Annotated in this window: 190 protein-coding genes, 4 tRNA genes, 2 rRNA genes, 1 other RNA gene, 2 pseudogenes and 1 other annotated feature; of the genes and pseudogenes, 158 read left to right on the forward strand and 41 right to left on the reverse strand. The window is 32.3% G+C overall.

Translation table 11 applies throughout. The annotated features are described in order from the left end of the window. The 6 genes from RIN63_RS12080 to RIN63_RS12105 all read left to right on the forward strand — a co-directional run. Nucleotides 1–1,460, forward strand: a 23S ribosomal RNA gene (locus RIN63_RS12080); the annotation flags it as partial. 29 nt (nt 1,461–1,489) lie between these two features. After that, nucleotides 1,490–1,606 (forward strand): 5S ribosomal RNA (gene rrf, locus RIN63_RS12085). Between the two features lie 165 nt (nt 1,607–1,771). After that, the gene (locus RIN63_RS12090) at nt 1,772–3,481 is read left to right on the forward strand and encodes a sigma 54-interacting transcriptional regulator (protein WP_310444992.1); all 1,710 of its coding nucleotides are present in this window, start codon (nt 1,772–1,774) and stop codon (nt 3,479–3,481) included. A gap of 366 nt (nt 3,482–3,847) precedes the next feature. Continuing rightward, nucleotides 3,848–4,609: a 3-hydroxybutyrate dehydrogenase gene (locus RIN63_RS12095; protein WP_310444993.1), complete on the forward strand. Its 762-nt coding sequence runs from the start codon at nt 3,848–3,850 to the stop codon at nt 4,607–4,609. A 75-nt stretch (nt 4,610–4,684) separates the two neighbouring features. Next, entirely contained in the window at nt 4,685–5,983 is a 1,299-nt protein-coding gene (locus RIN63_RS12100; protein ID WP_310444994.1) for a GntP family permease, read from the forward strand. 247 nt (nt 5,984–6,230) lie between these two features. After that, nucleotides 6,231–7,055 carry an alpha/beta hydrolase gene (locus RIN63_RS12105; protein WP_310444995.1) on the forward strand — a complete coding sequence of 275 codons (825 nt, stop codon included), beginning with the start codon at nt 6,231–6,233 and terminating at the stop codon, nt 7,053–7,055. Here the strand turns inward: RIN63_RS12105 and RIN63_RS12110 are convergent. Continuing rightward, nucleotides 7,030–7,704 carry a TetR/AcrR family transcriptional regulator gene (locus RIN63_RS12110; protein WP_310444996.1) on the reverse strand — a complete coding sequence of 225 codons (675 nt, stop codon included), beginning with the start codon at nt 7,702–7,704 and terminating at the stop codon, nt 7,030–7,032. The genes RIN63_RS12105 and RIN63_RS12110 overlap by 26 nt on opposite strands. 263 nt (nt 7,705–7,967) lie before the next feature. Between RIN63_RS12110 and RIN63_RS12115 the strand changes: the two genes are divergently transcribed. The 3 genes from RIN63_RS12115 (at nt 7,968) to RIN63_RS12125 (ending at nt 12,182) form a co-directional block, all read left to right on the forward strand. Beyond that, the gene (locus RIN63_RS12115; protein WP_310444997.1) at nt 7,968–9,293 is read left to right on the forward strand and encodes a glycine/sarcosine/betaine reductase component B subunit; all 1,326 of its coding nucleotides are present in this window, start codon (nt 7,968–7,970) and stop codon (nt 9,291–9,293) included. A gap of 11 nt (nt 9,294–9,304) precedes the next feature. Further along, nucleotides 9,305–10,615, forward strand: coding sequence for a betaine reductase selenoprotein B (gene grdH / locus RIN63_RS12120; protein WP_310444998.1), 1,311 nt, complete (start codon nt 9,305–9,307; stop codon nt 10,613–10,615). Nucleotides 10,616–10,685: 70 nt separating this feature from the next. Continuing rightward, entirely contained in the window at nt 10,686–12,182 is a 1,497-nt protein-coding gene (locus tag RIN63_RS12125; RefSeq protein WP_310444999.1) for a BCCT family transporter, read from the forward strand. 50 nt (nt 12,183–12,232) lie between these two features. On the opposite strand, the gene RIN63_RS12130 is transcribed toward RIN63_RS12125, so the two are convergent. The 4 genes from RIN63_RS12130 to RIN63_RS12145 form a co-directional block, all read right to left on the reverse strand. After that, nucleotides 12,233–13,684 carry a PLP-dependent aminotransferase family protein gene (locus tag RIN63_RS12130; RefSeq protein WP_310445000.1) on the reverse strand — a complete coding sequence of 484 codons (1,452 nt, stop codon included), beginning with the start codon at nt 13,682–13,684 and terminating at the stop codon, nt 12,233–12,235. Between the two features lie 113 nt (nt 13,685–13,797). Further along, nucleotides 13,798–14,175, reverse strand: coding sequence for an SHOCT-like domain-containing protein (locus RIN63_RS12135; protein WP_310445001.1), 378 nt, complete (start codon nt 14,173–14,175; stop codon nt 13,798–13,800). A gap of 5 nt (nt 14,176–14,180) precedes the next feature. Further along, a complete protein-coding gene (locus tag RIN63_RS12140; RefSeq protein ID WP_310445002.1) occupies nt 14,181–15,449 on the reverse strand; it encodes a DUF4097 family beta strand repeat-containing protein in 1,269 nt (422 codons plus the stop codon). 10 nt (nt 15,450–15,459) lie between these two features. Beyond that, the gene (locus RIN63_RS12145) at nt 15,460–15,831 is read right to left on the reverse strand and encodes a DUF2089 domain-containing protein (RefSeq protein WP_310445003.1); all 372 of its coding nucleotides are present in this window, start codon (nt 15,829–15,831) and stop codon (nt 15,460–15,462) included. Between the two features lie 328 nt (nt 15,832–16,159). Here RIN63_RS12145 and RIN63_RS12150 point away from each other — a divergent pair, with 328 nt between their 5' ends. The 7 genes from RIN63_RS12150 (at nt 16,160) to RIN63_RS12180 (ending at nt 22,295) form a co-directional block, all read left to right on the forward strand. Next, complete coding sequence (locus tag RIN63_RS12150; protein WP_310445004.1) at nt 16,160–17,245, forward strand: DUF5711 family protein; 1,086 nt, start codon at nt 16,160–16,162, stop codon at nt 17,243–17,245. A 156-nt stretch (nt 17,246–17,401) separates the two neighbouring features. Then, nucleotides 17,402–18,007 (forward strand): sulfurtransferase-like selenium metabolism protein YedF, encoded by a 606-nt coding sequence (gene yedF / locus RIN63_RS12155; RefSeq protein WP_310445005.1) that lies wholly within the window; start codon nt 17,402–17,404, stop codon nt 18,005–18,007. An 11-nt stretch (nt 18,008–18,018) separates the two neighbouring features. Next, on the forward strand, nt 18,019–18,285 hold the full coding sequence (locus RIN63_RS12160) for a DUF3343 domain-containing protein (protein ID WP_310445006.1): 267 nt from the start codon (nt 18,019–18,021) through the stop codon (nt 18,283–18,285). A gap of 34 nt (nt 18,286–18,319) precedes the next feature. After that, on the forward strand, nt 18,320–19,177 hold the full coding sequence (locus RIN63_RS12165) for a mechanosensitive ion channel family protein (RefSeq protein ID WP_310445007.1): 858 nt from the start codon (nt 18,320–18,322) through the stop codon (nt 19,175–19,177). Beyond that, entirely contained in the window at nt 19,174–19,410 is a 237-nt protein-coding gene (locus RIN63_RS12170) for a DUF951 domain-containing protein (protein WP_399324857.1), read from the forward strand. Before RIN63_RS12165 ends, RIN63_RS12170 begins: the two co-directional genes overlap by 4 nt. Nucleotides 19,411–19,526: 116 nt before the next feature. Further along, nucleotides 19,527–20,885 carry a hemolysin family protein gene (locus tag RIN63_RS12175; protein ID WP_310445008.1) on the forward strand — a complete coding sequence of 453 codons (1,359 nt, stop codon included), beginning with the start codon at nt 19,527–19,529 and terminating at the stop codon, nt 20,883–20,885. Nucleotides 20,886–21,110: 225 nt separating this feature from the next. Next, nucleotides 21,111–22,295, forward strand: a complete 1,185-nt coding sequence (locus RIN63_RS12180) for a PLP-dependent aminotransferase family protein (RefSeq protein ID WP_310445009.1) — start codon at nt 21,111–21,113, stop codon at nt 22,293–22,295. 24 nt (nt 22,296–22,319) lie between these two features. Here the strand turns inward: RIN63_RS12180 and RIN63_RS12185 are convergent, their stop codons facing one another. The 7 genes from RIN63_RS12185 to RIN63_RS12215 all read right to left on the reverse strand — a co-directional run bounded on the left by RIN63_RS12185 (nt 22,320) and on the right by RIN63_RS12215 (nt 28,212). Then, complete coding sequence (locus RIN63_RS12185; RefSeq protein ID WP_310445010.1) at nt 22,320–23,363, reverse strand: ATP-binding protein; 1,044 nt, start codon at nt 23,361–23,363, stop codon at nt 22,320–22,322. 3 nt (nt 23,364–23,366) lie between these two features. Beyond that, nucleotides 23,367–24,044: a response regulator transcription factor gene (locus RIN63_RS12190; RefSeq protein WP_310445011.1), complete on the reverse strand. Its 678-nt coding sequence runs from the start codon at nt 24,042–24,044 to the stop codon at nt 23,367–23,369. A gap of 137 nt (nt 24,045–24,181) precedes the next feature. Then, nucleotides 24,182–24,838: a phosphate signaling complex protein PhoU gene (gene phoU, locus RIN63_RS12195; RefSeq protein ID WP_310445012.1), complete on the reverse strand. Its 657-nt coding sequence runs from the start codon at nt 24,836–24,838 to the stop codon at nt 24,182–24,184. A 24-nt stretch (nt 24,839–24,862) separates the two neighbouring features. After that, nucleotides 24,863–25,627, reverse strand: a complete 765-nt coding sequence (gene pstB, locus RIN63_RS12200; protein ID WP_310445013.1) for a phosphate ABC transporter ATP-binding protein PstB — start codon at nt 25,625–25,627, stop codon at nt 24,863–24,865. Continuing rightward, nucleotides 25,620–26,447, reverse strand: a complete 828-nt coding sequence (gene pstA, locus RIN63_RS12205) for a phosphate ABC transporter permease PstA (protein WP_310445014.1) — start codon at nt 26,445–26,447, stop codon at nt 25,620–25,622. The genes pstB and pstA overlap by 8 nt, the downstream gene beginning before the upstream one ends. Next, nucleotides 26,447–27,304 (reverse strand): phosphate ABC transporter permease subunit PstC, encoded by an 858-nt coding sequence (gene pstC / locus RIN63_RS12210; RefSeq protein ID WP_399324908.1) that lies wholly within the window; start codon nt 27,302–27,304, stop codon nt 26,447–26,449. Before pstC ends, pstA begins: the two co-directional genes overlap by 1 nt. A 23-nt stretch (nt 27,305–27,327) precedes the next feature. Next, the gene (locus RIN63_RS12215; protein WP_310445016.1) at nt 27,328–28,212 is read right to left on the reverse strand and encodes a substrate-binding domain-containing protein; all 885 of its coding nucleotides are present in this window, start codon (nt 28,210–28,212) and stop codon (nt 27,328–27,330) included. 273 nt (nt 28,213–28,485) lie between these two features. Between RIN63_RS12215 and sigI the strand changes: the two genes are divergently transcribed. The 4 genes from sigI to RIN63_RS12235 all read left to right on the forward strand — a co-directional run bounded on the left by sigI (nt 28,486) and on the right by RIN63_RS12235 (nt 32,810). Continuing rightward, nucleotides 28,486–29,217 carry an RNA polymerase sigma-I factor gene (gene sigI, locus RIN63_RS12220; RefSeq protein WP_310445017.1) on the forward strand — a complete coding sequence of 244 codons (732 nt, stop codon included), beginning with the start codon at nt 28,486–28,488 and terminating at the stop codon, nt 29,215–29,217. Further along, nucleotides 29,218–30,420 (forward strand): anti-sigma factor domain-containing protein, encoded by a 1,203-nt coding sequence (locus RIN63_RS12225; RefSeq protein WP_310445018.1) that lies wholly within the window; start codon nt 29,218–29,220, stop codon nt 30,418–30,420. It begins immediately after the preceding gene. A 92-nt stretch (nt 30,421–30,512) separates the two neighbouring features. After that, nucleotides 30,513–31,733 carry a hypothetical protein gene (locus RIN63_RS12230; RefSeq protein WP_310445019.1) on the forward strand — a complete coding sequence of 407 codons (1,221 nt, stop codon included), beginning with the start codon at nt 30,513–30,515 and terminating at the stop codon, nt 31,731–31,733. A gap of 192 nt (nt 31,734–31,925) precedes the next feature. Next, on the forward strand, nt 31,926–32,810 hold the full coding sequence (locus RIN63_RS12235; protein WP_310445020.1) for an RNA methyltransferase: 885 nt from the start codon (nt 31,926–31,928) through the stop codon (nt 32,808–32,810). Nucleotides 32,811–32,871: 61 nt separating this feature from the next. Here RIN63_RS12235 and RIN63_RS12240 read toward each other — a convergent pair whose 3' ends face one another. Continuing rightward, nucleotides 32,872–33,366 (reverse strand): hypothetical protein, encoded by a 495-nt coding sequence (locus RIN63_RS12240; RefSeq protein ID WP_310445021.1) that lies wholly within the window; start codon nt 33,364–33,366, stop codon nt 32,872–32,874. A 179-nt stretch (nt 33,367–33,545) separates the two neighbouring features. On the opposite strand from RIN63_RS12240, the gene rpsF reads away from it, so the two are divergent. From rpsF to RIN63_RS12360, 24 genes are all read left to right on the forward strand, one after another. Continuing rightward, nucleotides 33,546–33,827, forward strand: coding sequence for a 30S ribosomal protein S6 (gene rpsF, locus RIN63_RS12245; protein ID WP_310445022.1), 282 nt, complete (start codon nt 33,546–33,548; stop codon nt 33,825–33,827). A 20-nt stretch (nt 33,828–33,847) separates the two neighbouring features. Continuing rightward, on the forward strand, nt 33,848–34,279 hold the full coding sequence (locus RIN63_RS12250) for a single-stranded DNA-binding protein (protein WP_310445023.1): 432 nt from the start codon (nt 33,848–33,850) through the stop codon (nt 34,277–34,279). A gap of 14 nt (nt 34,280–34,293) precedes the next feature. Further along, on the forward strand, nt 34,294–34,518 hold the full coding sequence (gene rpsR, locus RIN63_RS12255) for a 30S ribosomal protein S18 (protein WP_310445024.1): 225 nt from the start codon (nt 34,294–34,296) through the stop codon (nt 34,516–34,518). A 93-nt stretch (nt 34,519–34,611) separates the two neighbouring features. After that, the gene (locus tag RIN63_RS12260) at nt 34,612–34,932 is read left to right on the forward strand and encodes a MazG-like family protein (RefSeq protein WP_310445025.1); all 321 of its coding nucleotides are present in this window, start codon (nt 34,612–34,614) and stop codon (nt 34,930–34,932) included. Between the two features lie 11 nt (nt 34,933–34,943). Next, on the forward strand, nt 34,944–35,900 hold the full coding sequence (locus RIN63_RS12265; RefSeq protein ID WP_310445026.1) for a DUF2232 domain-containing protein: 957 nt from the start codon (nt 34,944–34,946) through the stop codon (nt 35,898–35,900). A 10-nt stretch (nt 35,901–35,910) separates the two neighbouring features. Further along, a complete protein-coding gene (locus RIN63_RS12270; RefSeq protein ID WP_310445027.1) occupies nt 35,911–37,911 on the forward strand; it encodes a DHH family phosphoesterase in 2,001 nt (666 codons plus the stop codon). Further along, a complete protein-coding gene (gene rplI, locus RIN63_RS12275; RefSeq protein ID WP_310445028.1) occupies nt 37,908–38,354 on the forward strand; it encodes a 50S ribosomal protein L9 in 447 nt (148 codons plus the stop codon). Before RIN63_RS12270 ends, rplI begins: the two co-directional genes overlap by 4 nt. A gap of 13 nt (nt 38,355–38,367) precedes the next feature. Beyond that, a complete protein-coding gene (dnaB, locus tag RIN63_RS12280; protein ID WP_310445180.1) occupies nt 38,368–39,699 on the forward strand; it encodes a replicative DNA helicase in 1,332 nt (443 codons plus the stop codon). Nucleotides 39,700–39,804: 105 nt separating this feature from the next. Continuing rightward, nucleotides 39,805–40,407: a GNAT family N-acetyltransferase gene (locus RIN63_RS12285; RefSeq protein WP_310445029.1), complete on the forward strand. Its 603-nt coding sequence runs from the start codon at nt 39,805–39,807 to the stop codon at nt 40,405–40,407. Between the two features lie 27 nt (nt 40,408–40,434). Continuing rightward, nucleotides 40,435–41,529 (forward strand): DnaD domain protein, encoded by a 1,095-nt coding sequence (locus RIN63_RS12290; protein ID WP_310445030.1) that lies wholly within the window; start codon nt 40,435–40,437, stop codon nt 41,527–41,529. 2 nt (nt 41,530–41,531) lie between these two features. After that, nucleotides 41,532–42,512 carry an ATP-binding protein gene (locus tag RIN63_RS12295; protein WP_310445031.1) on the forward strand — a complete coding sequence of 327 codons (981 nt, stop codon included), beginning with the start codon at nt 41,532–41,534 and terminating at the stop codon, nt 42,510–42,512. 30 nt (nt 42,513–42,542) lie between these two features. Next, complete coding sequence (locus RIN63_RS12300) at nt 42,543–43,067, forward strand: transcription repressor NadR (protein WP_310445032.1); 525 nt, start codon at nt 42,543–42,545, stop codon at nt 43,065–43,067. A gap of 52 nt (nt 43,068–43,119) precedes the next feature. Next, on the forward strand, nt 43,120–44,148 hold the full coding sequence (locus RIN63_RS12305) for a PTS sugar transporter subunit IIC (protein WP_310445033.1): 1,029 nt from the start codon (nt 43,120–43,122) through the stop codon (nt 44,146–44,148). A gap of 211 nt (nt 44,149–44,359) precedes the next feature. After that, nucleotides 44,360–44,524: a binding site (T-box leader), on the forward strand. A 42-nt stretch (nt 44,525–44,566) separates the two neighbouring features. Beyond that, entirely contained in the window at nt 44,567–45,847 is a 1,281-nt protein-coding gene (serS, locus tag RIN63_RS12310) for a serine--tRNA ligase (protein WP_310445034.1), read from the forward strand. Nucleotides 45,848–45,932: 85 nt separating this feature from the next. Then, complete coding sequence (locus RIN63_RS12315; RefSeq protein ID WP_310445035.1) at nt 45,933–47,441, forward strand: M1 family metallopeptidase; 1,509 nt, start codon at nt 45,933–45,935, stop codon at nt 47,439–47,441. A gap of 249 nt (nt 47,442–47,690) precedes the next feature. Next, nucleotides 47,691–48,881 carry a D-alanyl-D-alanine carboxypeptidase family protein gene (locus RIN63_RS12320; RefSeq protein ID WP_310445036.1) on the forward strand — a complete coding sequence of 397 codons (1,191 nt, stop codon included), beginning with the start codon at nt 47,691–47,693 and terminating at the stop codon, nt 48,879–48,881. A gap of 165 nt (nt 48,882–49,046) precedes the next feature. Then, nucleotides 49,047–49,367, forward strand: a complete 321-nt coding sequence (locus RIN63_RS12325) for a metalloregulator ArsR/SmtB family transcription factor (protein WP_310445037.1) — start codon at nt 49,047–49,049, stop codon at nt 49,365–49,367. Nucleotides 49,368–49,388: 21 nt separating this feature from the next. Then, nucleotides 49,389–49,772, forward strand: coding sequence for an arsenite efflux transporter metallochaperone ArsD (gene arsD / locus RIN63_RS12330; protein ID WP_310445038.1), 384 nt, complete (start codon nt 49,389–49,391; stop codon nt 49,770–49,772). A 15-nt stretch (nt 49,773–49,787) separates the two neighbouring features. Further along, nucleotides 49,788–51,533, forward strand: coding sequence for an arsenical pump-driving ATPase (gene arsA, locus RIN63_RS12335; protein WP_310445039.1), 1,746 nt, complete (start codon nt 49,788–49,790; stop codon nt 51,531–51,533). Nucleotides 51,534–51,581: 48 nt separating this feature from the next. Then, entirely contained in the window at nt 51,582–52,637 is a 1,056-nt protein-coding gene (arsB, locus tag RIN63_RS12340) for an ACR3 family arsenite efflux transporter (protein WP_310445040.1), read from the forward strand. Between the two features lie 65 nt (nt 52,638–52,702). After that, nucleotides 52,703–53,104: an arsenate reductase ArsC gene (locus RIN63_RS12345; protein WP_310445041.1), complete on the forward strand. Its 402-nt coding sequence runs from the start codon at nt 52,703–52,705 to the stop codon at nt 53,102–53,104. A 98-nt stretch (nt 53,105–53,202) separates the two neighbouring features. Further along, nucleotides 53,203–54,993 carry an ABC transporter ATP-binding protein gene (locus RIN63_RS12350; RefSeq protein ID WP_310445042.1) on the forward strand — a complete coding sequence of 597 codons (1,791 nt, stop codon included), beginning with the start codon at nt 53,203–53,205 and terminating at the stop codon, nt 54,991–54,993. Between the two features lies 1 nt (nt 54,994). Next, nucleotides 54,995–56,764, forward strand: a complete 1,770-nt coding sequence (locus RIN63_RS12355; RefSeq protein WP_310445043.1) for an ABC transporter ATP-binding protein — start codon at nt 54,995–54,997, stop codon at nt 56,762–56,764. Between the two features lie 226 nt (nt 56,765–56,990). Beyond that, nucleotides 56,991–58,379, forward strand: a complete 1,389-nt coding sequence (locus RIN63_RS12360; RefSeq protein WP_310445044.1) for a sodium:alanine symporter family protein — start codon at nt 56,991–56,993, stop codon at nt 58,377–58,379. A 61-nt stretch (nt 58,380–58,440) separates the two neighbouring features. On the opposite strand, the gene RIN63_RS12365 is transcribed toward RIN63_RS12360, so the two are convergent. Both RIN63_RS12365 and RIN63_RS12370 read right to left on the reverse strand, forming a co-directional pair. Then, nucleotides 58,441–59,040 carry a response regulator transcription factor gene (locus tag RIN63_RS12365; RefSeq protein WP_310445045.1) on the reverse strand — a complete coding sequence of 200 codons (600 nt, stop codon included), beginning with the start codon at nt 59,038–59,040 and terminating at the stop codon, nt 58,441–58,443. A gap of 5 nt (nt 59,041–59,045) precedes the next feature. Beyond that, the gene (locus RIN63_RS12370; protein ID WP_310445046.1) at nt 59,046–60,089 is read right to left on the reverse strand and encodes a histidine kinase; all 1,044 of its coding nucleotides are present in this window, start codon (nt 60,087–60,089) and stop codon (nt 59,046–59,048) included. A 194-nt stretch (nt 60,090–60,283) separates the two neighbouring features. Here RIN63_RS12370 and RIN63_RS12375 point away from each other — a divergent pair, with 194 nt between their 5' ends. The 6 genes from RIN63_RS12375 (at nt 60,284) to tadA (ending at nt 65,464) form a co-directional block, all read left to right on the forward strand. Next, nucleotides 60,284–61,216, forward strand: coding sequence for an ABC transporter ATP-binding protein (locus tag RIN63_RS12375; RefSeq protein ID WP_310445047.1), 933 nt, complete (start codon nt 60,284–60,286; stop codon nt 61,214–61,216). A gap of 1 nt (nt 61,217) precedes the next feature. After that, on the forward strand, nt 61,218–62,273 hold the full coding sequence (locus tag RIN63_RS12380) for an ABC transporter permease (RefSeq protein WP_310445048.1): 1,056 nt from the start codon (nt 61,218–61,220) through the stop codon (nt 62,271–62,273). Then, a complete protein-coding gene (locus tag RIN63_RS12385) occupies nt 62,260–63,387 on the forward strand; it encodes an ABC transporter permease (RefSeq protein WP_310445049.1) in 1,128 nt (375 codons plus the stop codon). The genes RIN63_RS12380 and RIN63_RS12385 overlap by 14 nt, the downstream gene beginning before the upstream one ends. Before the next feature lie 141 nt (nt 63,388–63,528). Beyond that, nucleotides 63,529–64,725 carry a methionine gamma-lyase gene (gene megL / locus RIN63_RS12390; RefSeq protein ID WP_310445050.1) on the forward strand — a complete coding sequence of 399 codons (1,197 nt, stop codon included), beginning with the start codon at nt 63,529–63,531 and terminating at the stop codon, nt 64,723–64,725. Between the two features lie 198 nt (nt 64,726–64,923). Continuing rightward, nucleotides 64,924–65,000, forward strand: a tRNA-Arg gene (locus RIN63_RS12395). Nucleotides 65,001–65,011: 11 nt separating this feature from the next. Next, nucleotides 65,012–65,464, forward strand: coding sequence for a tRNA adenosine(34) deaminase TadA (tadA, locus tag RIN63_RS12400; protein ID WP_310445051.1), 453 nt, complete (start codon nt 65,012–65,014; stop codon nt 65,462–65,464). Nucleotides 65,465–65,544: 80 nt separating this feature from the next. Here tadA and nhaC read toward each other — a convergent pair whose 3' ends face one another. Continuing rightward, on the reverse strand, nt 65,545–66,963 hold the full coding sequence (gene nhaC / locus RIN63_RS12405) for a Na+/H+ antiporter NhaC (protein WP_310445052.1): 1,419 nt from the start codon (nt 66,961–66,963) through the stop codon (nt 65,545–65,547). A gap of 181 nt (nt 66,964–67,144) precedes the next feature. On the opposite strand from nhaC, the gene RIN63_RS12410 reads away from it, so the two are divergent. Further along, nucleotides 67,145–67,235, forward strand: a tRNA-Ser gene (locus tag RIN63_RS12410). A gap of 53 nt (nt 67,236–67,288) precedes the next feature. Here RIN63_RS12410 and RIN63_RS12415 read toward each other — a convergent pair. Then, on the reverse strand, nt 67,289–68,293 hold the full coding sequence (locus RIN63_RS12415; RefSeq protein ID WP_399324871.1) for a permease: 1,005 nt from the start codon (nt 68,291–68,293) through the stop codon (nt 67,289–67,291). A 34-nt stretch (nt 68,294–68,327) separates the two neighbouring features. After that, entirely contained in the window at nt 68,328–68,621 is a 294-nt protein-coding gene (locus tag RIN63_RS12420) for a metalloregulator ArsR/SmtB family transcription factor (protein WP_310445053.1), read from the reverse strand. Between the two features lie 223 nt (nt 68,622–68,844). Between RIN63_RS12420 and RIN63_RS12425 the strand changes: the two genes are divergently transcribed. The 5 genes from RIN63_RS12425 to RIN63_RS12445 all read left to right on the forward strand — a co-directional run bounded on the left by RIN63_RS12425 (nt 68,845) and on the right by RIN63_RS12445 (nt 76,455). Then, on the forward strand, nt 68,845–71,190 hold the full coding sequence (locus tag RIN63_RS12425) for a stalk domain-containing protein (RefSeq protein WP_310445054.1): 2,346 nt from the start codon (nt 68,845–68,847) through the stop codon (nt 71,188–71,190). 89 nt (nt 71,191–71,279) lie between these two features. Next, a complete protein-coding gene (locus RIN63_RS12430; RefSeq protein WP_310445055.1) occupies nt 71,280–71,951 on the forward strand; it encodes a response regulator transcription factor in 672 nt (223 codons plus the stop codon). A 12-nt stretch (nt 71,952–71,963) separates the two neighbouring features. Further along, on the forward strand, nt 71,964–73,229 hold the full coding sequence (locus RIN63_RS12435; protein WP_310445056.1) for a HAMP domain-containing sensor histidine kinase: 1,266 nt from the start codon (nt 71,964–71,966) through the stop codon (nt 73,227–73,229). 129 nt (nt 73,230–73,358) lie between these two features. Beyond that, nucleotides 73,359–74,117: an ABC transporter ATP-binding protein gene (locus tag RIN63_RS12440; RefSeq protein WP_310445057.1), complete on the forward strand. Its 759-nt coding sequence runs from the start codon at nt 73,359–73,361 to the stop codon at nt 74,115–74,117. 1 nt (nt 74,118) lies between these two features. Next, the gene (locus RIN63_RS12445; protein ID WP_310445058.1) at nt 74,119–76,455 is read left to right on the forward strand and encodes an FtsX-like permease family protein; all 2,337 of its coding nucleotides are present in this window, start codon (nt 74,119–74,121) and stop codon (nt 76,453–76,455) included. 38 nt (nt 76,456–76,493) lie between these two features. Here RIN63_RS12445 and RIN63_RS12450 read toward each other — a convergent pair whose 3' ends face one another. Then, nucleotides 76,494–76,928, reverse strand: coding sequence for a DNA starvation/stationary phase protection protein (locus RIN63_RS12450; RefSeq protein WP_310445059.1), 435 nt, complete (start codon nt 76,926–76,928; stop codon nt 76,494–76,496). 116 nt (nt 76,929–77,044) lie between these two features. Between RIN63_RS12450 and RIN63_RS12455 the strand changes: the two genes are divergently transcribed. The 17 genes from RIN63_RS12455 to RIN63_RS12535 all read left to right on the forward strand — a co-directional run bounded on the left by RIN63_RS12455 (nt 77,045) and on the right by RIN63_RS12535 (nt 94,321). Then, entirely contained in the window at nt 77,045–77,356 is a 312-nt protein-coding gene (locus RIN63_RS12455; RefSeq protein ID WP_310445060.1) for a winged helix-turn-helix transcriptional regulator, read from the forward strand. 137 nt (nt 77,357–77,493) lie between these two features. Continuing rightward, entirely contained in the window at nt 77,494–78,714 is a 1,221-nt protein-coding gene (locus tag RIN63_RS12460; RefSeq protein ID WP_310445061.1) for a GGDEF domain-containing protein, read from the forward strand. 226 nt (nt 78,715–78,940) lie between these two features. Then, nucleotides 78,941–80,314: a solute carrier family 23 protein gene (locus tag RIN63_RS12465; RefSeq protein WP_310445062.1), complete on the forward strand. Its 1,374-nt coding sequence runs from the start codon at nt 78,941–78,943 to the stop codon at nt 80,312–80,314. Nucleotides 80,315–80,484: 170 nt separating this feature from the next. After that, nucleotides 80,485–80,826, forward strand: a complete 342-nt coding sequence (locus tag RIN63_RS12470) for a DUF1622 domain-containing protein (protein ID WP_310445063.1) — start codon at nt 80,485–80,487, stop codon at nt 80,824–80,826. A 44-nt stretch (nt 80,827–80,870) separates the two neighbouring features. Further along, nucleotides 80,871–81,779 carry a nucleoside hydrolase gene (locus tag RIN63_RS12475; RefSeq protein ID WP_310445064.1) on the forward strand — a complete coding sequence of 303 codons (909 nt, stop codon included), beginning with the start codon at nt 80,871–80,873 and terminating at the stop codon, nt 81,777–81,779. An 86-nt stretch (nt 81,780–81,865) separates the two neighbouring features. Beyond that, on the forward strand, nt 81,866–83,641 hold the full coding sequence (gene iorA, locus RIN63_RS12480; protein WP_310445065.1) for an indolepyruvate ferredoxin oxidoreductase subunit alpha: 1,776 nt from the start codon (nt 81,866–81,868) through the stop codon (nt 83,639–83,641). Further along, nucleotides 83,642–84,211, forward strand: a complete 570-nt coding sequence (locus RIN63_RS12485; protein ID WP_310445067.1) for an indolepyruvate oxidoreductase subunit beta — start codon at nt 83,642–83,644, stop codon at nt 84,209–84,211. A gap of 265 nt (nt 84,212–84,476) precedes the next feature. After that, nucleotides 84,477–84,794 carry a hypothetical protein gene (locus tag RIN63_RS12490; protein WP_310445068.1) on the forward strand — a complete coding sequence of 106 codons (318 nt, stop codon included), beginning with the start codon at nt 84,477–84,479 and terminating at the stop codon, nt 84,792–84,794. Between the two features lie 10 nt (nt 84,795–84,804). Next, nucleotides 84,805–85,860: a V-type ATPase subunit gene (locus tag RIN63_RS12495; protein ID WP_310445070.1), complete on the forward strand. Its 1,056-nt coding sequence runs from the start codon at nt 84,805–84,807 to the stop codon at nt 85,858–85,860. After that, complete coding sequence (locus RIN63_RS12500) at nt 85,860–87,797, forward strand: V-type ATPase 116kDa subunit family protein (RefSeq protein WP_310445071.1); 1,938 nt, start codon at nt 85,860–85,862, stop codon at nt 87,795–87,797. The genes RIN63_RS12495 and RIN63_RS12500 overlap by 1 nt, the downstream gene beginning before the upstream one ends. Nucleotides 87,798–87,812: 15 nt before the next feature. After that, nucleotides 87,813–88,235 (forward strand): ATP synthase subunit C, encoded by a 423-nt coding sequence (locus RIN63_RS12505; protein WP_310445072.1) that lies wholly within the window; start codon nt 87,813–87,815, stop codon nt 88,233–88,235. Nucleotide 88,236: 1 nt separating this feature from the next. Continuing rightward, the gene (locus RIN63_RS12510) at nt 88,237–88,542 is read left to right on the forward strand and encodes a V-type ATP synthase subunit F (protein ID WP_310445073.1); all 306 of its coding nucleotides are present in this window, start codon (nt 88,237–88,239) and stop codon (nt 88,540–88,542) included. An 11-nt stretch (nt 88,543–88,553) separates the two neighbouring features. After that, nucleotides 88,554–89,177: a V-type ATP synthase subunit E gene (locus RIN63_RS12515; RefSeq protein WP_310445074.1), complete on the forward strand. Its 624-nt coding sequence runs from the start codon at nt 88,554–88,556 to the stop codon at nt 89,175–89,177. Next, the gene (locus tag RIN63_RS12520) at nt 89,170–90,942 is read left to right on the forward strand and encodes a V-type ATP synthase subunit A (protein WP_310445075.1); all 1,773 of its coding nucleotides are present in this window, start codon (nt 89,170–89,172) and stop codon (nt 90,940–90,942) included. The genes RIN63_RS12515 and RIN63_RS12520 overlap by 8 nt, the downstream gene beginning before the upstream one ends. Nucleotides 90,943–90,953: 11 nt before the next feature. After that, on the forward strand, nt 90,954–92,339 hold the full coding sequence (locus tag RIN63_RS12525; RefSeq protein WP_310445076.1) for a V-type ATP synthase subunit B: 1,386 nt from the start codon (nt 90,954–90,956) through the stop codon (nt 92,337–92,339). Further along, nucleotides 92,340–92,954, forward strand: coding sequence for a V-type ATP synthase subunit D (locus RIN63_RS12530; protein WP_310445077.1), 615 nt, complete (start codon nt 92,340–92,342; stop codon nt 92,952–92,954). It abuts the gene before it with no gap. Between the two features lie 182 nt (nt 92,955–93,136). Then, a complete protein-coding gene (locus RIN63_RS12535; RefSeq protein ID WP_310445079.1) occupies nt 93,137–94,321 on the forward strand; it encodes a hypothetical protein in 1,185 nt (394 codons plus the stop codon). Between the two features lie 150 nt (nt 94,322–94,471). Here RIN63_RS12535 and RIN63_RS12540 read toward each other — a convergent pair whose 3' ends face one another. Both RIN63_RS12540 and RIN63_RS12545 read right to left on the reverse strand, forming a co-directional pair. Continuing rightward, nucleotides 94,472–94,621, reverse strand: a complete 150-nt coding sequence (locus RIN63_RS12540; protein WP_310445080.1) for a hypothetical protein — start codon at nt 94,619–94,621, stop codon at nt 94,472–94,474. Continuing rightward, nucleotides 94,618–95,940: a hypothetical protein gene (locus tag RIN63_RS12545; RefSeq protein WP_310445182.1), complete on the reverse strand. Its 1,323-nt coding sequence runs from the start codon at nt 95,938–95,940 to the stop codon at nt 94,618–94,620. Before RIN63_RS12545 ends, RIN63_RS12540 begins: the two co-directional genes overlap by 4 nt. Nucleotides 95,941–96,246: 306 nt before the next feature. On the opposite strand from RIN63_RS12545, the gene RIN63_RS12550 reads away from it, so the two are divergent. The 9 genes and pseudogenes from RIN63_RS12550 (at nt 96,247) to RIN63_RS12590 (ending at nt 106,374) form a co-directional block, all read left to right on the forward strand. Next, nucleotides 96,247–96,900, forward strand: coding sequence for a redox-sensing transcriptional repressor Rex (locus tag RIN63_RS12550; RefSeq protein ID WP_310445081.1), 654 nt, complete (start codon nt 96,247–96,249; stop codon nt 96,898–96,900). A gap of 16 nt (nt 96,901–96,916) precedes the next feature. Continuing rightward, nucleotides 96,917–97,180 (forward strand): annotated as a pseudogene (locus RIN63_RS12555) ((2Fe-2S) ferredoxin domain-containing protein); the annotation flags it as partial. Between the two features lie 17 nt (nt 97,181–97,197). Beyond that, the gene (locus RIN63_RS12560; RefSeq protein ID WP_310445082.1) at nt 97,198–98,868 is read left to right on the forward strand and encodes a [Fe-Fe] hydrogenase large subunit C-terminal domain-containing protein; all 1,671 of its coding nucleotides are present in this window, start codon (nt 97,198–97,200) and stop codon (nt 98,866–98,868) included. Next, a complete protein-coding gene (locus tag RIN63_RS12565) occupies nt 98,861–100,042 on the forward strand; it encodes a SpoIIE family protein phosphatase (protein ID WP_310445083.1) in 1,182 nt (393 codons plus the stop codon). Before RIN63_RS12560 ends, RIN63_RS12565 begins: the two co-directional genes overlap by 8 nt. A gap of 65 nt (nt 100,043–100,107) precedes the next feature. Next, a complete protein-coding gene (locus RIN63_RS12570) occupies nt 100,108–101,532 on the forward strand; it encodes a 4Fe-4S dicluster domain-containing protein (protein WP_310445084.1) in 1,425 nt (474 codons plus the stop codon). 128 nt (nt 101,533–101,660) lie between these two features. Then, the gene (locus RIN63_RS12575) at nt 101,661–103,043 is read left to right on the forward strand and encodes a tryptophanase (protein WP_310445085.1); all 1,383 of its coding nucleotides are present in this window, start codon (nt 101,661–101,663) and stop codon (nt 103,041–103,043) included. A 132-nt stretch (nt 103,044–103,175) separates the two neighbouring features. After that, a complete protein-coding gene (locus RIN63_RS12580; RefSeq protein WP_310445086.1) occupies nt 103,176–104,123 on the forward strand; it encodes a MoxR family ATPase in 948 nt (315 codons plus the stop codon). A gap of 2 nt (nt 104,124–104,125) precedes the next feature. Further along, entirely contained in the window at nt 104,126–105,202 is a 1,077-nt protein-coding gene (locus RIN63_RS12585) for a DUF58 domain-containing protein (protein ID WP_310445087.1), read from the forward strand. Between the two features lie 2 nt (nt 105,203–105,204). After that, nucleotides 105,205–106,374 carry a DUF4129 domain-containing protein gene (locus tag RIN63_RS12590; protein ID WP_310445088.1) on the forward strand — a complete coding sequence of 390 codons (1,170 nt, stop codon included), beginning with the start codon at nt 105,205–105,207 and terminating at the stop codon, nt 106,372–106,374. A gap of 45 nt (nt 106,375–106,419) precedes the next feature. On the opposite strand, the gene RIN63_RS12595 is transcribed toward RIN63_RS12590, so the two are convergent. From RIN63_RS12595 to RIN63_RS12605, 3 genes are all read right to left on the reverse strand, one after another. Then, a complete protein-coding gene (locus RIN63_RS12595) occupies nt 106,420–107,874 on the reverse strand; it encodes a nicotinate phosphoribosyltransferase (RefSeq protein WP_310445089.1) in 1,455 nt (484 codons plus the stop codon). Nucleotides 107,875–108,545: 671 nt separating this feature from the next. Continuing rightward, nucleotides 108,546–110,543, reverse strand: a complete 1,998-nt coding sequence (gene feoB / locus RIN63_RS12600) for a ferrous iron transport protein B (RefSeq protein ID WP_310445090.1) — start codon at nt 110,541–110,543, stop codon at nt 108,546–108,548. 49 nt (nt 110,544–110,592) lie between these two features. Next, nucleotides 110,593–110,817 carry a FeoA domain-containing protein gene (locus RIN63_RS12605; RefSeq protein WP_310445091.1) on the reverse strand — a complete coding sequence of 75 codons (225 nt, stop codon included), beginning with the start codon at nt 110,815–110,817 and terminating at the stop codon, nt 110,593–110,595. 182 nt (nt 110,818–110,999) lie between these two features. Between RIN63_RS12605 and RIN63_RS12610 the strand changes: the two genes are divergently transcribed. The 3 genes from RIN63_RS12610 to RIN63_RS12620 all read left to right on the forward strand — a co-directional run bounded on the left by RIN63_RS12610 (nt 111,000) and on the right by RIN63_RS12620 (nt 112,817). Continuing rightward, nucleotides 111,000–111,152, forward strand: coding sequence for a hypothetical protein (locus RIN63_RS12610; RefSeq protein ID WP_310445092.1), 153 nt, complete (start codon nt 111,000–111,002; stop codon nt 111,150–111,152). 115 nt (nt 111,153–111,267) lie between these two features. Then, nucleotides 111,268–112,191 (forward strand): J domain-containing protein, encoded by a 924-nt coding sequence (locus tag RIN63_RS12615; protein ID WP_310445093.1) that lies wholly within the window; start codon nt 111,268–111,270, stop codon nt 112,189–112,191. A gap of 356 nt (nt 112,192–112,547) precedes the next feature. Further along, nucleotides 112,548–112,817 (forward strand): CD3324 family protein, encoded by a 270-nt coding sequence (locus tag RIN63_RS12620; protein WP_310445094.1) that lies wholly within the window; start codon nt 112,548–112,550, stop codon nt 112,815–112,817. A gap of 146 nt (nt 112,818–112,963) precedes the next feature. Here RIN63_RS12620 and RIN63_RS12625 read toward each other — a convergent pair whose 3' ends face one another. Beyond that, nucleotides 112,964–113,410: a YaaR family protein gene (locus tag RIN63_RS12625; RefSeq protein WP_310445095.1), complete on the reverse strand. Its 447-nt coding sequence runs from the start codon at nt 113,408–113,410 to the stop codon at nt 112,964–112,966. 169 nt (nt 113,411–113,579) lie between these two features. Between RIN63_RS12625 and RIN63_RS12630 the strand changes: the two genes are divergently transcribed. Genes RIN63_RS12630 through RIN63_RS12645 form a run of 4 tightly spaced genes read left to right on the forward strand, consistent with a single transcriptional unit; the run spans nt 113,580 to nt 117,480 of the window. Next, nucleotides 113,580–115,970: a DUF6240 domain-containing protein gene (locus RIN63_RS12630; RefSeq protein WP_310445096.1), complete on the forward strand. Its 2,391-nt coding sequence runs from the start codon at nt 113,580–113,582 to the stop codon at nt 115,968–115,970. Then, on the forward strand, nt 115,967–116,173 hold the full coding sequence (locus RIN63_RS12635; RefSeq protein ID WP_310445097.1) for a hypothetical protein: 207 nt from the start codon (nt 115,967–115,969) through the stop codon (nt 116,171–116,173). Before RIN63_RS12630 ends, RIN63_RS12635 begins: the two co-directional genes overlap by 4 nt. Beyond that, nucleotides 116,157–117,029, forward strand: coding sequence for a flagellin (locus RIN63_RS12640; protein ID WP_310445098.1), 873 nt, complete (start codon nt 116,157–116,159; stop codon nt 117,027–117,029). The genes RIN63_RS12635 and RIN63_RS12640 overlap by 17 nt, the downstream gene beginning before the upstream one ends. Before the next feature lie 13 nt (nt 117,030–117,042). Continuing rightward, complete coding sequence (locus tag RIN63_RS12645; protein WP_310445099.1) at nt 117,043–117,480, forward strand: flagellar protein FliS; 438 nt, start codon at nt 117,043–117,045, stop codon at nt 117,478–117,480. 55 nt (nt 117,481–117,535) lie between these two features. Here the strand turns inward: RIN63_RS12645 and ffs are convergent. Together ffs and RIN63_RS12655 are read right to left on the reverse strand one after the other, a co-directional pair. Next, nucleotides 117,536–117,801: signal recognition particle sRNA large type (ffs, locus tag RIN63_RS12650), an RNA gene on the reverse strand. Nucleotides 117,802–117,814: 13 nt separating this feature from the next. Then, a tRNA-Ser gene (locus RIN63_RS12655) sits at nt 117,815–117,904 on the reverse strand. Nucleotides 117,905–118,054: 150 nt separating this feature from the next. Between RIN63_RS12655 and dnaX the strand changes: the two genes are divergently transcribed. The 11 genes from dnaX (at nt 118,055) to RIN63_RS12710 (ending at nt 128,096) form a co-directional block, all read left to right on the forward strand. Further along, complete coding sequence (dnaX, locus tag RIN63_RS12660) at nt 118,055–119,689, forward strand: DNA polymerase III subunit gamma/tau (RefSeq protein ID WP_310445100.1); 1,635 nt, start codon at nt 118,055–118,057, stop codon at nt 119,687–119,689. Between the two features lie 16 nt (nt 119,690–119,705). Next, the gene (locus tag RIN63_RS12665) at nt 119,706–120,044 is read left to right on the forward strand and encodes a YbaB/EbfC family nucleoid-associated protein (RefSeq protein ID WP_310445101.1); all 339 of its coding nucleotides are present in this window, start codon (nt 119,706–119,708) and stop codon (nt 120,042–120,044) included. Nucleotides 120,045–120,057: 13 nt separating this feature from the next. Next, nucleotides 120,058–120,657, forward strand: a complete 600-nt coding sequence (gene recR / locus RIN63_RS12670; RefSeq protein ID WP_310445102.1) for a recombination mediator RecR — start codon at nt 120,058–120,060, stop codon at nt 120,655–120,657. Between the two features lie 272 nt (nt 120,658–120,929). Beyond that, on the forward strand, nt 120,930–121,484 hold the full coding sequence (locus tag RIN63_RS12675) for a sigma-70 family RNA polymerase sigma factor (protein WP_310445103.1): 555 nt from the start codon (nt 120,930–120,932) through the stop codon (nt 121,482–121,484). Nucleotides 121,485–121,486: 2 nt separating this feature from the next. Next, entirely contained in the window at nt 121,487–122,443 is a 957-nt protein-coding gene (locus RIN63_RS12680) for a DUF4367 domain-containing protein (protein WP_310445104.1), read from the forward strand. 286 nt (nt 122,444–122,729) lie between these two features. Beyond that, a complete protein-coding gene (locus RIN63_RS12685) occupies nt 122,730–123,359 on the forward strand; it encodes an SOS response-associated peptidase (RefSeq protein WP_310445105.1) in 630 nt (209 codons plus the stop codon). A 66-nt stretch (nt 123,360–123,425) separates the two neighbouring features. Next, nucleotides 123,426–123,989: a pyridoxamine 5'-phosphate oxidase family protein gene (locus RIN63_RS12690; protein WP_310445106.1), complete on the forward strand. Its 564-nt coding sequence runs from the start codon at nt 123,426–123,428 to the stop codon at nt 123,987–123,989. A gap of 36 nt (nt 123,990–124,025) precedes the next feature. After that, nucleotides 124,026–125,390, forward strand: coding sequence for an MATE family efflux transporter (locus RIN63_RS12695; RefSeq protein WP_310445107.1), 1,365 nt, complete (start codon nt 124,026–124,028; stop codon nt 125,388–125,390). A 23-nt stretch (nt 125,391–125,413) separates the two neighbouring features. Next, nucleotides 125,414–125,956 (forward strand): phosphodiesterase, encoded by a 543-nt coding sequence (gene yfcE / locus RIN63_RS12700; protein ID WP_310445108.1) that lies wholly within the window; start codon nt 125,414–125,416, stop codon nt 125,954–125,956. A gap of 56 nt (nt 125,957–126,012) precedes the next feature. Next, complete coding sequence (locus RIN63_RS12705) at nt 126,013–126,867, forward strand: VOC family protein (RefSeq protein WP_310445109.1); 855 nt, start codon at nt 126,013–126,015, stop codon at nt 126,865–126,867. A gap of 149 nt (nt 126,868–127,016) precedes the next feature. After that, complete coding sequence (locus tag RIN63_RS12710; protein WP_310445110.1) at nt 127,017–128,096, forward strand: NlpC/P60 family protein; 1,080 nt, start codon at nt 127,017–127,019, stop codon at nt 128,094–128,096. 191 nt (nt 128,097–128,287) lie between these two features. On the opposite strand, the gene RIN63_RS12715 is transcribed toward RIN63_RS12710, so the two are convergent. Beyond that, on the reverse strand, nt 128,288–128,830 hold the full coding sequence (locus RIN63_RS12715; protein WP_310445111.1) for a cupin domain-containing protein: 543 nt from the start codon (nt 128,828–128,830) through the stop codon (nt 128,288–128,290). Between the two features lie 145 nt (nt 128,831–128,975). Here RIN63_RS12715 and fabG point away from each other — a divergent pair, with 145 nt between their 5' ends. From fabG to RIN63_RS12840, 25 genes are all read left to right on the forward strand, one after another. Further along, complete coding sequence (gene fabG / locus RIN63_RS12720; RefSeq protein WP_310445112.1) at nt 128,976–129,716, forward strand: 3-oxoacyl-ACP reductase FabG; 741 nt, start codon at nt 128,976–128,978, stop codon at nt 129,714–129,716. Nucleotides 129,717–129,866: 150 nt separating this feature from the next. Then, nucleotides 129,867–131,321, forward strand: coding sequence for a sigma 54-interacting transcriptional regulator (locus RIN63_RS12725; RefSeq protein ID WP_310445113.1), 1,455 nt, complete (start codon nt 129,867–129,869; stop codon nt 131,319–131,321). A gap of 265 nt (nt 131,322–131,586) precedes the next feature. Continuing rightward, nucleotides 131,587–132,411 (forward strand): methyl-accepting chemotaxis protein, encoded by an 825-nt coding sequence (locus tag RIN63_RS12730; protein WP_310445114.1) that lies wholly within the window; start codon nt 131,587–131,589, stop codon nt 132,409–132,411. 87 nt (nt 132,412–132,498) lie between these two features. Next, complete coding sequence (locus RIN63_RS12735) at nt 132,499–133,392, forward strand: alpha/beta hydrolase (RefSeq protein ID WP_310445115.1); 894 nt, start codon at nt 132,499–132,501, stop codon at nt 133,390–133,392. A gap of 31 nt (nt 133,393–133,423) precedes the next feature. Then, nucleotides 133,424–134,452: a 3-oxoacyl-ACP synthase gene (locus RIN63_RS12740; protein ID WP_310445116.1), complete on the forward strand. Its 1,029-nt coding sequence runs from the start codon at nt 133,424–133,426 to the stop codon at nt 134,450–134,452. Further along, complete coding sequence (locus RIN63_RS12745) at nt 134,449–135,324, forward strand: branched-chain amino acid ABC transporter permease (protein ID WP_310445117.1); 876 nt, start codon at nt 134,449–134,451, stop codon at nt 135,322–135,324. Before RIN63_RS12740 ends, RIN63_RS12745 begins: the two co-directional genes overlap by 4 nt. A 4-nt stretch (nt 135,325–135,328) precedes the next feature. Next, nucleotides 135,329–136,348, forward strand: a complete 1,020-nt coding sequence (locus tag RIN63_RS12750; protein ID WP_310445118.1) for a branched-chain amino acid ABC transporter permease — start codon at nt 135,329–135,331, stop codon at nt 136,346–136,348. A 4-nt stretch (nt 136,349–136,352) separates the two neighbouring features. Continuing rightward, a complete protein-coding gene (locus RIN63_RS12755; protein ID WP_310445119.1) occupies nt 136,353–137,165 on the forward strand; it encodes an ABC transporter ATP-binding protein in 813 nt (270 codons plus the stop codon). Nucleotide 137,166: 1 nt separating this feature from the next. Further along, a complete protein-coding gene (locus tag RIN63_RS12760; RefSeq protein WP_310445120.1) occupies nt 137,167–137,886 on the forward strand; it encodes an ABC transporter ATP-binding protein in 720 nt (239 codons plus the stop codon). A gap of 39 nt (nt 137,887–137,925) precedes the next feature. Beyond that, complete coding sequence (locus RIN63_RS12765) at nt 137,926–139,197, forward strand: ABC transporter substrate-binding protein (RefSeq protein ID WP_310445121.1); 1,272 nt, start codon at nt 137,926–137,928, stop codon at nt 139,195–139,197. A gap of 70 nt (nt 139,198–139,267) precedes the next feature. Next, nucleotides 139,268–140,581: an acetyl-CoA hydrolase/transferase C-terminal domain-containing protein gene (locus RIN63_RS12770; RefSeq protein WP_310445122.1), complete on the forward strand. Its 1,314-nt coding sequence runs from the start codon at nt 139,268–139,270 to the stop codon at nt 140,579–140,581. Nucleotides 140,582–140,592: 11 nt separating this feature from the next. Further along, entirely contained in the window at nt 140,593–141,411 is an 819-nt protein-coding gene (locus tag RIN63_RS12775) for an alpha/beta hydrolase (protein WP_310445123.1), read from the forward strand. Between the two features lie 374 nt (nt 141,412–141,785). Further along, the gene (locus tag RIN63_RS12780; protein WP_310445124.1) at nt 141,786–142,838 is read left to right on the forward strand and encodes a copper amine oxidase N-terminal domain-containing protein; all 1,053 of its coding nucleotides are present in this window, start codon (nt 141,786–141,788) and stop codon (nt 142,836–142,838) included. A 177-nt stretch (nt 142,839–143,015) separates the two neighbouring features. Then, nucleotides 143,016–143,384, forward strand: a complete 369-nt coding sequence (locus tag RIN63_RS12785) for an iron-sulfur cluster assembly scaffold protein (RefSeq protein WP_310445125.1) — start codon at nt 143,016–143,018, stop codon at nt 143,382–143,384. Then, nucleotides 143,371–143,733 carry an SdpI family protein gene (locus tag RIN63_RS12790; protein WP_310445126.1) on the forward strand — a complete coding sequence of 121 codons (363 nt, stop codon included), beginning with the start codon at nt 143,371–143,373 and terminating at the stop codon, nt 143,731–143,733. Before RIN63_RS12785 ends, RIN63_RS12790 begins: the two co-directional genes overlap by 14 nt. A gap of 148 nt (nt 143,734–143,881) precedes the next feature. Then, on the forward strand, nt 143,882–145,051 hold the full coding sequence (locus RIN63_RS12795) for a double-cubane-cluster-containing anaerobic reductase (protein ID WP_310445127.1): 1,170 nt from the start codon (nt 143,882–143,884) through the stop codon (nt 145,049–145,051). Between the two features lie 15 nt (nt 145,052–145,066). Then, on the forward strand, nt 145,067–145,822 hold the full coding sequence (locus tag RIN63_RS12800) for an acyl-CoA dehydratase activase (RefSeq protein ID WP_310445128.1): 756 nt from the start codon (nt 145,067–145,069) through the stop codon (nt 145,820–145,822). 359 nt (nt 145,823–146,181) lie between these two features. After that, nucleotides 146,182–146,541 carry a CidA/LrgA family protein gene (locus RIN63_RS12805; protein WP_310445129.1) on the forward strand — a complete coding sequence of 120 codons (360 nt, stop codon included), beginning with the start codon at nt 146,182–146,184 and terminating at the stop codon, nt 146,539–146,541. Next, entirely contained in the window at nt 146,541–147,230 is a 690-nt protein-coding gene (locus RIN63_RS12810; protein ID WP_310445130.1) for an LrgB family protein, read from the forward strand. The genes RIN63_RS12805 and RIN63_RS12810 overlap by 1 nt, the downstream gene beginning before the upstream one ends. Before the next feature lie 15 nt (nt 147,231–147,245). Then, the gene (locus RIN63_RS12815; protein WP_310445131.1) at nt 147,246–147,593 is read left to right on the forward strand and encodes a cupin domain-containing protein; all 348 of its coding nucleotides are present in this window, start codon (nt 147,246–147,248) and stop codon (nt 147,591–147,593) included. Between the two features lie 21 nt (nt 147,594–147,614). Continuing rightward, complete coding sequence (locus RIN63_RS12820; protein WP_310445132.1) at nt 147,615–148,760, forward strand: alanine--glyoxylate aminotransferase family protein; 1,146 nt, start codon at nt 147,615–147,617, stop codon at nt 148,758–148,760. Between the two features lie 99 nt (nt 148,761–148,859). Next, nucleotides 148,860–150,566 carry a LytS/YhcK type 5TM receptor domain-containing protein gene (locus RIN63_RS12825; RefSeq protein WP_310445133.1) on the forward strand — a complete coding sequence of 569 codons (1,707 nt, stop codon included), beginning with the start codon at nt 148,860–148,862 and terminating at the stop codon, nt 150,564–150,566. Beyond that, a complete protein-coding gene (locus RIN63_RS12830; RefSeq protein WP_310445134.1) occupies nt 150,544–151,308 on the forward strand; it encodes a LytTR family transcriptional regulator DNA-binding domain-containing protein in 765 nt (254 codons plus the stop codon). The genes RIN63_RS12825 and RIN63_RS12830 overlap by 23 nt, the downstream gene beginning before the upstream one ends. 53 nt (nt 151,309–151,361) lie before the next feature. Then, nucleotides 151,362–152,552: a M20 family metallopeptidase gene (locus tag RIN63_RS12835; protein WP_310445135.1), complete on the forward strand. Its 1,191-nt coding sequence runs from the start codon at nt 151,362–151,364 to the stop codon at nt 152,550–152,552. 32 nt (nt 152,553–152,584) lie between these two features. Next, nucleotides 152,585–153,781, forward strand: a complete 1,197-nt coding sequence (locus RIN63_RS12840) for a diguanylate cyclase domain-containing protein (protein ID WP_310445136.1) — start codon at nt 152,585–152,587, stop codon at nt 153,779–153,781. Between the two features lie 184 nt (nt 153,782–153,965). Here RIN63_RS12840 and RIN63_RS12845 read toward each other — a convergent pair whose 3' ends face one another. After that, entirely contained in the window at nt 153,966–155,777 is a 1,812-nt protein-coding gene (locus tag RIN63_RS12845; RefSeq protein WP_310445137.1) for a WG repeat-containing protein, read from the reverse strand. Between the two features lie 224 nt (nt 155,778–156,001). On the opposite strand from RIN63_RS12845, the gene RIN63_RS12850 reads away from it, so the two are divergent. After that, nucleotides 156,002–157,084: a helix-turn-helix domain-containing protein gene (locus RIN63_RS12850; RefSeq protein ID WP_310445138.1), complete on the forward strand. Its 1,083-nt coding sequence runs from the start codon at nt 156,002–156,004 to the stop codon at nt 157,082–157,084. Further along, nucleotides 157,077–158,327, forward strand: a complete 1,251-nt coding sequence (locus RIN63_RS12855) for an FAD-dependent oxidoreductase (protein WP_310445139.1) — start codon at nt 157,077–157,079, stop codon at nt 158,325–158,327. Before RIN63_RS12850 ends, RIN63_RS12855 begins: the two co-directional genes overlap by 8 nt. 166 nt (nt 158,328–158,493) lie before the next feature. On the opposite strand, the gene RIN63_RS12860 is transcribed toward RIN63_RS12855, so the two are convergent. After that, a complete protein-coding gene (locus RIN63_RS12860) occupies nt 158,494–159,405 on the reverse strand; it encodes a DUF5692 family protein (RefSeq protein ID WP_310445140.1) in 912 nt (303 codons plus the stop codon). A 353-nt stretch (nt 159,406–159,758) separates the two neighbouring features. Between RIN63_RS12860 and hypB the strand changes: the two genes are divergently transcribed. The 11 genes from hypB to RIN63_RS12915 all read left to right on the forward strand — a co-directional run bounded on the left by hypB (nt 159,759) and on the right by RIN63_RS12915 (nt 174,925). Further along, complete coding sequence (gene hypB / locus RIN63_RS12865; protein WP_310445141.1) at nt 159,759–160,427, forward strand: hydrogenase nickel incorporation protein HypB; 669 nt, start codon at nt 159,759–159,761, stop codon at nt 160,425–160,427. 33 nt (nt 160,428–160,460) lie between these two features. Next, the gene (locus RIN63_RS12870; protein WP_310445142.1) at nt 160,461–163,148 is read left to right on the forward strand and encodes an FAD-dependent oxidoreductase; all 2,688 of its coding nucleotides are present in this window, start codon (nt 160,461–160,463) and stop codon (nt 163,146–163,148) included. A gap of 20 nt (nt 163,149–163,168) precedes the next feature. Further along, entirely contained in the window at nt 163,169–163,510 is a 342-nt protein-coding gene (locus tag RIN63_RS12875) for a hydrogenase maturation nickel metallochaperone HypA (protein WP_310445143.1), read from the forward strand. 210 nt (nt 163,511–163,720) lie between these two features. After that, complete coding sequence (locus RIN63_RS12880; RefSeq protein WP_310445144.1) at nt 163,721–163,954, forward strand: DUF1653 domain-containing protein; 234 nt, start codon at nt 163,721–163,723, stop codon at nt 163,952–163,954. A gap of 128 nt (nt 163,955–164,082) precedes the next feature. Further along, nucleotides 164,083–167,298 (forward strand): SNF2 helicase associated domain-containing protein, encoded by a 3,216-nt coding sequence (locus RIN63_RS12885; RefSeq protein ID WP_310445145.1) that lies wholly within the window; start codon nt 164,083–164,085, stop codon nt 167,296–167,298. Nucleotides 167,299–167,526: 228 nt separating this feature from the next. Continuing rightward, the gene (locus tag RIN63_RS12890; protein WP_310445146.1) at nt 167,527–169,140 is read left to right on the forward strand and encodes an ABC transporter substrate-binding protein; all 1,614 of its coding nucleotides are present in this window, start codon (nt 167,527–167,529) and stop codon (nt 169,138–169,140) included. Nucleotides 169,141–169,217: 77 nt separating this feature from the next. Further along, a complete protein-coding gene (locus RIN63_RS12895) occupies nt 169,218–170,159 on the forward strand; it encodes an ABC transporter permease (protein ID WP_310445183.1) in 942 nt (313 codons plus the stop codon). Between the two features lies 1 nt (nt 170,160). Next, nucleotides 170,161–171,006: an ABC transporter permease gene (locus RIN63_RS12900; protein ID WP_310445147.1), complete on the forward strand. Its 846-nt coding sequence runs from the start codon at nt 170,161–170,163 to the stop codon at nt 171,004–171,006. 22 nt (nt 171,007–171,028) lie between these two features. Then, nucleotides 171,029–172,033, forward strand: coding sequence for an ABC transporter ATP-binding protein (locus RIN63_RS12905; protein ID WP_310445148.1), 1,005 nt, complete (start codon nt 171,029–171,031; stop codon nt 172,031–172,033). Then, nucleotides 172,023–173,006 carry a dipeptide ABC transporter ATP-binding protein gene (locus RIN63_RS12910; protein ID WP_310445149.1) on the forward strand — a complete coding sequence of 328 codons (984 nt, stop codon included), beginning with the start codon at nt 172,023–172,025 and terminating at the stop codon, nt 173,004–173,006. Before RIN63_RS12905 ends, RIN63_RS12910 begins: the two co-directional genes overlap by 11 nt. Nucleotides 173,007–173,182: 176 nt before the next feature. Then, on the forward strand, nt 173,183–174,925 hold the full coding sequence (locus RIN63_RS12915; RefSeq protein WP_310445150.1) for a methyl-accepting chemotaxis protein: 1,743 nt from the start codon (nt 173,183–173,185) through the stop codon (nt 174,923–174,925). A gap of 44 nt (nt 174,926–174,969) precedes the next feature. Here RIN63_RS12915 and RIN63_RS12920 read toward each other — a convergent pair whose 3' ends face one another. The 3 genes from RIN63_RS12920 to RIN63_RS12930 form a co-directional block, all read right to left on the reverse strand. Beyond that, complete coding sequence (locus RIN63_RS12920) at nt 174,970–176,208, reverse strand: ABC transporter permease (RefSeq protein ID WP_310445151.1); 1,239 nt, start codon at nt 176,206–176,208, stop codon at nt 174,970–174,972. Then, nucleotides 176,208–177,119, reverse strand: a complete 912-nt coding sequence (locus tag RIN63_RS12925; protein ID WP_310445152.1) for an ATP-binding cassette domain-containing protein — start codon at nt 177,117–177,119, stop codon at nt 176,208–176,210. The genes RIN63_RS12920 and RIN63_RS12925 overlap by 1 nt, the downstream gene beginning before the upstream one ends. Before the next feature lie 177 nt (nt 177,120–177,296). Then, nucleotides 177,297–178,211, reverse strand: coding sequence for a DUF4349 domain-containing protein (locus RIN63_RS12930; protein ID WP_310445153.1), 915 nt, complete (start codon nt 178,209–178,211; stop codon nt 177,297–177,299). A gap of 168 nt (nt 178,212–178,379) precedes the next feature. Here RIN63_RS12930 and RIN63_RS12935 point away from each other — a divergent pair, with 168 nt between their 5' ends. Continuing rightward, entirely contained in the window at nt 178,380–179,585 is a 1,206-nt protein-coding gene (locus tag RIN63_RS12935) for an OFA family MFS transporter (protein ID WP_310445154.1), read from the forward strand. Nucleotides 179,586–179,640: 55 nt separating this feature from the next. Here RIN63_RS12935 and RIN63_RS12940 read toward each other — a convergent pair whose 3' ends face one another. Next, the gene (locus RIN63_RS12940) at nt 179,641–181,098 is read right to left on the reverse strand and encodes a leucyl aminopeptidase (protein ID WP_310445155.1); all 1,458 of its coding nucleotides are present in this window, start codon (nt 181,096–181,098) and stop codon (nt 179,641–179,643) included. Between the two features lie 188 nt (nt 181,099–181,286). On the opposite strand from RIN63_RS12940, the gene RIN63_RS12945 reads away from it, so the two are divergent. The 3 genes from RIN63_RS12945 to zupT all read left to right on the forward strand — a co-directional run bounded on the left by RIN63_RS12945 (nt 181,287) and on the right by zupT (nt 183,557). Beyond that, nucleotides 181,287–181,362: transfer RNA gene (locus RIN63_RS12945), tRNA-Val, on the forward strand. A 271-nt stretch (nt 181,363–181,633) separates the two neighbouring features. Continuing rightward, nucleotides 181,634–182,749 carry a YibE/F family protein gene (locus RIN63_RS12950; protein ID WP_310445156.1) on the forward strand — a complete coding sequence of 372 codons (1,116 nt, stop codon included), beginning with the start codon at nt 181,634–181,636 and terminating at the stop codon, nt 182,747–182,749. Further along, nucleotides 182,742–183,557: a zinc transporter ZupT gene (zupT, locus tag RIN63_RS12955; protein WP_310445157.1), complete on the forward strand. Its 816-nt coding sequence runs from the start codon at nt 182,742–182,744 to the stop codon at nt 183,555–183,557. Before RIN63_RS12950 ends, zupT begins: the two co-directional genes overlap by 8 nt. A gap of 45 nt (nt 183,558–183,602) precedes the next feature. On the opposite strand, the gene murJ is transcribed toward zupT, so the two are convergent. Then, on the reverse strand, nt 183,603–185,117 hold the full coding sequence (gene murJ, locus RIN63_RS12960; RefSeq protein WP_310445158.1) for a murein biosynthesis integral membrane protein MurJ: 1,515 nt from the start codon (nt 185,115–185,117) through the stop codon (nt 183,603–183,605). A gap of 97 nt (nt 185,118–185,214) precedes the next feature. Further along, nucleotides 185,215–186,339 (reverse strand): double-cubane-cluster-containing anaerobic reductase, encoded by a 1,125-nt coding sequence (locus RIN63_RS12965; protein WP_310445159.1) that lies wholly within the window; start codon nt 186,337–186,339, stop codon nt 185,215–185,217. A 227-nt stretch (nt 186,340–186,566) separates the two neighbouring features. On the opposite strand from RIN63_RS12965, the gene saoB reads away from it, so the two are divergent. The 6 genes from saoB to saoX all read left to right on the forward strand — a co-directional run bounded on the left by saoB (nt 186,567) and on the right by saoX (nt 192,103). Next, nucleotides 186,567–187,370 (forward strand): ABC transporter substrate-binding (seleno)protein SaoB, encoded by an 804-nt coding sequence (saoB, locus tag RIN63_RS12975; RefSeq protein WP_311144038.1) that lies wholly within the window; start codon nt 186,567–186,569, stop codon nt 187,368–187,370. Between the two features lie 14 nt (nt 187,371–187,384). Next, nucleotides 187,385–188,251, forward strand: a complete 867-nt coding sequence (gene saoA, locus RIN63_RS12980) for an ABC transporter ATP-binding protein SaoA (protein ID WP_310445161.1) — start codon at nt 187,385–187,387, stop codon at nt 188,249–188,251. A 34-nt stretch (nt 188,252–188,285) separates the two neighbouring features. After that, on the forward strand, nt 188,286–189,443 hold the full coding sequence (locus tag RIN63_RS12985) for a double-cubane-cluster-containing anaerobic reductase (protein WP_310445162.1): 1,158 nt from the start codon (nt 188,286–188,288) through the stop codon (nt 189,441–189,443). Nucleotides 189,444–189,492: 49 nt separating this feature from the next. After that, the gene (saoP, locus tag RIN63_RS12990; RefSeq protein ID WP_310445184.1) at nt 189,493–190,290 is read left to right on the forward strand and encodes an ABC transporter permease subunit SaoP; all 798 of its coding nucleotides are present in this window, start codon (nt 189,493–189,495) and stop codon (nt 190,288–190,290) included. A gap of 122 nt (nt 190,291–190,412) precedes the next feature. Beyond that, nucleotides 190,413–190,841: a MerR family transcriptional regulator gene (locus tag RIN63_RS12995; RefSeq protein WP_310445163.1), complete on the forward strand. Its 429-nt coding sequence runs from the start codon at nt 190,413–190,415 to the stop codon at nt 190,839–190,841. 56 nt (nt 190,842–190,897) lie between these two features. Continuing rightward, a complete protein-coding gene (saoX, locus tag RIN63_RS13000; protein WP_310445164.1) occupies nt 190,898–192,103 on the forward strand; it encodes an ABC transporter substrate-binding subunit SaoX in 1,206 nt (401 codons plus the stop codon). Between the two features lie 44 nt (nt 192,104–192,147). Here saoX and saoC read toward each other — a convergent pair whose 3' ends face one another. The 4 genes from saoC to saoD are packed head-to-tail and all read right to left on the reverse strand — an operon-like array spanning nt 192,148 to nt 194,385. After that, nucleotides 192,148–192,618, reverse strand: a complete 471-nt coding sequence (gene saoC, locus RIN63_RS13005; RefSeq protein WP_310445165.1) for a Cys-Cys-COOH (seleno)protein SaoC — start codon at nt 192,616–192,618, stop codon at nt 192,148–192,150. 4 nt (nt 192,619–192,622) lie between these two features. After that, on the reverse strand, nt 192,623–193,720 hold the full coding sequence (gene saoE, locus RIN63_RS13010; protein WP_310445166.1) for an efflux transporter SaoE: 1,098 nt from the start codon (nt 193,718–193,720) through the stop codon (nt 192,623–192,625). Next, nucleotides 193,721–193,996, reverse strand: a complete 276-nt coding sequence (gene saoT / locus RIN63_RS13015; protein ID WP_310445167.1) for a thioredoxin-like (seleno)protein SaoT — start codon at nt 193,994–193,996, stop codon at nt 193,721–193,723. A gap of 56 nt (nt 193,997–194,052) precedes the next feature. Next, a complete protein-coding gene (gene saoD, locus RIN63_RS13020) occupies nt 194,053–194,385 on the reverse strand; it encodes a DsrE-related protein SaoD (protein ID WP_310445168.1) in 333 nt (110 codons plus the stop codon). A 171-nt stretch (nt 194,386–194,556) separates the two neighbouring features. Between saoD and saoL the strand changes: the two genes are divergently transcribed. From saoL to RIN63_RS13040, 4 genes are all read left to right on the forward strand, one after another. After that, complete coding sequence (saoL, locus tag RIN63_RS13025) at nt 194,557–195,225, forward strand: MerB-like organometallic lyase SaoL (protein WP_310445169.1); 669 nt, start codon at nt 194,557–194,559, stop codon at nt 195,223–195,225. A gap of 64 nt (nt 195,226–195,289) precedes the next feature. Beyond that, entirely contained in the window at nt 195,290–195,523 is a 234-nt protein-coding gene (locus tag RIN63_RS13030; protein WP_310445170.1) for a DUF2508 family protein, read from the forward strand. Between the two features lie 80 nt (nt 195,524–195,603). Continuing rightward, nucleotides 195,604–195,864 carry a pro-sigmaK processing inhibitor BofA family protein gene (locus RIN63_RS13035; RefSeq protein ID WP_310445171.1) on the forward strand — a complete coding sequence of 87 codons (261 nt, stop codon included), beginning with the start codon at nt 195,604–195,606 and terminating at the stop codon, nt 195,862–195,864. A gap of 89 nt (nt 195,865–195,953) precedes the next feature. After that, nucleotides 195,954–196,577: a 50S ribosomal protein L25 gene (locus tag RIN63_RS13040; RefSeq protein ID WP_310445172.1), complete on the forward strand. Its 624-nt coding sequence runs from the start codon at nt 195,954–195,956 to the stop codon at nt 196,575–196,577. 53 nt (nt 196,578–196,630) lie between these two features. Here the strand turns inward: RIN63_RS13040 and RIN63_RS13045 are convergent, their stop codons facing one another. Next, on the reverse strand, nt 196,631–197,278 hold the full coding sequence (locus tag RIN63_RS13045; protein WP_310445173.1) for a Crp/Fnr family transcriptional regulator: 648 nt from the start codon (nt 197,276–197,278) through the stop codon (nt 196,631–196,633). A 420-nt stretch (nt 197,279–197,698) separates the two neighbouring features. Between RIN63_RS13045 and RIN63_RS13050 the strand changes: the two genes are divergently transcribed. The 6 genes and pseudogenes from RIN63_RS13050 to RIN63_RS13075 all read left to right on the forward strand — a co-directional run. Beyond that, entirely contained in the window at nt 197,699–198,859 is a 1,161-nt protein-coding gene (locus RIN63_RS13050; protein WP_310445174.1) for an ABC transporter substrate-binding protein, read from the forward strand. Nucleotides 198,860–198,913: 54 nt separating this feature from the next. Next, on the forward strand, nt 198,914–199,786 hold the full coding sequence (locus RIN63_RS13055) for a branched-chain amino acid ABC transporter permease (protein WP_310445175.1): 873 nt from the start codon (nt 198,914–198,916) through the stop codon (nt 199,784–199,786). A 17-nt stretch (nt 199,787–199,803) separates the two neighbouring features. Beyond that, the gene (locus RIN63_RS13060; RefSeq protein WP_310445176.1) at nt 199,804–200,748 is read left to right on the forward strand and encodes a branched-chain amino acid ABC transporter permease; all 945 of its coding nucleotides are present in this window, start codon (nt 199,804–199,806) and stop codon (nt 200,746–200,748) included. Between the two features lie 20 nt (nt 200,749–200,768). Beyond that, nucleotides 200,769–201,569, forward strand: coding sequence for an ABC transporter ATP-binding protein (locus RIN63_RS13065; RefSeq protein WP_310445177.1), 801 nt, complete (start codon nt 200,769–200,771; stop codon nt 201,567–201,569). After that, nucleotides 201,547–202,254 carry an ABC transporter ATP-binding protein gene (locus tag RIN63_RS13070; protein WP_310445178.1) on the forward strand — a complete coding sequence of 236 codons (708 nt, stop codon included), beginning with the start codon at nt 201,547–201,549 and terminating at the stop codon, nt 202,252–202,254. Before RIN63_RS13065 ends, RIN63_RS13070 begins: the two co-directional genes overlap by 23 nt. A 109-nt stretch (nt 202,255–202,363) precedes the next feature. Further along, nucleotides 202,364–202,563: pseudogene (locus RIN63_RS13075) on the forward strand (8-amino-7-oxononanoate synthase); the annotation flags it as partial.

Below are 202,563 nucleotides of genomic sequence, written 5' to 3' on the forward strand. Positions count from 1 at the left end.
GTTGAGCGTGCGATTGGAAAAGCACGTCTAAGTAAGTAGACAGAGGAGATAGGCAAATCCGTTTCCTCACTTAATGTCGAGATACGATGGGGATCGAAAAATAAGTAGAGAAGCAACTGACTCCACACTGCCAAGAAAAGCCACTATCGAGTAAATAACTACCCGTACCGCAAACCGACACAGGTAGGCGAGGAGAGAATCCTAAGATGAGCGGAAGAACTATTGTTAAGGAACTCGGCAAAATGACCCCGTAACTTCGGGAGAAGGGGAGCCAGAGAAGGATAGATTGAACAATCGAAAGAACATCTGGCCGCAGTGAATAGGCCCAAGCGACTGTTTACCAAAAACACAAGTCTCTGCTAAGTCGAAAGACGAAGTATAGGGGCTGACACCTGCCCGGTGCTGGAAGGTTAAGGGGAAGGCTTAGCGCAAGCGAAGGCTAGAACTTAAGCCCCAGTAAACGGCGGCCGTAACTATAACGGTCCTAAGGTAGCGAAATTCCTTGTCGGGTAAGTTCCGACCCGCACGAAAGGTGTAACGATTTGGGCACTGTCTCAACAATGGATCCGGTGAAATTGTAGTACACGTGAAGATGCGTGTTACCCGCGACAGGACGGAAAGACCCCGTGGAGCTTTACTGCAGGCTGACATTGGATTTCGGCATTGCATGTACAGGATAGGTGGGAGACTAAGAAGCCAGTGCGCCAGTATTGGTGGAGTCAACCTTGGGATACCACTCTTGTAATGCTGAAGTTCTAACCTGATACCATGAAACTGGTATAGGGACACTGTCAGTTGGGCAGTTTGACTGGGGCGGTCGCCTCCTAAAGAGTAACGGAGGCGCTCAAAGGTTTCCTCAGCACGGTCGGAAATCGTGCGAAGAGTGTAAAGGCAAAAGGAAGCTTAACTGCGACACCAACAAGTGGAGCAGGAACGAAAGTTGGACTTAGTGATCCGGTGGTTCCGAGTGGAAGGGCCATCGCTCAACGGATAAAAGCTACCCCGGGGATAACAGGCTTATCTCCCCCAAGAGTCCACATCGACGGGGAGGTTTGGCACCTCGATGTCGGCTCGTCTCATCCTGGGGCTGAAGTAGGTCCCAAGGGTTGGGCTGTTCGCCCATTAAAGAGGCACGCGAGCTGGGTTCAGAACGTCGTGAGACAGTTCGGTCCCTATCCGTCGTGGGCGTAGGAAATTTGAGAGGAGCTGTCCTTAGTACGAGAGGACCGGGATGGACGAACCGCTGGTGTATCAGTTGTCTTGCCAAAGGCATGGCTGAGTAGCTAAGTTCGGACGGGATAAGTGCTGAAGGCATCTAAGCACGAAGCCCCCCTCAAGATAAGATTTCCCATCACATAAGTGAGTAAGACTCCAGGAAGACCACCTGGTAGATAGGTCTCAGGTGAAAGAGTAGTAATACTTGAAGCTAAGAGATACTAATAAGTCGAGGACTTGACCAAAAAAATATATATTGCGAATGTAGTTTTCGTCTGGTGACGATAGCGAGATGGACACACCTGTTCCCATACCGAACACAGAAGTTAAGCATCTCAACGCCGATGGTACTTGGGTGGTAACGCCCTGGGAGAGTAGGAAGTTGCCAGGCTTACATAAAAGGCCCTATTACGATTGATTCGTAGTAGGGCTTTTTCTATTGCTGAGGGAAATTGCTGAAGAAAATGACAAAATTGTATATAATTTATTTACATGATATAATGATATAGAAACTAAATTTATAATTATTAGATAATTTATTTAGGAGTGAATGCTTATGTCTAAGGATAAAGTAAATTTAAACGATTTAATTAATTCCTTACCCATGGGGGTTATGGCAATAAACATAAACAATGAAATTACTTTTTTAAATGAAGAAGCTTTAGATATATTAGGACTAGATGATAAGGATAAATTAGGAAAAAATATAATAGATATTTTGCCTAATCTCAAAATTGATGAATTTGTGGAGAGTAGGGAAGAATATAAAGCTGACACTATAAGATACAATAATATTGATATTATTGTTGAGAAAAGAGTAATAAATATTAATGATTATGATAAGGGAGTTTATATATTTTTACAAAATCTAAGTAATTATAAGAAATTTATTAAATTATTGGATGAAAATGAAATTGAATCATCTTTTTTATTAAATACCATAACAGAAGCTACAAATGACGCTATTGTTTATGTAAATAAAGAAGGGAAAGTTGAAATATTAAGTAAGGCATATGCAAATTTCCTAGGAGTAGATAGGGAAGCATCCATTGGAAAACATGTAAGAGATGTTATAGAAAACACAAGAATGGATATTGTTGTTAAAACAGGAATACCTGAAATAGCACAGGTACAGGAGATAAATGGAAGAAAAATGATAGCTACTAGAATTCCAGTAATTGTAAATGATAAGATAGTAGGAGCTGTGGGAAAGGTATTATTCAAGGACTTAGATGACCTTAATTCTTTATATATGAAGATAAATAAAATAGAAAAGGAATTAAATTTATATAAAGATGAATTTAAAAAGGCAAATAAAGCAAAATATGCTATAGATAGTATAATAAGTGAGAGTAGATCCATGGAGGAACTAAAAGAGCTTACAATGATGGCGGCTAAGACCAACTCCAATGTGTTAATTTTAGGTGAATCTGGAACTGGAAAAGAGCTATTTGCTCATGCTATTCACAATAACAGCAGACGAAAAGATGCGCCATTTATAAAAGTAAATTGTGGTGCAATTCCTTATGAACTAATAGAATCAGAGTTGTTTGGTTATGAAGAAGGATCTTTTACTGGTGCAAAAAAAGGTGGAAAGATAGGAAAATTTAAAGCTGCAGATGGAGGAACAATATTTTTAGATGAAATAGGAGAACTTCCTATTAATATGCAAGTAAAGCTTTTAAGAGTTCTTCAGGATAAAGAAATAGAAAAAATAGGTTCTAATTTTTCGGAAAAGGTAGATATAAGAATAGTAGCAGCGACCAATAAAGATTTAGATAAAATGGTATCTGAAGGTATGTTTAGATTAGATTTATATTATAGATTAAATGTAGTAAATATAAAAATACCTCCACTTAGAGAAAGAAAAGAAGATATTTCCATTCTTTCTAAGCATTTAGTTAATAAGATATCAAAAGATGAAAATATTAAAGTAGATAAAATATCTGACAATACATTAGAATATTTAAAAAGTTATAGTTGGCCAGGTAATGTAAGAGAGCTAGAAAACATCCTTGAAAGGGCCATAAATTTTCTAGAAAAGGAAACCATTATTAAACCTAAACACTTGCCTCATAAGATTACAGGGATTGCTGGTGAAAAGAGAATTAGAAGTTTGAAATTGATTTTAGAAGAGGTAGAAAAACAATCTATAATAGATAGTCTAATAATATCTAATGGAAATAAGACTAATGCAGCAAATATATTAAATATTAGTCGTACAAGCTTGTATGAGAAGATTACCAAGTATGAAATAGATATATAAGCTAAACGAGTATATGACAAGGTTTTAACAATGTTGAGAATTATCTGAAAACTTTACACTTTATTTGAATAAAGGCTTAATATGTAAGAAAATCTTACACTTTATTTTAATAAAATGATCCAAGTGTAAACGAATCCTTACACTCACAAAATTAAAAGAGAAATTAAAATCAAAAAATGAAGGATTCACAAGTTAATTAGCATAGAAGTAGATATATTTTTTAAAAAATATATCTACTTTTTTTTATTTAAAGTTATTTAATTCGATTAAACCTAGGATTTTAAGGAAAAATAGAAAAATAATTAAAAGATGGCATAAGTATTGCAATGTATATAAATGTAATTCAAAAAAATAGGAGGTATTAAGATGTTAGAAAAAAAGATATGTATTGTAACAGGTGCTGCTAGTGGCATAGGATTAGCTATTGCAGAATCTTTTTCAAAGGATGGCGCCAATGTTGTTATGGCAGATATTAATGAAGAGGCTTTAAAAGTTCAGTCTGAAAGAATTGGTGCAACTTACTTTAAAACTGATTTAAGTAAGAGAGCTGATTGTAAAGCTTTAGTTGATTTTACTTTAGAAAAATTTTCGAAAGTAGATGTTCTTGTTAATGTTGCTGGAATCCAAACAGTGTCCCCTATTGAAGATTTTCCTGAAGATAAATGGGATTTTATGATGAATTTAATGTTAACAGCTCCATTCTTACTAACTAAATATGTATGGCCTTCTATGAAAGAGCAAAATTGGGGAAGAATAATTAACCTAAATTCAATTCATGGATTAGTAGCTTCTGAATTTAAATCTGCTTATGTTTCAGCTAAACATGGATTATCTGGACTAACAAAAACTGCTGCTTTAGAGGGTGGTGCATATGGTATAACTGTAAACTCAATTTGTCCAGCATATGTTAGAACTCCTTTAGTAGATAATCAAATTGAAGCACAAGCACAATCCCATGGAATATCGAGAGAAGAAGTTGTTGAAAAGATAATGTTACAAAAAGCGGCTGTTAAGAAACTAATAGAACCTGAAACTATTGGTGATGTGGTTAAATTCTTATGCTCAAAAGCAGGAGACCATATAACTGGATCCACAATGACAATAGATGGTGGTTGGACTGCGGGATAGGAAATAGGTATTATTTTAATTGTTTCACACAAAAGAAAAGTATATATTAAGTAAAAGAAATGGGGGAAATAAATTATGCTAGGTATTATAATTGGATTGGTATTATTGATGTTCTTAGCTTATAGAGGATATTCCATAATTTGGGTGGCACCGTTATGTGCATTAGTAGTAGCATTAACTGGTGGACTTGAATTACTTCCAGCTTATAAAGATACTTATATGACTGGTTTCGTAGGTTTCACAAAATCTTGGTTCCCTGTATTTATGTTAGGTGCTATATTTGGTGCATTAATGGATTATACTGGAGCAGCTAAGTCCATAGCAAAATGGCTTACAAAAGTACTAGGACCAAAGAGAGCCATCCTTTCTGTAGTAGTTGGATGTGCTGTATTAACTTATGGTGGTATATCTTTATTCGTAGTTGTATTTGCTATGTATCCTTTAGCATTGGACTTATTTAGAGAAGCTAATATTACTAGAAAGATTATTCCTGGAGCAATAGCTCTTGGATCATTTACCTTTACAATGACTGCAGTACCAGGTACACCACAAACTCAAAACTTAATTCCTATGGATTATTTCTTTACAACACCTACTGCAGCTCCAATAATGGGAATAACAGCAGCTGTATTTATTTTTGTTTTAGGATACGCATATTTACTATGGAGAGAAAAGAAGTTTACAGCTAAAGGCGAAGGTTTTATAGAGCCAGAAAAGAAAGGAAATACAAGTGTAGAATCTGAATCACAAGTACTTCCAAATCCATTTATTTCATTTTTACCTTTATTAACTGTAATTCTTACATTAAACTTAGAAGTCTTTAAATGGGATATAGTAGTTTGTCTATTAGCTGGTATAATTGTGGCAATGATAACTAACCCTCATAAATATTTAGGATTTACAAAATCTATAAGCACAGGTGCAACTTCATCAATAACTGCAATAATAAATACATCCGCTGCAGTTGGATTTGGTGCTATAGTAAAATCAGTCCCAGGTTTCAAAACTTTAACTGATATGTTGATTGGAATAAAAGGATCTCCACTTATTTCTGAAGCAGTTGCAGTTAATCTTTTAGCTGGTGCAACAGGCTCAGCTTCAGGTGGTATGGGTATAGCACTAGAAGCCTTAGGAGAAAAATATTATCAACTAGCATTAGAAACAGGAATTAGTCCGGAGGCATTTCATAGAGTAGCGTCATTAGCATCTGGTGGGCTTGATACACTTCCTCATAATGGAGCAGTACTAACACTACTTGCTGTTACTGGATTAACTCACAAGGATTCCTATATAGACATATGTGTTACATCATTAATATTACCAGTATTATCATCAATACCAGCAATAATACTTGCAAGTTTAGGAATATACTAAAAATTAACAAGATACCCACTTAAGATTATATTAGGTGGGTATCTATTATATAAAATGTTAAAATATATTTATAGAGCATAAAAACAGAGCCATCTTGGCTTTGTTTTTTGCTTGAAAAGGCATAACAGCATTTTTCTATTAATTTTTGAAATCATTTCATAAATTTATTAAATCTTATCTAAATATTGTATAATTATATTAGTGTAGTCAAAAAAGATTAAAAATTACTTAATAGGATGTGATAATTATGAAATCCTTTATTACAAGTGATAGTGTAAATATTTATTATGAAATAAAAGGACAAGGACTTCCTCTTGTTTTTATTCATGGATTTACAGAGGATCATAATTCATTTAGGATACAGCAAAGGGTACTATCCAAGAAATATAAGGTCATAACCTATGACTTAAGAGGTCATGGTCTATCAGATAGGATAGACTATGGATTAAATATTGAAAGATTTGCATTAGATTTAAGAGAACTTATTGATTATCTAAAATTGGAAGAAGTAATATTAGTTGGATGGTCCATGGGAGTGTCCATTATACTTGAATATATAAAACTATATGGATTAGAAAAATTATCTAAGATATGTATTGTAGATAAAGGACCAAAAGTCATAAACGATAGTAACTGGAACTTAGGTCTATACCATGGACAATATACTATGGAAGATGCTTTAAAGGATTTAGATTTAATAAAAAGTAACTGGATGGAATTTGCTGAAAGATTCATAAAAATCATGGCACCATATTTTAGTGATAAACAACTTAAAATTGCTATGGATAAGATGAAGAATAACTCTCCCCACATAATGTACTCCATATGGAAATCAATGACAGAAAAGGATTATAGACATATTTTGTATAAGATAAATATACCAACATTAATAATCTTTGGGGGGAAAAGTACTTTATATTCAATTAATGCTGGGAAATATCTTAAAGAGAATATTAAAAATTCAAAACTAATAATATTTGAGGATTGCACCCATTTGTTGGTATTAGAAAACCCTATTAGATTTAATAGGGTTTTGGAAGAATTTATTAGTAATAAAAAACATAATCTTTAATTAAAAATCTTTCTACTATGGATTTAATATAATCCATAGTATTATTTCTTGCATCTTCATATGAAATCTTATTTCTTAAAACCTTTTTTAACATACCTTCATATATTAAAAGCGTCATATCATTTAACTTATCTGCATCTTCTGACTTTATATAGCCTTCATTAACACAACTCAGCACAGTTGTCAAACCTCTTTCGTTGATATCACTTTTTAAAAGCATAGTAGAAATATTCTCATGATAATTTTGTAAATACTCTGGGAAAATTTTATAATATTCTTCTACATAATCTTCTATATCTTTATCTAAGTTTGAAAAGAAAATAGCATTATAAATCTCTGGCTTATCAAAGGAATAATCACAAAAACATTCCCATACCTTAAGAAATCTATCCATTGCATTATTAGAATCTGATAAATATGTATTCAAAGAAAGAGCATAGTCTTTTATATATTTCATAGAGGCATAGAAAATTAAATGATCAAGATTCTCAAAATAATTATAAAGAGTTGCACTATTATATCCAGCCCTATCAGCTATTCTTCTTAAGGTTATTCCTTCAATTCCATCCTCATCAATTAATTCTTCCGTAGCATTAATAAAGTAGAGCATCATTCTTTTTCTTTGTACTTCTCTTTTTGACACCATCATATCACCAATCACAATTTATTTTACATCTAATATATATTAGCATAAAAAAATATATTCTACAAACTAATTATAATATTAGCCATTAGGCTAATCTAAGAAATAAAAGACCCATAAATAATTATATGATGATTAGGTATTAAGTTTATCTATACTATAAAAAATATTTTAAAAGCTATCTATAATTATGATTGAAAGATAATCACGATTATGTTAATATAATAATTAACAAAGATAATCATGATTAATTTCAAAGGAGTGAAGAGATGAAACTAGAAATTGGTAATTTCCAAGTGAAGGATGTTGTTTTTGGAGAGAAAACCATGTTTAATAATGGAGTTCTATCCATCAACAAAGAAGAAGCTATGGCTTTCATTAAAGAAGATGAACACATTACAGATCTGGACATAGTAATAGCTAAGCCAGGAGAAAACATAAGAATAGTTCCTGTCAAAGAAGCAGTAGAACCAAGGATTCGTCCAGATGGCAGACCAGTATTCCCTGGAGTTACAGGAGATGTTGAGGCTACAGGTAGTGGAAGAGTACATGCATTAAAAGGATGTAGTGTTTTAGGTGTAGGTATGCATTATGGTAGCTTTGGTGATGGATTAATTGATATGGGGGGAGAGGGAGCTAAGTACACTTTATTCTCTGAACTTATTAATATATGTTTAGTAGCTGATACTGATGAAGAATTTGAAAGATTTGAGCAACAAAAGAAAAATACAGCTATCAGAATAGGATCCCATAGACTAGCAGAATATTTAGGAAATACAGTAAAGGATTTACAACCAGAAGAAATTGAAATATTTGAATTGGAACCAATAACTAAAAGATCTGAAGAAATAAATAAACTTCCATCAGTAGTACTAGTAATGCAACCTCAATCTCAAATGGAAGAATTAGGATATAATGATTTAGTATATGGATGGGATATGAATAAATATGTTCCTTCTTTTATGAATCCAAACGAAGTATTAGATGGCGCATTGATATCAGGTAGTTTCATGCCAGCATCATCAAAGTGGTCAACATATGATTTCCAAAACTTTCCTACAATTAGAGAACTATACAAAGAACATGGAAAGAGCATTAACTTCTTAGGAGTTATAATGTCAAATCTAAATGTATCTTTAGAACAGAAGAAACGTTCAGCTGTATTTGTAGCACAAATGGCAAAATCTCTAGGAGCTGACGGAGCTATAGTAACAGAAGAGGGATATGGTAATCCTGATGCAGATTACATTTTATGTCTTGCAGCATTAGAAGATGTAGGAGTAAAGACAGTAGGCATAAGTAATGAGTGTACAGGAAGAGACGGAGCTTCCCAGCCACTTGTTACATTAGATATAAAAGCAAATGCTCTAGTATCTACGGGAAATGTTTCACAACTAATAGAACTTCCACCTGCGGATAAAGTAATAGGTGAACTAGAAGCTTTAGCTAGAGATGGGTTATCTGGTGGATGGGCTTATGATGAGATACTAGGAGGATCTGTAAGAGAAGATGGATCAATCATAATGGAAAACAATGCAATGTTCTGTGGAGATAGAATAGCAGGTTGGTCAACTAAGACTATGAAAGAATTTTAGGAGGTGGAGAGATGAAAAAAGCAGTTCATTATATAAATCAATTTTTCGCAGGTATTGGTGGTGAAGATATAGCTGATTTCAAACCTGAAATTAAGGAAGGTCTAATAGGACCAGCACTTGCACTAAATAGTATGTTAGATGCAGAGGTTACGCATACTATTATTTGTGGCGATAACTTTATGGGTTCTAATACGGATGAAGCAGTAGAAATAATATTAGGATTTCTAGAAGACAAAGAATTTGATATTTTTGTTGCTGGCCCAGCATTCCAAGCAGGTAGATACGGCGTAGCCTGTGGTACAATTTGCAAAGCAGTTAAAGAAAAATTTAATGTCCCAGTTATTACATCCATGAATATAGAAAACCCTGGAGTAGAGATGTTCAAAAAAGATATGTATATATTTGAAGGTGGAAAATCAGCAGCAAAATTAAGAGAAGATGTTAAGGTGATAGCTGATTTTGCAAACAAGATATTAAAAGGTGAAAAGACAGGTTCAGCCGATGAAGAAGGATTCTTTCCAAGAGGAGTAAGGGCTCAAGTGTGGTTAGAATCAAAGAAGATTGCAGCAGAAAGAGGCGTAGAGATGTTAATTAAGAAATTAAACAACCAGCCTTTTGAAACAGAACTTCCAATACCAAAACAAGATAGAGTAGAGATAGCACAACCAATAAAGGATTTATCAAAAGCAAACATAGCAATAGTAACAACAGGTGGAATAGTACCAGTGGACAATCCAGATAGAATCCAATCAGCTTCAGCCACACGTTGGGGAAGATACGATATATCAAAGGATGAAAGACTAGAATCAGGAGTATACAAAACAATCCATGCAGGATTTGATCCAGCAGCAGCAGACGCAGATCCAAATGTAATAGTACCAATAGATGCAATGAAGACATATTTAAAAGAAGGAAAGATAGGGAAACTTCATGATTATTTCTATAGCACAGTAGGTACAGGAACAACCCAAGCAGAAGCAGCAAGAATGGGTAAAGAAATAGTAGAAAAATTGCGAGAAGATAATGTTGATGGAGTTATAATGACATCAACCTGAGGTACCTGTACACGTTGCGGTGCAACGATGGTAAAAGAAATAGAAAGAGCAGGAATACCAATAGTACAGATGTGTAACCTAATACCTGTAGCAACAACAGTAGGATCAAATAAAATAGTACCTACAATATCTATCCCATATCCACTAGGGGATCCAGCAACAACTAAGGAAGCCCAATGGAAACTAAGATATCATAGAGTAGGAGTAGCATTAGATGCTCTAACTGAAAACATAGAAGAACAAACAGTGTTTAAGGTTAAGATTTAGTATTAGTAGGGTGCCTGAATAGAATCCTTTATTAGGGTTCTGTTCAGGAATAAATTAAAGGGGGATTTATATGAAAAAGAAAGATAATAGCGTTTTTAACATTTCTTTGATTATAGTATTAGTAATTTCGCTCTGGGGAATACTTTCACCTACGACATTTGGTGATGTTGCAGGAAATGCATTTACATTTTTAACGGATAAATTTGGTTGGTTTTATTTGATATCTATGTTTTTCTTTGTTGTATTTATGGCGTTTATTGCTTTCAGTAAATATGGAAATATTAGATTAGGAGCTGATGACTCAAGGCCAGAGTATAGTTACATTTCTTGGTTTGCAATGCTATTTTCTGCAGGCATGGGAATAGGTCTTGTATTCTGGGGTGTTGCAGAACCACTAAATCATTATCTATATCCAATGGGAATGACAGGGGGTACACCAGAAGCCGCTAATTTTGCAATATTTTCATCATTTTTACACTGGGGTATACATCCATGGGCAAATTATGCTGTAATTGCTCTACCATTAGCATATATGCAGTTTAGAAAAGGTAAACCAGGTCTTATAAGTAGTATATTTATCCCGCTAATTGGTGAAGAAAGAGTAAAAGGGTCAATAGGTAAGTTTATTGATATATTAGCAATATTTGCAACGGTTGCTGGTGTAGCAACTTCTCTTGGATTAGGTGTACTTCAAATAAATAGTGGATTGAATTATTTGTTTGGAATACCGATAAATACTTTAGTTCATATTATTATCATTGTAGTTGTAACTGCTATGTTTATGGCATCAGCAATATCTGGTGTTGATAAAGGAATATTATTTTTATCAAATGCTAATATAGCAATAGCTTTTGGACTAATGGTGTTAACTCTCCTATTAGGACCAACTTTGAAGATAATAAACTCTTTAACAAATGGATTGGGCCAATATATATCCGGATTTATCAGGGAGAGTTTCGCAATTAATGCCTTTGGTGATAATGGATGGATTGCTGGATGGAGAATCTTTTATTGGGCATGGTGGATTGCATGGGCACCATTTGTTGGAGTATTTATAGCTCGTATATCTAAAGGTAGAACTATTAGAGAATTTATTATAGGAGTATCAGTAGTTCCAGCTATAGGATCATTCATTTGGTTTGCAATATTTGGTGCAACTGGAATCAGCCTAGGAACAGAAGTTGCGGCAGAGGCAATAAAAGTAACAGAAACCGCATTCTTTGTTGTAATGAAGCATATTCCATTTGGTAGTATAATATCACTTGTTGCAATACTATTGCTTTGTACATTCTTTGTTACATCAGCAGACTCTGCAACCTTCGTATTAGGTATGATGTCAAGAAATGGAGAATTAAATCCAGATACTAAAACAAAGATTATTTGGGGATTGGTGCAGTCAGCTATGGCATTTGCACTTATGTTAGCAGGTGGTTTACAAGTATTACAGACTGGATCCATAGTAGCAGCTTTCCCGTTTGCATTTGTAATGATATTTGCCTGCTTCTCATTTTGGAAAGTTCTTAAGACTGAAAATGTTGGAGTAGTAAGCCAAAAAGAATTAGAATAATTAAAGGGACCTTATGGGTCCCTTTTCCAGTTCTACCTAGATTCCTTTTCTTATATAAATGGTAAATAATTATTATTCTTATTCCTAAAGGGCTTAGATATTATATTTTCTAGTATTCTAAGACCTTCTATTATCTTGTCATTATCTACTGCACCAAAACTAAGCCTAATATAATTTGAATAGATAGATTCATCTGTGAAAAAGACTTTTCCAGGCACAATTGCTAGATTGTTTTCTCCACATTCACTATATAATGCAAAAGCATCTATTTCATCAGGTAGTTTAAGCCAGATACTCAGTCCACCTTTAGGTTCTATATAGGATACACCGTAATCATCTAATTTGTCCAAGGCAGATATCATTATATTATACTTTTCAAAATATACCTTTTTCACTTTCTCTATATGCTTTTTCCAATATCCTTTTCTAAGATATAAATCAAAGGCTCTTTGAAGATATCCAGAGGAGGATACATCTGTAGTATGTTTAGCCTTGATTATTTCCTTGAAAAGCTTATTAGGCAAAGTTATAAATCCGATCCTCACCCCAGGCATGAAAATCTTTGAAAAACTTTTAATAAAAATAACTTGGTCAAATTTATCAATTGCTTTTAAAGGACTCTTCTTTTCATCATCAAAGGATAAGTCTGTTAAAAAATCATCTTCAATTATATAAAAATCATATTCTCTGGCTAAAGAGATAAGCTCTTTTTTCTTCTCCTGGCTATAGGAGTAAGTAGTAGGGCTTTGATAGTTGGTCATTATATATAGGAATTTCGGTCTGTATCTTTTTATATATGATTTTAGCAAATCTAAATCTATGCCATCATTTAATATAGGTATTCCTATTATCTTAGCTCCCCTTGATTTAAATGCAGCTAATGCACCAGAATAGGTTGGGTTTTCAATAAATATACAGTCCCCAGGATTAATTAAGGTCTTTGATATTATATCTAAGCCCTGTTGCCCACCAGAAGTAATTAGAATTTGATCTTTATCTACTGTGGTACCATAATTACTCATAAGGAATTTTGAGATGGATTCGCGAAGTGGACCATATCCTGTAATTTCTGGGTATAAAAAAGCTTGGCCTCCATCTCTATCTAAAACTTCAACTAAGGCTTGTTTAAATTCCTCTATTGGAAATAAATCTGGAGTGGGGGACATTGAAGCAAAGTTTATACTATCTTTTGAAATAGGAAGAATACCAGATACCATTAATTCCATATCTCCATCTTCTAAGTAAGGCATATCTACAGTAACTGGTAATTTTTTTATATAAGTTCCACTACCTTTTATGGAATAAACATAGCCTTCTTGTTCTAATAATTTATAGGCACTAACTACAGTTACATTATTTACACCAAGAGACTTTGCAAGAGATCTAATAGAAGGCAATTTTTCTTCTTCCAGTTGATTTCCCTCTATTAATGATTTAAATTTTTCATATAACTGGACATATAAGGGTGTATCAGTTTCTTTGTTTAAGATAAATTTATTCATAGGTATCCTCCTTAAATGTATGGATACATTTATTATAACAGATTTATTAAGGAATAAATAGGAATTAAAATAATACAAGTAAATAATAAGAACTCCCTTTAAGGGAGTTCTTATTATTCAATGATTACTTCAACTTTAGTACCATCATCACTATTTACTTCTACAATTTTACCAGTTTCACCATTTTTAATAGCTGCAAATATTTCTTCCATATCTTCTTCAGTTAAACCAGCTTCTTTAAATTCGGGGGAAAATTTGCCCGCTAGTTTAACACCTATATTGACTAGGGAAATAGGTAAGGTTACATTAACCTTAGTAGAATCCTCAGGGTCAAATACTCTAATTTTCAACCATTTAGCTTTGCTTTTTATAGAGGAACTACTACTTGTTATAGGGTCAGTTTTCTCTAATGCATCAAGTAATTTTACACCTTCTTCAGTTGTTATTTTACCTTCTTTAACCATGTTTAAGATTTGCATTTTTTCTGCCACTATAATCACTCCTGATATATTTTTATTGAACCGTTAGATGTAGATGCAATGAATTTCAGATGATCTTTATTTTCATCATAATTAACACTATGAGCCTCTATTTTCTTTAGGCCAAGATTGGCCTGTTTGTTAGTCTTATATATTAAATTTGGTACATCTAATGTAATACTACCCATGGAGGTCTCTAAATCAAAATAGCTTTCTTTGTCAGCTTCATAAATCTCAGAACTAATTGAGCCATTAGAAGTAATTAATTTTATTTCTTTAATTCTATTCATATCAATTTCATCACAGGTAATTTTACTATTTGATGTAATTAAATGAATTGTATCACAAGTAATATCATTTGCTTCAATTGAAGCATTGGAGTTATTGCATATTATTTTTTCAGCATCAATATCGTTGATAGCTATTTTAGCATTGGCTGTTTTAGCATAGATTTCAGAACAGTTTGTATCGTTTATAAATATATTAGAATTTGTAGTAGCTGCATTAATGATATCTGATTGTATATCACTGCATTCTATTCTTCCATTTTTGGTTGTTAAATCAATTTCTTTAGAGCTTACTTCTACAAGATCAATAGATGAATTTGTAGTAATACATCTTAAAGTATCAACATTTAATTCTTGGATATCTATTTTTCCGTTAGTAGAGTTTAGTAGAATTTCATTATAGTCTTTTTCAGGCAGCAAAACATCTAATTTTATAGAAATATTACTATGATATTTTGGCATAAAGCTTATTTTATCTCCATCAGCAATGAAAGTAAAATAGGAGTCATTTGGAGAAAAAAGACCATTCTTATATTGGCAAGTTACTTTTATTAAAAGTTTATCTTCATCAGTAGGTCTTAGTCTTATGGAATCATTAATTGCATGAAGTTCTAGGCTTGGATTTTCAATGTCATTCAAATCGAAGTCTAATTTTGTAGTAATAGTTTCATAAGTACTCTTAGAAGCAAAAGAATTACCAATATTTCTTAGACCACTTAGTACATTTGATAGAGCAATATTAATATCAGATTTAACTTCTTTAACATCAATTTTTGATACTGCATCTCTAATGTCAGATCCAAGATCCTCAAGAGAATTTAAATTCAGTATTGGGTCTTTTTCTTGATTTGTGTTCTTTTGACTGTTTTCATTAGCAAAGTTATTAGTATCTCTAGGAATATCTATTTCCTCTAAAGCTTCCAAAAGCTTTATAGCTTCCTCTGATGTTATCTTGCCTTCTTCAAGCATTGATAAAATCATCATTTTTTCTTCTTTCATTTTCATCCTCCTATTCTTCGCCCTGAAGTAGCTTTATAGCTTCATCAGATGTTATTTCACCACTATTTAATTTTTTCAAAACTTCTTTTTTATCAATAGAAGGTTCTGTGTACTTAGGACTATATCCTAAAGCTTCAATTACATTTTCCAGCTTCCCTCTAACAGTCGGATAGGAAATACCCATCTCCTTTTCAATTTCCTTTATGTTCCCTCTACTTTTTATAAATATTTCCACAAATTTCTTTTGCTCATCTGTTAGTTTACAAAATTTGCAAAGAGAAAAGTCTCCTTCTATATGGGTATGGCATTTATGACAGCTAAGTTTTGTTACATAAAGTTCATCACCACATACAGGACATTTACCTAATACTTCTCTTTTCATATTTTCACCCTTTCCTTTCTAAAATATAGAAATTTTCACCATAGTTCCTTCTCTAGCAGTTATATCAGTTAAGTCAATTTTACCTTTTGTCTTTAATTACTATTTTATACTGTTAATATCATAATAGTAGAAAATATTAAATATGTCAACATAAATATTAACAAAATCAATCAATTAATTAAATATATTAATATCCTTATTAAACATTAACAAAAAGTTATCTAGTTTTATTAAAAAACATTTAGATGCAATAATACATAAATTGTTTTTCAATTTTATTTTATGATATAATGAACTGACATAATAATAGGCAATTAGGGAGGTAATTATGGAAGAAAGTAAAAAAAGTAACCATAAAGGCTTTAAAATATTTATTGCCATATTTCTTGTTCTTAGTTTGATTTTTTTGAAAGAAGAAAATCAAACTAAAATAATTAAATTTCTTGATTCTTTTAGTGGTGGAGAGAAAGTATTAAAGCTAGTAGACTCATTTACAATTCATGACGATATCATGAATATAAATATCTATGATGGAACTATTGTTAAATGGGATAATAGTAAATTAACATATTTAAAAACAGATGGTACAATTGTTTTGGAGAAAGAATTTAATTTTGATATACCCTTTATATATTATGGAGATAAGTATATCTATGTGGGAGATAAGTCTACAGGAGATATTTATTCCTTAGATAGTAAGGGTGAGACCATAGATAGATTACAGTTAAATAAAGAAATATTTAACATAAAGGAAAGTCATGGAAATTTTATTTATCATACAAAATCACTTACTGGAGAAAGTATTAATATCTTAGATAAAGATGGGATATTGATTGGCAATTATTCTTTTGAGGATAAAAACATTCTTGAATATACAACAAATAGTAGTGGATCTAAACATTCACTAGCTTTATTGGACTTAAATGGCGAAGTATTAAAAACTCAAATACATTTATTTGGAGAAGATAAAGAAAGTCTAGGTTCTATAGATATAGAAAATGAAATAACTGTATATCTTGGATTTGTCTTAGAAGATGAATTAATTGCATTAACAGATAAATCACTTTATTTTATAAAAGATGGTAAAATAATGTTGAAGAAACAATTTGATTTAATAAAAGATATTTACTTAGGTAAAGAAGAAATATATATTTTGTATAGCAATTATTTAGAAGTTATAGATTTTGATGGTAGAACTCAGCACAAAATTGGCTTTACTCAAGAGTATAATAAATTGATTCCATTTGATAATAGGGTATTGATTTATGGAGATAATAATCTAGAATTAGTAGAAGGTAAGGAACATATATTAAAGCATAATGAAGATTTCCAAGATATTTTTGTAGGGAAAGGACAAATATTAATATGGGGATCAGATGAAATAAAGACATATGAAGTTTCAAATAAAAAATAGTTGGATTTAGATTGATATTAATATATATGTAATGAAGGAAATTCTTTATTGATTTTATCTATAATAAACACAAGAATATAACATTTGTTAATAGTTTTATTTCAAAGATGTAAAACTAGTATAATATAAGTAATGAAAAGCTTAGGAGGAATATCAATGAATAAAGAAGTAGATGCAAGGGGATTATTATGCCCAAAACCAGTTATAATGACAAAAAAGGAATTAGATAATTTTCCAGGTGGTGTATTGACTACCATAGTAGATAATGAAGTGGCAAAGGATAATGTTTCAAAATTAGCTGCATCATATGGATATAGTTTTATAGTAGATAAATCTAAGGAGAATGATTATTATATTCATATTACCAAGGATAAATTAGATAATAAAGCTGCAGCTAAGGAAGAGGTATGTATACCAGATACTTTTAAAGATTTGACAATCGCCATTGGGTCTAATCTAATGGGCAATGGTGGAGAAGAGTTAGGCAAGATTTTGATGAAGAGTTTTATTTATACCGTAAAAGAAACTACTCCTTGGCCTGCTACAATGGTATTTTTCAATTCTGGAGTATATTTAACTTGTGAAGGCTCTGAAGTTTTAGATGATTTAAAGGCAATGGCAGATGAAGGTGTTGAAATAATATCATGTGGTACATGTTTAGATTATTATAATATAAAAGATACTCTTAAAGTAGGGGAAATAGGTAATATGTACACTATTTATGAAAAGATGAGAAATGCAAACAATACATTAAATATTTAATAGGAGATGCCATGAGAAAAGAGACATACGGAGTAGCTACATTTAAATCTACCCATCATACAATACAATCTGAAGGGGTATTTAAATCAAAAGAAATAGCAATAAAGACTATACCTACACCTAGAGAAATTACAGTTAGTTGTGGTTTAGCTATAATTTTTGCACTAGATGATTTTCCTAAGGTAGAAGAAATGATATATAATAATGAAATAACTATAGATGGTATATATAAATATACTAAGGATGGAGCTAATAGTAAGGCTGAGAAGTTAATATAGGGTAGAGGTTGATAATATGGATATGATTAGGTATATGTCAAATAACTTAAAACATCTTGCAGATAATTATTTGAGGACGCCAGATGGTGATATGAATTTCTTAGGAAAGACATTAAAGATATTGATAATTATTATAATTATAAAATTAATAATTTCTTTAACTAATAAACTTATAGATAGAACTCTAAAGAATAAAAAAGGAAAAAATATTTTTATTAACAATAAAAGAGCTAATACTATTGGTGAAGTATTGAAGAAGATAGTCAAATATATATTATATTTTATAGGTATAATGATAGTTTTAGATATGTTTAATGTCAATACTACATCCATATTAGCTACAGCAGGAATTGGTGGATTGGCCATAGGTTTTGGAGCTCAATCCTTAGTTAAAGATATTATTACAGGGTTTTTTATTTTAATTGAAGATCAATATGCTGTAGGAGATTATATTAAGATAGAATCATTAGAGGGTGTTGTTGAAGAATTAGGGTTAAGGGTTACTAAGTTGAGGGACTTCTCAGGGGACTTACATATAATTCCCAATGGAACAGTTCAAGTTGTAACCAACAAGAGCAGAGGGGCAATGAGAGCCTTAGTAAAGGTATTTGTTGCATATGAGGAAGATATTGAAAGGGTAAGCAAAATATTAGAGGTCATATGTGAAGATATTAAATCTAAAAATGATTCCATATTAGATGGACCTAGTATACTAGGTATTACCGACTTAGGAGAATCTAATATATCCATTACTATAGTAGCAAAAACCAAACCAATGGAGCAATGGTCTGTAGAAAGAGAAATTAGGAGAATGGTGAAAGAAGCTTTCCGTAAGGAAAATATAAAGACACCGTATCCAGGAAGAGTGATATTTGGGGGTAAAGAAGAATGATATTAAAATATGAAGTGGGAGATATAATAACTTTAAAGAAGGGACATCCTTGTGGTGAAAATAAATGGGAAATATTAAGAACTGGTGTGGACATAAAGCTTAGATGTCTAGGTTGTGATAGACAAATTTGGATACCTAGAATAGATTTTGAGAAAAGAGTAAGAAAGATTTTAGTAGATGAGAAATGGATAAGTATAATTCATCACAAAGAAAAGGACAGTAAAGAGGAATAAAAAAGGGATTGGGTTGCAAAAAGTCATATCTGAATTGACAAATACTATAAAATGTGGTTTTATAGTATTATATATATATTAATATAGATATTTTATTTATAATTAGGAGGACAGAAATGGGAGACGAATCTGGGGCCCCGATAACAGGACAATTGCTTTTAATACTTTTTTTAACATTATTAAATGCTTTTTTTGCTGCATCGGAAATGGCTATGGTATCAGTTGATAAGAAGAAGTTATTAGTACAGGCAGATGAAGGTAATAAGAAGGCAAAGCTTTTAATAGATTTACTAAAAGAGCCTTCAAGATTTTTATCTACAATTCAAGTTGGAATTACATTTGCAGGATTTTTCTCATCTGCATCAGCAGCAGTAGGTATTTCAGATGATTTTGGAATGTTATTAGGAAGATTTGGAGTTCCTTTTGCTAAAGATGTAGCGTTTATTTCAGTAACACTTATATTATCTTATATCACTCTTGTGTTTGGAGAGCTTGTACCAAAGAGAGTTGCTCTTCAAAATGCAGAAAAGTTTTCTATGTTTGCTATCAAAACCGTAAGTATAGTATCTAAGATGATGAGTCCTTTTATCACCTTCTTATCTTATTCTACAAATATGATTATGCGTATTTTGGGAATTACTACTGATGGTGTTGAAGAAAAGATTACTTTAGAAGAGATACGTTCAATGGTGGAAGTAGGTCAAGAGCAAGGCGTAATTAACCCAAGTGAACGAGAGATGATAGATAATGTAATAGGATTTGATGATAAATTAGCTGAAGAGATTATGACTGCAAGAACTGAAGTATTTATGATTGACCTAGAGGATCCAATTGAGGAATATATTAGTGAAATGCTACAGTTAAAGTATTCTAGAATTCCTGTATATGAAGGAGATGTAGATGATATTGTAGGTATACTTTATATTAAAGATTTTCTACTTGAGGCATATAAGGTTGGATTTGAAAATTTGGATATAAGAAAAATTCTTAGACCAGCTTATTTTATACCTGAGAGAAAAAATATCAACGATTTATTTATGGATCTTCAAAACAGCAAGAAACATATGGCTGTTCTTATTGATGAATACGGTGGATTCTCCGGTATTGTTACCATGGAAGATCTAATTGAAGAAATAGTAGGGGATATTGACGATGAATACGATCATGATGAACCCGATATTAGAAAGATAGATGATTATAATTATTACGCCAAGGGTGTAATTTCCATAAAAGAGTTAAATAGTAATCTTGGTACAGATTTAGATGAGGATTCGGAAGACTTTGATACTTTGGGTGGTTTTCTAATAGATATTATGGGATATATACCTGAAGATGGTGAAAAAGAAGTAGTTGAATATGAAGATATTGAATTTCACATAGAAGAAATTAATGAAAAAAGAATTCAAGTAGTACACATTATACTTAGGGAAGAAGAAGTACCTCCAGAATTAGAGGAGAATTTAGAAAATAAATAAGATTTAAAAACACCAGATACTGCATTTGCCTTGGGTATCTGGTTTCTTAATTGAATTTATAAAATATTAAGGAAGTAAAATTTATTTTCTAAATATTCCCAATAGAGCAACTTTACATATTTAACCTGAAATTGTATTAAATCATTAGACAATTATATATTTTAATAGTAAACTATAGATAAAGAAGTAAGATAGTTAACTCAAATTTAATGGAGGTGCTTTTTGATGGCATTAAAGTATGCAGATCGTATGAATAATATTAAAGCTTCAGAAATTAGAGAGCTACTTAAATTGACACAAAAACCAGAAATTATATCCTTTGCAGGGGGATTACCAGCTCCAGAATCATTCCCAGTTGAAGAATTTATTAAGGTCACAAAAGAAGTTTTAGAAAAATCTGGGACAAAGGCATTGCAATATGCTTCTACTGAGGGAGATCCAGATCTAAGGAAGGCTATAACAAAAAGAATGGCCAAGGTAGAAGTAAATGTAAACCCTGAAGATATCTTAGTAACAAGCGGCTCCCAACAGGGTCTTGATTTTGCAGCTAAGATATTTATAAATCCTGGTGATATTATAATCTGTGAAAGCCCTACATATCTAGGGGCTATCAATGCATTTAAGGCTTATGAACCAAAGTTTATAGAAGTATCCACTGACAAAGATGGCATGGATATGGATGAATTAGAAGAAGCATTAAAGAACAATAATAATGTAAAATTTATTTATGTTATTCCAGATTTCCAAAATCCATCAGGAAAAACTTGGTCAGTAGAAAGAAGAGTTAGATTAATAGAATTAGCTAATAAATATGATATTGCTATTATTGAAGATAATCCATATGGTGAATTAAGATTTGAAGGTAAAATTTTACCTGCTGTAAAGCATTTTGATACTGAGGGAAGAGTAGCTTTCTTAGGTACTTTCTCCAAGATACTTTGTCCTGGTCTAAGACTTGGATGGATAGCAGCAAGCCCAGAGATGCTAAATAAATTTATTATGGTTAAACAAGGCGCAGACCTTCAATCAAGCACTATTTCACAAATGGAAGCTGCAAAGTTCTTCGAATTATATGACATTGAGGCTCATATCCAAAAGATAATTGATCTTTATAGAGTGAGAAGAGACTTGATGATGAAAACAATAGAAGAAGAATTTCCAAAGGAAGCAACTGCAACATATCCTGAAGGTGGATTATTTACATGGGTAGTATTACCTGAATATATGAATGCTAGAGAATTAGCACTAAAAGCTTTAGAACAAAATGTAGCATATGTGCCTGGAGGATCATTCTTCCCTAATGGAGGAAATGAAAATACATTTAGATTAAACTATTCAAACATGGACGAAGAAAGAATAGTTGAAGGTATTAAGAGACTTGGGAAAGTATTGAAAGATGCATTAAGATAAGAATAACCCCCTCAACTGAGGGGGTTATTTTGGTAATCTTACTTCTATACTTGTACCTTCACCTTCAATACTTGAAAGGCTCAAATCTCCATAATGGTATTCTACAGTATGTTTCACTATAGATAGACCAAGACCCGTACCATTTACCTTCTTTGAGCGAGATTTGTCTACTCTATAAAACCTTTCAAAGACTCTGTCTTGTTGGTCTATAGGTATACCTATACCAGTATCTACTACCTTAATAATACCAAACTTACTGTCTTGTGAAATTTGGACAGATACACTGCCACCTAGTTTATTATATTTTATGGCATTATCAACTAAAATGAAGACTAGGTCTTCTATCATCCTTTGATTTCCTTTTATTGTAGTAATTTCCCCAGTGAAGCTTAAGGAAATATTATTTTGCTTTGTGCTAGGCTGTAAATTTGTGCAAATAAACTCAACTATGGAAAATAGGTCTATATAAGTGAGTTCTCTTTTGACCGATGGCTCATCTAGACGAGATAATTTAATTATGGAATCTATGATTTCCAAAAGTCTATTCCCTTCCTTGCGAATAATAGCTGCGGACTTTATAACATCTGGACCTTTAGTCATCCCAGTTTCTATCATCTCAGCAAAACCATTGATGGAAGTTAGGGGGGTTTTTAATTCATGGGACACATTTGCAGTAAATTCTCTTCTTATTTTTTCAGTTTCTTTCAATTTTCCTATATAGCTTTCTATCTCTTTTTTCTGATTACGAATAGTCTCTAAAAAAGGCTCAAGTTCATCATATATTTTAGTTTCTTTTATTTCTTCTTCAGTTAATATGCTTTCTATATTGTGGATTGCTATTTTTATAGGCTCTATAATCTTTGCTGTAAGTACAGATGAAAAAAGGGATAATGATATTAAAATAAAGACTATAAGTCCTGTAATAATAGGTAAAATACTCATAAAAACAACCTTAATACTTTCAGTAGGGTTATAATAATCATAGAACAAAATTACCAGTAGAACAGATGTTATAATGGCAGTTACAGTTGCTATGATTACAAGACTTAAAAATATTTTCTTTTCCAAGATTTAGCCCCCTATCTTATATCCTACATTTCGAATAGTTTGAATAATCCTACCAGCATCACCAAGTTTCATTCTAAGGGTTCTTATATGAACATCAACAGTTCTGCTTTCTCCTTCAAAATCAGTTCCCCAAACGGCATTCATTAAACTATCACGGGATAAAACAATGTTTAGATTTTTAAGAAGATAGTGGAGGAGCTCAAATTCTTTGAAGGTTAAATTTACTTCCACATTATTTACTAAGACGATATGCTTTTCTACATCTATGCAGAGTTCTTCCACACAGATCTGATTCTCTATTTTTTCTGATTTTACACTACGACGAAGTACTGCCTTGACTCGAGATACTAACTCCATAACTCCAAAGGGCTTAGATATATAATCATCAGCTCCCATATCAAGACCCTTAATTTTATCGAATTCACTATTTTTTGCAGTTAACATGATAACAGGAATATCTTTAGTGTTACTAGTTTCTCTAATATTCTTAAGTACTTTATATCCATCATCACCAGGTAACATTATATCTAACAATATCATGTCAGGTAGCCTAGTTTGAATTTCATTATATAAGCCTTCTGCAGATTCAAAGCCCTTAGAGTCGAATCCATTGTTTTTTAAAGCATAAACAACTAATTCTCTAATACTTTCATCATCCTCAACACAATAAATTACATTCATAAAATCCCCCCCTAAATAGATAAATAAGATATTATTAACCTAATTATATCACTACAATGATTGTATTGAATAAAAAAACCAAAGGAGTTTCTCTTAAATAGAAAATATCTTTGGTTTAGTCTTAAATCTTTAGTTACTTATTGCTCTTGAGAATCATAATGATCCCCTGTAATAGAGTAATAAACCCACTCTGCTATATTTTGAGCATGGTCGCCTATTCTTTCAAAATACTTAGCTATCATCAACAAATCTACAGATTGCTCTCCATATTCAACACTTTCTCTAATAAGACCAATTAATTCATTTTTAACTACATTGAATAATTCATCTACCACATCATCATATTTAATAACAAACTCTACCAGTTCCAAGTCCCTTTTTACATAGGCATCTACACTATCTTTTACCATTTTTATAGTAGCTTCTGCCATTTGAGGTATATGGACAAGTTCCTTAATATATTTTTGACCAGCAAGTCTAATGGTTATTTCTGAAATATCAGAGGCCTGGTCTCCTATTCTTTCCATGTCTGTAATCATCTTTAGGGCTGAAGATATTAGCCTTAGATCAGATGCCACAGGTTGCTGTTGTAAAAGGAGTTTTAGACATCTTCTTTCTATACTTTTCTCGATATCATTTACCTCTTTATCACCTTCTACAACTCTCCTTGCAAGGTCAACATTTTGGTGAATCAATGCAGTTACTGCAGACTCAATAGAGCTTTCAATAATATTACCCATCTCAATAAGTTCCTCATTTAATAAATCCAATTCCTTATCAAACCTATTTCTCATATATATCATTCCTTTATAAAAATTTTAACCAAATCTTCCTGTGATATAATCTTCTGTACGCTGATCTCTTGGTTTAGAAAATATATCGTCAGTATTTCCATATTCTATAATTTCTCCTGTTAAAAAGAATGCGGTTTTATCTGATACTCTTGTGGCTTGTTGCATATTATGAGTTACCATGACTATGGTATAATCCTTTTTCAATTCCACAACTAAGTCTTCAATCTTTGAAGTTGAAATAGGATCTAAGGCGCTGGTTGGTTCATCTAAGAGTATTACTTCTGGGTTCACAGCCAAGGCTCTAGCAATACAAATTCTTTGCTGTTGACCTCCAGATAATGCGAGAGCATTTTTCTTTAGTCTATCCTTAACTTCGTCCCATATAGCACCACCACGAAGACTTTTCTCCACGATTTCATCTAGTTTATCTTTGGATTTTATACCATGAGTACGAGGTCCAAAGGCAATATTATCATAGATGCTCATAGGGAATGGATTTGGCTTTTGAAAGACCATACCTACACGCTTTCTTAAAAGATTTACATCAATATTATTACCATTGTTTTTATTATATATATCTTTTCCATCTAAGAGTACTTTTCCAGTTATTTTACAACCCTCAACTAAATCATTCATACGATTTAGTGTCTTTAAGAATGTTGATTTACCACAGCCTGAGGGTCCAATAAAAGCAGTGATCACATTTTCTTCTATATTTATATTTATATTTTTAAGGGCTTGAAAGCTTCCATAATATAAATCTAAGTTTTCTACTATAAATTTAGCCATTTAAATCTCCCTTCGACAATTTATTAGCTACCATAGACGATAATCCATTAATTCCTATAACAACTATTAAAAGTATTACTGCAGTTGCATATGCTTGGTTAGTATATAACCCTTCACTGGAAAGGGAATACATGTGAATCGCCAATGTTCTACCTGATGAAAATAAGTTCTTTGGTATTTGTGGAACTGTACCTGCTGTATATATAAGTGCTGCAGTTTCTCCTACAATTCTGCCTATTGCAAGAATAATCCCAGCAAATATTCCAGGCATTGCTGTAGGGAATACTATTTTAAATATTGTCCTAAGTTTTCCAGCGCCTAGAGCAAAACTGGCTTCACGAAGCGAATCTGGCACTGACATTAGGGCTTCCTCAGTTGCCCGCATTATAAGGGGAAGAATCATAATGGAAAGAGTAAAAGCTCCAGCAATTATTGAAAAACTCCAACCTAATGCAGTTACGAAAAACAGAAGTCCAAACAATCCATATACTATAGAAGGAATCCCAGAAAGAGTTTCAGCTGTGATTCTAATTATCTCAACCAATTTATTACCACTCTTTGCATATTCAACAAGATAAAAACCTGTGAATATGCCTATAGGTGCAGAGATAAGTAAAGATAAAAATGTCATCATCAATGTGGTTATAATAGCTGGAAACAAAGAAACATTTTCTGTATTATATTCTAAAGCAAATAGAGAGGGTTTTATATAAGGAATTCCTCTAATTAGAATATACCCAATAATTATAAATAATATGGAAAAAGTTGCAATAGTTGCAAACAAAACAAGTCCTTTGATTAATATACTCAGGGTCTTCATTATATCACTTTCCTTTTTAATACTGAAAATAGTAAATTAATTAGTAGTATAAATACGAATAGTACAACACCAGTGGCAATCAATGCTTCTCTATGCAAATCTGCTGCATAGCCCATTTCAATTACAATATTGGCAGTTAGAGTACGAATGCCCTTTAATATACCATTTGGCATACGAGCTTGATTTCCCGCTACCATGACTACCGCCATGGTTTCACCTATGGCTCTACCAATACCAAGGACTACAGAAGATAGGATGCCTGATTTTGCTGCTGGTATCATTGCAAAGACCACTGAATACTCATGGGTTGCACCTAGAGCTACGGCTCCTTCATAATAAGATTCAGGGACTGCTCTAATTGCAGCTTCAGAAAGCCCTATTATTGTTGGCAATATCATTATCCCAAGAAGTATTGATGCTGTTAATATACTATTACCAGTCCCACCAAATAATTTGCTTGTAACTGGTACTAATACAACAAGGCCAAAAAATCCATATATAATGGAAGGAATACCAGCCATTAAATTCACTGCAGGTTTTAAAAATTTATAAAGCCTCTTAGGGCAAAACCTTGAGAGGTAGATAGCTGTTAGAATCCCAATTGGTACACCCAGGACTATTGCCCCAGCTGTTACATAGATACTTCCTATAATCATAGGAAATATACCAAAGGAAGGTGGTATATTAGAAGGAGACCAGTCTTTGCCAAGTAAAAAATCAAATATTCCTATTTTCCCAATGGCAGGTATCCCATTTACAAACATAAAATAACATATTAATATTACTGATATTATAGAAGCACAAGCGGAGATAAAGAATATTATCTCCATTAGTCTCTCAAAGAATTTAGATTTCATTTTATCACCCTTTATTTTATGCCTTATTTTATGTCGCTCCATTTAATCATATCTCCAACAAATATGGATTTAACATTTTCTATAGTTAAGTCATTTATAGAATTCCCTATATGAGTAATTACTGCAATACCATCTAATGCTATAGCAATATCTTTAAGTTCAGTTTTTTCACTATCTTTCAAAGCTCTTGAAGCCATTCCTATATCTGCAGTTCCATCAATAGCAGCTTGCATACCTGCTGATGAGTCAGATTGTTGTACTTCTATTACAGCCTCTGTATTGATTGCAAGATAAGCTTCTCTAAGTTTTTCCATAACTGGTGTAACAGATGAAGAACCAGCTACTACAATTTTACCACTTGGTTTAGATCCACTATATGGTGATGCATTGTCATCTATTGCAATATAACTTTTTGCTACAACTTCTTGACCTTCTTTACTCATTATAAAATCCATAAAATCTTGTGCTACAGCGGATACTTCACCTTTTGTGGCTATATTAAAAGGTCTAGCTATTTTATAACTTCCATTTTTAATGTTTTCCGTTGTAGCTGCTATACCATCAATATTTAAAGCTTTTACTGTATCATTAAGTGAACCAGTTGATACATAACCTATTGCATATTCATTTCCAGCAACTGTTGTAAGGATCGTATCTGTTTTCATTTGAGTGATAGCTTCTTTTGTTGTTCTATCAGTTTTATTACCAGATGAATCCTTTTCTTCTATTCCAGTTAGTTCTACAAAAGCACCTCTTGTACCAGAACCTTCTTCTCTAGTAACTACTACAATATCTTTAGATGTATCAAAATCTTTTGTATCTACTTTATCCTCTTCCTTTGGAGCACATCCTACTAAAAGAGATGCTGCTAAAACAAGTGATAACACTAAAATAAATATTTTTTTCATGTTTAAATCCTCCCTTTAATCTTTAATTTCATATTTTCATACTTAGTATATCCAAGCAATGTTAAATCTATTGAGATGGTAATGTAAAATCTATGTAAAATATTTTAACAATTTTTTTATGTATATTGGGTTGTAAAAAAATAATAATTTGATGGATTTGCTAAAACTTTATATAATGTACATAAGTAACATAAAGGGCAAGAAATTTAATTTTGATTTCTATACCCATTTAAAAGTGTAATCTATCGTATTATATAATGAGGGGGTGTTTGGGTGACTAAACTTCTCAATATCTTTAATTGGAAAAAGACTTTAGAAGAACGGGTAAAAGACATACAAGAAGGTGACGAGGATGATAAAAACAATCTTATACAGGAGTATATTCCATTTATAAAAAAGGTACTTGTGAATCAATTAGGGTCATATATAGAAGTAGAAAATGATGACTATTTTAGCATTGGACTTATTGCATTTAATGAGGCAATAGAAAAGTATGATGAAGAAAGAGGTAATTTTTTAACTTTTGCTTCCGTGGTGATAAAAAGCCGATTAATAGATCAGCTTAGAAAAGAATCTAGAAGGTCAAAGGAAGTTTTTATGAGCCAACTTCAAAGAGAAGATGATGAGGACTATTACACAAATGATGTAATGGCGGTAGAAGGCTTTGAGGCAGGAATAGAGACTAAGCTAGATTTTGCATCTTTAGTACACAGTATGAAAGACTTTGGTGTTTCACTTGATGATTTAATCAATGAATCTCCCAAGCACCAAGATACTAGACAGACAGCTATTAAAATAGGAAAGCATGTCTTTGAAAATAGAAGGCTTTGTGATAGATTTCTAAACACAGGAAATCTTCCTACAAATGAGATAATACGAGACTTAAATGTGTCTAGAAAAGCAGTCCAAAGAAGTAGAAAATTCATTATAGCAATTATATTGATTTTGAATAGTAATCTGGACACATTAAAGGGTTATATTTCTAGCAATGAAGGGGGTAATTAGATGGTTTATCGAGGTAATATCGTAGAAGTTTGTAGTGATAGTATAGTTGTAATCACTGAAGAATGTACATTTAAAAGAATTAAAAAGAGTGTTGGCTTGGAAGAAGGTATGGAAGTATATTTTGAAGAGAGAGATATTATAAGAAAATCAAATACAAGTATTAAAAGTATTAAAAGTATTAAAAGTATTTCAAAGATAGCGGCTATAATTTTGCTAGTAATTACTTCCATTTATGGCATACAAGTTTGGGACATAAATTATAGGGCAGTTGCTATAGTATCAATTGATATAAATCCAAGTGTAGAAATAAAGGTTAATAAAAATCATCGTGTAATAAATGCAACGGCTCTTAATGAGGATGCTTTAAATCTACCGCTTAAAAAATTAAAGGGTCAGGTATTAGCTAATGCATTAGATGAACTTGTACAAACAGCAAAGACAGAAGGCTATATTAAGGAAAATGAAGAAAATTATATACTATTAGGTGTTGTAGGGCTAAGCAACAATGAAAAAGATACTGAAGCTTTAGAACACTTATTAGTGGAAGGAAAAGAAAAGATAGAAAATGTATCTAGTGAAGATGTTCAATATATTGAAGTTGTTACGGTAGAATCAAATAAAGAGACATTGAAAAAAGCAAGAAAAGAACATATTTCAGTAGGTAGGATGGAAGTCTATGAAAATAATAAAGATAATAATAAGGATGGGCAAAGTAGTAAAGAAGAAATAAAGGAGCTAAAGGAAGAAAAGGTAAAGGAACTTATAGAGAAGATTGGTAAAGAACATCCAGTATTTGAAGAGCATCCTGGAAATAACAATAATTCTGACAAGGATAAAAAGAAGGTTAAGGATGAAAAAATTAAAGAAGAAAAGGTAGAGAAAGAGGAGAAAGAAGAAAAAGAAGAAGGGATAGGACAGAACAAAGACAAGGATAATAATGGCAAGAAAGACAATAACAATAATAAAGATAAAAACAAAGACAAAGATATAAACAATGAAAAAGATAAAGACAAGGATAAAGATAGTAAAGATGATAAAGATAATAAAGACAGTAAGGACAAAGACAAAGATAGTAAAAATAATAAAGATGAAATAAAGAACAAAAAAAGTCATCCTGTATTTGAGGAACACCCAGGGAATAGCAAATCTAATAACCCCTCGAAACAATATAAAGAAAAGATTAAAGATAAAAAAGATGATTAAATAAAAAAAAATTTTTAATTTCTCATATGTACCCCTAAAAAATTTAAGTAGCCGTAATAATATAATAATAAAAATAATAGGAGGTATATAAGATGAAAAAATATTTAACCAGTTTAGCGACTTTGTTTTTAGTGATTCTATTGACAAGTTCTTATGCAAGTGCATTTACTCCACCAGGATTAGCTAAAAAGGGTGGTTTGCCACCTGGAATCCAAAAGAAGTTTATCCAACAAGAAAAAGATAAAAAAGAGTATAATACAACTATAAAGGATATAAATTTAGAACAAAGAAGAGTAGTTATAGAAGATGGGACAGCAATACTTGTGCTCCTTGTTTCTGATGAAGCAAAAATAGAGTTGAATAAAAAATCAGCTAAGCTTGAAGACATTATGAAAAATGATGATGTTTTTATGAAACTAGACAAAAATAATACTATTACAGAGCTTAAGGCTACAAGAGAAAGTGAAACCGTATACACTGTGGAAGGAAGACTTTCATTAGTTGATAAAAAAGAAAATAAAATATATATTTATGAGAACAATAAATTAGATAGTTATAAATTAAGATCTGATGTTACTGTACGCATTAATGGTGAGAAAAGTAGTATTAGTGGTTTAACTACTGGTATGGAGTTAAAGTTAACTATAGAAGGGGATAGGGTAAAATTAATTGAGGCAAGTAAAGATGTACAAACAAAAATAATTGGAACTATAATAGCAATTGATTATAATCGTATGGAGTTTGTACTTCAGGAAGGTACAAAGGTAACTCTATATAAAGCTCAAAGCAATACACCTATAAAAATAGATGGTGAGATAAAGACTTTTTCAAATCTATTAGTTGGTATGACTTTAGAAGCTTATGTAAAAGATCAAAATATAATTAGTATAGAGGCCAAATCATTATCTATAGAAAACCAAAAAGGTGTTGTTAAAGCTATTAATATAGATAAAAATGAAATAGTCTTAACACAAGGTAATAAGGAAACTTTATTTAAAATAAATAAGAATGTAATTGTAAAAATTAACGGAGTTCAAAAAACTTTAAAAGATATTGCAGTTAATATGGATGTGCAGTTAACTATCCAAAGTGGAGAAGTTATTGAAATTACCATTAATCAATTAATTCAGTCTTTTGAAGGTAGAATTATAGCAAAAGATGTTGGGAATAAGCCAACTGTCACAATTCAAGTAGGAAATGAAATTAAAGTATTTTCTGTTAGAAAAGATTTAAATATTATTGAAATTGAAGTAGGTAAAGAAGTTATTATTCATGTGAAGGATAGTGAAGTTATAGCTATTGTAGCAAAATAATGATAGGTATAAAATAATTAAGTTAAAGTAGGTAAGGCAATTTGCTTTGCCTACTTTACTTTTTTAATGATTGTTTGTAATAATGTGATATAATTAAAATGTTGTATTAAGGAGATAATGAGTAAATAGATATATTGAATTAGAGGTAAGTCCTTGCAATATTAAGCTACTATTCAACGAGGAGATAAAAATATGAACTATAAAGATATAAAGGAATTAAGTCTAGAAGATAAGCAAAATCATTTCAATAATATATATGGTCATAAATTAAAGTATGTAGGAAATAAATACCATATAGTGGAGAGGATCTTAAGTTTAAATAAGAACTCTAAGCCTAATCCAGAAAAACTTGCAGTAATTGATGGGATATTTTCTCTTAACCTTGCAAAAAAATATAAAATAGGAGTAAAATATCTGATTATATGTCTAGAGAAGATTCATTCCATAGAGGCACAGGAGCTCATAGACAATTTTGTAAAGTTGGCAGAGGAGTCCATAGTAGTTTCAGAAAAGGTATTTAATGTAATAGCAGAAAAAGAAAACTCCCATGGAATAATGGCAGTAGTATATCTTCCTCCAAAGAAATTTGAAGAAATACATATTGAGAAAAATTCAGTGGTACTGATATTAGATGGACTGGAGATACCTGGCAATGTAGGGACTATACTTAGGTCAGCAGATGCTACAGGAGTTGACTGTGTAATAGTAAATAATAGAAAGACTAGATTAAATCATCCAAAACTAATGCGAAGTAGTTTAGGTTCTGTATTTAAGGTGCCAGTAGTTGAAGCGGAGAATTTTTCTGAACTGGAAACATGGCTAAAGAAAAATAAATATCAAGTAATCATAACTGATACAGATGCATCCTCAAACTATTATGATTTAGAATATAATGGAAGGATTGCAATAGTAATGGGTAGTGAAAAGTATGGAGTATCAGAAGATTTTTATAAATTGAATTATCAAGGAGTAGGTATCCCTATGCTGGGAGATATGGATTCTTTAAATGTTGGAGTAGCTGCTACTATAATCATGTATGAAGCAGCATTAAAGAATAAAGGATATATTAAAAGATAAAAAAATCCAAACTTAAAAGAATATGTCCTTTTAAGTTTGGGTTTCTTTTAATATAATAAACTTAGCTAATGCTTCCGGTGTCAAGGGCTCTTGATTTTTTAAGAGCTCCTAATATGACATAAGATATAAAAGCATCTGCTCCATGGTGAAGAATAGTACCAACTCCTGTGACAATTAGAAGTTTGTATACATCAAAGCCTATAAAAGGTATAACTACAATAGCTTCAAGGAGTCCATGGATAGGAGCTGTAATAAGAGAAACTTTACCAAAAGACATTCCTTTTTTAATAAGTTTTGCACCTATAATTCCAATAAATACATGCATAAATGCTCTTAATCCAACAACTGGTCCAAGGTTAAGAAAAAATCCTAAGGCTGAACCAAGTCCTACCATAATAGCAACCTCAGGTCCTAATAACATAGAGATAAACATAGGCACATGAGAGCCAAGAGTAGCAGAAAAAGGTGGAACTATAACTTTAAAAAACACTACAAAAGGAATAAGAATTGCTAATGCTGTAAGTAAAGCAGATAATGTTAATTTCTTTACATTCAAGATAATACCTCCTTATGATATAATGTTAATAATATTATAATAGATGTATATACACCTGTCAAGACAGAGAAATATTTAAATTATTTCTTGCATACTCTGTCCATAAATGGTATAATACTTTGGTAAATCCTTGCTCTATCTTTAGGATAGGGCCGATAGTCCATAGGGAGGTGAAATATATGAGAAAATATGAAGCGATGATTATCTTTTTTCCATCTGAAGAAGAGAAAAGAGTTCAAGTACTTGAGAGATTCAAAGGAATAATTGAAGCTGAAGGAAGCATTACAAGTACTGATGAGTGGGGAATAAGAAAGTTAGCATATCTAATTGATGATATTGGTGAAGGGTATTATGTACTTATCAACTTTGAAGGCACACCAGAAGTAATCAAAGAGTTAGATAGAGTTGCTAGAATATCAGACAGCATTATGAGACACATGATCATTAGAGAAGACGAATAATCTAAGGGTAGGTGAGAATATTGAATAATGTTGTATTAATAGGAAGGCTAACAAGAGATCCGGAGTTAAGATATATACCTGTATCTGGCACTGCAGTAGCTAGATTTAGCATAGCAGTAGACAAAGGGCTTTCTAAAGAAAAAAAACAAGAAATGGAATCTAAAAATCAGCCAACAGCGGACTTTATTAACATAGTTGTATGGGGCAAAATGGGTGAGAATTGTGCTAACTATCTTGCAAAGGGTAGACTAGTAGCTATTCAAGGAAGGATTCAAAGTGGCTCATATGAAAAAGATGGTGTCAAAAGATATACCATGGATGTTGTAGCCTCTAATGTTGAATTCTTAGAATGGGGAGATTCAAATAAATCCCAAGGATTTAATGAGCCTAGTTCAGACTTTGGCGGTATAGAAGGTTTCCATCCTACTGATAATGATGACATTCCATTCTAGAAGGAGGTAAGAAGATGCAAAGAAGATTTAAACCTAGAAAAAAAATCTGTAGTTTTTGTGCAGATAAATCAAAGGGTATTGACTATAAAGAAATAAACAAACTTAAAAAATATATAACTGAAAGAGGAAAAATTCTTCCTAGAAGAATCTCTGGAAATTGCTCAAAGCACCAAAGAGAGCTAACTATAGCTATAAAAAGATCAAGACAAGTAGCATTATTGCCATATAGTGCAGAATAAGAGAGGATATCCTCTCTTTTTTATTTGACTTATGTTCCTTTAATTTGTATTATTTTAGTAAGGTTAAAATAAAAATTAAGGATGGGGTATTGTATGGAGAATAAAGACATAGATATTATAAAGAATATGAGAACGGTAGAATGGTTAAAGGCTCAACTACTCAGCACTGTTGGAAATCTATATACTACTTTAGCTAATGGAGAAGAGAATACAATGGAGAACATTGAGGACATTATCTCTAATCTCGTATTAGAATCTTTGTTATTAGGTAAAAGATTAGGGCTGAGTTTTGAAAGCATAAAATCAGCACTAAGAGATAATATTAAGATAAATCTTATAGAAGAACATAAAATTGAGAGATGGTATGGAGACTTAAGTTTGTTATTGGAGTTTATTGATCAAGATAAAGATTAGAGGTGAAATTATTGGAGAATAATGATAAGATAAAGAAAAGCATAATTGAGAGTATAATTGTAATAGCTATTATGGCTATATATATAGTATTTGGAATCCACTATCTATCATTGTTGATACTAATTATCCCATTACCCTTTATAGTTTTAGGAGTGAGGAATGGTATATATAGTAATATTATATCTATTATATCAACATTTATAATAGTAAATATTCTTCTTGGAATTCCATCAGGATTGTCATTAATGATATTATTTGCACCCCTGAGCATTGGGATAAATTACTGTATTATAAAAAGAAAAACTAATATGGAAACAATAATAGCTTCTACAATGTTGTTTTTTGTATCTTTTATTCTGCTTTCATTTTTTGAAGGGAGTATATCTAATTTAGACATTGGAAAACAAGTTGAACAGATTTTTACCCAGTATTTAAACATACAAGTAGATATGCTTAAGGAAATGGGAAAGACAAATCATGAAATACTTAAGACCACAGATTTGCTAGAAAGTACATATAAGATGTTGGTAGTTCTTATACCTTCTTTTGTAGGGATATTTTCCTTAGGAGTAAGTTATATCAATCTATTATTATCCTCTAAGATATTACGAAAGATGGGATATGGAACTATTAATACTCAACGATTTTCAAGATTTAAACTTCCTAACAATATTATCCTAGGTATTGGAATTATGATTTTAACTACATTTGTATTTAAAAAACTGGAGATACAATACCATGAAGCACTTCTTAGCAATATAGTCTTTTTAGCTAGTTTTGTATTTTTTATGCAAGGATTATCGGTTTTAGATTATCTATGTATTAAAGTCAAGACTCCATTGGTATTTAGAATTATTCTTCTGTCAATGAATATAATATTTGTTCCTATGGGAGGACTTATATCCTTCCTTGGTATATTGGATTCAGTATTTGATTTGAGAAAAATAAGAAAGAAAAAATCCTTATAGGAGGATTATTATGAAAAAGAAATTAGAATTTAAGTGGGAGGACAGTTATGTCTACCTTATTGTAATTGGGGTATTAAATATAATTATGGCATTTCATCAGCCTTTATTATCCTTTATAGGATTTATTCTATTAGGTTATTTAATATTTCATAATATAAAATCAAATATTAGAAAAAGACGAGAGCTAGTAAAATTTGTTGAGGGATTGTCCAATGAATTTGATTCAGCAACAAAACATGCAATATTTAACATGCCATTTCCATTAGTTATGTTAGATGAAGATATGGCAATTAGTTGGTATAATACACCTTTTTTAAAGATGATGAATGAGAGAGAAATATTAAATGAAAAAATAGTTGATTTAATACCAGGCATATCTTTAGAAGGAGTATTTAAAGAAGATGACATGTCGCCAATTAATGTAAAGTTTGAAGAAAGAAACTATAAGGTATTTCCAAACCTAGTAGATACAAAGAAAACTAATAGTAATAATAGCATGATTGTAATGCTTTATTGGGTTGATAACACAAACTTTGTTATGCTAGATCAAAAATACAATAAAGAGAAATTAGTCATAGCACTTGCCTTTGTGGATAATTATGATGATGTTAGGAGCGGTACTCCAGAGGTAAATAGACCACTAGTAATGGCAGAAATTGATAAGAACATTAATGAGTACTTTTCCAGATATAATGGTATTGTAAGAAAATATGAAAATGATAAATATTTTATTATTATGGAAAATAGTGTATTGAAAGATATAGAAAGTAAAAAGTTTGATATCTTAGATCAAATGAGGGAGTTAGAAGTAGGAAATACCATACCAATTACATTGAGTATGGGAGTTGGATCAGGTGGAAACAATCCTTTTGAATCCTATGAAAAGGCAAGAGCTGCCATAGATATTGCATTAGGTAGAGGTGGAGATCAAGCTGTAGTACAAGTTGGTAATATACTTAACTTCTACGGTGGTAAATCAAAAGCTATGGAAAAGAGAAATAAGGTAAAGGCTAGAGTCATTGGATATGCTTTAAGACAGCTTATAGATCAAGCAGATAGAGTATTTGTTATGGGGCATAAAAATCCCGATATGGACTCCTTTGGTGCAGGGATAGGAGTACTTAGGGCAATAAAAGATAGAGATAAGGCAGGATATTTGATATTAAGTGGAGAAAATCCATCTATTAAAAATATTTTTGAAAAGTTGAGGCAAGAACAACCTGAGCTTCTAGAACAGATTATAACTCCAGAAGAAGCATTGGAGTTAGCTGGAGAGAGTTCTCTTATGGTAGTAGTAGATAACCATAAGCCTAGCTTTACTGAGGTGCCAGAGCTTTTAGATATAATACCTAAGGTGGTATTAATAGACCATCATAGAAGAGGAGTAGAATTTATAAAGGATCCAATCCTTACCTATTTAGAGCCATATGCTTCTTCTACCTGTGAATTGGTTACAGAAGTATTATCCTATATGAGCGATAAAATTAATCTTACTAAATTTGAAGCAGAGGCCTTGATGTCAGGAATTACTGTAGATACTAAGAATTTTAGCTTTCAAACAGGAGTTAGGACATTTGAAGCAGCTTCTATACTTAAACGAGCCGGTGCTGATACAACAGTAGTTAGACAGTTATTTAGAGATGATTTTAATACTTTTATTCATAAGGCAGAAGTAATAAAGTCAGCTAGGATAATTTTTGATATAATAGCAATAGGTAGACTTGAAGCTCAGATGGAAGATTCTCTTTTAATTGCAGCTCAGGCTGCCAATGATTTGTTAGATATAAATGGTGTTGAGGCATCCTTTGTAATGACTTATGTAAACAATAAGCTTCACATAAGTGGCAGATCATTAGGAAATGTTAGCGTGCAGTTAATCTTGGAGAAACTTGGAGGTGGGGGGCATTTAACATCTGCAGGCACTCAACTAGATCATATAACCATGGATGAGGCAGAGGTCTTACTAACAGAAACTATAGATAAATACTTAGAGGAAGGTGAAATAGAATGAAAGTAATATTATTAAAAGAAATAAAAGGATTAGGTAAAGAAGGAGACTTAGTAAATGCAAAGGATGGATATGCTAGAAACTTCTTATTTCCAAAGGGTGATGCTATAGAGGCAACACCAGGTAATCTAAAGAAGTGGAAGGAAAACAAAGAAAAAGAAGCAGAAAGAAAAGAGAATGAACATAAAGAAGCTTTAGCCCTAAAGACTAAGATAGAAAATATTAATGTAGTAATTCAAGGGAAATCTGGAGAAGGTGGAAGACTTTTTGGTTCTATTACTTCCAAGGATATAGCTGACGCTCTAAAATCACAACATAAAATTGATATAGATAGAAGAAAAATTGAACTAAAGGATAACATTAAATCTCTTGGAACCACATCCGTAGATGTAAAGGTATATCCAGAGGTAACTGCAAAGTTAAGTGTTAATGTAAAAGAACAATAATGAGGTGGTTCAAATAGAAAATCAATTAATTGGACGTATTCCTCCCCATAGTTTGGAGGCAGAGCAATCTGTCCTTGGAGCTATGATATTGGACAAGGAAGCTATAAATACAGCGGTAGAGATAATAAGGGCAGATGATTTCTACAAAGAAGCAAATAAGGAAATATATGAAGCTATATTAATATTATTTAATAAAAATGAACCAGTAGACCTGATTACCTTATCAGAAGAGCTTAAGAGAAGAGGGACATTGGAGAACACTGGTGGAGTTACTTACTTAGCAAATCTTTCATCTGGAATTGCTACAACTGCCAATGTAAAATACTATTGTAAGATTGTAGAAGAAAAATCTACTCTTAGGAGATTAATTAAATCCTGTGATGAAGTAACTGCCAGATCTTATGAAAATGCTGATGAAGTAAGTTCAATAATAGAACAAGCAGAGAAATCCATTTTTGATATTACTCAGGGAAGACATAGGGAAGGCTTTTCCCCATTGTCTGAAGTTCTATTGGATAGTTTTTCCCAGATTGAGGCTAGAGCTGCCAGTGGAGGAGGATTAACAGGTCTTACTACAGGATTTATTGATTTAGATAGTAAATTGTCTGGTTTACAAAAGTCAGATTTAGTACTATTGGCTGCTAGACCATCCATGGGTAAAACTGCAATTTCTGTAAATATAGTAACTAATGCTGCATTGAAAGGTGATGCAAAAGTAGCTATATTTTCTTTAGAGATGTCTAAGGAACAATTAGTACAAAGAATGATATCTGCCACCGCCCATGTGGATCTTCAAAAGATAATATCAGGTAGGCTAGACGAGAATGAATGGATGCAGGTAATTAATTCCATGGCCCCCTTGTCTCAGGCTAATATATATATAGATGATACAGCGGGTATTTCATTAATGGAAATGAAGGCAAAATGTAGAAGGCTTAAGATAGAAAAGGGTCTTGATCTTGTAATGATAGACTATTTGCAGTTAATGCAATTAGATGGGCGTCAAGAGAGTAGGCAACAGGAGATTTCAGCCATATCTAGGGGCTTAAAGGCTTTAGCTAAGGAGATGGAATGCCCTGTAATAGCTTTATCACAGCTTAGCCGGGCACCAGAGCTTAGATCTGACCATAGACCTATATTATCAGACTTAAGGGAATCTGGAGCCATAGAACAGGATGCAGACGTGGTATTGTTCCTATATAGAGATGATTATTATCACGAGGATTCTGAAAAGAAAAACATAGGAGAAGTAATTATTGCAAAACATAGAAATGGTCCAACGGGCAGTATTGAACTTGTATTTAAGAAGGAATTTACGAAGTTTGTTAATTTAGTTAGGGAATAATAAAGCGGTGTATAGTGAATAGATATTAGATCCTTCACTGTGTTCAGGATGACAGATATTTTCCTGCCTGAGCATAGGGGATGGATCTATAATTTTATAGAGAAGGTGACGGATTTGGAGATAAAGGGGAAAAGAATAACTATCAGGCCTTTGAAGGTAGATGATGTATATCTTATGAGAAAATGGGGATTCCATGAGAATCCACTTTTAGAAGACTATAATTTTCCAAAATTAAGTGATAAAGATATTAAGATGTGGTATAGGGTAAAAACAAATAGATTTGTAAACAAATATTATGGTATAAGAAATGAAAGTGATGAATTGATAGGGTATATGGGGATTAAAAATATTAAGAGAATTACTAAAGAATCTACACTAGGTCTAGTATTGGATCCAAATCAAGTGGATAAAGGATATGGAACCGAGATTCTAGAAACATTCTTACAATACTATTTTAGTAAAATGAAAATGAGAAAAATGATATTAGAAGTGGCAGAATTCAATAAACGAGCCTATAGATTATATGAAAAAATAGGTTTTAAGCCCATAGGATATTATCTAGATGAATTTTTTGATTCAGGATTAGATTTAACAAATCCCTATTATATAATAGAAAAATCTTCTTTTGTAATAAAGGGAGAAAAGATATATAATTATATTTACAAAATGACCTTAGATAGGAAAAGATTTTTTAAATTAAGGCAATAATATATAAATAACCTAGGAGTTGATAATATGAGCTTCACCCTTGAAACTACAGATATGGATTTAGGAGATACTCCTATAGAAAATATATTTATTAATGATTATATGCCTATGGCAAATGGAACCTATGTTAAAGTGTATTTATTAGGATATAAATATGCCCATGATAAAGATGGAAAAATTGATGTAACAAATCAAACCATAGCAAAGTATTTAGAAATACCTTTAGATGATGTACTTAGAGCTTGGGACTTTTGGGCAAGTAAGGGTATCGTAGAGAAGACTATTGGAGAAGAAGATAATAAATATAACTATAAAGTAAAATTTTTAAGCTTAAAGCAGCTTTATATAAAAAATAATCTTAGTCTATTTAGTACAAAGGAAGAAACTGCAAAAAAACCTAAGTCAATTACACCTCAGGATTTAATAGATGCAAATCAAATACCTTTAATTAATAAAATGTTTAATCAGATAGATTACATAATGAGAAGACAGACTGTCACTACAGAAAAACAGAAGATTTTATCTTGGATAGAGAATTATAACATGAATCCAGATGTAATAGAAAAAGCCTTTTTTTATGGAGTAGAAAGAAAAGGTCAAAGAAATGTTAATTATGTAGAAGGAATCATTAGAAATTGGTATGATAAGGGACTTACGAATATGGATGCAATTATAGAACATTTTAAAACACAGGATGAAAAGTTCTATAGATACCAAAAAGTAATGAAATCTTTAGGTCTAGATAATAGAACTATTACACAGGGAGAAATGAAAGTAATAGATAAATGGTTCGAAGAGTATAAATTTACTATGGAAATGGTCTTAAAGGGTTGTGAATCTTCAGCTAAGGTTTCAAATCCTACGGTTAATTATATAGATGGAGTCCTAAAATCATGGCATAAAAAAGAAATAGTAACCATAAATGATATTGAGGAAAAGGACAAACCAAAGGAGAAGAAAGAATATAAGGTGGCAAGACCTACTGACAAAAAATCCGCTCCACTAAAGACTAGATTCCACAATTTTGAGCAAAGATCAGATGGATATACTGCTGAGGAATTGGAAAATATTGCAAGAAGGAAAAGAGAGGCCTATAGTAAAAAGGCAAAAGGAGAAGCATAATCATGTATAGAACTATACTAAAAGAATTAACAAATGAATATGAGAGAAAAAGAGATAGGCAATTATATGACCAAAGGATGAGAAAAGAAAAGGTCTATAAAAAGATACCTGCGATTAAGAGAATAGATGAAGAAATATTTAAAGCAGGTATATCTATGACTAAATATATAATAGGTAACCCTGATACCTATAAAGAATCTGCAGAAGAGGCTAAGAAAACAATTGAAAAATTGAAGATGGAAAAAGCTTATCTAATGACAGAATCCAATATTCCAGCAGATTATATGGATATCAATTATGATTGCACTAATTGTAAGGATACAGGATATCTAGAAAGTGGACAACAATGTAATTGCCTAAAGCAGGCCTTAGTCTCCCGTGCATATAAGATGTCTAATTTAGATAATGTTTTAGCAAAAGAGAATTTTAAAAACTTCAATATAAATATATTTAAAGATGAGGTCTTTGGAAACGAATCAGTGACACCAAAGGAAAATATGGTTGATATAGTAGGTATAGCAGAAGGTTTTATTAGCAATTTTAATGAAAATAATGGAGATAATTTATTATTCTATGGCACCACAGGTCTAGGAAAAACTTATCTGTGTAATTGCATTGCCAAATCCCTATTGGATAAGAATAAGATAGTAATATATCAAACGGCTTTTACAATACTTGAAATAATTGAAAAACATAGATTTGGTAGGGGAAGCAAGGAATTTAATGATTATCAATATAATTTATTGTTTGAAGCTGATTTACTTATTATAGATGATTTAGGCACAGAAGTAGCAAATACATTTACCAATGCAGAGATATTCAACATTGTAAATACCAGAATAATAGCAGGTAAAAAGACGATAATATCAAGTAATTTAACACCAAAGGAAATATCAGAAACATATACAGACAGAGTATTCTCAAGGATATTAGATAAATTTGTTCCATTAAAGTTTTATGGACATGATTTGAGATGGGAGTAGTTATTAACTATTTTTATGAGGGGTGATTAAATGGATGCTAATGAGAGGCGAGAAATGATACTTTCTATTCTAAAGGGTTCAGAGGGGCCTATCAAAGGAACAGATCTATCTGAACAACTAGAAGTAAGTAGACAGGTAATAGTTCAAGATGTTGCAATACTTAGAGCTAGGGGAGAGGATATATTAGCTACCCCACAGGGATATTTAATACCTCAATACTATGGAAAGAAGAAGATAATTAAAACTATCGCTTGTATACACAAAAACAATGATGAAATAGAGGATGAATTAAGTACAATAGTAGATTTAGGAGGAAAGGTATTAGATGTAGTAGTAGAGCACCCATTATACGGAGAAATAAAATCACAATTACAAATAGGCTCAAGGCATGACTTGAGGGAGTTTATGGATAATTTAAATAAGACTAAAGCAGAACCTTTATCTTCACTGACTGGGGGAATTCATATTCATACAATAGAGGTAGAAGATGAAAATATGATAAATAGAATAAGGGATGTACTTTCTAAAAAAAATTATTTAATAAAAGAGGATTAACATATTACATTTAACAAAAGATGTGACTGCTGTATGTACATTAAGCAAAGGGGTGTTTAAAATAGCAAAGTCAAAAGGTGGTATAAGGGATTATATTGTTAAAGTACTAAATGGAATGGCATGGGGGCTTTTTTCATCTTTACTTATTGGACTTATAATTAAACAAATAGGGGAGTTGTTTAATATTGGGCAGCTCATCACCTTTGGATCCATGGCACAAAAGCTAATGGGACCAGCAATAGGGGCTGGAGTTGGATATTCTGTTGGAGCGCCTCCCTTGGGTATATTTGCATCAGTAGTAGTTGGAACAATAGGTGCAGGTAGTATTACCTTTGATGGAGCTACAGCCATAATAAATACTGGGGAACCTGTAGGTGCCTTTATTGCAGCACTTGTAGGAGCGGAAATTTCAAAGCTAATTAGTGGAAAAACTAAAGTAGACATAGTTCTAGTACCACTAGTTACAATTATTGCAGGAGGCTATGTAGGCCAATATATTGCACCATATATGACTGTTGTAATGAATTTCTTTGGTAATATAATAAATACAGCAACAGTAATGCATCCAATACCTATGGGAATAATAGTATCTGTAGTTATGGGGATAGTATTGACCCTTCCAATAAGTTCTGCAGCTTTGGCAATATCCCTTGGCTTATCAGGTCTTGCAGCAGGTGCAAGTACTGTTGGATGTGCAGCAAATATGATTGGATTTGCAGTAGCTTCTTATAGAGAGAATGGATTTGGTGGACTTATTGCACAAGGATTAGGCACATCTATGCTTCAGGTTGGAAATATAGTAAAAAATCCTTTGATTTGGATGCCAGCCATAGTTTCTTCTGCTATATTAGGTCCTATATCTACCTTTGTACTGAAAATGGAAGGCACCAAGATTGGAGCTGGAATGGGAACCAGTGGATTAGTAGGTCAATTTGCTACAATAGATGCTATGGGAGCTACACCTAAGACTTTTATTCTGATACTTATGATGCATTTCGTATTACCTGCAATTCTATCTCTTGGAGTATCAGAATGGATGAGGAATAAAGGATTTATTAAATCGGGAGATATGAAATTATAAATTTTTTAAAAAAATCGAAAGTTAATGTTTTAACATACTATTGGGGGGTATATAAGGAATAGGAGACAAACCTCCTCATACAAAAGATAAATAATTTAATGTACAGAAGATGAAAGTATCCATTGGAAAGCTTAAAATTTTAGGTTTTTTAATGGATATTTCATTTTATCCTTGACAAGTAATGTTAATATGCTATAATATCTTTAATTAAATATTAGCAAAGAAGGGAAACAGTAAATATCTAGCTTTTTTAGAGAGTCAATGGCTGGTGAAAATTGACAAAGTGAAATATTGAATCCATCCCAGAGCTAATGAACTTCGAGTGAGCCTTTTGGCTAACTAGGGTGGCAACGCGGGAGTAACTCTCGTCCCTACTATTATGGGACGAGAGTTTAATTATTTTTAAGGAGGTATAAATATGTTAGATATTAAGAGAATTAGATCAAACCCAGATGAAATCATAAAAGCTTTAGAAAAAAGGAAAGGAAGCTTCCCTATTGAAAGAGTACTTGAAATAGATGAGAAGAGAAGAGCAATCCTTACAGAAGTAGAGCAGATGAAAGCAAGACAAAACTCCGTATCAAAGGAAGTTCCAAAGCTAAAGAAAGAAGGTAAAGATGCTTCCCATATATTTTTGGAGATGAAAACTTTATCAGATAAGGTAAAGGAACTAGATGTAGAGGTAAAAGAATTGGATGAAGAACTAAAGAGAACATTGCTTGAGATTCCCAATACTCCAAATGAAGATGTAGTAGTAGGTAAGGATGATACAGACAATATTGAAATAAGAAAGTTTGAAGAAGCAAGGAACTTTGAATTTGAACCTAAGGCTCATTGGGATATAGGTACAGATTTGAATATTTTAGATTTCGAAGCTGCTACAAAGATAACAGGAGCAAGATTTACCGTATTTAGAGGCCTCGGTGCAAGGCTTGAAAGAGCCATTACTCAATTTATGTTAAATTTACACACTGAGGAACATGGTTATACAGAAATGGCTACTCCATTTATGGTAAACAGAGATAGTATGATTGGTACAGGACAACTACCAAAATTTGAGGATGATATGTTTTATTTACCGAGCAAAGACTATTTTCTTATACCAACTGCAGAAGTTCCACTAACAAACCTATTAAGGGATGATATATTAAATGAGGCGGATTTACCAATATATTATACGGCTTATACACCATGCTTTAGACAAGAAGCCGGTTCAGCAGGTAGAGATACGAGAGGTCTCATAAGGAATCATCAATTTGATAAGGTGGAACTGGTGAAATTTGTACATCCAGATAATTCATATGATGAATTAGAAAAACTAACTTTAAATGCTGAGGAAGTACTTAAAAGACTAAGATTGCCTTATAGAGTAGTTGCACTTTGTAGTGGGGATTTAGGTTTTTCATCAGCAAAGACCTATGATATAGAGGTTTGGATGCCATCTTATGGTAGATATGTGGAAATTTCAAGCTGTAGTAATTTTGAGGATTTCCAAGCAAGAAGAGCCAATATCAGATTCAGAAGAGAGGCTACAGGAAAGGTAGAATTTGTTCATACCTTAAATGGTTCTGGTCTTGCAGTAGGAAGAACAGCAGCTGCAATATTAGAAAACTACCAGCAGGAAGACGGTTCAGTTATTATTCCAGAAGTTTTAGTCCCTTATATGGGAGGAATAGAGAAGATAGTTAATAAGGAATAAAATCAATGAATAGACAAGAGCCCATAGGGAATAATTAAGAAGGAGCGAGATTTCTCGCTCCTTTTAAAAAGTTAGGAGGGAAGCCATGAAAAGCAAATTATTTTTAATATTATTACTTGTCATTGCTATATCTTTAACGGGATGTCAAAAGAGGGAACCACTTAATGCTGATACAATTGTAGCTAAAAACCTTAAGAACACAGAGTTTATTCCAAAAGATCGTAAGTTACATCAATACAAGATAGAAGTAGAATTGAATACAGATGATATGACCTATACAGGAAAACAATATGTATCTTATGCTAATAATACAGATATGGATTTAGAGGAAGTATATTTTCATATTTATCCAAATGCATTTAAATCTTTAGACAATGCTCCAGTATTGTTTAATACAGGAGAAAATATGCAAGTATCATCCTATGTTCCTGGATATATAGACATACACAAGGTATTGTCTGATGATGATAATCTAGAATGGAATGTAGAAGGAGAAAAGGAAACAATATTACATATAAGACTTGACGAACCCCTTAAAGAAGGAGAAGTTGCAAATTTATATCTGGAATATACAGTAAAACTACCTACTACAAAGGATAGATTTGGATATCATGAAAATGGCATCAACGGTGGAAATTGGTATCCAATAGCTTGCGTATATGATGAAGATGGTTGGAACACAGATCCCTATTATAAGCTGGGAGACCCTTTCTATAGTGAGGTATCAAATTATGAAGTAACTATAATTACTCCTAAAGATATTGTTCTAGCATCAAGCGGAAATATTTTATCAGAGGAAGAAGATGGAGATAAAACAAGATATAATATAGAAGGAGCCCTACTGAGGGATTTTGCATGGGCTGCTAGCAAAGATTTTATAGTTAAAGAAGAAATAGTAGATGATACTGTAATCAAGCTTTATTCTATCAATGATGATTCTGATTTAATAGAGAGAAGTTTAGATGCTGGAGTTAAATCCATTAAAACATTCAATAAAGTATTTGGGAAATACCCCTATGATCAATATTCCATAGTAATTACAGAATTTCCTTCAGGTATGGAGTATCCAAGTATAGTATTTATATCAAATGACTACTCACAAAGTTATCTAGGAGATGTACTAGAAAAAATTATAGTCCATGAAACGGCGCATCAATGGTGGTATGGAGTAGTAGGGAATGACGAAATTGATGAGGCTTGGCTAGATGAAGGATTAACAACTTATTCAGAGGTAGTATATACTAGTGAAACGAAGGGCAGCAAGGAAGGGAAAGATTATTACAATCAGAATATTAAATTAGGCTATGAATATGGATCTAGTTACCTTGGAGAAAATGAAATAGTCAATAAGCCTTTATCAGAATTTGAAGGATGGAATGATTATGGCGTCTTAGTATATACTAGAGGAGCAATGTTTTTTCATAAGATAAATGAAGATTTTGGAAAGGATAAATTATATGAGATTCTTAGAACTTACTATGATAAATATAAATTCCAAATTGCAAAAACTGAAGATTTAATCAGGATATGTGAAGAAATAACTAAAACTTCCTTTGAACCATTGGTTAAAGAGTATTTAAATGGAAATCAGTAGAAATAAACAAGCAGAGAACTATTCGTTCTCTGCTATATTTATCTTCCAAAACCACCATTAGTGAATAGAATGACTAACAACAAGAAGAAAAACAGTAAGCTGGAATCTATTTGGTCACAATTATCTCTACGCTCATTCATTTTCTAATCCTCCTTAAATTTTTTAGGAATATTTTTTAAATTTATGGAATACCTAATACATTATATAAATTTACTTAAGAATTTGTTACAATATAGTGGGGGGATAAAAGTGAAAAGACTACTAAGTATATTTTTAGCACTGATGATGATTATAACTAGCTCCGCAGCATATGGAGATATAGGTATGGAGGAAAACTTAAGATCCTATATTTTAGCTGATTTTCAATCAGGTGAAGTATTAGAGGAATATAATATAGATGAAATCGTTGAAACAGCCAGTATATCAAAATTAATGTCCTATTTGGTAATCATGGATGAGGTAACTAAGGGAAATGTTTCCATAGATGATAAAATAATCATAGATAAGGATACAACTAAAATAAATGGCTCTAGCCTCAAGCTAAAGCTAGGAGAAGAGTTTACAGTAAAAGAGCTATTAGAAGCATCTATTGTAGTCTCTGCCAATGATGCTACATATGCGCTGTCAAAACATATAGCAAAAACAGAGGAGAACTTTGTAAAGCTTATGAATGAAAAGGCAAAAGAGCTTGGGCTTGTAAATTCAATGTTTTATAATTCTACAGGACTTCCAGTAGTAGGAAAAGATGTGCAAAACAAAATGACAACTAGAGAAATATTTCTCTTGTCTAAGTATATAATAGACAAATATCCTAACATCCTGGAAACAACTAAGATAAAGGCAATAGGCATAGCTAGTAGAGATTATTTTCAGAGAAATACCAATCCATTACTGATAAAAATAGAAGAAGTAGATGGACTGAAAACAGGCTTTACCAACAAAGCAGGGTATTGCCATGTATCGACATTTAATATAAAGGGTAGAGCTACAAAAACAACAGATCTTAGGCTAATTTCCATTGTAATGGGTGCAGAGGATATAGAAGAAAGAAATGAAATGAGCCAGTTTCTCGTACAGTATGGTATAGACAATTACTCAAATAAGATATTTTTAGATGAAGAACTAGCTGTAGAGACTTTGTATTTTTCAAAGGGAGATATCACAGAAGTAAATGCTTTTCCTGAAAAACATTTTTCTAAATTAACTAAAAGTGATGAAAACATAAAGCTTCATGTAGATATAGATGAAGATTTGAAATTACCCCTACATAGAAATTCAAATATTGGCAAGGCAGTAATTGAAAAGGATGGGGAAGTAATTTTTGAGACTAATATTTTAATCAAAGAAGATGTAAATAAAGCCAAATGGTATGTACTTCTAGGAAGGTTCTTCCAGGAATTAGGTAATAAGATTAGCGAACTTTTAGATAAATATTTATAGACCAAGAGGATTTCAAGCAATCCTCTTGGTTTTTTCATTAACTATATCAATAGAATTCAATGGGGGATAATCTTTATGTATGTTGCAAAATACCTATTGACAATACATAGATAATGGTCTATATTAATAAGTAGATAGATATACATCTATGTAAGGAGGATAAACATGAAATTAAATTATGAAGAAAGTGCCAAGATACTTAAGGTGATATCGGATTCAAAGAGACTTAAGATAATCGACATATTATCTTGTGGTGAGTTGTGTGCCTGTGATATATTAGATCATTTTGATTTTACTCAGCCTACTCTTTCCCACCATATGAAGGTATTAGCAGATGCTAGTCTTGTTAATGTGAGAAAGGATGGACTTTGGAGTTATTATTCATTGGATGTAGATAAATGCAATGATCTGATTGAGATATTAAAAGGAGTGTTCAATGAATCAGAGGAATGTGTATGCAAAGTAGTTAAGAAGAGTGGTTGTTAATAATAAAAAGGAGAGATTTAAATGAAGAAAATGGAGATATTTGATCCAGCTATGTGCTGTCCTACAGGAGTTTGTGGCCCTGGTGTAGATAAAAATCTATTAAGAGTTGCTACACTCTTAAGTAGATTAGAAAAGAAAGGGATAACGGTACAAAGACATAATCTAACAAGTGACCCTAAGGCGTATGTTGATAACACAAAGGTTAATAAATTGCTATTAGATAGTGGTGTAGATATTCTTCCTATTACAATAGTTGATGGTGAGATAGTGAAGACTAAAGAATATCCTACTAATGAAGAATTTGTAAACTTTCTTGATATACCAAAGGAGTACACCATGTCAGAATTACAGGCTAGAAAAGAAAAGAAAAAAAGTGATTGCTGTGGCGGAGAGGGTTGTTGTTAAATAAGGAGGAAGAATATGTTTAAAAACTTTAATATAAGTGATATAGATTTAACTAAATATTTGTTTTTCACTGGCAAAGGTGGAGTAGGAAAGACATCTACAGCTTGTGCCATAGCAGTTTCTTTAGCTGATAGTGGTAAGAAAATCATGCTAGTGAGTACAGATCCAGCTTCAAATTTACAGGATGTATTTGAAACAGAATTAGATAATAAGGGAATTAAGATTAAAGAAGTGCCAAATCTTACAGTAGCAAATTTTGAACCTGAAGCTGCTGCAGAAGAATACAAAGAAAGTGTTGTAGGACCATATAGAGGTAAGTTACCAGATGTAGTGATTGAAAATATGGAGGAACAGCTTTCTGGCTCATGTACTGTTGAGATAGCTGCTTTTAATGAATTTTCAGGATTCATCACAGATAAGAAGGCTGCTGAGAAATATGATCACATAGTATTTGATACTGCACCAACAGGCCATACATTAAGAATGCTTCAATTACCATCAGCTTGGACTAATTTTATTAGTGAAAGCACCCATGGTGCATCATGTCTTGGCCAATTAGCTGGACTAGAAGAGAAAAAAGATATATATAAAAATGCAGTAGAAAACCTAGCAGATAAGGAAAAAACTACATTGATACTGATTTCTAGACCAGAAGAATCAGCTTTAAAAGAGGCTGCAAGAGCTTCACAGGAGTTGCAAGAGATAGGTGTAAAAAATCAATCATTGATAGTAAACGGAGTATTGCAAGAACATGATGATGAACTGTCCAATGAAATATTTAATAAACAACAGGAAATCTTGAAAGATATACCTAATGCTCTTAAGGAACTTGATATATTTGAAATACCACTAAGACCATATAATATTTCAGGTATTGAAAATATTAGAGCCTTTTTTAATAGTGGAGAACTAAAGTATGCAGATGATAAATTAGATTTAGATCAAATTCCAAGCTTAAATAAGGTAGTTGATGATCTATATAATTCAGATAAAAAGGTAATATTTACTATGGGTAAAGGTGGAGTAGGCAAAACCACCATTGCAGCAACTATTGCTATGGAATTGGCTAAAAGAGGTAAAAAGGTCCACTTAACCACTACTGACCCAGCAGCACATATAGGCTTTGTAATAGATGAAAGTTTTGGTATTACTTTGAGCAGAATTGATGAAAAGAAAGAATTAGAAAGATATAGGGAAGAGGTAATAGGTAAAGCAAAAGAATCAAATGTATCTCAGGAAGACATCGATTATATAGAAGAGGACTTAAGAAGTCCATGTACACAAGAAATAGCAGTATTTAGAGCTTTTGCTGAAATAGTTCAGCGTTCTAAAGATGAGATTGTTGTTATAGATACTGCGCCTACAGGGCACACCCTATTATTGTTAGAGTCCACCCAAAGCTATAATAAGGAAATAGCCCGTACACAAGGAGATATTCCTGAGTCAGTGAAAGAGCTATTACCTAAGCTTAAGGATGAAAAGCACACAGAGGTATTGATAATTACTTTAGCAGAAGCAACTCCTTATTTTGAAGCTAAGAGGCTACAGGAGGATTTAGATAGGGCTGGTATAAATAGTAAATGGTGGATAATCAATTCTAGTTTTTATGCTACCGATACTACTAATGCAATATTGAGGGCTAAGGCATCCAACGAAGTACAATGGATAAATGAAATAAATAAGGTTTCAAATGGAAATTTAGCCTTAATTAAGTGGACCTCAGAAGAACTAAAAGGTGAAAATCTAAGTAAATTATTATAATAGTAAGGGAGAGCTATGCTCTCCCGTAAATGAAAGGCGGATATATTTATGTCAAAGGAGAAATTACCTTCAGGAATAAACTTTTTTCAAAGATATTTAACAATATGGGTTGCCCTTAGTATGATAGGTGGTGTGCTAATTGGTAGATACTTACCTGCAATACCTGACTTTTTTGGTAGATTTGAATATGCAAATATTTCAATTCCAACAGCTATACTCATATGGATAATGATTTATCCAATGATGATGAAAGTCGATTTTCAAAGTGTAAAAAATGTAGGGAAAAATCCAAAAGGTTTATATGTAACTTGGATAACAAACTGGCTTATAAAGCCTTTTACTATGTATGCTATATCTTCATTTTTCTTTTTCATAGTTTTTAAAAATTTTATAACACCTGAACTTGCGACAGAATATCTAGCAGGGGCAGTTTTACTAGGAGCTGCACCTTGTACAGCAATGGTATTTGTATGGTCTACATTAACTAAAGGTAGCCCAGCTTATACAGTTGTTCAAGTAGCAACTAATAATTTAATAATATTAGTTGCATTTATTCCAATAGTAAAATTGTTACTAGGAGTTAGTAATGTAGTAGTGCCATGGGATACGCTAATATTATCTGTTGTTCTTTTTGTAGTAATTCCTTTAGCTGGTGGTATAATAACTAGAGTAAAAATGATAGAGAAAAAAGGGCTAAATTATTTTGAAAATGAATTTTTACCTAAATTTGATGGTGCCACAACTGTAGGCTTATTACTAATGCTTGTACTTCTGTTTTCATTCCAAGGTGAAACAATATTGAATAATCCTTTACACATTCTGCTTATAGCCGTTCCACTTACTATTCAGACATTTTTAATTTTCTTTATAGCCTATGGAGCAGCTAGATGGTTAAAATTACCTTTTGATATAGCAGCACCAGCAGGCATGATAGGCGCCTCAAATTTCTTTGAACTAGCAGTTGCAGTTGCTATAGCATTATTTGGGATGGATTCTCCAGCTGCACTTGCAACGACTGTGGGAGTTTTGACTGAAGTGCCATTAATGCTATTTCTTGTGAAGATAGCCAATAATTCTAAGCATTGGTTCCCAACTTCTTCATGATAATTTCTAAAACAGTTCAAGTAGGGGAGGTCTTTGACCTCCCGTATTTATAGGAGGAATGCCAAATGAAAAAGAAAGTTGCTTTTATATGTGTTCACAACTCCTGTCGCTCGCAAATGGCAGAGGGATGGGCAAGGAAATTAGCTAGTGATGTATTAGAAGTTTATTCTGCAGGAACAGAAGAGTACCCTGAAGTAAAGCCATTAGCAGTAGAAGTAATGGAAGAAGCAGGAGTTAATATGAGTGGTCATTATCCTAAGTTATTGTCTGATATACCTGAAGAAGTGGATTATCTTATAACTATGGGTTGTAATGTAGTCTGTCCCTTTATACCAAACAGTCATAGTGAAGATTGGGGTCTAGAGGATCCTTCAGGTGGACCTATTGAAGGATATAGGGAGACTAGGGATTTGATTAAGGACAAGGTTGAGGAGTTAATTAAAAGAGTAAAAGATGGTGAATTGTAAGAAGTGAGCAAATTGCTCACTTTTTTCTATTCATACTAAAAACTAGTAGATTAATTTAGAATATTGTGATAAAATATAAAATTTCAAGGGGGGATTTTATGTTAATAATAACCAAGTTTTTATTGAAAAAAATATTCCAATATGATAAGGCTATGATACCTATTATGATTTCATATACCTTATTAGCCACAATACAGCCATTTATATGGATACTTGTACCTACTAAAGTTATATCATTATCAGATAGTGGAGATATGAAGAGTATCTTGTTTTATATTTTAGCCGGGGGAATAGTTTCTATTATTTCAGTAATTATTTTATCTTTTTTTATAGGTAACTTTAGAATGAGGGCAAATAGTGTAAGATATCATTTAATACGAGATTTATCTGCATACTCCTTAGCTATGCCATATGAAAATCTCCTAGATCCTAATCACTTATCAAAAATACAGTTGGCAGAAGAAGCCATAAGAAGCCCTAGGAGAGGTATCATGGGAATACTAAATATTTCCTTAAGATTGATTGGAAATATATTAGCTTCTCTAGGACTTTTAGGATTGATGTCAACACTTTCTCCTTGGATTATGTTGTTGATATTTATATTGGTAATGGCTCAATTTTATTTTAGAATAGAGGCAGATAGGTTTAATCGTAATAGCAGAGACAGTGTATCAGATGCAGAACGGAAATATTTTAAAACTACAGATTTAATGAAAGAGCCAGACTATGCTAAGGATATTAGAATATACTCTCTAATAGATATTATGGAGACTTATGCCAGAGAGAATTTGGAAGTCTTGAAAAACATAATTTCAAAATCAGAGAAAAAATATACTAAAGCTGAGATCATAGAAGCTTTTTTAAATATAATAAGAGATTTAACTATATTTACATATATTTCCTATATGCTTTTAGAAGGTAAAATAGAAGTTTCTAAGTTTTTTCTTTATACAACAGGAACTATATCTTTAGTTACTATACTACAAGAAATGCTAAAGCAAATGGCGGAGATCTTTGTATATACAAAAGGTGTAAAAGCATATATGGAATTATTGGAATCTCCAACTATAGTTGAGGACAAAGATGATATTCAAATAAGAGAAAAGGTAGACAAAGAATCACTTACAATAGAAATAAAAGATCTAGTATTTAGCTATCCAAATTCAAATGAGAATATATTAGATAAATTAAATCTAACTATAAATTCTGGAGAAAAATTAGCTTTAGTTGGAGAAAATGGAGCTGGGAAAAGTACATTGATAAAAATACTATGCAAACTATATAAACCTACATCAGGAAATATATACATAAATGGAGTAGACATAAATGAAATACCAGAGTTTATATATTGGGATTTAGTGGGAGTAGTTTTTCAAGATGCTTTGTTATTGCCATTTTCAATAAAAGAGAATATTGGATTAACTAAAGATATAGACAAAGAAAAGTTGATGAAATCCATAAATGATGCAGACTTAAATCATATAGTTTCAAAGATGCAAAATGGAGTAGATACTATACTTTTAAGGACATTAGATGACGAGGGTATAGATTTATCTGGAGGTCAAAGACAGAAATTGTACTTAGCCAGAGCTATATATAAAAGAAATAGGCTTTTAATGCTAGATGAGCCTACATCTGCATTGGATCCTCTCGCTGAAGCAGAGCTATATGAAAAATATAATATACTAAGTAAAGGAAAAACAAGTATATATATCTCTCATAGATTAGCCAGTACAAAATTTTGTGATAGAGTAGCTTATATAAAAGATGGGAAAATATTAGAAATAGGAACCCATGATGAGCTTATGGACCTAGGTGGAGAATACAACAAAATATTTAATATCCAAAGTAAATACTATAAAAACATTGATGAAATGGAGGCTATATAATATGAAAAGTAAGTTTAAATTATTGCCACTTTTTCTAAAGGATGTTTCAAAGGATTATAAATTTATGTTTCCACTAACTGTAGTAAAAGCTATATTTGAAGGATTACATCCTCTTATAAATATAATAATACCAAAATATATATTGGATGAATTGATAAATGCTAAGAGAATAGATGTAGTTGGAAAATATATAATTATACTTGCTTTAGGAAACCTTATATTTAAAATAATAATAAGTATATCAAAGCATCAATTAGAGATATATTCTAGCTCAATCTATTATGATGTATCTAGAAGAATTGGAGTAAAGGCAAGTAAGATAGATATACAGGTAATGGAGAGAAAAAGCACATTAGATCTTTTTGAAAGGGCAAGATATGGGTCATATAATATACAAAGTTTTATAGAAAGCATAAGTATGACAATAGCTTCCATTATAACCATTATCAGTACAATTGGAATATTGGTATCAAATGATTGGCGTTTAATTCTAGTAATTATTATATCTAATATATTGACCATACTCTGTTTTAATAAAATAAAAGAATTGGACATCGATTTTGAAAAGAGAAATGCTCCATTAAATAGAAAGTATGGATATTTTGCAAATATAGCAAACGACTTTAGATTTGCAAAGGATATAAGATTATATAAGGCAAATAAATTTCTCTTATATAAAGCCAAGGAAGTTATGGATGGAATATTAAAAATAAACTTTGCATACATGAATAAACATGGATTTTTTTCTGGTATAGCACAGGCTATAGTACAGGTTCAAATAATAATAACATTTATCTTATTGTCTATAAGTTTAGTGGGAAAGAAAATTACAGTAGGTTCCTTTACAATGTTATATGGTGCAGCAAATCAACTGGGTAATTCTTTTAAAAATTTGATAGAAGCATATACTTCACTCATAACTCTAGGCTATAATATTGAGCCATATTATGAATTTCTAGCATTAGAAGAAGTAGACAATAATGACTTAGAAGAAAAACATGTAGGTGAGTCTATTACTATAGAGTTTAAAAATGTAAGTTTTAAATATCCAAATAGAGAAGATTATGTGTTTGAAAATCTAAGTTTTAAAGTAAGCCCAAAGGAAACATTAGCTATAGTAGGAAAAAATGGAGCAGGAAAAACCACTATCATAAAACTTATCTGCAGATTATACAAGCCACAAGAAGGGAAAATCTATATAAATGGAATAGATATTGAAGAATTTCCTACAGACCAATATAGAAAGTTTTTAGGTGTAGTATTTCAAGATTTTAAGCTAATACCAGTTCAGGTTTGTGAAAATATAATGTGTAAAAAAGATGATGAGATAAACGAATCTGATGTAAAAATAGCATGGGAAAAGTTAGAAGAAACAGGTATAAAGCAATGGTTGAAAAATCAAAGTAGTGGACTAAAAAGCTATATAACTAAAATTTATGATAAAAATGGCTTGCTACCATCAGGTGGACAGGAACAAAAAATAGCTATTTCAAGAGCATTGGCTAAGGAGGGACATATTATAATCCTTGATGAGCCTACAGCAGCATTAGATCCAAAAAGTGAAGAAGAAGTATTTGAAAACCTAATAAAACTTACAAAGGGAAAGACTTCTTTGTTCATTTCCCATAGACTTTCCAGCACAAGAATAGCAGATAGAATAATAGTGCTAGACAAAGGGAAAATAATAGAAGAAGGGGATCACAATCAATTAATAAATGAAGACGGACTCTATGCAAATATGTATAAGATACAAGCTCGTCAATATATATAGGATAAACTAATAAGTCCAGTCTTAGTTAAGACTGGATTTGTTGATTGATAGCCATTTAACAATTATTACCATGTATAATCCGTGAAAACATACATAAATACTCAAAATCACTCATCAAAATATTCAAAAAACTACAAAATGCTCAAAAACATTCAGAAAGTTACTAGACGAAAACGACAAATATTGATATAATGATATCAAATACTAAGAAGGGAGTGTATAAAAAATGTCTATAATAGAGAATTTTGTAACCGCAACAAATGCAATTTTATGGGATTATATTCTTGTTTTTGGACTCGTTGGCGTAGGTATTTATTTTTCATTTCGACTAGGATTTCCGCAAATCACTCGCTTTGGTTATGCAGCTAAAAAGGTGTTTGGTGGAATATTCAAGAAAGAAGAGAGCAAAGAAGGAAGTATGTCATCTTTCCAAGCACTAGCTACATCAATAGCTGCTCAAATTGGTACTGGAAACGTAGCAGGGGTAGCAACTGCAATTACACTAGGTGGGGCAGGAGCTATTTTCTGGATGTGGGTATCTGCATTCCTTGGAATGGCAACAATATTTGTTGAAGCGACTCTTGCACAGAAATATCGTGAGAGAGATGCAGATGGGCAACTAGTAGGAGGACCAGCGTATTATATTAAGAATGGATTAGGTTCTAAGACATTAGCAGCATTCTTTGCTGTAGCTCTTATTCTAGCATTAGGTTTCATAGGAAATATGGTTCAATCTAATTCAATTGCAGATGCAGTGAGTAGAGCTTTTAATATTCCTCAATTAGGAGTTGGAGTAGTATTAGCTATTATTGCTGGTCTAATCTTTGTTGGTGGAATGAAGAGAATTGCGTCATTTGCAGAGTTTGTAGTTCCTATAATGGCAGCAGTTTATATACTTGGTACAATTGTAGTATTAATAGTATTTAGAGAAGGTGTATTGTCTGTATTAAGAGATATATTCCTAGGAGCATTTAATCCTTCAGCAATTATGGGTGGAGTAGCTGGAGCAACTATTAGACAGGTAGTTAGATACGGAGTTGCTAGAGGACTTTTCTCAAACGAAGCAGGTATGGGTTCCACACCAAACTCCCATGCTGTTGCAGATGTGGCTCACCCAGCAGAGCAAGGTTTATCTGCTATGATAGCAGTATTTATAGATACTATGTTAGTATGTACAGCTACAGCTGTAGCTATTTTAGTAACAGGGGCTCATACATTGGGGCTAGAAGGAGTAGCAGTAACTCAAGAAGCATTTAATATTGCTTTTGGTCCTGTAGGTCAAAAATTCTTGGCAGTTTGTCTAACATTCTTTGCCTTTACAACAGTTGTAGGATGGTATTATTTTGGTGAGAGTAATGTTAGGTTTTTATTTAAAGGAAAAAATTCAATCAAAGTATATCAATTAATCGTATTAGCATTTATCGTATTAGGATCTTACCAAAAAGTAGATTTTGTATGGAATGTTGCAGATATGTTCAATGGATTCATGGTTATTCCTAACTTAATTGGTATATTCCTTCTATTCAAACATGCTAAGGGAATTTTAGATGACTATGATAATCAAATAGCTAAGGGTGAGAAGTTACATTTTGATTATACTTTCGAAAAGAAATAGTATAACTTCATATCATATAATTTTAGTACAAAAAGACCAAAGTGATTAACTTTGGTCTTTTCTATATCTTATAATAATATATTGCAAGCTGTGTCCTGTCCCTTAGGGACAGTTTCTCAAGCATATTGGAAATATAGTTTCTAACTGTTCCTTCACTTAAATAAAGTTTTTCAGCAATTTCCTTATTATTCAAACCCTCTGCAACTAAAAGTAATATATCAAATTCTCTATCGGATAAATCAGAGTGTAGATTCTTCTTAGAAGGTATCTGAATATTAGATACAATTTTTGAATCGAATACCAGATTTCCAGAATAAACTGCATTAATTGCAGGGATGATACCACTAATATTTTGTTTTAATATATAACCTTTGCAGCCTAAGGAAAGGGCTGATGAAATATATTCATCATCTTGGAAGGTAGTGATTAATAGTATTTTTGCATTAGGATCTATCTTTAATATTTCTTCAGTTGCTTCTATTCCATTCATCTTCTCCATTCTTATGTCCATCAAAATCAAATCTGGTTTATATTCATTATAAAGCTGAACTGCTTCCCTACCATCATGACCTACAGCCAAGACATCTATTCCGCTGGCGATTACAATTGTTTTTAAGGAATTTACTACTAAATAATCATCATCTACAATTATAACTTTCATTTATATCACCCTTTCATTAAAGTCATATGTATCTTAAATCCATCATTAAATTCATAATTTAAAAAACCATTATATTTAGTAGCTATTTCTTTCATGGAAAGAAGTCCTATTCCATTATCTAAAACATCATCAGTATTATCAAATTGACTACCATTATCCTTTACTATGATGGAATAGAACTTAGGCTGATTAAGCAATGATATTCTAAGGATTGTTGCATTAGAATGTTTAATACAATTTGTAATGGCTTCTCTGACTACAGACAAAATATCAAATTTCAAATCATAAGGTAATTCATCATCGATTTTATAAATAAGCTCTATATCAATATTGCTTATTTCACCACAGAGGCTTTCGATTCGGCTTTCCAAATCAAGGGATTCATTGTATAAATTATGAATACTTTTTCTTATATCACTCATTCCATTGTCCAAGGTATTTTGTAATAAATTCAAACCTTCCCCCACATTGCTATCAGAAATTATCTTTAGAGCTTCAACTTGCAAAATACTACTACTTATAGCATGGCCTATTGAATCGTGAAGCTCCCTTGCAATTCTATTTCTTTCTGTAAGTATGGCAATATGGATATTTTTTTCTCTGTCTATTTTCAATTGCTCATTGTATTTTTTTAAATAAATAGCATCTTCTTTTAATTCATCTCTAACTGTTTTATTTTCAATTAAAAACACATTATATCTTTTCCTTACAATAGAAAGGTAAAGAGATATCATGGCGACTAATATGTTTATTATGGAAAACTCAATTAGAATCAATGGTATAGCAAAAAGTGTATACAAATTAAAATCCAAATATATATTGTATAGAATTAAAGGCAGGTAATAGATGAATAAGGAATCATATAAACATAGGGCTATAAATACAAAACTTATAACTAGCCTTATTTTCTTGTGTGAAAGTAAATCTAGGCATAGAGAAATAATTAGAGATGTAAGGAAATAGAAAACTAAATCCATTGTAGGGTTTATTTTATATGTATTATACAAGCAAAATAGGATAATAAATGACTTTTCTATAAATCTTCTCACGAAAAACCCTCCCCGATTAAGGATTAGCATTAAACAATATATGGAAATAGTGATGTTAAACTAATTATACTAATATTAATTACAAAATACAATTTTTATGTGACAAATGTCATACTATATTGTGATTCTATACACTGGAATAAAGACTTCTGAATTCATATAATTAAGGTAAGATGAAATAAGGAGTGATATCAATGGTAGTAAAGGTAAATAATTTAGTGAAAAGATATAAAGAGTTAATAGCCCTTGACCATTTCAACATGGAAGTTGAAGAGGGGGAGATATTGGGACTATTAGGGCCTAATGGATGTGGTAAAACTACTGCAATAAACTGTATTCTTTCATTATTAAGTTTTGACAAGGGTGAAATAGAGATATTTGGAAAGAAAATGACACCAAACTCCTATGACCTGAAGAAGCAAATAGGTATAGTACCTCAAGAGGTTTCAGTGTTTGAGAATCTTACAGTAAAGGAAAATATTGATTATTTTTGTGGACTTTATATAGAAGACAAAAACTTGAGACAACAATATGTAGAAGAGGCAATAGACTTTGTAGGTTTAAAGGATTATGTTAAATTCTTTCCTAAAAAGTTAAGTGGAGGACTAAAGAGAAGATTAAATATAGCTTGTGGTATAGCACATAAACCCAAGTTGATTTTTCTTGATGAACCTACTGTGGCAGTAGATGCCCAAAGTAGAAATTTTATTTTGGATGGAATAAAAAAGTTAAATAAAGAAGGTAGCACAATTATTTATACTACTCATTACCTAGAGGAAGCAGAAATGCTATGTAAGAGAATTATCATTATGGACAATGGGAAAAACCTAGTATCTGGAACTAATGAGGAATTAAAAGCTATGATAGCTACAACTGAAAAAATAGTAGTTGGATTTTTGACTACAGAAGATGAAACTATTCAAAAAATGAGCAAATTACCTCATGTATTAGACATAGAAAAAAGAGAAGATGATTATATTATTAAGTTTGAAAATGGTCTAAATAATTTGTCTAATCTATTGGACTATATAAAAGAAAACAATTTAACCTATACAAAGCTATATAGTCAATTACCTACATTAAATGATGTATTCTTAGAGTTGACAGGGAAGGAGCTTAGGGATTGATATGAAAAAGTTATTTAGAAATTGTATATATCAAGGGAAAAATTTATTTAGAGATAAGGGTTTTCTTTTCTGGAGTTTATTCTATCCATTGATAATGGCAGTGTTTTTCTATACAGCATTTAATGGAATCATTAACATAGAGCTAGAGAAAATAGATGTAGGCATAAAAGCTGAAAACCCTATATCATTTATATTGGAAGAAATTGAATTTATTAATCTTCATAAGGTCTCTGAAGACGATGTAGTAGAAAAACTAGATAATGAAGAAATTCAAGGATTTATAGATAATGATCTAAATTTATTAGTCAGTAAATCGGGAATCAATCAAACCATAGTTAAGGAAATCCTTGACCAAATAAAACAGATGGGAAAATTAGATGTTCCAATGGAGAACTTTGACTTTTCTGTAGATTATGTTGAAGATAAAAATCAAAAGGCTGATTCAATAATTATTATATTTTATACATTGATTGCAATGGTTTCCACCTATGGAGTTTTTTCTGGGATTGAAACTGTAAGCTTAATCCAAGCAAATTTAACAAATGTAGGTAAGAGAATCAACATTACCCCTCTTAGAAAGAATGATTTTCTATTTGCAGGAGTCCTAGTCTCATTGATTATAAATATGCTTTCCAATGCAATATTGCTTATTTTTATAAAATATATTCTAAAAGTTGATTTATTCACAGAAATGAACTATAGTGCTATTTTTATAATAATTGGGAACTTATTTGGAGTAGCTCTCGGAATATTCGTTGGCGCATCTAATAAGCAAAGCACAAATGTAAAGATGATTTTAGGGGTTATTGTTACATTGTTTCTTTCGTTTTTAGCAGGAATGATGTCACCAGATATAAAGATATTAATAGAAGAAAAATTTCCGATAGTTGCAGAATTAAATCCTATTAGTATAATAACTAATAATTTATATAGAATAAATCTACTACAAAACACTGATGGAGCAGTGAAAGGAATAGTTTCCTTATCTTCTTATTGCATAATTTTAATCCTTTTATCCTATATATTTTTAAGGAGGAAGACCTATGACAGTATATAAGTATTTTATTAAAGTAGCATTAAAAAATAGAGGAATTATACTTTCCTATATAATAATTTTCTTTATTTTATCAATTTTAAATGGTAGTAGCAGTGCACAGAGGGAAACTGATTTTACTGAAACAAAGTTAGATATTGCAATAGTTAATAATAGTGATAGTGAATTGTCTAAGGAATTAGTAGATTACCTCGGAAAAAAGAATAATATAATTGACACAAAATCAGATGAAAAATATATGAAAGAACAGATTTTTTTACAGATAGCAGATGTCATAGTTATTATTCCAGAAGATTTTTATGAAAAAGCAATAAATAAGGAAGAATCAATTAAAATATATAGAGATGATAGGAATATAGGATCTTATCAAATTGAAAATCAAATTAGCAAATTTCTTTCTTTTGCTAATGCAAGCTATGAAAATGGTGAGTATAATCTATCTAATGTAAATATTGCATTAGAAGAAGGTATAGAAGTAGAATTGGTGAACACTGACAATAATGATGTAAATCAAAAAGCAAATACATGGTTTAAGTTTTATTTCAATTTCACTGCTTATATAACAATGGGCTTGTATATTTCAGTAATAGGTCTTGTAATGACTGAATTCACAGATAAGAATGTTGATACTCGAAGAAAAATATCTTCAATAAGATTTCTAAAGTTTAATAAGGAAATGTATCTAGGGCAGTTAACAATAGCAAGTCTTATTACACTAATATTTATATTGGGATCCATTGCTCTAAAGGGAAAATATATTCCTGAAGTAGATTTTTTGAAATATGTAGTAAATTTAGGTGTTTTTTCACTCTCAATTCTATGTCTTACTTTCTTAATAAATAATATAACAAGCGATAAATTCATTATAACTGGTTTGAGTACAGTATTAGGTCTTGGAACTTCATTTATATCAGGAGTAATGGTTCCACAGGAGTTTTTAGGGGAAAAAGTTCTTACAATAGCTAAGTTCTTTCCAACATATTATTTTGTAAGGATAAATGAGACGAATATTAATTCTTTCGTAGATGTAAAATATGAACTCTTTATTCAATTATTATTTGCCATGGCTTTCCTATTAATTGGCTTATATTTTTCTAAAGCGAGGCAAAAAGTTTAATAAAAAGATAGATAAAATCTTAGCAAAGTCTAAGATTTTTTTCTATTAATATGTTATAATCAAGATGACATTTAATGGCAATATTGTCGGGGGTTTAGAGCTAGGTTTTTTTCTATTATAATATTTTAGAGGGGGATTATAATGAATAAGGAAGAACTGAGGAATATGAAGTTTTCAACAAAGGCAGTCCATGCAGGGTATCAAAAAAATGAATTTGGAGCATTAGCTACACCTATTTTTCAAACATCTACATTTATATTTGATAATGCAGAGCAAGGTGGTAGAAGATTTGCACTGGAAGAAGATGGATACATTTATTCTAGATTAGGAAACCCAACTAATACTCAGGTAGAAGAAAAGCTGACTGCCTTGGAAAATGCTGAGGCTTGTGTCTCCATGGGTTCAGGTATGGGAGCTATAACTTCAGTTATTTGGACAGCTTTAAGTGCTGGAGACCATATGATAGCAGCTAAAACTTTATATGGATGTACCTTTGCATTTTTTAATCATGGTCTATCAAGGTTCAATATAGATGTAACCTTTGTAGATACATCTAATCCTGAAAACATAAAAAATGCCATGAGAGAAAATACTAAAGTCATATACTTAGAAACTCCTGCAAATCCTAACATGAATATTTCAGATATAGAAGCTATTTCTAAAATAGCCCATGAAAAGGAAGATTGTATAGTTGTAGTTGATAATACTTATTGTACACCATATTTACAAAGACCTCTTGACTTAGGTGCAGATGTTGTAGTGCATTCAGCTACAAAGTACTTAAATGGACATGGAGATGTTATAGCTGGATTTGCTGTTGGAACCAAGGAGTTCATTGATCAAGTTAGATTAGTTGGAATAAAAGATTTAACAGGCTCTGTACTTAGTCCTTTTGATGCATTTTTAATTAATAGAGGAATGAAAACATTAGATCTTAGAATGGAAAAGCACTGTGCAAATGCTCAAAAGGTAGCAGAGTTTTTAGAAGCTCATCCAGCAGTAGACAATGTTTCCTTCCCTGGATTAAAGAGTTTCCCTCAATATGAATTAGCAAAAAAACAAATGAAATTACCAGGAGCTATGATTGCATTTGAAGTAAAGGGTGGAATAGAAGCGGGTAAGAAATTGATGAATACAGTTAAACTTTGTACCTTGGCAGTTAGTCTAGGTGATACAGAGACTTTAATTCAACATCCAGCATCCATGACACACTCACCATATACAGAAGAAGAAAGATTAGCATGTGATATAAAAGAGGGCTTAGTTAGATTATCAGTAGGACTAGAGGATGTTGAAGATATCATAAATGATTTAGATATGGCATTAAATAACCTATAGAAGAAAAGGCGCCTATATCTGAGAGACACAAGTAATAAGTTTAAATAAGTTCGCATTAATAGTAACTGAATTTTTCTGATAAAGTAAATAGATATTAAAGTATTATAAAATATGGTTATTTGGGATGTTTTCTGCTTTTTAGGAAAATATCCCTTTGACATCTACATAGAAATAGTATAAAATATATGAGTAAACTATGTACTGGTAGCTCAGTAGGATAGAGCGACGCCCTCCTAAGGCGTAGGCCGGGGGTTCGATTCCTCTCCAGTACACCAAGGTGATACTAATGGATATTTTTTATATGAGAAAAGCTTTAGAAGAAGCAACAAAAGCAACTAGCATCTACGAGGTTCCCGTAGGTGCTATTATTGTTTATAATGGAGAGATAATAGGCAGAGGATATAATAAAAGGGAAACCACGAAAGATCCAACAGCCCATGCAGAAATACTTGCCATAAAAGAAGCAAGTAAGTATCTTGACGCTTGGAGGCTTATGGACTGTACCATGTATGTGACTCTAGAGCCTTGTGCCATGTGTGCTGGAGCCATAGTCAATTCTAGGATAGATAGACTAGTCATAGGTACAAGAGACCCTAAGAGAGGTTGTTGCGGTACTGTAGAGGATTTAACTAATCATCCTAAATTTAACCATAGATTAGAAGTGGAATTTGGAGTATTAGAAGATGAATGCAGCAGTATAATTTCAGATTTTTTTAAAGAGCTTAGGAAAAACAAATAGTTTACTTAGAACAGCTTTACTAAAATTTTGATTTAGTTATAAATTTTACATTTAAATAAGAAACTCCCAGAGGGAGTTTTTTATTCTTCAAAACCTATTACAGTAGTAGGATCATCTTTAATTTTATATATAAATAGACCTGTAAAAGCAAAAATTACAATAATCAAAGGTGTTAAATAATTAAAGAATGCATATCTTGCATATTCCCATGCTGTTACACCTAATACCCCATATAGGAAAGCACCGCAAGTATTCCATGGCACCAATGCAGAAGTAACCGTACCAGCTCCTTCAAGTGTATTAGATAATAGTTTAGGATGAAGGCCTTTTTCTCTATATGCCCTTGCATACATTCTGCCAGGAACAACTATTGCTATATATTGCTCCGGCATAGTAATATTACTAAATATACATGTAAGTATTGTAGTTGCAACTAATCCGCCTACAGATTTGACTTTTTTCAATATTGCATGTACTATAACCTCTAATTGTCCAGTCTTTTCCATAATACCACCAAACATCATGGCTATTATTGTAAGGGAGATAGAATACATCATACCCATCAAGCCACCAGCTGATAGAAGCTCATCTATTAATTGTATTCCTGTTTGAGACTCATAACCACCATAAGCTGCAGATAACAAACTTCCTAAATCAACTCCCTGCATTATAGCTCCAAGTATACCGCCTAAGACAATTCCCACTGTTATACCGGGGATAGCAGGCATTTTTAATGCCATGGCAACGATAACAGATAATGGTGGTAGCAATAATATTGGAGAGATATTAAAATTAGCTGCAATTCCTTCCCTTATTGCATTAATAGAGGAAACATCCGTATTGCTATTTGCATAATTAAAACCCATTATCAAGAATATAATTAAAGTAATAGTGTAAGAAACTAATGTAGTAGGTATCATACCTTTAACATGTGTAAATACATCAGTACCTGAAACTGCTGGTGCTAAGTTAGTTGTATCAGATAAAGGAGACATTTTATCTCCAAAGTATGCACCGGAAATAATTGCTCCTGCAGCTACTGGAGCTGGAATACCTAATCCTGTAGAAATACCCATCAGTGCAATACCAATTGTACCTGCTGTACCCCAACTAGTACCTGTGGCTAAGGATGTTACAGAACAAATTAGAACAGTTGCAACTAGGAAAATACCAGGTTTTAATATTGCTAATCCATAATATATCATACTGGGCACAACACCAGAGATTAGCCACAAGCCAATAAGAATACCAATAATGGATAATATTATTACTGCTTGTAATGCTTGATAAATACCATCAAACATTGATTTCTCAATTTCACTCCAGGTGAACCCAATCTTTAGTGCAATAATTACAGCAAAAAATGTACCTATTAGCATGGGTATATGTGGATCAGCGCCATATTTAATAATGCTAGTTGCCATGACTGCAATTAAAAATCCGAATGATATTAGAGCCTCCCATAAATATGGCTTCCGGGCTATCTTTTTTTCTTTCATCTTTGTAAATCTCCTCCTTAGTGTCTAAAACCCTATTTGATTATAAAAAAAGATATTGTATTGTCAATGTATCTAAAGTATTCGTACAATTTAATAATTTTATTCCTTTTTGGGAAAAGCCTCATTTTTTGCTATCTATTAATTTGAAGGCTACTATGATATAATATTTGAGTATAATCATGGAGAGATGTCCGAGAGGCTGATGGTGGTGGTCTCGAAAACCATTGCGCAGTTACGCTGTGCCGGGGGTTCAAATCCCTCTCTCTCCGCCAAATATAATATAATTAAAAAGGCTTTAGACAAGTTAATTTGTCTAAAGCCTTTTTTACATAAATAAATATCCAAATATATTAAAAGTATAGCCTATGATAAGTATACCCAATGACACTACACCAACAAAAACAACTAAGAGTTTTTTCTTAACAACCTTTGAAAGCATAATAATTGAAGGAAGGGAAAGTGCTGTTACTCCCATCATAAATGATAATGCTGTTCCTAATCCTACTCCCTTCATTACTAAAGCTTCTGCAATAGGTAAAGTACCAAATATATCTGCATACATAGGTATACCTACAAAAGTAGCTATTAAAACTGAATACCATTTATCACGACCAAGTATGGCTGAAATAAAGGATTCAGGAATATAGTTGTGAATAGCTGCACCTATTCCAACACCTATAAGGATGTATAACCATACCTTTTTAATAATATCTAGGACCTGGTCTTTTGAAAAATTAATCCTATCTTTAACAGTCAATTTTTCCTGCTCCATATCAAGAACTGGATTGTTAAAGACAAAAGGCTCAACATATTTCTCTAACTTCAATTTGCTAATTATGGTTCCTCCAGCAACTGCAAGTATTACACCAACTACCACATACGCTAGAGCTATTTTCCAGTTAAATATACTAGCCAGCAAAATAATTGATGCCAAATCAACTAAGGGTGAAGAAATTAAAAATGAAAAAGTAGTTCCTATTGGTAGTCCTGCACTGGTAAATCCAATAAAAAGTGGAATTGAGGAGCAGGAGCAAAAAGGTGTTACTGTACCAAGCAAAGCAGATAGTATATTGGCTGTAATACCATTAAATCTGCCTAGGATCTTTCTAGTTCTCTCTGGTGGGAAAAAAGACTGGATATAGGAAATACCAAATATTAAGACAGAGAGCAAGATAAATATTTTTATTACATCATAGATAAAGAAGTGAATACTATTGCCTAATCGACTTTCCATACTTAGTCCAAAGATGTTTTCAACTAAGAGTCTAACTAGTTCAAAGAGCCATTCCATTTTAAGTAATTGGGCATTTAACCATTTTAATATAATCATATATATCAAATCCTTTAATATGTTTTTTTATTAATTAATGAGGTTTTACAAGACTGGAACTAATATCATTGAATAAATTTCTCAATAGTTCCAAGCTATCCTTATTTATTGTATACTTCATCCATATTCCATCTTTTCTGCCATTGACAAGACCTGATTCGCATAAGATTTTCATATGATATGAAAGGGTAGGTTGTGTGATGTTAAATTTTTCCAAGAGATTACAAGCACATAATTCTCCATTAGAGAGCATATCAAATATCTTCATTCTCGTTTCGTCACCTAGTGCTTTTAAAAACAAGGCATATTTATTATAATCCTTAACCAATATTTCCACCTCCTATAAATACCTTTAATACATTGATATCTATCTATATCTAATAATATAACACACATAGATAGATATCAATATGTTGTTAATATTGTTGTGCCAAATATGGAGTATTCTACCATTTTATGATATTCTATATAGAAACAGATAATTTAACAAACAGATCCAGTAGAATTGAACCTGTAGATTATATGTAATGTCTATTATTGGAGGGATAAGTATGAAGAAGAGACTGGTAGTAATAGTTATAGCTATTACACTGATATTTATGAACATGAATTTAAACATAGCAGGAGCTATGGATCAGGAAAGCTTAAAGGTAATAAAAGTAGCTGCTGGTAATAATCATTCAATGGCTATTAAAAGTGATGGTAGTCTATGGGGTTTTGGTGGTAATTATGAAGGTCAGCTTGGTGATAAGACTATTGTCAATTATAGTGATAATCCAATATATATAATGACTGATATATCAGAAGTTATGGCAAGTATGACTCATACAATGGCCATAAAGAATGATGGAAGCTTATGGGGCTGGGGAGATAATTCAAAAGGAGCAATTGGTGATAGCACCACAATAAATCGTCATAGTCCTGTAAAAGTTATGGATAATGTTAGTAAAGTAGCAACAGGTCTTAATTTTACAATGGCTATAAAAGATGATGGAACACTATGGGGTTGGGGGAATAACTTTGGAGGCAAGCTTGGTGATGGGACAACCATAGCTCGCAATACTCCTATTCAAATAATGACAGATGTTCGAGAAGTATCAACTGGTAATAATCATACAATGATTATTAAAAATGATGACACCTTATGGGGGTGGGGAAATGATTCCTCAGGTGAAATAGGTAATGGACCAATGGATTATTGTTTTGATATTTCTATGAATATTATGTCAAATGTTAAATCAGTATCTGCTGGCGGTAGCTTTACAATGGTCCTAAAAAATGATGGTAGCTTATGGGCTTTTGGAAATAATTCCTATGGACAATTAGGGGATGGTACAACATCTAGCCAAAATAAACCAGTCCAAGTGATGACAAATGTAGCATATGTAGATGCTGGTTTTAACCACACAATGGTTATTAAGTCTGATGGAACATTATGGAGTTTTGGAGATAATTTGCAAGGGCAACTAGGAGATGGTACAACAACTAACCGAAATAAACCAGTGGAAGTAATGGCAGATGTAGCATATGTAGATGCTGGTATGTACTATACATTAGTTATTGATAAGGATGGAACTCTTTGGGGCTTTGGAAATAACTCATTTGGACAGATTGGAAATGGTAAAAGATCTAATAGTAATATTCCGGTAAAGAGCATTATAAATGGAGAAACAAAGATTCAAACAAATGAATCGGCACAAACAGAAATTATAGTTAATGTAAATGGTAAAAAGGTAGAGTTTACTCAAAATCCAATAATTAAAGAGGGTAGAGTTCTAGTTCCATTGCGTCCTATCTTTGAAGCTCTAGGGATGGCAGTTGAGTGGAATAAAGAGACTAAAGGAATTGTTGCATTGAAGGATGATATAATTATAAAACTAGAAATAGGTAGTAGCAATGCAGTAGTTGAAAAAGAAAACAATAAGGTAATTAAAACAACTCTTGATGTGGCACCTCAAATTATAAATAACAGTACATTGGTACCTGTTCGGTTTATAGGAGAAGCAACAGGGGCTGATGTAACTTGGAACAAAGCTACAAGAACTGTGACTGTAAAAAGCAATATTGGGGAATCTTCACAAGATATAGAAATTGTAAATAGTGGAGAAGGTCAAAAAAACACTGATTCAAATAATCTTGGAATTACCATAGGGGATTTTTATATAGAATTAGGTGATAGTGTTGATACTGTAATTCAAAAGCTAGGTAAGCCAAATCGAATAGATGAAAAGGTTACTAGATTAGACTGGTATGTATATAATGATGATTATTCTAAATTTATTATGATTGGAATCTTTAAAGATAAAGTTGCTTCCATTTATACTAGTCATACAAATTTTGTTGTGAATGATGTAATAAAATATGGAAGCCCTGAAGAAAGTTTATCAAAATCTCAACTGAATAAATATTATATAGATGAGATTAATGGAAATATTTTATATGGCATAATGATTTCAGATGTAAATGCTGGAGGTCTATGGGGGCCTGTTCTTGACAATAATGACCGTTCTTCTTATATTGAACTTCAACAAGTAGACTGCCTAAATGCTTTTAGAGTGTACAATGGTCTAAATCCGTTAAAGATTGATGATATTGCACAGAAAACTGCAAGAGAACATAGTAAGGATATGGCTGAAAACGGTTATTTTGCTCATGTTGCTTTAGATGGTAGAAGATTTCCGGATAGGTATAATGATAATAATGGAAGATATTTTGCTTGTGCGGAAAATATAGTAGCTGGTAGTGATGATGGATTTAATCAATTTAAACAATTTTTAAATTCCATTGGGCATAGAAATAATATGCTATATAATTTACCCCAATATATTGGTATCGGAGTTTATTATAATGAAAATTCCCAATATAAATATTATGGAACACAGTTATTTTCATACTAATAAAAAGCACATAGAGGGACTGCCCCTCTGTGTGCTTTTTTATTGTTATGATTTCCAGTTTGTGGTAAGCTTTAATTGAGGTGATTGCTGTGAAATATAATTGTCTAATAGTTGATGATGAGGAAGCCTTATCCGAAAGTACCTGTGAATATTTTAATATCTTTGGAGTGAAAACTTTTTGGGTCTCAAATGAAAAGGATTGCTTTGATTTTTTAATGGAAAACAAAACCGATTTAATACTTTTAGATATCAACTTAGGAGAATCCTCGGGATTTGAAATATGCAAGAAGTTAAGAAACTCAACAAATATACCTATTCTTTTCATTAGTGCAAGAACAAGTGATGATGATGTACTCCTTGGTCTTAATGTAGGTGGAGATGATTATATTCAAAAACCCTACTCACTTAATGTTCTTTTGGCTAAAGTCAAGGCTGTATTGAAACGATATGGAGGACAAGAGGAAGTATTCTGTTTCGGAAGTTTCAAAATAGACTTTACTATGGAAAAACTTATGAATGAAAATAAGGAAATCAAACTAAAGTCTATGGAATACAGACTTCTCTCTTATTTAGTCCAAAACAGAAATCGAACTATTTCAAAAGAAGAATTGTTTCAAAGGGTTTGGGGAGATGGAATTACCAGCGATGGAACATTAAATGTTCATATTAGAAGACTTCGTGAAAAGATAGAAGAAAACCCTAATGAGCCACAGTACATTAAAACCTTGTGGGGGACAGGCTATGTATTTGAAACAGAGTAGGAGTTGTTTAAAATGAATATCAAAAAATTAAGTATTTTAACAATTACCTTTTTTATAATTGGCATTAGTATAATACTTTGTCTTTTTGCCACTAACAAAGATATTAAGATTGACACCGTTGCTGTAAATGATATTACTCAATCTTTAGCTAAGGGTTGGGACAAGCTTGAGGAATCACCTTTACCCGGCTTACAATATGGAATAGACTATGTTGTTCTAGATAAGAGTGGTAGCTTTCTTGGAGCAACAAGAGAAGGGCTTAACGAAGATATAAACTCTGCTATCAATAATAGGGACACAATAATTGATATTTCCATTGATGGAGAACTATTAGGTAAGCTAATTATTTACAATAACACAAATGAATTATGGAATAGGCATAGAAGTAATTTGCTTGTTAGCTCTCTATTAATAGTAATATTGCTTATTTTGTTTTGTCTCACATATGCTATATATATAGATCGAATTATTTTCAAACCATTTCGTAGACTTCAAGCCTTTGCCCGTCATGTAGCAGCAGGTGAATTGGATATGCCTCTCCAGATGGATGAAGGTAATATCTTTGGTGCTTTTACAGAAAGCTTTGATCTAATGAGGGAGGAACTGGCTAGAGCAAAGGAAAATGAAAGAAAGGCTAACCAAGGCAAAAAGGAGATGGTAGCATCCTTGAGCCATGATATAAAGACTCCTGTTGCATCAATAAAGGCTGTTTCTGAAATTATGATAGTAAAATCCAATAGTGAAAATGACAAAAGGCAATTGAGTATTATTAATTCAAAGGCAGACCAGATAAATGCACTTATAAATAATATTTTCAATGCCACCCTAGAAGAATTGCAGGAACTAAAGGTTATGGCAAAAGAAATATGGAGTACAGAATTATATGATTTAGTAAAAAATGCTGATTATAATAATAGAGTCATAATATCTCCTATTCCTGAATGCATTATTTTTGCAGATAAACTTCGAATTTCACAAGTTGTTGATAATATAATAAGCAATTCATATAAGTATGCAGATACATCTATTAGTGTAAAGGGAAATATAATAGGACAATATCTTGAGCTTGAATTTAGAGATTATGGTCTTGGTGTATCTTCTGAGGATGTAGCCCTTCTATTCAATAAATTCTATCGTGGACAAAATTCCACAGGCAAAAGCGGCACAGGACTGGGACTATATATTTCAAAGTATCTGATGAATAAAATGCAGGGTGATATTGAATATAAAGCTCTAGCTCAGGGATTTGCTTTAATTATGAAATTAAAACTTTCTTAAAAATTTAAGAATTGGTTAAGAAATGGTTAAAGACCTGTTAAGAAATCATAGTATATAATAAGGCTGTAAAAGATAAATTGCTTTAAATGTAGCTTATCTTTAATAGTCTTATTTTATAGGGGGATATAAATGGAAAATGTAATCGTATCAACTAATAAGCTTTGCAAGACATTTTCAAACGGAGGAATTCAGCAGCATGTACTAAAGAACCTAGATATTGAAATATTTGAAGGAGATTTTACTATTATAATGGGGTCATCAGGGGCAGGAAAATCTACCCTTCTATATGCATTATCAGGTATGGATAAACCAACATTAGGTTCCATAAAGTTCTACGATAAAGAAATTACTAAGTTATCCAATGATAAGCTGGCAGTTTTTAGGAGAGGCAATTGTGGATTTGTTTTTCAGCAAATGTTTCTTTTGGATAATATGAGTATATTAGACAACATCCTTGTCAGTGGCTTGCTTCTAAGTAAGGACAGAAAGAAAATTACAGCAAGGGCAAAGGATTATCTCACACAAGTTGGCCTTGATGAAAGCATATGGAGGAAATTTCCTACACAACTGTCAGGAGGAGAGGTTCAACGAGCTGCAATCGTCCGTGCATTGATTAATCAACCAAAGGTGGTCTTTGCGGATGAACCTACAGGTTCCCTTAATTCAGCTGCAGGAAAATCAGTTCTTGATCTGCTTACTGAGGTAAATCAGAAGGGACAAAGTGTTATTATGGTTACCCACGATTTGAAATCTGCAATAAGGGGAAACAGGATTTTATATATGCGTGACGGCGTTATTCATGGGGTTTGTGATTTAGGAAAGTATAGAAGCGATGATTTAGATAGGCATACTAAACTCCAAAATTTCCTAACTGAAATGGGGTGGTAATATGAAGAAAATATTTATGTTAAGTTTTGCAAATATCCGAAAATCTAAAGGGCAGGCTATATCACTTTTCATAATGTTTTTAGTCGCGGGATTTTTGTTAAATGCAGGTCTACTAGTATTTATTAACTTTGGAAACTATTTTGAGAAGGTTGCTAAAAATCTTAATACTTCAGATGCCTATTATATTGTAGGAATGAACCTATACAATGAAAAGATAGATCAATATATAAAAGACAACTCTAATGTTAGTGAAATGGAAAAAGTAGATTCTTTATATGCTTGGGGAACTATTCCTTATAATGACAGTGTAAGTGAAAAGGTATTTGTTTTATATGATAAAGATGCAGAAAGAAATCTATCTAGATGGGAATTAGTAGGCGACCATTTGCCAACAGATTCTATGTCAATCTATGTTCCTTATGTATTAAAGGTTGATGGTGGATATAAGTTAGATGATAAACTTGAAATGAAAATTGAGGATACAACGATTACCTTTACAATAAAAGGATTTATAGAAGATGTATTCTTCAGCTCACTAGATATAGGCATTTTAGGACTTTATATGCCCCATGAAACCTATGAAAATGTAAGGGATATATTAGGTAATAAATATAAGGGAATGGTTGTTTTTACTAATCTTGTTGATAGTGAAAAGTCACTTGAGACAGGAATTAGAGAGTTAATTGACCAGGATAAATTAACCACATCATCAGTTCAAAGCATGGATTTATCACTGGTGAAGAATATTCGCACAATGATGGCAGGTATGATAGCAGTAATGATAGTAGCTTTTTCTGTTATTATAGCAATTGTTTGCTTGATTGTTATTAGATTTAAAATCAGCAATAATATAGAAGAGGATATGACTAAAATAGGCTCATTAAAGGCCATAGGTTATACTAGCAAACAAATTATATACACTATTGCCTTACAATTTCTTCTAATTGCATTGCTTGGTAGTGTAGCAGGAATAGGTATATCCTATATTACGATTCCTGTATACTCTAAGATTTTTGAAAGTCAATCGGGATTGTTTTGGGTGCAAGGTTTTGACAGCATAATCAGTAGTGTGGCTTTGAGTGTGGTCTTATTGTCAGTAGTAATAGTTACTTTAATTAGCGCTCTTCGTATTCGTAGACTTCATCCTATAGTGGCCTTAAGAGGTGGTATAATAACTCATAATTTCACTAAAAGTTATTTTCCCCTTGATAGATCAAAGGGTAATTTAAATACGAATCTTGCCTTTAAGTCAATATTTCAAAATATAAAGCAAAGCTTAATGATAGTAGTTATACTTACAGCTGTATCCTTTGCTAGCACATTTGCAGTAATGATGTTTTACAATTCAGTAATAAATACTAAGGCATTTAGTGAGGTGCCAGGAGTTGAGCTTTCAAATGTTATTGTAGTATTGGATCACAATACTAATAATGAAAAAATGGTAAAGGATATTGAAAGCTTAAAAGATGTAAGGAAAGTTCAATTTTTAGACCAGACTATTGTAAAAATAAATAATAATACCACTGCTGCTGCTGTTATGGATGATTATTCTAAGAAGGAAACTAATTCAGTTTATGAGGGCAGATATCCTATTCATAGTAATGAAGTAGTTCTTTCCGGGGAATTGGCAGAAAAGCTTGAAAAAAACATTGGTGATACTGTTATACTAGGATTTGATAATAGGGAAGAGGAGTTTATGGTTACAGGTTTATCTCAAGGAATGAATATGGGACCACTGAAGGTGACTATGAGATATGACGGTATAATTAAACTAAATCCCAATTTTAAACAGGAAAATCTTCAGATTTATTTAAATAAAGATGTAAATACTGTTGAGTTTATTAATAAGCTTAAAGATTCATATGGAGATCTTGCTATGACATTAATAGATGTAGATGAAAGCATGGAACAAGGTATGGGAGTTTATATTACCATTGTTTCAAAGGTTGGATTTGCAATTTTAGTTATAACAATAGCAATAGTCATCTTTGTTCTATATCTTATTATTAGTTCAGCTATTATACGAAGAAAAAGGGAATTAGGGATACAAAAAGCTCTTGGTTTTACAACATTACAACTTATGAACCAGATATCAATAGGTTTTATGCCGCCCATAATCATGGGGGTAATCATAGGAACCATAGGTGGAATGACTCAGGGAAATGGAGTTATGTCAATAGGAATGAAGGCAATGAGTGTTATGAAGCCAAACTTCATTGTTAATAAATTATGGACCATCTCTTTTAGTATTGCAATTGTAATTGTATCCTATCTTACATCAATGCTTATTACCTATAGTATTCGTAAGATATCAGCATATGAATTAATAAGCGAGTAATGACAAATGACACAGAGGACAGTCCTCTGTGTCATTGCTTATTTTAATATAGAATTAATAAACCATATATTCTTGCTATAATCAGCTACATAGTCTTCAAATATAGCTACAGTTTCAAAGTCTCCTTCTTCATCAGCTGTATTTCTGATTTCAGTTGCTAATGTTTTCATAGATTCTAAATCTTTTTTAACTATTTCTAGAGATTCCTTAATTGAAAAGTCTTTTGCTTTGATTTCTTCAATATCAGATTTTTCCAGGTATTCAGCCATAGTTGATAAAGGCATTATATTTTTCATTTTTAATAATTCAGCAACTTCATCTAAGTTTCCAAACAATTTGTCATATAGTCCTTCAGTAAACTCATGAACTTGAACGAATTGAGTACCTACTACATTCCAGTGAATATTGTGGAATTTAATATTTAATACAGCTAAATTTGATAAATACTTTTGTAATAAATCTATATGTTTCAAAATAATCCCTCCTATAAATTTTAACTAATTATAAATTAGTATCTCTCTTTAAGTTAATTATATGATAAAATAGTATTAACAAAAAGGCACAAATTTGTTCGTAAGGATGTGATATTATGAAAAGTAAAATTTCTAGTGGATTTGAAATAGTACAGGATTTAATTAAATTAAGATGGATACCAGAGATTTTAAAGTCTATTCATCTTGGAAATAAGCGATATAGTGATATATTAACTAGTATTCCATATATGAGTCATACAGAGCTAAATAGGAAATTAGCTATATTATTAGATAGAAATGTAGTAGAGAAAATAAACTCTGGAAGTGATAGTTATTACTCTTTGAAAAGTTTTGGTAAGGATTTAGTTCATATTTTTTATCACTTAGAAGATTTAGAGAGTAAATACTTTGAGCAAAAATATATATAAAACAACACAGAGAGATTGTCCCTATGTATTATTTAGATGAGACTTTTGACATCTTTACTTTAGTCTTAGTATTGAAATATAATGGTATATAAGGAAATGAATAACAAATGAGAATTTTATGAAAGGAATTATCTAAGATGAAGACTAGATTTAAAAGTATTTTTTCTTTATTTCTACCATTTGCTTTAATCATATTTGCATATGTTTTTTTTACAAAGACTAATACAATGTCTGAAGCTCAACTAGACATTATAAGGTTTTCTCCATATGGTATATTCATTGTGGGATTGGCTATCGCTTTTAAATTCAATCGTAGTAGAGAGTTTTTTGTCATAATAGTCCTTAGCCTATGTTTAATATCCATTGATTATATACAAAGTCCTCTTACTACAACTGTAGAGGTTAGTCATATTTATGCAATAATTTCTTTAGCAATCCCTATGAATATTGCTATATTTGCTTTTTTAAAGGAAAGAGGAATATTGAGTTTGTGGGGAATTATTCGTATAGTATTTATTATTTCACAGTTATTTTTTGCACTTTGGCTAATATATTCAGGAGAAATAAATATTTCTAATTTGATCAATGGAAGAATAATACTTGTGAATGAAGACTCATTAAACCAAATATCTCAAATATCAATATTCTTGTTTTTAATAACTTTTATAATACTAGTTATTAGACAAGCTATGAAAAATAACTCACAGGAAGTTTCTTTTATAGCAGTACTGGGAGCATTATTTTATATGATATATAGCAATAATCCAATGATTTATTCAATATTTTTTACAATATCAGGAATTATCCTTATAATTTCAATAATACAAGATTCTTACTATATGGCATTTACTGATGAGCTTACAGGACTTCCTTCCCGTAGGGCCCTTAAGCAGGATATGATGAAATTAGGGGTTAATTATTCTATTGCTATGCTGGATATTGATCATTTTAAGAAATTTAACGATACTTATGGACATGATATAGGAGATGAAGTTTTACGACTAGTTGCTTCAATTATAAGAGATGTAAATGGTGGAGGAAGATCTTATCGCTATGGTGGAGAAGAATTTACCATATTATTTTCAGGTAGAGGCATAAAAGAAGTTCTTCCACATATTGAAGAACTTAGAGAGAAGATTGAAAAAAGAGGTTTTATAGTAAGGAGTAAAAATAGACCAAAGAACAAGCCTAAAAATAAAAGCAAAAGCTCCAAATCTGGAAAACAAGTTAAGATAACAGTGAGCATTGGGGTATCTCAAAAGAATGAGAAAGATAAAGTTCCTGAGGATGTATTAAAATCTGCAGATAAAGCTTTGTATCGTGCAAAGAAAAAAGGAAGAAATATGGTTAGTAAATAAATTGTTTTTATATAAAAGTTATTTACAAAGTAATACTTTTATGGCATAATGGATAAGATAAATCTTTAAATTGGTGCAGAGATACCAGTAAGATACCATAGATGCTTGAAGGATGATTTACTTTTGTAAAGCTACTTTTAGTATGTAAAATCTTGCGAAGGCAAGATTATTTTTTTGGGTATATGCAGCCAAATAAAGAACTAATTAAAATTAGGAGGAATTATTTATGGCTAATTTAAAAAACAATGAAGTAATCGGGTATTTACCTGATGAGCGTCCCCCCGTACTTGAATTAATTCTATTTGCATTACAACAAATAGTAGTTATGTTTCCAGCAACAGTTCTAGTTGCTCTTATAACAGGATTTCATGTTTCTACAACAATTTTTGCTAGTGGTCTAGCAACTCTTGCATTTATTTTTATAACAGGTAAGAAAATTCCCTTGTATTATGGATCAAGTTTTTCATATATAGCTGCAATAGCATCGATTATGAGTGCTGAAGCTTTCGCAGGATATTCATTAAATGATAAAATTTCAATAGCTCAATTCGGTATTGTAATGTCTGGATTTGTTTCAATAATTGCAGGCTTCATCATTAACAAAGCAGGTAAAGATGCAATAGATAGAGTACTACCACCTACTGTAACTGGTAGTATTGCCATGATAATAGGATTATCTTTATCAGCAAACGCATTATCAAATGCATCAAGTATACCAGCCATTGTAGCAGAATCACAGAAGGTATTTGCAACAAATATGGCATGGATAATATCAATAGTTACATTATTGTCCACTATTCTATACTCTGTATATTTAAAGGGTAAGCTTAGCCAATTTCCAATATTATTTGGACTTTTTACAGGATACGCGGTAGCCTTAGTTATAGGATCTATTACGGATATTCCCTTTGTTACATTTACTACCATAGAATCAGCTTCAGTATTTAATTTGCCAATATTCACCTTCCCTAAGGCAAGTTGGGCAGCTGTAGCAGCAATAATGCCCATAGCAATAGCAACAATACCTGAATCAACGGCACATATATATCAATTAGATATTTACGTAAATGACGTAGCTAAAAAGAAGGGCTCAAACAAGGAATATAAAATAGAGGACAAGCTTGGCTTAAACCTAATAGGTGATGGTATTGGTGATATAGTTTCAGGCCTAATAGGTGGACCAGCAGGTACAAATTATGGAGAGAATATTAGTGCAATGGCATTATCAAAGAATTTCTCAGTACCAGTATTAATGTTAGCAGCTGTAATTACTATGATTATTGCTTGTTTCACTCCACTAATTAACATAATTTACTCCATACCAACATCAGTAATAGGTGGACTTTCAATATATTTATTCGGTGTTATAGGAGCACAAGGTATAACAATTATGATTGATAAAAAAGTAGATATGTTTGAATCAAAAAATCTTGCAGTTATAGCAGTGATACTAATAATTGGACTAGGTGGCACATTTAACTACCCTAATAGCATGATTCCACTATTCGGTCAAGAATTTCCAGCAATAGCCACAGCTGCTGTGGTTGGGATTATTTTAAATCTACTGCTTTCTCTTAAAAGTAAAAAGCAAATAAACTAATTGTCAAGTTAAGGGATAGTAGAGTCTACTATCCTTAATTTATGTCTAATATTATCATTTAATAAGTAAATTATGTACTAACACTATTGATGGTTTTATGTTAAAATATAATATGCAGGGTGTGAGAATTCCCCCCAGTGGCAACATTTTACTAAAGAGGAGAGAGCTAAGTGATAATTGAACATTTTTTGGAAGTGATAATACCTTATATTACGGCTTCCTTAGAAGCTATCGGAGTATTTATAATTGTAATAGGAGCAATTAGGGGAGTTTATAGGTTTGTTAAGAACTTTGTAAGTATTAATAAACAAGATGTGTCAATTGATTTTGCTAAGGCTATGTCATTGAGTTTAGAATTTAAATTAGCAGCAGAAATAATAAAAACGGTAGTGGTAAGAACATTAGACGAATTTATTATTTTAGCATCAGTTGCCATACTTCGAGTAGTACTTACTTTTGTACTACATTGGGAATTGAAGGCAGCAAGTGCTGAACATGGACATGAACATTAAAGATTAAAGATTCTTAAAAGAGCTTATAGCTGGGGGGGATGAGTATGGATAGACCTATTATAATAGATTGTGATCCGGGGTTAGATGACTCTATAGCAATTATTGCTGCTGAAAAAATACAAGATATAAATATTATAGGAATCACAACTGTAGCAGGCAATGCTTGTATAGAAAATACAAGTAGAAATGCTTTAAATCTATTAGATACCATCTCCTGGGAATTACCTGTAGTTATAGGAGCAGGCAATCCCCTAATAAGGGAACGAAGATTATCAAAGAAAAAGACTGGTTTAGGTGAAGTGGTATTAGAGGAATCAACCAGGGAATTTTTAGATATAGATGTAAGTGATTATATTTATGAACAAGCAAAGAAGTATAATGGGGATCTGGAGATTCTTGCATTGGCACCCATGACAAACATTTCACAGGCTATAATTAAATATCCAGAACTAAAATCTATGATTAAATCCATAACTTTTATGGGTGGGACAACTAGGCAAGGTAATATTACACCATCGGCAGAATTTAATATGTATATTGACCCTCATGCAGCAGAAATAGTATTCGAATCAGGTATACCTCTTACTATGGTGGGCCTTGATGTGACAAAAAAGGCATTCTTATCTTTTGAAGATATTAGTTATTTTCAATTTTTCAATAGTCTTCATAGTAATTTAATTGGTCAGCTTCTTCAATCAATACACAATAGAGAATGTATATGCGGAGAAAATGCAATAGAAGTACATGACCTTGTTGCACTGGCTGTTATGGTATTGCCTGATATTGTAAAGAAGAAGAAGTTCAAGACATCCATAGAAACAAATAATAAGCAAAATCTAGGTATGCTATTATTTGATTATCGTAATATAAGTGATGAAGAGAAAAATATAGATATTGCAGTTGATATAGATGTTGATGCTTTTATACACTGGTTTAAATCTTTGATTTGTTAAAGTTTTACTTAAAATCAAAATAATTAGTACAATTTGCATAAGATTTGATATAATATTATAAATACATAAAAAGTAGGAGGGATTTGATGAAAAAGCTTTTAACAGGTAACGAAGCAATTGCAAGAGGAACCTATGAAGCCGGGTGTTTAGTTGCGTCTGCATATCCAGGTACGCCAAGCACTGAAATTCTTGAAAACATCTCACAATACGAAGAAATCTATTCAGAATGGTCCACTAATGAGAAAGTAGCTCTTGAAGTTGGAGCAGGGGCTTCCATAGCTGGTGCTAGGGCATTAGTAGCCATGAAACATGTTGGATTAAATGTTGCAGCAGATCCATTGTTCACTATTGCATATGAAGGAGTAAATGGTGGATTAGTTGTTATTACAGCTGATGAACCAGGTATGCATAGTTCTCAAAATGAACAAGATAATAGATTGTTTGCACCTCATGCAAAGGTAGCCATGGTAGAACCATCTGATAGTCAAGAATGCAAGGATTTTATAAAACATGCCTTTGAAATATCAGAAGAATTTGATACTCCTGTATTATTTAAAGTAACTACAAGAGTTTGCCATAGTAAGGGTACTGTAGAATTAGGTAGTAGAGTAGAAGTTGGAATTAAAGAATATGTGAAGAATCCTAAGAAATACATAATGACACCAGCAAATGCTAAGACTAAACATTTGGAAATGGAAGAAACTAGAATTCCAAGGCTTATGGAATATTCTAATAATAGTCCATTGAATAAAATAGAATGGAATGACAGAAAAATAGGAATTATAACATCTGGGGCTGCATATCTTCATGCAAAGGAAGTATTTGGAGATACAGTTTCATATTTAAAAGTAGGTTTTAGCTGGCCATTACCAGATAAATTATTTAGAGAGTTTGCAGAAGGTGTGGACAAGTTATATATCATAGAAGAAAATGAACCTTATATGGAACAATTTATTAAAGCTATGGGAATAGAATGTATCGGTAAAGAAATATTCTCAGTTTGTGGTGAGATAAACCCACAAATTATTAGAGAAGCAATATTAGGCGAAAAAGTAGAAGAAGGATATAAGTTAGATATAGAAGTACCATCAAGACCACCAGCATTATGTGCAGGATGTCCACATAGAGGTATATTCTATGCATTATCCAAACATAAAAATAAAATTGTAGTTACATCTGATATAGGATGCTATACTTTAGGCTCTGCCCCACCATTAGCTACTGGAGATACAGTAATATGTATGGGTGCTGGAATAACTGCAGGTATTGGTTTTGATAAGGTTAACCAAATGGCAGATAGAGGCAAGAAAACCTTTGGAATAGTAGGAGATTCGACATTCTTCCACTCTGGTATGACTGGATTAGTTAATGCAGTATATAACAAGAGCAATATGGTAGTTGTAATTTTGGACAATAGAATTACAGCAATGACAGGTCATCAGGAAAACCCAGGTACAGGAAAGAGTTTATCTGGAGTAGAAGCACCACAAATAGATATAGAAGGCTTAGTTAAAGCCATAGGAATAAAAGAATCAAATATAAGGGTTATAGATCCATATGATATGGATGCGAATGCAAATGCAATTAATGATGCCCTAGTAGCCACTGAGCCATTTGTAATCATTACAAAGCAGCCTTGTGCACTTATTAAAGATGTACAAAAGAGAAGAGCAAATCTATATTGCCAAGTAAATCAAGATAAATGTAAAAAATGTAAGACTTGTCTAAGAATAGGCTGTCCAGCAATATCTATGAAGGACAATGTGGTTAGCATGGATACTTCAATGTGTAATGGCTGTACAGTATGTCTACAAGTATGTCCATTTAAAGCTATAGAATCTTTTGGGGAAGAGGTGATTTAATTGGCAAAATCTTTACTTTTAGTAGGTGTAGGAGGTCAAGGTACGATTTTAGTATCTAAGATATTATCAGAAGGTCTTCTAGAAGAGGGTTATGATGTAAAAATGTCAGAAATCCATGGAATGGCGCAAAGAGGCGGTAGTGTAACTACTCAAATTATATTCGGTGATAAGGTATATTCTCCAACTATTAACAAAGGTGAAGCAGATGTATTGGTATCCTTTGAGAAGCTTGAAGCAGCTAGATATGTACCATTGCTTAAGAAGGGTGGAACTTTAATAGTTAATGAAGAAGAAATGTATCCATTACCAGTCCTTGGAGGACTTGAAAAATATCCTGATGGGATAATGGAAGAATTAAAAGATAAAATAGAAAAGGTAATATCCATAAATGCAAGGGTAATAGCTGAAGAACTTGGGGAACCAAGGTCACAAAACATTGTAATGCTTGGACTTATAGTCAAGGCTTTAGGATTAGAAAACATAGATTGGAAGAGTAAGATAATGAAATTCCTTCCAGAGAGAGTACATGAAGTTAATATCAAAGCCTTTGAAAGAGGGATAAATGTCTAAATAAGATTGGGGATACTTTACTAGTATCCCTTTTTTTTATGTTTAAATGGCATATTATGAATAAAAATTAATTAAGTTTTTGTAATAAATAGAAAATGAAAGAAAAACAAAGAGATTTTTAGAAAAACAGAGATAATCATAGTAAAGTTCAAAAACAATATCAGATGTTTGATAAAAGTTCATTCTTGTGAAACAAACTGAACATTGTCTAGATTTACATTAAAAAAATGAGGAGTATAATAGATTAGTCAAGGAGTGATGTACTATGGATCAAATTATCAATAATATTTTAAATATTGATAAGGAAACAGTGAAGATGAAGTTAAAGACTGAAGAGCTTATAGAGAATAAGGAAAAAGAATTAAAGGAAGCCATTCAAGAATTAGAAAAAAACTATATGGAAGAAGGTAGGTTAGAGGGAGAAAGAGTTTATAATGAAGTCATTAAAAATGGAGAGTTGGAAATAAAACAGATGCAGTCTATGGATATGAAGACTCTAAACAGTATTGATGATGTATACAAGAAAAATAAGGACCAATTAGTAGAGGAATTATGGAAGAACTTATTTAAAGGTAAAGAATAGAGGGATATTCATGAGCGGTGAAAGAAGATTTGCAGCTATAAATACTAAAATAAGAGTCTTGAGAACAAAAGTATTAGAGAAAAAAGACTATATTATCTTAATGGAAAAGGAAAATGTAGAAGCGCAAATAGCTTATCTGAGAGAAAAAACCGCCTATCAAGAAGAGTTGAGTAGAATAGAAAAATCAGACAATATTCAGCAGGTTGAAATTGAGTTAAAACGCCACCTAATCGCTGAATCTGAAAAGATTATAAAATATTTTACAGATAGCTATAGGAGTTTTTTTAGAAGCTTGATGTTAAGGCATGAAATCGAAGATTTGAAGCTGTTTCTTAGGATGTTGGAGAGAAAAGAAAATACGGATAAAATACAGAATTTAAGTTTATTAAAAGGAAAATATTATAGTTTTGATATAAAGGCAATAAAGAGCTCTTCAAGTTTGGAAGAGTTTATTGAAAATTTAAGGGGAACTATTTACTATGATGTATTAAACCCTTATAAAAATGAAGAGCATTCTAAGATAATATTTTATATGGAAATGAACTTAGATAGACTATATTTTAGCTTATTAAAATCCAAATCCCAAAGTCTTAAAAAAGAAGATAGAATAATATTTGAAAAAATATTAGGTACAAATGTAGATTTATTAAATATTGAATGGATATATAGAGGAATTAAATTTTATAATTTACTACCTGAAGAGCTAATTAATTTTGCATTGCCTAATGGACATGAATTTGAATATAAGGACATAAAAAAGATGTGCTATTCCAATGTAGAAGAACTTAAGGAAATAGTATTGAAAACTCAATATGATTTCTTGTTTGATACTGAAAAAGATGTAGATTTATATATGGAAAGAAGAATGCAAAGGTATCTGCATTATAAGTTTTTAGATGCATTTAAAAAAGCTAAATTAGACATTCATTTGTCTATGGCATATATTCATCTTTTAGAGTATGAGATTAGAGATATTATTTCAATATTAGAGGCAAAAAAATATGGATTAACTATGGAAGAAACGAAAGATTACTTAGTTATGAAAGTAGAAGGAAGTGATGAGTAATGTCTGTTGAAAAGATGACTATGATGAATGTCATCGGAAACATCTCAGATGTGGATAATGTATTAAAAGATATAATTCTATCAGGTAAAGTAGAATTAGTATCTGCATTGTCACAAATAGAAGACAATAGTTTTGTCTTTAAAGTAGAGAATGAGAATTTAGAAAAGGTAATAGATTTAAACTATATTACATCTTTTTCAAAGGATAAAAACTATGAAGAACTTCTAAAAAGAGGTGAAGAGCTAGAGGAAGTTTTTGATATAAAATTTAAACATAAGGAACCTAATTTAGAAGATAATATAGATATAGATAAAATGTCTAAGGAATTTAGCAATATATATGAAGAGGTAAAGGAATCTAATGAAAAGCTAAAGGCAGCTAAGGAAGATCTAGAAAGGGTTCAAGGATTTTATAAGAACTTATCTCAGACTAATGGAATGAATATTTCTATAGATGATTTGAGAAATCTTTCTTATTTTGATTTTACACTTGGGATATTGTCAAAAGAGGATAGAATAAAACTTAAGAAAAATTATGAAAATATATTAGCAGTTATTCTTCATACTGGAACTGGAAAAGAAGGAGAAGCATATTTAGCTATATATCCTTCAAGTATGAGAGAAGAAATGAATAGAATACTAAGGTCTCTTAACTTTAAAGAAATTAAGATACCAGATAACTATTCTGGGACACCTGAAGAGATAACCAAGTATTTATTTAACAAGAAAGAAGAACTGGAAAAAGAAATAAATTCTTTAGATAGAACATTAATTAGTTTAAAAGAGAAACATAGAGATAATATCTCAACTATATTAAATCAGCTAAAGACAAAGGGAAAAATAGAAGGTATCAAAGAAGAATTGGCTAGATCAAATAAGTTTTTCTATCTTTCAGGATGGGTCTCTAATAAGGATAAGGAAAGCATAGGAAAAATCCTTAATGCATATAAAGATATGCTAGTGATATTTAAGGATGACTCAGACCTTACTCCTCCTACAAAGCTTAGAAACAATTGGATATTTAGACCATTTGAATCCTTGGTTAAAATGTATGGCATGCCTTCTTATAATGAGTTAGACCCTACTCCATTTCTATCTCTATCATATATGCTTTTATTTGGAGCTATGTTCGGAGACTTAGGACAAGGGTTAATATTACTCTTAGGTGGTATATTACTAGGTCGTAAAAACAAGATGTTTGGTGGACTACTATCCAGACTAGGACTAAGTTCTATGGTGTTTGGAACTTTATATGGTGCTGTATTTGGAATAGAAACTCTATTGCCAGCTCTTTTGATTAAACCTTTCGAAAATATTAATACAGTACTAATATCTGCCATACTTGTAGGTATTGTGCTGATACTTGTATCTTATATATATGGAATGATTAATAGTTATAAGAGAAAAGACATGGAAGAAGGCTTGTTCGGCAAAGAAGGATTAGCAGGATTTATATTTTATCTATGTTTGCTTGTATTAGTTGGAGGGAATCTCATTGGGAAACCTATACTTCCTATTGGTGTAGGAGTGGTGATTATCTTACTATGTGTAGCAGCAATGGTATTCAAACAACCTCTTACTCATTTAGTAATGGGTAAACGACCACTTCATGGAGAAGATATTGGTGGATACTATATTGAATCCGTATTTTCTATTGTTGAAACATTGCTAAGCATGTTAAGTGGTACAGTGTCCTTCATTAGAGTAGGAGCCTTTGCTTTAACACATGTAGGCTTAGCGGTAGCTTTTGAAACAATAGGTCATATGATTGGAACTCTGACTGGAAATATTATAGTTATGATTATAGGTAATATTATTATCATTGGAATGGAAGGGGTCATAGTATTTATTCAAGGTCTAAGACTTCAATACTATGAACTATTTAGCAGGTATTACAAAGGTGAGGGTAAAGAATTTAACCCTTTAAATATTAAATAATTAGGAGGAAAAGAAATGGAATTTATATTAATATCAACGACTTTAATGGTTTTAATGACTATAGGAACAGGAATTTTTATGATTTACAAGAATATAGAAGGTAATAGGAAGACACTTAAAAAGATTTTAAGAGTAAACTTATTTGTATTTTTACCAATCCTTGTTGCAGCTATAATTACTTTAGTGCCAGGTACAATCAATGCAGAAACTACTAGTGCAGCAACAGGAGCAGGTCTTGGATTTATGGCAGCAGCATTATCAACAGGTTTAGCAACTTTAGGCGCTGGTTATGCAGTTGCTGTAGTAGGATCATCAGCATTAGGAGCAGTTTCTGAAGATTCAAGTATATTAGGTAAGACTTTAATATTCGTAGGTCTTGCAGAAGGTATTGCAATCTATGGACTTATAGTATCTATCTTAATAATAGGAAGGTTATAATATGAAGTCCTTCCTAATAAGCCACAATCAGGATACTATCTTAGGTCTTAGGCTGGCGGGAATAGATGGAGTTTTGGCAGAAAGCACAGAAGAGGTTGAATTTCATTTTTCTAAGGCTGTTGAAGATCCAGATATCGGGATTATTATTATAACAGAAAAGATATTTGAAGAAATGAAAGAAAAGGTACTAGAACTTAAGAGAATAGGAAGTACTCAAGTTATAACTACTATTCCAGACAGAACGGGCCTAAGGGATAAGAATTTTATAATGAGATATGTAAAAGAATCCATAGGCATAAAAATTTAGGTGGTGATTCAATGATTACTCTTGAGGATAAATTAGATATATTTTATAAAATGATATTTAAAGAGGAAGAAGAAAGAAGTAAAAAAGCCCTTGAAGAATTAGAAGCTAATAATAAATTAATATTAGAAAGTAAAAAAATAGAGCTTGAAAACAAGAAAGAAGAAATAATTGAGAGAAGAAGACTTTTAGCAGAAATTCAAAAAAACGAATTACTATCAAAGTATAATCAAGAGGATAGAAATGCTATTCTCATAAAAAAGGAAGAGGCCTTAGGAGACTTGATTAAATCCTTAGAGGATAAAGCGAGAAGCTTCACATCTACTGAAGAATATAAGGACTATATTCTTCACGGAATTGAGGATGTAATTAAGGATATGGAAGAAAAAGAGGTAACTATAGGATTAATTGAAGAAGATAAACTAAGGTTTGAGGACTTTATTCTTAAATTAGGTAAGGAATATGGCAAGAATATAATCTTTGATATAGTCAGCAACCATATTATAGGTGGATTTATATTGAAATATGAAAGCTATAATTTAGATAGTAGCTTTAAGACTATTATTGATGAAAATCGATATTTGATAGGTAAGAGATTATATTCATCCCTAGAAAAGACAGGTGAATTAAATGGATAACTTGACGGGTAAAATTGCTATGATAAATGGTCCAGTAATACTTGGAGAAAATATGACTGGATTTAAGATGAGGGAAATGGTATTAGTAGGAGATAAAAAATTAATTGGTGAAATCATATCCATAGATGGAGATAAGGGAACAGTACAGGTATATGAAGAAACTGAAGGTATAAAAAGGGGAGAAATCATAGTATCAACGGGTAAACCTCTTTCCCTAAAGTTAGGACCTGGTATGCTTGGCAATATGTTTGATGGTATTCAAAGACCTCTAAAGAAAATAAGGGACGATTTTGGTAGCTTTATACCAGAGGGTATAGGTCTTATATCCATTGACGAAGAAAAACTATGGGATGTACAGCTAAAAATAAATCTTGGTGATTATCTAAAAGAAGGAGAAGTATTTGGAACTGTAGAAGAAACTTCTTTAATTACCCATAGACTTTTAGTACCTGTAGGAGTAGAAGGCAAAGTCACTAAGTTAGTAAAAGAAGGGAAACACAATATAGAAGAAGACCTTGTTGAGATTGAAGATAATCTTGGTAAAAAACATTATCTAAAGATGTATCAAGAATGGCCTGTTAGAATTTCAAGACCTGTGGCAGAAAGATTACCTATAGATAAGCTATTGGTCACAGGACAAAGAGTATTGGATATTTTCTTTCCTATAGCTAAGGGAGGAACAGCAGCAATACCTGGAGGATTTGGTACAGGCAAGACTATGACTCAACATCAGCTTGCAAAGTTTTCAGATGCAGACATTATAGTATATATAGGCTGTGGTGAAAGAGGAAATGAAATGACAGAAGTACTAGAGGATTTTCCTAAGCTAATTGACCCACATTCTGGAAAGCCAATAATGGAAAGAACGGTTCTTATTGCTAATACATCTAATATGCCAGTAGCTGCAAGGGAAGCCAGTATATATACAGGAATTACCATGGCAGAATATTTTAGAGATATGGGCTATCATGTAGCCATAATGGCAGACTCAACTTCCCGTTGGGCAGAGGCCTTAAGGGAAATCTCAGGAAGACTAGAAGAAATGCCAGCAGAAGAAGGATATCCAGCATATCTACCTTCTAGACTTGCTCAATTCTATGAAAGGGCAGGATATGTAAAGGCTCTTTCAGGGGATGAAGGATCTGTAACTATAATAGGAGCAGTTTCTCCAGCAGGAGGAGATTTTTCTGAGCCAGTTACAGAAAATACTAAGAGATTTGTTAATGTATTCTTAGGATTAGATAGAGAATTAGCATATTCAAGACACTATCCAGCCATCAATTGGTTAAATAGCTATAGTGGATATATGGATATGTTAAAGAATTATTATGAAATAAGATTAAATCAAGATGTAGAAGGTCTTCGAGGAAAGATGCTAAGACTTTTATTTGAAGAAAGTAAGCTATTGGAAATTGTTCTTTTAGTTGGTGAAGATGTATTACCAGATGATCAAAGGCTAATCCTTGAAATTGCAAGAGTTATAAAAATTGGGTTTTTACAACAAAATGCTTTCCACAAGGAAGATACCTATGTACCATTAGAAAAGCAAATAGAAATGCTAAAGACAATAGATTTGTTATATGAAAGAGGATTACAAGCTGTAAAGCAGAATATCCCTATTTCTCAAGTAAGGAATGGAGAGCTTTATGGTGAAATTATAAAGATGAAATACACTGTACCCAACGAAGATATAGATAAGATTCAAGAACTTAACAATATGATCAATGATTTTTACAATAAATTAGAATTAGATTATTCTAAATAGTGGGTGAGGCAATGAAAAAGGAATATTTAGTATTAGACAAAGTAGAAGGAGCTTTAATAGAGCTATCAAAAGTTCATGCAGTTGGATACGGTGAAATAGTGCAGGTAGAAAACAATTTAGGTGAAAAGAAAATAGGTAGAGTTATTAAAATAGATGGAGATAAGGTAGTTGTACAGGTATTTGGATCTACCTTGGGACATTCAGTAGATAATACAAAGGTAAGCTTTGAAGGAAGACCATTTGAGATTCCTCTATCTAAAGATATACTTGGGAGAACCTTCAATGGTATCGGAATGGCCATGGATAATGGTGGAGATATATATTCCGATAATTTTTATAATGTAAATGGTAGACCTATAAATCCAGTGTCTAGAGAATATCCAAGGGATTATATTCAAACGGGAATATCCTCCATTGATGGGCTTATAACTTTGATTAGAGGACAAAAGTTACCTATATTTTCAGGTTCAGGCTTACCTCATAATGAACTTGCAGCTCAAATAGTAAGACAGGCAAAGATTAAGGTAAATGGAGAAGAAAGGGATAATTTCTCCATAGTATTTGCAGCCATAGGTGTAAAACATGATGAGGCATTTTTCTTTAAGGAAGCCTTTAAAAAGGCAGGGGTACAAAATAAAGTAGTAATGTATATTAACTATGCAGATGATCCAATAATGGAAAGAGTAATTACACCAAGATGTGCTCTTACTGCAGCTGAGTACCTAGCCTTTGAAGAAAACCAACATGTCTTGGTTATAATGACAGATATAACATCCTATGGTGAGGCTCTAAGAGAGGTATCTTCCTTGAGAGAAGAAGTGCCTAGTAGAAGGGGATATCCAGGATATCTTTACTCTGATTTAGCAGCTTTGTATGAGAGAGCAGGTATGCTGAAGGATAGGGAAGGCTCTGTAACACTTATTCCTATTCTAACAATGCCTAATGATGATATAACTCATCCTATACCAGACTTGACTGGATATATAACTGAGGGACAAATAGTATTATCGAGGGAATTAAATCAAAAGAATATTTATCCTCCAATAAATGTACTTCCTTCATTATCAAGACTTATGAAGGATGGTATAGGTGAAGGATATACAAGGGAAGACCATCCTGATGTGGCTAACCAGTTATTCTCTGCATATTCTAGGGTTCAAGATATTAGAGCTTTAGCACAGATTGTAGGGGAAGATGATTTGTCAGATAAGGATAAGAAGTATATGGAATTTGGTGAAGCCTTTGAGGAACATTTTGTTACTCAAAAATACAATGAAAATAGGGATATGCAAGATACTTTAAGCTTGTCTTGGAAAATATTATCATTATTACCTCAAGAAGAATTAGACAGATTAAATCCAACCTTAGTAGAAAAGTATATGAAACAAGGTGATTAAATGGCAGTATATAAATTGACGCCTACAAAGGCAAATTTAATAAAATCTAAGAACTCTCTCCAATTTGCTAAAAAAGGATACGAATTATTAGATAGAAAAAGAACAGTTCTCATAAGAGAAATGATGTCTTTAATAGATAAAGCCAGTGAGTTACAAGGGAGAATAGACATAGAATTTAAAGATGCCTATGAAGCGTTAAAATTGGCTAATATAACTATGGGTACTGAATCTGTAGAAGAAATAGCAGGCTCTATAGAAAAAGAACAGGATTTTAATATATTGTTTAAATCTGTAATGGGAGTAGAAGTTCCTATTATAAAAAGGGAAGAGACTACTTTTACTACAGAATACGGATTTTTTAGAACAAATCCAGCCTTTGATAAAGCAGTATTAAATTTTACAGAGATAAGGAATCTAATTTATGACCTGGCAGAGATAGAGAATTCAGTATATAAATTAGCAATGGAAATAAAAAAGACCCAAAAAAGAGCCAATGCTCTAGATAAGATACAAATCCCAAAATATACTACTACTATTAAGTATATAGAAGAAGTATTGGAAGAAAAGGAAAGAGAAGACTTCTTTAGACTGAAGAAGGTTAAAGGGAAGAAGTAAGCTAATATAAAAACTACCACAAGGATGGAGATTCTTCTGGTAGTTTTTTGAATCAGAGGGGGCTGTCCCCTCCGACTCGATAATTTTTGCCTATGCTTGAATCTATTTAGCTGTGCCCATTTAGCAGAAATCTCTTTAAAATCAAATGCATTTCCTTATTAGATGATGTATAATAAGACTTAATGTTTAAAGGGGGTTATGATATCAAAATTAATAATAAAGAGAAAAAACTTAAAAAACATTTCAAAGCTATAGTTTCAAGTGTTATCTTTTTAACTGTCTGCTTCATAATAGGATTCGTTTTCGCTATGTGTTTTGGAGATTTTATGTCTACACATATTAAACACGATAGTTTATTTATTGAATTAATTAGAATTTATGGATTGCTGTTAATATTCTTCATTGGGTTTTTGTTCCACATAATAATCCATGAAGCAGGTCATCTGATATTTGGATTGATTACAGGATACTCCTTTGTATCATTTAGAATAGGATCATTTACAGTAGTCAAAGAGGATGGAAAATTAAAAGCAAAGAAGTTTAACATACCTGGAACAGCAGGACAATGCCTAATGATGCCACCAGATTTAATAGATGGAAAATTTCCATTTGTAATATATAACTTTGGTGGAGTTATAATAAACTTTATAGTGTCTACACTAAGCATTTTATCTGTAATATTTATAAAAAATATCATTTTTCCATTTAATGCAATATTGGTACTTACAGGGATGGCTGGAATTATTGCAGTATTGACTAATGGAATTCCATTGAAGATTGGCGGTATTGTCAATGATGCTTATAATGTTATATCCATGTTAAAAGATGAGGAAGCTAAAAGGGGCTTCTACCTTCAACTGAAAGTAAATGGACTACAAAGTAAAGGTATGCGAATTAAGGATATGGATTTTAGCTTGTTTGAATTACAGCCAGATTCAGATATTTCTAATCCTCTAAATACTAGTATTAGGTTAATGGAATTTAATTGGCATTTAGATAATATGGATTTTGATAATGCAAGGAAATGTATCAATTCTTTTATACCGCATTTTAGCAAATTAATACCATTATATAGATTTGAAATTAATTGTGAACGGATATTCCTAGAATTGATAGGAGAATGTGATAAGAGTTTTATTGATAGATTGTATGATAAGCAACTTAAGAAGTATATTAAATCCGCTAAGTATATGATTAGCAAGAAAAGACTATTGATGGCTTATGAATACTTTTATAATGAAAATAGTGATCATGCTCTAAAGCATTATGAGGATTTGAAAAAACTATCTAATAGTTATCCAATCCGAGGAGAGGCAGATATGGAATTGATGCTAGGGAGTTGGATTAAAGAGAGGATTACTACCTAGGATTAAAATACATATTAAATGGGAGTGGTATGATATGGAGTATGTATTAACTAATATAAAAAACACCAGAAGAATAAAATATTCTTCTGGTGTTTTTTTACAAATTCCCTCTATTATTCTTCAAGTTACTTGATTTAAGCAATTTTGAAATTATGGTCTATTTGGGTCCGTAATAATTGAACGACGTATAAATTGTGGTCTAGTAGGGCCATCATCATCGCCTGCAAATACTCCTATGGATAGAGTGAATAATAAAACCAACATCAATACTATACTTACTAATCTTCTCTTCATCTTCATATACTTTTTCCTCCTTGATATTTTATTATGTTATCAATTAATTTTTCCAGTCCATTATATTCCTTGTTTTGAATATAGGACTTTAAGGATTTAAAGGTTGCCAACAAGCCATCGTAAGCATTAATATTTGATATTATAATGCTGTTATATTCTTCTAGTATTGTATGGATATTTTCAACCCTTATTTTAGTATTTAATTCTGTAAGAGCTGTGATATTCTTCAATATATAATTCTGTTGATTATTCTTGCTTGCATATTCAAGAGATAATTTATAATAATTTACAGCTTTCTCAAGATTATCTAAGGATTCATATACAGTAGCCAATCCGTGGCAAATTTTACAGTATCGCTCTCCATCTTTATCCAGTTTATCAATATCCTTTAATATGCCATCTATATACTGCTGAGCACGATTTTCATCCTTTAGTTTTGTATAGACTTCGGCTATATTAGCATATATTAAATATTTGAGATCGCTATATCCTGTAAAAGTTATAACTTGAAGAGCCTTTGTATAGCTGCTGAGAGCTGATTCATACTCGCCCATTTCAAGATAACATACACCTTCTAGGATGTAAGTCTTTCTCCATAGATCATAATCCTTTGTCATGGAGTATTGTAATAGATCTGAAATTATCTCTAAAGAAACTGAATACATCTTTAATCTATAATAGGCTAAGGCATAATTATAATAGATATGGATCAAATACTTATTAGGTATTGTCTCAGCGTTTAGTAGAGCATTTTGGTATATTCTTATTACATCTTCATATTTTCCTCTATCAATATAATTACTAGCTAATTTGATCATTATTCTATAGTTTTGATTTCTCTTAGGGTATCTAGTCCTTAGCTCCCAAGCCTTTAGCATATACTCGTATTCTTTTTCATAATCTCTAGAGTTAAAGTAAATATCTCCTATTACTTCATAGGCCTTAATCTTCTTATCCACTAGATCATATTCATTGAGAAGAAATTCTAAATCATCTAAGTCATCTGGGTCAATTACATAGTCTTTTTCTACCCTATGCTTGTCCAACTGAGAAATGTACACTTCTACTTTTTCCTTTGCCTCATATCGACGCGGATTAAGTAAATCTTCTACATCCACAATTAAATCCATATTTCTCTCTTCCAGAATTTTGTTTATACTCTTACAAATTATCTTAGCGTCATCTGTCTTTAGGGGAGTTGCATCAGATTCTATTAAGTTTAATAAATCTTTTTCGATTCCACCTCCTATAATATCAGCTTCACTGATATTTAAGCTTTGACGTATTCTTCTTAAATCTTCCCCTGTGGTTGTCTCTGCCTCCACACTGCCCAACACACCACCTCCATTTAATAACTAACTTTTGATATTTGCAAAAGCAATTATCATTTGTCATTTATTATGTGAATATTCTTGTTGTTAAGTATATTACATCATTTTACAATAGCTCCCGTCAAGACTTTATTTCCTACATTTTCCGCCATTTAAAGTTATATACTGTCATAATTTGTCGCAAAAAAGTTTTAATATATAATTTTCAAGCAACTAATTATATTCATATATTGACAAATATTTAACTAGATATTACAATATCGATATCGTGATATTTAATTTGAAAGGAGGTGCTAGGAAATGAACAATGAAAAGACCCCTTATATTACAGTTCAAGCCTTACATCGTTTACCATATTATCTTCAATACCTGAAGGATAGTCAAAAGAATGGTATAAGAACAATATCTGCTACAAGTATTGCATCTGCTATGAAATTAAATGATGTACAAGTAAGGAAGGATATCTCAGCTGTTTGTACAACTAAGGGAAAGCCCAATACTGGATTTGTAGTAGATCAGTTGATTGAAGATATTGAAGATTATCTAGGCTATAATAATACAATGGAAGCAGTTCTTATAGGGCTAGGATCAAGGGGAAAATCCATATTAGCAGCTAGAGAATTTGAAAAATATGGATTGAATATTGTAGCTGCCTTTGATACAGAAGAGAACTTAACTGAAACAATAGTATCTGATACACAAGTATTTCCTCTAAAAAAATTAGGGAATCTTTGTCACCGTATGCATATACATATTGGAATTATTGCAGTACCTGAAGATGTAGCACAAGGAATATGTAATTTACTAGTAAGTTGTGGGATTCGTGCTATTTGGAATTTTACTTTAGCAAAATTGGATGTGCCAGATGATGTTTTTATTCATGACGAAAATCCATCGGCATCTTTGGCAATTTTTTCACAACATTTAAGGGAAAGTCTAAAGGAAAGGAAGTAGTCCTTATAAAAATTATAAATACGAAGGGAGTTTTTTTATGAAAATTACTATATGTATAGGCAGTTCCTGTCATATCAAAGGGTCAAGGCAGGTTGTAGAGAAGTTACAGGATTTAATTGAGAAAAACAAACTAACAAATAGTATAGAGCTTTCAGGTACATTTTGTATGAGTAATTGCCAAAAGGGAGTTAGTGTTAATCTAGATGATAAGCTATTTTCTGTAACTCCAGAAACTGCTGAGAGCTTTTTTGAGGATGAGGTATTGAAATATTTTGTATAAGGTTGAGGTGATTAAGTATGGCAGAGTTTTTAAAACTAAAAAAGTCCAACTGTAAGAACTGCTATAAATGTATTAGATATTGCCCAGTAAAGTCCATTAGGTTTTCAGCAGGACAAGCAATCATTGTAGGGAATGAATGTATTCTATGTGGGCAATGTTTTGTTGTATGTCCGCAGAATGCAAAGGAAATCACAGATGATATTGAAAAGGTTAAGGTCTTGATTACAGAAGGAAACCCTGTTATAGCAAGTATAGCGCCATCATTTATTGCCAATTATAATGGAGTAGGTATAGCTTCTCTTGAAAAAGCCCTAAAGGAGCTTGGATTCTTTGCAGCAGAGGAAACTGCTTTGGGGGCAACTGTGGTCAAAAAGGAATATGAGAGAATTTTGAGAGAGGAAAAGCCTGAAGTTCTTATTTCTTCATGTTGCCATAGTGTGAACCTTCTAATTCAAAAGCATCATCAAAAAGCGCTTCCTTATCTATCTCAAGTTATTTCTCCTATGCAGGCACATTGTATGGATATTAAAAAGAGATATCCTAATGCAAAAACAGTATTCATAGGTCCATGTATTGCCAAGAAGGATGAGGCTAATCATTATGCAGGGGCCGTTGATGCAGTATTGACCTTTGAAGAATTATCTGGTTTGTTTAAGAAGAATGGAATCCAATTAACTCCAGAAAAGGACTCTACTAAGGAAAGTCGTGCAAGACTTTTTCCCATTGCTGGAGGTATATTAAAGACTATGGATAAGGAAGATAGCGACTATACATATTTAGCCATTGATGGAGTGGAAAACTGTATAACTGCTTTGAAAGAAATAGAAAGCGGTAAATTAAGTAACTGTTTTATTGAAATGTCAGCTTGCACTGGTAGCTGTATTGGTGGCCCAGTTATGGAGAAATTTCATAATCAACCAATCCATAACTATAAAGAGGTAGTTACTTATGCAGGGAGCCATGATTTTGAAGTGAATTATATTATTAATAATTATAAATATATTGAGGCTATTGGTCGTAAGGCTTCTATGCCAAGTGAAGCAGAAATACAGGATATACTTGGTAAAATGGGAAAATCATCTCCTACAAGTGAGCTTAATTGTGGTTCTTGTGGATACAATAGTTGTCGTGAAAAAGCTATTGCTGTAATTCAAGGTAAAGCAGAGCTTTCCATGTGTTTACCTTATATGATGGATAAGGCAGAGTGTTTTTCAGATACTGTAATCCGCAATTCTCCTAATGCCATTGTAGTATTAAATGACGATTTGGAGGTGCAAAAAATCAATACTGCTGCATGTAAGATCATGAATATTCGTCGGGAGTCTGATGTATTAGGTGAGCCTGTTATACGAATTTTAGATCCTGATGATTTTAGTAAGGTTCGAGCTTGTCATGAAAAGACTTATAGTGATCGAATATATCTTGCAGAATATAAATCCTATGTTGATAGAACTATTGTATATAACAGAGATTATCATATGTTTATTTGCATCATGCATGATGTGACTACAGAGATAAGAAATACCGAGAAGAAAATGGAAACCCGTAGGCAGGCAGCTGATATTGCTGATAAAGTAGTGGAAAAACAACTAAAAATTGTGCAGGAAATAGCATATTTACTAGGTGAAACTGCAGCTGACACTCAAACAGCATTGACACGATTAAAGGAGACGATATCTGATGATTAGCAATCTTTATGCAGATATAGGTTATCATAGTCTTTCAAAATATAAGAATTCAATATGTGGTGATCATGTTGAAATGATAGAACAGCAGGATGGATCCATAGTTATAGTTCTTGCAGATGGTTTAGGAAGTGGAGTAAAGGCAAGTATACTTTCCACTCTAACATCTACGATTATTTCTCGTATGATAGCTGAGAACCTTCCCATTGAAGATTGTGTGAGGACCATTGCTGCAGCCCTACCAATCTGTTCAGTGAGAAATCTTGCTTATTCTACTTTTACAATTATTCGTATTATGCCTAATAATGAAGTAGAGATCATTCAATATGATAGTCCTGATATAATTTTGATTAGGAATGGTAAAAACATGGAGATTCCATTTATGACTTCAGTTATAGAGGAAAAGTCTATTAATTTTGCCAGAACAACTTTACAGGAAAATGATATTTTGATAGCTGTTAGTGATGGAGCCATACATGCAGGAGTAGGGCCAGGTATGTCCTATGATTTTGGATGGAAGCGAGAAAATATAATTTCTTATATGGAGTCTTTCTATGATGTGGGCTTCACAGCTAAGACTTTAAATACTATTCTCCTTGATGAATGCTATAGGCTATATGGAGGTAAGCTGGGAGATGATACTACCGCATGTACTATAAGGATTAGACAAAGGGAGTCAGTTAATCTAATAATTGGACCTCCTTCTAATAGGGAGGATTGTGATAAGATGATGTCTCTTTTCTTCTCAAAGGAAGGAAAGCATATTGTATGTGGTGGTACAACTTCATCAATTGCTGCAAAATATTTAGATAAGCCTCTGAAGGTAAGTATGGAATATGATGATCCTGATATACCTGCAATAGGAGAAATAGAAGGTGTAGATTTGGTGACAGAGGGAGTAATTACAATAAACAAGGTTTTATACTATGCAAAAAATTATTTAGAGGATAATGGGTCCTATGTTGACTGGGGTTATAAAAGAGATGGAGCTTCCAAGATTGCAAGAATTTTGTTTGAGGATTCTACAGATATAAATTTTTTTGTGGGACGAGCAGTGAACCCTGCCCATCAGAATCCAGGGCTTCCAATTAACTTTAGTATAAAAATGCAGCTGGTAAAGGAGCTTTCAGACTGCTTGAAAAAAATGGGCAAGCATATAAAAGTCAGCTATTTCTAACAAGGAAATACGAATTATAAACATACAGTGAGAAACTGTAACTATAATATGAAGGAGTACATACTATGCGAAAATTCGATACTAAAATTCAACATTTAAAATACAAGGTACTTAGAGAAGTGGGAAGGGCAGCTTGGAACGACTCTCTATTGGAATCTATAAATGATTTACATAAGAAGATTATATCAAAAAATCATTCTTCTATGCGTTGTTGCATATATAAAGAAAGAGCTATACTAAGTGAAAGAGTTAACTTGGCTATGGGAGGAGATAGTAAAAATCCTAATGTTATTGAGGTAATTGATATTGCATGTGATGAATGCCCTGCCAGTGGCTTTGAAGTAACTCATGTGTGTAGAGGCTGCCTCGCTCATAGATGTGAAGATGTTTGTAAACTAGGAGCAATTATCTTTGATAGTGAGCAAAGAGCTATTATTGACAAATCAAAATGTGTGAATTGTGGGGCCTGTGCTAAGGTTTGTCCTTATGGTGCCATTATCAATGAAAAGAGACCATGTGAAAATGCCTGCAAGATTAAGGCTATTACCATGGCAGAAGGTGGAGAAGCAAAAATTGACAATGAAAAATGCATTTCCTGTGGTGCTTGTGTATATCAATGCCCCTTTGGTGCTATTTCTGATAAATCCTTTATTTTAGATGTAATTAGACTTATTAAGGGAAGCAAAAACAATGAAGACTATAAGGTTTATGCTGTAGTAGCTCCTTCTATTTCCAGTCAGTTTACCTATGCAAAGCTGGGTCAAGTAATTAGTGGAATAAAGGTACTTGGATTCCATACTGTAGTTGAAGCTGCCCTTGGAGCAGATTTGGTAGCTTGGGATGAAACCGTAGAGCTGATTGAAAAGGGATTTTTGACAAGCTCATGTTGCCCTGCTTTTGTTGATTATATCAATAAGCAGTTTCCAACAATGATAGAGCATATTTCCCATAATCCATCTCCTATGGTAGCTATGGGCAAATATATAAAAGATAGAGAGCCAAATGCAAAGGTTGTTTTTATTGGACCTTGTACTGCGAAGAAAATGGAGTTTCAAAAACCAGAGATATTAAAGTATGTAGATAGTGTAATTACCTTTGAAGAATTACAGGCACTTTTTGATAGCAAAGATATAGATATTGCAACCCTTTCTGAGGATGTTTTAGATAATTCCTCATATTATGGTCGTATATTCGCCCGTAGTGGTGGTCTTTCAGATGCTGTTGCTCAAGGTCTGAAGGAACAAGGAATAGAGGATTTTGACCTAAAAGCAGTAGCTTGTGATGGCATTGAGGAGTGTAGAATGGCACTTTTAAAAGCATCCAAGGGTGTTCCAATAGGTAACTTCATTGAAGGTATGGCTTGTGCTGGAGGCTGCATAGGTGGTGCAGGGTGCTTGACCCATGGGGATAAAAATAAATCCGAAGTGGATAAATATGGGAGAGAAGCCTTAGAAAAAACAATTAAGGATGCAATTAGTCTGTTAAAATAGGGTGGAAAATGCTAATCTACATGGGTTAGCATTTTTTTATAGGGAAATAGACTAGCTTTTCCATTGCAATTAGATTAACAATGGGATATCATTAAGTTATATTTATAAATTATAAAGGAGGAATTTTAATGGCTATTAAGTACATACCAGAACCATTTAGAATCAAGATGGTAGAAACTATCAAGGTTCTAAATCGTGAAGAAAGGGAAGAGAGAATCAAAGAGGCTCATTATAATTTATTCAATCTAAAATCAGATGATGTATATATCGACTTATTGACTGATAGTGGGACAAATGCCATGAGTTCAGAGCAATGGTCAGGAATCATGCGTGGAGATGAATCCTATGCTGGAGCTAAAAGTTATTATAATCTTTTAGATGCAGGTAAGGATATCTTTAATTATGAACATATTCAACCAGTGCATCAAGGAAGGGCAGCAGAGAAGGTAGTATTTCCTCTTTTACTATGCAAAGGTAAATATGCTATTTCTAATATGTTCTTTGATACCACAAGAGCTCATGTAGAACTAGCTGGTGCTAGAGCAATCGACTGTGTTGTAGCAGAGGCAAAGGATCCAAGTATTAGAGTTCCTTTCAAAGGGAATATGGATGTTGAAAAATTAGAAAAAATTATAAACGAAGTTGGTAAAGAAAATGTTGGTCTAGTGGTTATGACTATTACAAACAACTCTGCTGGTGGGCAACCAGTATCAGTTCAAAACATGAGAGATGTAGCGGCTATTTGTAAAAAATATAATATACCACTAGATATTGATGCTGCTAGATTTTCAGAAAATGCTTTCTTCATTAAACAAAGAGAAGAAGAATTTAAGAATGCAAGTATAAAGGATATTATTAGAGAAATATTCAGTTATGCAGATATGTTTACTATGAGTGCTAAAAAAGATGCTATTGTAAATATGGGTGGATTAATTGGAATTAAAAATGATACAGAATTATTCCAAAAAGTTAAAGCAAATTGTATTTCCTTTGAAGGCTTTTCCACATATGGAGGACTTGCAGGTAGAGATTTGGAAGCTTTAGCAATAGGATTATATGAAGGACTTGATGAGGACTTCTTAAGATATAGAATTGGTCAACTTGAATATATAGCTTCAAAACTTGATGATGCTGGTATAGCTTATCAATCACCAGTAGGAGGACATGGATTATTCGTTGACGCAAGAGCAATGTTCCCTCATATTCCATATAATGAATTCCCTGCACAAGCACTTGCAGTAGAATTATATAGAGAAGCAGGAATTAGAACTTGTGATATAGGTTCTTATATGCTAGGCAATGATCCAGATACAGGCATTCAATTAGAATCAGAATTTGAATTCACTAGACTTGCAATTCCAAGAAGAGTATATACTCAAGCTCATTTTGATGTAATGGCAGATGCACTTATTGCAATTAAAGAAAGAGCTAGCACTGTGAAGGGCTATAGAATCACTTGGGAGCCACCAGTACTAAGACATTTCCAAGCACATCTAGAGCCAATTAAATAAATTTTACAATAAGTTTAAAAATTGGTGCCAGGCACCAATTTTTAAACTTATTTTTTATCTTCTTGTTTTATCTAGGTAATATAGGATATAATTTTTATGTATTGATAATATTCAGAAAAAGGGGGAATTTATTTGGATTTACAGAGATTTATTGATTTTAAGGATAAAATAGTAGACAATGTATCGAAAGTAATCATAGGTAAGGAAGAGGAGATTGAATTAATCATTGTATCCTTTATTTCAGGGGGACATGTATTATTAGAGGATATACCAGGTATGGGAAAGACCATGATGATAAAGGCTTTTTCAAAGACCTTAGATCTACCATTTAAGCGAATTCAATTTACACCAGACTTACTTCCATCGGACATAACTGGAATTAACTTTTACAATCAGAAAACTGGAGATTTCCAATTTAGAGAAGGTCCTTTATTTTCAAACATAGTGCTTACAGATGAAATAAATAGAGCAACACCTAGGACACAATCATCACTTCTTGAAGCCATGGAGGAGAAGCAAATCACAGCTGATGGTGTGACCAGAAAACTACATATGCCATTTATGGTACTAGCTACACAAAATCCAGTTGAGTCCTTTGGTACATTTCCACTTCCAGAGGCACAATTAGATAGGTTTTTTATGCGTATAAAATTAGGTTATCCTACACTTGAAGAAGAGAAGATTATAATTCAAAAAAATATAGGAAATCCTTTAGACAGTATTGGATCAATAATGAAAGCTGAAGAATTAGACTATATATTTTCCAATGTATCAAAGGTAACTATTCAAGAGGATGTAATGGATTATCTTGTAAATATCGTAAATGAAACTAGAAATAAGGATAATATAAAACTAGGAGTAAGTCCTAGGGGATCTATTGCTTTATTTAAAGCTTGTCAGTCCTATGCAGCTATTCAGGGAAGGGATTATATACTACCAGAGGATTTAAAGACCATGGCTCCATATGTGCTAAACCATAGGATAATAGCTCGTGGTGTAAATAATATAGAAGAAGCAATGGAATTGATTAAGGGAATAATAGAGACAGTAGAAGTTCCTTTAGAAGATATACAGGTATAATTATGATTTGGTTCTTAGTAGCTTTATTAGGTATTACCTATGTAATCAACATGGTGGCTTTGAGCTATGGTTTTACAAATCTAAATTACCGAATGGAAATAAGACAGAAAACAGCTGAAATTGGAGATGGAATAGATATTGAATCTATAGTAGAGAATTTAAGCTTATTATCAGTATCCTTTCTGAGAATAGACGAACTTTTTCCTACAGGATTTCATAAAAAGCAAAACACCTATACTCTATTTGTAATGCCCTATCAAAGGGTAAAAAGGACATATAAATTAATAGCAGAAAAGAGAGGTCTTTATTCCATTAAAGATGTAACTCTTACATTAGGGGACTTTGTAGGCCTTGAATCCCATAAGAAGCAAATAAAACTGGATCATGAAGTAATAGTATTTCCTAAGAAACTGGAGCTTTCAGAAAACATTGTTCCAGAGGGAGCCTTAAGTGGGGATATATCAGTAAAGAGATGGATAATAGATGACCCGCTTATGACCATTGGTATCAGAGAATATACTGGCAATGAGCCTGAGAGGTATATTCATTGGCCATCATCCATAAAATATGGAAACCTAATGGTAAGAAGTTTTGATTTTACTACGGATAATAGTGTGATGGTAGTATTAAATCTGGAAACAATGAAGCCTTGTTGGAAACCAGTAGAAGAAGGATTAATAGAAAATGCCATATCCATCACCAGGGGAGTAATAGAAGAATTTGAGGATATAAAAATACCCTACGGCATTGCAAACAATGAATATAATAAAAATCCTGATTATGTAAGAGGTCATTTTTATCATCCAGGATTAGGACAAAGTCATCTTGTTAATTTACTGGAGGTATTAGGGAAAATAAACTATAAGGTACCCTTCTTTTTTGAGAATACATTGAAAGACATAGGAAAAAGCAAAGGAAATTATAGCACAATAGTAATTATCACACCTAGGATATTGGAGACTTATATAGATCCTATTAATGAATTAAGTAGGACAGTAAATGGAGTTGTGGTCATATCCCTAGAAGGGGAGCATTTAGAGCAGTTAAATAATAAAATAATTAAGTATAGGAGTAAATAATTATGTTAGATTTAATTTTACTTGAATTAATTTCCTTAATATCATTTATATATTCCTTAGTACTTATGTATGTGGCCTTTGTTCCTATAAATGAAATGATATTAATATTTCTTTGGACTCTTTTTGTATCCACAACCTTTGCGCTGAGCTACAAGAAATCAATATTCTTTGAGGGGATTATTCTATTATTATTTCTTCCTCTAAAGTTTTATAATAGCAATGCAGCCATATTCCTCATAGTTTTCACGGCCTTTATGCTATATTTATATATCAAGAAATCTTTGCTTAGTGTGAATTATGATCAATACCTATATAAATTAAAGATAAGTTATACAGTCCTTGTACTAACAATAGCCATGAGATCTTTGTTACTTGATTTTTCAGGTTCAATAGGATATGCATTATTTTTTATTATAATGTATCTATTATCCTCAATACTATTAAATAGGTTAATGAGACATTTAGATGCAAATATGGATATTAAGAAGATAAGGAAAACTAATTTTGTATATTTGGGATTTATGTCAGTAGGCTTTGTCATATCGACTTTTGAAAAGCTAAGGGGCAATATAGTAGATGTAATAGATAAGATAATTACTGCAATATATTATCCTATTTATCTATTACTTCGTAACTTTGATTTGTCCTCAGAGTCAAATAAAAAAACAGCCCTAGACTATGCTCAGGAAGAAACAACAAAAACAATTAGTGAGATTTCTCCTGAGGAAATTGAAAATATGATGAATAGTGGAATTTTTAAATTATTTAAAGTATTTTCAAAAATAATGCTTGTAGTCTTGATTTTACTTCTAGCCTATATAATCTATAAATTATTTACTAGAAATGGTGATAGTACTATAGATTATACTGAAGAAAGAGAGAATATAAAGGATCTTAAGAAAAAGAAAAGAAGAATTAGAAGAGAGAAATATCCAAGTGAAAGAAAAGAACAAATACGATATTATTATAGAAGGTACTTAGAAAAACTAAAAAAGATAAATATAGAACTTTTAAAATCAGATACATCCTTAGAAGTAAATGAAAAGGCAGGAGAAGTACTTGAAGGGGATATAGATGAACTAAGAGAAATATATATTGAGAGTCGCTATGGAGATAAAGAAGTAGATTCGCCAACAGTAGAAAAAATGGAAAAACTATACAAAAAATTATAATAAGTTTAAAAATCGGTGCCTGGCACCGATTTTTAAACTTATTTGCTATTGGTATTTTTTTAATAAATCATTTTTAATTTCCCATAGTTTTGGAGATAAATCTACGAAATATCTGTGAGGTCTTTCAAATCTTTTAACCTCATCCCACATTAAATTTAATTGATCCTTGCAATATTGTTGTATTTCATGTATATTAGGATTTTCATAAATACAAATTCCTTCTTCAAATATCTTAACTAAAAGCTTCTTAGCGTAGAAATTAGTCAAGGTCTTTCTCTTCCATGTATAAATAGGATGGAATATCTCATATGGTTTTGATTCATCGATGATTTCATCATGGAGAGTAATAACATCAGCAATGGCCTTATTTGATTTTTTGTCAAACAATCTATATACTTGTTTAAATCCAGGTGTAGTAATTTTCCCCACATTTTCACTAACCTTTATTTTAGGGATTAGTTCTCCATTTTCTTCTATTGTAGTTAATTTATATACTCCACCAAAAACAGGCTGTGATTTTGCAGTTATTAGCCTTTCTCCAACACCAAAGGAATCAACTCTTGCTCCTTGGGTCAATAAATCCCTTATAACATATTCATCTAAAGAATTAGATGCTACAATAATACAATCTTGGAATCCAGCATCATCTAACATTTTTCTTGCTTCTTTAGATAAATAGGCAATATCTCCACTATCGATTCTAATGCCCTTTGGTCTAAAACCACGGGGAACTATTTCTTCATTAAATGTCTTTATTGCATTTGGGATACCTTCCCGTAAAGTATTATATGTGTCTACTAAAAGAGTGCAGTTATCAGGGTATAATCTAGCATATGCCCTAAAAGAATCTAGCTCGGTAGGAAACATTTGAATCCAACTATGAGCCATAGTGCCTAAGGCTGGAATATCAAAATCTCTATCTACTATGGTGTTTGCAGTACCTATACATCCCCCAATATATGCAGCTCTAGCTCCAAGTATGGCACCTTCATATCCCTGAGCTCGTCTAGAGCCGAATTCCATAACTGTTCTACCATCAGCAGCTCTGACTATTCTATTGGCCTTTGTAGCTATTAAACTTTGATGATTTATTGTTAGTAGAATCATAGTCTCCACAAGCTGTGCTTGTACCACAGGGCCTCTAACTGTTACTATAGGTTCTTGAGGAAAAATTGGAGTTCCCTCTGGAATAGCCCAGACATCACATTTGAATTTAAAATCTCTTAGATAATTTAAAAATTTCTCGCCAAAAATCTTTCTAGATTCAAAATATGCTATATCTTCATCGTTAAATTTAAGATTTCTTAAATATTCAATGAGTTGTTCAACACCAGCCATAATAGCAAAACCGCCATCATCAGGTATTGTCCTAAAAAACATATCAAAATACGCAATCTGATCATCCATGCCATTTTCTAAGTAGCCATTGGCCATAGTGAATTCATAGAAGTCAGCTAACATAGTAAGATTTTTTCTATCTTTCCAATCCAAGCTAATCATTAATATATCCCCTTTGTAAATATCATTACACTAATTATAGACCTAAGTCAAGAAAAGTGCAATAAAGTAAAAAAACAAAAAATAATAGATGGGCAATTTCTTTATCATCAGAAACTACCCATCATTTAAAATAGAACTTTTTGCAACTATCCCAACATACTAATTTTGGTTCAATCACTAACTCCAATACTTTACTACACTCCTTAATCTTAGACTAATGCGGTGTTTTCATTTACCCCATCTTTTACCTACATACCTTACTGATTTTACAACTAATACTTCTTTACTGCTAATTACTTTAGAAACCTTAACACTTACAATGCAAGAAGCTTCTTTACGCTTCTTCTAACTTCAATCTTTAAATCTTGGACAATATACAGAAATTTTTCTGCATTTACTAATTTTACATATTCAGTTTTTAAAATCCTTCATACTACTAAAATACAATTGTACTAACTACTAATTGAAATGAAAAGCATTTAAGTTGGGAATAATTAAAGTTCTATTTGTTGTAATTATATATCACTTCTATACTTTAGTCAAGTACCTTGATAAAATATTTGTGTGATATATGTATTTATATTATACCCAGATTTTCTATTTTAATCATAAAATGAAAAATAAAGTAAAAAGTTTCAATGGAGATTTATGCCATTGAAACTTTTCCTTATCTAGAAGCCTAATAAACTTCCAATTTGGTATATAAGAACTGAAGCAATCCAACCAATTACGAAAGGATATATAGCCATAAATATAGCCCATTTTGTAGAATTAGTCTCCTTTTTTACAGTACCGATTACTGCTGCACAAGGAGTATATAAAAGAGTCATCACCATAAATGATATAGCAGTGAGGGGTGTAAATACATTTTGCAGGGCAGATACCAATTGGGATCCTTCTGATACACCAGCATAAACCATTCCCAAAATTGCTACAACTGCCTCTTTAGCCGCTATACCAGCAAATAGACTAACAGTAGCTTGCCAAGTCCCAAAGCCTGCAGGTATAAATATTGGTGATAAGAAAGTACCGATTCTACCTAAGATGCTTTCCTGACTATAAGGTTCCACGCCAAGAGGGAGTACGGATAATATCCATAGAAGAGAAACTACCACAAATATAATAGTTCCAGCTCTGTATAAAAAGTCCCACACCTTATCCCACATATCCCTTATTACATATTTGAAAATAGGTAATCTATAAGGTGGAAGCTCCATTATAAAATGGGAAGATTCACCTTTAAATAATGTTTTTGAGAAAATTTTCCCTAAGACTAGGGCCACGACTATTCCCAAAGTATAAAGTGAGAATAATACAATTCCACCATGATCAGGGAAGAAAGCTGCTATAAATACTAAATAAATAGGTAATCTTGCACCACAGGACATAAATGGATTTATAAGTAAGGCTATCATTCTATCCTTTTTATTATCCAAGGTCCTAGTAGCCATAATACCAGGTACATTACAACCAAATCCTACAATCATCGAGATAAAGGTCTTACCATGAAGTCCAAGAGCACGCATTAGATTATCCATTATGTACGCAGCTCTTGCCATATAGCCTGTATCCTCCAAGATACCAAGAAAAAAGTATAATACCATAATAAGAGGAATAAACTCAAACACAGTAGCTACTCCACCAAAAAGACCTTCAGAGATAAATGATACTAGCCACTCTGAAACACCAATATTATTTAAGAATCCAACGACAAGCTCTCCCGCATATTCAACAAAGGTTGCTACATACCCACCAAATATATCTCCACCAATGGCAAAGGTCAACTGAAACACTGCAAACATTATAATAGCAAAAATAGGAAGTCCTAAATATTTATGAGTAATTATTTTATCAATTTTATCAGTTATTGTTTCGGCAGTTTCTGTAGGTTGCTTTACAGAATCTTTTAGTACATTATTAATGAAGGCATATCTTCTATCTACAATTTCAAGCTCATATTCCTCAGCCTTTTCTCCTAAAGAAGAGATCCTCTCTATTATTTGAGAAGATTCTTTAATCTTCCCTAGTTGATTATAAATATCTTGGTCACCTTCTAATAATTTTATAGCTACCCATCTAGTTGGATATTCCAAAGTAGAATTAGCAAGGATGGATTCAATAGATTTTATTTCTTCATCAACATTTTCTCCATAGCTAAAGGAAATATTAGAATTATTATCTTTACTAAAATAATTGATAGACTCCTCAATCAAATTATCAAGTCCCTTATTCTTAGAAGCAATGGTTGGTATTATAGGGGCTCCTAATTTTTTTGATAGTCTATCTATATCAATATCAATATTTTTCTGCTTAGCTTCATCCATCATATTGAGGGCTATAATAACCTTTGTGCCCATTTCGATTAATTGAGTTGTTAAGTACAAGTTTCTTTCAATATTAGTAGCATCTACAACATTGATTACAAGATCTGGATTTCCTTTAATTATATAGTCACGGGCAACAACCTCGTCCTCAGAATAAGCTCCAAGACTGTAGGTCCCAGGTAAATCAACCACATTATATTGATTGCCCTTCCATTTAAATTTCCCTTCTTTTTTTTCCACAGTAACACCAGGCCAATTTCCTACATGTTGATTAGACCCAGTCAATGCATTAAACAAAGTAGTCTTTCCACTATTTGGATTGCCTACTAAAGCAATAGTATGCAAATAAATTCCCCCTCTTTCAAATGACGCCTATTATAGATATATACAAAAGTTAATGCTCTATAATTATATTACTAGCAATGCCCCGACCTAATGCCAATTTATGACCTGATAAATTTAATATAATAGGACCAATATCGTTTTTAACTACCTTAACAGATACACCCTTGTGTAGTCCCAATTCGTACAGTCTTTTCCTAGCCTTACAGCACCCGGATATTTCTTTAATCTTGCATGATTCATTTGGTTTTAAACATGTTAAGCATTTGTCATTCATATATATCATCCTCCCATAAGCAAAACAATGATAATGATAATGATTATCATTAGTTATATTATTAGTATATTATATTTTGAAGGTAATGACAATAGTTTTTTATTTTTGTAATTTATTGTATTGTTTCATTGTCACATTTACTATATAATAGTAACGATATACTAGTCGAATGGGGGATAATAGTGAAAAAGAAAGTCGAAATCATTGTTAATGAACTAGATAAAGAAAAGGAATCGAGAGAGCTTGATGTTAGAAACATATTAAAGCTAAGTAAGGAAGCTGACCAATTATTATCGCAGTTTGTCGAAGAGAATAAGATTGTAACTAAAGGCTAAATTATGGTTTGAATTTTACATTGATTATTATTATTAAAATGGTTATAATTATACTGAAGGTCAGGGAAAGTCAGAATAAAATGATTCTCCTATTTGGGAGGGAATGGAGGACTCTATGGAATATAAAGATTATTATAAAATACTTGAAGTAGATAAAAATTCATCTCAAGATGAAATCAAAAAATCATATAGAAAGTTAGCCAAAAAATATCATCCAGATCTTAATCCAGATAATAATAAGGCTCAAGAGAAATTTAAGGAAATAAATGAAGCCTATGAAGTATTAGGAGATGAAGATAAAAAGAAAAAATATGATACATTTGGGTCGGGATATAATTTCACTAATGGTCAAAACTTTGATCCTTCTCAATATGGATTTGGAAATGGTGGATATACTTATACCTCTTCCGGTGGTGGAGATTTTAGTGATTTCTTTAATATGTTTTTTGAGGGTGCTGGTCAAAGAGGCAGTAATAGAAGTGGTGGATTCGACTTAGGTAATTTATTTGGTGGTGGAAGAAAATCTTCGAAAAAAGTAGCACCTTCTTATGAATCAGAATTAAATATTACTATGGAAGAAGGATATCATGGTATAACTAAGGATATTACCTTAAATATTGGTGGCGAGAATAAAACCTTGTCAGTAAATATTCCAAAAGGAATATTTCCCGGGAAAAGATTGAAGGTTAAAGGGGAAAAATGGGGAATAAAGGGAGATATATTATTTAAAATCAATTTTATGGAAGATAGAAAAAATGAATTAGATGGTTTAAATATCATATCAAAACTAGATTTACTTCCTTGGGAAGCAGCATTAGGTGAGAAAAAAGTAGTTAAAACAATGGATGGGAAAATTAAGATAGACATACCTAAGGCAATTTCATCTGGTAAGAAAATAAGGATACCTAAAAAGGGTTATAAGGATATGAATGGAGACCAAGGTGATTTATTTGTTGAAATAAATATAGTAAATCCACCAAGCTTAAGTGAAGAAGAGATAGAGTTATATGAAAAATTGAAGGAAATATCCCAAAGATAGTGATGAACATTGGGATGTAAGGATGAAAGCAAATAAATACAATTAAAGTTAATTCATATAATTAGGAAGGCTGACATTAGTATTTCATAAGTCAGCCTTCTTACTTATAAACAGCATATAGATTATCACTAAAGTTGAAAATAGTATGTAAAAAACTATTATAATTGTTTTTAGCATACTATTTCAATGTAATAAATGAGAAAATGAAGGTAAATTAATATGGTAAAGATATTATAGCTGTGTATTCACAGACATGATATAATAATGATTAAGAAATATTTTTAAGGAGGTGGGTATTATGAATAAATGCATAAATTGCATTTACAAATCTAATACTTTGCAGGAGGTATTTATATTTGAGTTACAAAAAGGCAGCAGAAATATTACCGCCTCGCCTACTAGAAGAGGTCCAGAAGTATGTTGATGGAGGACTTATTTACATTCCTAAATCTGGTGATAGAGTAGGTTGGGGTGAATTAACAGGTTCTAAAGATGCCATTGAAAAAAGGAATAAGGAAATTATTAAATTGTTTCAATATGGCACTAAAATCAGCAAGATATCAGAGGATTATTATTTAAGTCTCGAAACCGTTAGAAAAATAGTATATGGTAAAAAACTATTATAACTATTCTTTCCCTATGATTATTGTATGAAAGATGAGAGAATATACTTAACCGGTTAATATAGAAGAAGGGAGATGGTGTTTTGAAAATAATAGAGGTGCTTTTAATATAAGTACAAAACCAGCTAAGTTCAATAACTTAGCTGGTTTTATGTCATTATATCCATTAATATTCCTTGGATATCATTTAATCTTTTTAATATATTAATCCTTTTATTTTCTATATCGAGAAATTCCTGCGTTAGTTCATCCAACTCCTGATCCACTTTTTTAACCAAAGAATAAATCCTGTGTCTACCTCGTCTATCAAGGGAGCTTTCTTTAAAGAACACATGGGAGTTATTTACTGTTATATTTAAAAATTCCTTAACTAATTTCTTATAATTAATTAAATCATCTATAAACAATTTATCAGATAATTTATTGGACTGAGTTTCAATCTTATCATATAGGGCTTTTAGCTCAATTCTTATCTGATCCTGCTCCAGTTCATTTAGTTTCATTTTAAAGGTATCTTTTACAGCTTTTTTATCCACAGCTCTTGAAATTTGAATAGGTGAAATATTCTCCATACCAGTTTTATTAATTCGATTCACAACAATCCCTCCCACCCTATCTATTATACATTATCGGCAGAAAAATAGAAATAAGTAATATCTTCTCAAGAAATAGGAAGAAAATGTCGATAGATAAAATGACTTAATCAAGAATTGAAATCCCATAAGAATATCCACAAGTGAATCAAACAATAATTCTACTATGGAAATGGAAAGGAAAAAACTAATGGAAATGTTAAAAATAAATAATAAAGACAATATAATAAATAGCTATGGAATAAAACCCACCCTTCCCTATGATGTAGAAGGTGTGCTTGTGGAGAAAAAGGGCAAAGATATAAAAATAGAGAAAACCATAGATAATAAAACTGTAGAATATTCCTTAAGGCTCATGGAAGAGATAGATGCAAATCTAGGAGAACAAGTAAAGATTGAAAAAGAAGATATAATATCTTCCAAGGTTGAAGAAAAGGAAGATACAGTGGCAAATACCAAAGTATCTAAGCGAGCAGAGGAAATAATAAGAGAATTAGGATTAGAATATACTGAAGAAAATCTTAGAATGATTGAACATTTACTTAGTAGTGGAATAGCTATTACAAAAGAAAATATTAATTCCTATGTAAAATCCAAGGAATATTTAAATAAGATAATTGAAGGTATAGATAAAGATTCCTTTGTAAAACTCATGGACAGAGGTATAGACTTTGAAGAGGAAAATCTACAAAGATTATCAGAAGCCTTAGAAGAGATAAAAAATGAAAAAAAACCTTTCTCATTAAAAAGATTTTTAAGACTGGAAAGGGAATTGACATACAAAGAAGCAGAGGAAATATCAAAGGAAATCTATGGCCAAAAAATGGGCAAGGATGTATATGATACCATAATAGCATTACATAAGGGGAAAATACCTATTACAAGAGAGAATATAGACAAGACAATCGAAGTAATGTCAAAGATTCACAATCTTAAAAGCATAAAAGATGAGATCTATGTAAAAGTCCTAAATGAAGATAAATTATTTAATATAGATAATCTGTATAAACTAAGTAATTCATATACTACAAATCCAATAGAAGGAAGTATTGTGGCTAAAAACTTTGAAGCATTCACTATAACTAGTGAAGCTACTGTAGACAGCTTAAAGGAAATGTTAGTAAACCTAGATATAGAAAATAGCAATGAAAATATAAGTATTTTAAGAGAATTTATAGTCAATGATATGCTAATGGATAGAGATAAATATAATCAAGTTGTTTCTATGAAAGAAGCTGTAAAAGAATTAACAAATCTTCTTGGCAATACTGAAGTAGTAGAATTAATGGACAGGGATATTGATCCATTACAAGAGGATATTCACAAATTAGTAGAAGAATTAAAGAATTTTAGCAATGATAAAGACATAGATTCTCCAATAGATAATGAAAAAACCAAAGAAGTAATGAGTAATTTAGAGAAATTAGGAAGTATAAAAGACAAAGAACTATTGCAATTACTGAAGAATGGAGAAGACTTCACATTAAAGTCCATTAAAGAAATTGTAGATGCAAATGTAGAAAAGGGATTGAGTATAAACCATAAAGTTCTTGACAAGACCACTCATATATCTCATATTCTTAATACACTTGGGGAAAGGATAAGTGGGGATGTAATATCTCTAGCAGTCAGGAGGTATAGCAATATTACATTGGAAAACCTTTATACTAGCCAAGTAGAAGTAGGTACTACAGAGTCAAATATACTGCCAGTTGGTAAAGTACAAGAGGGATTAATATATGATGAATATCTAAGAGCTAGAAATAGTCTGACTACCAATATGGTAAAAGAAAGCATAAAAGAAGGTAAAATTCTTGAACATATGCCTCTTAATGAGTTAAACAATTATATGGATAAGAAGATAAATAGATATAGGGAAATAGATAGGATGGCTAAGGAGATAAAAAGTATCAAGGGACATGAAGAAAGAATACTTCCTATGATAACGAAAAATGGACTTCCTATGACATTGAAAGAAATCAATGATATTAACTCATTTTTAAATGGAGAAAAGGCTTTGCCAAATATCTTGAAGGGTATAACAGATCCAAACAATCCAAGATATGATGAAGAGTTGAAAGATGGTGTAAAACTACTTCAAGATAAGATATCAACAGCTATAAAGAATGGGGATGAATCCATTAAGGAAAGCTATAAGGAGTTGATAAATTCTTTAAGTAATTCTAATAGTTCATTTAGTGACAGAAAAGATCAAAATGAAGATATGGAAAAAGAAGAATATTTTAATACTTTAAATAAAATATCAAATAAGGATATAGTACTTCAACTTCCTATTGAAATGGATAATGAGTACAAGAGTCTAAATATTATAATTCCTAATAGCCATCAAGGCATAGATAAAAACAATATGAAGTTTTATATAAGTCTAGAAACAGAAAACCTTGGTCCAGTGACTATGGATATAAGTATAAAGGGTAAAGAAGTCCTAATTAATTTAAAAGAGAAAGATGATATATTAAGTAGTAGAATGAAAGAACTGGAAGTTGGTCTAGATAACTTAGGATATACTTTGGCTGAAGAGAATGATTTGGTGAGTATATGAAAAAAAGATTAATTCCAAAGAAATATATTAAAAAAGCATATACAAGAGACAATGAAAAGCAGGATTTAAATATGGACTTAGAGCCTGTGGCAGATAAAATAGACAAGCTGCCAAAGGAGATGTTTCAAATAATAGGAGAAGTAATATCATTTATTGAAAAAGCAAATACCATTGAGGGGGATAAAAATGAGAATAAACAATAATATACCAGCCTTAAACACCCATAGACAATTAAACATTACCAACAATAGCCTACAAAAAACACTTGAGAAACTTTCATCAGGTAAGAGAATAAATAGGGCTGCAGATGATGCTGCAGGTCTTGCTATATCACAGAAGATGGATGCACAAATAAGAGGATTGAGGCAAGCTTCAAGAAATGCCCTTGATGGAGTATCTTTGATTCAAACTACAGAAGGAGCACTAAATGAAGTTCATGCAATGCTTCAAAGAATGAGGGAGCTTAGTGTGCAAGGAGCTAATGGCATATATGCAGAAGAAGATATATCAGCCTTAGCTAATGAAATGAAGGAATTAACTGAGCAAATAGATAAGATAGGAAATGATACACAATTTAATGGAATATATTTATTAAAAGGAAATTTAGACGAAGCTGGAAAGGATGAACTTCGACTACAAATAGGTGCTAATGAAGATGAATATATTGATGTAGATATGTCTGATATTAATATTACTGTGGGAACATCTGGAGGATTAAACATTTTTAATCAAGTAATAGGGAGTGGATTTATAGTTCAATTAGGCTTAACAGCAGCAAACTTTGAAGCAGCTATTACAGTATATGATGATGCTGTACAAGAAGTATCAAAGATGCGTTCTAAACTAGGAGCAGTTCAAAATAGACTTGAGCATACAATTAGGAATGTGGATAATACAGCCGAAAACCTAACAGAGTCTAAATCAAGAATTGAAGATCTTGATATGGCTCTAGAAATGACTGAATATACAAAGCTTAACATATTACAGCAAGCAGGTACCTCAATGTTAAGCCAAGCAAATAATCTACCACAAACAGTGCTTCAATTATTGCAAAGATAGGAGTGGAATATAAATGGAAGGTATTACATTGGAAAAAAGAATACTATCCACAAATGATTGGGGTCTAGTGGCAATGCTTCATGAAGGTCTTATAGAGAGGTTTAATGAGTGTATAGAATCAATAAAAGAGAAAGACTATGCAAAATTAAACTTACTTATGGACAATTGCCGTGACATATTAACAGAACTCATCATTATTTTCAATGAAAGAGATGGGTTATCCACAGATCTTAGAGAAATATACTTATATACAAACACAGTGATAACTGAAGGGGAAACGAGAAAAGATAAATCACTATTTGAAAAAGCTAAAGATATAATTAATCCTATATATGAAGGTTTCAAAGAATTAGAGATGAAAGAGGAACCAACTATAATATCAGGGCTTACCTACGGCAAAGAAAAACTAGGAGATTATAGCACAAAATCTGGGAAAGAATTTCAAGTATAATATAAAACAACAAAAAAATCTGTGGTAAATTTACCACAGATTTTACTTTATGTAACCGTGCACCCAGCTTTGACAATCCTATTCCAAGCGTTACCTAGACAGTTAACTCAGATCAGGTTTCCCCGCGGCACACGAAAATATTCACTTACCGCTGCTTCCTTCCGGATCTGACGGGGTTCATGAGTTTCCGTTGCGCAGGACCCAATCGTCACTGCCACTTATCTAGGTCAGACCTTACAATAAGAAGCCTAGGCTGGGAATTCAATCCTGCTGTAGCGGATTGCAGGTTATAGGGCACCGCTGCCTCCCCATCTAGCACGGTAAAAATTTCTAATGGCGGAGAGAGAGGGATTTGAACCCTCGAGACGCTTTCACGTCTACCCGCTTTCCAGGCGAGCGCCTTCGACCACTCAACCACCTCTCCGAGTTAGTGAAATATAATATCTCACAGATTTATATTATAACGGAGAAATCCTCTATTGTCAATAAGTATTTATCAAATTAGATATAATAGGTGTAAATTTGAATTCAATCTGATATAATATAGTATACTATAAAAATTGTGGGTGAGCTTATGTATCAAGCCTTATATAGACAGTATAGACCAAAGACCTTTGATGAAGTACTAGGTCAAAGGCATATTACAGTTACTTTAAAAAATCAAATACAAAAGGAAAATATTGGTCATGCCTACTTGTTTTCAGGTACTAGAGGGACAGGTAAGACATCTACAGCAAAGATATTTTCTAGAGCAGTCAATTGCCTAAATCCAAAAGCTGGTAATCCATGTAATGAATGTGAGATCTGCAAAGGTATCCTAGATGAAAGCATAATGGATATCATAGAAATGGATGCAGCCAGTAATAGAGGTATAGGTGATATTAGGGAATTAAAGGATAAGGTAATATATCCTCCAACTAGGGCTAAATACAAGGTATATATAATAGATGAAGTTCACATGCTGACTGCAGAGGCCTTCAATGCATTGTTGAAGATATTAGAAGAACCTCCAAAACATCTAATATTTATACTAGCTACAACAGAGCCTGAAAAACTATTGCCAACTATATTATCCAGATGTCAAAGATTTGACTTTAAGAGGATTACTACAGTAGACATATTAGACAGTATGAGAAAAATCTGTGATGACCTTGGATTAGAAGTAGAAGATAAGGTACTGAGTCTAATTGCTAGGAATTCAGATGGGGCAATGAGAGATGCTCAAAGTCTACTGGACCAATGTACTTCTTTTAGTAGTGGAAGGATAACTTATGAAGATGCTACAAGTATATTGGGTATGGTGAATTCGGACCTAATACTTAATATGGTAGAAAATATATTAGATAAAGATTTAGAAAAGGTATTACAATCTATTAATGATATAATACAAGAAGGTAAGGATATCCATCAATTCATCAAGGACTTAGTACATCATTTCAGAAATTTAATGATAATGAAAACATCCAAAAATCCTATGGAATTAATAGAAATAGATGAAGATTCCTACCAAAGATACTTAAGTCAAAGTAAAGATATTAGCTTAAATCTTATACTTAAGGCACTAGATATCTTAACTACAGCTGATGAAAAATCTAAGTGGTCAACTCAGCCAAGGATAATCCTTGAAATGGCAGTTATTCAATTGACAAAATTAGATGAGGAAATGTCTTTAGAAGAAAGAGTAAAAAAACTTGAGATGGGGATAAAAACAGAATATAAGCCTTCAAAAGAAGAACCGATGAGAAGGGAGAGTATTTCTAAGGATAGAACTACTCAAACTGAGAATGAACCAAAAAAAGAGCAAACAAAGGAAATCCCTTCAGAAAAAGAAGTATTTGTAGATGATGGTAAAGAATTGCAGCTTGAAATGTTTGTAAGAGATTGGGAATCTGTACTACAAATTATAAAATCTAAAAAAATGAACATATTTGCCCTTCTTATAGAGGGAGAACCCGTTAATTATGAAAAAGACTTACTTACAATAGGATATAAAGAACCTTTTGGATTCCACAAAGAGGCAGTAAGTAGCCCTGTTAATAAGGAATTTGTAGAGCAAGTATTTTCAGCACATTTTAGTAAAAAGATTAATATTAAATTTGAAATGATTAGCGACAAACCAAAGGCAAAAAAAGATGAAAAAGATGATAAAGAAAAAGCCATAAAAGAAGTCACTGATTTCTTTGGAAAAGATATAGTAGAAATAAAATAAGGAAGGAGAATTAATTATGGCAAAAGGTGGATTCCCAGGAATGGGCGGTAATATGGGTGGTATGATGAAGCAAATGCAAAAGATGCAAAAACAAATGGAGGAAATGCAAGCACAGCTTGAAGAAGCAGAAGTAGAAGCTACTGCTGGTGGTGGAGCAATTACATGTAAAGCAAATGGAAAGAAAGAGATATTATCAATTACCATAGATGAATCTGTAGTAGACCCAGAAGATGTGGAGATGTTACAAGATTTAGTAGTAGCAGTAGTTAATGAAGCCTTAAGAAAAGCAGAAGAAATGATGGAAAAAGAAATGAAGAAAATAACTGGAGGTATGAACATTCCAGGATTGTTCTAATAGGAGGATTACAATGGAGCAGTATGCATTACCCATAGCGAATCTCATAGAGCAGCTCTCCAAGCTACCAGGCATAGGTAGAAAAACTGCCCAAAGACTAGCGTTTTATATAATAGAGATGGAAGAATTAGAAGCAGAAAAATTATCTAAATCTATAACTAATGCCAAGGAAAAGATTAGGCTTTGTAGCATTTGTTGTAATTTAACCGATGAAGATCCTTGTCATATTTGCAGAAATGATTTGAGAGATAAATCAATTATTTGTGTAGTAGAAGGAGCAAAGGACATAATGGCCATGGAAAAATCCAGAGAATATAAGGGTCAATACCATGTACTCCATGGAGTTATATCTCCAATGGACAATATTGGACCTAATGAAATTAGAGTAAAGGAACTCTTAAATCGCTTATCCAGTGGAGTAGTAGAAGAAGTAATAATTGCAACTAATCCTACAGTAGAAGGTGAAGCTACAGCAATTTATCTATCAAGACTTATAAAACCCTTAGAAATCAAAGTAACAAGAATAGCCCATGGCATTCCAGTAGGTGGAGACTTAGAGTATTTTGATGAAGTAACCATATCTAAGGCTATGGAAAATAGAAGAGAGATATAAGGAATAGATTGATTTGTATCATAAATAAAGTTTAAAAAAGCAGGATGACAAAAAGGGACTTTTTAAGTTTCCTCTGAAGTCTCCTGCTTTTTTGTTTTTAAAAAATGGATAGGAACTATTAATTTGATATACTTATATAAATGTCACTTGAGATTACTGGATAAATCTTAAAATAATATGTAATGAAAATAGATATTTATCGTATTAACATATGAGAAACAAAATAAAAAGTTAATTACTTAGCTAAGTAAAGGGTAAGGAGGGATAGAAAGTTGCAACAAATAGTAAATATCATAGGTAACAAAGAATCTGATCAGATTTTATATGGTGAAGAAGATTTTGCCTACATTTTTGAAACCTATTATAAAAGGGTTTACAACTATATATATTATAGAATTAATTCCTATCATGGAACCGAAGATTTGACTAGTCAGATCTTTGAAAAAGTTATGATAAAAATAGATACCTATAATAAGGAAAAGGGGCCCTTTGATGTATGGTTATTTGGTATAGCAAAAAATGTAGTCAATGATTATTTTAGAGACTTAAAAAAGCATAGGATATTTTCAATTGACTCAGTTAAAGAAGCAATATCAAGCAAAAAATCACCAGAAGATATAATTGAGAGTAAAGAAACAAGTGAAGAACTTCTAAGAGCGTTAAAAGTTTTAAATGTAAGGGAGCAAAATATGATAGCACTTAAATTCGGTGCAAATTTAAAAAATGTAGATGTAGCAGAAATATTAAATCTTACTGAAAGTAATGTAGGAGTAATTCTCTATCGTGCAATGAAAAAATTAAAAAAAGAATTAGAGAAGGAGGTTTAAGTATGAATAATGATAAAAAGCTTGAAGATAGGTTCTCTATGGATATGGATAACTATATCAATGGGAAAGAAAATTTATATTTTGAGGATAAGGAATACAAGGAACTTTTAGAATTAGGAAAAACTTTGTCTCATGAAGATTTTAGTGTAAATAGCAATAAATCAGAGATATTTAATAGGTCCTTAGAGAATATCAAGAAACATAAAGGAGAAGATAATATGAAAAAGTCAAAGAAAGTTATTATAAAAGTAGCTTCTATTGCATTGATATGTATATTGGGCATATCTACCATGAGAACATCATTTGCCCAGGAGTTGGTGGATAAGATAGCAAACTTTATATCCATTGGCCATGTAACAGTTTATGAAGATCCTATGCTTAATGAAGGAGAACTCATCCAGATTCCAGATGAATTAAAGGGCAAAATTTTTGATAAAGATGGAAATCCAATAGAAGAATTTATAGTAGGTACTCCTAATGTAATGTATACTGCTGAAGGAGAAGAAATAGATAGAATTGAATCTGAAACCATGAAGATAATGACAGTATCTGAAGCTGAAAGAGAAGAAGGCAATTTGGTAGTAAGAGATACAGAAGAATTAAATACCTACACTAGTTTTACAGTTAAACTTCCTAAATATCTACCTGAAGGATATGAATTTGACAGAGCGGAATTCTTTAAAGATGAAAATGGTATTGTAGAAGATACAAAATATATATCTTTGTATTTTACTAATGATGAAACTGGAGAATACATCTATATGCAGCAAAGATATGCAGATGAAGAAACTGCATATGAAACTGGAGGATATAAGGTTGAGAAAATAGAAATCAATGGAGTAGATGCCATAATATATGATAATAGTTTAGACTGGGAAGACGAAGGTGTCATTTACTCATTAAACGGTAGAGGAATTCCAAGAGACGAACTGATAAAGACTGCAGAATCTTTTAAATAAAATCTCTAGGTTTTATCATCACATCAAACTCATCTGCTTGTATGAGACAAGGAAGAAAAATATAGAAACAGTGATCAAATCTTACATGATTTGTATCGCTGTTTTTTACTGTTTAACATGATAGTAGCTTGTAATATTACTACAATTTTACTCCATTGAATTAATTATATATAGTATGATACAATTACACTTAATATGGGGAATAGATGAGGCTTATATATAAAGAATAATTAAAATTTGTAGTACATAAATACTACTGGATAAGAAGGGTAATCAGGAGGTTGCTATGTGTGGAAGATTTATGCTTGATAGTGATATAGAGGAATTATTGAGACAGTATAGAGTAGTCAATAGAGAAGTTGCTGATTATAATAAAGCTACTATCTATCCATCTGAAAATGTACCTATTGTAATGGATGATAAAGGGAGAACTTTAAAGTCTGCAACATGGGGATTCCCTCTCAGTGGGAAAGGTAAGCTTGTTATTAATGCAAGAAGTGAGTCCCTAGCTCATAAGCATATGTTTAAAAACTCCTTTAACAATGCAAGGTGTATTATTCCTGCTAATCTATTTTATGAGTGGAAGGATGAAGGAGATAAAAAGAAAGTAAAGCATGAGATATATTTAAAGGAAAAAAACATTATTTCCTTGGGAGGATTATTTAAAGTTATACCTGATGATAAGGGGAATAAGGTCTTGTCATTTGTAATAGTGACAACTGAATCCAATAGTCACATGAAAGATATCCATTCCAGAATGCCTCTGATAATAAATAATGATGCATTGGATTATTGGCTGGACAAAAAAACCTCAGAGAACATTATTGAGGAAATATATAAAGTCAATGCAATGCATGAACTTAGTATAGACCGAATAAATGTAGAAGAACCTTTTGAACAGATGAGGCTGTTTTGATTCATATATAGATGCAATTAAATGGGTTAGTAAGGGAATCGCTAAAATATATGAGGGGTTGAAAATATGAGACGAAAAGATAGGGAAATGAGCAGGGAATTTGGTATAGAAGTCATAGATAAATCAAGTTATGGAGTTGCTTCTATGATTGGAGAAGATAATGAGCCTTATGGAGTTCCTCTTTCTATTGTAAGAGATGGAGATAATTTGTATTTTCATTCAGCTATGGATGGAAGAAAAGTAAAGATATTTGAGAAAAATTCTAAAGTTAGTGTATCCTTTATAGGAGAAGTAAAAGTACCGGAAAATTATACAAAAGAAGAATTAGATGAAATAGCGAAGGATGAGTCCAAGGCAAGGCTACTTATTAGTAATGTTTTAACAACAGAATATGAATCAGCAATTGTAAAAGGCAAAATAAATTTAGTAGAAGATGAAGAAGAAAAGATTAAGGCTATAAGATTAATATGTGAAAAATACACTCCAACAAAAATGGACTATTTTAACTTAGCAATTAAGTCAGGTTTAAAATTGATTAATGTGTATAAAATAGGAATTCAAGATATTACTGCTAAAAGAAAAAAATACGATTCACATGGCGAAGAAATGAAATGGGGTAGAATGGAGTAAATATATATCAAGAGATTAAACAATATGGAGGATTAAATGGAAAAGTCATTAATAGAAAAGGACACAAAGAAAAACTATATTTTTTCTAGGAAAAACCTAATTTATCTAATCTTGCCCCTTATAGTTGAGCAGCTGCTGGCAGTAGCCGTTGGTATGGCAGACACCGTAATGGTTGCCAGTGTTGGGGAAAGGGCAGTATCAGCAGTATCATTAGTGGATTCAATAAATATTTTGCTCATAAACATATTTGGAGCATTGGCAACAGGTGGAGCAGTGGTTGCAGGCCAATATATAGGAAGAAATGAAAGTAAAAAGGCCTCGGAGGCAGGGGAGCAGCTCATAGTATTTGTAACACTTATTTCCCTAGTTATAATGGCATTGATGTATGCTGCTAGAAGCTTTATATTAAATGTAGTATTTGGATCAATAGAGCCACTGGTAGCAGAGTATGCCAATACCTATATGATGATTGTATTTGCAAGTATTCCTTTTATAGCAATATATAATAGTGGAGCTGCATTATTTAGGGCTATGGGAAATTCTCAAATAACTATGAAAACCTCTTTGATTATGAATACCATCAATGTTGTGGGTAATGCAATATTAATATATGGATTTCGAATGGGGGTTGAAGGGGTTGCTATTCCAACCCTTTTATCTAGAGCAGTTGCTGCAATAATCATTGTTTTATTACTTAGGGATAAAAACCTTACTATTCATATAAGTAAGCCCTTCAAATACAAATTTAATAGAAAAATGGTTAAAAATATTCTTCAAATAGGAGTACCGAATGGTATAGAAAATAGCATGTTTCAGCTAGGCAAGATATTATTATTAAGTGTAGTATCAGGATTTGGAACAGCTGCTATTACTGCAAATGCAGTTGCAGGTACGGTTACAGGATTTCAATTTCTACCTGCTGCAGCCATAGGATTAGGTCTGGTTACTGTAGTTAGCCAGTGTGTTGGAGCTGGAGATTATGACCAAGCCAGATATTATACCAAAGTCCTTCTTAAATATGCTTATATTGCTTTAGCTATTGTAAATGGAATTATAATACTATCATCATCATTTATACTGAAGGTATACAATCTATCGCCAGATACGGCAGCACTTGCTAGAAAGATAATAATATTTTATGGAATAAATGCTTGCATAGCATGGCCAGTAGGATTTACCCTTGCGAATACCTTAAGGGCTGCAAAGGATGTACGATATGCAATGATAGTAAGTGTAGGCTCCATGTGGATTACAAGGATTGGACTAGGCATATTGTTTGCTAGATACTTAGACTTTGGAATGTTTGGTGTCTGGATGGCTATGATTTGTGACTGGTATGTAAGAGCTGGATTCTTCATTCATCGATATAGAGGGAATAAGTGGGAGAAGAAAGCAGTATAAAATCTACGGAGGTAAATTTAATTATGAAACTTTTTTTTATATCAGATATCCATGGATCATTATTTTATTTAAAGGAAGCATTAGATAAATTTCATGAAGAGAAGGCTGATTACTTAGTGATATTAGGTGATATTCTATATCATGGAGCAAGAAATCCATTGCCTGTAGAATATAATCCTAAAGAAGTAATAGGACTAATCAATAGCTACTCAGATAAGATAATTGCTGTTAGAGGTAATTGTGATAGTGAGGTTGATGAAATGGTATTAAACTTCCCTATTATGTCAACTTACTCTAACATAATATATAAGGATAAAAGATTGTTTTTAACCCATGGTCACATATTTAATGAAGATAATATGCCTAAGCTAAGTGATGGAGATCTATTTATTTATGGTCATTTTCATATTCCAAGGGCAGAGAAAAAGTATAATATTTATTTTATTAATCCAGGCTCCATTTCTTTACCAAAGGAAAACAATCCACATACTTATGGGGTATTAGAAGGAAATAAATTTACAATAAAAGACCTTGGTGGTAATGTTTTCAAGGAGATAACAATATAATTCAAATCCCTCATACCTGGGTATACTATATATACTAAAAAAATGAGGGTGATTTTATGTCAAGATTTCATGAAAAACCAAGTATATTTGTTAAGGAAATAGTATTAAAGGTAGCAGATATAGAGAGGTCTATAGAATTTTATACTAAGATAATGGGTTTTAATATATTAAATAGAGAAGAAAATAAAGCTATATTAACAGCTGATGGAATTAATCCTATGATTACAATAGTACAGCCTGAAAATGTGGTACCAAAGCTTCTTAGAAGAACTGGACTATATCATTTTGCTCTTCTCCTACCAAGTAGATCTCACTTAGGATTATTTTTAAAGCATATAAGAGAAGAGGGGTATCCTATAAGGGGTGCTTCTAATCATGGAGTCAGTGAAGCCATATATTTAGAAGACCCAGATGAAAATGGAATAGAAGTCTATAGAGATATAGACAGTAAGGAATGGAAAAGTGATGACAATCAGATAAATATGGTAACTGACCCCTTAGATTACAATGGACTTATGACAGATATTGGTGACGAAAAATGGCAGAGTATTCCTAAGAATACTGTAGTAGGTCATATCCATTTGCATGTAAGAGATTTAGATGAGGCTAAGAGGTTTTATTGTGATGGATTGGGATTTGATCTAGTAACGAAGATTGCTAATTCAGCCCTATTTATTTCCTCCCAGGGATATCATCATCATATAGGATTAAATATATGGAATGGAAGAAATGCAGAGCCACTAGCAGATAATTCTGTGGGGATGAAGTACTTTACCATGTTATTTCCAGATATAGAAACAAGGGAAAGAATAATAAATAATTTAGTAAGCTTGGGGTACAAAATTATAGAAGAAGATAATAATATCTTCACGAAAGATCCATCTAGTAATCTAATAAAATTAATAGTGTAAAGTAGCATAATATTTTTGTCTAATACCAGATTGTGGATAGGCTGGTGGAATGAGGTAGCCCCATAGGGCTACCTTTTATGATAATATGTAAATATTAAAAATCTAAAGCTTAATTTCTATTACTGCCTTGGAAGAAAGGCGGGAAACTAATGATAAATAAACTGAAAAAGATTAAGTTAGCTTTAATAATTACAATTATTGCTAGTACCATAATTCCACCAAGTACATATACTTATATGGCAATAGCAGAAAATGTAGTGGATACTCCCAGTAGCTGGGCAAAGACAGAAATTGAGGCAGCTAAAGAAATTGCTTTTGTTCCCGAGAACATTCTGGGAAGTTATGGAAGCAATATTACAAGAGAAGAATTTAGTGAGCTAGCTGTACAATTATTTGAGACTATAGTTGGAAGAGAAATTTCAGTAGAAGGAGAAAGTCCCTTTATTGATACACAAAATCCAAATATTATAAAAGCTAATAAATTAGGAATAGTAGAGGGAAAGGGAAGTGGAATATTTGCTCCTTATGAGAATATAACTCGAGAGGAAGTTAGTTTAATTCTATATCGTACATTGCAAGTAGCCAAGCCAAGATATGATTATACAAATCCTAATGAGTATATATTTAAAGATTATGATGAAATTTCCACATGGGCAATAGAAGCTGTGAGTTACTTATATGGCATAGAAGCTTTAAGTGGAGTTGGAGATAATAGATTTGATCCTAAGGGACATACTTCAAGAGAAGAGGCCATTGTTATTTCCAAAAGAATATATGATAAGGTAAAAGCAACTGACAGAGCCTCAAGAAGTTCTTTAGCTGTATCAAGAAGTAGCATAAGACGACTAGAGAACGGATCAATATCAAAATTAAAGAATCTAATATCTCAAGAATTAGGCAAGCCCTATAAATATGGTGCGGCAGGGCCCAATAGCTATGACTGCTCTGGACTGACATTTTACTTATTTGGTAAACTAGGTATAAGCATACCAAGAACATCAAAGACCCAGATTAATGCAGGAACTTATGTAGCTAAAAAGGATTTGCAATATGGTGATTTAGTATTATTTGCAAGAAATGGTAAAACTATAAATCATGTAGGGATATATGTAGGAGATGGAAAATTTGTACATTCTCCTCAAACTGGAGATGTAGTAAAGATAACAACATTGGCATCAGGATATTATGCAAATAGCTACTATACAGCAAGAAGGGTTATTCCTCAATAAGTATAAAGATTTAAATTTTGACAGAGGTAAAATAACCAATATACTATTTCCAAGGCTAAGAGAATTATTAAGTAATGAATCTTAAATGTAGTAATAGAAATTAAGTATATAGAATGTAAGCTAAAATATATAGACCCTTGATCTTATTATAGAATCAAGGGTTTTATATATGGGAAATATGATCTTATAGATTAATATACACTATGTCCTTCTGCATCCTCTTTAGTTCTATGAACAGTGCCATGTGGATGTTGAGGAGGTGCATAAATAGAATATAATTTAAGGGGTACACAGCCAATATTAATTAGATTATGCCATTTGCCAGCAGGTACAAATATTACATAACCATCAGAAACCCTTTCTTGGAAATATAAATTATCTCTACTATCTCCCATCAAGACCAACCCTTGGCCTTCTTCGATTCGTAAAAACTGATCATGATCACTATGAAGCTCTAAACCTACATCATCTCTAGGGTTGATGCTCATCACAGTGAGTTGCAAATATTCTCCTGTCCATAAAGCAGTTCGAAAAGTATAGTTTTGACGAGTAGCTTCTTCGATATTAACTACATAAGGATTTGGTCCATGGTCACTTAAGTCGATACATTGCTCCCAACAGCCTGGGTGTTGTATTGGTGGTCTATTACAACAAGGTTGGGGATATCCTATGTGAGGATCATATATTGAAGAATTATTGTTATATGCCTTATATTGCTCATAAATATTATTCATTTTATCTGTCCTTTCATTGGCTTTTTAATATTATATGCATTATGACATTTAAAGGTGATAGCCATTAAAGTGCTTGGCACACTTCTTGCTTATATAATAGCTATATAGTTAAGACTAATTTAATATTACAAGGAGGAAGTATATAATGAGATTATTAAACAAAGTAGCAATTATTACAGGTGGGGGAAGAGGTATTGGAGAGGCAACAGCAAAGAAATTTGTTCAAGAGGGTGCCAAGGTTGTTGTAGCAGATATTAATCCAAATGATATTGAAGAAACTGTGAATGAAATACTGTCAAGTGGCGGAGAGGCTACGGGGATTATAGTTGATGTAACAAATCAAGAAAGCGTAAACAAAATGGTAGAAGAGACAGTAAAAAAATATGGCAGATTAGATATTATTGTGAATAATGCTGGAATTACTATGGATTCTACTCTTCTAAAGATGACAGAAGATCAATGGGATAAGGTAATAGATGTAAATCTAAAGGGAGTATATTTTTGCGGTCAAGCAGCTGCTAAAGTAATGGTAGAACAAGGCGGTGGGGTAATACTTAATGCTTCATCAGTAGTAGGAATACATGGAAACTTTGGTCAAACTAACTATGCTGCTACAAAATGGGGAGTAATAGGAATGACTAAGACTTGGGCTAAGGAACTTGGGAAAAAGGGAGTTCGTTCAAATGCTGTAGCACCAGGATTTATTGCTACTCCAATGGTAAAGAAAATGCCAGAGAATGTTATAGATATGATGAAGAGTAAAGCTCCATTACAAAGATTAGGAGAGCCAGAAGACATTGCAAATGCTTATGCTTTCTTAGCATCAGATGAGGCGAAGTTTATTACAGGTGCAGTATTAGAAGTAACAGGCGGAGTAGTTATTTAATATTAGAATTATTAAATAGTTATAGACTTAGTGGCTATTACCTTTGCAAGGTAATAGCCATATTTTGTTAAAATAGTCTCCAATTTTATGCATTACTATGTTAAAATGATAGTATGTATTTTTGTTAAGCAATCTTTTGGAGGTGGCTTTATGGATAATAGCAAGATAGATAACCAAGTATATAATCAAGATATTGAAGATATTCAGATGGATGAACTAATAGATGAAGACATAATACTTACTAAGTATCTGGCTTCAATGATGGATAGGATATTTGACCCTCTTCCAGTACCATTAATTATGTTGGATAAGGATAGTAAGATTAGGATGATTAATCAAGTTTTTGCTGATTTCCTTGGATTTCCAAAATCTGATATAATTGGGAAGCTAGTCCTAGATGTAGATAAATACTCTAGGTTTCCATATGTATTTAAGACTAAAAAGGCTGAAATAGCTTGGAAGCATACATTTGAAAATGGTCATACTGCTATTGTACATAGGCTTCCAGTGCTTGATAAGAATGGTGAAATAAAATATGCTATAGGTATGGTCTTGTTTGAAGGAATTGAGCAATTTAAGGACATTATTACAAAAAATAAACTTCTTGAAACAGAATTACATTTATATAAAAACCAGCTAAAAGAAATGTATGGAGCTAAGTATTCATGGAATACCATTATTGGAAATAGTGAAAAGATGTCAAATGCAAAGTTTATAGGTAAAAGGGCATCTAGTTCTATCTCCAATGTTTTGATTTTAGGAGAAAGTGGTACTGGAAAAGAGTTGTTTGCCCACGCAATTCACAATGATAGTGTTAGAAGCTTTTCTCCATTTGTAAAAATAAATAGTGCAGCTATACCTTCTGAGTTGCTTGAATCTGAGCTTTTTGGATATGAAGAAGGTGCATTTACTGGGGCTAAAAAAGGTGGAAAGATAGGAAAATTTGAATTAGCCAATGGTGGAAGCATATTCTTGGATGAGATAGGCGATATGCCTATGAAAATGCAAGCTAAACTACTAAGAGTATTACAAGAAAAGGAAATTGAAAGGGTTGGAGGAAATAATATTATAAAGGTAGATGTTAGAGTTATTGCAGCTACTAATAAAGATTTAAAGAAACTAATCAATGAAGGTAAGTTTAGAGAAGATCTATATTACAGACTTAATGTCATGACCATTGAAATACCACCTTTGAGGGAGAGATATGGAGATATAGAAGAACTTGTGAACTTATTCCTCAAAAAGCTTTCAAATCAACTTGGTAGATATGTAACAAATATATCGCAAAATGCTATGGAATGTCTTGAGGGACATGGCTGGCCTGGAAATGTAAGGGAGTTAGAAAATGTATTAGAAAGAGCAATAAATCTGACAGATTCAGATACAATATTGCCAGTACATCTGCCAGTGTATTTAACACAAAATAAAAAGATAATAATGGATGGGCCTGTGAGACCTTTAAAAGAAATAATAGAAGATACGGAAAAAGAGGCTATTATAAGATGCTTAGAATACACTGAAGGTAATAAGTTAAAGACTGCTAAGCTATTAGATATCAGTCGATCAACTTTATATGATAGAATGGAGAAATATGGAATATCATAGGGAACAAACTACTCTTATAGAGTAGTTTGTATTTTTTTGTAGGAGGAGTTTTGTACAAAGTATGTACATGTACAAAACAAAGACAGACAAGATTTCAAAAATTAGATGGAAATTATACATTATTAATTATAAAGATGATTAATTTATAGTTTTTTTAATTAGTTTCAAAGAAATATCTTAAGTAAATTAAATATAATTATTGGCACAGAAGTTGCATCTATATTTTCAGTGAAGATATAAATAAAATAATAGAAAAGGAGAAAACATGGGAAATATACTAGATTGTTTTGTGAATGTGGCACCTTATATAAATAAGCTTACTAATACAGATTTTGCAGTTTCAGTATGTAACTTGGAAAAATGTTTAATATATGTTCCCAGTGATAAGCAAGATCACAATATTAAGTCTGGGGATCCTCATGTTAAGAATTCAGTTGCCTATGAGAGTATTATCACTGGTCAAAAGGTTGTGAGAAGAGTTGGTTCAGAAATCTTTGGATTTCCTTATATTGCAATTGCTATTCCAATTGAAGATGAGGAAGGAAACATCATTGGATCAGTGACATTTACAGAAGCCGTAGATAAACAGGACTTATTGCTTGTTCTAGCTGATAATCTTCATGCTACAATGGAACAGATGGTATCAATTACTGATGTAATCTCGGACAATTCCATGAAACTGAAGAATGTAGGAGAAGGTCTTGATACTATAACTAGTGAATCTATGAGTAAAGTAGAGGATACTGAAAATATACTTAGATTTATTAAATCTATCTCAAAGAAAACTAATATGTTAGGATTAAATGCATTTATAGAGGCTGGAAGGCTTGGAAATGAAGGGCAAGGATTTAAAGTAGTAGCAGAGGAAATTAGAAATCTGGCTAATAGTACTGAAGAATATGTGAAGGATGCAGACAGGATAATAGATGAATTAAGGTTTTCTACTAACAAGATTACTGAAAAGCTTGATGACCTTTTAAATATATCATCCCATCAAATTGAAATTAACAACTATATTACTGGATTAGTAAAGGAAATCAATGAAAGAGCGGAGAAACTAAGAGAGAATGCCCGACTATTGAGTGAATAATTATTTGGCACGCATTTTGCATTGATATTTGCTATGAAGAATTAAAATCTAATATTTATCTAAATTTATTATAAAAGGAGGATAAAAATGTCAAATATTGTGTTAAATTCAATTGAACTATCAAATGGAGAGACAATGGGATACAGAAAAATAGGTAGTGGCAATAAGATATTAGTTTTAGTTCATGGGAATATGTCAACATCAAAGCATTGGGATACAGTAATGGAAAGTATGACAGATGAATATACAACTTATGCCATAGATATGAGGGGCTTTGGAACATCAACCTACAATACTCCTGCAAATTCATTAAGAGATTTCTCTGAAGATTTAAAGCTCTTTGTGGATGTCATTGGACTAAAGAAGTTTAATTTAACTGGATGGTCTACAGGTGGTGGAGTAGCTATGTATTTTGCCATAGATTATCCTGAATATGTTGAAAAACTTATATTAGTAGAATCTGTAGGTATAAAAGGATATCCAATGTTCAAAAAAGATGCTAATGGTCAACCTATCCTGGGAGAATTCCTAAGAACTAAGGAAGAGATTGGGGCAGACAAGGTACAGGTAGTTCCCATATTAAGCGCATATTGGAATAAGGATAAGCCGTTTCTTAGAATGGTTTGGAACTCAGGAATATATTTATTTGGAAAACCAACGGAAGAACGATATGAAGAATATTTAGATGCTATGCTTACTCAAAGAAATTTAGTAGATATAGATTATTCCTTAGTTCATTTTAATATATCAGATGAACATAACGGAGTAGTGGAAGGGACAGGAGAGGTTCACAAGATTAAAGCTCCAACTTTAGTTATACAAGGTAAAAATGATTTAATAGTACCTATGGATATGGGTATAGGAATAGCTGAAGGAATAGGTAAAAATGCTAGATTAGAGCTATTAGATAATGGTGGTCATGCACCTATGACTGATGATTTAGATAGATTTATGAATCTAATATTGTCCTTTATGGATTAGATAAGATAAATGATAATTAAAGGAGGTAACTATGACTAGTATAAATGTAGGAATTGTTGGAACTGGTATATATATTCCAGAGGGAAGAATGACTGCAAAGGAAATATCTTTGGCTTCGAAGGGAATATGGGCTGAGGAAGCAGTGGTAGAGAAACTTGGGATTATTGAAAAATCCATACCAGGACAAAATGATGGAACTCAAGAGATGGGAGTTAAGGCAGGACTTGATGCCATTAAAAGAACGGGAATTGATCCAAAGGAAATAGATTTGATTTTATGTATGGGGGAAGAGTGGAAGGAATATCCACTGACAACATCGGGAATTTATATACAAGAAAAAATTGGGGCTACAAATGCATGGGCAATAGATCTTCAACAAAGATGCTGTACAACTGTTGCTGCTATGAAAATAGCTAAGGATATGATGATCGCTGATGAGGACATAAACACTGTAATGATCGTAGGGGGATATAGAAACGGAGATTTTGTAGACTATGCAGACAAGAATATGTCAATGATGTATAACCTTTCTGCTGGTGGTGGAGCAATAATATTAAAGAAAAACTATGATAAGAATCTATTGTTAGGTTCTCATATAATGACTGATGGAAGTATGGCTAGGGATGCAGGAGTGGAATTTGGAGGAACTGAAAAGCCTATTACTTCTGACAATATTGATGAAGCATATAAATCCTTAAGGCTATTTGATGCAAAGCACATGAAAGATAGATTAAATGAAGTTTCTATGGATAATTGGTACCGTTGCATAGATAGAGCTTTTGAAAAGTCAGGAATTCAAAAGGAAGACCTAGGATATTTAGCAGTGCTTCATTTTAAATATTCACAACATAAAGCTATGGTTGAATCCCTTGGACTCACTGAAGACCAATCCATCTATCTTTCAGAGTATGGACATATAGGGCAGGTAGATCAAATACTTTCTCTTCATCTAGCATTGGAGCAGGGAAAAGTAAAGGATGGAACGGTAATATCTATGATAGCTGCAGGAATCGGATATGCATGGGCAGCTAATGTGATTAAATGGGGGGGACAACATTGAGTATCTTTTTACAAGTTATATTACGAAGTTTAGAAACAGGAAGTATTTATGCATTAGCAGCATTAGGTATTATAATAGTTTATCGTACATCTAATATAACCAACTTTTCCCAGGGCGCAGTTGGAATGTTCAACACATTTGTAGTAACTCATAGTTTTTTGAAATTTGGGCTACCACTTTGGATGGCTATTTTAGCTGGAGTTGCCAGCTCCATGTTAGTAGGAGTGTTTATAGACTTTGTTATTATTAGAAATACTGCCAAGGTTTCACCTGTAGCAAAGCAGATAATTACCCTAGGTATTGTAATGATAGTCTTAGGATTAGCTCCTATATTGTTTGGAGTAGATCCTTTACGATTACCGAGATTTATTAACAAAGGAGATCTAGTAGTTGCTGGTGCATCTATTTCATACAATGGATTATTTAATATAGCTTTTGGTTTAACTGTAATGAGCTTACTGTTTTATGTATTACAAAAGACTAAGTGGGGATTGGCAGTTAGAACCACAGCTTCAAATGAATTTGTAGCCAAACTTATGGGAGTACCTACTAAGAATGTTACTATTGGAGCTTGGGCAGTTGCAGGAGTGTTAGGAGTACTTTCAGGCATTATGGTGGCACCTATGACTTCAGTTAGTTTGAATCTAATGGATGAAGTACAGATTAACGCATTAATTGCCTGTGTTTTAGGGGGGTTCCAAACTTTCTATGGGCCAGTTATAGGGGCTTATATCATAGGTATTAGTAGAAATTTATTATTATATTATGGCAGCTCCATATGGGGTGGACAAATACTATATATTCTTATTTTATTGTTCCTGGTAATTAGACCTTATGGACTAATAGGTAAGAAGATTGTAAAGAAGGTGTAGTCAGATGATAAAAAATAAGGTCGCTAAAAATACAAGCATTAAAAATGCAAGCACTAAAAATGAACAATTACAATTTATCTTATTCGGTATAATACTGGGATTGGTTCCAATACTGGCTAAAATAGGTATTTTAAAAACTAGTCATATAACCATTATAGGAGGAACATTAATATATGCAGTAGCAGCACTAGGTTTAAATATACTTCTAGGGTATTCAGGGTTAATTTCACTGGGAACATCAGGCTTTATGGGATTGGCTTCTTATATATCAGCTTATATAACGGTGAATTTAAACCTTCCATTTGAAGTAGCAATACTAGCAGCCATAATAGTACCTACCATTATTGGGGTATTAGTAGGATTGGTTTCACTTAAAATTGAAGGACTATACTTGGCCATTGCAACACTGGCAGTATCAGAGATTTTAAGGAAGACTTTCGAAGAATTTGATGTATTTACTAATGGATTTAGTGGTAAATCTGCTGGCTTCCCATTGTTGTTTGGTAGTATACAACTAGATAGAACTACAACTTATTATCTAATAGTTTTTGTATTAACCATAATTATGTTAATAACTTACAATATGATAAATGGTCAACTGGGTAGGGCATTAAACGCTATGAGAGGTAGTGAACCGGCTGCACAGGCAATGGGAGTAAACCTTTTAAAATATAGATTAGTAGCATTTGCATTGGCTACAATTTATGCATCTGTGGCAGGAGTATTATATGTACATTTTATTAGATTCTCATATCCGTCGATTTGGTCTTTAAAGCTGAGTTTAGATTTTTTAGCAATGATTATAATAGGTGGACTCAGATCTATTTATGGAACTGTACTTGGTGCATTTATAGTTTTCGCTGTACCAGATTTGTTTTTAAAGCAAATTCCATATTTTGATCAATTATCCTATGTTTTTAATGGAGTTTTAATAATATTAGTAATAATGTTTTATCCTAATGGCTTAATTTATATCGGCCATGATATTAAAGGATGGATAAAGAAACTGAGAAAGAGAGGATAATCATATGGATGGAGTAAAAACAATATCAGATGGAGTAGTATTAAGTGTTAAGGACCTATCTATTGCTTTTGGTGGTTTGAAAGCTGTTGACAATCTCTCTTTTGATATAAAAGAAAATGAAATATTTGGATTAATAGGACCTAATGGTGCAGGAAAGACTACGGTTTTTAACTGTATAACCCAATTTTATAGACCTGACTTAGGAACCATATTATTTAAGGATAAAAACAATAATATTTCAAGTCTTAGGGAACATAATGTTCATGAGATTATTGGCCTAGGGTTGGTTAGGACTTTTCAAAATATAGAATTAATAAGAGAATTAAGTATTTTAGACAATGTATTAATTGGTGCTCATACTGATTTTAAAGCCAGTATAGTATCTCAGGCATTAAAACTTCCTAAAGCTAGAAAAGAAGAGCGAGCACAGAAAGAGCATGCTGTAAAAATACTAAGAGATTTTGGCCTTGAAGATCGTAAAAATATGCTAGTAGCAGGACAACCTTATGGAATATTAAAAAAAGTTGAATTTGCTAGAACTCTAATGTGTGATCCAAAGCTTATTATTCTTGATGAACCAGCAGCTGGTTTAAATGATACAGAAACCATAGAGTTAGCAAAGACCATAAGAAAGATTAGGGATGAATATAATTGTTCAGTATTTTTAGTAGAACATGATATGAGGCTAGTTATGGATGTTTGTGATACTATTTGTGCTATTAACTTTGGAAAGTTCTTAGCCCTAGGAAATGCTAAAGAAATTCAAGGCAATAAAGATGTTCAGGCAGCATATTTAGGAAATGATGGAGATGAATAATATGAAAGAAACAGCTTTATCAATCAAAGGATTAAAGGTTAGATATGGTGCAATTGAGGCCTTAAAAGGTATAGATATAGAAGTTAAGGAAGGTGATGTAGTTGCTCTTTTAGGAGCAAATGGAGCTGGAAAGACCACTACCCTTAGAAAAATATCGGGAATTATAGATGGTGCTGAAGGAAGTATCTCTTTCTACGGTACTGAAATATCTAAAATGGAGCCTGATAAGATTGCTAAACTCGGTATTGCTCAATCACCAGAGGGAAGACAGATATTTCGTGACTTAACTGTTGAGGAAAACTTGAGAATAGGTGCATTTACAATCAAGGATAAAGAACAAATAAAGATGAACTTTGAAAGAGTATACAATTATTTTCCACTTTTAAAAGAAAGAGCAGATCAGATGGCCTCAACTCTTTCAGGCGGAGAGCAGCAAATGTTAGCTATTGGCCGTGCATTAATGAGCAGTCCTAAGATATTACTTTTAGATGAACCATCATTAGGATTAGCACCATTAATTGTTCAAGATATAATGAAAATTGTCAAGGAAATAAAAGAGGAGGGGACCACGGTAATAATAGTAGAACAAAATGCAGCGCAGACTTTAAAGATTGCAGATTATGCATATGTTCTAGAATTGGGTAAGATTAATACCCATGGTAAGGCAGCAGATTTAAGAAATGACCCAAGGCTTATAGAAGCATATCTAGGGTCCAACTAATTAATGCTAAGGCATTATAAAATTTAAGGGGGAATAAAAGTGAAAAAGAGTATATCTATTTTGTTAATTTTAGTATTGGTATTAGGTTTGGCTGCATGTACACAAACACCAAAAGAGGAATTACCAGCATCAAATGATAACACCACTGTTACACCAAAAGATGAACCTGCAAAAGAAGAAAAACAAGCACAAGGCGTTACTGACACAGAAATAATAGTTGCTAACAGTGCTGCTACATCAGGAGCATTTGCTCCAGTAGGCGTTCCTTTTAATGCAGGGATTGAAGCATATTTTAAAATGATAAACGATGCAGGTGGAGTTAATGGTAGAAAGATAACTTTCAAACATCAAGATGATGAATTTGACCCAGTTAAAGGAAAAGCTATATTATCAAACTATATAGAAGATGACAAAGTATTTGCTATAGTAGGACATTTTGGAACTCCTGTAGTAGGTGGAACTCTTGAAGATTTAAAAGAAGCAGGAATACCTGCAGTTTATTTTGCAACAGGTATAGGACAATTATATAATGATAATGCAGTAGGTAGAGATAGAAATATATTCCCAGTACAACCTATTTACAAAACAGAAGGTCAAATAATGGTTGCACGTGCTGTTGGAGACTTTGGTGCTAAGAAAATCGGTGTTATTTATACAAATGATGACGCTGGAAAAGACTTACTATGGGGTGCAGAGAAAAAAGCCAAGGAACTAGGCATAGAATTAGTGGCAGAACAAGTAACAGCTGGTGCTACAGACGTTTCTTCAGCAGTTACAACTATCAAAAATGCTAATGTAGACTTTATTATAGGAGCTGCAATTCAAGCTACAATTCCAACTATAATTAAAGAATTAGCTGCACAAGGTGTTAACAAAGATGTTATTACAACTTATGTAAACGTTGCTCCAGTTATAGCAGCATCAGTTGTGAATGAAATAGCAGGAAAATTTGATGTTTACGGTAACGGTTGGGTAAGTTTCGAAGGCGATAGAATGAATGCACTTGAAGAATTTGCAAAGCATACACCAGAATATGCTGATAATGCATATGCTATGACTGGTTGGATAGCAGCATCTTTCTTTACAGAAGGATTAAAGAGAGTAGAAGGAACAATTACTTGGGATAAGTATATGGACGCTTTAGAATCAGCTCCAATAAACAATCCATTTGGTGGATCAATAGACTTTGGAAATGGTCTAAGAGCAGGAACTCAAGAGATGAACCTGTCAAAAATTGTTCATACCAACCTTGATGGTCTTTGGGAAGTTACAAAACCACTTCAATCTATAGACGGTATTTTAGGCAACTAGTTAAAAGAATATTATAATGTATAGGCAGGGTAATCCCTGCCTATTATTTCAAGGGATTATGGAGGTTAATATGGACTATAAAGAGAAACTAATAACATTAGAACAAGCACTAGAATTAGTAAAATCGAATTATAATATTGTTACAGGCTTAGGTGCTACTGAACCTCAAGATTTTATGAATAATCTACACACCATAGGAGATAGAGTTAAGAATGTTACTATAACTAACTGTCTTCCTATGAACCATGGAGAATTTTTGAAACCAGAATATAAAGAGAGTTTTAATATAGATGGTTGGTTTTATTCGCCAACTTTAAGAAAAGCCCACTTAAATGGAAATATATCCTATATACCCAATCATTTACATCTGGCAGGTATAAAAAGGCTAGCCCATATGAAGCCAAATATATATGCAGGTAGTGCTTCGATGCCAGATAAACATGGGTTTATATCCCTGTCCCTTTCAAATACCTATGAAAAAAGAATGATGGAAGAGGCTGATATAATCATATTGGAGGTAAATCCTAACTATCCAAGAACCTTTGGAGATGTGGAAGTTCATTACTCGGATATAGATTATTTAATAGCCTCCAATTATGAGGTTCCAGCTTTACCTGATGTAGTAAGTAATGAAAAAGATATAATAATAGGAAACTTAATCGCAGAATATATTAATGATGGGGATTGTATCCAATTGGGTATTGGTGGAATTCCAAATGCAGTGACGGATGCATTAATGACGAAAAAGGATTTAGGCGTTCATACGGAAATGATGACATCTGGTATGGTAAAACTAGCACAAGCAGGGGTAATAAATGGTAAGAAGAAAAATCTTCACAAAGGGAAAATTGTATGTACATTTGCACTAGGAAATAAAGAACTTTATGAATTTTTAGATGATAATACTTCTGTTATGTTTTTAGATGGAAACTATGTTAATGATCCATATGTAATAGCTCAAAATGACAATATGGTATCTATAAATACCAGCATAGAAGTAGATTTAACAGGACAGTGTTGCTCGGAATCTATAGGACCTATCCAATTTAGTGGTACAGGAGGACAATCAGATACTGCCGTAGGTGCACAAAAATCAAAAAATGGTAAGAGTTTTATAGCGCTATATTCCACAGCTATGGTAAAGAATAAGGAAACAGGTGAAAGAGAAGAAATTTCTAAAATAGTACCTATGTTAAAACAAGGAGCTTATGTTACACTTTCTAGAAATGATGTAGACTATGTAGTTACCGAATATGGAGTAGTATCTTTAAGAGGAACTAATATTAAAGAAAGAGTTGAAAGGTTGATTTCAATAGCTCATCCAAAATTTAGAGATGAATTACTTGAAGAAGCACATAAAATAGGATTGATTTACGATATTTAGGAGGCTTATAAATGGCTATTTTAAATTATAACGGTAAGGATGTATACTATGAAGTCAATGGTGAAGGTAAGCCTATACTTTTATTAAATGGAATTATGATGAGCACTGCCAGTTGGGAATTTTTTAAAGATCCCCTATCAGACAATAATCAATTGATCCTTGTGGATTTTCTTGATCAAGGACAATCAGCAAAACTTGAAGGGGAATATACTCAAGAAGTTCAAGTTGATTTGATCTATGCACTATTACAAGAATTAAATATAGAAAAGATAAATATAGTTGGAATTTCCTATGGTGGAGAAGTTGCCCTTCAATATGCATTAAAACATGGAAGCACAATTGATAGATTAGTATTGTTTAACACTACAGCTAAGACTAATCCATGGTTAAGAGATATTGGTAGGTCATGGATGTTAAGCAGTGATGATCCACTAAATTATTATTTAACCACAATACCAATTATATATTCACCAAAGTTTTATAATGAGAATATTAAATGGATGGAAAATAGAAAGGAATTGTTAACAAAATATGTCTTTAATGATAAAGCTTTTATGGGCTCCATGGATAGGTTAACACTTAGTGCTGAAAACTACGATGTAATAGATAGGTTAGGTGAAATAGAAAATCACACACTTATAGTTGGTGCAGAACATGATGTTATCACACCTTTAGCCGAACAAAAGTTGTTAAATAAAGGAATAAAGAATTCTCAATTAATTATACTACCTGATACGGGGCATGGGGCAATGTATGAAAGACCATTATTGTTTACTAGTTTGATTTTAGGTTTTGTAAACAATACAAAATTGGAATATGGGATAGTTTAAAATCCAAAAAGGAAATACAAGAAGGTAGTAATAAGATAGAGCTACTAAATGAATTACAAAATAAAGATAAAACTTACTATAAAAGGGTATGGGATGCTGCAATATATAACTATGATAGATGCACTAGGAGGCTTAGTAAGAGTTATAACTGAGTCTTAAGGATTATTATGATATAAAATGTTATTATCGATATAGTAAAATAGTAAACCCCTTATTTTTTATGAACAACAGCCATAAGCATATATGCTTATGGCTGTTGTTTTTTTGTCAAAAATGCAATGTAACTAAATTGTAATTCTAATGTAACCAATTGAGGCAAAATATTTGTTATATTAGTACTATAAAGAATACCTACTAAAAAGGAGTGTTAATAAATGAGAAATTTTAAAAAATATATAGTATTGTCAATGGCAGCTTGTATTACATTAAGTCCAGTTTTAGCTAATGCTAATGATATAGTAGAGGAAGTGACTGTCATATCTGCCCCTATCAATAGTGAAGAAGAAATAAAAGTAAAAGATTATATTAAATATGAAGGGAAAATTACTAGTATCACTAAAAATGAAAAATATATATCTATTATGGTAAAGGATGACGCATCAGACCCATATAATGGGATGTTGTTTCATATAGACGAAGATGTTATTCTATTAAATGACAAAGCTATGGATTTTATATCTAAGGACTCATTTAAAGAAGGTCAGACTGTAACTGGATACTATAGCAAGGATACAATAATGTTGATGAGCTTACCAGCTCAATTATCCCCAGACCTTATTATATTAAATGAAGCAGAGGAGCCGGTTACCGTAGAAGTATCTAAATTTAATAAAGAGTTAATTTCTACTGATGGTATGCTAAAAATTAGTCCAACGGATACTACAATTATAACTGATAAAAATGGGAACAAGGTAGATAAGGAAGATTTAGTAGATAGAGATTTAATTGTTTTCTATACAATATCAACTAAGAGCATCCCAGCACAAACAGGACCAGAGAAAATAATTGTAATGGATAAAGAGGATACTGTATTAGAAGTAGAAACGCCAGAACCTGAAGTTATACAGGCTGAAGTATCAGTGCTTAATAAAGCATTGATAAATGAAAAGGAAATTACCTTAGATAAAGAATTATATAAAAATGAAAAAGATATTGTTATGGTACCACTTAGACAAATTGCTGAAACATTAGGATATGAAGTAAATTGGAATAATGACCTAAGGAAGGCAGAATTAACAAAAGGAGCACAATGGACAGCAGTAACAATTGGAGAAGACAATTATAGTTTTGCAAAAATGCTTGTAAGACTAGGCGCTGCTCCAGAAATTAAAGATTCAACCACCTATGTTCCGTTAAATTTTCTAGAAGAAATATTGAAGGTAAGTGTGGAAATACTAGAAGATGGAATGGTTAATATAGCTGAATAAGACGATCCTCCTTGTAGATGAGGGCATTTGCGGAAACGCAATGCCTTCATTTTTTTCCTTAAAATATGAATATGTAATTTTTGTTTTTTCCAACAAATTTCATTATTATATGTTAAAATAATATAATGTAAGGAAGATTAAATAACAGGAAGTGATAAAATGTATTCAGAATACTCTATGAAGGTAATAGAACATTTCATGAGTCCTAGAAATGTAGGTAGTATGAAAGATCCTGATGGAGAAGGGACCTATGGAGATTTGAAATGTGGGGATTCTTTGACTATTTACATTAAAGTCAAGGATAATATTATAGATAAGATTAGTTTTTTAGTATTTGGGTGTACTGCATCAATAGCAACATCAAGTATGATAACAGAAATGGCTAAGGGAAAGACCATAGAAGAAGCTATGGCAATAACTGAAAAAGAATTAATTGATGCCCTAGATGGACTACCACAATCCAAACTTCACTGCTCAGTCTTGGGAGTAAAGGGACTAAGAGCAGCAATAAATGATTATAAGGAGACGAACAATGCTAGATCTTAGATGGTTGATAAATTTCATAATGCCTGTGAGTCTAATAATATATGGATCAGTATATATTAAAAAGGCAGGAGGCAGTATTAGTAATTTTTTAGGATATAGGACTGTCCGATCCATGTTATCTGAAGAAACCTGGAAGTATGGAAACAGAAGAGCAGGGCAGATATGGATAAGATTAGGGTTGGGATTAATCATATTTTCTGCATTATATCTTTTGTTTATATCGAAAGATTTCTCCAAGCCAAGTTGGTTATTGGCAATAGTGTCAGTTTTATCAAGTATGGTATCTTTACAGACTGTGGATAAAGAATTAAAGGAAAAGTTTGATGAGAAAGGAAAGAAACTGGTATAATCTCATATATAAATTGCAATTTTCTTACCTGTTTATTATTAAATATATCTATACAAACCCATCTACTTATAAACATATATAATTGGTAGATGGGTTTTTTACATGATAAACTTAATATGTATGAACTAATATAAAGGGAGAGTGCAATATGAGACCACAAATAATGGAAGAAGTTGAAGGTTTAAGAGGTATAAATTCCGTAAAAATCAAGGAAGCACATGAAGCAGGTAAAAAAGTTGTAGGAATGTACTGTGTATTTTCTCCTTCGGAAATAGCCTTGGCAGCAGATGCGATTTCAGTGACCTTATGTGGTACTGCTCAAGGACCTATAGAGGATGCTGAAAAAGAACTACCAAGAAATTTATGTCCGTTAATTAAATCTAGCTATGGATTTGCAATTACAGATAAATGTCCATACTTCTATTTTTCAGATGTACTACTAGCAGAGACTACATGTGACGGAAAGAAAAAGATGTATGAATTGATGGGAAAAATAAAACCAATGCATATTATGAACTTGCCACAAACTGCTAATGATGAGGATTCATTAGAATCTTGGAAAAAAGAAATGGTTAAATTCAAAAACTTCTTAGAGGAGAAACTTGAAGTAGAGATAACAGATGAAAATCTAAGAGATGCTATAAAGCTTATGAATAGAGAAAGAAATGCAATGAAGAAACTACATAAACTAAATGCTCATAAGCCTGCTCCATTATCAGGTATGGATATGATGCTTGCTCAATGGCTAAAGGGATTTAATGTAGATAAGGAAGCAGGAATAGATTTAATTGAAAGATTAATAGCTGAAGTTGAAGAAAGAATGGCTAAAGGAATATATGCTTTTGATGAAACAGCACCAAGGATATTACTTACAGGATGTCCAATAGGCTCAGGTTCAGAAAAAGTATTAAAGGCATTAGAGGAGGCTGGAGCATCTGTAGTAGCTTTAGAAAATTGTACAGGATATAAGGGGTTAGATGTACTAGTAGATGAAGATGAAAATAAAGATCTAATGTTGGCTTTAGCAGAGAAATACTTATCTACACCTTGTTCATGTATGACAAATAACAACTCAAGATTAGACCTTATTGGAAGATTAGCTAAGGAATATGATGTAGATGGAGTAGTAGATTTAACTTGGCAAGCGTGTCATACTTACAATATTGAATCATTTACAGTGAAAAAATTTGTACAAGAAGAGTTAGATCTTCCGTTTATTCAAATAGAAACTGACTACTCAGATTCAGATACAGGTCAGGTAAAAGTAAGAGTAGAGGCTTTCTTAGAAACATTAGAAAGACCAGCTACTGCAAAATAGTAAAGGATGATATAAATGCATTATATTGGGATTGACATAGGGTCAACAGCTGCAAAGGTTTCTGTATTTGAAGATGATAATCTAATAGAGAACTTCACAATGCCTACAGGGTGGAGTAGTATAGAAACTTCAAAAGTTATAAAAGAAAGATTAGAAGAAAAAAATATTGTAATAGATGAATCAAAGGTTATAGCCACAGGTTATGGAAGGATTTCAGTACCCTATGCAAATAAAACTATTACAGAAATTACTTGCCATGGTAAGGGCACTTACTATTTATTGGGTAAGGACTCTACTGTAATAGATATAGGTGGTCAGGATACTAAGATAATTACCTTAGATAAGGGAAGAGTAACTAATTTTACCATGAATGACAAATGTGCAGCAGGAACTGGAAGGTTTCTGGAATTAATGGCAAATACTTTAGGGGTTAGTATAGATGAACTATCCAATATGGCACTTTCTGGAGAGGATATAAATATCACCAGTATGTGTACAGTATTTGCAGAATCAGAAGTCATAAGCCTTATAGGATCTGGGACAAAGAGAGAAAGTATAGCAAGGGGAATCATAAACTCCATTACAGGAAGAGTATATGCCATGTTACACAAGCATGGTACTAGTGATACTATATTTTTAACAGGTGGACTATGTGAAGTGGAACCCTTTATCAAACTTCTTTCTGAAAAGTTACAAATACAAGTTAAAACAGATTCCCTGGCAAGATATGCAGGCTCTATTGGAGCAGCCTTGTTGACTAAGGAACTATAATTTAAATGACACAGAGGAAGAGTCCTCTGTGTCATTTGTCGTAAAAAGACCAATTATTATGAATGTAGTTTCATATTAATTGGCTAATATATAAGTAGCATACAAACATCTAATATTTTTAGTATATCTAGGTTATCAGATTGCCAATTAATAAATAAATCATGTATTTCAGTCATGAATATTAGCATTTTACTGCAAAATCATTGTTAAAAAAGTAAATAACTAATATAATTGCCTTAAAGATAAAACTTTACTGTATTAATGCGCAACACTTATCCAATAAAAAAGAAAGGAGGACAGAAAAGTTACATAGCTTTTATGTTACATAGCTTTTATAATAAAATAAGGTGGTGGTATTAATGAAAATTATTAAAGAATTAGCTATAATAGTTGGAATCTTATTTGTAGCTCATGTTACTCAAATGATAACCAAAATACCTATTCCAGCCACAGTCTTAGGAATGATACTATTATTGATTTGCTTACTAACTGGAATGTTAAAGCTAGAGAGTATAGAAAATGTATCAAAGTTTTTTCTAGATCATTTAACTTTTTTATTTATTCCAGGTGGGGTGGGACTAATAGCATCGTTAGGATTAATCAAGGAGCAATGGCTGCCAATTTTAATAGTTATAGTTTTAACAACGGCGTTAGTAATAGCAGCTACAGGATCTACTGTGCAACTGCTTAAAGGTAAAAGAAAGGGGGTAGTTAAGTAATGGATTATTTAGATACTCCTATATTTGGATTTGTTCTTTCAGTTATTGCTTTTGAGATAGGTCTTTTTATAAGTAAAAAAACAAAAAAGGCCATATTCAATCCTTTAATTATAGCAATAGGTCTGATAATAATACTTTTATTATCTTTCGATATTGATTACGAAATTTACAATAAGGGTGGAAGTATAATTACTTTCTTTTTAGGACCAGCAACGGTACTTTTAGCAGTACCACTATATAAGCAAATAGAAAAATTAAAGGAAAGTGGCATCCCTGTAGTAGTGGGAATTGCAGTAGGGTGTCTTGTATCAATAGTTAGTATTTTCTATTTAAGCAAGGCATTTGGATTAGTTGATTCAATTGCAATATCCTTGATACCTAAATCTGTTACAGCAGCTATATCTAGAGAGATATCCGCTCAAATAGGAGGAATACCAGCTTTAACAGTGGCTGTAACAGTACTTACAGGAATTACAGGTAATATGATAGGACCCTCTGTATGTAAATTATTTAGAATTAAAGATGAAGTTGCAGTAGGTATAGCAATGGGAACAGCTTCCCACGCCATAGGAACTGCAAAGGCTATAGAATTAGGTGAAGTTCAAGGAGCAATGGGTTCCTTAGCAATAAGTGTAGCAGGCATAATTACTGTATTTTTAGCACCATGGTTATTTCAAATATTAATCTAAACTGGGGGTATAAAAATGTTAAAAAGAGCAAATGAGTTAAGACAAGATGTAGTGGTAAACTTAATGCAAGGAGAAGGAGAAATCAAAAGAACACACTTCTTTGAAGTAGATGATTTCTGTGGTCACGGTAGATTGTATGCAAAGCATGTAATAGAAGCAGGAAATTCTATAGGTTTTCACAAGCATGAAGGAGAGCAAGAAGCTTATTATATACTAAAGGGTAAAGCTCTTTACAGTGATAATGGAAATGAAATAGAGATTAAAGAAGGAGATTTTACTTTATGTCCAAGCGGAGAAGGACATTCAATCAAAAATATTGGAAATGAAGATTTAGAGTTTATTGGATTAATTATGAAGGCTTAGATAAAAAAGGAGGAATATAGAATGAAACTTAGAAAATTAGTTATGATACCAGGACCAACACCAGTAGTTAGGTCAATTCAAGATCAAATGGGAAGAGAAACTGTTGCTTTTGGAGACCCAGGATTTATAAATGATTACAAAGAATTGCTAAAAGATATGAAGGAATTATGGAAAACTGAAGGTGAAGTATTTGTAATAGCTGGAACGGGAACTCTTGCAATGGAAATGGGAATAGCGAATACTCTTAAAGCAGGAGATAATTTACTAATAGTATCAAATGGATTCTTTGGAGATAGATTTATAGACCTTGCAGAAAGAAAAGGTATAAATATAGATGTAATAAGCAGTGAATGGGGAAAAATTGTTCCTGTAGAAGAAATTGAAGCAAAACTTAATGAAAAGAAATATGCAGGCGTAACAGTGACTCATGTAGATACATCAACTGGTGTTTGTGCACCAATAAAAGAAATTGGTGAAATGTTGAAAAAATTCCCAGAGACAATGTATATTGTAGATGGAGTTTGTGCTACAGCAGCTGAGCCAGAGTATGTGGATGAAATGAATATAGATATACTAATTACAGGTTCACAAAAGGCCTTTGGTGTAGCTCCAGGACTTGCAATGCTATGGGCAGGACCAAAAGCATTGGAAAGAAGAAAAGAATTAGGAAAGATTCCAGAGTATTATATTGATTTTGATAAATGGCTACCAGTTATGCAAGATCCATCTAAATACTTTGCTACACCACCAATAAATATGATTTGGGCACTTAGAGAATCAGTAAATTTAATTAAAGCAGAAGGATTAGAAAACAGATATGAGAGACATAAGAAAAATGCTAGAGCAGTGCAAGCTGCCTTAGAAGCTTTAGGATTTACTTTGTTAGCAGACAAAGAGTATAGAGCAGTTACTTTATCTAATGTTTTATATATGGATGGAGTAAATGATTTAGAATTTAGAAAGGTTTTAGGAGAAGAAGGTGTTGTTGTAGCAGGAGGCTTGGCAGCTTATGCAGGAAAGATGTTTAGACTAGGACATATGGGTAATATAGATATTCACGACATGGTTTCCACAATAGCAGCTATAGAAAGAGCTTTATTTAGATCAGGAATTAAAGTAGAGCTTGGTAAAGGTGTAGGAGTATTAATGACAGAACTTCTTAAATAATATCTAGGGGATGGTTTTATACCATCCCCTTTTATGATTTTAAATCCTGTTAATATTCACTAAAAGGATATATAATATATAGTATAGGGAGTGAAAAGAATGCAGACTATATTTGTTGACTTAATTAATAGGGTTGGTATGATAATGATCCTTGCATTTCTAATGTCTAGAATAAAATTAGTCAAAAGGCTTTTAGCAAAAAAGGATATTGGATTAAAGGACAAACTAATTCTATCAATAATATTTGGGGTATTTGGCATATTTGGGACTTATATAGGAATAAATATAGATGGTGGACTAGCTAATTCCAGAGCAATTGGTGTATTCGTAGGAGGTATTCTAGGGGGGCCAATGGTTGGGATATTGGCTGGTATTATTGCAGGTACCCATAGGATGCTAATAGATATAAATGGATTAACCACTTTAGCCTGTACTACTTCTACTATTTTGACTGGTATAATGGCTGGGTCTATGAGCAAAATATATTATAAAAGTAATCAAAAATACTTAATAGCTACTGTAGGGGGAATATTAGCTGAGTCTTTACAGATGTTATTAATCTTACTTATTTCTAGACCCTTTATTGATGCCCTAGGAATAGTAAAAGTCATTGCAATTCCAATTATCATATTAAATGCTACAGGAATATTCGTTTTTATTGCAATAATAGATAATATATTTAAAGAAGAAGAAAGAATAGCTGCTAAACAAGCTCAAGTAACCTTAAAAATAGCCAATAGATCCTTTCCATATTTTATGAAAGGTTTCAATGAAGAAACAGCCTTACAAACATCAAAGATAGTACAAGAAATGACAGATATTGAAGTAGTCATATTTACAGATAAAGAGAGGATATTATCCTATGTAGGCTTATATGAGGACAATGAAAAAAGCAGGGGAAAGGAGATTAAGGATTTAACACAAGTGGTAATAGAAAGTGGATCTACCAGAGTATTAAATACAAAATTATCGGCTAGTAGTGAAAATAAACTAGGTTCAGCAATTATTGTTCCTCTTAAAGAAAACACTGAAACCATTGGTACCTTAACATTGTATAAAGAGAAAGAGGATTCCATTAGTCAGGTTGATTTAGAATTGGCCTTAGGATTAGGAGATTTGTTTTCAAGCCAAATAGCATTAAGCAAGTTAGAACATCAAAAGCAGCTTTTAGCAAAGGCAGAATTAAAAGCCCTCCAGTCCCAAATAAATCCACACTTTTTATTTAATTCAATTAATACTATAGTATCATGCACTGAATTAGAGCCTAAAAAGGCCAAGGATTTATTATTGCATCTAGGGGCTTGTTTCAGAAAGAATTTGCAACAGGGGCTAGAGGAAGTAAATTTATTTGAAGAAATAGAGCACATAAAATCATATCTTGAAATTGAAAAAGCCAGATTTGGCCAAAAACTAGAGGTAATATTTGATATACCTGATAATTTAGAATGTTACTTGCCCCCTTTAATGCTTCAACCCATAGTTGAAAATGCAATAAATCATGGGATATTTGAAAAATTAGAGGGAGGAATAGTAAAGATAAAAGCTATTGATGAAAATGAAACAACCGTCTTAAGTGTAGAGGATAACGGAGTTGGAATCAAGGAAGAAATCCTATCAAATTTATTAAATAATAATAAAAACAATGATTCCATTGGATTGGTCAATGTAAATAATAGATTGAAAAATAAATATGGAGATAGATATGGATTAGAAATAAATAGTCAATATTATGAAGGGACAACTGTAACAATGAAGATTCCTAAAATAAGGGAGGCTGAATATAATGTTGAGGTGTCTAGTTGTTGATGATGAAGAATATGCAAGACAAGGATTAATTTCATTACTAAAAGACTTTGAAGAGATAGAAGTAATTGGAGAGGCTGCCAATGGGTTTGAAGCCATAGAGAAGAATAGTGAGTTAAAGCCAGATTTAATCTTCTTAGACATTAGAATGCCTCAAATGAGTGGCTTAGAGGTTGCTGATATTATTATGAATGAGAAGAGTCCTGCCATAATCGTCTTTGTGACAGCTTATGATGAATTTGCAGTAAAAGCTTTTCAAGTTAATGCAGTAGACTATTTATTAAAACCTATAGCAAAGCCTAGACTAAGCCAAACCATTGAAAGAATCATAGGATTTAACAGCATGGAGAATGAAGGATATTTAAAGGATGTAGAGAAAATAGTCAGTGAGTTACGGAAAAATGAAAAGTATAAGCAGTCCAAGATATATGTTCATGAGAAGGACAAGATAATAGTTGTTAATCCTTCAGAGATTGTGTATATTAGCAGCTTAGAAGGATTTGCATATATAACAACCACCAAGGGAAAATTCAAATCTCGTATAACCCTAAATAATCTTGAAGAACAATTAAGATATCCCAACTTCTTTAGAGGTCATAGAAGCTATTTAATCAATTTAAACTACATTGAAAGTATAATTCCTTGGTACAATGCCACTTACGCAGTAGAACTAACAGGTGTAAAAGACAAAATACCAATTAGCCGAAGTAAATTAAATGAATTTAAAGATATAATGAAAATATAGTAATGACACAAGGGGACAGTCCCTCTGTGTCATTAAGATTAAAGGAGAGTTATATGTTCAATATAATAGAAGAAGTAAAAAAAATAGAAAATGAAATAATCAACTGGAGAAGAGAACTCCATAGAATACCTGAAATAGGCCTTAATCTGCCAAAGACTACAAAGTTTATAATGGATGAATTGGATAAGATGAAGATAGAATACCATACCTTGATCAATGGTAATGCCATAGTTGGTCTAATCAAAGGGGAAGAAAATGGAAAGACTATAGCCCTAAGAGCTGATATTGATGCTCTACCAATTAAAGAAGAAACTGGACTAGAGTTCGCATCCACTAATGGATGTATGCATGCATGTGGACATGATGGACATACTGCAATTTTATTGGGAGTAGCAAAGCTGTTAAATGAAAATAAAGACAGATGGAAAGGTAATGTAAAGCTATTGTTTCAACCTGGAGAGGAATATCCTGGTGGTGCAAAGCCTATGATAGAGGAAGGTGCTTTGGAAAACCCTGCAGTAGAGGCTGTAATGGGGCTTCATATGGGACAGTTATCGAATGATATTCCCCATGGTAAAATAGGAGTATCCTATGGCACTATGATGGCAGCAGTGGACAAGATATCAATCAAAATAATAGGCAAGTCTGGCCATGGAGCATACCCACACCAAGCCATAGATCCAATTATACCAGCTTCAGAAATTGTCCTAGCATTACAAAGCATAGTGAGTCGTGAGATAAATCCAACAGAAGCAGCAGTAGTGTCAATTACAAGAATTCAAGGTGGGTTTAACCAAAACATTATTCCAGATATAGTAGAACTAGAAGGATCAGTAAGGACAGTAAAGGAAGATACTAGACATAGAATAGCTAAGAGAATAGAAGAAATAGTAAAAGGTATAAGTGTATCACATAATGTCAAATATGAAATTGACTATGAATATTGCTACCCAGCATTAAAAAACTCAGAGGACTTTACAAAAGAGTTTGTAGAGTCAGCAAAGAAGATCATAAGTGAGGGAGATATTATAGAAATGAAAGCACCTGTAATGGGTTCAGAGGATATGTCCTTTTTCCTTCGAGAAGTACCAGGCACATTTTTCTATCTAAGTAACATTGGAGAAATAGACGGACAATCCTACCCACATCATAATTCGAAATTTGATATAGATGAAAAAGAACTGTGGAAAGGCACAGCTCTTATAGTGCAGGGAGCAATAGATTGGTTTTATAAGATAAAATAATATCACTATAACAATAGGGGTGTAAGCAAAAGATGAAAATGAAATATAGACTAATGCTGACATACGGATTGCTAGTTGCACTATCATTTATAATTGTCTTGGGGAACTTGTTAATTTTTAGAACCATGGAGAGTGATTCAAGCTTTGTAAACTACTCTGGAAAATTACGGGCAACAAGTTATAAAATGGCTCAACTATCCAATGTAATAATCAATGAGAAAGATAAAATAATAAAAGATGAATTAGAAAAAAGCATTCAATATTTTGATTCATTATTGACTAGCTTATATGATGGAAACCCCACCCTTGGAATGTCAAAACTAACTCACAAAGCTACCATAGAAAAAATGGAACATATAAAAACACTTTGGGATACTAGGTATAAAATAGCATATTCTTCAATTCTAAAGGATGAAGATACAAGTAGTCTAAGAATAATTAACGAAGAAGTTGGTATCTATGTTGATTTCATAGATAAAATGGTTACATCTTATTCTGAAAATGCAAGATTAAAAGTGACTCGCTCAAAATCCATAAATGGATTTATAAGTATTATTACAATAGTGGCAGCATTTTTATCCTTTAACTTTATAAATAATGGAATTAGAAAGCCGTTTGATTTGCTTATGAAGAATTTAAAGGAATTGTCTTTTGCAGATGCTGATTTAGCCAAAAAAATTGAAGCTATAAGTAACAATGAGATTGGCGTAATGGAAGGTTATTTCAATGAACTTATTTATGATTCTCTAACAAGGGTATATAACAGAAGGTCTGGATTATCTAAATTAAATCGTATGTTTCAGTATGATGATAGAAGACAATTTACTATTAGCTTATGTTTTATAGATATCAATGGCTTAAAGCAAGTTAACGATGTACTAGGGCATAAATATGGTGATGAGCTAATTGTTTCGTCTGTGGATATAATAAAAAACTCCATAAGAGAGCATGATTTCATTATAAGATTAGGTGGAGATGAATTTTTAGTTGTTTTTAATGGTATAAATGAGAATACTGCTGAAACTGTATGGTCAAGAATTGTTCAAGCTTATGATAAAATAAACCGAGAAGAAGGTAGACCTTATCTAATTAGTGTTAGTCATGGAATTGTAGAATATAATAACAAGCAAAAATCTGAGTTAGACAATCTAATAAAAGAAGCTGATGAAAAAATGTATTTAGAAAAACGAAAAATTAAAGAAGAGTTAAAGATAAATGTAATAAGATAGTGATGATACAAGGGGATAGACGGCTCTCTAAATTATTAAAGAATTATCGAAAAATCTAGCAGGCATAATTAAGGACAAATGACGCAGAGGGACAGCTCCTTCTGCGTCTCCTATACTTCTAGAGTTATTTGCCATAAAAAATACAACAGAAATTCAAAAAATTCAAAAGACAAAAGAAATAATTCTATTTATTTACTAATACATTAAATAATCTGTATATTGTCATATAAGCCTGTTCACGATTGTAGCTGTCTGTTGGAGCAAAAACATTACCAGACTTACCAGTCATAATTTCTAGACCTGCTACATAATCTACAGCTTCTTTAGCATAATTAGCTATATCTTTACTGTCATTAAAACCTTTGCCCTCAGATACAGATTCTTGTCCGAAATACTTAGCAGTACGCATCAACAAAGCTGCAGCTTCTTGACGAGTAATAGTGTCATATGGCGCAAACTTTCCTTCACTTTTACCATTGATGATCCCTAGGGCCTGTGCAGCAATAACATTTGTATTAGTGGTATCCTCAAAAGGATATTTGCTTACTAATTCGTATAGTGTTTTTCCTGTTTTTTCTTTGAGAATTTCATTAATATCTTTTTCTGCGACTTCCTCGATGGCTTTAACTACCAATGCAGCGAAATCAACACGGGTTATATCAGCCCTATACATATTCTGCAGATTATTAGGAACTAAATTATTCTTGATTGCTAAGGTGACTTCTTCTAAAGCCCAACTATCCATTTCATTTGCTGTTGGTAGAGATGGAGTAAATTTTATTTCCCCTAATCCGTATTTGCCATTTTCTTCGAATATAACATATCGTCCTGGACTATATACTATATATCTGATGCTACCATCATCGTAAAATCCACTTTCAACAAAATAAGTATCTACTGGAAGTTTTTCCGCTCCAACGATCTTTTTACCATACTTATCTATACAAAATGCACTATCTCCAACGCGAGCTACAGCTATTCCATTGTTGAAAAGAGAGACATCGTCAAATTGTGGTGCTATTACTTCGTTTCCATTTATATCAATAAACCCAAATTTACCATCTCTAGAAAAAGCAGCAACTCCTTCATCAAATACCCGTAAATTATCATAAATGAATGGAAGTACAGTTTTGCCACTTATATCTATAGCCCCCCATTTGCCATTAGAATCTTGTACACTAGCTAATGTGTTATCATTAAAAATCTTGTATTCAGAATATAGGTTTTTAACATAAAAATTAGAATATATTGTATCTGATAAAAAATTTCCATTAATGTCCATGATTTTCCAATGATACTGACCTAGGTTCTGATCATAAAAGCATACAAAGGCCATTCCTTGATTAAAAGGACGTACATCTGCAAAGTTCTTATCTTCAAATAATATTTCCCCGGTTTTTTGATCTATATATCCTATAAAATCCGTTCCTTCGGCATATACAGCAACAACACCCTCGGTAGGTTGATGTATTTGACCAAGTTGTGTATTTGCAAACATCATTTTGCCATCAGTGCCAAATGTTGCATCCCATCCCACTGCTCTCATTGTTAATGCTCCATTATATAGATATTGACTAGTCTGTTCAAAAGAAAAATATTCTTCATAATAAATAGTACTAAATTGTGAACCATCATCGTATAGAAGTGGGGTACTCTTTCCTTCTTTGTCAATAAGCCCCCAAGATATCGCTGAATATTCATCATATCCATCATCTTTGGTTCCTATCATACCAACTAAAGCTTTATTCTCTGAGAAGGAATAGGCAATATCATATTTAAACTCTAGGACTGTCTTACCAGTTTTATCAATATAGCCCCATTTTCCATCTTTCATAACTGCAGCTAATCCTTCTGAGAAATTTCGAGCATAATCATATATAGGATCAATAATCTTAGAATATGAAAACTCATTAGCGTATACCTCTCTAGGAATCATTGTAAAAATTAACATTAGTGATAGTATAAAGGTAAGAACCTTTTTAGAAATACTCTTCATTTTTGACCTCCTAATAGTTTGTGGTTTAATTAACTTCTTAATAATCAAGTTTAATTTAAGCAAATACCTCCCCTGTCATATTGTACCATAATTTTCCGCATAGGCAATATAAAGGCATTGGAAGGGGACGGGCTACTCTGTTTCTGAATAAAACTAAAAAAGATCAACTAATGTTGGTCTTTTTATTTTACCTTAATATAGTATAATAGTGGTAATAGGATAAAATGGAGTGGATTACTAATATGAAGTTCAAGGAGTTTAATGCTCATAATAAATATATGATATTAAAGCATGGCTTAAAAGAGAATAATATTACTCGAACCTGTGAATTGTTTGGAATTTCTAGGACAAGCTTTTATAACTGGCAAAGAACCTATCAGAAGCGTGGTATGATTGGTCTAGAGATAAAAGAACCACGAAAGCCTGAAATGCCCAATAAAGTCAGTAAAGTCATTGAACAAGAAATATTGTCTTATGTGGCAAATTATCCTGATGATGGACCTAAGAGGATTTACTATGAGTTAAGAGCTGAAGGTATTGATATTGGAGAGACTGGTATTTATAATGTCCTAAAGCGTCATGATTTAACATTAAAATCTCAAAGGATTTTATATTCTAAAAATAAAGAACTTCATATAAAAACCAATAAAAGAGATAATAAAGAAATCCTTGGCTTTATCAATAAACAGGATCCTTATCCGGGCTACTTAGTCCTTCAGCAAATTGATTTTATGGGTACCTTTAGTGGAATAGGCAAAATATATCAATATAGTTTTTACGATACTGCCTCAAAATGGGTAGCAGTGAAATTGTACAATAAGAAGCAGGATATGGATGTATGGAATTATTTTGAGAGCAAATTAGTATATTTGTTGAAGATATTTAACTTAAGTATTGAGAATTTAGTCACTAATAGAAAAAAGGAATTTTTACCTTACTTTGTCAAGGTTAGTAATTATAAGGAGATCATAGAAGAGCTTAATATAAATCATATATTTATTTCCTCCGAAGATAATAATGTATTAGAAGAAATGATGATATTTAATGAGTTTTTAGTTACAGAATTCTATAATAAAATTGAATCAAATAATGGGACCAATTCCTTTGAAAAAATTGAACGGGAGCTTAATAAGTTTATAAGAGAGTATAATTTTTTTAATGTAATACCAAGTGGTAATAATGCAGGAAAGACACCTGTTGAAATAATACTTCAGCAAGCATCACAGAATAATGTGGATTTAGATACATTGCCACTTTGGATTTTAGCACTTCTAAACCATTCAAAGAGGGGTGGTAAAGATGAATAAAGAAGACTGTAAAGTGGCAGTAATAGGTGGAGGACTTTCAGGGCTTGTCATAGCTGAAGGATTACAAAAACGAGGATATAAAAATGTCACTGTTTTTGAAAAGGAGGAAAGGCTAGGTGGCAAACTATATACTATCTGGCATAACGGAAAATCCCATGAGCTTGGAGCAATCTTTGGCTTACCATCTCAACCATATCTTAAGGAATTGATGAAAAGATTAAATATTAAAGCAGATGGTCCAAAATTATCACGCATAAATTATAATAATAAAGGTCAAAGAATTATGCCTATAGCAAAGGAACAATTGGCAGAATTTGTGGATGAAATGGATCGATTTCCAGATATATTAGAGATGTATAAATCCCTTAGAAAATCAAATATTGAAAATATCGAACCTGCACTAATGCTATCTTTTTCAAAATGGTGTGATATACATGAATTTAGAATTTTAAAGACTATTTATACCCAATATTTTACCATCTTTGGATTAGGTAATATTGATGAAGTTCCAGCTTTATATGTACTTAGGATTCTAAACTATAATCGCTTAATGTCCTTTATGGAATTACCAGAGTTTGTTACATGGAAGAAAGGGGTTTCTTCTTTGGCAGAAGCTTTAAGACAGGAAATCAAAGACATTAGACTAGGTCAAAGAGTAATGGATATTTCCATAAGTCAGAGTCAAAGCCTTTTGGTAAAAACTCAATATGAAGTATTGGAATATAATAAAGTTATCATTACTGCTCCCTTAGATCAATTTTCAAATCTTAATTTCTGGGATGAGAATATAAAGGAACATTTAAGCAGTATAAAATATCAATCATTCAATGTTTATGCATTCATAGCTGATAAAATCCCTAAAGGTTGTGGCTGTTTGCTAGAAAACTTAGTATCTAATCAAGGCCATATTATCATATGGAACTCTAGATGGGATGAAGATAAGTGCAAAGGAATGGTAATGCTTTACTCATATGATAATCCTGATAATTTAGGAGTATCTTCTTTAGACATTATTAAAGATGATTTATTGAAATTAGGTGTAAAAGATCCTATACTTTATCAGGCAAAAAACTGGCAGCACAGTCCCTATGTCGATACTATTTCCTTAGAAAATGGGTTTTATAATAAAATGGAAGAAATACAGGGAAAAGACAATGTGTTTTTAGCTGGGGAAATCATGAGTACCCTCTCCTTGGAAAACTGCATTCGATATTCTACAGATTTGTTAAATAGATTCTTTTAGTGAATTTAATAATATTAATGAAAATCTCCTTAAGCCATAGAAGCTTAAGGAGATTTTTTGTTTTATAACGGATAGGAAAATTCTACTCTTGTGTTTTATATATTTTTGAACTTTCCGTCAATGAGTTTCAAGAAGAGTTACCTTAACGCTTCTTTAGAAGCTCTTCTTATATAGACTTAAGTTTTGAATTTGCTTTTTTATTATTCCAGATTTCATCCTTTAAAGGATTTAATTTATATTTGGAAATTCTGTAGAACTGCCAAATTACTAATATTACATTTAGAGCTAAAGACAGTATCCCTAAGACCCAGTTAGCCTGAGGATTATAGCTTACTCTTGCATTAAAAGTACTTCCTGTAGCAAAGAAATACGGAAAAGTCATGACCCATGCCATCCAAAAGAATAATGTATGTGCGCGATTTTGCATCCAATTTCCTTTGGACCATAATAGGGCAGGGATAGTAGGTGCAAGGTTTAATGCAAGTCCTGAATACAAGGCATTGCCAGGTGCACAGGAATATACATAGGATATATTCCATACCCCATAGGCTATGATATAGAGTATATTTTGGTCGGGCCAGATCATATCTTTACGCTTACCAGTAGTAGAGTAGATACCAAACCAACCGCAGATCACTAAAATATTTAGGATTCCAGCTATTGCATTTAAATAGTTCCAGCCTCCAGAAATATAATACATACCATCAACTATTCCATTAAAACCAGCTATACCCACTTGAAATTCCCGAACTACGGCTTCCAAGATATTGATTGCTAAGATAGCAGGAATAAGAGTTAGGTACCATTTGTGTTTCTTGTGGTAATCTGTAAATCGGACTACCATATAGATAAGACAACCTGCTAATGCAGAATAGACCTTAACCCAAGTAAACCAAGAAGTGATTTCATTAGGACCTTTGATGACCCAAACTATGGTAAGGACAACTGGTAAGACCATAAACATTAAAATACTTACCTTTTTACTAATGCGTGAAAGCTCATTTAAACCAATAAGAATGCTAAGAACAACAAACCACATAATAATGTTATACCAGGGAAGCGTTTCAAAAAAGAACATACCAAAACCCCTTTCAAATAAATGATATAGTTTAATAACTTAAAACATTATGTTAAAAAAATGACATAATCTAAGTATAGTTTATCATCTATACTATCTATTTCAATAACTTTTTTACATTCAAGTGATGTTTACATATGTAATAAGCAATATGATTTAAAACAAAGAGTTATAGCATTTATACTGTAAATAATACTTGAAATACAAAGACGATAAAGCTTGCAATATCAATATTCTTGTTTTTTTGACAGTAAAATTTATTTTAAATACAATGAAAGTGACAAAATACTAACAAAGATACATAAGTGAATTAAGATATAATAAATAAATATTTTTGAGAGGATGGATAATAAATGAAGGATTTTAAGGTATTAGAAATTAAGGAAAGCATTTTCGAGGATAACAATCATCAAGCAGCTCTTCTTAGGGATGAATTGAAAAGAAAGGGGACTTTCTTGCTAAATCTTATGTCATCGCCTGGATCTGGTAAAACTACTACAGTATTGAGAACCATTGAGGCATTGAAATCAGATATAAGACTGGGAGTCATGGAAGCGGATATAGATTCTGATGTAGATGCTCAAGCAGTAGCTGAAACAGGTACAAAAGTTATTCAATTGCATACTGGTGGAATGTGTCATCTAGATGCAGATATGACAAGACAAGGTCTAGAAGGATTAGGTACAGAGAATCTTGATTTTATAATATTAGAAAATGTAGGAAATCTTGTATGTCCTGCAGAATTCGATACAGGTGCATCTAAAAATGCCATGATACTAAGTATACCAGAGGGGGATGACAAGCCTCTTAAATATCCACTAATGTTTTCAATTGTAGATGTTTTACTAATTAATAAAATAGACACTATAGATTTTTTTGATTTTGATCTAGAGGCAGTAAAGAATCGAGCAAAAAAACTTAATCCAAATATAAAGATTATCCCTATCTCTGCAAAGACTGGAGAAGGAATAGATGAATGGGCAAAGTGGATCTGTAGTGAAGTTAAAAACTGGCAAGAATAGTATTGAAAAAATAGTTAATAGGGGGACAGATCTATGGGTAAACCAAAAGTATTAGATTTAGCAAATCATATTGGTAGAAAAAAACCTAATTCAAAATCTGCATATAGTTATGAAGATCCTGAATACAGGATACTTGAGCCAGTAGTCACAGATGAAATGGCAGAAGTAGGGCTATGCTTAGAGTTTCGTAAGCCGAAGAGTGCAAGGGAAGTAGCTCCATTATGTGGGAAATCCTTAGAGGATGCGGAAAAACATCTATGGGAATTAGCAGTTGCTGGTGCCTGCTTTGTAAATGAAATAGATGGCGAAGATAAGTACTGGCTTGATACTTGGGTACCAGGTGTTATGGAAATGATGGTAAACAATAAGGAAAATGTAAAGAAATACCCCCAAATAGCAGAATCCTTTGAAGCCTATGGTAGAGTAAGAGGACCAAAAACAGCTGGATTATTTCCAGTAGGTAAAGGCTTGATGAGGGTAATTCCTATAGAAACTGCCATAGATGGTGAAACAAGAAGGGCTTCCTATGAGGAAGTATCAAAATATCTAAATGATAATAATATATTTACAGTATCTGATTGTTCATGTCGTACAGCTAGAGAGGTAATGGGTGAAGGGTGTGGACATTTAAAAGAGGATATGTGTATTCAAATGGGCCATGCAGCAGAATACTATATTCGTACTGGAAGAGGTAGACAAATAACTAGAGAGGAAGCCTTTGAAATCATAGATAGGGCAGAAAAAAATGGTTTAATGCACCAAATACCTAATCTAGATGGCTTTGGAGAAACCCATGCAATATGTAATTGCTGTGGATGTAGCTGTCTATCCTTAAGGACTGCAAGCATGTTCTTGAATAATGATATGGTTAGATCCAACTATATATCTCATGTTGATGAGGAAAAATGTGTTGCCTGTGGAGAATGTGTTCAGGTATGCCCTGTTAATGCATTAAAACTAGGTCAAAAAATATGTAGTAAAGAACCAATTAAAGAAAATAAGAGAATAGATTTACCATCTAATACAGAATGGGGTCCAGATAGATGGAATCCAGATTATCGTATAAATAGAGAGAATGTAGTAGATACAGGAACAAGCCCTTGTAAAACACAATGTCCAGCTCATATTTCTGTACAAGGATATATTAAACTAGCTGCTCAAGGAAGATATACAGAAGCCCTTGAATTAATAAAAAATGAAAATCCATTTCCAGCAGTATGTGGTCGTATATGTCCAAGGAAATGTGAAGATGTATGTACTAGGGGAGATATAGATGACCCTGTAGCCATAGATGATATCAAAAAATTCATAGCAGAACAGGATTTATATGAAAAAAGTCGTTATGTACCGAAAATCAAGCATGATCACCAAAAGAAAATAGCTGTCATCGGTGCAGGACCATCTGGTTTAACCTGTTCATATTATCTGGCTATTGAAGGATATAATGTAACAGTATTTGAAAAACAACAGGCCTTAGGTGGTATGCTTACTCTTGGAATTCCATCCTATAGATTAGAAAAGAATGTAGTAAATGCGGAAATAGATATCTTAAAGGAGCTAGGAGTAGAGTTTAAGACTGGTATTGAAGTAGGTAAAGATATCAGCCTAAGGGAATTAAGACAAGAGGGCTATAAGGCATTTTATCTTGCAATAGGAGCTCAATTAGGAAGAAAATTAGGTATTGAAGGCGAAGAGGGAGAAGGAGTAATTACAGGAGTAGACTTCTTGCGTGATATAAACTTAGGTAAAGAAATAAAATTAGATGGCCATGTAGTAGTTGTAGGCGGAGGAAATGTAGCTATAGATGTGGCTAGAACAGCTGCAAGAGTTGGAGCATCAAAGGTGGAGATGTTCTGTCTAGAAAGTAAAGAGGAAATGCCAGCTTCAGATGAAGAAATAGATGAGGCTATGTCAGAGGATGTTGTAATTAACAGTTCATGGGGTCCTAAAGAGATAATTAGGGAGAATGGGAGAGTAGTGGCCATAGAATTTAAAAAATGCAAATCTGTATTCGATGAGAATAAGAGATTTAATCCAGAGTATGATGAAAATAATACAATTACAGTAAAAACAGACAATATACTATTATCCATAGGTCAAGGTATTGAATGGGGTAATTTATTAAATGATTCAAAGGTTGAGCTTAATCCAAATAGGACTATCAAGGCTGATTCTTTTACTCTTCAAACTGCAGAACAAGATGTATTCGCAGGCGGGGATGCTATGACAGGTCCGAAATTTGCCATAGATGCCATTGCATTAGGAAAGGAAGCTGCAATCTCAATTCACCGTTTTGTTCAACCAGGACAAAGCTTGGTTGTTGGGCGTGATAGAAAATTATATCATGCACTAGACAAGGAAAACCTAATATTTGAAGGCTATGATAATAGTCCAAGACAAAGAATAAGCCATGTGGATGGAACAAAAGCTAAAACCTCCTTCAATGACTTACGCCATACCTTCACAGAAGAACAAATGAAAAAAGAAACTGATAGGTGCTTAAGTTGTGGAGCTACAACAACAGATGAATATATGTGTATAGGATGTGGAGCATGTACTACAAAATGTAAATTTGATGCCATATCCCTTGTAAAAAAATATGATGAAGGAAATGTGTCCTTCCTAGACCTTAAACCAATAATAGTTAAAAGTATGATTAAGCGTAAGGGTAGAATGGTTGTCCACAAAGTTAAAAAATCCCTTGGTGCTTATAATAAGTAGAAGAGCTGGGAGTGAGTTAATTGCATGAGCTAGGTGTAGTCATTAAAATAGTGAAAACTGTAGAGAACTTTGCTAAAACCAACGAATTAACAGATGTAGATACTATAAGGATTCAAATAGGGGAATTATCCTCTATGATACCAAGATATATTGAAGCCTGTTATCCAGCAGCTGTTGATGGAACTATACTAGAGAATACAAAGCTTGAAATAGAGATCTTACCAGCAAATGGAATGTGTAGAGATTGCCACAAGGTATTTAATATAGTCCAAAGCAAATATCTTTGTCCATATTGTAGTGGAGATGATATAGAAATCTTAAGTGGCAAAGAGTTTATGATTAAAGAAATTGTTGCTAGTTAGGATATCATTTTATGATGTTGGATTTAAAGTTCGGAGGGAAGCAGATAATGAAGACTTGTATTTAATCATAATAAAGGTCAAACGAAAACTAGGCGAGAGCCTAGTTTTTGTATATAATGGTCGTTTTAAAATGGTTATTTAAATTAAGGGAAAAAAGTGATAGAATAAGGAATTAGTTCAAAAGTATAGACCTAGAAGGGAGGAATTCTAATGAATAACCAACAAACTAGAGCAATAAAAGCAAACACTAAATATAGACATTTCAAAGGAAATGAATATCTAGTTCTCCATATAGCTAAACATTCAGAAACATTGGAAGATATGGTGGTATATCAAGCATTATATGGAGAGTTCGGTATCTGGGTTAGGCCTTTAGATATGTTTCTAGAACAAGTAGAGCGAGATGGAATTATGACTAATAGATTTGAAGAGATTATAGTATAAAGATCAACTAATGTTGGTCTTTTTATTTTTAAAACATTAAATCGAATATTTAGTAAAATATAAGTGCATATTCCTAAAATGTAGTATAATAGAAGGTATGGATAAATTTTTAAGTGCGGTGGTGGAATATGTTAAGAATAACAGATAGAATCTTATTAGAGAGAGTAGGTATTGTAGATACTTACAAAAAGGGACTAACATACTATGAGTCTGGAAGAGTAAGGGAAATAAAGACTACTCAAAAGCATGATTATTTTGTTGCTAATATTTATGGTAGCCAAGTATATGAAGCTATGGTTAGATTCAACAGGTATGGTGATATCACTGAGACTTCTTGTGATTGTCATGCTTATGAAAATTACATGGGAGACTGCAAGCATATTGTTGCATTGTTAATGACCATAAGAGAGTTTGCCCAAACGGGGAGATTGAGAAGTAAAAGATCTGAGGGAGATATACAAAACATACTACATCACTATAGATATAAGCAAAATAGTGAATTAATAGAAGTAAAATTGGAAATAAACTATGAAAAATCACTAAATGAACCTTCTCTAGAGTTTAGAATAGGAGAAGATAAATTATATGTGGTTAAGAGTATGGGGAAATTCATTTCAGATTTAGCTGAGAATAATACCATAGAATTTGGAAAGAATTTTACCTATTCTCCAGATATCTATACATTTAATGAAGTGGATAAAAAGATAATAGATTTTCTAATATTATTATATGAAAACTATGAAGTAAACCATTATGGATACCATGGTAGTCGATGGAATAGTACATTTAGTGGAAAGAAAGTCAATTTAAGTCCAAAGTCATTAGAGAAGTTTTTTGATTTAGTTGTAGCTAGAGAATTTAATATAATTGACGGAGATCGTGAGTTTAAGGATGTTACAATCACAGATCAAAAATTAGATTTGAATTTCAAAATACAGGAAGATAAAGACGACCTTATAATGAACATAGACGAAGATGTTCCCCTAGGGCCTTTGACTCTAGATGGAAGATATTTCTTCTATAAAGATAGGGTATATAGATTAAGTCAAGATCAGATGAACAGCATAATGCCAATTTATAATGAAATATTTAGTAAGGATTTAAAGGCAATAAGGATACGAAAAGAATTAAAAGAAGCCTTTGTATCAGAAGTATTGATGAATATTAAGAAACATTCAAGATTAAATTTAGATAAAAAGCTTGAAGAATCCATATATAGCCCTACTATGCATGGAAGCATATATTTTGATAGGAAGGATGAAATCATATTAGGTAAAGTCTTATTTAATTATGGAGACATCGATATCAATCCCTTCTCTTCTAAGGATCAAAAGATAAAAGATTCAGAGAGAATACTACTTAGGGACCTTGAAACAGAGAGAAAAATTCTTAGTCTTCTAGAATTAGGAGATTTTAAAGTAGAAGATGGTGGATTTTACTTAGAAGAAGAGGAAGAAATATTTGATTTTATAAATGATATCATACCTGAATTACAAAAATATTGTGAGGTATATTACTCAGATAGCTTTAAGAGAATAGGGCTCATAACCTCTGAAAGTTTTGGGGGAGGTTTTAGCTTAAGCAGTAATTTAGATATGCTTGAGTTTAATTTTGATATAGAGGGTATAGATATTTCTGAATTGGGGGATGTATTTAAAGCTCTAAGGGAGAAAAAGAAATATTATAAGCTTAAAAATGGTTCATTCCTGTCACTTGACAATAAGGAATTTGGTGATGTAGTAGATATGTTAGATTATCTAGATATTGACTCTATAGATCTTGAGAATGGGAATATTCAAATTCCAATGTTTAGAACAATGTATCTTGATAAGTTCATCAAGGATAGGGGAATTGATTTTATCAAGAGGAATGTTGATTTTAAAAAGCTAGTAAGGGATATAAACGAACCAGATGATATAGAATATGAGATACCTACAGAACTAACAGCAAATTTGAGGGATTATCAAAAGTTTGGATTCAAATGGTTGAAGACATTATCAAATTATGGATTTGGTGGAATCTTAGCTGATGAAATGGGATTAGGAAAGACAATTCAAATGATAGCTTTTTTATTATCAGAGAAGAAGGAAAAGGGTCAAGAACCAAGTATAGTAGTAGTGCCCACATCTCTTGTATATAATTGGGAAGATGAGGTAAAGAAATTTGCCCCCTCCCTTAAAACTTTAGTTGTAGTAGGGAGTAAAGAGGAAAGAAATATTCTCATACAGGATGTAAAAGACTATGATTTGATCATTACTTCTTATCCATTGGTTAGGAAGGATGTTGAAGAATATAGATCCTTTGTTTTTAGACATTGTATATTAGATGAGGCTCAGCATATTAAAAATCATGGTTCTCTTAATGCAAAGTCTGTGAAGAATATAAATGCTAAGAAGTATTTTGCATTAACAGGTACACCTATGGAAAATTCATTGTCGGAGCTTTGGTCGATATTTGATTTCCTAATGCCTGGATATTTACTATCCCATGGAAAATTCAGTGAGAAATTTGAAAAACCTATTGCTAAGGATCATGATAATTCAAAATTGAAAGATTTGAATAACCACATTAAACCATTTATATTAAGAAGACTTAAGAAAGAAGTGTTAAAAGAACTACCAGATAAAATTGAACAGAAGATAGTTGTTGAGATGACAACAGAACAAAAGAAGCTATATCTAGCATATTTGCAGGCTATAAAAGGTGAATTAGATGATGAAATAAGTACTAAAGGATATAATAAATCCCAAATGATGATCCTTGCAGGGCTAACTAGGCTAAGACAATTATGTTGTCATCCTGGTGTATTTGTAGAGGATTACAAGGGTGGAAGTGGAAAATTAGATTCCCTAGAAGAAATAGTTTCTGAAGCCATAGAAGGAGGCCATAGGATACTTGTTTTTTCCCAATTTACAACAATGCTAGGAAGAATAAGAGAGCTTTTAGAATCTAAGAAAGTTCACTGCTTATATCTAGATGGAAGTACTCCCATAGTGGAACGAGGGGAGTTAGTTAGGAATTTCAACAGGGGTGTTGGAGATGTATTTTTGATTTCCTTAAAGGCAGGGGGGACAGGATTAAATCTTACCTCCGCAGATATGGTAATTCACTTTGATCCATGGTGGAATCCAGCAGTGGAAGAACAAGCTACAGATAGAGCCCATAGAATTGGACAGGAAAATACAGTTCAAGTAATAAAATTGATAACTAAGGGAACAATAGAGGAAAAGATATTCCAATTACAGGAAAAGAAGAAGGAAATGATAGATAAAGTAATTACAGAGGGAGAAACTTTGATATCAAAATTATCTGAAGGGGAAATAATGTCATTATTTGATATGTAGGTAGATACATTGTTTAAGCAATGAATTTGAAGAAAGCTTCCTTAGTATTTTTATACTTAATGGAAGTTTTTCTAATTAAGTGTAAATAATGAAAATTCAGGTCATTAACATTGTTTATAAAAACTAGTATAGTATAAATATAATCAATTTGATTATAATGGACAAAGGTATTAAAATATAATAGGTTAACATAACAACAGTAAATGATAAAAATATAGGAGGAAAAAAATGAGAAACAAAAAATGGTTATTATTAGTGCTTGCCCTAGTTATGATAGTATCTACAGCTTGTGGCGACAAAACAGTAAAAGAAAATCCAACACCAGGTGATACACCAAAGGATGTAGTAGAAGAACCAGCAGCTTTAGAAAAGGTAGATGGTGGAATACTTGTGCTACCAATTGCTAGTGATCCTAATGTAATGAATCCATTATATGCAGGGGATAGAGTCACAATGACTATCAACAATGCAATATTTTCACCATTATATGTAATAGATGGAGAAGGAACACATTTCTATTTAGCAGAAAGTATTACTCCTTCAGAGGATTTTTTAACTTATACTTTAAAATTAAAATCAGGTCTTAAATGGCATGATGGAGAAGATTTAAATGCAGATGATATAATCTTTACACTAAATTCAATAACTGATGAAAAGCAAAATGCTAATTCAAGAGGTTCATTTGTAATTAATGGTAAGCCTGTAGAAGCAAAGAAAATAGATGATTTAACTGTAGAGTTTGTATTACCAGAAATATCAGTACCATTTATGGGTAGTTTAGGTGGACTTCGTCCAATAGCTCAACATATATTTGAAAGCGAAGCAGATTTACAAAAAAGTGCAAAAAACTTAGAACCAATGGGAACTGGACCATTTAAATTTAAGGAAATGAAGAGTGGGGAAAGAGTAGAGTTAGTTAGATTTGATGATTACTTTGATGGAAAAGCAAATCTTGAATCAGTAGTATTTAGAGTAATATCTGATCCAAATGCAGCTAATACAGCATTATTAAACGGAGAGCTATCTGCTAGATATATAACTACTGCAGATCTTGATAAATTTAATACAGAAGAAAGTATCAATATAGTGACATACAAAGAAGGTATGTTAAACAATATGGTATTTAAATTATCTAACAAAGATTTACAAAATGAAGATGTGAGAAAAGCTATAGCTTATGGAATAAATAAGGCTGAGTTAGTAACAGGAGTTTATAAATCAGCAGAATATGCAGAAGAAGCACATTCAGTTTTCGTACCAAGTACACAATTCCATACTAATGATGTGGAAAAATATGAGCATAATGTAGAAAAAGCAAAAGAGCTTCTTGAAAAAGCAGGAGTTTCAAATCTAAAATTGAGATTAGCATATATTAATTCAAGTAAAGAGAATGAAGCTTTTGGATTAATCATGCAACAACAATTGGATGAAATTGGCGTAGAAATAGAGCTTATACCAATGGAAAGAGGAGCTTTCTATGACAAATTACTTGATGCTTCAAGCACTGATTTTGATTTAGCATTCAACGGATATGTAATGGGAGTAGAACCAAATGGATATAAACCACTATTCCTTACAGGAAATATGAATAACTTCATGGGTTATTCAAACACAGAGCTAGATGCAAAATGGGAAGCAGGAGTAGTTGAAACAGATGAAGCAAAGAGATCTGAAATATATGAAGGTATTCAAAAAGAGTTAATGGATGATATGGTAGTGTATCCAATCGCTTATCCAAATTCAATCGTTGCAATAAGCAGCCAATTTGGCGGCATAGAAGAAGCAACTCCAGCTCCAATCTTTATGTTTAGAGATTTATCTAAACTATATATGATGAAATAATTTAATTAAAAACCACAAAAGTAAACTCATAGCAGTTTACTTTTGTGGTTATATTAGGAGGAATTTTTGTGGCAAGAATGATTATAAAAAGAATGCTTCAGGCCATACCAATGCTTGTTGCCATATCTATAGTTTCATTTCTTCTTATAAAATTAGCACCGGGAGATCCAGTGCAGGCGTATATTACCCCTGAGATGGGGCCAACAGAGATAGAGACAATAAGAGAAAACATGGGGCTCAATAGTCCCATTCATATACAATATATAAGATGGTTAAAGTCTGCATTACAAGGTGATTTAGGTTATTCATTAGTAAATCATAGACCAGTGGCGATGCAAATAATTGAGAGGCTTCCCGCAACATTAGGACTTATGGGAGCTTCTTTAATTATTTCTATGATCCTAGGAATAATAATAGGTCTTGTTTCCGCTGCAAATCAAAATAAAGCATTTGACAATATAGCTACTTTAACTTCTTATTTAGGCATATCCATACCAAGCTTTTGGTTTGCTATGATGTTGGTCTATGTATTGTCTCTAAGATTACAGCTATTACCAAGTATTGGAATGAGGAGTATAGGGGTAGATACTACTTGGGACTTAATAAAACATGGCATAATGCCTACAATTGTCTTAAGTCTCCAGAATATAGCTACTATTGCTAGGTATATTCGTTCAAGTACTATATCACAGTTAAGAGAGGATTATGTAATTGTAGAATATGCTTCAGGAGCTAGTAAGGGAGAAGTATTGTATAAATATGTGCTTAAAAACGCAATTCTACCAGTAATTACATTATTGGGTATGTCTTTGCCTAATCTAGTGTCTGGAGCCTTTATCACAGAATCTATCTTTGGCTGGCCAGGTATGGGACAATTGGGAATCAAATCAATATTTAACTACGATTATCCATTAATTATGGCCATTACAATGTTCTCATCTTTTATATTGATTATAGGAAATCTATTATCAGATGTATTATATGGCATTGCAGATCCAAGGATTAAGGAGTTGAAATAAAATGAATGATAGATTAAAATCAAATTTTAAATATCAGCTTAAACAAAATAAATTAGGATTATTAGCCCTAGGAATTATTTGTATTTTAGTAGTTGCATCTATTTTAGCTTTTTTAGCTCCCCATGATCCAAATAAGATTGATATCATGAATGGCTTAGTATCCCCAAATAAAGAGCATATATTTGGTACAGATGAAATGGGCAGGGATTATTTTGCTCGTGCATTATATGGAGGCAGAGTATCTCTTACGGTTGGATTTTTATCCATGATAATATCCACTGTAATAGGAACAATAGTTGGTACTATTAGTGGATACTTTGGTGGAAGAGTTGACAGTTTGATTATGAGAAGTATAGATATACTAATGAGTATACCTACATTTTTTCTTATTCTAATATTAAATGCCTATTTAAAGCCAGGGGTACAAAATATTATTATTATCATAGGTTTATTTAGTTGGATGGGAATAGCCAGGATAGTAAGAGCTGAGACCCTCTCAGTTAAAGAAAGGGAATATGTACTATATTCAAAAGTTATAGGAGAAAAATCTAAGACCATTATGCTAAAGCATATAATACCAAATATTTTTCCTACAATTATAGTTGCATCAACCTTAAATATTGCAGGAGCAATTTTAACAGAATCTTCCTTGTCCTTTCTTGGACTAGGAGTGCGTCAGCCAGATTCTTCATGGGGCAGCATGCTTAAATATGCACAAGGATATATAGGAGATGCACCTTATTTAGCTTTATTCCCTGGTATCTTAATATTGCTTACAGTCCTTAGCTTTAATATTTTAGGTGATATATTTAGAGTTGCATTTGAGCCTAAGGCAAATAATGATTAGGCATGAAAAGGAGAGATTTAATATGAAAGAACCCTTATTAAGTATAAAAGATTTAAAGGTTTCTTTTTTTAATAATAGTGGTGAGGTTAAAGCCATTCGTGGCGTTTCATTTAATCTGGAAAAAGGAGAAGTACTAGGGATAGTTGGAGAATCAGGAAGTGGAAAAACTGTTACTTCCATGTCTATAATCAGATTACTCAGGGGAACGGGTAAGATTACAGATGGAGAAATAATATATAAAGACGAAAATATATTAGATAAATCTGAAAAAGAAATGTTGAAAATTCGTGGGAATGATATAGCTATGATATTTCAAGACCCTATGACATCTTTAAATCCAGTATTTACTGTGGGAACACAGATAACTGATGTAATCAGAAGACATCAAGGATTAAGTAAATCTGAAGCCAAAGCAAAGGCTATAGAAATCCTTAAAATAGTAGGTATACCTTCACCTGAGGAAAGATACAATAATTATCCTCATGAGTTTAGTGGAGGTATGAGACAACGAGCTATCATTGCAATGGCATTAAGCTGTGAACCAGATTTGCTTATTGCAGATGAGCCTACTACAGCCCTAGATGTGACCATACAAGCTCAAATACTAGAATTATTAATGGAATTAAAGGAAAAGATGGATACTTCAATTATTTTAATCACCCATGACCTAGGTGTTGTTGCCAATACTTGTTCTAAGGTAATGGTTATGTATGGTGGCTTAGTAATGGAAGAAGGTACTGTAGATGATATATTTTATAATCCACTACATCCATATACAAAGGGATTACTTCAATCACTTCCAAAAAAAGATACTAAAGAAAGACAAAGGTTAGTTCCTATAAAAGGCAACCCACCTGATTTATCTAACATGCCAAAGGGTTGTCCATTTGCAGAGAGATGTCCTTATGCAATGGATATTTGTGTAGATAATCAACCAGAATACTATTATGAAGGGAAAAGCCATAGAGCTATGTGCTGGCTTTTAGATAAATCTAAAGGTAAAGGAGATGAAGGACATGGAAAATAAAGAAAAAATAAAGTTAATTGAAGTAAATAATTTGAAAAAATATTTTCCAGTGAACAAATCTTCTTTTATTGCAAAACAACAGCATCTAAAAGCAGTAGATGGTGTTAGCTTTTATATCAATCAAGGAGAGACCCTTGGCTTAGTAGGTGAGTCGGGATGTGGTAAATCTACTACAGGTAGAAGTATTATTAGACTCTTTGATATCACTGATGGAGAAATAATTTATCGTGGAGAAGATATAGCTAAACTAAAAGAATCAGAATTAAAACCTTACAGGAGGAAGATGCAAGTAATATTCCAAGACCCTTATGCATCCCTTAACCCAACTTTAACTGTTGAAGACATAATATCTGAACCCTTAGATGTTTATCATATAGGAAGTAAAAAAGAAAGAAAAGAAAAGGTTATAGAATTGCTGGAAAAGGTAGGATTGGGGAAAAGCCACTTAGATAGATATCCTCATGAGTTCTCAGGGGGACAAAGACAGAGAATAGGAATTGCCAGAGCATTATCAATTAATCCTGAGTTCATATTATGCGATGAACCAATATCAGCCTTGGATGTATCTATTCAAGCTCAGGTGGTAAATATGCTAGAAGATTTACAAAATGAAATGGGTCTAACTTATTTATTCATTGCTCATGATTTGTCCATGGTGAGGCACATATCTCAGCGTATAGGGGTAATGTATTTAGGTAAGCTTATTGAAATAGGACCTAGTGAAGAAATCTATAATCATCCCCTACATCCATATACCCAAGCACTTCTTTCATCAGTCCTAGAGCCAGATCCTAAAACTGCAAGGGAAAGAACCATGACTGTATTGGAAGGAGATGTACCAAGCCCCCTTAATCCTCCAACAGGATGTAAGTTTGTTACTAGATGTAAATACGCCACGGAAAAATGCCATAAAATAGAGCCAGTCCTTAGAGAAGTAGCACCAGACCATATGGTAGCATGCCATTTAATTTAAGAAAACAGAGCTAACTAGCTCTGTTTTTTTGTATCTTAGTAATATTAATATAAGAATTGGAAAAATCTAGGGTATAAAACATTTGTGGATTATTATACCATGTTTCAACAATATTTGATATAATACATGTTGATAAGTCATATTACATATTAACTACAAAGGACGAGGTGGAAGCAGTGAAAAGTATAAAAATTAAGCTTATATTGTATTTTGGTGTAATAATTTTATTATCATCTTTAGCTATAGGGACATTATCCTATCTTAGTGCCACAAGAGGAATGAGTGATATTCAAGCTCAAATGCTAGTGGACAAGTTAGAAGGAGATATATCATCAGCAAACTACTATTTCAGTAGATTTTTTGGTGATATAAGTCTAGAGGGTGAAACCCTTTATGATTTTAGAGGTAGAGATATCCAAAGTAGACACGATATGGTAGATGCTATACTGAAAGACTTAGGGGATGTAGCTACTATATTTGCAAGAGTAGGAGATGATTTCAAGAGTATATCATCAAATGTTATGTTAGATAATGGGGAGAGGGCAGTTGGCACCTTCTTAGGTACTGATAGTGCAGCATACGATGCTGTAATGAATGGAGAAACCTATATAGGTGAAGCAAATATATTAGGTGAAGATTATTTTACCGCATATCAACCGATTAAGAATGCAGAGGATGAAATTGTTGGACTTTTATTTGTGGGAACATCTATTACAGCTTCCACTGAAGCTATAAAAGGACATAGTGATACACTCATGAAATCTACTGCATTAATTATTTGGATAAGTGTATTTATTGCTTTAGGAAGTGTTCTTCTAGTAGGAAAAAATATTACTGATCCAATAATTCATGTATCTCAAGAGATAGAAAGATTAGCAAGATATGATTTGACAATGGATAATAATAGTAGGCTAGAAAAACTAGCTAGTAGAAAAGACGAGATTGGCAGTATCGGCACATCTGTTGCTCATTTACAAGAGAATTTTAGTGGATTGATAAAAGATGTATTAGATACATCTCATCATGTGTCATCTTCATCGGAGGAATTATCTGCTACATCTGAACAATCATCTTTGGCCTCAGAGGAAGTAGCTAGAGCCATAGATGAAATTGCAAGAGGAGCAACAGATCAAGCAATAGATACTGAAAAGGCTGCTAATAAGGCAATTGAAATCGGTGAGTTGATAGATATAAATGATGGATATGTAGTTGGGTTAAATACTGCAGCAGAGGATATAGATAAGAGGAAAGAAGAAGGATTCTATATCTTGCATGAATTGGTTAAGAAAACTGAAGAAAGTGAAAAAGCAACAAAGAAGATATTTGATGTTATAAAAGGTACAAATGCAAATGCACAAAAAATTGAGAATGCTTCTTCCATGATACAAAGTATAGCAGACCAAACTAATTTACTTGCATTAAATGCTGCTATAGAAGCTGCTAGAGCAGGAGAGGCAGGTAGGGGATTTGCAGTAGTAGCTGAAGAGATTAGAAAACTAGCAGAGCAATCTAATGGGTTCACTGAAGAAATAAAAATAATTATCGATGAACTAAAGAATGCTACAGAAGAATCCGTTTCAACCATGGAAGATGTAGGTAAGATACTAGCTGAACAATCTCAAGGTGTATTTGATACTAGAGAAAAATTCAAGATGATAGCCTTTGCTATAGAGACTGTTAAAAATGGCGTAAAAACAATAAATGATTCTGAAAAAGAAATAGATAGCAAAAAAGACGAATTATTAGAAATAGTAGAATCATTATCAGCAATAGCAGAAGAAAATGCAGCAAGTACACAAGAGTCATCTGCAGCCATAGAGGAACAAACTGCTGGAATGGAAGAGATAGCAAATTCAAGTGGACAATTAGCTAGGCTTGCAGAAGAATTAAATGGATTGGTGGAAAAGTTCAAGATATAGCATATAAAGAAACTGAGCATATCATTATGATATGCTCAGTTTTTTTATCTATTCTTCAGCAATTTAATTGCTTTTGTAATCTTTATAGGGTTCCCATACATTAAAGTACCTAGTCTATATATCTTGGCACCAAAGACTCCAGTTATTACAGTGGATACGACTAATATTAACAAGGATATTCCTACTTGAATTGTTGAGACATCTCCCATAGAGACCCTTACAAACATTGCCATGAAAGATGTAAATGGTATAAATGAGGCTACTTTCAATGCAAACATATCAGGGGAAGTAAGGCCTATCATGGATATCATAAAAGCTGCAACAAATATTAAAGTAAGTGGAGTTGAACTTGTACCTACATCTTCAGTTCTAGATACTAAGGCTCCAATTGCGCCATAAATAAATAGATAGAAAAGATATCCCAATATACCAAAGATAGAGAAAATCCCTATTACATTTCCAGGGATATTAAAGATGAAATCTAATCTATGATCCCATGCAGCAACATTAAGTTTGTAAGTAACAGCTGCAACTAAAATCATAGTTCCAAATTGAATGATTCCAGCCAATGCCCCAGCCAAGACCTTTCCAAATATAAGGCTTTTAGTGCTAGTGCTGGTTACAAGGATTTCCATAGTGCGATTACTCTTCTCACTGGCAACAGCAGTGGCTGTTAATTGGCCATAAAACATTATAATAAAATACAATCCAAAGATTAGAATATAAGTATATAAATAATTTTTCATACTATCCTTTCCAAGGACAGTAGTTTCATATTCTATTGGCACACTATAGATTTCAGCTACTGCATTGGAGTCTATGCCTTTTTCTAGTAATTGATTATTTCTATATAGATTTAGCATTACATCTTCAAATCTATATCTATTACTATTATTTGCCCCTGTATTCTTTACTAGATATTCATATTTTGTAGGAGTCTTAACTATGAATCCTGCTACAATATCATCTGAATTAACCAGATTACTTAATTCCTCAGTAGTCTTAGTAGCAACTATATTAATATCAGCTAGCATTGATTTAATATCTTCCACATTAATTGAAGTATCTTCTATTAAAATACCGTAACTCATGGAAACTCCTTCAGATGGCATAATATCTACCTTATCTTCTCCAAATAGTGGTTTTCCTAAGGCATCCATTATTGTTGGTACAGAAAGCCCTATTATAATAAGCAAGCTTAAAATAATAGTAGATATTTTAAACACCTTGTTTTTCAGGAAATTAAATAATTCAAACTTAAGTACTATCCATAGACTTTCCACTATTTATCACCTACCTTTTCAACGAATATATCTGTTAAACTTGGCTCATAAATGGAAAATCTCTCCACATCAATATCAAGTGATATTAAATCATTAAGCAAGTCTTTTTTGCTCTTTCCATTTAGCAACTCTATAATAAGATGACCATTTTTTGCTTCTGCTATATTTATGCCATGTACTTTACTGGATAGAAGATTATGTAGTTCATCCAAACTTTGATTTGAAGAACTAAGTGTCATTCTGTTTCTGCCGTATTCTTTCTTTATAGCCTTTAAGCTTCCTGTTAAAACTATATTTCCTTTATCTATTAAGGCAATCTCCTCACAGAATTCCTCTACATAACTCATTTGATGACTAGAGAAAATAACTAGCTTACCTTTGTCAATTAGCTCACTGATTACATCTTTTAATATCTGTGAATTAACTGGGTCTAATCCGCTGAATGGTTCATCTAAGATGATTATATCTGGATTACATATTAAGGTTTCAACAATCTGTACCTTTTGTTGATTACCCTTAGAAAGAGTCTCTAGCTTCTTATCCTTGTACTCAGATACACCTAGTCTTTCTAGCCAAAATAATGTGTTTTCCTTAGCACTTTTTTTTGAGAGTCCTCTTAATTCTCCAAAGTATGTAAGTTGGTCCAATACTTTTTGCTTAGGGTATAGTCCTCTTTCCTCTGGTAAATACCCAATTGAATGTTCCCTAGGATTAAATTTCTTTCCATCTAAAAGGATTTCTCCATCATTTGCATCAAATAAGCCCATAAGTATTCTTATAGTAGTAGTCTTACCAGCACCATTTCTACCTAGAAATCCCATAGCTTTACCACTTGTGATAGAAAAAGAAACCCCATGTAGCACCTCAGTCCCTGAAAAGCTCTTGTGAATGTCTTTAATCTCAAGTATCATTATATCCCCCCTTTTCTTATTCATCTTAAATTATATGTTACAATTGTTGGTAAATCAATGATTATACTAATAAAATGAATAAAGTTATAAGATAGTTACTTTAGTCATTTTGCAGAAAAGCTAAGATAAAGGAAAAAACAAGGAGCCTGATTTGACACCTTGTTTTCTGTGTATTGCCTATTCTCTAGGGAATTTATCTTGTCTTTTTCTTGTAAATCTGTATATTACATAAAGTATAACTCCAATTATCAATCCATAAGGAATGAAATAGATAAATCCTATGATTAAGTTTTGTATATTGTAGCTGAAGAAATATGTTGAATCCTTTATTGCATTTGCAACCTTAGTCCAGAAAGTAGTCTTTATAGTTTCTTCACTAGTTAATTTTGCAACTTCTTCAATTTGAATATGGGCAGTGCTGTAATCTACCTTATCATCCATATCCATTATATTTGCAGTCAAGTTTTCCTTTTCATAGATAATATCGCTTAGTTGATTTTCAAGAACAATTATATCTTCCATCTTTTCAGCTTTTTCCATTAATGCCAGTATTCTTTCCTCTTTTACTTCCAAGACTTTCAATCTTGATTCTGTATCTCTATATTGCTTAGTAATATCTATTTTAGAAGTATTTTGAGATATTATATTTCCTATTTCTTTTAACTCATTAGTAAAGTTTTCTAGATTCTCCCTAGGAATTCTAATGGTGTAGTTGGAATATTTTAATCTAGTAGAATATACAAAGTTGTTATAGGAAATATCAGAGTTTTCAACATAGCCCTTATATTTTCCTACGATGTTAATTAGTTTATCAGTAGTATCCATGAATTCTTTTGTTTGCATAGATATTGAAAGAGTAGTTATAATTTTATCAGGCTCAGTCATGTCGTAGCCTTTTTCCTCAGCAATCATATCTTTTTCTGCTCCGCCGAAATCATAATCAGCAGAATTGCCCATGTCTGACGGTGCAGTTTGGGGGGCTACATCTTGTGTAGTTTCATACTTTGCATTTTTACTTGAAGAACATCCCGAAATTATAATACTAAAGACAATAAGCAGGATTGTGACTAAAAGAAATTTTCTATTCTTCATGACTCTCATCTCCTTTTCTTAATTATACAATATCTTGTAAAAATAGGGGTTACAAAAACCTTACAAATATATATAAATAATAAAATTAGGCATATTATCTTTTGTATAGATTATTGGACTTTCCAATGATATAATAATAATTGGTAAAAATTTCACTAGGAGGGAATTATGACTAACAATTGGGGTAAAAAGGCTTATGCAGTATTGTGGGCAGCAACTGGAATTAATTTTATTTCTGCTATACTATATGTTTGGAGTGTCATCAGCAAGGCTCTTGTAAATCAATTAAACTGGACTAGCAAGGAAGCATCCCTTCCTTATACAACATTAACTATTTGCTTTGTAATTGCTATGGTTATATTTGGTAAAATAGTAGATTCAAAGGGACCTACTCTTCCTTCTTTAATAGGTAGTATATTAATAGGTCTAGGTCTAATATTCTCAGGATTTACTACAAATCCTACCATAATGATACTTACAATGGGAGTTCTTGTAGGGGTGGGATCTGGTATTATAAATGTAGCTACTACATCTACTGGTGTAAAATGGTTTCCACCTGAGAAAAAGGGTATGGTTACAGGTATAGTTGTAGCAGGAGTAGGCTTATCCTCTGCATTTTATTCTCCATTATCCAACTATCTTATAAAGGCAGTAGGTATTTCAAAGACTTTTATTTATCTAGGCATATTCATTCTATTAATTGCAGTTCCCTTATCTCTATTAATAAAAAGTCCACCAAAGGATCTTAATTTTGGAGACAAGAAAAAGGAAGTACATAAAAGCCCTAGTAAGGACCATGATTGGAAATATATGTTGATGGACACACACTTTTACAAATTATGGCTTATGTTAGGTTTCTCATCATCAGCAGGGCTTATGATAGTAGGTCATATATCTAACATAGCCAAGCTTCAAGTAGGATGGGAGGCAGGATTTATTTTAGTTATTATATTGGCCCTATTCAACAGCTTAGGAAGATTTTTAGGAGGATTCATATCAGATAAAATTCCAAGACTTGCTTTAATTCGCATAATATTTGTAGTCCAAGGAATTAATATGTTTTTGTTCACTATGTATTCCAATGTATATCTTCTTAGTATTGGAGTAGCTGTAACAGGCCTATGTTATGGTGGAGGATTTTCCATATTTCCAGCTATGGCCTCAGATGCCTATGGCAGCAAGAATTTTGGTATGAATTATGGCGTATTATTTACCGCATGGGGATTAGGTGGAGTAATAGGGCCTATGACGGCAGCTACTTTACTAGATTCATCAGGATCATATAAATACGCATATATAACAGCATCAGTTCTTTTAATCATAGCAATAGCTATAACATTTACCGTAAAAAATGGGACAGAGGGACAGGAGTAGTGTCCCAGATAAAAAATGCCAGAAGAATTATTCTTCTGGCATTTCTTAATATATATTAGTGACTACAACCTTGCCCCTTACATCCTTTTGCCAAATTATATAGAGTTTTAACAGGAACACCTGAAGCTCCCTTTGGTAAATATCCTCTTTCAGCAGAGTTAGATGATGTACCTGCAATATCTAAATGAACCCAAGGAACATTATTTACAAACTCTTCTAGGAAAAGTCCAGCAGTTATGGTGCCAGCCCCACCTACAGTGGAATTCCTTAAATCTCCCACAGTTCCCTTTATACTTTCCTTATATTCCTCATTTGTAGGCATTTGCCATACTGGTTCTCCTGCTAATTCTGCAGCGTCCTTCACAGCATCCATCAAGGCTTGATCATTTGTTACTGCTCCAGTATTTATACCTCCTAAGGCAACAACACATGCACCAGTAAGAGTAGCGATATCAACTATTTTGTCAGCTTTTTCTACTGTTGCTGCATACCATAATGCATCAGCTAGAGTTAACCTACCTTCCGCATCAGTGCTCCATACTTCAATAGTTTTTCCAGCCATTGAGCCTATTACATCTCCTGGTTTATATGCTTCACCTGAAATCAGGTTCTCACAAGCAGCTACAATTGCAACAACATTTCTTTTTACCTTTGTTTTGGCAATAGCTTTCATCACTCCTACAACAGAAGCAGATCCAGCCATATCACCATGCATAGATACCATACTACTTCCAGGTTTGATGGAATATCCACCTGAATCGTAAGTTAATCCTTTACCAACTAGAGCCAATTTTTCTTCTGACTCACTATCTCCATTCCATTTCATTACAATGAATTGAGGTTCATTAGCAGACCCTTTAGTAACAGCTAAAAATGCTGTCATACCTAATTCTTCAATTTTTTCACGACCAAAGATTTCTACTTCAACACCTAGACCTGATAGTTCGTCCTTAGCACGAGTAGCCAATTCTAAAGGAGTTAGAGTTATAGCTGGTTCATTAGCCAAATCTCTTGCTAAGAAAATACCTTCTACTATACTAGTAATCTCCTTGATACCATCTTCCACTTTTTCCTTTTTATCTTCTATGACATCTAAATAGAAGTCCTTAACAGTTGGCTTTACTTTCTTTTCTGATAGATATTTTTCAAATGAGTATTCTGATTGTAATAATCCCTCAGCTATGGCCATATTAGTTTTTCTATAGCAAAGATTTTCAAACTTCGCTACTGTAACTGTAGCTGATTCAATTTTCAACTTCATCAATTCTTTTCCTAGCTTGTAAAAGGCTTTTCTAAGGGATTCAAGATTTAGTTTATCTTCTTCCCCAAGTCCTAATAAAATAACATTATTACCTCTAAAAGAAACATCAGAATAGATTTCACCACAAGAAGCTTTGAAAAGTTCCTTCTCAATTACATAGCTATATAATTCAGGTGATTTTTCCAAAGTTTCCGTGCCTTTAAATACTGGCAGAATTTCAACTTTTCCGCCTTTACCGATTAAAATATTCAATATTAACACCCCTTATATTTATTTAGATACTCTAATTATATCAAAAGATATAGTAAAACAAAAGTTATATTTAAGCTGAAGTAAAGGGGACAGTCCCATTTGCTTCATAGTGGGACACAACTCCTGTCCCTCTGTCCCACATTTTTCTATTGCATAAATCATCTAAATATAGTATTATACTTTTATATGGGCGGTTAACTCAGCTGGTAGAGTGTCATCTTGACGTGGTGAAAGTCGTAGGTTCGAGTCCTATACCGCCCACCACAAAATTCGAATAATAATCTAGATACCCGCATAAATATTTAGGAAATAGCATTGTTTGCTGAATTGGAGGTGTAGCATGAAAAATTCAAAATTAACAAAAATAGTAATATACTTACTTATATTTTCATTTGCTTTATCAGTTATCATACCTATAATAACATTATCCATGAATTAATAATATTGCCAGAGTTAATCTCTAGGCAATATTTTTTTAAAATTCTAAGGCATATTATGGTATAATACTTTCAAAGCCTGAACTAAGGAGGACAATATGAAAAAAGCCTTATTATTTATAATTATGATATTGATGATTAGTAGTTTTTCTGTCTTTGCAGAGGAAGAATATATGGAATCAACTATGGAAAATGCCATAGTCCTCGAAGCTGGAGAAGCACAAGCCTCAGAAGAATATGGAGGAAATATTCAATACCAAGATGTAAAACTAAAGATCACTAGTGGAAAATATAAAGATGAAGTTTTAGAAATAGAAAATCATATCCCAGATAATGACGCCTATAGTATTTATGTGAAAAAGGGCGATAAAGTAGTAGTAATGGTTGATGAATATGAGGGTTATCATGAAGTATATATCGCTGATTTCGCAAGAACTAATTATATTATTTATTTGGCCATATTATTTATATTGATAATTCTTGTTGTTGGAAAGATGAAAGGCTTCAAAGCCATTATCTCTCTAACTATAACTATAGCTTCAGTATTCTATATCTTATTACCTCAAATCTTAAAAGGTGCAAATCCAATACCTATATCAATTGCTATATCCATAGGTGTTACAATCATCACCATATTTTTAGTATCAGGGATTAACAACAAGAGTATAGCAGCTATAATAGGTACTTCCATGGGAGTTATAATAGCAGGATTGATTTCCTACTATGTAGGTGTGAAAATACACTTAACAGGATTAAGTGCCGAGGAAGCTACAATGTTAATGTATATCCCACAAGAGGTAAGCTTTAATTTTAAGAATTTACTTTTTTCAGGTATAATTATTGGGTCTTTAGGGGCAATAATGGATGTAGGAATGTCAATAGCTTCTGCAATTGATGAAGTCCATTCTGTTAATAACAATTTAACTACAAAGGAATTATTTAATTCAGGGATGAATGTAGGTAAAGATGTAATGGGAACTATGACTAATACTTTGATTCTAGCATATACAGGATCATCTATACCTCTTTTATTATTATTTATGGCATATGAAACTAGCCTAACAGAAATAATGAACTTAGACATAATTGCAACAGAAGTAATACGATCATTATCAGGTAGCATTGGATTGGTACTTACTATTCCAATTACAGCTCTTGTAACATCTATATTAATAAAAAAACAAAAACCAATGGAGGAAGAGAAGAATGAGTAAGGAAGTATTGCTATCACTAGGGCTTACAACTATAGTAGGTCTTTCCATGGGATTAGGTAGTTTAGTATCTTTTTTCGTGAAAGAAACAAATAAAAGATTCTTATCACTTTCCCTAAGCTTTTCAGCAGGGATAATGATATATGTATCATTTATGGCTATTTTGCCAGAAGGAATGGAATTAATAGAATCATATTATGGAGAGCATAATAATATTATAGCTTTATGTGGTTTTTTTGGAGGCATGTTGATTACTGCAATTGTAGAGAAACTAGTACATAAATTTGGAGGACATTATCATGGACATGACCATGACCACCACGATCACCATCACCATGATAATGAGGAAGGTGAGCATTTATCAAAACTAGGACTTATGTCGGCAGTTGCCATAGCTATACATAATTTGCCTGAGGGATTAGCTATATTCACTGCCGGACTAAAGGATATAACTGTGGCCATTCCCATAGCTGCAGCAGTAATACTACACAATATACCCCTAAGTATAGCCATATCAGTGCCAATTTTTTATTCCACAGGTAGCAAAAAGAAAGCATTTATATATTCATCCCTTGTAGGGCTTTGTCAGCCCTTAGGAGCAATATTAGGATATTTAATTTTATCAAGATTCTTTAATGACTTAGTATTTGGAATTTTATTTTCTATAGTTGCAGGAATTATGATATTCGTATCTCTAGATGAATTATTGCCATCTTCACAAAAACACGAAGACCATCATATTTCAGTATATGGAGCAATTGCAGGTATGGCTGTTATGGCATTGTCCATGACTGTATTTCATATTCATTAAATGTAGAATTAATAAAAAAGTTATTAAGCTCTTATTAAAAAGAGTTTAATAACTTTTTAATATATTCAGTGATTTACATACCTTTACATATAGACCTAGGCTTATTGTAGCTGATATAAGTACATCCAATATATTATTTATCAAAGAATCTTTTAATATATTTGATATTGCACCATGGATTAAAAGTAGACAGGTTGTCATAATTATTTCTGATATACTCATTTTAAAAGTCATACTTTTAAAATGAGACTTTTCTTCAATTTGTAATTTCCTATTTAAATCAATAAGGCCATATATTAGAGCTAATGTAATAGAGATACTACTACTTAATGCAATACCACCTGGCCCCATAAACTTAGATAAAAATAAGTTCAAAATTCCATTTAAAATCAAAGTACGAAAACCAATGGAAATAGGTGTTTTTGTATCTTGAATCGAATAATATGCTCGAATAATTAATGGATATAGGGCCATGGCTGTTAAGCCAATTGCATAATTTGTCAATGCCCTTGAAGTCAGTAGGGATGCTTGTATATTAAAGGCACCTCTTTGAAATAATATTTTAACTAAGGGCTCTGCCATAATAATTAATATAATAGAAACAGGTAATACAATAATTAATACCATATGAAAGCAGTGCCTAATTTCACTTTTAAAATGTTCTTCATCATGTTTGTGATAATCTTCAGATAGTACTGGAAATATAACTGTGACTATGGCTGCAATAAATACACCTAAAAACAAATCAATAATATTGTTGGCAAAGCTTAATCCAGCAATACTTCCTTCAGATAGAGTTGATGCTACTGCATTATCAATAGAAAGATTTAATTCATTGAGACCAACACCTGCAAGTATAGGAATCAAATAATATTCTAATTTTCTAATATACCTATCCTTTAAATCAAATCTAAAGAAATACTTAAATTCATTTGTCCTAAGACCCTTTGAAAAAATAAATATTTGAACAATATTTGCCACAATATCTGTTATCATGAGTCCTTTTAATCCATAGAATCTTGAAAAAAACAATAGATAAATTATATGCATAATTGGACTTGCAACTCTCCCCTTAGGACCGCCCTTAAAAGAATGTACTGATTGTAGAAATCCAGAGAATATTGCATTTATCAATGATATTGGTATAACAGGTAATCCTATTCTAAATAATAAAATGGTCTTATCTAATTCCTTTCCAGTAAATCCAGGACCAAATACTTTTACAATAACGGGAGCTCCTATAAATCCTATAGCAATTAAAATAAAGGAGAAAACTCCTGTTATATTTATTAAATTATTTGTAAATCGTATCTTTCTATTAATACCATGTCTTTCTTGAATTTCTTGCAATAAAGGTATAATTCCAATAATCATTCCATCACTTATGAGACTTGAAATAAGCATAATAGTACTAAATGCCAATAAATATGAGTCCATCTTATAATTAATTCCTATTTTTGAAGCCATAAGTGTTTCTTTTGCAAAAGATAAGATTTTAGCAATTATCCCCAGATATATAATATAAAAAGTTGCTTTCTTCATTGATTTTTGACTTTTCATTTATGTAGAATGCGCCTCTTTTCGACAAATTTACAGCAGTTAATTATATCATAATTGCTATATATGAGACAATGAATTTCATTTGTATGATCATATATTATAAAATCTCCATAAAAGCAGCAATTCTAGTCTTGATTTGTCCAATATTAGATTTTGAGTAATCTGTTTCTATGGCCATATAAGGTATATCTAAATCGGTCATTAAGTTTTTTACTGCCCGTTGTTCAACACTATAAGGATGACAGGTCTGCAGTAATACTTCAATAACACCATCGACTTTAAACTCATCTACTAGTTTTGGCAATAATTCCATCCTACTAATATTAGGTGACATAATTGCACAGCCAATATTTAAATATCTAGTTGCTATAGCTTTTACAATATCATCACAATTTTCATCAACATTACTTCTAATAGGCTTTACACCATCGCAATTATCAAAGCAAACAACTACATCACCACTATTTTCAATAGTATTAACTATCTTATCTAACACTCCACCTATAGGACAGCCAGTAATAAGAATTCTTTTAGCCTTTTTATCTACTGGTCTTGAACCTTCTTCATATTCTTTTTTAATATTGACTATAATTTCCTCAAGCTGTTTGTATTCTTCTTCTAAATTAAAATTAAATTTATATCCTTGGAGTATTTTATATGCATCAAATCCTGTAATTGCAGGTGGTTCTAGTTTGCTAAGTTCAAATAGTTCACCATATAAGCTTCTATATTTATTTCTAAAAGATGTGGCTTCTCTTAATTTTTCTTCAGTGATCTCTACATCAAATTTTTCTTCTAGGGTTTTTATTAACAATCTAACTTCTTTTTCCCACATAAGTGGTGAATAACTTCTATCAGTTCCTTGTGGCACTTGCATAATGTGCATATCCTTAAACTCACTTAATAGCTCATACATCTTTTTCTTCCCATCACATGTTGTTTCTCCAATAATTATATCTGATAAATATGTATAACCACTATGGTCTGAAATTGCAGCTCCGTAGCTTGATTTAATTAAAGGACATACATTTGTAGGAAGATCTGATTCAGCATCAATTATTGTTTTATCAGTATTAGCACTTAGGTTCACGATATGAATACCTGCAGCATCGAGTATTTCAACAGGTGCAAAACTACAGTAAGTACCTGCTATCTTGCCTCCATTTTTTTTGATTTCTTTAGCCTTTAAAGTTCCATTTTTTATTAAATCAAAATTCTCCATACTAGCCTCCTAGAGTTAGTTAATCCGTTGGATTACAAAACAATTATATATGAAATTTGTGGAAAGTGTGATTATATTTTCCTATACTATGTCATATTACTATCAAAGATTTCTATAATTATTCTAAAAAACAAAAAGTTCTGATATAGTATTTCTGATATAAACAACATAAAACGCATAGAATTTCAAAAGTTAGACAAGTCACAAACAATATAGAGTGGGATTATATGAATACAAACAAAAGAATACTTATTTTTTTCTCTCTTATAATTATGTTGGGATTAGGAATTTCTCATTATATACCTAGAGAGCAACAAATAGAAAACACTGACTTAGGTTTAAGGATTGGATCTGGAGCTGATATAACGGGACTACTTCTCCAGAGAATTATTGAAACAAATGAAAGTATGGATATAAAAAATATCAATGCTGTAGATGAGGAAGAAAAATTATTTGATTTTACTTTTAAAGACTGCTGAAGTAATACAGCACAATGGGCCTTGAGCTCAGATGAAATTGATATGGCATTTTATTGCAATCATATGTCTTTGCATTTAGTTCGAGCAAATGATGATTTTCTAATTTATGGACCTGTAATTATGAATGCTGAAGTCATAGCCTATAAAGATGATGTTGAAAATATTGGTAGAATAGGAATTGGACATAAGAGAGAACATCTACATAAACTTGCTAAGGAAAGCTATAAACAAATTGAAGAAATTATAGAGTTGTCCCCAGTTACCTTGCCTTATTCCTTAAAAGGTGGGCAAATAGATGGGGCAGTTTTAGATTTAACTAAGGCAGCAATGCTACCAGAGTTCAATTTTGCTCCTCTATCAATAGATGATTATATTTCTTATAGTTTGGTTGTCAGAAAGGATATTGTAGATACGAAGGCTTTTGAAGACTTTTTAACTGTCTACAATAAGGTAGCAGAGGAGTTAAACCAAAGAGAAAAACTTATTCAGCTTTTAGGTATGACAGAAGAATTTTGGGATGATACAAAAATTAAGTTTTTAAGTCTAGAATAGGAAAGGTGAAAAAGATGTCTATATCTGTAGAAGGAATTACTAAGATTTTTTCAAATAGAAGAGATAAAAAGTCAATGAATACTGTATTGGAAGATATCTCTTTTAATGTAGATGAGGGAGAATTTGTTTCCTTACTAGGGCCATCGGGTTGTGGAAAAACAACAACATTAAATATTATTGCAGGATTTTTAAAACATGAAGGCGGAAACATTACTGTAAATGGTAAAGAGGTTAATAAGCCTGGACCGGATAGGGCATTTGTATTTCAAAACTATGCTTTATTTCCATGGATGAAGGTTGGAGAAAATATTATGTATCCAATGAAGTTGCAAGGTATGCCAAAGAAAGATCGTGAAGAAAAGCTTAAAGAGTTATTGGAAATGGCCCAACTTGAAGAGTATGCAAACTATTATGTTCATGAAATATCAGGAGGAATGAAACAAAGAGTTGCTTTACTTCGTGCACTGGCATGTGACCCAGAAATTTTATTAATGGATGAGCCTTTAGGTGCTGTTGATTTCCAAATGCGTCAACTATTACAGGTCCAATTAGAGACAATAATACAAGATAATAAGAGAACTGCACTTATGGTTACCCATGATGTTGATGAAGCTATTTATTTAAGTGATAGAGTTATTGTTATGTCTAGAGATAGGGGTAAGATACTAGCTGATATAAAAATTGAACTTCCTAGACCTAGGGATAGGAAAAATGAGAAATATCATCAGTATACAAATGAATTATCTGATATTTTAAGATCTGCTCTAAATGGAGAGGTTAAGAATCAAGGTGATGAGGAAATATTGAAGTTTATTCAAAAAACTGATAAAAAGGATAGCAAAAAAGCAACCTTTATCCAAAAAGGTGCTCTTCAAGAATAATAAATAATTATGTAAGATAAAAAGGAGAATATTTATGACAACATTACCAGAAAGATTTGAAGAGTTTGCTGATGCAAGAAGACAAGGTTTTATTAGAATGAAAGAATTAAAGGACAATGGTGGAAAACTATGTGGGACATTTTGTCAATTTGCTCCTTCTGAAATGATTGATGCAGCTGGACTTTATCGTGTAGGATTGTGTGGACAATCTGCTGAGCCAATTCCTGCAGCAGAAGCAGAATTACCTGCAAACCTTTGCCCTTTAATTAAATCTAGCTATGGATTTGCTTTAACTGAAACATGCCCCTATGCATATTTTTCTGACCTTATAGTAGGGGAGACAACTTGTGATGGAAAGAAAAAGATGTATGAAATGCTCGGTGAAATAAAGGATGTTCATATTATACATTTACCCAATAACCCTGATCCTGAGAGGTCTTTAGAATCTTGGATTTTAGAACTAAGACATTTTAAAGAGGTATTAGAGAAGAAATTTGATGTTGTAATTACAGATGACATGTTACGAGAATCTATTAAATGGGGAAATAAGGAAAGAATCCAAATGGCTCATTTATATGAGTTAGGACGATATGATCCACCTGCTATTACAGGTTTACATATGCGTAGTGTAATGGAAGGAGTCCAATATATATTTGATAGGCAAGAGCGATATGAGAAAGTCCAAGAGGTTTTAGATAAATGCGAAGAAGATTGGGAAAATGGCAATGGACCTATTCCCAAAGGGAGTAAAAGACCGAGAATCTTAGTATCAGGTGGACCTAGTGGTGGAGTATTTGAAAAAACTATTAAGGTTATTGAGGAATTAGGTGGAGTTATAGTTTGTTATGAAGGTTGTAGTGGCATTGTTTCTAGAAGAAGACTTATTGAGGAGTCTGAGACAAGAGATCCAATTGAATGTATAGCAAAAAAATATCTAGAAGTACCTTGTGCAGTTATGTCACCTAATCAAAGGAGATTAGACCAAGTGGCCGTTACTATTGATGAATGGAAGGTTGATGGTGTTGTTGGAATAATCCTTCATTCATGTAATCCTTTTGGAATTGAGTCTACAAATATTAAGAAAATCGCCAATGAATGTGGTAAGCCTTATTTACATCTAGAGACAAACTATGGGCAAGGCGATGAGGGGCAATTAAGAACAAGGATTGAAGCATTTTTAGAGATGCTTTAGGAGGAGGTGAAGAAAAGAATTGAACTCACAAGAAAAAGATGTTAAAAGAATGTTACATGCAACTAAGATGAAGGATAGAAACAATTGGAGAAAACTTAATGGAAAGGATTTCAATATCTATACTCCAATAGCACTTATAGTTATTGCTATAATATGGACAATTGCAGCAGAAATCGTTGATAAACCTTTTCTTTTCCCTTCATTGAAAAGTGTAATTGAGGCTTTGTTCAAGGGCATAACGGATTTATATGTACTTAGGAATATAGGGATTACCATGCGTCGTGTTTTAACAGGTGCTTTTTATGCTCTTATTATTGGATTACCCATAGGTATGACCATGGGGTATTCCAAAACTATGTTAAGAGCTTTTGCTCCATTTATAAACTCTTTGAGACAAGTTCCTATTATGGCATGGGTACCATTATCAATTATTTGGTTTGGACTTGGTGATGGGCCTACAATTTTTATGATTGCATTTTCAGGAATTTTTACAATCATTTTAAATACCATTGCAGGAGTACAGGATATTAGCAAGGATTTTTATAATGCAGCCCGAAGTATGGGGGCAAGTACAATGGATATCATTAAAGATATTGTACTTCCGGGGTCACTCCCAGGAATTATTACTGGAATAAGGCTAGCCATCGGTATGGGCTGGATGTCAGTTATCTGAGCGGAGTTCATAGCAACAAGTGCCGGGTTCGGTTACTTAATGGTAGAGGCTCAGTCTCGTATGCAAACTCATACAATTATAGCATTTATGTTTATGGCAGCTTTAATTGGATTTGCTATTGATAGATTGATGCTCTTAATTGAAAGTATATTGCTTAGATGGAAAGCTGATTAAAACATCTATTAGATTATCTGATGGGTGTTTTTTCAAAAGTATTGATAAAATTTATACAAATTCTACTTTTATCTCTTGACATTAAAGTCGACTTTAAGGTTTATAATAGGAGGTGCGAGACTATGTTGTTTATAAAAGATGTTTGTAGGATTACTGGACTTAATAGTTCAGCCATTAGATATTATGATGGTCAAGGTTTATTAGGCGAGGTGGAGAGAAAAAATAATAACTACAGGGTATTTGATGAAAAGGATGTAGAAAAGCTATTTTTCATAAAGAAGGCTAGAAGCTTAGGATTTGAATTAGAAGAGATAAAAAAGATATTGATGCTAAAAGATAATGGCATACCTCCTTGTAGCTATGTAAGTCACAAGATACAGGAGAAAGTATCCTTTATAAAGGCAGAGATAGTAAGGCTTGAAAAAGAAAAAATTAAATTAGAAAGACATTTACAAGGTGCAAAAAAGGTAAGTGGATGTAAAGGTAGTATATGTCATTATATTGAAGGAATTGAAGATGAACAAGAGGCAGGATTGAGAAAGGCCCATTAAATAAGTCTATGTTATAAGAGCACATATTGCACAAATAATAAGTAGGGGGAGTATAAATGAAAAAAAGAATTATTGCTATGGTTTTAGTATTGGCAATGGGAGTTGTATTTCTAGCAGGTTGTACTGATAGTAGTAAAGATAGTATAATTCAAGAAGTAGGTTATGATCCGGTAGCAGAGGTAGCAAAATATAAACTAGGTGAATTATCAGAGGCTGATAAGAACTTCACTATACAAATGGGCTATAGAGATTGTGACCATATGGTTTCAGCTATTATAGGAGAAAAAGCAGGTATCTATGAAGCCTTAGGACTTAATGTTGTAGTTACTAAAACTGGTAAGATAATGGAAGCCATGTCTTCTGGGGAAATGCATGTTGGTTATCAAGGGATTGCTGGAGCCATTCGTTCTGTAAATGAGGGTGCACCACTATTTATGGCAGCTGCAAATCATTTGGGTGGATCTAGTTATTTAGTTGTGAGTAATGATATCAAGGAACCTAATGATTTAATTGGTAAAACCTTAGCTATTGGCTCAAAGCCAGAGGCAAGTCCATCATGGATTAAGTGGGCTAACGACTTGGATATTCCAGTAGAAGCAGAAAACTATGATGCAGTTAGTATGTCTAACAAGGATGCACTTTTTGCATTAAAAGCAGGGCAGCTCGCGGGTTTTTCTACTTGTGACCCTTATGCTACTCAAGCAGAGTTCGAGGGATTTGGAAGAATCATAGGAACTGAATGGGGTGGCTTAGATGTTTCACCGACTGATGCTGAAAACTGGGGAATATGTTGTATTTATTGTATGAACAATGATTTCTTAGAAGGGCATCCGGAATTAGCTAAAAGATTAGTTCTTGCACATTCGCTTGCTATTAAATATCTATATGAGCATCCATATAATGCAGGTATGATGTTTGCAGAGGGATTTGGTGTTCAACCAGAAGTTGGACTAAAAACTGTATATTTAAAGACAGTTGGAGAAGGAAGAACAATCACTTGGCAATTCTCAGAGAAAAATCTAAATAATTATATTCAATATTATTATGACTTGGGTGTTGCAGAAGAAGAAATTCCTAATATAAATGATATTGAAAGGTTTATGTCTACTGATTTGCTAGAGACTTGTGGTGTTGAAGAGTTTAGTACATTTATTGAAGAAGCAAACATAGATAAAGAATTCCCAATAGGTCTTTCCTATGATGAGTGGATGACTAAAGCAAAAACAATAGATGGTATAACAGATACTGCTAGTAACAAATAATAAAAAAATGGAGCTATTTTACATAGCTCCATTTTTTATATCCATTAACAGCATTCTTCCATACCATCACCAAATAGATCCTTTATTTCAGTATCATCAATTAATCTAAATATGGCATAGCCGTATTTTCCATCCTTTGAACCAGATACAATAAATTCTATTGGACCAGTTTTATCAATATCTTTAAACTCAATTGTTTGATTATCTATAGGAGCGTGAGTATGATCTGATAACTTAAATCCATTATCTGTATCTAAAACTACAACCATTGCATTCTTTTTAGGAGCTTCGTTATATATAACCAGTAAATCTTTGAGACCATCGTCATTCAAGTCCTCATAGCCACATAGTATTACCTTATTATCAGGATGAGTATCTTGAAAATATAGAAGAAGCTCATTGTCAGGTTCTACTCCTAATGTTTGCAAAGTGTTGCCATTTTCTAGATAATATCCATAGAAGCCCAATACAAAGAGTATAAATCCTATTAATATAAATTTAATATTTTTTTTCATTTCTCTACCTCGTTTGTTTTGCAAGATTTCTAAATAAATTCTCTACCTTTGGGTACATTGCCTTTAAGAAAAATAGGAAAACTATAAAGGAACATAAATATTTAAGTGGTTCTGGCAAGGTAAAGAGAAATCTATTTGCACTTTCAATGCTGCTATCAATTCTATTATAATTAATAGCAGGTTCAAATCCAGGCATTAACCATAAGTTAGTTAGATATCCAACTCCAAATGCAAAGATAGAGATTACTACACCATATATAATAGCAGTTTTTTTACCAATCATCTTATATATACTTAATAGTTCAGGGATATTAGTGGCTGCTCCTGCCATAAGGAAGGTAATTGCAGCACCAGGTGAGGCACCACTAGCAATTAATGCAGCTATAAATGGAATGTGTCCAACGGCACAGACATACATTAATGCAGCCAGAACTGCCACATTCCAAAGAGATAACATACTAGGATTTCCTAAATATTTCTGTATAAATGAATCTGGGAATACAGTTAAAATGAATCCTCCAAACAACATTCCCCAAACAACATATTTACTTAATACTGTAGCTAAATCATGTATTGCCCAATGCATACCTGACTTTAACTTTTCTAAAAAAGGGATCTTCTCTGCTTGCTCTAATGACATTGATATTATTTCTTCCTCTAAATCAGGTTTACTTATTTCATTACCACAGAATTTATTACCTATTATACCTATAATAAAAGGAAGTAAGAATCCTGCAGCTATGTTTATCATGGTTAACTCCTTTCCTAAGAGTCCAAAGCTAAGTATTAATGCTATAGGGTTTAGGGCAGGAGTAGATGCCATAAATGCCAGCGTAGGGCCAACATAAGCTCCTGAATAGTATAAGCTAATACCAAGTGGGATTGTACCACAGCTACAAATAGGTAAGCACATACCTGAAATTGTTACCTTTAGTATAGAACTAATTTTAGTATTCCCTAAATGCTTGTGAAATCTCACTGGAGATATAATATCATGAAGAAGTCCCGCAATTATGTAACTAAACACCAGCCAACTTGAAGTTCCATTAAGTAGATTAATAGAAGTTAATAATATATCTTTTAAAAAATCTAATATTAACAATTATAAGTCACCTCCATTTTCTAATTCTTCAACAGCTAAAGCTATTTCCTTTTCAATAATATCCTTAGATATTCGTTGAATCTTTTTCTTCTCGTTAATAATAAGAGTTCCTCTAAAGATAACTCCATACTTTTTTATATACTCCATATTCTTGCCTGCATAGTAGATTTTGACTTCTACCTTGTCTTTGTACTTAGCTGCAGCAACCTCTACAGCACGGGTATGACCGTCACATCCAGATCAAGTATTTATAAATTCAACTAAAATCTTATCCAAAATATCCCCTCCAGACTTTTAAATAAAAAAGCCCGTATTAAACGGACCTTGTTACTCTAGAATGTAATTACTTGGTCAAGATCTACTGAACTAAGGGCACCATACAATACTGGGAAGCAACCGATAGCAGCACCTTGTACAAGATTGTTTTCTATTTGTCTTTCAATTGCACATTGATCACAAGCCAAAAGTATCATGCCAGTATCTTCGTGTAATTTTTGAAGTCTTTCCCCAATATCAGTGTCCTTTAATAATAAGAAAGTATTATCAAATACGAAAAACATACCTACTACTTCTGCTCCATGGTTACCGGCTTCTAATTGTGGAATTACCATGTCTCTTAAAATAGTTCTTGCATTATCAGAACTTATTACATATGCTACCTTCATTGAAAAATCCCCCTTCTATCCTTTGAAATCCTTTAAATAATATCATAATTGAAGAAAAATTAACAATTAAATTATCCTATAGAAGAAGAGTCAGTTATTAAAAATATCTATTTCACAACTATGTAACAAAGTGGTATTCTAGACTAGATAATTTGAGAAAAGAGGGGTTTTATGGAAGAAGTTCAATATAGATACTATACTAACGAACAATTAGAAATAGATAGCATAGATAGTAAACTATCAAGGGAAGAGAAAAAAATAAGAAGATACCTAATGAATTATGTGATTGACAATGGACAAGCACTTAATATAAGTAATTCATCTAAAATTGCTAAAGATTCAGAAATGATAGATGAAGAAGTAGATAATGTATTAGATAGCTTGTTTGAGAAAAATGCAATAGTAGCAGATGAAGAAGGATATATCAATTTTATATATCCTGTTTCTGCGATTCCTACAAATCACAAAGTAAGACTTGCTGATGGGAGAGAGTTTAGTGCTATGTGTGCTATTGACGCTATGGGCACAGCATTTACATTCAAACAAGATGCAGATGTGGAGTCTAAGTGTAGCAATACTGGCGCTGATATTAAAGTAAGTATTAGGGGTGGTAAAATTAGTAGATATGAACCAAGTGATCTCCATATACTTCATGTAGACTTAAATAAAAATGCAAATTGGTCTGGTAATTGCTGAAATATCATGAATTTCTTCTGTACGGAGAAAGATTATAATTTATGGGTTGAAGAAATGAAATTAGATGAATCAGGTATATTTTGTCTAAATGCTGAGGAAGCTATAATAGTTTCAAAAATGCTATTTAGTGTAACTGATATATAAAAAAAGAGTATATCCCCCCTAGTTTTTGTCAATCCTAATGATAAGAACTAGGGGGTGCTTTTTTATGCTAAACTTTCCAATTAAAAATAAAGAAAAAAGTGAAATGCTAGAAAATATAAGACTAGCTCACAAACAATGGGAAGAAAAAATAAATTTTTTTCAATCAGTTACTGATCCTGATTTAATTGATTATGCAATATTTGAAATGGAAGCTTCTAGGCTTAAGTATATTTATCTTTTTAAGCAGTATAAGAGTGAATTAGCAAATGAAAAAATAGTTGAAAATGCAATTAGTTAACTCATGGCTAGTACAAAAAAATGTAATATTTCCTCTCCTACTTTTATAGATATAGTATAATAAGAGTAGGAGGGATAGAGATGGGACTAAATACAATTTTTTATTATGCTATTGGCCTTATTCTACTATATATACTAGGTATTTTTCTTGTTTGGCCAATTAAGAAAATATTTAAATTGATAATCAATGGAATATTAGGTGGAGTAACACTATTGGTATTTAACTTTATAGGGGGTTTTTTCGGACTAGGTATTGCTATAAACCCATTAAATGCCATTATAGTGGGATTGCTAGGAGTGCCAGGGGTAATTTTATTATTAGTTCTTCAATTAATAATATAACCCCTCAGTATAGGGGTATGATTTGCATAAAAGTACAAAATATGATATGTTTAAGAGGTATAAAAATATAATAGGTAGGGGGTATACAAATGACAGCTATAAAAATGCAAATACAAAAAAGAACGGATACGGGTAAAAATTTTGTAGACAAAATGAGAGTAAACAAAACAATACCAGCAGTTATATACAGCAAGGGAGAAGAAAGTGTACATGCTTCTGTAAATGAAACTGAATTTCTAAGGGTATATAAATTAGCAGGAAGTTCATCACTTTTAGGGCTAGAATTAGAAGGTGTAACCATACCAGCTATAATCAAGGAAATACAAAGACACCCTTTTAAAAATGAAATACTTCATATTGATTTCCACAAATTAAATATGAAGGAAAAAGTAAAGATGAGTGTTCCAATTACATTGGCTAATAGAGACTCCATCAAACTACAACCTTCAATTTTGATGCAATTATTAGATCAAATTGAAATAGAATGTTTACCTGGCAACATACCAAATGGAGCTGAAGTAAATGTTGAAGATATGGATTTTACAACTCCAATCTTAGTAAAAGATTTAGATATTGCTAAAGATGAAAATGTTGTAATCTTAAGAGATTTAGAAGATGTAGTTTGTACATTGACACAACCAAGTACAGTTAAAGATGATAATAATGAAGATGCACCAGAAGCTACAGAAGCAGCACCGGATGTAATAGAATAAATAACAAATTCAAAAACCCATATGGATTTTCCATATGGGTTATCTTAGCCCTTTTATGAGTCGCAAATACTTATCTTTTTTCCATCTCTTATTATCTTATCTTCTGATTCTAGTAATTTCATAGTCCTCGTTACAGTGCTCCTCGTAGAACCAATCATATTGGCTAATTCTTCATGAGTAAGATTAAGGTCAAGGTCATATCCTGATTCTTTTAAAGAGTTTTGTTGTATAGATAATCTTTTTAAAAGAGAAAATAGTCTTTCCTTAGTGCTTAAGTATGCATTATCATAAAGCTGTGACATGAGTATCCTGAACTTTGTAGTAATCATTAACAGGATGCTATCATATACTAAAGGATTTTCCTGCAGATAGTTATGAAAAACACTCTTATTAATCTTACAAACCTTAACATCAGAATATGTTTTTGTAATAACACGATCAGTATCCTGCTGCAACATAGTTATTTCTCCAAACATGTCTCCATTAGATAATATTAATATTGTCCTTTCAGCCCCTTCTAGGTCTAAAAAAGATTGTTTCACTATCCCATCTAAAATTAAATAGAGATAGTCCAACTTTTTAAATTCAAATTCAATTAATGTATCTTTTTCAAAATCAATGATAGTTCCAATATCTTTAAAATGCTTTAAAAGAATATTCTTATATTCATAGTTAATAGAATAGCTCTTGTTTAAATTCAAGATTTCAACTCCTTTCAAGTACTGGTAATAAGTACATTCGAAATCTGTGCTTCTAATGATATTTTATAGTAAAATTCAACTTATTACACTATTAATATAATTTATAATTGTTAGAACATTATTAAGAAAATGTATTCTAGAACACATTAATCTTAGAGCTTTTATAATATCATATAAGTAAGATATTCTCAAAATAATTAAATAGTCAGAAAAAGGAATTACAAAATTATTTTATATAATCGTAGCAATTAAATACATTTAGCTAGGTTGCCAGTTTATAACATTTATGTATTTTAATGGTCCTGCTAGCTATTTGATAATAAGGGGGGATTGATTATATAATAATGTATAATGGGTTGATTAGAACTATTTAACAAAAAAGAAATTAAATTGTCTTAAAAATTAAGGAGGGGACTAGTAATGCTTAGGAAAAATAAAGGAAAGTTAGTTTTATTTATCATCTTAATTTTATCAGTTAATTTTCTAGCTGCTTGTAGCAATAATCAAGATTCATCAGAAAAGGTTTTAAGGATAGGGGTAGTTGGACCTGAATCTGGAGGTTCGGCTCAATTAGGACAAGGTCAACGCAGGTCAATCGAATTAGCTGTAAGTGAAATAAATGAAAAGCAATTAGCAGGAGAATGGAAATTAGAAGCATTTTTTGAAGATGATGAAGGTAATCCAACTAAATCATCAAGTGCTACAAATAAATTGATTCAAGAATCTAAAACTCATGTTATTATAGCAGCTATCAATAGTTCTGCAACTCTAGCAGATATGGTTGTAACTGAAAGAGCAGGTATTCCTCAAATCACACCTGGTTCCACAGGAGCTTCCATCACTGAACAGGGAAATGAGTGGATTTTCCGTACAGCAGCAAATGATGCCTTCCAGGCAGATGCACTGATTAAGTATGCAAAAGAAGAATTAGGTTTAACTAAACTTGCTACTTTTACTTCAGCAGATGATTATGGACAAAGTGGTGCGAAACTATTAAAGGGTGCTATTGAAAAATATGGATTAGAATTAGTGGATGCACCTACTTATAATAATGGTGATAAGGATTTTAAACCTCAGTTAATTTCAGTGAAAGACAAAGGTGCGGAAGCGATTTTCTTATGGGGATTATATACAGAGGCGGCTTTAATCAGTAATCAAGTTCAACAATTAGGCCTTGATGTACAACTGTTTGGAGCAAGTGGTATGGCTAGTGCAAAATTAATTGAACTTGGAGGAGATGCTGCTCAAGGTCTAATTTTAACACAAACATTCTTACCAGATGCTGAAATTCCAAAGGTTACAGAATTTGTTGAAAAATATAAAGAAAAACATAATGAATCACCAATTCCTCACGGTGCACAAGCTTATGATACAGTATATATTATTGCAGACGCTGTAAAAAGAGCAGATAGCAGTGACCCTAAAGCTTTAAGAGATGCATTAAGAACAACTGAAGGGTTAGAACTAGTTACAGGAAATCCTAAGTTTAATGAGCAAGGTGATGATATAGGAAAGAGATTATTAATTACTGAAATAAGAGGAGACGAATTTAAACTTATTAAAGCAGTAGATACTAATTAAAGAACAATAAAAAAATATTACTTCAGAATATTTTATTTAAAGGAAGTGAAAAAGTTGTTGCAATATATTCTAAATGGATTGCCTATAGGAGCAATTTATGCTCTAGTAGCTTTGAGTTATAGTTTTATTTACGCAGCTTCAGGCGTTCTGAATTGGGCACAAGGTGATATGGTAATGTTGGGAGCTTATGTAGGCTTTACAGTTTATCAAGTCATGAATCTAGGCTTTACACCAGCTCTTCTTATCTCTATGGTCGTAGTAGCAATAGCAGGAGTATTAGTTCAGCAGTTGATTTTAAAGCCATTGAGAAAAAGAAATTCTCCAGGGGTTAATGTTATTATCGGTACTTTAGGAGCGTCAATTATCCTAAGAAATATAGCTTTAATGATCTGGGGACCTGATGCTCAGTTGTTTCCATCACCTGTAAGTACAAAACCCATCGCATCAGGAATCATGAGTATGACACCTCAAGACATTTTGATAGTTGTAGTTAGTATTATTATAATGGTGGTATTCCAATATCTATTAAAGCATACAAAAGAAGGTAAAGCTTCGAGAGCAGTTACTCAGGACCGTTATGCAGCAGTTCTTATGGGTATTAATACAGAGCGTTCTGATGGAGTAGCTTTTGCCACTAGTGCTGCATTAGGTGCAGCTGCAGGAATATTAATTGCCCCTATTTTCTTTGTAACATTCAATATGGGCGCAGGAATAGGATTGAAAGGTTTTGTTTCTGCAGTAGTTGGAGGTTTAGGATCTGTACCAGGCGCTATTACTGGAGGATTCTTCATAGGGATAATTGAGTCAGTAGCAGGTGGTCGTATAAGTTCTGGATATAGGGATGCTATTACCTTTGCTATACTGATTTTAGTCTTATGGTTAAGGCCTTCAGGGTTATTTTTGAAAAAGAAAAAACAAAAAGTATAGTTTATGGTGGTGTAAAAATGGAAAAAAACAAGAAGATTTTTTTACTAATAGGAGCTGTATTAATATTAACTCTTCCCTTTTATGTTAAGAATCTCTACTATCTTCATGTAATCAATTTAGCTGGGATCTATGCTTTAGTAACAATAGGTTTAAATATTTTAAGTGGATATACAGGACAAACATCCATGGGGCAAGCAGGTTTCTTTGCTATTGGTACCTATGTGTCAGCCTTAGCTATGATGAATTTTGATATCCCGTTTTTTGTAGCAGCTATTTTAAGTATAATTGTATCTTTAATCTTTGGATTGCTTATAAGTATACCTACTATGAAATTATCAGGTCCATATTTAGTTTTAGCTACAGTAGGATTTGGTGAAATAATTAGGTTGGTTTTATTAAACTGGACTCCTGTTACTAAAGGAGCTGCTGGACTTACAGGTATACCATATCCAGAAATATTTGGCTTACAAATAAAGACAGAACCACAATTCTTCTATTTGATATTTGCTTTTGTAGTTTTAGGAACATATATAGCAATTAGATTAACTAAATCAAAAGTTGGTAGAACTTTATCTGCAATTAGAGAGGATGAAATTTCTACAGAAGCTATGGGTGTACCTGTTGATAAATATAAAATTGCAGCTTTTGCAATTAGTGCTATGTTTGCAGGTATAGCAGGAGCTTTATTTGGATCTTTTTCAGGAGTAACTAGTCCAGACAACTTCACATTTGATGAATCTGTAGCATTTTTATGTATGTCTGTTATTGGTGGTAATAAAACAATCTTAGGTGGGATTTTTGGAGCTTTTGTTTTGACTATTCTTTCAGAGTACTTAAGGGTTTTCCAAGGAGCAAGATTGATAGTATATGGCCTTATCCTTGTATTAACAGTTATTTATATGCCAAACGGTCTAGTAGGTATATTTAATGATTTGAAAAATAAAAAAGCAAAAGTTCAATGAAAAATATGGAGTGATAAATTATGACTGATGGATTAAATATTTTGACAATAAATGGAATCTCAATAAGTTTTGGTGGTTTAAGAGCATTAGATAATGTTGACGTGAAAGTAAAGAAGAATACAGTACATGGGATCATAGGTCCTAATGGAGCTGGTAAATCAACTTTATTTAATGTTGTTACAGGAATAATAAGTCCTGATTCCGGTAAGATAACTATGGAAGGAAAAGAACTGTCAATTACTAAACCACATCAGCTTGTACCAGTAGGAATATCACGGACATTCCAAAATATAAGATTATGTAAAGGAATGACTGTTTTAGATAATGTTATGATTGGGCATCATGTTCATACTCCAGTACCTGTTTTTTCCATTCTTGTAAATGGCAAAAAAGCTAAAGAATATGAAGAAATCACTAGAAATAAAGCAATAGAGGCTTTGGAGTTTATGGGACTTGAAGATAAAAAAGATGAAATTGTTAGCAATTTATCTTACGGACAGCAGAGATTAATTGAGTTTGCAAGAGCCGTAGCTGCACAACCAAAGATCATACTTCTAGATGAACCAGCAGCAGGTATGAATCCTACAGAGAAAACAAATCTGTTAAATATTATAGATAGATTAAGGGCAAAAGGATATACACTTATTTTAATAGAGCATGATATGAAATTAGTCATGAACATTTGTGATGAGATTTCTGTACTTGATCATGGAAAGATAATTACTCAAGGAAAGCCAGAGGAAATTAGAAGTAATCCTGATGTAATAAGAGCATATTTAGGGAAAGGTGGAGATACAGATGCTGGAAATAAAGGGAATTAGCGCAAGTTACGGACCAACTAAAGTACTCCATGATATTTCCTTAAAGGCAGAAGAAGGAAAAATAACAACTCTTATTGGTGGTAATGGAGCAGGAAAAACAACTACACTAAATTGTATTATGGGAGTTGTTAAATCTCAAGGCGGCAGTATTACCTGGAAAGGTAAAGACATTACAAATCTAAAAACACCTGAAATTGTTAAGATGGGTATATCTTTAATCCCAGAAGGAAGGCATATTTTTCCTGATATGACTGTTGTTGAAAATCTCGAAATGGGTGCCTATATCCGTAAAGATAAGAAAAATGTAATAAAAGAGGATATGGATGAAATTTTCGAGACATTTCCAGTACTAAAAGCTAGATATAAACAACTAGCAGGTACTATGTCAGGTGGAGAGCAACAGATGCTTGCAATCGGAAGATCTCTAATGGGTAGCCCTGAATTAATACTAATGGATGAGCCTTCAATGGGTTTAGCTCCTATAATAGTAGACGAAGTATTCGGTATTATTGAAAAGATAAAAAATATGGGAAAAACTATTTTACTTATAGAACAAAATGCTTCAGTGGCCTTGAATATTGCTCATTATGGTTATGTTATTGAGTTAGGACATATAGCTTTAAAAGGAACTGGAAAGGAATTGTTAAATAATTCCGAAGTAGAAAAGGCATACTTAGGCTTGTAATAATAAATGTACTTTGGAATAATCAATACCCTACAGTTTTAAAGAGAATTGTAGGGTATTATATTGATTTTAGAATGAAATAGATTTTAAATTTTGAGGAGGTTTTAATGTGTCTAATGTTCATGAATTAAATTTCTTAAAAGAAAAAATTGAAGAGCTTAAAAAAGATGGTGTTTACAGAAAGTTACCTGTATTAGAAACACCAAGCCAAGCAGAAGTAATATTAAATGGCAAGAAGGTAATTAACTTATCATCAAACAATTACTTAGGATTTGCTAACCACCCAAGACTTAAAAAAGCTGCTATTGA

Source organism: Tissierella sp., from assembly GCF_031460495.1.
In the GTDB taxonomy this organism is placed as follows: domain Bacteria; phylum Bacillota; class Clostridia; order Tissierellales; family Tissierellaceae; genus JAVKTS01.

What these genes read in the sequence shown, in the direction of transcription:
- RIN63_RS12090 (WP_310444992.1), top strand. Translation starts at nt 1,772, where the DNA reads ATGTCTAAGGATAAAGTAAATTTAAACGATTTAATTAATTCCTTACCC.
- RIN63_RS12095 (WP_310444993.1), top strand. Translation starts at nt 3,848, where the DNA reads ATGTTAGAAAAAAAGATATGTATTGTAACAGGTGCTGCTAGTGGCATA.
- RIN63_RS12100 (WP_310444994.1), top strand. Translation starts at nt 4,685, where the DNA reads ATGCTAGGTATTATAATTGGATTGGTATTATTGATGTTCTTAGCTTAT.
- RIN63_RS12105 (WP_310444995.1), top strand. Translation starts at nt 6,231, where the DNA reads ATGAAATCCTTTATTACAAGTGATAGTGTAAATATTTATTATGAAATA.
- RIN63_RS12110 (WP_310444996.1), bottom strand. Translation starts at nt 7,704, where the DNA reads ATGATGGTGTCAAAAAGAGAAGTACAAAGAAAAAGAATGATGCTCTAC.
- RIN63_RS12115 (WP_310444997.1), top strand. Translation starts at nt 7,968, where the DNA reads ATGAAACTAGAAATTGGTAATTTCCAAGTGAAGGATGTTGTTTTTGGA.
- RIN63_RS12125 (WP_310444999.1), top strand. Translation starts at nt 10,686, where the DNA reads ATGAAAAAGAAAGATAATAGCGTTTTTAACATTTCTTTGATTATAGTA.
- RIN63_RS12130 (WP_310445000.1), bottom strand. Translation starts at nt 13,684, where the DNA reads ATGAATAAATTTATCTTAAACAAAGAAACTGATACACCCTTATATGTC.
- RIN63_RS12140 (WP_310445002.1), bottom strand. Translation starts at nt 15,449, where the DNA reads ATGAAAGAAGAAAAAATGATGATTTTATCAATGCTTGAAGAAGGCAAG.
- RIN63_RS12145 (WP_310445003.1), bottom strand. Translation starts at nt 15,831, where the DNA reads ATGAAAAGAGAAGTATTAGGTAAATGTCCTGTATGTGGTGATGAACTT.
- RIN63_RS12150 (WP_310445004.1), top strand. Translation starts at nt 16,160, where the DNA reads ATGGAAGAAAGTAAAAAAAGTAACCATAAAGGCTTTAAAATATTTATT.
- yedF (WP_310445005.1), top strand. Translation starts at nt 17,402, where the DNA reads ATGAATAAAGAAGTAGATGCAAGGGGATTATTATGCCCAAAACCAGTT.
- RIN63_RS12160 (WP_310445006.1), top strand. Translation starts at nt 18,019, where the DNA reads ATGAGAAAAGAGACATACGGAGTAGCTACATTTAAATCTACCCATCAT.
- RIN63_RS12165 (WP_310445007.1), top strand. Translation starts at nt 18,320, where the DNA reads ATGTCAAATAACTTAAAACATCTTGCAGATAATTATTTGAGGACGCCA.
- RIN63_RS12170 (WP_399324857.1), top strand. Translation starts at nt 19,174, where the DNA reads ATGATATTAAAATATGAAGTGGGAGATATAATAACTTTAAAGAAGGGA.
- RIN63_RS12175 (WP_310445008.1), top strand. Translation starts at nt 19,527, where the DNA reads ATGGGAGACGAATCTGGGGCCCCGATAACAGGACAATTGCTTTTAATA.
- RIN63_RS12180 (WP_310445009.1), top strand. Translation starts at nt 21,111, where the DNA reads ATGGCATTAAAGTATGCAGATCGTATGAATAATATTAAAGCTTCAGAA.
- RIN63_RS12190 (WP_310445011.1), bottom strand. Translation starts at nt 24,044, where the DNA reads ATGAATGTAATTTATTGTGTTGAGGATGATGAAAGTATTAGAGAATTA.
- phoU (WP_310445012.1), bottom strand. Translation starts at nt 24,838, where the DNA reads ATGAGAAATAGGTTTGATAAGGAATTGGATTTATTAAATGAGGAACTT.
- pstB (WP_310445013.1), bottom strand. Translation starts at nt 25,627, where the DNA reads ATGGCTAAATTTATAGTAGAAAACTTAGATTTATATTATGGAAGCTTT.
- pstA (WP_310445014.1), bottom strand. Translation starts at nt 26,447, where the DNA reads ATGAAGACCCTGAGTATATTAATCAAAGGACTTGTTTTGTTTGCAACT.
- pstC (WP_399324908.1), bottom strand. Translation starts at nt 27,304, where the DNA reads ATGAAATCTAAATTCTTTGAGAGACTAATGGAGATAATATTCTTTATC.
- RIN63_RS12215 (WP_310445016.1), bottom strand. Translation starts at nt 28,212, where the DNA reads ATGAAAAAAATATTTATTTTAGTGTTATCACTTGTTTTAGCAGCATCT.
- RIN63_RS12225 (WP_310445018.1), top strand. Translation starts at nt 29,218, where the DNA reads ATGGTTTATCGAGGTAATATCGTAGAAGTTTGTAGTGATAGTATAGTT.
- RIN63_RS12230 (WP_310445019.1), top strand. Translation starts at nt 30,513, where the DNA reads ATGAAAAAATATTTAACCAGTTTAGCGACTTTGTTTTTAGTGATTCTA.
- RIN63_RS12235 (WP_310445020.1), top strand. Translation starts at nt 31,926, where the DNA reads ATGAACTATAAAGATATAAAGGAATTAAGTCTAGAAGATAAGCAAAAT.
- rpsF (WP_310445022.1), top strand. Translation starts at nt 33,546, where the DNA reads ATGAGAAAATATGAAGCGATGATTATCTTTTTTCCATCTGAAGAAGAG.
- rpsR (WP_310445024.1), top strand. Translation starts at nt 34,294, where the DNA reads ATGCAAAGAAGATTTAAACCTAGAAAAAAAATCTGTAGTTTTTGTGCA.
- RIN63_RS12260 (WP_310445025.1), top strand. Translation starts at nt 34,612, where the DNA reads ATGGAGAATAAAGACATAGATATTATAAAGAATATGAGAACGGTAGAA.
- RIN63_RS12270 (WP_310445027.1), top strand. Translation starts at nt 35,911, where the DNA reads ATGAAAAAGAAATTAGAATTTAAGTGGGAGGACAGTTATGTCTACCTT.
- rplI (WP_310445028.1), top strand. Translation starts at nt 37,908, where the DNA reads ATGAAAGTAATATTATTAAAAGAAATAAAAGGATTAGGTAAAGAAGGA.
- RIN63_RS12290 (WP_310445030.1), top strand. Translation starts at nt 40,435, where the DNA reads ATGAGCTTCACCCTTGAAACTACAGATATGGATTTAGGAGATACTCCT.
- RIN63_RS12295 (WP_310445031.1), top strand. Translation starts at nt 41,532, where the DNA reads ATGTATAGAACTATACTAAAAGAATTAACAAATGAATATGAGAGAAAA.
- RIN63_RS12300 (WP_310445032.1), top strand. Translation starts at nt 42,543, where the DNA reads ATGGATGCTAATGAGAGGCGAGAAATGATACTTTCTATTCTAAAGGGT.
- serS (WP_310445034.1), top strand. Translation starts at nt 44,567, where the DNA reads ATGTTAGATATTAAGAGAATTAGATCAAACCCAGATGAAATCATAAAA.
- RIN63_RS12315 (WP_310445035.1), top strand. Translation starts at nt 45,933, where the DNA reads ATGAAAAGCAAATTATTTTTAATATTATTACTTGTCATTGCTATATCT.
- RIN63_RS12325 (WP_310445037.1), top strand. Translation starts at nt 49,047, where the DNA reads ATGAAATTAAATTATGAAGAAAGTGCCAAGATACTTAAGGTGATATCG.
- arsD (WP_310445038.1), top strand. Translation starts at nt 49,389, where the DNA reads ATGAAGAAAATGGAGATATTTGATCCAGCTATGTGCTGTCCTACAGGA.
- arsA (WP_310445039.1), top strand. Translation starts at nt 49,788, where the DNA reads ATGTTTAAAAACTTTAATATAAGTGATATAGATTTAACTAAATATTTG.
- arsB (WP_310445040.1), top strand. Translation starts at nt 51,582, where the DNA reads ATGTCAAAGGAGAAATTACCTTCAGGAATAAACTTTTTTCAAAGATAT.
- RIN63_RS12345 (WP_310445041.1), top strand. Translation starts at nt 52,703, where the DNA reads ATGAAAAAGAAAGTTGCTTTTATATGTGTTCACAACTCCTGTCGCTCG.
- RIN63_RS12350 (WP_310445042.1), top strand. Translation starts at nt 53,203, where the DNA reads ATGTTAATAATAACCAAGTTTTTATTGAAAAAAATATTCCAATATGAT.
- RIN63_RS12355 (WP_310445043.1), top strand. Translation starts at nt 54,995, where the DNA reads ATGAAAAGTAAGTTTAAATTATTGCCACTTTTTCTAAAGGATGTTTCA.
- RIN63_RS12360 (WP_310445044.1), top strand. Translation starts at nt 56,991, where the DNA reads ATGTCTATAATAGAGAATTTTGTAACCGCAACAAATGCAATTTTATGG.
- RIN63_RS12365 (WP_310445045.1), bottom strand. Translation starts at nt 59,040, where the DNA reads ATGAAAGTTATAATTGTAGATGATGATTATTTAGTAGTAAATTCCTTA.
- RIN63_RS12375 (WP_310445047.1), top strand. Translation starts at nt 60,284, where the DNA reads ATGGTAGTAAAGGTAAATAATTTAGTGAAAAGATATAAAGAGTTAATA.
- RIN63_RS12380 (WP_310445048.1), top strand. Translation starts at nt 61,218, where the DNA reads ATGAAAAAGTTATTTAGAAATTGTATATATCAAGGGAAAAATTTATTT.
- RIN63_RS12385 (WP_310445049.1), top strand. Translation starts at nt 62,260, where the DNA reads ATGACAGTATATAAGTATTTTATTAAAGTAGCATTAAAAAATAGAGGA.
- megL (WP_310445050.1), top strand. Translation starts at nt 63,529, where the DNA reads ATGAATAAGGAAGAACTGAGGAATATGAAGTTTTCAACAAAGGCAGTC.
- tadA (WP_310445051.1), top strand. Translation starts at nt 65,012, where the DNA reads ATGGATATTTTTTATATGAGAAAAGCTTTAGAAGAAGCAACAAAAGCA.
- nhaC (WP_310445052.1), bottom strand. Translation starts at nt 66,963, where the DNA reads ATGAAAGAAAAAAAGATAGCCCGGAAGCCATATTTATGGGAGGCTCTA.
- RIN63_RS12415 (WP_399324871.1), bottom strand. Translation starts at nt 68,293, where the DNA reads ATGATTATATTAAAATGGTTAAATGCCCAATTACTTAAAATGGAATGG.
- RIN63_RS12425 (WP_310445054.1), top strand. Translation starts at nt 68,845, where the DNA reads ATGAAGAAGAGACTGGTAGTAATAGTTATAGCTATTACACTGATATTT.
- RIN63_RS12435 (WP_310445056.1), top strand. Translation starts at nt 71,964, where the DNA reads ATGAATATCAAAAAATTAAGTATTTTAACAATTACCTTTTTTATAATT.
- RIN63_RS12440 (WP_310445057.1), top strand. Translation starts at nt 73,359, where the DNA reads ATGGAAAATGTAATCGTATCAACTAATAAGCTTTGCAAGACATTTTCA.
- RIN63_RS12445 (WP_310445058.1), top strand. Translation starts at nt 74,119, where the DNA reads ATGAAGAAAATATTTATGTTAAGTTTTGCAAATATCCGAAAATCTAAA.
- RIN63_RS12455 (WP_310445060.1), top strand. Translation starts at nt 77,045, where the DNA reads ATGAAAAGTAAAATTTCTAGTGGATTTGAAATAGTACAGGATTTAATT.
- RIN63_RS12460 (WP_310445061.1), top strand. Translation starts at nt 77,494, where the DNA reads ATGAAGACTAGATTTAAAAGTATTTTTTCTTTATTTCTACCATTTGCT.
- RIN63_RS12465 (WP_310445062.1), top strand. Translation starts at nt 78,941, where the DNA reads ATGGCTAATTTAAAAAACAATGAAGTAATCGGGTATTTACCTGATGAG.
- RIN63_RS12475 (WP_310445064.1), top strand. Translation starts at nt 80,871, where the DNA reads ATGGATAGACCTATTATAATAGATTGTGATCCGGGGTTAGATGACTCT.
- iorA (WP_310445065.1), top strand. Translation starts at nt 81,866, where the DNA reads ATGAAAAAGCTTTTAACAGGTAACGAAGCAATTGCAAGAGGAACCTAT.
- RIN63_RS12490 (WP_310445068.1), top strand. Translation starts at nt 84,477, where the DNA reads ATGGATCAAATTATCAATAATATTTTAAATATTGATAAGGAAACAGTG.
- RIN63_RS12495 (WP_310445070.1), top strand. Translation starts at nt 84,805, where the DNA reads ATGAGCGGTGAAAGAAGATTTGCAGCTATAAATACTAAAATAAGAGTC.
- RIN63_RS12500 (WP_310445071.1), top strand. Translation starts at nt 85,860, where the DNA reads ATGTCTGTTGAAAAGATGACTATGATGAATGTCATCGGAAACATCTCA.
- RIN63_RS12505 (WP_310445072.1), top strand. Translation starts at nt 87,813, where the DNA reads ATGGAATTTATATTAATATCAACGACTTTAATGGTTTTAATGACTATA.
- RIN63_RS12510 (WP_310445073.1), top strand. Translation starts at nt 88,237, where the DNA reads ATGAAGTCCTTCCTAATAAGCCACAATCAGGATACTATCTTAGGTCTT.
- RIN63_RS12515 (WP_310445074.1), top strand. Translation starts at nt 88,554, where the DNA reads ATGATTACTCTTGAGGATAAATTAGATATATTTTATAAAATGATATTT.
- RIN63_RS12520 (WP_310445075.1), top strand. Translation starts at nt 89,170, where the DNA reads ATGGATAACTTGACGGGTAAAATTGCTATGATAAATGGTCCAGTAATA.
- RIN63_RS12525 (WP_310445076.1), top strand. Translation starts at nt 90,954, where the DNA reads ATGAAAAAGGAATATTTAGTATTAGACAAAGTAGAAGGAGCTTTAATA.
- RIN63_RS12530 (WP_310445077.1), top strand. Translation starts at nt 92,340, where the DNA reads ATGGCAGTATATAAATTGACGCCTACAAAGGCAAATTTAATAAAATCT.
- RIN63_RS12535 (WP_310445079.1), top strand. Translation starts at nt 93,137, where the DNA reads ATGTTTAAAGGGGGTTATGATATCAAAATTAATAATAAAGAGAAAAAA.
- RIN63_RS12540 (WP_310445080.1), bottom strand. Translation starts at nt 94,621, where the DNA reads ATGAAGATGAAGAGAAGATTAGTAAGTATAGTATTGATGTTGGTTTTA.
- RIN63_RS12550 (WP_310445081.1), top strand. Translation starts at nt 96,247, where the DNA reads ATGAACAATGAAAAGACCCCTTATATTACAGTTCAAGCCTTACATCGT.
- RIN63_RS12560 (WP_310445082.1), top strand. Translation starts at nt 97,198, where the DNA reads ATGGCAGAGTTTTTAAAACTAAAAAAGTCCAACTGTAAGAACTGCTAT.
- RIN63_RS12565 (WP_310445083.1), top strand. Translation starts at nt 98,861, where the DNA reads ATGATTAGCAATCTTTATGCAGATATAGGTTATCATAGTCTTTCAAAA.
- RIN63_RS12570 (WP_310445084.1), top strand. Translation starts at nt 100,108, where the DNA reads ATGCGAAAATTCGATACTAAAATTCAACATTTAAAATACAAGGTACTT.
- RIN63_RS12575 (WP_310445085.1), top strand. Translation starts at nt 101,661, where the DNA reads ATGGCTATTAAGTACATACCAGAACCATTTAGAATCAAGATGGTAGAA.
- RIN63_RS12585 (WP_310445087.1), top strand. Translation starts at nt 104,126, where the DNA reads ATGATTTGGTTCTTAGTAGCTTTATTAGGTATTACCTATGTAATCAAC.
- RIN63_RS12590 (WP_310445088.1), top strand. Translation starts at nt 105,205, where the DNA reads ATGTTAGATTTAATTTTACTTGAATTAATTTCCTTAATATCATTTATA.
- RIN63_RS12595 (WP_310445089.1), bottom strand. Translation starts at nt 107,874, where the DNA reads ATGATTAGCTTGGATTGGAAAGATAGAAAAAATCTTACTATGTTAGCT.
- RIN63_RS12605 (WP_310445091.1), bottom strand. Translation starts at nt 110,817, where the DNA reads ATGAATGACAAATGCTTAACATGTTTAAAACCAAATGAATCATGCAAG.
- RIN63_RS12615 (WP_310445093.1), top strand. Translation starts at nt 111,268, where the DNA reads ATGGAATATAAAGATTATTATAAAATACTTGAAGTAGATAAAAATTCA.
- RIN63_RS12630 (WP_310445096.1), top strand. Translation starts at nt 113,580, where the DNA reads ATGGAAAGGAAAAAACTAATGGAAATGTTAAAAATAAATAATAAAGAC.
- RIN63_RS12635 (WP_310445097.1), top strand. Translation starts at nt 115,967, where the DNA reads ATGAAAAAAAGATTAATTCCAAAGAAATATATTAAAAAAGCATATACA.
- RIN63_RS12640 (WP_310445098.1), top strand. Translation starts at nt 116,157, where the DNA reads ATGAGAATAAACAATAATATACCAGCCTTAAACACCCATAGACAATTA.
- RIN63_RS12645 (WP_310445099.1), top strand. Translation starts at nt 117,043, where the DNA reads ATGGAAGGTATTACATTGGAAAAAAGAATACTATCCACAAATGATTGG.
- dnaX (WP_310445100.1), top strand. Translation starts at nt 118,055, where the DNA reads ATGTATCAAGCCTTATATAGACAGTATAGACCAAAGACCTTTGATGAA.
- RIN63_RS12665 (WP_310445101.1), top strand. Translation starts at nt 119,706, where the DNA reads ATGGCAAAAGGTGGATTCCCAGGAATGGGCGGTAATATGGGTGGTATG.
- recR (WP_310445102.1), top strand. Translation starts at nt 120,058, where the DNA reads ATGGAGCAGTATGCATTACCCATAGCGAATCTCATAGAGCAGCTCTCC.
- RIN63_RS12680 (WP_310445104.1), top strand. Translation starts at nt 121,487, where the DNA reads ATGAATAATGATAAAAAGCTTGAAGATAGGTTCTCTATGGATATGGAT.
- RIN63_RS12685 (WP_310445105.1), top strand. Translation starts at nt 122,730, where the DNA reads ATGTGTGGAAGATTTATGCTTGATAGTGATATAGAGGAATTATTGAGA.
- RIN63_RS12690 (WP_310445106.1), top strand. Translation starts at nt 123,426, where the DNA reads ATGAGACGAAAAGATAGGGAAATGAGCAGGGAATTTGGTATAGAAGTC.
- RIN63_RS12695 (WP_310445107.1), top strand. Translation starts at nt 124,026, where the DNA reads ATGGAAAAGTCATTAATAGAAAAGGACACAAAGAAAAACTATATTTTT.
- yfcE (WP_310445108.1), top strand. Translation starts at nt 125,414, where the DNA reads ATGAAACTTTTTTTTATATCAGATATCCATGGATCATTATTTTATTTA.
- RIN63_RS12705 (WP_310445109.1), top strand. Translation starts at nt 126,013, where the DNA reads ATGTCAAGATTTCATGAAAAACCAAGTATATTTGTTAAGGAAATAGTA.
- RIN63_RS12710 (WP_310445110.1), top strand. Translation starts at nt 127,017, where the DNA reads ATGATAAATAAACTGAAAAAGATTAAGTTAGCTTTAATAATTACAATT.
- RIN63_RS12715 (WP_310445111.1), bottom strand. Translation starts at nt 128,830, where the DNA reads ATGAATAATATTTATGAGCAATATAAGGCATATAACAATAATTCTTCA.
- fabG (WP_310445112.1), top strand. Translation starts at nt 128,976, where the DNA reads ATGAGATTATTAAACAAAGTAGCAATTATTACAGGTGGGGGAAGAGGT.
- RIN63_RS12725 (WP_310445113.1), top strand. Translation starts at nt 129,867, where the DNA reads ATGGATAATAGCAAGATAGATAACCAAGTATATAATCAAGATATTGAA.
- RIN63_RS12730 (WP_310445114.1), top strand. Translation starts at nt 131,587, where the DNA reads ATGGGAAATATACTAGATTGTTTTGTGAATGTGGCACCTTATATAAAT.
- RIN63_RS12735 (WP_310445115.1), top strand. Translation starts at nt 132,499, where the DNA reads ATGTCAAATATTGTGTTAAATTCAATTGAACTATCAAATGGAGAGACA.
- RIN63_RS12740 (WP_310445116.1), top strand. Translation starts at nt 133,424, where the DNA reads ATGACTAGTATAAATGTAGGAATTGTTGGAACTGGTATATATATTCCA.
- RIN63_RS12750 (WP_310445118.1), top strand. Translation starts at nt 135,329, where the DNA reads ATGATAAAAAATAAGGTCGCTAAAAATACAAGCATTAAAAATGCAAGC.
- RIN63_RS12755 (WP_310445119.1), top strand. Translation starts at nt 136,353, where the DNA reads ATGGATGGAGTAAAAACAATATCAGATGGAGTAGTATTAAGTGTTAAG.
- RIN63_RS12760 (WP_310445120.1), top strand. Translation starts at nt 137,167, where the DNA reads ATGAAAGAAACAGCTTTATCAATCAAAGGATTAAAGGTTAGATATGGT.
- RIN63_RS12770 (WP_310445122.1), top strand. Translation starts at nt 139,268, where the DNA reads ATGGACTATAAAGAGAAACTAATAACATTAGAACAAGCACTAGAATTA.
- RIN63_RS12775 (WP_310445123.1), top strand. Translation starts at nt 140,593, where the DNA reads ATGGCTATTTTAAATTATAACGGTAAGGATGTATACTATGAAGTCAAT.
- RIN63_RS12780 (WP_310445124.1), top strand. Translation starts at nt 141,786, where the DNA reads ATGAGAAATTTTAAAAAATATATAGTATTGTCAATGGCAGCTTGTATT.
- RIN63_RS12785 (WP_310445125.1), top strand. Translation starts at nt 143,016, where the DNA reads ATGAAGGTAATAGAACATTTCATGAGTCCTAGAAATGTAGGTAGTATG.
- RIN63_RS12790 (WP_310445126.1), top strand. Translation starts at nt 143,371, where the DNA reads ATGCTAGATCTTAGATGGTTGATAAATTTCATAATGCCTGTGAGTCTA.
- RIN63_RS12795 (WP_310445127.1), top strand. Translation starts at nt 143,882, where the DNA reads ATGAGACCACAAATAATGGAAGAAGTTGAAGGTTTAAGAGGTATAAAT.
- RIN63_RS12800 (WP_310445128.1), top strand. Translation starts at nt 145,067, where the DNA reads ATGCATTATATTGGGATTGACATAGGGTCAACAGCTGCAAAGGTTTCT.
- RIN63_RS12805 (WP_310445129.1), top strand. Translation starts at nt 146,182, where the DNA reads ATGAAAATTATTAAAGAATTAGCTATAATAGTTGGAATCTTATTTGTA.
- RIN63_RS12810 (WP_310445130.1), top strand. Translation starts at nt 146,541, where the DNA reads ATGGATTATTTAGATACTCCTATATTTGGATTTGTTCTTTCAGTTATT.
- RIN63_RS12815 (WP_310445131.1), top strand. Translation starts at nt 147,246, where the DNA reads ATGTTAAAAAGAGCAAATGAGTTAAGACAAGATGTAGTGGTAAACTTA.
- RIN63_RS12820 (WP_310445132.1), top strand. Translation starts at nt 147,615, where the DNA reads ATGAAACTTAGAAAATTAGTTATGATACCAGGACCAACACCAGTAGTT.
- RIN63_RS12825 (WP_310445133.1), top strand. Translation starts at nt 148,860, where the DNA reads ATGCAGACTATATTTGTTGACTTAATTAATAGGGTTGGTATGATAATG.
- RIN63_RS12830 (WP_310445134.1), top strand. Translation starts at nt 150,544, where the DNA reads ATGTTGAGGTGTCTAGTTGTTGATGATGAAGAATATGCAAGACAAGGA.
- RIN63_RS12835 (WP_310445135.1), top strand. Translation starts at nt 151,362, where the DNA reads ATGTTCAATATAATAGAAGAAGTAAAAAAAATAGAAAATGAAATAATC.
- RIN63_RS12840 (WP_310445136.1), top strand. Translation starts at nt 152,585, where the DNA reads ATGAAAATGAAATATAGACTAATGCTGACATACGGATTGCTAGTTGCA.
- RIN63_RS12845 (WP_310445137.1), bottom strand. Translation starts at nt 155,777, where the DNA reads ATGAAGAGTATTTCTAAAAAGGTTCTTACCTTTATACTATCACTAATG.
- RIN63_RS12850 (WP_310445138.1), top strand. Translation starts at nt 156,002, where the DNA reads ATGGAGTGGATTACTAATATGAAGTTCAAGGAGTTTAATGCTCATAAT.
- RIN63_RS12855 (WP_310445139.1), top strand. Translation starts at nt 157,077, where the DNA reads ATGAATAAAGAAGACTGTAAAGTGGCAGTAATAGGTGGAGGACTTTCA.
- RIN63_RS12860 (WP_310445140.1), bottom strand. Translation starts at nt 159,405, where the DNA reads ATGTTCTTTTTTGAAACGCTTCCCTGGTATAACATTATTATGTGGTTT.
- hypB (WP_310445141.1), top strand. Translation starts at nt 159,759, where the DNA reads ATGAAGGATTTTAAGGTATTAGAAATTAAGGAAAGCATTTTCGAGGAT.
- RIN63_RS12870 (WP_310445142.1), top strand. Translation starts at nt 160,461, where the DNA reads ATGGGTAAACCAAAAGTATTAGATTTAGCAAATCATATTGGTAGAAAA.
- RIN63_RS12880 (WP_310445144.1), top strand. Translation starts at nt 163,721, where the DNA reads ATGAATAACCAACAAACTAGAGCAATAAAAGCAAACACTAAATATAGA.
- RIN63_RS12885 (WP_310445145.1), top strand. Translation starts at nt 164,083, where the DNA reads ATGTTAAGAATAACAGATAGAATCTTATTAGAGAGAGTAGGTATTGTA.
- RIN63_RS12890 (WP_310445146.1), top strand. Translation starts at nt 167,527, where the DNA reads ATGAGAAACAAAAAATGGTTATTATTAGTGCTTGCCCTAGTTATGATA.
- RIN63_RS12895 (WP_310445183.1), top strand. Translation starts at nt 169,218, where the DNA reads ATGATTATAAAAAGAATGCTTCAGGCCATACCAATGCTTGTTGCCATA.
- RIN63_RS12900 (WP_310445147.1), top strand. Translation starts at nt 170,161, where the DNA reads ATGAATGATAGATTAAAATCAAATTTTAAATATCAGCTTAAACAAAAT.
- RIN63_RS12905 (WP_310445148.1), top strand. Translation starts at nt 171,029, where the DNA reads ATGAAAGAACCCTTATTAAGTATAAAAGATTTAAAGGTTTCTTTTTTT.
- RIN63_RS12910 (WP_310445149.1), top strand. Translation starts at nt 172,023, where the DNA reads ATGGAAAATAAAGAAAAAATAAAGTTAATTGAAGTAAATAATTTGAAA.
- RIN63_RS12925 (WP_310445152.1), bottom strand. Translation starts at nt 177,119, where the DNA reads ATGATACTTGAGATTAAAGACATTCACAAGAGCTTTTCAGGGACTGAG.
- RIN63_RS12930 (WP_310445153.1), bottom strand. Translation starts at nt 178,211, where the DNA reads ATGAAGAATAGAAAATTTCTTTTAGTCACAATCCTGCTTATTGTCTTT.
- RIN63_RS12935 (WP_310445154.1), top strand. Translation starts at nt 178,380, where the DNA reads ATGACTAACAATTGGGGTAAAAAGGCTTATGCAGTATTGTGGGCAGCA.
- RIN63_RS12950 (WP_310445156.1), top strand. Translation starts at nt 181,634, where the DNA reads ATGAAAAAAGCCTTATTATTTATAATTATGATATTGATGATTAGTAGT.
- zupT (WP_310445157.1), top strand. Translation starts at nt 182,742, where the DNA reads ATGAGTAAGGAAGTATTGCTATCACTAGGGCTTACAACTATAGTAGGT.
- murJ (WP_310445158.1), bottom strand. Translation starts at nt 185,117, where the DNA reads ATGAAAAGTCAAAAATCAATGAAGAAAGCAACTTTTTATATTATATAT.
- RIN63_RS12965 (WP_310445159.1), bottom strand. Translation starts at nt 186,339, where the DNA reads ATGGAGAATTTTGATTTAATAAAAAATGGAACTTTAAAGGCTAAAGAA.
- saoA (WP_310445161.1), top strand. Translation starts at nt 187,385, where the DNA reads ATGTCTATATCTGTAGAAGGAATTACTAAGATTTTTTCAAATAGAAGA.
- RIN63_RS12985 (WP_310445162.1), top strand. Translation starts at nt 188,286, where the DNA reads ATGACAACATTACCAGAAAGATTTGAAGAGTTTGCTGATGCAAGAAGA.
- RIN63_RS12995 (WP_310445163.1), top strand. Translation starts at nt 190,413, where the DNA reads ATGTTGTTTATAAAAGATGTTTGTAGGATTACTGGACTTAATAGTTCA.
- saoX (WP_310445164.1), top strand. Translation starts at nt 190,898, where the DNA reads ATGAAAAAAAGAATTATTGCTATGGTTTTAGTATTGGCAATGGGAGTT.
- saoC (WP_310445165.1), bottom strand. Translation starts at nt 192,618, where the DNA reads ATGAAAAAAAATATTAAATTTATATTAATAGGATTTATACTCTTTGTA.
- saoD (WP_310445168.1), bottom strand. Translation starts at nt 194,385, where the DNA reads ATGAAGGTAGCATATGTAATAAGTTCTGATAATGCAAGAACTATTTTA.
- RIN63_RS13030 (WP_310445170.1), top strand. Translation starts at nt 195,290, where the DNA reads ATGCTAAACTTTCCAATTAAAAATAAAGAAAAAAGTGAAATGCTAGAA.
- RIN63_RS13035 (WP_310445171.1), top strand. Translation starts at nt 195,604, where the DNA reads ATGGGACTAAATACAATTTTTTATTATGCTATTGGCCTTATTCTACTA.
- RIN63_RS13040 (WP_310445172.1), top strand. Translation starts at nt 195,954, where the DNA reads ATGACAGCTATAAAAATGCAAATACAAAAAAGAACGGATACGGGTAAA.
- RIN63_RS13050 (WP_310445174.1), top strand. Translation starts at nt 197,699, where the DNA reads ATGCTTAGGAAAAATAAAGGAAAGTTAGTTTTATTTATCATCTTAATT.
- RIN63_RS13060 (WP_310445176.1), top strand. Translation starts at nt 199,804, where the DNA reads ATGGAAAAAAACAAGAAGATTTTTTTACTAATAGGAGCTGTATTAATA.
- RIN63_RS13065 (WP_310445177.1), top strand. Translation starts at nt 200,769, where the DNA reads ATGACTGATGGATTAAATATTTTGACAATAAATGGAATCTCAATAAGT.
- RIN63_RS13070 (WP_310445178.1), top strand. Translation starts at nt 201,547, where the DNA reads ATGCTGGAAATAAAGGGAATTAGCGCAAGTTACGGACCAACTAAAGTA.